The sequence below is a fragment of the Nocardiopsis oceanisediminis genome, from assembly GCF_048595525.1.
Taxonomy (GTDB): domain Bacteria; phylum Actinomycetota; class Actinomycetes; order Streptosporangiales; family Streptosporangiaceae; genus Nocardiopsis_A; species Nocardiopsis_A oceanisediminis.
The window spans coordinates 1,296,158-1,524,829 of the sequence record NZ_JAFMZJ010000001.1; the positions used below are offsets into that span (position 1 = coordinate 1,296,158).

Consider the following 228,672-nt stretch of genomic DNA (forward strand, 5'->3'; position numbering starts at 1 on the left):
GAGCGGGGGTCTGCGGCCGCGCCGCGCCCCCTTGCGGCCTGAACGAACGGTCGGTTAGTAATACGGCATAGACAAGCACCACCGGCCGGGGAGCTGTCAAGAGGCGGCCGGTCCCCGGGACCCCGAAGGCGACCAGAGCACCCGAAGACGACGTGTTGGGAGAACCGGCATGGCCCCCTCCGAGCTGTACGAGCGGCACCGCGCGACCCTGGAATCGGCGGTCGAGGCGATCCGCGGCCGCCACTACTGGTCCCCCTACCCCGAATCGCCCAGCCCCAAGGTGTACGGGGAGGGCGCGGCCGCCGCGGGCGAGGCGGCCTTCCAGGGGTACCTGGGCAAGGACTTCCCGCTGGACCAGGCGGGCTCCGGCGACCGGGTCATCACCGAGCGCTCGCCCTACGGGCTGCCGCTGGGGGTGGGCTATCCGCGCGCCGGGGCCGACGAGCTGATCGCCGCCTCCGCGGCGGCCGCCCGCTCCTGGGCGCGCACCGGCCCCGACGAGCGCGCCGGGGTCTGCCTGGAGATCCTGGACCGGATCAACAAGCGCAGCTTCGAGATGGCGCACGCGGTGCAGCACACCAGCGGCCAGGCGTTCGTGATGGCGTTCCAGGCCGGCGGCCCGCACGCCCAGGAGCGCGGCCTGGAGGCGGTCGCCTACGCGCACGACATGATCACCGGCTACGGCCGGACGGTGCGCTGGGAGAAGCCGCAGCGCCGCGGCGAGCCGCTGGTGATGGAGAAGCGGTTCCGCGCCGTGCCGCGCGGCATCGGCCTGGTCATCGGCTGCAACACCTTCCCCACCTGGAACGCCTACCCGGCGATCTTCGCCGACCTGGCCACCGGCAACACCGTGATCGTCAAGCCGCACCCGGGCGCGGTGCTGCCGCTGGCGATCACCGTGGCCGTCGCCCGCGAGGTGCTGGCCGAGAACGGGCACGACCCGGACGCCGTGCTGCTGGCCGCCGAGCGCGCCGAGGACCGGATCGCCGCCGACCTGGCGCTCCGCCCCGAGGTGCGGATCGTCGACTTCACCGGCTCCACCGAGTTCGGCGACTGGCTGGAGGCCAACGCCCGGCAGGCCGCGGTCTTCACCGAGAAGGCCGGGGTGAACGCGGTCGTCGTCGACTCCACCGACGCCTACCGGGCGATGCTGGGCAACCTGGCGTTCTCGCTCTCGCTGTACAGCGGGCAGATGTGCACCACCCCGCAGAACATCTTCGTGCCGCGGGAGGGCATCGACACCGACGAGGGCCGCAAGAGCGCCGAGGAGTTCGGCGCCGACCTGGCCGGCGCGGTGACGAAGCTGCTCTCCGACCCGGCCAAGGCGACCGGGTTCCTCGGCGCGATCGCCAACCGGGGGGTGCTGGACCGGCTGTCCGGGGCCGGCGCGCTCGGCGAGCCGGTGCTGGAATCGGCCGAGGTGGTCCACCCCGACTACGCGGAGGCGACGGTGCGCACCCCGGCCGTGGTCCGGCTGGAGGCGGACCGGCGCGACGTCTACGGGCGCGAGCACTTCGGACCGGTCTCGTTCCTGATCGGCACCGCCGGCACCGAGGAGTCGCTGCGGCTGCTCCGGGAGACCGTCGCCGAGCGCGGCGCGCTCACCGCCTCGGTCTACTCCACCTCCCCGGAGGTGCTGGAGGCCGCCGAGGACGCGGCCGCCGACGCCGGGGTGAACCTGTCGGAGAACCTCACCGGCCAGGTCTTCGTCAACCAGTCCGCCGCGTTCAGCGACTACCACGGCACCGGCGCCAACCCGGCGGCGACCTCCTCGCTGACCGACCCGGCGTTCGTCGCCGGCCGGTTCTCCTTCGTCCAGTCCCGGCGGCACGCCTGACCGGGCCCGCGCCGGACGCGCCCCGGCCTCCGCCCGCGGCGGCGGGGCCCGGGGCGCCGCCGGGGGAGGGCGGGGCGTTGACCCGCCCTCCCCCGCGGGGTAATTTCTAACTGAACGTTCGGTCGGTAATGCCGACAGGAGAGGACCAGCGATGACGACGGAAGCGCCCGCCGCCCCCGGGGCGCACGACGCCCAGCGGCGCTTCGACGGGATGATCGCCGCCGACGAGCGGATCGAGCCCCGCGACTGGATGCCGGACGGCTACCGCCGCACCCTGATCCGGCAGATCGCCCAGCACGCCCACTCCGAGATCATCGGCATGCAGCCGGAGGGCAACTGGATCACCCGCGCCCCCTCGCTCAAGCGCAAGGCGGTGCTCATCGCCAAGGTCCAGGACGAGGCCGGGCACGGCCTCTACCTCTACAGCGCCGCCGAGACGCTCGGCGTCTCCCGCGAGGAGCTCCTCGACCTGCTGCACGAGGGCCGCCAGCGGTACTCATCGATCTTCAACTACCCCACCCTGACCTGGGCCGACGTCGGCGCCATCGGGTGGCTGGTGGACGGCGCGGCGATCACCAACCAGGTGCCGCTGTGCCGCTGCTCCTACGGCCCCTACGCCCGCGCCATGGTGCGCATCTGCAAGGAGGAGAGCTTCCACCAGCGGCAGGGCTTCGACTCGCTGCACGTGCTGGCCCGCGGCACCGAGGCGCAGCGCCGGATGGCCCAGGACGCGGTGGACCGCTGGTACTGGCCCTCACTGATGATGTTCGGCCCACCCGACGCCGAGTCGGCCCACTCCGAGCAGTCCATGGCCTGGAACATCAAGCGGTTCACCAACGACGAGCTGCGGCAGCGCTTCGTCGACATCATCGTGCCGCAGGCCGAGGCGCTCGGGCTCACCCTGCCCGACCCGGACATCGCCTGGAACGCCGAGCGCGGCCACTACGACTTCGGCACCCCCGACTGGGACGAGTTCAAGCAGGTCCTCAAGGGCGGCGGGCCGTGCAACCGGCAGCGCCTGGAGCACCGGCGCAGGGCGCACGCCGACGGCGCCTGGGTGCGCGAGGCGGCGCAGGCGCACGCCGCCAAGCAGGCCGCGCGCCGCGCGGCCGGAGAAGCGGCCTGAGGGAGGGCACCGACATGACCGACTGGCCCCTGTGGGAGGTCTTCGTCCGGGCGCGGCGCGGGCTGTCGCACGTGCACGTCGGAAGCCTGCACGCAGCCGACGCCGAGCACGCCCTGCGCAACGCGCGCGACCTGTACACCCGCCGGCAGGAGGGGGTGAGCGTGTGGGTGGTCCCCGCCGAGCGGATCACCGCGTCCGCCCCGGAGGACCGGGGGTCCTTCTACGACCCGGCCGAGGACAAGGTGTACCGGCACCCCACCTTCTACCCGGTCCCGGAGGGGGTGGAGCACCTGTGAGCGGCAACGAGAACGGCGTGCCGCAGGCCGAGGTGGACACCGCCACCGCCGCCTACGTGCTCCGCCTCGGCGACGACGCGCTGATCGCCTCCCAGCGCCTGGCCGAGCTGGCCGCGCGCGGCCCCCAGCTGGAGGAGGACGTCGCACTCGCCAACATCGCCCTGGACCTGCTCGGCCAGGCGCGCGTCCTGCTCGACTACGCGGGCCGGCTGGAGGAGCAGCTCACCGGAGTCCTGCGCACCGAGGACGACCTGGCGTTCCTCCGCGACGAGCGGCAGTTCTGCAACGCCCGGCTGGTGGAGCTGCCCAACACCGACTTCGCGCACACCGTCGCCCGCCAGCTGCTCTTCTCCGGCTACGCCCTGGAGCTGTACACCGCGCTGCAGGACTCGGCGGACGAGACCGTCGCCGGGGTCGCGGGCAAGGCGGTCAAGGAGGTCGCCTACCACCGCGACCACGCCGCGCAGTGGACGGTCCGGCTCGGCGACGGCACCGAGGAGAGCAGCGACCGGATGGCCGCCGCGCTGGAGGCCTGCTGGCCCTACACCGGCGAGCTGTTCACCCCGGACGCGGTCACCCGCACCGTCGCCGCGGCCGGCGTCGGCGCCGACCCCGCCGCGCTCCTGCCCGGCTGGGAGGCGTTCGTCGACGGCGTCCTCGCCGAGGCCGGGCTGCACCGCCCGGAGGCCGTCCGGATCACCGGCCCGGCCGGCCTCGGCGGCCGCCAGGGCGTGCACACCGAGCACCTCGGCTACCTGCTCGCCGAGATGCAGCACATCCACCGCTCCCACCCGGGGGCGACATGGTGACCGGCCCCCGCCCGGCCGCACCGGGCCTCCCCGGGGCCGCGGGGGCGCCGTTCGCGGGCGCCGGCGGCGGGCCCCGCCGTACCGCGCAGGAGCGGGGGGAGCCGGCCGGCGCGGGGCGCCGTCCGGCCGCGCCCGACCTGCCCGCGGCGGTCGGGGCCCCGGCCGCGGAGCCGGGCCCGCACCGGGACCGGGAGCGGGGCGGGCCCGGCGCAGGGCCCGGAGGCGGCGGGGAGCTGGCCGAGATCGAGCGGATCGCCGCCTCGGTGCCCGACCCGGAGATGCCCATGCTCACCCTGGAGGACCTGGGCATCCTGCGCGCCGTCCGGTGGGGCGCGGACGGCCGGCCGGTGGTGGAGGTCACCCCGACCTACTCCGGCTGCCCGGCGATGGACGCCATCAGGGAGGACGTCCGCGGCCGGCTCGCCGCGCACGGCCACACCGGCGCCGAGGTGCGCACGGTCCTCTCCCCGCCGTGGTCCACCGACCTGATCACCGAGGAGGGCCGGCGCAAGCTCGCCGAGCACGGGATCGCCCCGCCGACCGGGCGGGCCCCCGCCGCCGGCGCGGTCATGGTGCCGCTCTCGGTGCGCTGCCCCCGCTGCGGCTCCACGCGGACCCGCGAACTCAGCCGGTTCGGCTCCACCGCGTGCAGGGCCCTGCGGGTCTGCGACGCCTGCCGCGAACCGTTCGACCACGTCAAGCCGCTCTAGCCGGAACAGGGAGCCATGACCGCAGCAACCCACGGGCGGGGCGCCGCGCCCGCCCGCCGCAGGGGCGTCTTCCACCCGCTGACCGTCGCCGCGGTGGAGCGGCTGACCGACGACGCCGTCGCCGTCACCTTCGACGTCCCGCCCGAGCTCGCCGAGGAGTTCCGCTTCGAGCAGGGCCAGCACATCACGGTCCGCAGGGTGTTCGGCGGCGAGGAGGTGCGGCGCAACTACTCGATCTGCTCGCCCGCCCCGGACGGGCCGCTGCGCATCGGGGTGAAGCGGCTGGAGGGCGGGGCGTTCTCCGCGTTCGCCAACGACGGGCTGGAGCCCGGCGACACCGTGGACGTGATGCCGCCGCTGGGCCGGTTCAACGTCCCGCTCCGCCCGGAGGAGGCGCGCACCCACGTCGCGATCGCCGCGGGCAGCGGCATCACCCCGGTCCTCTCGCTCATCGCCACCACCCTGCGCGAGGAGCCGGAGAGCACCTTCACCCTGGTCTACGCCAACCGCACCGCCCGGGACGTGATGTTCCTGGAGGAGCTGAGCGACCTGAAGGACGTCCACCCGGCCCGGTTCCAGCTGCTCAACGTGCTCAGCCGGGAGCAGGGCGAGGCCCCGCTGACCAGCGGCCGCGTCGACCCGGAGAAGCTGGGCGCGCTGCTCACCGCCATCGGCCCGGCCGCCGGCGTCGCGCACTGGTACCTGTGCGGCCCGTTCGAGCTGGTGGACGCGGTCCGCACCGACCTCGCCGGGCGCGGCGTCCCCGCCGAGCGGATCCACTTCGAGCTCTTCCACGTCGAGGAGGACGCCCCGCCCCCGCGCCGCCGCGGGGCGGACGGGCCCACCGCCTCCACCCGGCTCGCCTTCACCCTGGACGGCCGCACCACCGCCGTCGACACCGGCCCGGACGAACCGCTGCTCAGCGCCGCGCTCCGGGTCCGCGCCGACGCCCCCTACGCCTGCCGCGGCGGCGTCTGCGGCACCTGCCGCGCCCGGCTCTGCGAAGGCACCGTCGACATGCCCCGCAACTACGCCCTGGAGCCGGCGGAACTGGCGGCCGGCTACATCCTCACCTGCCAGTCCCGCCCGACGTCGGAGGCGGTGACCGTGGACTACGACGCCTGACTCCGGGCCGGGAGGAGCGCCGCCCCGCACCGGCGGGGGCGCCGGCGGAGCGGGGCGCCCGGGAGGACGCCCGGCCGGAGCGGGCGGCCGCCATGGCCGGGAAGAGGCGCGCGGCCGAGCGGACCCGGGCCGCGCACGCCGGGGAGCCGTACGCCGCGGTCCGCCGCGCCCTCGCCGAGGCGCTGCGCGAGGAGGGGTCCGGGGGGACCGTGCCGCAGGCCCCCGGCGAGGCGGCCGAGCGGGTCTCCGCCGAGCGGGGGCCTCTCCGCTGACCGGTTCCGCCGCCGGTACCGGCCCCGGAGGGCCCCGGTGAGGGCGGCGGGTGCCCGGCTCGCCGCGCCCGCCCGGTGCCGGATCCGCCCCGGCCCTTGTCTCACCCGGTCACCAGGGCCGGACCGCCGTCCCGGTGCGGCGCGCCCGTGCCGGTCGGCCCCGCCGTCCGGCTCGGCCCGTGGCCGGCCCCGGGCACCGCGCCCGTGAACGGCCGGCGGGGGGCGCCGACGGCGGGCGGTCCGCTCTTCCCGGCCTCCGGGGGGCGCCGCCCGGGCTCCTGGAACCCTCGACGCGGAGCACCGCTCCGGCCTGCTCCGCTCCGTCCGATCCCTCCGCGCGGTCGGCACCGGGCCCCGCCGGAGCGGGTCCGTCCGCTCGACCGGAGGCACCCGGAGCCGGGAGGTGGACGGCGCGGGCGGGGCGGCGGGACGATGCCGGGCAGGCGCGGTGCACCGGACCGCGGCGCGCCCCCTGCACCTTCGGACGGAACGAGGTCGAACGGATGGAACCCAGATGGGCCGAGCTGGCCGGACACCGGGCCTGGCTGCGCCGCGAGGAGCTGCGGCTGCTGGATTTCGGCGCCGCCGCCGCGCTGCCGGGCGGGGGGTTCGGGGCGCTCGACGCCCGGGGGCGGCCCGGCCCCGGGCCCGCCGAGACCTGGATCACCGGGCGGATGGCGCACGTCTACTCTCTGGCCCATCTGCGCGGGATCCCCGGGGCCGGCGCGCTGGCCGACCACGCCTTGGACGGGCTGCTCGGCGTGCTGCGCGACGCCGAGCACGGCGGCTGGTACGCCCAGGCCGCGCCGGACGGCGGTGTCCCCGGGGACGCGGCGAAGAACGCCTACGTGAACGCCTTCGTCGTGCTGGGCGCCGCCTCGGCGGCCGCCGCCGGCCGCCCCGGCGCCGGGGAGCTGCTCGCGGAGGCGCTGTCGGTGGTCGAGGCCCGCTTCCTCGACCCGGAGACCGGGCTGGGCCGGGAGTCCTTCGACCGCACCTGGACCGCCTGCGAGGACTACCGGGGCGCCAACTCCGGCATGCACCTGGTCGAGGCGTTCCTCGCGGCCGCCGGCGCCACCGGCGAGACCCGGTGGCGGGACCGCGCGCTGCACATCGCCGAGTTCCTCGTGCACACCGCCACGGCCGGCAACGGCTGGCGGCTGCCCGAGCACTTCACCGCCGACTGGCGGGTGCTCCCCGAGTACAACGCCGACGCGCCCGGCGACCGGTTCCGCCCCTACGGCACCACGGTGGGCCACTGGCTGGAGTGGGCCCGCCTGCTGGTGGAGCTGGAGGCGGAGCTGGGCGGCGGCGCCCCGGGCTGGCTGCTCGCCGACGCGCGGCACCTGTTCGACCTGGCGGTCGAGCACGGGTGGGCGGTGGACGGCGCGGACGGCTTCATCTACACCCTGGACTGGCAGGACCGGCCGGTGGTGCGGGAGCGGATGCACTGGGTCGCCGCCGAGGCGGTGCTGGCCGCGGCGGCGCTGGGCCGGCGCACCGGTGAGCCGCGCTACGAGCGGTGGTACCGCACCTGGTGGGATTACATCCGGCTGCACCTGGTCGATACCGAGCACGGCGGCTGGCACCACGAGCTGGACCCGTCCAACGCCCCGTCCTCGACGGTCTGGGAGGGCAAGCCCGACCTGTACCACGCCTACCAGGCGGTGGTCCTGCCCACCCTGCCCCCCGGCCCGGCCGCCGCACACCTGCGCGACCACCCCGAGGCCGCCGGCTGACGCGAGGACCGGGCCGCCTCACCGCCGGCCGGTCCGCGCCCTGCCGCCGGGCACGCTCCGGGCGCTCCCGTCCCCCGGTCGGCCCGGCGGAGGAGGGGCCGCCGTCCTCGCGGGGCGGTCCCGCTCTCGGTGCCGGGCCCCTGCGCGGCAGGTGCCCGCGTCGGTGCGGGGGCGCGGAGCGTGCGTTCCCAGGGCGCCTGCGGCAGGCCCGGAACCGGGCGGGCGGGTGAGGTCCGGGCTCGCGGTGGTCCGGCCGGGCCTGTCCTCCTGGTCGTCCCGGTGGGGAGGGGGCCGTCTTCACGGCGCGGCCCTGTCGCCCGGCGCCGAGCCGCTGCGCCGCAGGCGCCTGCGGGCGTGGGGCGCGGGCGCGGGGAGTGTGCGCCGCGTCCGGGCCGCCTGTGGCGGAGCGCGCCGAACCGGGCGGGCGCGGCCAGGGCTCGCGGTGGTCCGGTCGGTCGCGCCCGTCCTGCGGACCGGCCGGCGCCGTGCTCTGCGGAGGGCGCTCCGGACCGGGGTCAGTGGCGGGGGCCGCGGCGCCAGTAGCCGCAGAAGTAGATCCGGTCCTTGGGCACGCCCCGGTCGGCGACGAGGTGCCGGCGGACCGAGGTGGCCAGGGCGGACTCGCCGGCCACCCAGGCGTAGGGGCGGTGCCCGGCCAGCGGGGTCCGGGCCAGCAGGTCCAGCACGGCGGTGCCGGAGGGGGCGCCGGGGGCGGGGTCCAGGTGGATGCGCTCCACCCCCGGGCGGTCGGGCAGCTCGGGCGCGTTGCCCGGCGCCGATTCCAGCAGGGCGAGGGCGCGGGCGCCGTCCGGCAGCCCCTCGATGATCGAGGCCAGCGCGGGGTGCGCGGTCTCGTCGCCGACGAGCAGCAGCCGGTCGGCGTCGGCGGGCGGCGCGTAGCGGGCGCCGTCGCTGATCAGGCCGATGCGGTCGCCGGGCCGGGCGCGCCCGGCCCACGCCGAGGCCGGCCCGGTGTCGCCGTGCAGCACGAAGTCGATGTCCAGCTCCCGGCGCCCGCGGTCCAGGCCGCGCACCGTGTAGTTGCGGACGGAGGGGCGGGCCCTCTCGTCCATCGCCTGGATCTCCTTCCACCAGTCGGCGGTGCGCGGCAGGCTGAGCACCCCCTCCCTGGTGGGGAAGAGGAGGCGGACCAGCTGGTCGGGGCCGTCGAAGGGGAAGCGCTCCGGGTCGGCGAGGGCCTCCCCGGCGACCGTCACCCGGGTCATGTGCTCGGCGATCCGCCGGTTGGCCGCGACCTCCGCTTCGACGGCGCGGGCGCGCTCCTCGGTCCGGTGGTCCGCCGCGCTCTCCGTGGGCATGTGCGTCGCTCCTCGCCTGTGGTTCCGCTCCGCCGCCGGACTCCGGCGGGGCCGGCCGCGTGTTCGGGCCTGCGTGTCGGGCGGGCACGGCGCGCTCGGCGGAGCGGGGCGGCGTGGACCGCACCGGGACACGGCCTTTAAGGTAAGGCTTACTTAACCGATCGCGCAAAGAGCGGTCCTCGGCCGGTGCCTCTCCCGCCGCAAAGCAGACGGCGGGGCGCACGGCGAGCGGCGGAGCGGACCGGCTGCCCGGCGGCCGGCCCGTTGCGCCCGGCGGGGCCGCCGGACGCACCGGTGCGCGCCGTGGCGGGGCGGCGGGGCCGGGGCCTCCGCATCCGCCGGGTCCGGCGAGCCGCCCCGGGGGCGGGCCGCGCACATCATGGCCCGATCGTCCGGTGGAGCGCCGGCCGGCGCCCTTCCGGTCCGCCGGTCGTCCCGCGTCCGGGCGGCGCCCCCGCCGCCGTACGCCCCGGGCCGGCGGCGTGCCCGGCGGAGGGGGCGGGGCCCTCCTGCCGGGGACCGGGGCCCGGTCAGCCGCCGCCCGCCCCGGTGAAGGCCCCGGAGCGGGCCGAGTCGGCGGCGGCGTGCGCGTAGCGGAGCGCGTCCTCGGCGGAGACCGGTTCGCGGCTGAGGAAGAGCCGGTAGTAGACCGGGGCGATCGCGGCGCGGACCACGTCGGCGCCGTCGGTTCCGGGCGGGACCTCGCCGCGGGACTCGGCGGCGGCGACCGCCTCGGCGCAGCGGGCCAGCCGGCCGGCGAGGAAGGCGCGCAGGGCGTCGGCGGCCGCCTGCGACTGGAACGAGGCGGCGATGCAGGCGCTCGCGATCGCCGCCCCCTCGCCGCCGCCGGTGAAGCCCTCGGCGACCTCGCGGGCGAGCGCGGCCAGGTCGCCGCGGAGCGAGCCGGTCTCCGGCGGCCGCCAGCCGTCGTCGGCGGAGCGCTCCAGGGCCGCGGCGAGCAGGCCGTCCACGCCGCCCCAGCGGCGGTAGACCGTCGCCTTGTGCACCCCGGAGCGGGCCGCGACGCGGTCCACGCTCAGCCCGGCGTAGCCGTGTTCTCCCAGTTCGGAAAGGGTCGCGTCGAGTACGGCCGCGGTGTTGCGGGCGGTGCGGCCGCCGGGGCGGCGGCTCTTCTCGGCGGTGTCGGGAGCGGGTGCGGTCCCGGCGGGTTCGGAAGTCATAGTGCGACTCTAGTTGCATTTGAGGGCGGGGTGTGCGACCCTCCTTAGCGCGACATCAGTCGCACTAGTTCCTTCTCGAAGGGGTGATCACCGTGGGCCTGCCGATCAGGGCGGACCGCCGTCCGAACGCCGCACGCACCGTTCCGCTCACCCTCGAGGAGGCCCCCGCTTGTCCAACGCGCCCAACCCCGCGCACGCCCCGCACGCCGCGGTCCTGACCGGAGTCGGCTACGCCTGGCCGGACGGCACCCCCGTCTTCGACCGGCTCGACGCGGTCTTCGAGACCGGGCGCACCGGCCTGATCGGCCGGAACGGGTCCGGCAAGTCCACGCTGCTCAAACTGGTCTCCGGCGCGCTGCGCCCGGAGGCGGGCGCGGTCTCGGCCCCGGAGCGGACCGGGCTGCTCGACCAGTCCCTGCCGCTGGACACCGGCCGCACCGTCGCCGGGCTCCTCGGCATCGCACCGGCCCTGGCGGGGCTGCGCGCCATCGAGGCGGGCGACGCCTCGGAGGCGAACTTCGCCGCGGTCGGCGACGACTGGGACATCGAGGAGCGGGCCCTCGCCCAGCTGGCCCGGTTCGGCATCGCCCTCGACGGCCCGGACCCGCTGGGCCGCACCGTCGGCACGCTCTCCGGCGGCGAGGCGGTGCTGGCCGGAATCGCGGGGCTCATCCTGCGCCGGCCCGCGCTCACCCTGCTCGACGAACCCACCAACAACCTGGACCGCCGCGCCCGCGAGCTGCTCTGCGAGGCGGTCGGCTCCTGGCCGGGCGCGCTCGTGGTGGTCAGCCACGACCGCGAGCTGCTGGACCGGATGGACCGGATCGCCGAACTGCGCGGCGGCCGGATCCGGATGTGGGGCGGCGGCTACACCCACTACACCGAGCGGCTGGCCGAGGAGCAGGAGGCCGCCCGGCGCGCGGTCCGGGCCGCCGAGGCCGGCGTGCGCAAGGAGAAGCGCCAGCTCGCCGAGGCCCGGATCAAGCTGGACCGGCGGGTCCGGTACGGCAGCAAGATGTACGAGACCAAGCGCGAGCCCAAGGTGGTGATGAAGCAGCGCAAGCGGGACGCCCAGGTCGCGGCCGGCAAGCACCGGATCATGCAGGAGGCCAGGCTGGAGGGGGCCCGCGAGGAGCTCACCGCCGCGGAGGAGGCGGTCCGCGACGACGACGCCATCCGGATCGCCCTCCCCGGAACCGAGGCGCCGGCGGGGCAGGACGTCCTGGTCCTGGCGGCCGGCGAGCGCGGGCTGCACCTGCGCGGACCGGAGCGGATCGCGCTGACCGGCGGCAACGGGACGGGCAAGACCACCCTGCTGCGCGCGGTCGTCGCCGCGGCCCGGGGCGGGGAGCCCCCGGTCCGCCCGGCCGGGACGGAGGTCGTCCGGGTGACCTCCCGGGTCGGCTACCTCCCGCAGCGCCTCGACCTGCTGGACGACCGGCTCAGCGTGCTGGAGAACGTGCGCGCCGCGGCCCCCTCGGCCTCCCCGCAGGCGATCCGCGCCGGCCTGGCCCGGTTCCTCATCCGCGGCGACCGGGCCGACCTGCCCGCGGGCGCGCTCTCCGGCGGCGAGCGCTTCCGGGTCGCCCTGGCCCGGGTGCTCCTCGCCGACACCGCCCCGCGGCTGCTGATCCTGGACGAGCCGACCAACAGCCTCGACCTGGACAGTGCGGCCCGGCTCACCGAGGCGCTCTCCGACTACCGGGGCGCACTCCTCGTCGCCTCGCACGACGAGGCGTTCCTCCGCGACATCGGCACCACCCGCCGCTGGCGCACCCGCCCGGGGCTCCCCCCGGAGGACTCCGCCGGGGCCGGCTGACGGGAAGGGGGCGGCCGGCGCCGGACGGCCCCGTCCGCCCCCGGCCCGCCCTCGGCCGGGGGCACCGCCTCCGCGCCGGAGGCGGCCGCGAGTCCGGTCCCGCTCAGGGGCAGCGGACGATCTGGCCCGCGTAGGAGAGGTTGCCGCCGAAGCCGAAGAGGAGGGCGGGGGAGCCGGCTTCGAGCTCGCCGCGCTCCAGCAGCTTGGAGAAGGCGAGCGGGATGGAGGCCGCCGAGGTGTTTCCGGAGTCGGCGACGTCGCGGGCGACGACCGCGCGGGGCGCGCCCAGGGAGCGGGCGATGGATTCGACGATGCGCAGGTTGGCCTGGTGCAGGATGACCGCGCCGAGGTCCTCGGGGGCGACGCCGGAGCGCTCGCAGACGGCGCGGGCCAGCTCGGGCAGGCGGGTGGTGGTCCACCGGTAGACGGCCTGGCCCTCCTGGACGAACCGGGTCGGGGTGCCGCCGATCCGGACGGCCTCGCCCAGTTCGGGGAAGGAGCCCCAGAGCACCGGGCCGACCTCCGGCTCCTCGGCCGCGGTGAGCAGGGCGGCGCCGGCGCCGTCGCCGACCAGCACCGAGGTGGAGCGCTCCTCCCAGGCGACCACGTCGGTCATCTTGTCCGAGCCGATCACCAGGGCGGTCCGGGCCGCTCCGGCCCGGATCGCGTGGTCGGCGGTGGCCAGGGCGTGCGGGAAGCCGGAGCAGACCACGTTGACGTCGAGCACCGCGGGGGAGGGGGCGCCCAGCCGGGCCGCGACCCGGGCCGCCATGTTCGGGCTGCGGTCCACCGCGGTGGAGGTGGCGACCACGATCATGTCCACGTCGCCCGGCTCCAGCCCGGCGTTGGCCAGCGCCTTGGCGCCGGCGTGCGCGGCCATCTCGTCCACCGTCTCCTCGGGGGCGGCGACGTGCCGGGTGCGGATGCCGACCCGGCTGCGGATCCACTGGTCGCTGGTGTCGGTGAGGCGGGCGACGTCGTCGTTGGTGAGCACCCTGGTGGGTTGGTAATGGCCCAGCGCGCTGATCCGCGACCCGGTCATCCGTCTATCCCCCGCTTTTTTCGGCCTTGTGAGCGACGCCAGTCTCAGTGTTACCGGTCAGTCGCACAAGCGGCGGCGAGAAGAAAACCGCACTTCGGGAGGATCATGTGATCCCAGGGCGCAGGGGTGCGGACCGGTTCAGTCCCGGTCCGGCCGGATCGGTGCGCCGGGGTCGTAGGCGCGGTGCCGCCCCCCGTACCGGCGGCGCGGCCGATCGGAGACGGCGTCCCGGTAGCCGCTGCGGTAGGCCTCCTCCTCGGAGGCGGCCCGGTCGGCGGGGCCGGCGGGCGCCGGGCGGAGCGCGCCCGCCCCCACTCTGGCCAGCAGGAAGACGACGGCCGCCCCGGTGACCGCGTTGACCGCGGCGGCGGCGAGCTGCGCGGAGAGCGGCCCGGACAGGGCGAACGGGACCAGCGCGGCGGCCGCCGCACCGGCCCCGGCGATCCAGCGGAACAGGGCGGTCGGCCGGGGGGCGGCGGTGAGCAGCAGGTGGAGCAGGGCGGTGGCGGCCAGCGCGGCCGCGGCCGCCAGCACCGCGTGCAGCGCGGTACCGAGGTCGCCGAACTCGCCCGCCTCCCCGCGGGCGAGCGCCGGGACGCCCAGCACGCCGCGCACGGCGAGCGTCGCGACCGGGATCGACAGGGCGGCGACCATCGCCGTGGCGATCCCCCCGGACCACAGCCGGGAGGCGTCGACGGCGCGGGCGCCCCGGTAACCGCTCATGCCGTACCCCCCGATACGGAGCCGAATCCGGTCACCCGGCCCATACCCCGGGGCGGCGCCGATAACCGCCGGTGGGCGGGGCGGAGCAGGGGCCGGGGCAGGTCACAGGGGCGCCGAGGGGAGGGAACCGGTCCGCGGCGGGGGAGGGGTCAGGGGCCCTCGCCCCGCCAGCGCCAGGCGCCCTCCACGGCCGCGCGGCCGGGCAGGGCGCCGCGGCCGGTGCACCAGAGCAGCTCCGCCCACGGGTCGCCGGTGCCGGGCGCCTGCGGGAAGAGCCGGGCCAGGGCGCGCGCCACCGGCTCCTCGGGCGGGGTGAACTCCAGCCCCAGCCCGGCGGCGATGTCGTGCGTGTGCACCAGCGCCTCGACCATGCCCATCGCGGCGAACCCGATCGGCCCGGCGTCGCCGTAGGGGTGCCAGGCGCGCACCTCGGGCGGGGTGGTGCGGACGGCCGCGGCCAGCACGCCGCCGGAGGCCTCCAGCCCCTGCGCCAGCTGCTCGGGGGTGACGCCGTCGTCCGCGACGACCTCGAAGGCGACGTAGCCGCCGGTGCGCCGGCCGGTCAGCTGGGTGGCGTAGCCGAACATGTCGTCCCAGACGTGCACCGCGGTCGCGGTGCAGGTCCAGTCGAGGCCGCCGGCGGGGGCGCTCCAGTCGGCGTCCGCCCCGCGGCGCAGCGCGGCCGCGCAGGCGGCCACCGACCGCTCCAGCAGCGCGGCCCACTCCTCCCGGGGGTCGTCGGAGGAGGCGGCGGGGGAGGAAGAAGTGCGATCAGGCATGCGCGGAACTCTAGGCCGCCGGGACCGCCGGCGCCCACGGGTTTTCCCGGCCGGCCCGGTCGCCCGTCCGCAGCGGGCCCCGCCGGGCCGGTGCGGCAGCGCCCCGGCGGCGGTCGGGCCCCAAGGACCGAGGGGCGGCGGAGGAAGAGCGGGAGAGGCCGCCCGCCGCACGCTCCGGGACGCCGCCGTCCGCCGAGCCGGACGGGGCGGCCCTGCCGCCGCGCGGGCCGACCGGGCGGAGGCCGGGGAGAGCGCCGGGGCCGGTTCTCCCGGGCGGCCCCGCCGTCGGGCATGCCGACCGGGCGGAGAGCCCGGCCGAAGAGCACCGGGAGGCCGTCCGCGGACCCGGCGGAGGCGCGGGCCGGGTGCGGGTCAGACGGCCGGGCCCGGTTGGCGGACCGAGGCGGCTATGGCGCGGGCCAGCTCCGGCATGTCCGCGACGTCCAGGGCGGAGACGGTGACCCGCAGCGCCGGGCCGGCGGAGGCGCGGAAGCGGTGGCCCGGGGTGACCGCCCAGCCTCGGGCGAGCAGGCCCGCGGTGGCCGCGGCCTCGTCCGGCACCGACACCCACACGTTCAGCCCGGACCGCCCCCGGGCCGGCAGCCCGTGCTCGGCCAGCGCCGCGATGAGGGCGTCCCGGCGGGCGGCGTAGGAGCGGCCGGCCTCCCGGGCGCCGATCCGAGGGCGCCGCAGCAGCTCCACGAAGGCCTCCTGGAGCACGTGGCTCACCCACCCCGGGCCGGTCTGCATCAGCGCGCGCACCCGGTCCACCGTCACCAGGTCCCCCGCCAGCATCGCCAGCCGCAGGTCCGGCCCGTAGGCCTTGGCGGCCGAGCGGATCACCGCCCACCGGCGGGTGGCCCCGAAGACGCCGTGGAAGGGCAGGTCGACCAGGTCGAACCCGTGGTCGTCCTCGATCGTGAGCACCTGCGGGTGCTCGGCCAGCACCGCGCGGAGCGCGGCCGCCCGCTCCGCGCCGAGCGCCGCCCCGGTCGGGTTCTGCGCCCGGTTGGTCAGCACCACGGCGCGCGCCCCCGAGCGCAGCGCCGCCGCCAGCTCCTCGGGGAGCGGCCCCTCGTCGTCCACCGCCATCGGGACGTTCTTCAGTCCGGTGGCGGCGAGCAGGTCGTACTCGCTGGGCCAGCCGGGGTCCTCCAGGGCGACGGCGTCGCCCGCGCGCAGCGCGGAGCGGAGCACCCGGTCGATCCCGTCGAGCGCGCCGGAGGTCACGGTGAGCGCGTCGGTCGGCACGCCGTCGGAGGCGAGCAGGGAGCGCGCCGCCTGCTCCATGGCGGGCAGCACCGGGGGGTCGCCGTACAGGGTCGGGGTGCGGCCGGCGCGGTTCCGGGCCACCTCGGCGAGGACCGCGGCCAGGTCGGGCAGGAGCCGCGGGTCGGGGTTGCCGGTGGCGGCGTCGCGGGTCCCCGGCGGGACCGCTCCGGGGCCGGTCTCCCTCGGGGCGGCGGCGGGCCGGGGCCGGACCCGGGTCCCCCGGCGTCCGCCGGTCTCCACCAGGCCGCGCTCGCGGAGCAGCCGGTAGGCGGCGGCGACGGTGTTCGGGTTGACGCCGAGGTCGCCCGCGAGGTCCCGGATGGGGGGAAGGACCGTGCCCGCCTCCAGGGCACCGCCGGCGATCTCCCGTTCCACGCTGTCGGCGATCTCGTGCGAACCCCGTCCGGTGATGACCATGCCCGCATTATCCAGCAGTTCGGCACTGCGGGCGCACCCGGCGGGCGGCCGGCGCCCACCGGGCGCCGCGCGGCCCACGCCGCACCCGGGCGCGCATTATAGCACGGGAGGGGATTCCCGGATATTCTCGGGGCATTTCCCGGGAATGAATCCGCGATGTCGGCGCAAACTGTTGCGCGGTGCGATTCATCGTTGCGCTCTGGTGAACCCGCGGTGCCCCGGGCGCGGGTCCGGCGGTGTTGTCCCGGTGTCGATCATGCTGCCCGGCCGGATGATTTTATCCGGCCTGACCTGCCCGTTAACTCCTTCTTGTCGGGAGGCCCCTTGAATTAGGGGGTGGTTCGTGCTTTTCAATATATATACGCGAAGTTTCACCCTCGGCGCAGTGTGCCGCGCTCGCCGCAGGGTGTTCTAGTGTGAGGAGTCGACCTATCAAAGGGCAGGATCAGCAGCGTTTTGGAGACGACCCGCTAGCCGTTCGCGACACCGACCACTACAAAGCCGAATACGTGACCGGGTTCGTCGACAAGTGGGACGAGCTCATCGACTGGAAGCGCCGCTATGAGAGCGAGGGCCGCTTCTTCATCGATCAGCTCAAAGAGCGAGGTGTGCGCGAGGTCCTCGACGTGGCGACCGGTACCGGGTTCCACTCGGTGCGCCTGGTCGAGGAGGGGTTCGAGACCGTCAGCGCGGACGGCAGCCCCGAGATGCTGGCCAAGGCGTTCTCCAACGGGCAGAGCTACGGCGGCCACATCCTCCGGGTGGTCCAGGCGGACTGGCGCTGGCTCAACCGGGACGTGCACGGCACCTACGACGCGATCATCTGCCTGGGGAACTCGTTCACCCACCTGTTCTCCGAGCGGGACCGGCGCAAGGCGCTGGCCGAGTTCTACGCGATGCTCAAGCACGACGGCGTGCTCATCATCGACCAGCGCAACTACGACGCCCTGCTGGACGGCAAGTACGGCAACAAGCACACCTACTACTACTGCGGCGAGGAGGTCTCCGCCGAGCCCGAGCACGTCGACGAGGGCCTGGCGCGGTTCGTCTACCGGTTCCCCGACGCCTCCACCTACCACCTCAACATGTTCCCGCTGCGCAAGAACTACATGCGGCGGCTGCTGCGCGAGGTCGGCTTCCAGCAGGTGGACACCTACGGCGACTTCCAGGAGACCTACCAGGGCGACGAGCCGGACTTCTTCATCCACATCGCGGAGAAGGCCTACCTGCGCGAGGGGGGCGACCCGGCGGAGCGGTACTCGGCGGCGGTGCGCACCGCGCGGGACTACTACAACTCCTCCGACGCCGACACCTTCTACCACTCGGTGTGGGGCGGGACCGACATCCACATCGGGCTGTACGAGTCCGCGGACGGCGACATCGCCGAGGCGAGCCGGCGCACCGTGGAGCGGATGGCGGCCAAGCCGGGGATCGGCCCGGACACCCGGGTCATCGACATCGGCTCCGGCTACGGCGGGTCGGCGCGCTACCTGGCCCGGACCTACGGCTGCCGGGTCACCTGCCTCAACCTCAGCGAGGTGGAGAACGAGCGGAACCGCCGGGCCAACCAGGAGGCGGGGCTGGACCACCTGATCGAGGTGGTGGACGGCTCCTTCGAGGACATCCCCTTCCAGGACAACGCCTTCGACGTGGCCTGGTCCCAGGACGCCCTGCTGCACAGCGGCGACCGCCCCCGGGTGCTGGAGGAGGTGGCCCGGGTGCTGCGCGCCGGCGGGCACTTCGTCTTCACCGACCCGATGGCCGCCGACGGCGCCCCGCAGAAGGAGCTCCGCCCCATCCTGGAGCGGCTGCACCTGGACACCATGGGCACGCCCGGCTTCTACGACCGGGAGACCGCCCGGCTGGGCATGTCCAAGGTCGGCTTCGACGACCTCAGCGAGCAGCTGCCCCGGCACTACGGGCGGGTGCTGGAGGTCACCGAGGCGCGCGGGGCCGAGCTGGCCGGGAAGATCAGCGAGGCCTACCTGACCCGGATGAAGACCGGGCTGCGCAACTGGGTCCGGGGCGGCGAGTCCGGCTCCCTGGCCTGGGGGATCCTGCACTACCGCGCCTGAACCCGGCGGGCCCGCTCCCCCACGGGCCCGCCGCCCGGCCCGGCGCTCGGGGCGCCGGGCCGGCCCCCGCTCCGGGCGGGCCCCGGCCCGGAGCGGGGGCCTTTCCGCACTCCGCCCCGTGCGCCGCGCACCGGAGCCCGCGCCGCCGGTCAGCCCCGCTCTGCGGGGTCCGGAAGCAGCGGGTCCAGCAAGGTCGCCACCAGGGCGGGGACCGGGTCGGCGGCGGGGTCGTCGGCGGCCCGGACCGCCTCGGTCAGGTGGGAGAAGAACGCCTGCTGGAAGCAGGCCCCCAGGAGCAGCGCGGCCGCGGCGCGGGCGTCGGTCCCGGGGCGCAGCCGGCCCCGCTCCCGCTCGGCGGCGATGTAGGCGGCGAGGTTGTCCACCGGGACGTGCGGGCCGACCCCCCACTCGGCGAGCCGGGTCCGGTAGTCGTCCAGCAGCCGGGTCTCGGAGAACAGCGAGGCGCCCAGCGGCACCGCCCGGGCGTAGAAGTCGACCGCGATGCGCGCGACCTCCTCGAGGACCTCCCGGACCGGGGCGGTTCCGGCCCGCCGGCCCAGGCCGCCCATCAGCCGGCCGAACTCCGGCGTCTGCCGGGTGAGCACGTTCAGGAACAGCTCGTGCTTGTCGGAGAAGTGCTTGTACAGGGTGGCCTCGGAGTAGCCGGCCTCCCTGGCGATGAGCCTGGTGGTGGCGCGCGCGGCGCCGTGCTCGCGTATCACGCGCTCGGCGGCGTCGAGGACCGCGTCGCGGGTTCCCGCCATGCGATGTCCGTTCCCGGTATTGACGTGAGTGGGCGCTCACCACCATAGTCGTGGTGAGTAAACGCTCACTACCCGAAAGGCGTCCGGGAATGAGGATCACCGTTCTGGGAGCCGGCGGCGGGGTCGGCCGCGAGGTCGTCGCCCAGGCCCTGGCGGCGGGCCACGAGGTCACGGCGGTGGTGCGGGACCGCGTCCGCGCCCGGCTGGACGGGCACGACCGGCTCGACACGGCCGCGGCCGACGCCCTCGACCCCGCCTCGCTGCTGCCCGCGGTCAAGGGGGCCGACGCGGTGGTCTCCGCGCTGGGCGGCCGGGGCGGGGCCTCCGAGCCCACCACCGTCTGCGAGCGGGGCGCCCGCGCGGCGGTCGAGGCGATGCGCACCGCGGAGGTGCGCCGCATCGTCGCGATCAGCGCGGCCACCGTCACCGCCGAGGGGGACGGGCCGTTCACCCGGTTCGCGGTCAAGCCGCTGCTGACCAGGGTGCTGCGGCACCCCCGCGCCGACTCGCTCCGGATGGAGGAGGTGCTGGCCGGCAGCGGCCTGGACTGGACGGTGCTGCGCCCGCCGATGCTGCTGGACCGCCCGCGCACCGGCCGGTACCGGATGAGCGACGGCGCCAACGTCCGCGGCGGCCTGCGGATCGGCCGCGCCGACGTGGCCGACGCGGCACTGGCCGTGCTCACCGACCCCGCCCGGTTCCGCACCGCGGTGGGCGTCGCCTACTGACCCGCCGGCCCGGGGCCCGCCCCCCTTCCCCGGTGGTCGTGGCGTCGCGGCCCTGCCAGAGCGCTCTGGCAGGGCCGCGACGCCACGACCACCGCGAGGGCGGGGGAGGGGGCGGGCGCCTTGCGCGGCGGGCCGTGCGGGCGCCCGCACGGCCCGCCCCGCGGGGACCGTCGGGTATGCAGGTGGCCGCCCGGAGTGCTCGGCAGCGGACCGCCCCGCAGCGTCAAGACCGATGAGGAAGTGGGACGGCGGCCCGGCGGCGCACGGCCCGCAGCGGCCGCGGCGGCGCTGAGCCCCGGATCCCGGCCTCTCCCGACCCGCGGTCGGACACTCCGGGCGCCCGAACCGGTCCGGCCCTCAGAGCTCCCGGTCCCAGACCTCGGAGACCAGGCCGTCGCCGAAGTCCCGGTGCGGGCGGGACTCCCGCAGGGTGAACCCGGCGCGGGCGTAGATGGAGCGGGCGGCGGTCAGGCAGGACTGCGTCCACAGCGTCATCCGGCGGTAGCCGGCCTCGCGGGCGAAGTCCATGCACTCCTCCACCAGCCGCCGCCCCAGGCCGTGCCCCCGGGCGGCCGGTTCGAGCAGCAGCAGGCGCAGCTTCGCGGTCTCGTCGTCGGCCCGGGTGCAGAACACGCTGCCCACCCGCTCGCCGCCGAGCTCGGCGATCCAGCCGCGCTCCCGCTCCGGGTCGTGCCCGGTCGCGAAGTCGGCGATGAGCCTCGCGACCAGCGCCTCGTAGTCGGCGCCCCAGCCGTACTCCTGCGCGTAGAGCGCGCCGTGCCGGTCCAGCACCCAGCCCAGGTCGCCGGGGGCGAGCGGGCGCAGCACCGGGGCCGGGGCGCCGTCGCCGCCCGGCCGGCCGGAGCCGAGCAGCGTCCGCACCGTGTTCAGCGCCCCGGCCAGCCGGGCGCGCTCCTCCGGGGCGAGCGCGGCGAGCAGGCCGCCGATCTTGGCGTCGGCGCGCTCGTCCATCAGCGCGGCGGCGCGGGCGCCCGCCGAGGTCAGCTCGACGGTGTTCCGCCGGCCGTCGGCGGGGGAGGGGGCGCGGGCGACCAGCCCGGCCGATTCCAGCCGGGCCAGCACCCGGCTCAGCTGGCCGGCGTCGATGTCCATCGCGCGGCGCAGGTCGGAGGTCTCGGAGCGGCCGCGGTGCAGCAGCTCGTGGAAGGTGCGCACCTCGGTCAGGGACCAGGGCGAGCCGAGGTGGCCGGGGTCGAGCGCCCCGACGCGGGCGGTGAGGAAGCGGTTGAAGGCGCGGAGCCGGGCGATGTCGGCGGCGGGGACGGCGGTCCCGGCCGGAACGGACGCGGTGCTCTCCAGGGAATCCATGGCTGCCCCGATCAAAGTCATTGACTCTGTCAACGATTCTCGCGCGGCGGGCCGCCGAAGACAAGGCCTGCGCGGGCCTGTCCGCCGCCCGGTTCCGGCGCGGCCGCCCGCCGGGGCCCGCTCGGACCGCGCGGCCGCCGGCCGCACCGGCGGTCCGCTGGGGCGCACCGGTCGGCGCGGGCCCCGCGCGGGGCCGCTCGGCACCTCGGAGCGGGCGCCCGGAGGACCGACCGGGCCGTTCCGGCGGGAACGGGAAGGGGCGGCGCCGGGTCGGGCGCCGCCCCGCCGCCGGGTCAGGCCTCCGGGGTGCGCCGCAGGCCGGCCGCCCGCCCCTTGGCCGCGATGACCAGGGCCATCTTCCGGGACGCCTCGTCGAGCATCTCGTCGCCGAGCATCACCGCGCCGCGCCGCTGCACGGTGGTGGCGTGCTCGTAGGCGTCGAGGATCCGCTCGGCTCGGTCGTAGTCGGCCTGGTCCGGGGCGTACACCTCGTTGGCGGCCTCCACCTGGGCCGGGTGCAGCACCCACTTGCCGTCGTAGCCGAGCCCCGCCGTGCGCCCGGCCGAGGCGCGGAACCCCTCGACGTCCCGCACCTGCAGGTACGGGCCGTCGATGGCCTGGAGGCCGTTGGCCCGGGCGGCGGTGAGGATGCGCAGCAGCACGTAGTGGTAGGCGTCGGCGCCGTAGCCGGGCGGCTGCCCGCCGACGGTCAGCGTGCGCATGTTCATCGAGGCCATGTAGTCGGCCGGGCCGTAGACCAGCGCCTCCAGCCGGGGCGAGGAGGCGGCGATGGCGTCCACTTCGGCCACCCCCCGGGCGTCCTCGATCTGCGCCTCGATGCCGATCCGCCCCGGCTCCAGCCCGGCGGCCCGCTCGACCTGGGTGAGCAGCAGGTCCAGCCACCGCACGTGCGCCGCCTCGGTCACCTTCGGCAGCACCAGGCAGTCCAGCTCGGCGCCGGCGCCCTCGACCAGGGCGATCACGTCCCGGTAGGTCCAGGCGGTGCCCAGGTCGTTCACCCGGACGGTTCGGGTCCGCCCGCCCCAGCCGCCCTCGTTGAGCGCGGCCACCGCCGCCTCCCGGGCCCGCTCCTTCTCCGACGGCGCCACCGCGTCCTCCAGGTCCAGGAAGAAGGCGTCGGCGGCGAGGTCGCGCGCCTTCTCGATGAACCGGGGGTTGGACGCGGGGACGGCGAGGACCGACCGACGCGACCGGGACGGAGCCGCAGCCATGTTTCCACTCCTGGGGATCGACCGAACGGGAGGCGCGGCGCGCCGCGCACGGACATGCTCGCAAACCCGGAGCGGCCCCGGAGCGTCAGCCCTTTCGAACGGCGCCGCATGCGGCGCTGCACGCGGCTCCGCCCGGGACGGACGGGACGGGCGGGCCCGCGGCGCCGTACGGGGGTGGGCACACGGAGAAAGGAACAATAGGGTGCATTCCAGGCGCGGGGAGTCCGCCGAGCGTCCGCAGCGCGGGGAGAGGGGACCGATGAGCAACCGGTCGCAGAGCGAGGCCGTCGCATATCCGACCAGTTCGCACTGGGGCAGCTACCAGGTCCTGGTCGAAGGGGACCGGGTGGTCGGGGTCCGGCCCGACCCGGACGACCCCGCCCCCTCGCCGCTGATCGGCAACGCCCCCGACGCCCAGCACCACGCCACCCGCGTCGCCCGTCCGTCGGTCCGCCGCCGCTGGCTGGAGCGCGGCCCGGGGCCCAACCCGCGCCGCGGCGCCCCCGACGACGAGTTCGTCGAGGTCGACTGGGACACCGCGCTCGACCTGCTCGCCGGCGAGCTGCGCCGGGTGCACGGCGAGCACGGCGCCGAGGCGGTCTTCGGCGGCTCCTACGGCTGGGGCAGCGCGGGCCGGTTCCACCACTCGCAGAGCCAGCTGCACCGCTTCCTCAACACCATCGGCGGCTACACCCGCAGCCGCAACACCTACAGCCACGCCGTGGTCGAAGTGCTCTTCCCGCACCTGCTGGGCGCGCCCGCCGCGCACGACCTGCTGGAGCGGCCGCCGTCCTGGAAGGCCATCGCCCGGCACACCGACCTCATCGTGACCTTCGGCGGCCTGCGCGCCTCCAACATGTGGATCTCCTCCGGCGGCCGCGCCGAAGGCACCGCCCTGCCCGCGATGGAGAAGGCCGCCGCCGCGGGCGTGCGCACCGTGTCGGTCAGCCCGCTGCGCGACGACACCATCGACGAGATGAACGCCGAGTGGCTGCCGGTCTCGCCCGGCACCGACACCGCCGTGCTGCTGGCCCTCGTGCACGTCCTGTTCGACGAGGGCCTGGCCGACCGGGACTTCCTGGACCGCTGCACGGTCGGCGCCGAGGTGGTGCGCCGCTCGGTCATGGGCATGATCGACGGCGTCGTGAAGAGCCCGGAGTGGGCCGAGGAGGCCAGCGGCCTGCCGGCGTCCCGGATCCGCGCCCTGGCCAGGGAGATGGCCTCCGGCCGCACCCTGGTCAACGTGGGCTGGTCGGTGCAGCGCGCCCGGTACGGCGAGCAGCCGATGTGGGCCGGCCTGGCGCTGGCCGCCTGCCTCGGCCAGATCGGCCTGCCCGGCGGCGGGTTCGCCACCGGCTACGGCTCCACCGGGCGCTACGGCGGCGGCTCCACCCCCGGCGGCCTGCCCCGGTTCCCGCAGGGCGCCAACCCGGTCGACCGGTACATCCCGGTCAACTGCACCGCCGAGATGCTGCTCCACCCCGGCGCCGCCTTCGTCTGCGACGGCGAGGACCTCACCTACCCCGACATCAGACTGGTCGCCTGGTCCGGCGGCAACCCGTTCCACCACCACCAGGACCTGGCCCTGCTGACCAAGGCGTTCGGCCGCCCGGAGACCGTGTGGGTGGTGGAGACGCACTGGACCGCCACCGCCCGCCACGCCGACATCGTGCTGCCCTCCACCACCACCCTGGAGCGCGACGACATGGCGGCCAGCCGGGGCGACCTGCGGCTGCGCGCGATGCCCAGGGCGGTCCCGCCGCACGGCGAGGCGCGCGACGAGTACGAGATCTACCGGGGGCTGGCCGCGCGGCTGGGCCGCGAGGGCGACTTCACCGAGGGGCGCACCGCCGAGGAGTGGCGGCGGCACATGTACGAGGAGTGGCGGAAGCGGCAGAAAGAGGAGTTCGCCGCCGACCTGCCCGACTACGACGCGTTCTGGGAGGCCGGCTCGGTCGACCTGCCCGGCCGGGTCGAGGACGAGGCCCTGCTCGGCGACTTCCGCGCCGACCCGGTGGCCGCGCCGCTGCAGACGCCCAGCGGCCGGATCGAGCTGTTCTCCGCCACCATCGAGGCCTTCGACCTGCCGGACTGCCCCGGCTACCCGGTGTGGCTGCCGGGGGAGGAACGGCCGGGCTCGCCGCGCTCCCGGCGCTGGCCGCTGCTGCTCCTGGCCAACCAGCCCTCCGGGCGGCTCCACAGCCAGCAGGACATGGGCGCCTACAGCCGCGGCCAGAAGATCGCCGGACGGGCCCCGCTCCGGCTGCACCCCGACGACGCGGCCGCCCGCGGCCTCGCCGACGGCGACGTGGTCCGGGTGCACAACGACCGCGGCAGCCTGCTGGCGGGCGTGCGCGTCTCGGACGCCCTGCGCCCCGGCGTCGCCCAGCTCTCCACCGGGGCCTGGTACGACCCGTCCGCGCCCGGCATCACCTGCGCCCACGGCAACCCGAACGCCCTCACCTCGGTCGTCGGCACCTCGGGCCTCGCCCAGGGCTGCACCGGCCAGCACGTCCTGGTGGAGGTCACCCGCCACCAGGGAGACCTCCCCCCGGTCCGGGCGCTGGAGCCGCCGGTGATCATCACCCTGGAGCAGCAGGACGCCGAGGGCTGGGAGTAGCCGGAGACCGGGGCCGGCGGAGCGGGCCGCCCCGCCGCCCCTGAGCGCTGAAGGCGCCGGCCGGGAACCCCGGCCCCGGAGGGGGCGCGGTGGGCGAAGCGGTCCGGAACGCCTTCAAGCCGAGGAGGGATCGCAGCTCAACGAGGGGGCTCCCCGCGCAGGCGGGGACGGCCCCACGGGGCCGGTGCGGGGAGAGCGGCGGGTGTCGTGCTCCACCCGCGGCGGGGATGCTCGCCGCTCCCGCGGCCCCGGGGTGAAGGGCGTCACCTGCGACGCCCGCTTTTTCCTGATTCGTAGATAGGTTAGCCTCTACTAAGTCGACCGCCGGGCCCGGGCACGGGTTCCGGTGGTGTGTGGTGTCCGGCGCCGGTCGGACGGCTGGTGCTCGGGAAGAGCCGGAGGAAGACTGTGTCCTTGGGATGGCGGCTGGGCCGCCCCGCCTGTCGCGGTGGGGCCGGATGAGTTCGGAGCGGACGACGGCCGTCATCGGGGCGCCGGCGGAGAAGGCCGAGGTCGGGCGGGAAGAGGCCGCCGCGGCGCTGGAGGAGCGGACGCGGAGCCATGTCCGGACCCGGGTGATCCGCACGGTCGGGCTGCTCGCGGCGCTCGGCGTCCTGCTGCTCTGCATCGGCCTGAGCGTCTCGGTCGGGGCCAAGCCGATCCCGCTGTCCACCGTGTGGGACGCGCTCTGGAACAACGACGGCTCCTACGACCACAGCGTCATCTTCGAGCTGCGGGTGCCCCGCGCGGTGCTCGGCGTCTTCGTCGGGGCGGCGCTCGGCCTGGCCGGCGCCCTCATGCAGGGGCTGACCCGCAACCCGCTGGCCGAACCGGGCATCCTCGGGGTGAACTCGGGCGCGGCCGCCGCCGTGGTCTTCGCGATCTACCTGTTCGGCGTGACCAGCCCCGACGCCTACGTCTGGTTCGCCTTCCTCGGCGCCGCCGTCGCCTCCATCGCGGTCTACGCGCTCGGTTCGCGCGGCCGCAGCCAGGCGACCCCCGTGCGGCTGGCCCTGGCCGGCACCGCGATCGCCGCCGTGCTCCAGGGCCTGGTCTACACGGTCATCTCCCTCGACGACTTCGTCTTCGACCGGATCCGCTTCTGGCAGGTCGGCTCCCTCGTCGGGCGCGACCTCGAACTGTTCCTGAGGGTCTGGCCGTTCCTGCTGGCCGGTGTGGTGATCGCGCTGGCACTCGCGCCGGCGCTGAACACCATCGCGCTCGGCGACGACCTGGCCTCGGCGCTCGGCGCCCGGCTCAACCGCACCCGGGTGCTGGCGGCCCTGGCGATCGTGCTGCTGTGCGGCTCGGCCACCGCCACCGCCGGGCCGATCTGGTTCGTCGGGCTCACCGTGCCGCACGTCGCGCGCGCCATCGTCGGCCCGGACCAGCGGTGGCTGCTGCCCTACTCCGCGGTGCTCGCCGCGATCCTGCTCACCGCCGCCGACACCCTCGGCCGGGTGGTGCTGCCCAGCGGCGAGCTGGAGGTCGGCATCATCACGGCGCTGGTCGGCGCCCCGGTGTTCATCGCGTTGGTCCGGCGGAAGAGGATGGCCCAGCTGTGACGGCGACCGAGACCCCCACCGAAACCGCGATGCGGAGCCGCTCCGGCCGGGTCCGCCCGGCCCGGACCCTCCGGCTCGGCGACCGGCTGTCGCTGCGGGTGCGCCCGCGCGGCCTGGCCGTGTGCACCGCGCTCACCGCCGCGATCACCGCGGTCTTCGCGGTCCTGCTCATGGTGGGCGAGTACGAGATCCCGCTGGACAAGGTGGTGCTGGCGCTGGCCGGCGGCGGCGAGCGGCTGGACCTGTTCTTCGTCCGCGACGTCCGGCTGCCCCGCGCCTGGACCGCGGTGCTGGTCGGCGCCTCGCTCGGGGTGGCCGGGGCGGTGTTCCAGAGCCTGTCCCGCAACCCGCTGGGAAGCCCGGACATCATCGGCTTCACCGGCGGCGCCGCCACCGGCGCGGTCGCCGTCATCCTGCTGTTCGGCGGCACCATGCTCCAGGTCTCGCTGGGCGCGGTGGCCGGCGGCGTCGGCACCGCCGCCCTGGTCTACCTGCTCGCGATGAAGCGCGGGGTGCAGGGCTACCGGCTGATCCTGGTCGGCATCGGCATCAGCGCCATGCTGCTGTCGGTCCGCGACTACCTGCTGACCCGCGCCGACCTCACCGAGGCGAAGACCGCGCAGATCTGGATGATCGGCAGCCTCAACGCGCGCGGCTGGACCGAGGTCATCGCGGTCCTGGTCTGCATGGCGGTGCTGCTGCCGGTGATCTTCGCGCTGGCCCCCCGGCTCCGGCTGATGGAGATGGGCGACCAGACCGCGGGCGCGCTCGGCGTCCCGGTGCAGGCCACCCAGGCGGCGGCGCTCATCGCGGCGAGCGCGCTGACCGGCGCCGCGATCGCCGTCGCCGGCCCGATCTCGTTCATCGCGCTGGCCGCGCCGCAGCTCGCCCGCCGGCTGCTCCGCTCCACCGGCACGACCTTCTTCGGGGCGGCCCTGATGGGCGCCCTGCTGCTGATCGTCGCCGACCTGGTGGCCCAGCGCGCGCTGGCGCCGGCCCAGCTCCCGGTGGGCGCGGTCACCGCCGTCATCGGCGGCAGCTACCTGGTCTGGCTGCTCTACCGTGAATGGCGGACCGGCCGTGCCTGACGCAGAACCCCGCCGCCCCGTGAACCTTGGAGAGAACGCGATGTCCGAACCGTCCCGGCTGTGGGGAGAGAACCTGACCCTGGCCTACGACCAGAGCGTCATCTCCAGCAACCTGGGGATCAGCATCCCGGACAACTCCTTCACGGTGATCGTCGGCCCGAACGCGTGCGGCAAGTCGACGCTGCTGCGGGCGCTGTCCCGGATGCTCAAGCCCACCAGCGGCGCGGTGCACCTGGACGGCAGGCTCATCTCCTCCTACCCCTCCAAGGAGGTCGCCCGGCGGCTGGGGCTGCTCCCGCAGTCCTCGGTCGCCCCGGACGGCATCACCGTCGCCGACCTGGTGGCGCGCGGCCGCTACCCGCACCAGAAGCTGCTCCGGCAGTGGTCCCGCTCCGACGAGGCGGTGATCGGCGAGGCGATGGACGCCACCGGCGTCTCCGACTTGGCCGAGCGGATGGTCGACGAGCTCTCCGGCGGGCAGCGCCAGCGGGTGTGGCTGGCCATGGTGCTGGCCCAGCAGACCCCGCTGCTGCTGCTCGACGAGCCCACCACCTACCTGGACATCGCGCACCAGATCGACGTCCTCGACCTCTGCGCCGAGCTGCACGCCGACCGCGACTACACGCTGGTCGCGGTCTTGCACGACCTCAACCACGCGTGCCGCTACGCCACCCACCTCATCGTGATGAAGGACGGCGCCGTCGTCGCCGAGGGCGACCCGGCCGAGATCGTCACCGACGAGCTGGTGGAGAAGGTCTTCGGGCTGCCGGTGCGGGTCGTCCCCGACCCCGAGACGCACACCCCGATGATCGTCCCGGTCGACCGCAGGGGCATCGCCGCCCGCCGCGGCGGGAAGAGCGGTGCGGCGGGGGAGGCCGGGGCGGAGCGGCGACGCTCGGCCTGATCGGCCCCCGGCCCCGATGATCTCGACGCTGCGGGGGTGACAGAGCGCTCTGATACCCCCGCAACGCCGAGATCATCACGGGGAGGGCGGTCAGCCGTCGGCCCGGGCGGCGCCCTTGCGGACCCGGTAGCGCACGACCACCGCGTCCCCGGAGCGCCGGACCCACAGCGGCTCCAGCTCGGTGCGGACCGACCCCGGGCCGCCGAACAGCCGGGTGCCGGCGCCGAGCAGGACCGGCAGCACGTGCACCTGGACCTCGTCGACCAGGCCGGCCGCGACGCACTGCCGGGCGACGTCCGCGCCGCCGACGACGACGTCCTTGCCGGCGGCCGCGGCGCGGGCGCGCCGGACCGCCTCCCGGACGTCGCCGCTGAGGAAGACGGTGTGCGGGTCGTCGCCGGGCGGCCGGTGGGTGAGCACCAGCTCGGCACCGGACCAGGCGCCGCCGAACGCCTCCCCGCTGGGCTTCCCGGTGTCCCGGCGCGCCACGTCGTAGCTGCGCCGCCCGCCCAGCATCGCGCCGGTCGACGCCATCACGTCGCCGGCCTCGCCGCCGCCGGCGTCGGTGTACTCGAAGACCCAGTCCATCGCGTCGTCCGGGCCCGCGATGAACCCGTCCAGCGACATCGAGGTGTGCCAGAGCACGATCCCGCCGCCCCCGTCCGCCGTGCCCGCCATCGCCGCCCCTTCCGCCCGGTGGGTTCCCTCCCGCGCGGGCCCGGCCGGGCCCGCGCGGTGCCGTACCGTACAGACCTCCGCGGGGGCGGGAAGTCATCGGCGGCCGCGCCCGCCCCGGCCGGGAGCGGTGGGCTTGACCCTCTCACCGTGTCAGGCCCTCTACTGGGGAGCACCATGTTCGGAATCGGAGACTTCGCCCGGCACGGCCGGGTGTCGGTGCGGATGCTGCGCCACTACGACGCGGTGGGGCTGCTGCGCCCGGCGCGCGTCGACCCGGTCAGCGGGTACCGCTTCTACGAGGCGGCCCAGCTGAGCCGGCTCAACCGGATCATCGCGCTGAAGGAGCTCGGCTTCACCCTGAACCAGGTGGGTTCGATCCTGGACGAGCAGGTGGGCACCGACGAGCTGCGCGGGATGCTCCGGCTGCGCCGGGCCGAGCTGGAGGAGGCCCGGTCGGCGGCGGAGGCGCGGCTGGCCCAGGTCGAGGCGCGGCTCCGGGGGATCGAGAGCGAGGGGCTCATGTCCCGGTACGACGCCGTGCTCAAGGAGCTGCCCGCGGTGCGCCTGGCGGAGCTGTCCGGGACCGCCCCCGGGTTCGCACCGGAGGAGATCGGGCCGGTCATCCGGCCGCTCTACGAGGAGCTGTGCCGGAGGCTGGACGAGGCGGGGGTCGTCCCGGACGGCCCGGGGCTGGCCTACTACCGGGCCGCGCCGGAGGGCGGCGGCGCGGTGGCCGTCCACGCCGGGCTGCCGGTCCCCGCCGGCGCCGAGGCGGGCGGCGGGGTGGAGATCGTGGAGCTGCCCGCGGTGGAGCGCGCCGCCACGCTCGTCCACCGGGGCCCGATGGACGACGTGCTGCCCGCGAGCCAGGCCCTGGCGCACTGGATCGAGGAGAACGGCCGCGAACCGGTCGGCGACTGGCGCGAACTCAACCTGGAGGTCCCGGAGGACCCGGCCGGCTGGGTCACCGAACTCCAGCAGCCGGTGGCCTGAGCGGCCATGGCGAGGGTACTGACCGGCAGCGCCCGGGCCCGCACCGGGAACACCCGGTGCGGCCCCTGCCGCGGCGCGGGCATCGGCCCCCGCCGGACGCGTCGCCGGCGGCCCCGCGCCTCAGACCGCCGGTGAGAAGAGGCGGCGGGCGCGGAGGAACACCCCACGCCCTTCCCCTTCCCCCGATGATCTTGGAGTTGCGGGGCCAACAGAGGGCTCTGACGGCCCCGCAACTCCAAGATCATCGCCCCAGGGCGGGTTCTCCCGGCAGCGGTCTCAGAGGCCGGGCGGCGGGCCGCATTCCCCGACCCGCCGCACCGGAGCCGGCCGGCGTACCCGGCCGGCCGCGTGGACGGCGCGCCGGGGCGTCAGATCCGGCCGGCCGCGGCCAGGGCGTCCGGCAGCGGGGCGGCGTGCACCACGTGCAGCCGGCTCACCGCGCGGGTGAGCACCACGTAGAGGCGGTGCAGGCCGCGGTGCTCGGCGGCGGCGATGGCGGCCGGCTCGGCCACCACCACGGTGTCGAACTCCAGGCCCTTGGCCAGCGAGGCCGGGACGCAGACCAGGCGGTGCGCCTCCAGTGCGTCCTCCTCGCCGTCCCCGCCGCCGAGCAGGCCCGGGGAGAGCCCCGCCGCCCGCGCCGCCTCCAGCAGGGCGGGAATCTCGGCGTCCGCGGCGATCAGCGCCACCGAGCCCTCGCCGTCCAGGGCGGTCCGGCAGGCCTGCACCGCCGCCTCGCCGACCCGGTCCGCCCCGGCGTCCTGCACGCTCAGCGAGCCCGGTGCGCGGCGCACCGCGACCGGGGCGCCCAGGCCGGGGGCGATCCGGGGGAGCAGCCGGGCGGCGAAGTCGATGATCTGCGCGGGGACCCGGTAGCCGCGGTCCAGCACGTGCAGCCGTCCGTCCTCCTTGCCGAGGTGGCGCAGGAGCACCGCCCACTCCTCGGCCGCCGCGGGCGCGGTGCCCTGCGCGATGTCGCCGAGGATCGTCATCGAGCCGCCCTGGGAGCGCCGGCCCAGCGCCCGGCACTGCATCGGGCTGAGGTCCTGCGCCTCGTCCAGGACGATGTGGCCCAGCCCGGAGGGGCGGCGGATCAGGCAGGCGGCCTCGTCGATGAGGGCGAGGTCGGCTTCGGACCAGCGGGCGCTCTTGGGGCCGCGGGGGCGGCCGGGGAGCAGGATCGCCTCCTGCTCTTCGGGGGTGAGCAGGCCCTCGGCGGCGCGGGCCAGCCGGCCGGGGTCGGTGAGCAGGCCGAGGACCAGCCGGACCGGGTCGGCCTTGGGCCAGATCGCGGCCACCGCGGAGCGCACCGCCCGGTTCCGGCGGACCTGGTCGTGGGTGCGGTCGTCGCAGGCCTCCCCGGCGGCCTCCATCAGGGTCAGCACCGCGTGCGCGATGCGGTGCTCCAGCAGCCCGCGGCCGGACTCGTAGGCGACGCCGCGCTCCCGCAGCTCGCCGGTGAGTTCGCGGAGGTCCTCCGGGTAGACCCGCCAGCGGCGCGCGCCGCGCTGCACCACCACCGCCTCCTCCGGTTCGCGGAGCAGCGACCACAGGTCGCGGCGGATCACCTCGGCCATCCGGGCGCCGCCCTTGACCCGGGCGGCCTCGGCGGTGTCGGTGCGCCGCACCGGGACGATGCCCAGCAGCTCGGTGAGGGTCGTCTGCCCCACGTCCACCTCGCCCAGGGCGGGCAGCACGTTGCGGATGTAGGAGAGGAAGGAGCGGTTGGGGCCGACGATGGCCACCCCGGAGCGGGCCAGCCGCTGCCGCTCGGTGTAGAGCAGGTAGGCGATGCGGTGCAGGCCGACGGCGGTCTTGCCGGTGCCGGGGGCGCCCTGGACGCACAGCGTGGCCTCCAGCGGGGCGCGGACCAGGTCGTCCTGCTCGGGCTGGATGGTGGCGACGATGTCGCGCATCGGGCCGGTGCGGGGCCGCTCGATCTCGGCGGCCAGCAGCCCGCCGCCGGGCGCGGCCTCCTCGGCGCCGCCGGGCGCGGCGTCCGGCCCGGGGGCGGTGAGGTCCTCGTCCTCGAAGGCGGTGAGCTCCCCGCCGGCGCCGAACCCGTACCGGCGGCGGGTGCGCACCCGCATCGGGGCGGCCGGGACGGCCTGGTAGAACGCCTGGGAGATCGGTGCCCGCCAGTCCAGCACCATGGCGCGGCCGCCCTGGTCGTGCACGTGCCGGCGGCCGATCCGCACCCGGTCGGCGCCGTCCCGGACGTCGCCGTCCTCGAAGACGGTCCCGGGATCGAAGTCGAGGCGGCCGAAGAAGAGCGGGGCGCCGGGCAGGTCGGCGAGGGCCTCCGCGCGCATCTCCCGGGCCTGGCGGAGCACCTGGGTGGAGACCCAGTCGCCGAACACCTCGGGGGTCTCGGTGGCCAGGACGTCCTCGCGCATCCGGCGGAGCGCCTCGCGGGCGGCGTCCAGCCGGGCGCGCTCGGCGGCCAGCTCGCCGGTGGCGCCCGGGGCGGCGGAATCGGGAACGGGGGCGGACTCGGGCACGGTGCACCTCGCGTCGGGATCGGAGACGGCGGACCAGGGCGGCGGGTGCGCGGGTCCCGCCCCGGCCGGTCCGCCGGTTCGTTCCGATCCTCAGCGCGCCGGTTTTCAAAGCCGCCGCAGAGAAGCCGATACTTTACCCGAGCCGATCGGGACATGCAATGTCCGATACGTCTCCGTTGGATGAGTTTTCGGGCAAGAAAGCGCGGCGCGCCGACGAACCGGGCGTGGTGTCCTGTTCGGGGTAACAATGAAATAAATAGGTGGCGGCGGCGCTCTTCTGATCAATGATCGGGCTTCAGAAGGGGTATCCGTCGGTTATTTCCGCCGTTGCAATCGGAGGCGATGGTGACAACCACGACCATCTTCGTAGGCGAGCTGTTCGGAACGGCTCTGCTGATCCTGTTCGGTGGCGGCGTCGTCGCGGCGAACGTGCTGAACAAGTCCAAGGCCAAGGAGACCGGCTGGGTACTCATCACCTTCGGGTGGGGCTTCGGCGTCATGGCGGGGGCCTACTTCGCGCTGCCGCTCTCCGGCGGCCACATCAACCCGGCCGTCACCCTGGGCCTGGCGGCCTCCACCGGTGAGTGGGCCACCGTGCCGGTCTACATCATCGCCCAGATGCTCGGCGCGATGCTCGGCGCCTTCCTGGTCTGGCTGGTCTACCTCGGCCAGTTCCGGGACTCCCCGGGCCCCTTCCTGGGGATCTTCTCCACCGAGCCCGAGGTCCGCAACCCGGTGCAGAACTTCATCACCGAGTTCATCGCGACCATGGCGCTGCTCTTCCTGGTGGTGGCCACCGGCCAGAACCAGGCGCTGGCGCTCTCCGGGGTGGGCGTGCTGATCGTGGCGTTCACCGTCGTCGGCATCGGCATGAGCCTCGGCGGGCCGACCGGCTACGCCATCAACCCGGCCCGCGACCTGGGGCCGCGGATCGTCCACCAGCTGCTGCCGATCAAGGGCAAGGGCGGCTCGGACTGGGGCTACTCCTGGATCCCGGTGGCCGCCCCGCTCCTCGGCGGCCTGGCCGGCGGCCTGCTCGGCGCGGCCGTGCAGAACATGGCGGCCTGACCGGCGCCCCGCACGGCCGGAGGGCCCGGAGCCGCCTTTCCCGGCGGCGCCGGGCCCTCCGGCGGTCCGGCCCGGCCCCCGGTCCCCTCCCTCCGCAACCCGTACTACGCTGTGTAGTGCATATCGGGGCCGCTCACCGGGGGTCGGTCCTGCGGAAAGCGGTCGAGGAGTGCGGGTGTGATCGGCTGGTTGACGACCACGATCGAGGCGGTGTCCCTGGTGATGGCCGCCTGGTTCCTGATCCAGGCGTTCCGCGGCAGGGCCATGATGGTCCCGCACCTGGTCGGGATGGCGGTGCTCTGGCTGCTCACCATCGGCCAGGCGGCCGTCTCCGCGGTGATGGCGGCCGGCGGCGACGGCCCCGAGGAGGGCGTGACGTTCATCGGCTACCTGGCCACCGTGGTGCTGCTGCCCCCGGCCTGCGCGGTCTGGGGCTTCATGGAGCGGAGCCGGTGGGGCCCCGCGGTGATCGCGCTCGCCTGCTTCATCATCCCGGTCCTGATGGTCCGGCTCGAACAGACCTGGAGCCCCGCCCTTGCCTGACCCCGTGAACGGCGCGACCAGCCGCTCCGGCCCCGGCCGGGTGCTGGTCGCCCTCTACGCCCTGTTCGCGCTGGCCGCCACCGCGCGCGCCGGCGTGCAGATCGCCACCCGCTTCGACGAGGCCCCGCTGGCCTACCTGCTGTCGCTGCTGGCCGGGATCGTCTACATCATCGCCACCGTCGGCATCGCGCGCAGCGACCGCACCTCGCACCGGATCGCGTTCGCCTCCTGCGCGGTGGAGCTGGCCGGGGTCCTCGCGGTGGGCACCTTCAGCCTGATCGACCCGGCGGCCTTCCCCGACGACACCGTCTGGTCCTCCTACGGCGCCGGCTACATGTTCATCCCGCTGGTGCTGCCGGTGCTCGGCCTGCTCTGGCTGCGCCGGGTGCGCCGCGAGGAGAAGGCCGCCGACGCCGCCCCGGCCTGAACCCGGCCGCTTCCCCGAAGGGCGCCGGACCCCGCCGCTTCCCCGAAGGGCGCCGGACCCCGCCGCGTAGGGTGACCGCATGACCGAGCAGAACCTGGACCTGCCCCCCGTCGCCTCCGCCGGCCTGCTCCGCCGCCGCCTGGCCGAGCGGCCGGAGGCCACCGCCGTCGTCGACGTCCGCTGGTACCTGGACGGCCGCTCCGGCCGCGACGCCTACCTCGCCGGGCACCTCCCCGGCGCGGTCTGGGCCGACGTCGACCGGGACCTCGCCGCCCCCGCCACCCCGGAGGGCGGCCGGCACCCGCTGCCCGACCCGGAGCACTTCGCCGCCGCGCTCGGCCGGCTGGGCATCGGCGACGGCACCGCGGTGATCGCCTACGACGACGCCGGGGGATCGACCGCCGCCCGCCTCGTCTGGCTGATGCGCGTCCTCGGCTCGCCCGCCGCGGTGCTCGACGGAGGGCTGCAGGCCTGGACCGGCCCGCTGGAGACCGGCGAGGCCGCCGCCGAGCCGCGGCGGCGCACCCCCCGGCCCTGGCCCGCGGACCGGTTCACCGGCGCCGAGGAGCTGCTGAAGGGGGCGGGCGCCCCCGACGCGCTCGTCCTCGACGCGCGCACGCACGGCCGCTACACCGGGGAGGCGCCCGCCCCGGTGGACGCCCGGCCCGGCCACGTCCCCGGCGCGCGCAGCGCGGAATGGCAGGGCAACCTGGACGCCGACGGCCGGTTCGCCTCGCCGGAGCGGCTGCGCGAGCGGTTCGCCGCGCTCGGCGCCGACCGGGCCGCCGGCATCACCGCCTACTGCGGCTCCGGGGTGACCGCCTGCCACGACCTGCTCGCCCTGGAGCGCGCCGGCTACACCGGGGCGCGGCTCTACCCCGGCTCCTGGAGCGCCTGGGGCGCCGACCCCGCCCTGCCGGTCGAGACCGGCGACCCCGCGGAGCGCGCCGACCCCTGACGGCCGGCCCCGCCCGCGGGGAGGGGGCAGGGGGAGCAGGGGAGGGGAGCGGCGGGCGCGCGCCGGCGCCGCTCCGGGCATGCACCGCGTGGCCTGGGTATTTGGGTCGGCAGGCGGCCACGCGGTGGGATCGGATGAGGCGGGAAGGGGCGTTCACCATGTTCCGCCACGTTCATCCGGGAACGGGCGCGACGCGCCGATCGCACCTCGAAACCGCGCCTATCCGCCGTCTCACCGGAATCTAACCCGTGCGACCCATAATCTTCGCAGGCAGGGAAGACGACCGGAGGTGCCAGGATGAGCGGGACGGATCCCCAGGGGACGGCGCCGGGCGAAGAGCCCCGGACCCCCGGGCAGCGGGACTTCGCGCCTCAGGACGAGGAGCGGCGGGAGGCCGCCGGGGCGGAGGCCGAGGGCGGCGCCCCGGCCGGCCCGGGTCCCGGTACCGGGGAGGGGCGGGAGGAGCCGCCGCCCGCCGCGGACGGCGAGCGGCGGGACGCCGCCCGGCAGGAGCCCGGCGCCGGGCAGGGCGCGCCGCCGGCGGACGGGGGCGCGCCGGAGGGCGCGGCCCCGCGGCCGGAGCCGCCCGCCGCCTCCGCACCGCACCCCGAGGCCGGCGCACCGTCCGCGCCCGGCCCGGTGCGGTCGGCCCCGGTGCCGCCCGCCGAGCCGGGCGCGCCCGGCTCCGCCCCGCCCCCCGGCCACGGCGGCCCGGACTGGCAGCGCGGCCCCTCGGAGGCGCTGCGCTGGCACACCGGGGCCCGGCACACCTGGGGCCCGGGGCGGGGATGGAGCGGGCCGGCGGAGGCCACCCGGGTCTTCGGCGCCGCGCCGCCGCCCGAGTCGGCCGCCTACTCCGCTCCGGGCGGGGCGCCCGGAGCGCCCGGCGGCCCCGGTGCGCCCCCGCCGCCCTGGACCGGGCCCGGCCAGGCGCCGCCGCCCCCCGGCCCGCAGGGCCCCGACGCGAAGGGCGGGCGGAAGCGGCCCGGGCCGGTCGCCGTCGCCGCGGCGACGGCGCTGGTCACCAGCTTGATCGTCGGCCCGGCGGCCGCGCTCGCCACCACCTACCTGGTGCCCGGCGGGAGCGGCTCGATCAGCTCGCTCGCCGACGGCAACCAGGCGAGCTCGACGTCGACCGGCAGCGTCAGCAAGGTCGCGGAGAAGGTGCTGCCCAGCGTGGTCTCGATCGAGACCGGACGCGGCAGCGGCAGCGGCGTGGTGATCGGCTCCGACGGCCAGATCCTGACCAACGCCCACGTGGTGGCCGGTGCGCAGGGCGACACCGTCCAGGTGCGGTTCAACGACGGCTCCAGCGCCGAGGCGCGGATCCTCGGCACCGACGCCGTCTCCGACATCGCGGTGCTGGAGGCCGAGGGCGTCAGCGGGCTGACCCCGGCGACCCTCGGCGACTCCTCCAAGGTCGAGGTGGGCGCGGACGTGGTGGCCATCGGCTCCCCGCTGGGGCTGTCCGGAACGGTCACCTCGGGCGTGGTCAGCGCCGTCGACCGGCCGGTGAACACCGGCGTCGCCGGCGGCGAGGGCCGGGGCGGCGGGCAGGACCCGTTCGCCCCGCAGCAGCGCGAGGAGCCCCAGGCGACCACCTCGACGGTGATCAACGCGATCCAGACCGACGCCCCGATCAACCCGGGCAACTCCGGCGGGCCGCTGATCAACATGAACGGCGAGGTCATCGGGATCAACACCGCCATCGCCGGCACCGGCGGCGGCCAGGGCGGCGAAGAGGCCGGCTCCATCGGCCTGGGCTTCGCCATCCCGATCGACCAGGCCGAGCCGATCGCCGAGCAGCTCATCGAGGGCGGTAGCGCCGACTACGCCGCCATCGACGCCACGGTCTCCCCGACGCGGCAGGGCGACGGCGTCCGCATCGTCCAGCCGGCCAAGGGCGGCGCCGCCGACCAGGCCGGCCTGGAGAAGGACGACGTGATCACCTCCGTGGACGGCAAGGGCGTCGCCACCCCCGACGAGCTGATCGCCGCGATCCGCGCCAAGCAGCCCGGCGACACGATCGACATCGGCTACGAGCGGGACGGAAAGGCGGACCGGACCGAGGTGACCCTCTCGGCGCAGTCCTCGGAGAGCATCGGAGGATGACCTCCGCCGGGCGGGGACGGGTCCTGTCCCGCCCGGCGGCACGGGGAGCGGGGGCGCGGCCGGGGCGGCCGCGCCCCCGCCGTGCGCCCGGGGCCGCCCCGGAGCCCGGGGACCGCCGCCGCGCCCTTCGGCTCCGCGCCGCCGGGCGGCGCACTCCGACGCGGAAAAAGAGGGCGGGGTTCCGGGGCCGGGCCCCGGGGCCGGCGCGGGCGGGGCGGGAACGGAGGCGGACTTCCGCCGTTCTGCCGGTCCTTCTCCGGTCGGTGCGGAGAATCCATTCCGTCCGCTTCCGCGGCACCGCGGAACGGCGCCCCGGAGCCGCGGGCGCCGAGGATCACGGTTGGGAAACGCCCCGGTCACCGGGGCCGGAAGGGGAACGGGGCGGTACCGGGAAACGTTTGGACCGGATAGTGGGGGAATGAACCCCCGATACGGGGGCGGCCGGAAACGGCCGAGGGCGGCGGCCTGCGGATTCCTTCCTCATTCGCAGCCGCCGCCTGCCGTTTCCTGGCAGTTTCCGCAGTGGGGTCATACGCTCGGTAAACAGTCGGCAACACCGATGGAGAAACGGGGCCGGGGCCGCGGGGCGCACAGTATCGTCCCCGACGAGCAGAGGGCCGGGCCGCGTGCGGGCGCCTCCGGCGGAAGGGGCCGGAGGGGCCGGCCGGGGGCGGGCCCGCGACCGACGGCGCGGTTCCGTTCCTCCGCGCACACCCCTCAGGAGGGCCGCCATGGCCGCCAAGTCGACATCACCACCCCGGGAGCGGACGGGCAGCGGGCGCGACCCCGGGAAGGAGCCCCGGCTGCGGGTGCTCATCGGCAGCGACACCTACCCTCCGGACGTCAACGGGGCCGCCTACTTCACCGAGCGCCTGGCCCGCGGGCTGGCCGCGCGCGGCCACGACGTGCACGTGGTCTGCGCCTCCACCGGCGGCCGGCCCGGGGTGCACCGGGCCGGCGGAGTGGTCGAGCACCGGCTCCGCTCGATGCCGTCGCTGGTGCACGAGAGCGTCCGGCTGGCGCTGCCGCCCGGTGCCTCCGGCCACCTGGACCGGCTCCTCGCCCGGCTGCGGCCGGACGCGGTCCACGTGCAGAACCACTTCCTCGTCGGCCGGCTGCTGCTCGGCGCGGCCCGCCGGGGCGGGGTGCCGGCGGTGGCCACCAACCACTTCATGCCGGAGAACCTCTTCAACTACCTCTACGTCCCCGGGCCGCTCCGGTCCGGCATCGGACGGCTGGCCTGGCGCGACTTCCGGCGCGCGCTGGCCGGCGTGCAGCACGTCACCACGCCCACCCGGATCGCCGCCCAGCTCCTGCTCGACCAGGGGTTCGACCGGCCGGTGGAGGCGGTGTCCTGCGGGATCGACCTGGAGCGGTTCCATCCGCCCGGCGGCGGCCCCGGCGAGCGGGCCCGGATCCGCGCCCGGCTCGGCGTGCCCGACCGGCCCACCTTCGCCTTCGTCGGCCGGCTGGACGAGGAGAAGCGCATCGAGGACCTGATCCGCGCCGTCCGCCGGGTCCCGGTGGACGGCGCCCAGCTGGTGCTGGCCGGCACCGGTGCGCAGCGGGCCCGGCTGGAGCGGGTGGCCGAGGAGGAGGGCGCCGCGGACCGGGTGCGCTTCCTCGGCTTCGTGCCGGAGGAGGACCTGCCGCTGGTCTACCGGGCCGCGGACGCCTTCGCCATCTCCGGCATCGCCGAGCTGCAGTCGATCGCCACCCTGGAGGCGATGGCCAGCGGGCTGCCGGTGGTGGCCGCGGACGCGATGGCCCTGCCGCACCTGGTGCACGTCGGCCGGAACGGCTACCTCTACGAACCGGGCAGCGCGGACGACCTGGCCAAGTACCTGGGGGCGATCCTGGCCTCGGCCGAGGAGCGGGCCCGGATGGGCGCGGAGAGCAGGGAGATGGCGGCCCGGCACGACCACGAGCGGTCGCTGGACCGGTTCGAGCGGATCTACCGGGACGTGGCCAGCCGCTCGGCGGTGCTCGGCTCGGCCCCTTGAACCGGGTCCTGCCGCGAGGAACGGGCCAGCACCACCACCCCGGCCGCGCCGACCACCGCGGCGACCAGCGCGATCGTGCCGTTCACCGGGTCGGTGGGCAGCCGCTCGCCGAAGCAGAGCACCCCGATCAGGGTGGCCGCGATGGGGTCGCTGATCAGCACGATCGCGTAGGCGAGCGCGAAGTGGCCGGCCCGGTAGGCGTTCTGGGTGAGCAGCCCGCCGGCCAGGCCGACGGCCACCGCCAGCGCGGTCAGCGGGTGCAGCGCCGCGGCCGGGTCGATCACGGCGGCGCTGCCGATCACCCGGCCGAAGGCCGAGGCGACCGCGTAGGCGATGCCGCCGCCCAGGGCCAGCGCGCAGGCCCGCGTGCAGTTGTTCCGGGCCCGGCCGACCAGGGTGCAGGCGAGCATGGCGCCGGCGCCGACCAGCCCGATGACGACCATGTCGGAGGTGCCGGGGTGCGGGCCCTCGGAGGGCGGGATGGTCGACAGCAGCCCGGCGAGCGCGGCGGTGACCGCCAGCGCCCCGAGCACCTGGGACGTGCTCAGTCTGCGCTTCTTGAAGAACGCGGAGAGCATCACCGCGAAGAGCAGGCCGCTGATCCCGATGGGCTGGATGACCACCAGCGGAGCGTGCCCGAGCGCCCACAGGTGGGCCCCGATGCCGAAGAAGGTGAGGGCGGTCCCGGTCACCCAGAGCGGGCGCCGCGCCATCGCGCGGATCAGCTGGAGCTGGCCGACGCCGGTGAACGGCGCCGAGGTCAGGGCCCGCTCCTGGAAGGCGGCCCCTGCGGCCGCGGCGAGGGCCCCCACGATGGCGGTCGCCACAGCCCACAGCATCAATGGTCCGCCCTTCCCGGTGCCGGTCGGGCACCGAAGCACACATGTTCGCCCTGGTCGGGCGGTTTCGGACAAGGCCCTTGCGCTTCGCCGCTGATCCGGGCACAGGGGGGCCGGCGAGGTGCTGCGGCGCGTGCCAGAGGAGTGGGAACACCGGGTGGCGAAGGCTACCCGAGGTTACTCCAGCTCAGGGATAAAGGGAGCATCAAGGGCTCTCTATCGGGACCTACGCGGAGAGGGGTGCGGAAATTCCCTCGGGGGCCCTCCGGGAGGAGGCGCCGGCGATGCGGCCGTGGCGTGCGCGGACGGGCTCCAGGACCGGAACCGCCGCCCGGCCGGGGCTTCCCGGCGCGGCGCCGGACGGCCGAATCCGGACGAATTTCTCAGTGAGTCTGAAGTGGGCGCAGATCGCCCGTTCACCCCCGAAGGGGCTGCTTCCGTCAGAGTGCACCACTCTCCGGAGCCGCCCGGAGCATTCCGGGAGCGGGAGGCCGGGGACTTTCCGGGCCGCGCCGCGCCGGCCTCCGCCGACACGGCGCGCTGCAGGGGCGGGGAAGAGGCGGTGCCCCCTCGCGGCCCCGGCCCCTCCGCTCTCCGCCCGGAACCGGCGGCCGCCGCGCGGGCTCCCCGCAGGGACACGGCCCCCGGGGAACCGGGAGCACTCCCCGGCCCTGCGGGCCCGGAGCCCCTTCCCTCCCTCCAGGCCGGCGGGCGGGCTCGCCGGAGGGGCGTGCCTCCCGGGAGGGCGGGGCGCCTCCGGGAGCGGCGGCCCGGCCGCCGCGGCTCCTCGCGGGGCGGCGGGTCAGGCCTCCCGCCCGGGAGCACCCCCGGGCGGCGGGGGCGGACCGGTTCCCGGGCCGCCCGGCGGCCCTGCCGGGGGCCCGCCCGGTGGGCCGGGGGCGCCGTCCGGGGCGGGAGGCTCCGCCAGGACGGGCAGGGTGAAGCCGATGACCGCGCCTCCCCCCTCGCGGTTGGCGGCGAACACCGTGCCGCCGTGCGAGCGGACGATCTCCTCCACCATGGACAGCCCCAGGCCGGACCCGGGCAGCGCGCGGGCGGCCGGGGAGCGGAAGAACCGCTCGAAGACGTGGCCCAGCTCCGCCTCGCCGATGCCCGGACCGCGGTCGCGGACCTCCACCCGGCCGCTCCGGACGGAGATCTCGATGGGCGCGGTGCCCCCGGCGTCGAACTTGGCGGCGTTCTCCACCGGGTTGGACAGCGCCCGCTCCAGGGCGGCCGGCCGCCCGTGCACGGTGCTGCCGTCGGCGTCGACCACGACCTCGCGGCCGGTCCGCCGCCGGGTCCGCTCGGCCACCCGCTCGGCGAGCCCGGCCAGCGGCACGTCCCGGGGCCGCTCGTCCTCCCGGGTACCGGTGGCGAGCTGCACCAGCTCGTCCACCAGCCCGGACAGCTCCCGGGTCTCGCCCTGCAGGTCGTCCAGGAGCCGCCGCTGCGCGTCGGGGGAGAGCCGCTCGAAGGAGCGCAGCACGCTCACGTTGGTGCGCAGGCTGGTCAGCGGGGTGCGCAGCTCGTGCGAGGCGTTCTGCACCAGGCGCCGCTTCTCCTCCTCCGAGCCGGCCAGCCGGGCGAGCATGGCGTTGAACGCCCGGCCCAGCCTGCCCACCTCGTCCGGGGAGTCCCCTCCCCCCTCGGGCGCCACCAGGTCCAGCCGCCCGGTCGAGCTGACCTGCTCGGCGGTCACGGTGAGCCGCACCAGCCGGCCGGTGACCCTGCGCGACACCAGCCAGCCCGCCCCGGCGGCGCAGAGCACCACCAGCGCGCCGACGCCGAGGATCTGCACGGCCAGCACGTCCAGCATCCGCTCCATCGGGGAGAGGCGCTGGCCGACCTGGATGGCGCCGCGCCCGTCGCCGATGGAGACCGTCGCGATCCGGTACTTCTCGCCGTTGTTGGAGTCCTCCCTGGTCCGCACGGTTCCGGGGGCCTGCTCGGCGGCGACGGCCCGGTCCGATGGCCGCACCGGCAGCACCTCGATGGCCTTGTCCGCGCCGATCGGCACCGACACCGCGCCCGAAGGGCTCAGCCCCTGGTAGGTGAAGGAGTCGGAGTGCAGGAAGTTCAGCGTGCCCCCGGAGCCCCCCGGGGCGAGCGACGGGCTGCTCAGCTCGGAGGAGAGCCGCGCGGCGGTCGCCTCGAACTCGTCCTGCGCGTCGGAGCGGATCAGCAGCGCCGCGGTGCTGTAGCCGAGGGTGCCCATCAGCAGCCCGACCACCGCCGTCACCAGGGCGAACAGTGCGGCGAACTTGGTCCCCAGGCGCCAGCCGCCCGGCGAGCCGAGTCTGCGCAGCGCGTCGTGCACCGTGCTCACTCCCCCTGGGGGCGCAGCGTGTATCCGACACCCCGGACCGTCTGGATCAGCGGCGGCGCGTCCGGCGCGTCCAGCTTGCGGCGCAGGTAGCTGATGTAGACCGCGAGGTTCTTCGACTCGGGGCCGAAGTCGTAGCCCCAGATCCGGTCGTAGATCGTGGAGTGGTCGAGGACCAGGCCGGCGTTGCGGGCGAGCAGCTCCAGCAGGTCGAACTCGGTCTTGGAGAGCTCCACCTCGCGGCCGCCGCGCCAGACCCGCCGCGCTCCGGGGTCCAGCCGCAGGTCGCCGACGTGCAGCACCGGGTCGGGGCCCTCCTCCGGGCCGGGCGCCGCGCGCCGCAGCAGGGCGCGGATGCGCGCCAGCAGCTCGTCCAGCTCGAAGGGCTTGGGCAGGTAGTCGTCGGCCCCGGCGTCCAGTCCGGCGACCCGGTCGGGCGTCTCCACCCGGGCGGTCAGCATCAGGATCGGGGTGCGGTCGCCCTCGGCGCGCAGCACGCGGGTCACGCCCAGCCCGTCGACGCCCGGCATCATCACGTCCAGGACCAGCAGGTCGACCGGGCCCCCGTGCACGGTCGCGATGGCCTGGACGCCGTCCTCCGCGGTCAGCACGTCGTACCCCTCCAGCTGGAGTGCGCGCTCCAGGGACTCGCGGATGGCACGGTCGTCGTCGGCGATGAGCACGCGGCTGGAGGAGGTCATGGGCGCAATGCTCGCCCATCCGGGTGAGATGACGGTAAGAGGACACGGCGGTCCCGGTGAGGAACGGGGCGGACCGGGTGAGGGGGAGGCCACCGGGTGCCGTGACGGACGGGACTCCGCCGCGGTGCCTGCCGCCGCCGGCCGCGGGGTATGACCCTGCACAGCCGCCCCGCCGGGCGGGGAGCCGCCCGGGGCGCGGGGGAGTCCCGATGGAGAGCGAGGAACGCGAGATGGGTTCCGTTTCCGGACAGAACCGGGTCGTGGTCGGCGTGGACGGCTCGGACTCCAGCAGGTACGCGCTGGAGTGGTCGGCCAACCAGGCGGCCGGTTACGGCCTGGGCGTCCGCATCGTCACCGCGGTCTGGCCGCCCGATTCCGAGGGCCTGTTCGGGGAGGGCGTCCGGTTCCGGGAGGGGGAGGAGACGCCCCGGGAGCACGACGCGCGGGCGCTGCTGGCCTACGCGCGCGACTGGGTGCTCCGGCTCTTTCCGGAGCTCGATGTGGAGACGCGGGAGGTGCACGACCGCCCGTCCCAGGCGCTGCTGGACGCCGCCGGGGAGCCCGGGGTGGCCTGCGTGGTGGTGGGCTCGCGCGGGCTGGGCGGGCTGGCGTCGGCGTTCGTCGGCTCGGTCGGCGTGGAACTGGCCGCGAAGTCCCCGGTGCCCACCGTGGTGCTGCCCAAGTCGCACGAGACCGCGGAGGGGCGGCGCGGCCGGATCGTGGTGGGCGTGGACGGCTCCGAGGCCGGCGGGCGCGCCCTGGACTTCGCCTTCCGGCAGGCGGAGCGGAGCGGCGCGGAGATCGTCGCGGTCTGCGCCTGGCAGCCGATGGCGGCGTTCGCCTCCTCGATCGGCCCGGTGCCGCCGGAGGCCTTCGACGACGAGGTGGTGGAGGCGGCGGCGCGCCGCACCGCCGAGGCCGCCCTGGAGGAGCCGAAGGGCCGCCACCCCGAGGTCGCGGTGGAGCTGCGCACCGTCCGGGCCCACCCGGTGGTGGCCATGCTGGAGGAGAGCACTCCGGCCGACCTGATCGTGGTCGGCTCGCGCGGCCGCGGCGGCTTCAAGGGCCTGCTGCTGGGCTCGGTCAGCCAGTCGGTGCTGCACGGCGCGCACGGCCCGGTCGTGGTGGTGCGCTGACCCCGGCGGCGGCCGGCCGGGGCGCCCGCCCTCCGGGGGAGGCTCCGGGGGCCCGGCGCCGTTCAGCGGGGTGCGCCGGATGTACGGCGCACCGCCGGAGGCCCGGCGGCCGTACCGGTGCCGCAGGGCGGCCCGGGGGTCGGCCCGCCCCTCCGCCGCCCGGTCCGGGGCGGTGCGCGGCGGGCGGATCGGATGAGCGGGGCGGTTCCCGGATCGCGGCTTCCGGCCTGAGCCTTCCGGCTCGCGGTTTCCGGCCTGCGGTTTCCGGCTCGCGGTTTCCGGCCTGCGGTTTCCGGCTCGCGGTTTCCGGCCTGCGCCTTCCGGCCCGCGCGCGGCCGGCGCCTCGGTGATCCGGGCGGGCCGGCGGCCGGAGGGGTGCTCCGCGCCCTGCGGCCGCCTCCGCCCGGCGGGCCCTGACGCGGACCCTTGACGGTCGGGAGGCGGGCACGGTTCACTTGCCGGAACCGACCGGTTGGTATCTGTGCTCGAAGGGTGGAGGCGGCAGTGAAGGCTTTGCGGGTGCACGGTCCGGGCGAGCCGAAGGACGTACTGGTCGCGGAGGAGGTCGGCGTCCCCCGTCCGGGCGAGGGCGAACTGCTGGTCCGGGTGCGCGCGGCCGCGGTCAACTTCCCCGACGCGCTGCTCTGCCGGGGCATGTACCAGGTCCGGCCGGACCCGCCGTTCACCCCCGGGGTGGAGCTCTGCGCCGACGTCGTGGAGGCCGGCCCCGGCGCGCCCGCCTCCGCCCCGGCGCCGGGCACCCGGATCATCGGCGGCACCGCGCTGCCCGCCGGGGCCTTCGCCGAGTACGCGCTGGTCCCCGCGGACGCGGCCTTCCCCGCGCCCGACTCGCTCGGCGACGGCGAGGCCGCCTCGCTGTTCATCGGCTACCAGACCGGCTGGTTCGCGCTGCACCGCCGGGCGAACCTGCAGCCGGGGGAGACCGTCCTGGTGCACGCCGCCGCGGGCGGCGTCGGCAGCGCCGCGGTCCAGCTGGCCAAGGCGGCCGGGGCCCGGGTGATCGGCGTCGCCGGCGGGCCGGAGAAGGCGCGCATCGCCCGCGGGCTCGGCGCGGACGTGGTCGTCGACCGGCACACCGAGGACTTCGTCGCCGTGGTCAAGGAGGAGACCGGCGGGCGCGGCGCCGACGTCGTCTTCGACCCGGTCGGCGGCGACTCCTTCGCGCGCTCCACCAAGTGCGTCGCCTTCGAGGGGCGCATCGTCGTCATCGGCTTCGCCAGCGGGGACATCCCGAAGCAGGCGCTCAACCACGTGCTGATCAAGAACTACTCGCTGCTCGGCCTGCACTGGGGGCTGTACCGGCAGCGCGCGCCCGAGCACATCCCCGCCTGCCACGACCGGCTGACCGGACTGGCGGACAAGGGCCTGATCAAGCCGCTGGTGAGCGAGCGGATCGGGTTCGCCGGCCTCGCCGACGGCGTGCAGCGGCTCGCCGACGGGTCCACCACCGGCCGCCTGGTGTTCGACCCGGGCGCCTAGACCGCCGGCGGGGCGCGCGGGAGCGCCCCGAGCCCCGCCCCCGCCCCGGTGCCGCCGCGGAGAGCGGCCCCCCGGGCCCTCCGACGTCCCGATCCACCCGCGCAGAAAGGCAGGACCCTCCCCATGCCAGGTCCGTTCTCCACCCCCGGCAGCACCGCGGTCGTCACCGGCGGCGCCGGCGGCATCGGCCGGGCGATCGCCGGGCGGCTGCTGGCCGACGGCGCCGCGCACGTGGTCGTCGCCGACCTCGACGCCGGGCGGGCCGAGGCCGCCGCGGCCGAGCTCGGCGACCGGGCCACGGCCGAGGCGTTCGACGTCGCCGACGAGCGGGCCGTGGCCGAGGCCGCCGCCCGGATCGAGGCGGAGGTCGCCCCGATCGACCTGTGGTGCTCCAACGCCGGCGTCGCGGCCGGCGCGGGGCTCGGCGACGACCGGGACTGGGAGCTGTCCTGGCGGGTGCACGTGATGGCGCACGTCTACGCCGCGCGGGCGGTCCTCCCGAGGATGGCGGCGCGCGGCGGCGGGCACCTCATGGTCACCGCGTCCGCCGCCGGCCTGCTCACCAACCTGGACACCGCGCCCTACACGGTGACCAAGCACGGCGCGGTCGCCCTCGCCGAATGGCTGTCGATCCGGCACGCGGAGGAGGGCATCGCGGTGTCCTGCCTGTGCCCGCAGGGCGTCAACACGGCGATGACGGCCGGGGACCCGGAGGCGGCCTCCACCCGGCTGGGCGGCGCCTACCTGGAGCCCGCCGAGGTGGCCGACTCGGTCGCCGCGGCGCTGCGCGACGGCTCCTTCCTCATCCTTCCGCACCCCGAGGCGGCCGTCTTCGAGCAGCGCCGCGCCACCGATCGGGACCGGTGGCTCGCGGGCATGCGCCGGGCCTGGGCCAGGCTCTCCGCCGCCCGCTCCTGACCGGCCCCCGCTCCGCCCGGTCCCGCGCGCCCGCCGGAGGGCGGAGCCCCGCGGAGCGGGCCCGCGGGCGCCAGGGATCACCGGAGCCGAAGCGGGGAAGGACGGTAGCCGGGCCGGGTGCTCCGCTCCGGGCGGAGGCGTCCGGCCCGCACCGCCGGCAGTCCCGACGAACGGAGGCCCCCGTGCCCGCCCGACCCCCCTCCGGCACGCCCCGCCGCCCGCTCCCCTGCGGGCCCGCAGCCGGGGAGGCCCGATGATCGTGCTCGGGCTGTCCTCGGGGACCTCGGCGGACGGGATCGACGTCGCAGCGGCCGACCTGCGGCTGGACGGCGACGAGGTGCTGCTGCGGCCGCTGGGCCACCGCACCGACCCCTATCCGGACGGGCTGCGCGAGGAGGTCCTCGCCGCGCTGCCGCCCGCCCGGGTCACCCTGGAGCGGGTCTGCCGGATCGACGCCGGGATCGGCCGGGCCTTCGCCGCGGCCGCCGTCCGCGCGGTCGCCGAGCTGTGCCCCGGCGGCCGGGCCGACCTGGTGGCCTCGCACGGCCAGACGCTCTACCACTGGGTCGAGGACGGCGAGGTGCGCGGATCGCTCCAGCTCGGCCAGCCCGCCTGGATCGGCGAGGCGACCGGGCTGCCGGTCGTCTCCGACGTGCGCGCCGCCGACATTGCCGCCGGCGGCCAGGGGGCGCCGCTGGCCTCGGTGCTCGACGTGCTGTGGCTGTCCGGGCGGGGCCTGCCGGCCGCCGCGCTGAACATCGGCGGGATCGCCAACGTCACCGTGGTCTCCCCGGGCGCCCCGCCGGAGGCGTTCGACACCGGGCCGGGCAACGCGCTGCTGGACGCCGCCGCGGAACTGGCCCCCGGCGCCGCGCGGATGGACGCCGGCGGCGAGCGGGCGCTGCGCGGCCGGGTCCACCCCGGCCTGCTGGAGCGCCTGCTGGCCGAGCCCTACTACGCCCGCCCGGCGCCCAAGTCCACCGGCAAGGAGCTGTTCAACCGCGTCTACCTGGAGCACGTGCTGGACGGCCTCGGCGTCGCCTGGGACGACGTCTTCGCCACCCTCACCGAGCTGACCGCGGCGACCGTGGCCGACGCCTGCCGGTCCCGCGGCGTCGCCGAGGTCGTCGCCTCCGGCGGCGGGGTGCGCAACCCCGCCCTGATGGCGGCGCTCCGCGCCCGGCTCGACCCCGCGCCGGTCCGCGACTCCGCCGAACTGGGCCTGGACGGCGACGCCAAGGAGGCCTACCTGTTCGCCCTGCTCGCCTTCCTCACCTGGCAGGGCCTCCCCTCCACGGTCCCCGCCTGCACCGGGGCCCGCCACCCGGTCCTCTCCGGCCGCCTGACCCGCCCCGCCCCGCACACCGCCCTCCCCTCCGGCCTGCGGATCCTCCCCGGGCGCGGGTGAGGCATCCTTCCCGGGCCGGTCGGGCGTCCTCTCCCGAGAGGGGCGCGGCCGCTCCCGGCCGGGTTTCCCGCCGGGCCGGGGAAAAGCAGGCGGAGCGGGCACCGGCGGGGGAAGAATGGCGCCCGGGACCGACCGGGTGCGCGGTGCCCCACCGGGGGCGGGAGGCCCGGCGGGCCGGTGACGAGCGGACGGAGGACGGAACCGTGCAGGCTGCTTCCGTGAGGACGGGCGGGCTACTGGCCGGCGGCGCGCTGGTGCTGGCCGCGGCGGGGTGCGGGGCGGGGCCGCCGGACCGGGGGGACGCCGAGGAGGAGGCGCTGGAGAAGCAGGCCGGCCTGGGGGAGAGCGGGGTCGCGCTGACCGTCCGCGAGTCCGGGGAGCTCGGCGACATCGTCGCCGACGGGGACGGCTACACGCTCTACCTGTCCACCCGGGACGGCACCGAGCCGCCCTTCTCCGCCTGCGTCGGGGACTGCGCCGAGCAGTGGCCGCCGGTCCCCGCCGAGGGCGAGATCGAGGGCGTCGACGAGGACCTGGTCGGCCGGGTGGCGCGGGAGGGCGGCGAGGAGCAGCTCACCCTCGGCGGCGCGCCGCTCTACCGGTACGCCGGCGACGTGGAGCCCGGGGACGCCAACGGCGCCGGCCTGGACGGGGCCTGGTTCGCGGTGGCCCCGGACGGCACCCGGATCGATGCGCCCGTCCCGTCCCCGCCCGGCGCCCCGCCCCAGCAGGACGGCGGCTCCGAGTGGGTCGGCCCGGGGTACTGAGCGCGCCCTCCGCCGATCGCGGCGGTGCGGGCCCGGCGGCGCGGCCGCGGCGGTGCGCAGTCCCGCCGCGGCAGGGGATCCGGGCCCGCCGGTGCGCCGCCGGAGCGGCTCCGGCGGTCCACCCGCGCGGGGCCGCCTCCCTGTGACGCATCACTCGGAGCCGCGCCGCGCCGTTCCGCCGCCGCGCCGGGTGAATCCCTTCTGACCTGCGATGACGTGCAGCGGTGCGGGGGAGAGGGGGAGGGTGCCCGGAGGGCGCCGCCCCGGCCCCCGCCGACCGCGCGCCCCGTGTGCCGTGCGGATTCACGAAAATAGACCACTGGTCTACACCTGTTGTCCAGACCAACTGGCCTGTTCGTGGGCGCATCACCGATGATGCGGACCAGACGACGAGAAGGAGCCGCTGTGTCTGTACGTGTACCTGACACGGGTACCGAGCCCACGGGCCACAAAGAGCTGAACGAGTGGGTCCGCGAGGTGGCCGACCTGACCAAGCCGGACGAGGTGGTCTGGTGCGACGGGTCCGACGCCGAGTGGGAGCGCCTCACCGGTCTACTCGTGGACAACGGCACCTTCGTCCGGCTGAACCCGGAGCTCCGGCCGAACAGCTTCTACTGCCGCTCCGACCCCGGTGACGTCGCCCGGGTCGAGGACCGCACCTTCATCTGCTCCGAGCGCGAAGAGGACGCCGGCCCGACCAACAACTGGATCGCGCCCGCCGAGATGCGCGCGACCTTCGCCGACGTGTTCGACGGCTGCATGCGCGGCCGCACCATGTACGTGGTGCCGTTCTGCATGGGTCCGCTGGGCGGCAAGATCTCCCAGCTCGGCGTCGAGATCACCGACTCGCCCTACGTCGTGGTCTCGATGCGGATCATGGCGCGGATGGGCGAGGCCGCCCTGCGCCTGATCGAGGAGCGCGGCGACTTCGTCAAGGCCGTGCACTCCGTCGGCGCCCCGCTGGAGCCGGGCCAGGCCGACGTGCCGTGGCCGTGCAGCTCCACCAAGTACATCTCGCACTTCCCGGAGACCCGGGAGATCTGGTCCTACGGCTCCGGGTACGGCGGCAACGCCCTGCTCGGCAAGAAGTGCTACGCGCTGCGCATCGCCTCGGTGATGGCCCGGGACGAGGGCTGGATGGCCGAGCACATGCTCATCCTCAAGGTCACCCCGCCCGAGGGCGAGGCGAAGTACATCGCCGCCGCCTTCCCGAGCGCCTGCGGCAAGACCAACCTGGCCATGCTCGAACCGACCATCCCCGGGTGGAAGGTGGAGACGGTCGGCGACGACATCGCCTGGATGCGCTTCGACGACGAGGGCCGGCTGCGCGCCATCAACCCCGAGGCCGGCTTCTTCGGCGTCGCCCCGGGCACCGGCGCCTCCACCAACGCCAACGCGGTCACGACGCTGTGGGGCAACAGCATCTTCACCAACGTCGCGCTGACCGACGACGGCGACGTGTGGTGGGAGGGCCTCACCGACGAGCCGCCCGCGCACCTCACCGACTGGAAGGGCCGGGCCTGGACGCCGGAGGCCGGCGAGCCCGCCGCGCACCCCAACGCGCGGTTCACCACCCCGGCCGGGCAGGCCCCGACCATCGCCCCCGAGTGGGAGGACCCCGCCGGGGTGCCGATCTCGGCGATCCTGTTCGGCGGCCGCCGCGCCACCGCGGTCCCGCTGGTCAACGAGGCCTTCGACTGGCGGCACGGCGTCTTCCTCGGCGCCAACGTCTCCTCGGAGAAGACCGCCGCCGCCGAGGGCACCGTGGGCGAGCTGCGCCGCGACCCGTTCGCCATGCTGCCGTTCTGCGGCTACAACATGGGCGACTACTTCAAGCACTGGCTGGAGATCGGCGAGTCCGCCGACGCGGAGAAGCTGCCCCGCATCTTCTACGTCAACTGGTTCCGCAAGGACGCCGGCGGCCGCATCGTGTGGCCCGGCTTCGGTGAGAACAGCCGCGTCATCAAGTGGATCGTGGAGCGCCTGGAGGGGCGGGCCGAGGCCGTCGGCACCCCGATCGGCAACGTCCCGGCCCCGGCGGGGATCGACACCGAGGGCCTGGAGCTGTCCGCCGAGGACCTGGAGTTCCTGCTCACCGTCGACACCGACACCTGGAAGCGGGAGGCCTCGCTCATCCCCGAGTTCTTCAAGACCTTCGGCGACCACCTGCCCGCCGAGCTCTGGGACGAGTACGAGAAGCTCATCACGCGGCTCGGCTGACCCGGTCGGACCGGTCCGCCTCCGCCGAGGGGAGGCCCGCCAGGGGTGGGCCTCCCCTTTCCGCGTCCCCGGCGCCGCGGAGGGGGAGGGCGGGAACGGGGCGGCGGAGGCTCCGGTCAGGCCCGCTCGGCGCCGATCCGGTCCAGGGCTCCGGAGAGGGCGCGGATCGCCGCCTCCGCGCCGCGGAGCCCGTCCGCCCCGAGCTCGGCGACCAGCCGCTCGGCCAGGGCCCGGTGCTCCGGGTGGATCCGCCGCACGGCGTCGAGGCCGGCCCCGGTGGCGGCCAGCAGCTTGGCCCTGCTGTGCGCGGGGTTGGGGCGGTACTCGGCGAACCCCTGGTCCACCAGGGAGTCCGCGGTGCGCTGCACGGCCTGGCGGGTGAGCCCCAGGCTCCGGGCGATCTCGGCGACCGGGGCCGGGGTGTGCAGCACCGACCCCAGCACCTGCCAGCGGGCGGCGGTGAGGCCGCCGGACCGGGCGAGGCCCTCGGAGACCGCGAGGAAGGCCCCGTTCAGCCGGAAGGCGCCCATCGCGGCCGCGGAGAGCAGCCGCTGCGCCTCCTCGGCGGCCCCCTCCGCCGGGGAGGGCGCCGCCGGGGAGGCGTCCTCGGGCCGCGCGCCGCCCCCGGGTTCCGGGGCCGTCACGCCCCCGCCTTCATCAGCACCTCGAACGCGCTCGCGTCGCTGTGCGCGAAGAGCCGGTACCAGGCGTCGAGGACCTCGGGCTCGAAGACGCCGAGCCGGGCGAAGACCTCGCGGGCGAACGCGACCGGCTCGGTCGGCCCGGCGGTGACCAGGTCGCCGTCGGTGACCGCGTCGGCCTCCCGGTAGCGCCCGCCGCCCCGGTAGCCGGTCGCGGCGAGGTACTCGGCGGCCCCGCCGGTGTGCTCGCGGTCGTCCAGCAGCCCCTCCCGGGCCAGCCCGGCGGTGGCGCCGCAGATCCCGGCCACCGGGACGCCCGCGTCGAGGAAGGCGCGGGCGGCGCGGGCGAACGGGGCGTTCCGCTCCGGGGCCTCGTCCCAGGAGGAGGCCCCGGGCAGGATCAGCAGGACCGAGTCGGCCGGGGCGAGGTCGTCCAGGACGGTGTCGGGCAGGATCCGGCTGCCGCCCATGGTGGTGACCGGGTCCCGGGAGAGGCCGACGGTGCGGACCTCGAAGGCGCCCGGCCGCCGGTGCGCCAGGCCGCTGCGGAGGTGCGCCGTGGTGTGCCCGGTCTCCCAGTCGGCGAGTCCGTCGGGCAGGGCGAGGTGTACTGTCCCCTTGTTCATGACAACATCTTGTCATATCGACAACATGTTGACAAGAGGATGGGGGGAGCCCTCCGGCGCCCGCCCCGCCCCTCCCCAGTGCGATGATCTCGACGTGGCGGGGAGTGGGCGGGCTACTCCCCGGCGCCCGGGGCGTCCGGGATCGGGCGCCAGTACTGGCGCTTCTTCTCGTCGCGGACCACCACCCCGACCGAGAGGAGTTCGCGGCGGAGCTCCTCGGCGTCCGACTCGCCGTCCGCCTCCAGCGCCTCGGCGCGCGCCTTGAGCAGGGCGTTGGCCTTGGCCGAGAGCTCGGGCAGGCCGTCCACCCAGCGCTTGAAGCCGCTGCGGTACGGGTCGGACTCCAGCCAGGGCCAGCCGTGGCCGGTGAAGGCCCGGCGGACCTCGCCGGCGTTCAGGTCGCAGGGGACGCGGACCAGCTCCTCGGTGCGCGGGCCGAGCAGCACCAGCCGGCCCTCGTCCAGGAAGCCGCCGTCCTTGGCCTTCGGCTCCAGGAAGACGCCGTGCACCTCGGAGCGGTCCACCTCCTCGGTGGTGCCGGTGCGGCGGAGCACCGCCCGGTCGGCGGAGACCGCCAGGCCGAGCGCGTGGTGGTGGTCCAGGAAGGCCAGGACCAGGCCGCCGACGCCGCCCACCGCGCCCGCGGCGATCGTCGACCCGGGCTCCGGGAGCGCCTCCAGCAGCTCGAACACGCCCTGGAAGGGGGCGAACGGCAGCGAGGCGATCCAGGCCGCGGCCCATCTGACCAGCAGCCCCACCCCGACGCCCAGCACGGGCAGGAGGACGTGGACGATGATCGGGCGGGCGACGACGCTCGCCGCTCCGCCGCCGCCGGGGTCGTGAGTGCTCATGCGGTCCAGGCTAGGGAAGCGCGCCGCGCGGGGCATCGACCGTGCGTGCGAAACCCGGGCGACCTCGGTCGGACCGGGGGCCGGACCGGTCGTACTTTCGGACGACGGCCCCGGTCCCGGAGGCGCCGGGCCGCCCTACTGACGGTAGCCGGAGAGGAACCGGCCGATCCGGCCGATGGCGGCGTCGATGTCGTCCGGGTGCGGCAGGGTCAGGATCCGGAAGTGGTCCGGGGACGGCCAGTTGAACCCGGTGCCCTGGACGACGTGGATCTTCTCCTGCAGCAGCAGGTCGAGCACGAACCTCTCGTCGTCGACGATCCGGTGCACCTTCGGGTCGATCCGCGGGAAGGCGTACAGCGCGCCCCGGGGCTTCACGCAGGAGACGCCGGGGATCTCGTTCAGCCGCTCCCAGGCGGTGTCCCGGCTCTGCAGCAGCCTGCCGCCGGGCAGTACCAGGTCGCGGATGCTCTGCCGGCCGCCGAGCGCGGCCTGCACCGCGTACTGCGCCGGCACGTTCGGGCACAGCCGCATGCCGGCCAGCGTGGTGAGCCCCTCCAGGTAGTCGGAGGCGTGCCGCCTGGGGCCGGTCACCGCGACCCAGCCGGAGCGGAAGCCGGCCACCCGGTAGGCCTTGGACAGCCCGCTGAAGGTCAGGCAGAGCACGTCCGGGGCGATCTCGGCGGGGCTGTGCATGACCGCGCCGTCGTAGAGGATCTTGTCGTAGATCTCGTCGCTGAACACGATCAGGTTGTGCCGCCGGGCCAGGTCGCACACGGCCTCCACCAGCTCGCGCGGGTAGACCGCGCCGGTGGGGTTGTTCGGGTTGATCAGCACCACGGCGCGGGTGCGGTCGGTGATCTTGGCGGCCATGTCGTCCAGGTCGGGCAGCCAGTCCGCGGACTCGTCGCAGACGTAGTGCACCGCCTTGCCGCCGGCCAGGGTGACCGAGGCCGTCCACAGCGGGAAGTCCGGCGCGGGCACCAGGATCTCGTCGCCGTCGTCGACCAGGGCCTGGATCGCCATCTGGATCAGCTCGGAGATGCCGTTGCCCAGGTAGACGTCGTCCACGCCGAGCTCGGGGAAGCCCCGGTCCGCGTAGTGCTGCACCACGGCCCGGCGCGCGGGCAGGATGCCGCGGGAGTCGCTGTAGCCGTGCGCGCCGGACAGGTTCCGGATGATGTCCTGGACCAGCTCCTCGGGGGCCTCGAAGCCGAACAGCGCGGGGTTGCCGGTGTTCAGCCGGAGCACGCTGTGGCCGGCCTCCTCCAGGGCGTTGGCCTGCTCGATGACCGGGCCCCGGATCTCGTACGAGACGTTGCTGAGCTTGCCGGACTGCCTGTACTCCATCGTCGCCCTTCCCTGCGGCCCCCGCCGTACCGGGGGCACTACTTGGTTCTACCAAGTGCGGACTTGGAAAGTCCAACCTGTTGTCTAGACTGTGGTCCATGCCGCGCCGAAGCTACGACCAGTACTGCGCCGTCTCCCGCGCCCTCGATGCCGCCGGCGAGCGCTGGACCCTCCTCATCGCCCGCGAGCTGACCGCCGGGCCGCGCCGCTACACCGACCTCCACGCCGACCTGCCCGGCGTCAGCACCGACGTGCTCGCCTCCCGGCTGCGCGACATGGAGCGGGACGGCCTGGTGGAGCGCCGCCGGCTCACCCCGCGCGGCGCCGCCACCGCCTACGAGCTGACCCCCCGCGGCCGCGGGCTGCTGCCGGTGCTGCGCGCGCTGGCCGACTGGGGGGCGCCCGGACTGGCCGAGCGCCGCCCCACCGACGCGTTCCGCGCGCACTGGCTGGCGCTGCCGCTCGCCGGTGCGCTGGAGCGGGCGGCCGGCGGCGCCTCCGGCACCGTCGAGGTGGTGCTGGAGGGCGGCGCGTTCCACGTCGTCCTGGAGGGCGGGGGCGCCGCCGGCTACGGGGACGGCCCCGCCCCCTCCGCCGACGCCCGGCTGGCCGCCACCGAGGAGGTCTGCGCCCGGATCGCCCGGGGGGAGCTGCCGCTGGGCGAGGCGGTGGCCGCCGGCTCCGCCGAGGTGGCCGGGTCCGGCCGCCTCGCCGCGGCGCTGGCCGGAGGCGCGCAGGCCGGGGCGGCGCCCGGCGCGCCCGGTTCCGCCCCCGCCGGGGAGGGCGCGCGGCGCAGCCGGGTGTGAGCTGCGCCGCATATCTGTCGGTGGGGTGTGCCAGGGTGGCGTCAACGACTCGCCTTCAGGGGGAACGATGGCGTACCTACTGGTCATGGGCACACGGAAAGGGTTGTTCCGGGCCACCTCGGACGACCGGCGGCACTGGGAGGTGAGCGGGCCGCTCCGCCTCGACGAGGACGGCTATGCCGACATGATGGGGATCTACGCCGTCGGCATCGACCCGCACACCCGCCGGGTGCTGGCCGGCGCGGAGAGCCCGCACTTCGGCCCCAGCGTCTGGTACAGCGACGACCTCGGCCGCACCTGGTCCGAGCCGGAGAGGGCGCCGATCGCCTTCCCCGGCGACGTCGAGGAGTCGCTCACCCGCGCCTGGCAGTTCGCGTTCACCGACGAGCCCGGCGAGGTCTACGCCGGCGCCGAACCGCACTCGCTGTTCCGCTCCACCGACGGCGGACTCCGCTTCGAGCTGGTCCGCGCGCTCTGGGACCACCCGCACCGCAAGGACTGGTTCCCCGGCGCGGGCGGCGGCGCGGTGCACACCGTCATCCCCGGCCGGGTGGACGCCGGCGGGACCGACCCCCGGGCGGTGACCGTCGCCATGTCCACCGGCGGCGTCTACCAGACCCGGGACGGCGGCGCCTCCTGGGCGCCCGCCAACGCCGGCATCACCGCCACCTTCCTGCCGGAGGAGACCCCCGAGTACGGCCAGTGCGTGCACAAGGTCGCGGTCGGCCCGGACGGCGCCTTCTACGCGCAGAACCACCACGGGGTGTTCCGCAGCACCGACCCGGCCCAGGGCTGGACCTCCATCGCCGACGGGCTGCCCAGCGACTTCGGCTTCGCCCTGGTGGCGCACCCCGGCCGCCCGGGGACCGCGCTGAACTTCCCGGTGATCAGCGAGTCCTGCCACCTCCTGCCGGAGCACCGGCTGCGCCCGCACCGCACCGACGACGGCGGCCGCAGCTGGCACCCGGTCGACGCGGGCCTGCCCACCGAGCCCTACTACGGCATCGTGCTGCGCGACGGGGCCGCCACCGACGGCGCCGAGGAGCCCGGGTTCTACTTCGGCACCCGCTCCGGCGACGTCTACGCCACCGTCGGCGACTCCGGCTCCTGGACCCAGGTCGCCGCGCACCTGCCGGACGTGCTCTGCGTCCGGGCGGCGGAGGTGTAGCGCCGTGGCGGTGACCGTGATCCTGCCCCAGGTCCTGCAGGCCGACGCGGGCGGAGCCAAGCACATCGCGGTGGAGCGGCCGGACGGCGGGGAGCCGCTCCGCGCCGTCCTGGACGAGCTCGCCCGCCGCCACCCGCGCCTGGACCGCCGGGTCCGCGACGAGCGGGGGGCGCTGCGCCGGTTCGTCAACGTCTTCGTCGGCGACGAGGAGTGCCGGGCGCTCGCCGGGCTGGACACCCCGGTACCGGACGGCACCGAGGTGCGCATCCTGCCGTCGGTGGCCGGGGGCTGACCGGGCCGGCGGCGCCGGCCGCCCGGGACCGGAGCGCCGGAACCGGAGGAGAGCGGGGGAGGACCCGCGGAACCGGAAGGAGAACCGGAGGCGGGGGCGACGGGGCGGCGCCGACCCGCCCGGAGCCCCGCCGACCTGCACCTGAACCGCCCGCGGCGGAGGATCCGTCCGCGCCGCCGGAAGCCCGGCGGAGGGTCCGGCCGGACCCTCCGCCCCGCCGTGCCGGAAAAATCTCCGCGGAAACCGGCGAGTTTTCGATTCCCGCCCGGTCTCAACCTGTGCGAGCGAGGTGGACCCGGGAGCGGGAGGGGGCCGGATGGGCGGCTGGACGGTGCAGGGCGGAACGATCGAGAGCGGGGTCGGCGCCGACCCGCTGGCGGCGCTGACGGCGCGCGACACGGCGGGCGACCTGCTCGGACCGGACCTGCTGCGGCAGGCGGTGGGCCTGGTCCTGAGCGCGGTCCAGCGGGTGGAGCCGGAGATGCTCGCCGAGCCCACCCCCTGCCCGGCCTGGGATCTGGAGATGCTGCTGCTGCACGTGGCCGATTCGCTGGCCGCGGTGGAGGAGGGGGCGGGCGCGGGCAGGGTCGGGCTGACGTCCGGGCCCGGCACCGCCGAGGAGGAGCACGGGGCGGTTTCGGCGGTCCGCATCCGGGCCTGCCGGCTGCTGCCCCCGGGGCGGGTGCGGCACGCGGGGGCGGCCGCGGTCGGCGACCGGTCGATGGGCGTCGCGGCGCTGGCCGCGGTCGGCGCCCTGGAACTGGCCGTGCACGCCTGGGACATCGGCCGGGCCTGCCGCAGCCCGGTCCGGATCCCCGGGGCGCTCGCCGCGCAGCTGCTGGACATCGCCCCGCTGGTGGTCACCGACGCCACCCGGCACCGGCTGTTCGGCCCGCCGGTCCCCACCGCCCCGGACGCCCCGGCCGGCGACCGCCTGGTCGCCCGCCTGGGCCGCACCCCGCCCCCGCTTCAGCACTGACCCCCGGCCGCCGGGGAACGCCTCCCGGACCGGCGGCGCCCGGCGGTTCTTTCGGCGCAGGTTCCCGTCCGGCCGGCTTCCCGAGCACGGCCCCGGCCGGGGCGCCGGCCCGGGCCCGAGAGGCGGGTCGCCCCGGTCCGGGGGCCGCCTCGCCGGCTCCGCCGGGCGGGCGCCGGAGGCCGGCCTCCTCGCCGGCTCCGCCCGGTGGCCCCTCCGGTGCCCGCTCCCGTCCGGCCCGCTCCCTGAGCACGGCCCCGGCCGGGGCGCCGGGGCGGGCCCCGAGCGGAGCCGGCCGGCCCCAGGGCCGTTCCGTGCGCTCCGGCGAGAGGGCGCCCGACCTCGGCCTCCCCGCCGACCCCGCCCGGACCGGGCCGGGCCGATGCCCCGCGCGTCCGGCGGCGCGGGCGGCACCGGGCGGACCGCCGGAGGGTCCGGCCGAGGCGGGGGAGCGGTACCGGTGCCGCTCAGCGCCCTACTCGGCCTCCTGCGCCTTCCGGGTCGGGGCCTCTCCGCCGGCCGCCTCCCGCTCGGCGGCCTTCCGGGCGGCCCGGCGGCTCTCCCGCACCCCGGAGAGCACCGCGAGGCCGATGATGATCGCCAGGCTGACCCAGAGCGCGTACTTGTCCACCAGCAGCACCACGTCCACCGCGTGCTGCCCCAGGCCGTAGCCGAGGCCGGCGACCAGCCCGGTCATCGCCAGTGCGCCCACGACGTCCAGGACCAGGAAGGTCGCCAGCCGCATGCCGGTCCACCCGGCCAGCGCGTAGACCAGGGCGCTGGGCACCCCGGGCAGCACCGCGGCGAGCACCCCGAACCGCAGGATCCACGGGTTCAGCTCCTGGGCCCGGGCGGCGAACCGCTTCGCGCGGTCGCCGGAGGCGAACAGGTCGACGATGCCCCGGCCCCACTGCCGGCCGGTCCACCAGAACAGCCAGTCGAACTTGGCCATGCCCACGGTCCCGGCGAACACCGCCAGCCAGAGCGGGATCTCGCCGATCCGGGCGAACGCGGCGGCGGAGCCGATCGCGGCCTTGCTCCCGGTGAGGAACTCCAGCAGCACCGGGTCGGAGGCGATCAGGTAGGGGCGGACCGGGAGCAGCACCATCATCAGCGCGAAGATCCCGAGGATCGAGCCGAGCAGCGCCTTGTCGGTGGTGGTCGCCTTGCCCTTCCAGGGCAGCACGTCGCGCAGGGTCGGCTGGGCCGGCCCGGACGGCTCGCCGCCCTCCCCGGCCGCGTCCCGCACGCCCTGCTCCTCGGGGAGGTCTTCGCGGGCGCCCCGGCCCGTCCGCGCTGTCGTCATGCCCACGAGTGTGGCGGACCGGCCGGGTACGGGACAGACGCGGGAGTCACCGCACCGGTATGAGCGGCGCGGACGGGCGGGATGACGGATGTCATGCCGGCCCGCGCGGCCCCGCCCCGACCTGCCCCGGAACCCCGTTCGGGAGAGTCCGGCCGCACGGGGCGGCCCTGGCCCGTACCGGCCACCGGAAGACCCGGTACAGCACCGCCCCCTCCGTTTAGCCTGCGGGCATGCGCGGTTCACGGGGAGTTCCTGCACTGCTGGCGGCCCTGCTCCTCGCCGGAGGGTGCGGGTGGCCCGGCGGGGATGCGGCGGACGGGGAGGACGGCCCGCCCTTCCCCGCGTCCGGCCTCAGCCCAGAGGAGCCGCTGCTCTGCGAGGGCGGCGAGCGCGGCGGCGAGGACTGCACGGCCGGCGGTGAACTGCGCTGGTCCGTCCCGCTGGACGACGACGGCGCGGAGTACTTCCTCGACCTTGACCAGCCCCGTGACGATGGCGACCCGCTGTTCACCACCAGGAGCCGGGTTCGGGCCCCCGCCGTGAACTACGCGCCGTGGAAGGAGGCCGACGGGACCCTCTTCTACGCTGAGGACGACCGGGTCCGGGCGGTGGACCTGGAGACCGGGCGGCAGCTCTGGGCGGTGCTGCTGCGCGGGGACCGGGTGGCGGACGCCAGAGGGCTGTTCTGGCAGGAGGGCGCCCTGCACGTCGAGTTCGGGTACGGCCCCCTGCCCTGGGAGTCGGGGGAAAGGGAGATGGTCGAGCTCGCCCCCGATACGGGTGAGGTGGTGGAGCGCGGGCCTCTGAAGCTCAAGACAGGGTGGGGGCGGCACGAGGAGGTCGTCGGCGTGATCGGCTCCACGGTGGTCGCCTACGGGCAGAACGGCGAGGCCGGCGCCTACGTCGACGGTGAGCGGAAGTGGGGCGCGGACCTGGACGGCTTCTCGGAGGGGGGCGAGCGGCACTCCGTCGACCGGGTACTGCTCCAAGACGGCGAGGTCTACCTGGTGTGCAGCGTGTGGAGGAACACCGGCGGTACAGGCGAGGAGAAGTGGGAGGAGGAGCGCACCGAGGTCCACCCGGTCGACCTGGAGACCGGAGAGGCGGGCGAGGCGCTGCCGCCCGATTCGGCCGTGGCGGAGCAGGTACTCGCGGAGGACGATCAGAGCGGCGGCGCGGACGTCTATCCCGCCGACCAGTACGGGCTGGACGAAGGACTTCAGTTCATGGCCGTCCCCGGATACGCATGGAAGAGGCAGGCGCTCGCCTACAACGCCTTCGGCATCAGCAGGATCGGGGCCTTCGGCGGTCCCGGCGACGGGGTGGAGGTCGCCATCGGATGCGCCCCCGACGGGGTCCGCCCGCAGCCGGTGGAGATCGAGGACGCCCTCCGCTGCACCAACCCCCGCTTGTTCGCGCTCAACCGCTGACCGGCGCGCCGCAGTGCGGCCGGTCGCAGGCCAGCACCCGGGGCAGGTACTCCTCCGGCAGGTCTTCCTCCTCCCGGAGCGACTTGGGCGGGGAGTCCGGGTCGACGAGGAGGCGCGGCCGATCAGCCGCGTCGAGGGCCAGTCCGACATCGGTGAACCGGCGCTCCACGGGGGCTACGTCCACCTTCCGAACTTCGGTGCATCCGGCGTCCGCGCAGGCCAGATAGGTGAGTTCGGTTCCGTCCCCGGTGGTGGCGGCGAGCTGCGGGCGCCCGGCCGAGTCGAGGGCGAGCCCGGCGAGCGGGCGGCGCCAGCCCGGGCCGGTGAGGGTGCGTTCCTCCGAAGCGGAGCAGGCGCCGTCCGCGCAGTCCACCAGCCGGACCGACCCGTCTTCGGGGGCCCGGTAGGCCAGGACGGGCCGCCCGTCCGGCCGGATCTCGATCCGGGATCCGGTCACCGGCCGCTTCCTACCGCCGTGCTCGTCGGTCGGGTACCGGGGCTCGGCGACCACGTTGCGGACCGGCTCGGAGCAGTCTCCGCCAGGGCAGGTGAACACGGTGATCGCGCCGGTGCTGCGGTCGTGTACGCTCACCGCGACCGAGCCGTCCGGGTGCGCCGCGACGTCCACCGGTGCGTGGCGGACGGGGCCCGCGTGCAGCGCGAAGATGGGGAGACCGCCGAGCCGGGAGGTCTCGCTGTCGGCGCAGTCCGCGGTGGGGCAGCGGTGCAGGCGCAGCTCCTGCCCGCCCCAGCCGGGTGTAGGCGCCAGCGAGGCGATGTACCGGGTACCGTCCAGCGCGGCGGCGGCCACCGCCCGGTACCTCGGGCGCCCGAAGACCGCGGCATCGTTGATCTCGTCCTGAGAGCCGCCCTCCTCGGTCAGCACCTCGCGGAGCGGGACCGCGCGGTCGGAGCATCCGGGGCCGCTGAGACAGGCCTCCCCGGCCCTGAGGACACCGTCCTCCCAGTACGCCCGGGTCAGGCCGGTCTCGGCGTCGCCGGCGTAGACGGCGCTGTCCGGGCCTTCGCGGTTCTCCTCGCCGTCGCTCTCCTCGGAGAGGACCCGGCACTCCGGGGCGCACCAGACCCGGTCCGGGAAGCGGCCTTCCGCCTGGAGGAGCACACTCTCCCCGGAGGCCGTCCGGACCTCAGCGTCCTGCGCCGGCTCCAGTTCGGCCAGGGGCAGCACGCCGTAGGACGGCGCGGTCGAGGGCACCGCCCACACCAGCGCGGGCAGCGCCGTGGCGGCCGCGGTGAGCAGCGCCAGCAGCGGGACCGGGCGGAGGAGGAGGGGCGGCCGCCCGCCGCCGCGGGGCAGCCCGTCGCGGACGGCGCGGATGTCGAGGGTGCGGATAACGGGGAGGGACCGGGAGTAGCGGACGTGCTCATGCAGCACGGCCACCGCGCACAGGCAGGCCAGCAGCATCCAGGACCCGGCCGCGGCGAGCAGCTGGACCGGCGGGCCGGCGGCGGCCGATAGCAGGCTCGGGATCGGCGCCCGGTCGAGGGCGTATCCGATGCCCGCCTGCACGCCGGCCGAGGCCGCCAGCAAGAGCAGCGGCAGCCCCAGCGCCCGGCCCCAGCGCCTGCGGAGCAGCGGGCGGACCCGGCGGAGCGCGGTGAGGTAGCCGGTCCGCTCCAGCAGGGCGCTGACGCCGGCGTACCCGGCCGGAACGGCGGCCGAGGAGACGGCCGCCACCGCGATGGCCGCCGCCCCCTGCGCCACCGGGGTCAGGTACGCGTACTCCGGCGGGAGCCGCTCCGCGCCGTGGAGCAGCCCCGATCCTGCGGCGGCCGCGCAGGCGAGGACCGCCGCCACGGCCGCCAGCGAGGCCAGCGCCGGCCACGGGCGGAGCGCCCGGCGCAGGGCGGCCCGTGCATCCACCGGGCCGCCGCTGAGCACCCCGGCCGCGACCAGCAGGGACGCTGTCCAGGAGACGGCGGCCGCGTACAGCGTCGGCGGGAGCAGGGCCAGGGAGACGGCGGGCAGCGGGGGCGGGAGGTCGGCGCCGTCCGGGCCGGGGAAGAACACGAGCTGCCCGCCGGCGTAGGCGAACCGGACCGGAAGCGCGGGGAGGAGCAGGCCGAGCAGGGCCAAGGGGAGCAGCGGCGCCGCCGCGGCGGTGAACAGCGGGCCTGCACTCCGGCGGAGGGCGTGCACGGCGCCGGGCAGGGGCGCCCGGAGCAGCCACCAGCCGAGCTCTTCGTGGATCGGCGGCTCGGGCGCGGGTTCCGCGGCCACCGCCGCCTCCGCTTCCTCCGGGCCCTCCGGGGAGAGGGCGGAGCCGTCGGGGCCGCCGCCCTCCCCGGGGTGCTCGCGGGCGCTCATGCCGATTCTCCCGGCCCCAGGGGAGGCGCCGGAGGATGCATGCCGCCCGGCGGCGGGCTCTGTGGCCGCCGCCTCCGGATTCCCCGGGGAGGGGGCGGGGTCCTCGGGGGCGAGGTCCTCCCCTGGGCGTTCGTGGTCGCTCATGCTGCCCCTCCCGGCTCCGGCGGACGCGGTGGGTCCATGCTGCCCGGTGGCGGGCGCCGCCGCCCGCCGCTGTCCTCGACCGGCCAGCGGAGCGGGGAGCCCGGGCCCCTGGGGCCGGTGCCGGGTCCCCCTCCCGCGACCGGCCCCGGGCCGGGTCCGCACGCGCCCCTGCCACCGGCGGCGGTCCGCGCCCACCGGTGCGGGGATCCTGGGGCGAGGCCGGGTGTCCCGCTCCGAGCGGTCGGCACCGGGGCGATCCCGGACTCCGCTCCTCCGCCCGGCCGCCCGTCTCCGAGCGCTTCTCGTCACCGGTGGCGGCCTGCGGGGCGGGGCTCCTCTCCGTGTGCCCGGTTCGCGGTTCGGTGCCGTCCTGCCGGGGCGGTCCGTTCCCGTGCGTTCCCCGTCATCGGCGGTCCGCGGCCCCGGGCCGCCGAGTCCGTCGGCCGGGGCTCTCCGCCTCTTTCTCCCGGCCCCTTCCCCATGTGCGGTTCCGGGCGGGCCGGCTCCTCCGGTTTCTCCCGGGGGCCGGGCCCCGCTCGCCGGGTCTCGTGGTCCCGGGGAGCCGGCCGCCCGGTTTTGGATGGATCGTTCCATAACATGCTAGGGTTCCCGGCATGGGAAGGCCGAGGAAGTTCGACGAGGACGAGGTGGTCGAGGCCGCCGCCCGGGTCTTCTGGGGCGGCGGCTACGACGGCACCTCCACCGACGACCTGTGCCGGGCCACCGGGCTGACGCGGAGCAGCCTGTACAACTCCTTCACCTCCAAGGAGGAGCTGTTCGTGCGGGCGCTCCGGCGCTACGCCGAGGAGCGGGCGGACCGGCAGGCCGCCCTCCTGGAGGACGAGGCCCGGCCCGGCCTGGAGCGCATCCGCGAGCTGCTCGCGATGATCGTCGAGGACGAGATGGAGGGCCGGGAGGAGGGGCGCGCTTCGGGCTGCTTCACGGTCAACACCCAGACCGCGCCGGTCCGGCGGCACCCCGCCGTGGCCGAGGTGCTCGACACCGACCGGCGCAAGCGGCTGGGCGTGCTGGAGGGGGCGATCCGGGCGGGCCAGGCCGACGGGTCCATCACCGCCGGCCGGGCCCCCGCGGAGCTGGCCTGGTACGTGAACTCGCTGGTGGGCGGGGCCCGGGTGGCGGGCCAGGCGGGCGTCGGCCGGGATGTGCTGGAGGGTGTCATGGCCACCGGCGTCCGGGCGCTGGAGCCCTGATGGCGGAGGAGAGCCCCAGGGGGTGCGGGGCGGTCCGGGAGCGTTCGCCGGGCCGGCCCCGGAGCGCCGCCGCCGGGGACGCCGGAGGCCGGGGCCCGGCGCCGTGCCGCCGAGTCGGCCGCCCGGCCCGGCGGAGGGCGGGCGGTCCCGCTCCGCCGGGCCGGGCGGCCGTCCTGCCAGGGCTCTGACGGGAAAGGCCCGGCCTCCCGGCCCTCCCCCGGTTCCCTCTGCGGGGCCGGGGCCGCCGCGGCGGTCTGCGCCCGGCCGCGCCCGTCCGCAGGGAACACGTTCCCCGCCGGCGGTCCGGGCGCGGGCGGCGTCCGGGCCCTGCGGCAGGGGCGCCGGCGGGGGCCGGAGCGGCTCCTCCGCCGCCCGTCCGGGCCGCCGACCCGTCGGCGCCCCTGATCCGACCGTGTGTGCGCTCTGCGCACTGCTGTGCCCGAATTTTGGGCAGATCATTCCAAAATCGAATCCGGCCGATCGAGAGAAAGAGGCACCCGTGCCCAGAACCGTCCACCTGATGGCCCTCGGCATCTTCGCCATGGTCACCAGCGAGTTCCTGGTCGGCGGCCTGATGCCGCAGATCTCCGCCGACCTGGGGGTGAGCATCGCCCGGGTCGGCTACCTCATCACCGCGTTCGGCCTGGCGATGGCGGTCGGCGGCCCGATCGCCGCGACCGCGCTGATGCGGCTCGCCCCGAAGACCGCACTGCTCGTGCTGTTCGCCGTCTTCATCGCGGGCAACGCGCTGGCCGCGGCGGCGCCCGGCTACCCGGTCATGCTCGCGGCGCGCGTCATCACCGGTGCGGCCTCCGGCGCCTTCTTCGGGGTGGCGGTCACCGCGGTCATCCGACTGGTCCCGGAGGGCATGCGGGGCCGGGCCACCGGTGCCGCGATGCAGGGGCTGATGGTCGGCACCCTGCTCGGGCTGCCGCTCTCCACCCTCCTCGGCGGGCTGTGGGGCTGGCGGGCCGCGTTCGCCGCGGTCGGTGTGCTGGCGGCGGCCGTCGCGCTCGCGGTGCTGGCCTTCATGCCGCCCCTGGCCCCGGCGGAGGACGCCGGCGGGCCGCGCGAGGAGGCCGCGGTGTTCCGCCGGCCGCGGCTGCTGGTCGCACTGCTCGGATCGACCTTCATCATCGGCGCGACCTTCTCCGCCTTCTCCTACTTCGCCCCGATCCTCACCGAGGTCACCGGCTTCTCGGAGGGGGCGGTCCCGGTGCTGCTGCTGGTCTACGGGGCGGCCTCGGTGGTCGGCAACGCCGTGGTCGCGCGGTTCGCCCAGTCGCACACCCGGACCGCCATCGCCATCGGCCTGGCGCTGAACGCGCTCTTCCTGGCCGGCTTCGCGCTCTTCGCCGGCGCCAAGGCCCCCGCGGTCGCCGCCATGATCGGCATCGGCCTGGTCGGCGTCACGCTCAACCCGGCGATGGCGATGCGGGTGCACCGCGCGGGGAACGCCCGCGCCCTGGTCAACACGGTCCACTCCTCCTTCATCACCTTGGGCGTGGTGCTCGGCTCCTGGTTCGGCGGCATGGCCATCGACGCCTACGGGCTGCGCGCCGCCCCCTGGATCGGCGTCGCCCTGGCCGCGGCCGGGCTGCTCACCCTGGTCCCGGACCGGCTCCGGGACCGGGGCGGCAGGTCCGGAAAGGGCGCCGCCCCGGGCGGCGCACCGGAGGCCGCCGGACCGGCGGAACCGGTCGGCGCGCAGGGGGCCTGAACCCGGCCGGCTCCGTGCGGGCGGAACGCCGCGTCCGAAAGGCGCGGTTCGGACTGCCGCAATCGGTGCGAAAGGGTTGGAAACGGGAGTGGCTGTGAACTGTGACACCGCTGTGACCAGGTGGTGTGACGCTGGCGGGTACGTGTCGCAGGGCGGACGCCGGGGCAGGCCGTCCGATCCTGGAGGGGCGTCGCCACGAGCGGCACCCTGGGACACGCCTTCTCCTGAAGCCAGAGGGGACACTCTGCAATGACCGATGCCATCCAGGCGGCCCTGGACGCCGCGTCCTCCTTCATCTGGGGGCCGTTCTTCCTCATCCCGCTGCTGCTGATCGTGGGTGTCTACCTCACCGTCCGCCTCCGCGGCCTGCAGTTCCGGGTGCTGTTCCACGCACTGTGGCTGGCGCTGGTCCGGCGCACCGAGAAGGGCGGCGCCAAGGGCGACATCTCGCACTACCAGGCGCTGAGCACCGCGCTGGCCGCCACGGTCGGCGTCGGCAACATCGCCGGTGCGGCGCTGGCCATCGGCGTCGGCGGCCCCGGCGCGCTGTTCTGGATGTGGATCACCGGCCTGCTCGGCATGGCCACCAAGTACTGCGAGGCGCTGCTCGGCGTGAAGTACCGCCGCCCCGACTCCAAGGGCGAGATGAGCGGCGGCCCGATGTTCTACCTGCGCTACGGCCTGGCCGAGAAGTTCGGCCCGGGCAGCGCCGGCGCCAAGCTCGGCGTGGTGCTGGGCTTCCTGTTCGCCCTCTTCGGCGCGGTGGCCTCCTTCGGCATCGGCAACATGACCCAGGCCAACGCGGTGGCGGGCCAGCTCGAGTCGACCTTCAGCGTGCCCACCTGGGCCTCGGGCATCGCGATGGTGGTCCTCGTCGGCGCCGTCATCCTCGGCGGGATCAAGAGCATCGGCCGGTTCGCCGCCGGGGTGGTGCCCATCATGATCATCGCCTACGTGGTCTCCGCGGTCCTGGTCCTCGTGGTGCACGTGACCGAGATCCCGGCCGCCCTGGCGCTGATCGTCACCGACGCCTTCACCGGCACCGCCGCCGTCGGCGGGTTCGCCGGCGCCGCCTTCATCATCGCGATGCAGCAGGGCATGGCGCGCGGCATCTTCTCCAACGAGTCCGGCCTGGGCACCGGCGGTATCGCCGCGGCGGCCGCCAAGACCGTTCAGCCGGTCCGCCAGGCGATGGTCTCGATGACCCAGACCTTCATCGACACCCTCGTCGTGGTCACCATGACCGGCCTGGTCATCATCGTCACCGGTGCGTGGAGCAGCCAGGCCGACACCGGCGACGGCGCGCTGATGACCAACTGGGCGATGACCGAGGCGTTCGGCGGCATCTCCCCGGCCCTGGCCCCGGTCGGCGGCTACGTGGTCGCGATCAGCCTGATGTTCTTCGCCTTCACCACCCTGGTCGGCTGGTCCTACTACGGCGAGCGGTGCCTGGACTTCCTGGTCGGCCGCGCCGCGGTGCTGCCGTTCCGGCTGCTGTTCGTGGCGGTCGTCTACGTCGGCGCGACCTCGGAGCTGAGCCTGGCCTGGACCTTCAGCGACGTGGCCAACGGCCTGATGGCGGTGCCCAACCTGATCGGCCTGCTGCTGCTCGGCGGCGTCATCGTGGCCGAGACCAAGAAGTACTTCTCCGACCCGGACTGGAAGAAGCCCGACCTGGTCGACGCGCGCAACGGCGACTGACCGCCGCGGCCGCAGCGGGGCGCCCCGGACCACCGGGGCGCCCCTTCGCGTTCCCGGCGCGGCCCCGGGCGATCGCGGGGAACGCCCCTCCAGGGCCGCGCCCCGCCGCCGCGGAGGCGGAGGAGAGGGGCGGCGGGGCGCCCTCGCGCCGCCCGCCGCCCCGCCCCTCGCCCGGCGGCGGCCCGGCCCCGGATCAGCGGACCGGGAACGGGGAGCCGCTGCGGGCCGCCTCGGCGACCGCGTCGCACGCCTCCAGCAGGGCCGGCCGGTCGTCCCCGTCCGGCAGGGCCTGGACGGCGGCGCGCATCCGGGCGGCGCGCCCGCCCGCGGCTTCGAAGCGGCCCAGCGCCAGCTCCATGCGGGCGGCCATGTCCTCCGCCTCGAGCCGGCTCCGCTCCCCGGCGGGCCCGAGCGCGGCGAACGCCTCCGCCGCGGCCCCGCACCGGCCGAGCGCCTCCTCGGTCGCGGCGACGTTGACCGCGTACTGCTCGGGGGAGTCGACCTCCTCGTCCGGCACGCCGTCGGTGCGCCGCAGGGAGAGTCGGGCCCGCTGCATGTGCGTCTGCCCCAGCTCGCCCCGGAGGCCGTCGCGCTCCTCGCCCTCCCCGGCCCCGGAGACGGCCGCCTCGTTGGCGCGCAGCGCCTCGGCCATCGCCTCCTCCGCCGCACCGGCGCCCTCCGCCTCCAGCGCCTCCCAGGCGCGGGCGCGCAGCGCGCGGACCGCCATCGCCTCCTCGCCCAGCCCCCGCCACAGCTCCAGGGCGCGCCGGTAGGCGCGGACCGCCTCGGCGGGCAGGCCCGCCGCGCTCAGCGCGCCCGCCGCCTCGTGGGCGAGCTCCGCGTGCCGGTACCCGTCGGGCCACTCCCGGGTGGCGTCCGCGGCCAGCGCGAACTGCTCGGCCGCCGCCCCGGGGTCCCCGGTCCGCCGGTGGCAGTGGGCCAGCCAGACCCGGGCCTGCACCCGCATCTCCTCGCCGTACTCCGGGCTGAGGTTCGGCAGCAGGTCCTCCAGCGTGGTCGCGGCTTCGGCGAACCGGTCCCGGGCCATCAGCGAGCGGCCCAGCTCCAGCTGGGCGGACGCGCCGGTGCCGCCGGCCCGGACGTGCAGCGACATGGACTCCAGGAAGAGGGCGCCGGCCTCCTCCGCGGAGCGGCCCTGCTCCATCAGGGCCCGGCCGAGGAGGTACGGCAGCTCGGCACGGTCCCCCGGACCGAGCAGCGCGGCCCGCTCCGGGTCGCCGTGCACGGACCGCGCCGCGGCCTCCGCGGCCTGCGGCTCGCCCCGCTCCAGCCGGAGCCGGGCGATGAGGAGCACGTCGGCGGCGGCCTGCGCCGTCCGGCCGGACTCCCGGTGGCCCTCGGCGGCGTCGGCGAACCGCAGCAGCGCGGCCTCGGGGTCGAACGGCACGGCCAGCCGGCCGCGCAGCTCGGCGACGTCGGCGATCCGGGCGCGGACCGCGGGGCCGGCGGGGAGCCCGCGCGCGAAGCCGGCCAGCCGGTCCAGGTCGGCGTCGAGCGCGGCGGCGGCCTGCGCCGGGTCCTCCTCCTCGCCGAGCAGCGCCAGCCGGAGCCGGCCCCGGAACAGCGGCACCGCGACCGCCTGCTCGCCGGTGGCCCCGCCGGCCGCGTGCAGCCGCTCCGCCTCGGCGCACAGCTCGTCCATCCGGGCGGACACGCCGTCCCGCTCGCCGGCCGCCGCCCGGACCAGGACGGCGCGGGCCCGCGCCACCACCGCCCGGCCCCGGTCGCGGGCCCGCTCGTACAGCCCGGCGGCCTCCTCCAGCGACGCGGCGGTGCCGGGTTCGGCGGGCAGGCCCAGCGCGCGGCCCTCGCCGATCTCGGCGCGCTCACCGGGGGAGGGCTCGGCGCCCGCGGCCTCGAACGCCCGCTCCGCCAGCCGCCAGGCCTCCGGGGCCGCCGGGTGCCCGGCCTCGGAGAGCCGGCGGGCCTCGGCCAGCCGCGCGGCGGGGCCGGCGCCGGGCACGGCCGGGGCGGGCGGCACCGGAACCCGCGCCTTGCGCAGGGCGGGCCCGCTCAGCCCGAGCGGGAGCTCCTCCAGCAGCGGCCCCGCGTCCATCCGGGCGCGGATCCGCTCGGAGACCGCGGTGGAGCCGTTCCGCCGGTCGTACCGGCCGGCGATGGCGAGCGCCTCGCCCCGGGCGTGCTCCAGCAGGGCGGCGCAGGTCCACTCGCGCCCCTTGGGGCCGGGGACGGGGCGGTCCCCGTGGCCCAGCTCGGCGACCCGGCGCATCAGCAGCGCGGCGCAGGCCGCCCACTCCATCAGCATCACCAGGTCGCCGTGCTGCTCCCAGCGCTGCGCCTGCTCGCCGAGGATCTCCAGCCCGCGCGCCTCGTTCCCGGTCAGCGCGCAGAACTCCATGTGCGCGGCGACGGCCTCGGTGAGCGCCTCCTCGGACCGGACCAGCCGGTAGCCGCGCAGGTGGTGGCCGCGGGCCTGGTCGGCCCGGCCCAGGCGGACCAGCGGCAGCAGCGAGTAGGAGAGCACGTAGTGCGGCTCGTGCAGGCAGCCGGCGCCGCCGTCGAGCACCGGGGCCCAGGCGTCGACGGCCGCCTCGTCCCGGTTCTGCTCCGCCTCCCACTTGCCCAGCTCGCGGACCTCGCAGGCCCTGCAGTCGGCCATCCGGTCCCGGTCGGCGGCGAGCATCGCCGACCGGGCGCGCTCGGCGCGCTCGGCGTCGCCCAGGTAGGCGGCGAACTCGAACTCCTTGCCGTGCGCCGGCCGCTCGGAGTGCCCGGCGAGCCGGTACCGGCGGAGCATGTCGGCCAGCAGCCCCTCGACGGCGTCGAGCGTCACGTCGGGGTGGCGGATGGCGTCGCCGCTCACCCACTTGAACTTCCAGTGCAGGCCGTGGACGTCAGCGGAGTCGAAGTCGTCCGGCCGCTCGTCCCACATCCGCAGCAGCCGGGAGAACGGGACCAGCATCTTGGGGCCCTCGGAGCTGAAGCTGTACGCCGAGACCAGCCGCTCCAGCGCCTTGATCAGCAGGGACCGGTCGCCGGTGGACTCGGCCTCTGCGGTGAGCGCCTCGGCCCGGGCGGTGTACGCCGGGCCGTAGGGCTCTCCGCCGAGCCGGCGGATGTCGGAGCGGATCTCTTCGCGGGAGCGGGCGGTCATCGGGCGCCTCCGGAGGGGTGGTCGGTCGGGGGCGTCTGCGGAGCGGGGGCCACCGCCCAGTCGAGCAGCTCCAGGAAGGTGCGGTTGAGCAGCGCGGAGTCGGCCGGGCGGAGCGGGCGCCGGGACATCAGCAGCGCCTGGCCGTAGAGCGCCTCGACGGCGGTCCCGGCCAGCCGGGCGTCGTCCACCCGGGCCATCCGCCGCACCAGCGGGTTGAGGTGGTTGAGCACCAGCCGGGCGCGCGGCCGGGTCTCGCGCAGCGAGCCGAGGATGCCCGCCCACAGCCCGTCCGAGGCCGCCTCCTCCTCGGCCCGGGCCCGCTCGTGGCGGGCGCCCCGGTCGTCCAGGTACAGGGCGGGGACGGAGGCGGGCCGGTAGGCGCGGAGCGAGACGTCGCAGTCGAGCCGGTCCAGGGCGCTCCGGGCGGCGGCGAGGAACGGCGCCAGCGCCAGCTCCTCCCCGCCGTCCACCGGGTCGAGGTGGGCGGTGACGGTGTCGGTGTCCAGCTCGGCGACGGAGGTGCCGGGCCGGGCGGAGGGCAGCAGCTCCACCAGCTCGGCGTCGTAGGTGTAGCCGCCGTTGACCACGCCGATGCCCTGCGCCGCGGCGATCGCCGCGACCTGGTGGAACTCCTCGGTGGTCCGGGTGTAGTGCACCACCGGGTGGCGGCGGGCGAACTCCTCCAGCGACACCCGGCCGTCGGTGGTCTCGAACGGCAGCCACGGCAGCATCGACCGGAGCATCTCCGGGTCGTGCCGGGCCAGCGACTTCACCCCCAGGTGGTGCACGGACAGGAAGCGCGCGAGCAGCTCGGGGGAGCCGGCCGCCAGCTCGGCCAGCCAGCCGCGGATCCGCTCGCCGAGCGCCTCGCGCACCGCGGCCAGGGTCTCGTCCTCGTAGAGGCCCTCCCGGGACGCGGTGGGGTGCAGCCCGTCGGTGTCCAGCACGCACCGGACGAAGAACGCCCAGTCCGGCAGCAGCCCGTCGGCGCGCTCGGTGAGCAGCATGCCCTTGAGGTGCACCCGGTGCGCGCCCTGCTGCGACGGGCTGACCGACTCGGGCAGCACGTAGGCGACGCCGCGCACCCCGGCGAGCGGCACGTCCAGCTCGATCGCGTCCAGCGGGGCGAAGCCGAAGACCTCCGCGCAGTGCGCGGCGAACGCGGCCCGCCGGTCGTCCGGCCCGGCGTGCGGCCGGTCCCACACCGGCCGCTCGTTGACCGGCTCGCCGCCGACCCGCACGTCGTAGCGGAGCAGCGAGCCGAAGTGCCGGGCCAGCTCGGCGACCCGGCCGGCCTCCAGCCACTCGCCGGCGCCGGGGCGCGCGACGAGGTGCACCGTCGTCCCGGGCTCGGGGCGCGCCTCCCCGGGGAGGGTGCGCACCGTGTAGGAGCCGTCCTCGCGGGCCCGCCACTCCACCGGCGGCGCCTCGGGGTCCCGCGCGGAGCGGCTGACCACCCGGATCTCCTCGGCCACCACGAAGCAGGCGAGCAGCCCGATCCCGAACTGGCCGAGGAAGTCCGCCCGCGCCGTCTCCAGGCCGCCCCGCTTGGAGCTGCGCCCGATGGTGGCCAGCAGGTCGTGCACCTCGGCCTCGGTCAGCCCGATCCCGGTGTCCTCGACCCGCAGCTCGCCGTCCCCGGGCAGCAGCCGGACGGCCGCCGGCGCACCGGGGTCGGCCGCCCGCCGCGCGGTGATGGCGTCCACGCCGTTCTGCAGCAGCTCCCGCAGGTAGACCTTGGGGCTGGAGTAGAGGTGGTGCGAGAGCAGGTCGACCAGTCCGCGCAGGTCGACCTGGAAGGTATGCGACATGTCCTCGATCCTCGGCAAAGGGGGCTCACGGCGGGCGTCCGGGAACCGGGCCCGCGCCGCCGCGCCCCGCCGTCCGGCGGGGCGCCGTGCAGGGACGTCCTACCTGCCCGGTGGGACAGGCGGCGAACCGGGGGACGGACCGCCCGCCGTTCCGGCGCGACACCCCTCCCGGCCGCACGGGCCTTCCGCGCCTGGGACGGCCCGGAAACCGCCCCGGTTCCCCGCCCCGGGAGCGGGGACATGCCCTCCCGGCCTGTTCTCCGGCCCCTCCCCGGGAGAACGCCCCGCCGGCCGGGCAGGGGAGGAGACGCGCGGAGGCGGAGCGGGGACGCTCCGGGCCGGAGAGGAGAAGGGGCGCGCGAGGCGGGCCTCCGGGACGGAGAAGGCGGCGGCCTCCGGTGCCGGGGAGGTCGCGGGTGGGCCGCGGTGGGGGCGGAGGGCGGCCGGGTGCGGGCCCGGCCGTGCGCCTCGTGGTGGCCCCAGCAGGATTCGAACCTGCGACACCGGCTTTAGGAGAGCCGTGCTCTGTCCCCTGAGCTATGAGGCCTTCGGGGACCAAGGGTAGCGGAGGACGGCGGGAGGTGCTGCACCACCGGGGAAGGCGGAGGGGAGGGGCGGCCGGGGCCGGGCTTTGAGTACTCTTTCCCCTATACGGTTGTCATCGCCCGCGCGTGACATGTGCCACATTCGAATGCGTGCGCCGGTGCGGGCGGTGCGCCGGGGCGGCCGCCGCGTGCGGTCGGCTGGCCGGGGCACGGTGGTGACCTGGGAATCCGCGAGGGCATGCGGCCGGGACCGGGAAGAGCGGTCCGCGGTCACGCTCGGCGGATCATGCCGACACGTCCGGTTGTGGACTTTGTAGTACCTTGCCATGCGGCCACGCCAACGTCCGAAGATCCGAAACAGGCAGTCCGGAGGACCAGGTGCCGTTCTTTCGCGTATCGCCGCGGTCGACCGACCGCGGTTCGAGAGGCGGATCCGGTTCCGTGCTCTCCCTCTCCGAGGGGGCGCGGTCCCGCGCGGCGCGCGGTGTCGTCGTGGTGCTGCTGCTGGCGCTGGTGCTGATCCCGGCGGGCGAGGGCGCGCTGGCGCCGGTCACCGCCCCCGCCTTCGCCGACGAGGACCTCGACGCGCTCGCGGAGCAGGCGGAGCAGGCCAAGGACGACCTGGAGAAGGCCACCAAGGACTACACCGACCGGGAGAAGGACCTCGAGGCCGCCCAGGACGAGCTCGTCGACACCCTGCACGACCTGCAGCAGACCGAGCTGGAGCTGAGCGACATGCGCGAGCCGCTCGCGGAGATGTCCAGCACCCTGTACAAGCAGCCCGACGCCGGCGTGCTCGGCCTGATGACCTCCGGCACCATCGAGCAGGACCTGCACGTCGACTCCTACGTCGGCAAGCTCGCCGAGGACAAGGACGCGCTCATCGAGGAGGCCAACGACCTCCGCGACGAGCAGGTCGAGCTGACCAACCAGGCCCAGCAGCTGCAGTCCGAGACCCAGCTGGCCAAGGTCGAGCTCCGGGACGACCTGGACGCGCTCAAGGACCAGTCCGAGGAGAGCACCGACGCGCTCACCAAGGAGCTGAAGGACCGCGGGCTGGACGTGGACGCCTACATGGCCGGCGTGGAGTGCGACGCGGAGAAGGGCAAGGCCGCCAAGGACTACCCCAACGGCCTGCTGCCGCAGGGCGCGCTCTGCGAGCTGCCCCAGGGCGACCACTTCCTGCGCGCCGACGCCGCCGTCGACTTCATGAAGATGGACCAGGCCTACCAGGAGCAGTTCGGCGGGCCGATGTGCATCACCAGCTCCTACCGCGACCTGCCCAACCAGCACCGGGTCTACGCCGAGCAGCCGCCCGGCAACGCCGCGGTCCCCGGCACCAGCAACCACGGCCTGGGCCAGGCCATCGACCTGTGCGGCGGCGTGCAGAACCAGGGCAGCCCGCAGTTCAACTGGCTGGAGGCCAACTCCAAGGAGTACGGGTGGTTCCACCCGGCCTGGGCCTACTCCAACCCGTTCGAGCCCTGGCACTGGGAGTACGAGCGGTAGGCGCCCCCGCCCCGGGCCGCCGCTCGTCAGAGGGCGGCCGGGAGCGCCCGGGCGGGTGGGGGCCGCCCGCCCGGAAGGCGCCCGGCGGGCCCCGCAGCGGCCCGCGCGCAGGCGCGGTCAGTCGACCGCGACCGGCTTCTCCGGGGCGATCTCCGAGGTGCAGCCGGGGCAGCGGTCGGCCTGCCGGCTGATCGGGCTGAAGCAGCGCGGGCAGTCCCGGGTGGCCGCCTCCTCCTGCTTCGTCAGCCGCTCCATCAGCTTGCCGACCGGCAGCACCACGAAGAAGTAGAGGATCGCGGCGGTCAGCAGGAAGCCGATCGCGGCGTCGATGAACGCCCCGTACATGAACCGGCTGCCGTTGATCTCGAAGTAGAGCTCGCCGAACTGCGGAACGCCGCCGAAGATGCCCAGCAGCGGGGTGATGAACCCTTCGGTGAACGCGGTGATCAGGTCGGAGAAGACGGCGCCGATGACCACGGCGACCGCCAGCTGCACCAGGTTCCCCTGGAGCAGGAACTTCTTGAAGCCGTCCAATGGGCCTCCTTCTGTACGTCCGGAGCGCGGCCGGAACACGGCTCCGCCCGGCACCGGGGCGCCGGGCGGAGTGGAATGCGCCGAACAGGATTCACTACGGTACGTCGAGGGTCAACCGCGAATGGTTAAAACGACCGCTCCGGCCTGGGAGTACCCGGCGAGCCGCCGCGCCTCGGCGGCCGTCGCGGCGACCACGACCAGCGCCCCGGGGGAGCCGCCGACCGCCCCGCCGGGCGGCTCCGGGACCGCGATCACCGGGCGGTCCTCCGCGACGACCCGGGCCGGCGGCGGCCCGCCCGGGCCCCCGTCCAGCACGGGGACGGCGGCCAGCAGGTCGACCCGGGAGCCCGGTTCGACCAGGGCGGCCGCCCCGGCGTCGGCGATCCGCACCGGGACGGCGACCAGGCCGGCGCCGTAGTCGGCCGCGGGCGGGTCGGCGAACCGCGCGGTGGTCAGCACCTCGCCGCGGCGCACCGGGCCGGTCAGCGACCGCCCGGCGGGGTCGCTCTCCGCGGGCAGCGCGCCGTCCGGCACGGCGCCCCGGGGGAGTTCGCGCACGGCGGTGTCGGCCGCGCCGACCGGCGCGCGGGGCGAGAGGTCCCGCGCGGCGACCAGGACCGGTTCGACGGGTTCGGGGGCGGGGCGCAGCACCAGCAGCGCCCCGGCGAGGGCGAGTGCGGCACACGCGCAGCCCAGGGCCCCGCGGTGCCGGGCGACGGCGAGGGCCGGTCGGTACGGCATGCCCCGCAGGCTAGGGCGGCCGGGGCCGCGGCGGGGAGGGGCGGTTCCGCCCCTGTGGACGGACGGCCGCGGACGGGGCGCGGGCGCCCGGGGAGAGGGGCGTCCCGGCGGCGTCCGGACACGGCTGCGGCCGGCCCCGGGAAGGGACCGGCCGTGCGAGCAGGGCGGCGGGGAGAAGCGGGCAAGAGCTCTCGGCCCGCCGCGGGGGTCAGGCCTTGGCCGCCACCGGGGCGCTGGAGCCGCTGCCGGTGCTCTTCGAGGCGGCGCCGGAGGACGACGACCCGGAGGAGGCGGAGCCGCTCTTGGCGGAGTCGGAGGAGGAGTCCTTGGCGGCCGGCGCGGCGGAGTCCCCGGAGCCGGAGGGGGCCGACCCGTCGGAGCCGCCCTTCGACGACCCGGCGAGCACGGAGCTGTCCGAGCTCTTGGCGCTGTCGGTCCGGTAGAAGCCCGACCCCTTGAAGACGATGCCCACCGCGGAGTACACCTTGCGCAGGCGCCCGTCGCACGAGGGGCAGACGGTCAGCGCGTCGTCGCTGAAGCTCTGCACGACCTCCAGGGGCTCGCCGCACTCGGTGCAGACGTACTGGTATGTAGGCACGTGGTTCCTCCTTGCTGGCACTCTTGCCCGTCGACTGCCAAATAGTACGCGGTTGAGCAGCGGGGCCGCGACATCGGGGCCGCCGCAGCAGGGCGGCGGACCGCCGGTCGATGCAACGCGGCGGGAGGGCCCGCTGTTCCGCGGCGGCCGCCGGAGGCGGGGCCGGGGAGCCGGCCTCAGAGCATCCGCACCCCGCCACCGGGCGTGACGACCCCCTGTACCGGGCGGTCGTGCGGCTCCGCCGGGACCTCGTCCAGGAACTCCGTGTCGTAGATCACGCCGAGGGTGAGGGTGTTCGGCCCGACCAGGGAGAGCGCCCGGTCGTAGCAGCCCGCCCCCTTGCCCAGCCGCCGGCCGGCCCGGTCCACCGCGAGCGCCGGGCAGACCACCGCGGCCGCCCGCGCCACCGCGTCCGGGCCGTACCGCGGCCCGGTCGGCTCCAGCAGTCCGAACCGGGCCGGGGCCAGGCCGTCCGGCCCCTCGTAGGCGGCCCAGTCCAGCGCCCCGCCGGGGAGGAAGACCGGCAGCAGCACGTAGACGCCCTGCTTCCACAGCGCGGCGACCAGCTTGCGGGTGTCCGGCTCGGTGCCCACCGAGTAGTAGGCGGCGACGGTCCCGCCCATCGACAGCCGCGGCAGCACCGCGACCGCGTCGCGGATCGCCGACCCGGCGCGGTCCCGCTCGGCCGCGGTCGTCTCCTCCCGGGCGGCGAGCAGCCGCCGGCGCAGCTCGGCCTTGGGGCCCGGGGCCCGCGGGGCGGAGGGCCCGGATGCAGCGTTCATGGCGTCGAGTCTCGCAGAGGCCGCCCGGTGAGGGGGCGGGGAAGGGGCGGTGAACGCCGGGTGCCGACCGGCCCCGTTCTCCCTGGACACGGGGAGACGCCCAGGTCAGCCCACGCGCGGCGGCGCAGAGGCGGCGCCGAGGTGCCCTAGAGTTCGCTCATGATGGATAAGCGACACTCCCCGTCCGGGATCACCAAGGCCGTCGTGCCCGCCGCTGGCCTGGGAACGCGCTTCCTGCCGGCGACCAAGGCCACGCCCAAGGAGATGCTCCCGATCGTCGACAAGCCCGCGATCCAGTACGTGGTCGAGGAGGCGGTCGGCGCCGGCCTCGGCGACGTCCTGATGATCACCGGCCGGAACAAGCGCTCCATCGAGGACCACTTCGACCGGGCCTACGAGCTGGAGGAGGCGCTCCGGGCCAAGGGCGACGAGGAGCGCCTGCGCGGGGTGCGCGCCCCCAGCGAGCTCGCCCAGGTGCACTACGTCCGCCAGGGCGAGCCGCGCGGGCTCGGCCACGCGGTGCTGTGCGCCGCCGCGCACGTCGGCGACGAGCCGTTCGCGGTGCTGCTCGGCGACGACCTCATCGGCGAGCGGGAGGCGCTGCTCAACCGGATGCTCGAAGTGCAGGCCGAGCGGGGCGGCAGCGTCGTCGCGCTGATGGAGGTCGAGCCGGAGCAGGTGTCGCTGTATGGCTGCGCCGCGATCGAGCCGACCGCCGACGGCGACGTCGTCCGCGTCACCGACCTGGTGGAGAAGCCCGCGGCGGAGGCGGCGCCCAGCCGGTGGGCGGTGATCGGCCGCTACGTGTGCGCCCCCGAGGTGTTCGACGTGCTGCGCGACACCCCGCCCGGCCGCGGCGGGGAGATCCAGCTGACCGACGCGCTGCGCGAGCTCGCCCGCCGCAAACCCGACGAGGGCGGCCCGGTGCACGGCGTGCTCTTCCGCGGCCAGCGCTACGACACCGGCAACAAGGCCGACTACCTGCGCACCGTCGTCGAGTTCGCCTGCGCCCGCCCGGACCTGGCCGACGACTTCGTGCCCTGGCTCCGCGACTTCGCCCGCGAACTGCCCGACGGCGGCTGAGCGGCGCGCCGGCCGGGCCGGCGGCCGCCGAAGAGCCCGGCCCCGCCCCTCCTCTGCGATGACCTTGGCGTTGCGGGGGTATCAGAGCGCTCTGACGGCCCCGCAACGCCAAGATCACCGCCCCGGTGGTGGAATCTCCCATCGACGATCTTCTGAGAGGCCGCCGGGGATGCGGGTGATCGCCCGGTGCGGCCGCCCCGGGATTCCCCGCCCGGCCGCCCGCCCCGCCCCTGGGGCCGGGCCGCGCACGGCCCGCCACCGCCCCCCTCGCGGGGCTCCCTCCAGGGGGGCGTGGCCGTCTCGGTCCCTGGACCGCCGCTTCCCCGGACCGCGGCCGGACCCGCCGGGCGGCCGTCTCCGCCCTCGTCCGCGCCTCCGAGCGCGGCGCGGACGGGAGGGCGCGGCCTTGTGGGAGAGTCCGGTTGTACCGGCCTGCGGGGGCCGGGATGATGGCCGGGGCGGCCGGTGCCGCCCGGGCCGCGCCGGGTGCGGCCGGCGGCCGCCCGCCCCGGAGGCGGGCCCAGGGGTTCCTCGGAGGTGCATGGTGAAGAGCGTCGAGCAGCACATCGCGGACATCCTCGGGGTGGTCCGCCCGGTCGCCCCCATCGAGCTCGACCTGCAGCGGGCGCACGGCGCGGTGCTCGCCGAGGACGTGTACTCCGCCGTGTCGCTGCCGCGCTTCGACAACTCCGCGATGGACGGCTACGCGGTGCACGCCGCCGACGTCGCCGCGGCCCGGGAGGACGCCCCGGTGCGGCTGCCGGTCGCCGCCGACATCGCCGCCGGCGACTCCTCCGCGCACACCGTCCTGTCCGGGCACTGCGCCCGGATCATGACCGGGGCGCCGATGCCCTCCGGCGCCGACGCGGTGGTGCCGGTGGAGTGGACCGACGGCGGCCAGGCCGAGGTGGCCGTCCACCGGCCGGCCGCGGTCGGCGACGCGGTCCGCCCGGAGGGCGGCGACGTGCTCAAGGGCGACCTGGTGCTGCGCGAGGGCGCCCGGATCGGCGCCGCCGAGATCGGCGTGCTCGCCGCGATCGGCCGCCGCGCCGCGCCGGTCCGCCCCAAGCCCCGGGTGGTCGTCCTGGCCACCGGCGAGGAGCTGGTCGAGCCGGGCGACCCGATCGGCCCCGGCCAGATCTGGGAGTCCAACGGCTACATGCTCACCGCCGCCGCCATCGACGCGGGCTGCGCCGGCTACCGGCACGCCTTCGTCGGCGACGAGCCCGGCGCGGTCATGGCCGCCCTGGAGGACGTCCTGGTCCAGGCCGACATCGTGATCACCACCGGCGGCGTCAGCATGGGCGCCTACGACGTGGTCAAGGAGGAGCTCTCCCGGCTGGACACGGTCCACTTCGAGAAGGTCGCCATGGAGCCCGGCAAGCCGCAGGGGTACGGCACGATCGGCGAGGACGCCACCCCGATCGTCACCCTGCCCGGCAACCCGGTCAGCGCGTTCGTCTCCTTCCAGATCCTGGTCCGCCCCGCGCTGCAGCGGATGCGCGGGCTGCCGCCGGAGCCGCTGCCCACCGTCCGCGCCCGGCTGACCGAGAGCGTGGCCTCGCCCCCCGGCCGGCGCTCCTACCGCCGCGTCGTGCTGGACCGGGTGCAGGGCGGCGCGGTCGCCACCCCGGTCGCCCGGCAGGCCTCCCACCAGCTGGGCGCGCTCGCCGAGATCAACGCCCTGGCCGTGGTCCCCGAGGAGCCGACCGAGCTGCCCGCCGGCGCCGAGGCCGAGGTCGTCCTGCTGCCCCGGCCGTGACGGCGGCTACAGTCGGACCCGACCGTCCCGAAGCAGGAGAGCGCAGCGCAGCCATGTCCACACCCCACCCCTCCGGGTTCAGCCACCTCGACTCCGCGGGCCGCGCCCGCATGGTCGACGTCACCGCCAAGGAGGTCACCGCCCGCACCGCGACCGCCACCGGCCGGGTGCTGGTCTCCGCCGAGGTGATCGAGGCCCTGCGCGGCGGCACCGTGCCCAAGGGCGACGCGCTCGCCGTGGCCCGGATCGCCGGCATCCAGGGCGCCAAGCGCACCCCCGACCTGGTCCCGCTCTGCCACCCGATCGCGGTGCACGGCGCCGACGTGGAGCTCACCGTGCGGGAGGAGGACGTCGCGATCACCGCCACGGTGCGCACCGCGGACCGCACCGGCGTGGAGATGGAGGCGCTGACCTGCGTGATGACCGCGGCCCTGGGCCTGGTCGACATGGTCAAGGCGATCGACCCGGAGGCCGTCGTCACCGACGTCCGGGTCGAGGAGAAGACCGGCGGCAAGACCGGCCACTGGACGCGCTCCGGGGCCGGCCGCGGGGAGGGCGCGTGACCGCCGGGGAACCGGGCGGCGGCGCGCCGAGCGCCGTCGTCATCACCGTCTCCAACCGCGCCTCCGCCGGGGTGTACCCGGACCGCTCCGGCCCGGTCCTCGCCGAGGCGCTGCGCGGGGCCGGGCTGCGCCCCGACGGCCCCTGGGTGGTGCCGGACGGCGAACCGGTGGCCGAGGCGCTCCGCCGCGCGCTGGAGGCCGGCTACGACGCCGCCCTGACCACCGGGGGGACCGGCCTGACGCCCACCGACGCCACCCCGGAGGCCACCCGGCCGCTGCTGGCCTGCGAGATCCCCGGCATCCCCGAGGCGCTGCGCGCCCGCGGGCGGGAGAAGGGCGTCCCCTCCGCGGTCCTCTCCCGGGGGCTGGCCGGCATCGCCGAGCGGGACGGCCACCGGATGCTCGTGGTCAACCTCCCGGGGTCGCGCGGCGGCGTCCGGGACGGCATGGAGGTGCTGGCCCCGGTGCTGGTGCACGCGATCGAGCAGATGCGCGGCGGCGACCACTGACCCGCCGCCGGATGCCCGCGTCCGGCGGTGGTGGAATACTGGGGTGAGCCGCCCGAAAAGGCGTGGAGAGGCGCTCGGGCGGAACCGGAGGAGAGCACGGAAGTGAACCGGATACGCGGTTGGCCGGTCACCCTGGAGGAAGGGGAGGTCGGCCTGCGCCCGCTCCGCGTCCGCGACGCGCGGGCGCTGCGCGAGACCCGCCTGCGCAACGCCGACTGGCTGCGCCCCTGGGAGCCGACCTACCCGGAGATGCCGCTGCGCTCCTCCTCGCTCACCCCGTACGTGGCCATGCTCCAGGCCATCCGGCGGGAGGCCCGGCACGGCCTGTCCATGCCGTGGGCGATCACCGTGGGCGGGGAGTTCGCCGGCCAGCTGACGATCAGCGCCGTCGTCTGGGGCTCGGCCCGCTCCGCGCAGGTCGGCTACTGGATCGACCGGGCCCGCGCGGGCAGGGGCGCCACCCCCACCGCGGTCGCGCTCGCCGTCGACCACGCCTTCTTCGTCGTCGGCCTGCACCGGATCGAGGCGAACATCCGCCCGGAGAACGCCGCCAGCCGCCGTGTCGCGGAGAAGCTCGGCTTCCGCGAGGAGGGCGTGCGCAAGCGCCAGCTGCACATCGACGGGGCCTGGCGCGACCACATCTGCTACGCGCTGACCACCGAGGACGTCCCCGGCGGACTGCTCCGGCGGTGGCGGGCGCACCGCGACGGAAGCGCCGCGGAGGGCCGTTCCTGACCCTGGATCCCCGGTCGGCGCCCCGGTCTTCGCGACATAGCCGCCGCCCGCCCGGGCGCACGGTACCGTCGTACGGTCGGCGCCTCCGGGCGGGGCGGGCCGGGTCCCGCCGAGCCCCGCCGCGCCCCTGGCGGAGAAGGCCGGTGCAAGAAGAGGAAGACTGCAATCTCACGACACTCCGGCCCGAATACCGCGCATTTACGGACACTCGGTCGTACCGTGCGGAACGTAGACGCATCAGGGATGTCGGCAACACGTGCATACGGCGCATGGAGCACGGCGCATGGGACGCGGACCGCTGAGAGGCGCGGCCGCCGGGCCGTGAGGCGGGACCGGGGAACCGGACCGCAGCCGCACTCCGGCCGCCGTCGCCGGAGGGCCGGGTTCGAGGGGCGTCCGGGAATGTCCGATGGCCGGTGGTGCGAGGAGGGGCGATGAACAGCTCAGCCTTGTACTTGGCCATTGTCGTGGTGTGGCTGGTCGTCCTGGTCCCGATGCTGCTCCGGCGGGACGCCGCCGACCCCGACCCCGCCGCCCTGGACCGCAGCGACCCCCGGGCCGCGGACCCCGGCCCCGATGAGGACGGCGAGGAGGACGGCGACGCCCGCGCGGAGGGGTACCCGGGCGGCGCCGATGACGCCGACTACGACGAGTACCTGCCGGGCCCCGGGGCCGATGGGGGCGGCGGCCCCGCGCCGGCCTACCGGGACGGGGCCGGCCGGGAGCCGGCCGCCGGCGGCGACGGCTTTGACCCCTTCGACCCGTTCACCGACCCGGGGGAGGACCCCGACGGCCCCCTGGAGGAGGAGCCCTGCCCGCGGCCGGCCGCGCCCTCGGTCTCCCGGGCCCGGGTCATCGCCCGGCGCCGCCGCCGCACGTCCGGCCTGGGCGGCCTGCTGGCGGCCACCGCGGTCGCCGTCGCGCTCGACCTGGGCCCCTGGTGGGTGCTGGTGCCGCCGGTCCTGCTCTTCGGCGGCCACCTGGTGCTGCTGCGCGAGGCGGCCAAGGCCGACGCGGAGCGCCGCGCCGCCCTGGAGGAGCAGCGCCGCGCCGAGCTGCGCCGCGCCCGCCGGGAGGAGGCCGCCCGCCGGGCCGAGGAGGAGCGCGGCGCCGACGTCGTCGACCTGCCCGCCCCGCGCGGCCAGGAGGTCTACGACCAGTACACCGACGCCCACCAGCGCGCGGTCGGGGACTGAGGACGCGGCGGGGCCGCCCTCCGGTCCGCCCTCCAGGGTGCGGAGGGGAGGCGCTCTCCGGCACCCCGCCCCCTCCCCCGGCCGGTGCCGCAGGGGAGCGGCCGCCCGATGGCGGCCGGGCGCAGAGCCGTTCAGAGCACCTCTGCGGAGCTGCTAGAGTTTAGAACGTCTTCAGGGGCTGTAGCGCAGTCCGGTAGCGCACCTCGTTCGCATCGAGGGGGTCAGGGGTTCGAATCCCCTCAGCTCCACCTGAAGCAGAAGGCCGGTCCCGCTCCGGGGCCGGCCTTCTGCGTTTCCCGGGGTTCTCCGGAAGGGGCCGGGGGGCGCCCGCCGGGCCGCGGCCGTTCCGCCGCGCCTTTCCCGCACGCGCCGCGGTCCGCTCCGCGTTCAGCCCCGACCGCCCCGGGCAGGGCGGGGAATTCGCGTGTCGGCGTGCACCCCGGGTTCCTGCCGGGGACAATGAGCGGCGAGTGCGGGCTCGTACGCTCATGTGCCGTGAGCGGGTCGTCTTTCCCTGTGAGGTGCCCACTTTAACCTGGTGGATACGGTAAGTTCGTGGTGCGTGCCGAATTCACCCCGCCGGTCCGAACAATTCACCTGCCCGGTCCATTCGTAACCGTGTTCGGAAGGGGCGGGTTCGCCTTGGGGAACTCTTGGGTCCGGCCGGGTGATCGGGAGTATGTGCAGGTCACGCCTTTATGTGTGACGAAATTCAGCGGTGCGCACGAGACTGCCTACTGTGTCGTACTTTTCTACTACATGGGCGGAAATAGGCCTTAGATCATCATTAATATTTGCTTCTGGGCCTTGTGCGCACTGTGACCGATAGGTCATCTTATTGAACGGGGATGGACGACCAGACGAGCGAAAGGTGCGTTGTGCTGAAGAAGTTGTTCGTGACCGCGGCCATTGCCGGCGCGGTCGCCATGGGTGCCGCGCTCCCGGCCTCGGCCGATTCCGGTCCCGCCGCCTCGGAGGCCGGGGCCACCGCCCACTCCGCCGGCTGGAGCTGGCAGGCGAGCGGCTGGAGCTGGTGGGCAGGCGGCTGGAGCTGGTGGAGCGGCGGCTGGAGCTGGTGGAGCGCCGACGGGCTGACCGAGACCTCCATCGCCATCGCCGAGGACGTCGTCTCGGCCATCGAGTAACGGAACACCGATAGCGGAGCGCGCGGACCGCGAGGTACGGCCAACCGGCGGAGGCCGTAAAGGCGGACCGGCCGCTCCCCGAGAAGAAGAACCGCCGAGCCGGAAAGCGATCCGGCCCGGCGGCGCGGAGAAAGGGGCCCTGACCGGGGAAAGACCGGTCAGGGCCCCGACCCGTTTCCGGTAATGGATTTCCGGCGCCGGGCCGGGGGTAGAAGACCGGTGGACGGGGGTTCCGCGGCCGGCGGCCGCCGGGGCCTCCGACGCGAAGGGCCCCGGGCCTCCGGGCGCCGCGGACCACCGACCGGTCGAGGGAGGAACGGCGTGCCCGAGCACCCGGAGGCCGCACCCGGGCCGCAGCACCCCCGGCGTCCGCAGTTCCCGCGCGGCGCCGAATACCCCGAAGGGGAGGCCGCCCCCGGCGGCTACCAGGCGCCGGACCCCGGCTACCTGCACGGCCCGCCGCGGCCGCCCGCGCAGCCCCCCGCCCCTGCGGGCGCCCCCGCCGAAGAGGAGGAGCCCCGGGCCGCGGGGGAGCCGTTCCGGCGGTCCACCCGGGCGCGCCGCAAGCCCATCCCGGCGGTGCGCGGCGGCGGGCACGGCCGCCTGATCGCGGTGACGGTGCTGTTCATCATGGTCACCGGAGGGTCGGCGGACTACATCTCGTCCGGCTGGCGGGCCGCGCTGCACCTGCTGTTCTGGGGCGGGGTGGCCGCGGCCGGGCTGATCGCCGCCGGGCGCGAGGAGCGCAACGGCTGGGAGCCGTCGCCGCGCTGGGTGTGGCCGGCGGCCGCGGTCGGAGGGACCCTCCTCGCCGAACTGCTGATCGCGCTGTTCGGCTCGCCGGCGATCATCGCCGGCTCGGTGGCGGTGGCCGGCCTCTTCCTCTTCCTGGTGATGCTGTTCGGCTGAGGGGCGGCCGGAGGATTCCCGGTCAGGTGGCCTCGTCGTCGAACGGGGGCCGCTTGCCGTTCAGCTGGGAGGCGGGGCGCCGGTCCCCGTCCTCGTCCTCCTCGGCCTCCCAGAAGTGCTTCTGCACGAAGCGCTTGGGGTTGAGGTCCTGGACGTCGAAGTCCTTGAAGTCGGGGCCGAGCCCCTCGCGCAGGTCGTCCTTGGCGCTGTCGGCCATTCTGCGCAGCTGGCGGAGGACCCGCCCGACCTGCTGCGCGGCCTTGGGGAGCTGCTCCGGGCCGAAGAGCAGGAGAGCGAGTACACCGAGGAGGACGAACTCCCCACCGCCGATGTTGAACATGCCCTTCCTTCCCTCGGCCCCCGGCCTCACCTGCCGGTACCAGCAAACAGGTTAACCGCTCTCCGGGGAGCCCGGCACAGCGGACCGCCCCCGGTCCGGGAGGGCGGCCGGGGAGCGCAGCGGGCTAATGTTGTCCGGTATGCCCACCCCGCCGCACGGGCGGGAGGCGGGCGGGGAGGAGCACGGTGCCGGAGCCGACGATGCGCGAGCGGGCCCTGCGGATCGTCGAATCGGGATGGTTCCGCAACGGGGTGATCGCCCTCATCCTGCTCAACGCGGCCTCGCTGGGGCTGGAGACCTACGAGGCCCTGTTCACCGCCGCCCCCGAGGTGTTCTCGGTCACCGAGGCCGTCTTCGTCGGGCTGTTCGCCGCGGAGCTGGCGCTCAAAGTCTACGCCCAGGGGCGGTCCTTCTTCCGCGACCCGTGGAACTGGTTCGACGCGATCGTGGTGGGCATCGCCCTGGTGCCCTCCTCCGCGGGATTCTCGGTGCTCCGGCTGCTCCGCATCCTCCGCATCCTCCGCCTGGTCAGCGCCGTCCCGCAGATGCGGCAGATCATCGGGGCGCTGTTCCGCTCGGTGCCGGGGATGAGCACGGTCATCGGGCTGCTGCTGATCACCGTCTACACCGCCGCGGTGCTGGCCGAGAAGCTGTTCCACGACGCTTCCCCGCACTACTTCGGCGACCTGCACACCTCGCTGTACACCATGTTCACGGTGCTGACCACGGAGAACTGGCCGGACATCGCCGAGTCGGTGACCGATCGGCACCCCTGGGCCGCGGTCTTCTTCGTCGGCTACATCGTGGTGACCGCGTTCATCCTGCTCAACCTGGTCATCGGGGTGATCGTCACCGCGTTGGAGGAGGAGGTGGAGTCCCAGCGCTGGCAGGAGGACCAGGAGCTGGAGCAGGAGCAGCACGACGTGGTGATGGCCCGGCTGGAGGCCCTCTCCGAACAGGTGGAGCGGCTGAGCCGGCAGGTGGCCGACCTCGGCGGGGGGCCCGGGGCCGGAGGGAGCGCCCCCGGAAAGTGAAACAGCCCTCCGCCCGGAGAACGGGCGAAGGGCCGAGAATCGGAATCAGCAGCCGTCAGACGGACCGCACATTGGAAGCCTGCGGCCCCTTCGGGCCCTGGGTGATCTCGAACTCGACCGACTGGTTCTCTTCCAGGTTCCGGAAGCCGGTACCCGCGATCGCCGAGTAGTGAACGAACACGTCCGGGCCGCCGCCGTCAACGGCGATGAACCCGAAACCCTTCTCAGAGTTGAACCACTTCACGGTGCCCTGAGCCATTTGCTCTCCCTTTGGGGACTACAACGGGACCGCACCCTGCTGGTCCCGGGTTGCCGAGCGCCCGTCCCGAGAGCCAACGCCCCGAACGACCAGCGCCCGCGTGAAGTTCCGCGAGGCGCCGAAGCATCCGTGAAACCACAACCGCAACCAGTGGTCGAGACTACCAGCCGACATCCGGGATGCCGAGACCTTTCCGTATGAAAATCACGCGAAGGAAAAGTGGAATTTCACCCGCCCGCCGGGCCTTGTTTCCGGCGGTCCGAAGGGGCCGCGGGGGTCATCCCCCGCCGCCGCTGCCGAAGATCCAGGTTTCGAACCACATCCGCTCCCGCCATGCCGGATAAGGCAGCTGCTCGGCGCTGAGCACCGGGTACATGTAGGCGAAGTTGATGATCACCAGCAGCATCACCACGCCGAACACGATCCCGCCGAAGATCCGCCGCCCGGGCAGGTACTCCGGGCCGGACTCGTCGTCGCCCATCGCCAGTCCCAGCGCCAGCACCACCGCCAGGACCAGGAACGGCAGGAACGGCAGCGCGTAGAAGACGAACATGGTCCGGTCCGGGTAGGCGAACCAGGGGAGCCACCCGGCGGCGACCGCCACCAGCACCGCGCCGGCCCGCCAGTCCCGGTAGACCAGCCACCAGCCGGCCATCACCGCCAGCGCGAGCACCGACAGCCACCACAGCGCCGGGGTGCCGATCGCCAGGATCGCCGAGGAGCACTTGGCGGCGCCGCACCCGGTCTGGTCGCCCTCGTAGAAGAACGCCACCGGCGTGCGCATCACGATCCACTCCCACGGCTTGGACGCGTAGTCGTGCGGCGCGTCCAGGGTGTTGTGGAACTGCATCATCTGCGCGTGGTAGAAGACCAGCCCGCGCACCGCGTCGATCGGCCCGGACAGCCAGTCCGGCAGCCGCTCCAGCGCGGGCGACGGGTTCCCCTCCGCGTAGTTCCGGGCGTAGCCGCCGGAGGAGGCGAACCAGCCGGCCCAGGAGGCCAGGTACACCCCGGCGGCGACCACCACGGTCTGCAGGAACGCCGGCACCGCGTCGAACAGCAGCCAGCACCGGAACAGCAGGCTCCGGCGGAGCGCGAAGGCCAGCCCCGCACCGGAGAGCACCAGCAGCAGGGCGGCCACCACCGCCGGGCCGGTGCCCAGCGCCGCCCGGACCAGTACGGCGAGGGCCGCGCCGACCAGCGCGCACAGCACCAGCAGCGCCGCGGTGCGCACCCGCAGCAGCGCCTCCCGGGCGGCGGCCGCCCCGCCCTCGGGGGCGCGGCCGGTGAGGATCGACGACCAGCGGCCTCCCCCGTCGCCGCGCTGCCCGGCGCTGCGCCGCGCCCCGAAGTCCCACGCCACGGTGAGCAGCCCGAACGCGGCGATGAAGAAGAGCGCGTTCCACTTGGTGGCCACCGCCATGCCGAAGCAGAGCCCGGCGGCCAGCCGCCACCAGCGCATCCCCAGCCAGGCCGCGGCGGGGTCGGCCAGCAGCCGCTCGCGCATCCGGTCCCGGTCCACCAGCAGGCAGGCGAACCCGGCCAGCACCCAGAACGTCAGGAAGACGTCCACCATGGCGATCCGGCTCATGGTGAAGTGCAGGCCGTCCAGGGCGAGCAGCAGGCCCGCCGCGCAGCCCAGCAGCCAGGAGCGGGTCAGCCGGACCGCGACCCGGACCAGCACCAGCACCGACAGCGCGCCGAACAGGGCGGCGGCGAACCGCCACCCCTCGGGCGTCATGGAGTCGCCGAACGGGGTCAGCCCCCACAGCCTGTCGCCCAGGGCGATGATCCATTTGCCCATCGGCGGGTGCACGATGAAGTCGGCCCCGCCGGTCCACAGGTCGCGGCCGCCGCGGGCGAGCAGTTCGTCGGCGTTCTCGACGGTCTCGTGCTCGTAGCCGAATTCGAGCAGGGAATAGGCGTCTTTGGCGTAGTAGGTCTCGTCGAAGTAGATCGACGGGGGTTCGCCGAGGCGGACGAATCGGAGCACGGCCGCGAAGACCGCGAGCAGTACGGCGCCCGCCCATCCGGCCCATGCGGGGGTCGGCATCGGCGGGAGGTGCGGGCGCGCGGGCTCGGCGGCGGGGGGAGGGGCGGCGTGCTCCGCTCTGTAGGGCGGTGCGGTGGAGGTCATCGCTGCTCTTATAGTCGATCGGAGACGGGGCGGCCGCGGGTGGGGGAGCCGGCGGCCGGAGAGTAGTGCCAACCGTAGCGTCTATCAACGGGAGCGGTGTGTGACGGAGGGGGCGAGTGAGGGGCGGAGCGGGACGCTGATCCTGGCCGGGATCCCGATCGGCAACGGCGACGACGCCCAGCCGCGGCTGCTGGCCGCGATCGAGGGGGCCCGGCTGATCGCCGCGGAGGACACCCGCAGGCTGCGCCAGTTCGCCGCGCGGATGGGCATCCGCCCGGGCGGCGAGGACGGTGCGCGCATCGTCTCCTACTACGACGCCAATGAGGCGCGGCGCGCCGCCGAGCTCCTCGCGGAGCTGGAGGCGGGGGCCGACGTGCTGCTGGTGACCGACGCCGGGATGCCGGGCGTGTCCGACCCGGGCTACCGGCTGGTGTCGGCCTGCGCCGGAGCCGGGGTGCGGGTCACCGCGATCCCCGGGCCGTCCGCGGTGACCACCGCGCTGGTCCTCTCCGGGCTGCCCACGGACCGGTTCTGCTTCGAGGGCTTCCCGCCGCGCAAGGGGCGGGTCCGGCACTTCGCCGAGCTCGCCGCCGAGCGGCGCACCATGGTCTTCTTCGAGAGCCCGCACCGGCTGGCCGGCACCCTGGAGGCGATGGCCGAGGCGTTCGGCGCCGACCGCCCGGCGGCGGTCTGCCGCGAGCTGACCAAGACCTACGAGGAGGTCCGCCGGGGCCCGCTGGGCGAGCTGGCCGAGTGGGCCCGCGGCACGGTCAAGGGCGAGATCAGCGTGGTGGTCGGCGGGGCGCCCGCGGCGGCCCCCGCCCGGACCCCGGAGGACCTGGCCGCCGCGGTCGCCGAGCGCGAGGCCGCCGGCGTCCCGCGCAAGCAGGCCATCCAGGAGGTCGCCAAGGAGGCCGGCGTGCCCAAGCGCGAGGTCTACGCCCTGGTGCACGCCGCGCCCGCCGGAGGCGGCGAGGACTGAGAGGCCGCCGGGGGGCCGGCCGGTCGCCCGGCGGGGCCGCCCGGCGCTTCTCCGCCCGCCCGCGGTGCAGCCGGCCCGCGCCCGAACACTCCGGGCGACCGTTCGCACACCCGGCGGTCTCTGAGGCTCCGGGGCCTCCCGGGGCCGGGCGGGCTCCCGCCGCCGGCGGTCCGGGGCCCGGAGAGCGGGGGAGCCCCGGCCGGGCGTCCGGCCGGGGCTCCCCGGGTGCAGGGCCCGCCCCGGGCGGGGCGGGCCGGGCGGGTCAGACGACCGCGCCGTCGCTCTGCTCCCGGGCCGTGCGCAGGTCCTTGCGCTGCTTGGCCTTCTTCTCCTTGACCACGTGCGGCGGCGGCGTCCGGTCGAACCGCTGCATCCACTCCGCCAGCGGCACCGCCACGAAGACGGTCGAGAACACCCCGACCACCAGGCCGACCAGCATCGCGATGGAGAAGTCGCGCAGCGTGGAACCGCCGAACAGGGTCAGCGCCGCCAGGATGAACACACCGCCGATGGTGGTGTTCACGGTTCGCGGCACGGTGTTCAGCACCGCCAGGTTGGCGATCTTGCGGAAGGGCGAAGAGGAGTCCTTCGCCCATTCGTCCCTGACCCGGTCGAACACCACCACCGTGTCGTTGACCGCGAAGCCGATGACGCTCAGCAGGGCGGCGAGGAACACGCCGTCGATCGGCTTGCCCAGCCAGACGAACAGGCCGATGACCGAGGTGAGCGTGACCGCCAGGGACAGCATCGCGGAGACACCGAAGGACCAGCGGAACCGCCACGCCAGGTAGATCATCTGCAGCACCAGCGCGGCCACCAGCGCGAGCAGCGCCTTGTTGCGCAGCTCGTCGCCGAGGCTCGGGCCGATGTTCTCGTCGCTGATCCGCTCGGCGCCGCCCGCCGCCTCGCCCAGCGCGTCCTGCACCTGCTGCGCCTCGGCGTCGTCGATCGGGCCGGTGCGCACCGCGATGTCGCCGTCGCCGGACTCCTGCACCACCGCGCTGGGCTGGCCGCCCTCCTCGGCGACCGTCTGCCGGGCGTCGGTGACGCTGATCTGCTCCTGGGTGGTGAAGTCCATGACCCGGCCGCCGGTGAACTCGACGCCGAAGTTGGGCGGGCGCACCACGATGCCGACCACGGTGGCGACGATGACCAGCGCGGCCACGGACAGGCCGACCTTGCCGAACCGCATCAGGTTCGGGCTGTGGTCCAGCAGCCACTGCCGGACCCTGCTGAACCGGGAGATGCCGCTCAGCCCCGGGTGCTTGCGCACCACCGCGCGGCGCACCGCCCACTCGCACAGCACCCGCGCGATGATCAGCGCGGAGACCATCGAGGCGATGGTGCCCAGGCCCAGCGTGACGCCGAAGCCCTGCACCGTGCCCGAGGCCAGGAAGAACAGCAGCGCGGCCGCGATGAGCGTGGTGATGTTGGTGTCCAGCACCGCGCTCCACGCCTTGTGCGTGCCGGACACGAAGGCCTTCTGCAGGTTGGGCGGGATCGCCCGGCGCCGGCGCCGGGACAGCACCCCGGCCTCGGCCTGCTTGGCCTCCGCCTCGGTGGCGTCGGCCATGCCGGCCGACTTGTTGGCGTCGTAGACCTTCTGCTGCTGCCGGTACTCCTCCCTGGCGCGTTCGAAGATCAGCACGTTGGCGTCGATCGCCATGCCGATGGCCAGCACGAAGCCGGCCAGGCCCGGCAGGGTGAGGGTGGCCCCCAGCGCCACCAGCGCCGCGTAGGCGATCAGGGTGTAGCAGGCCAGCGCGATCGAGGCCAGGAAGCCGACCAGGCGGTAGGCGACGGTGATGTAGAGCGCGGTCAGCGCGATGCCGATGGCGCCCGCGATGAAGCTGGCCTTGATGGCGTCGGCGCCCAGGGTCGGGCCGACGGTCTGGCGCTGGATCTCGGTGACCGGCAGCGGCAGCGAGCCGCCCTCGATCAGCACCGCCAGCTCCTTGGCGCTCTCGTCGTCGAACGAGCCGGTGATGGTGGTCCGCCCGCCGGTCTGGCCGCCCGGGCAGCTGTCCGCCGACACCTCCGGCGAGGAGATGATCTGGTCGTCCAGGACGATCGCGATCCGCCGCTGCGGGGTGCCCATGTCGGCCTCGCAGGCCGCCTTGGTGACCTCGGTCCACTTGTCCCGGCCGTCACCGCGGAACTCGACGTTGACCTGCCAGTTCTGCCGGGTCGCCTGGTCCAGCACCGCCTCGGCGCTGGAGATCTGGTCGCCCTTGATCTCGGTCGCGCCGAGCTGCAGCATCTGCCCCTGCTCATCGGGCAGGGTCGTCTTGATCTCGCCGGGGTCCGGCGCCGAGGTGTCCGGAGCCGGCGGGGTGCCGCCCCCCTGGCCCTCGGCGGGCTGCTCGCCGCCCTCCTCGGACTTCCCTTCGCCGCCCTCGTCCTTGCCGTCGGAGGGGGCCCGGGCCTCGTCGGCCGGCGGGTTGGCGCTGTCGCCGCCCATGCCCGGGATGCCGCCCATGCCGGGCATGCCGCCCATTCCGCCCTGGGGCGCCTCGGCGCCCAGCACCCGGTGCACGGTCAGCTGGGCCGTCTGGCCGATGATCTCGGCGGCCTCGGTCGGGTCCTGGACGCCCGGGAGCTCGACGATGATCCGGTCCTCACCGGACCGGGACATGGTCGCCTCGGAGACGCCGAGCGAGTCGATGCGCTGGCGGAGCACCTCGATCACCTTGTCGGTGTTCTCGGCGTTCGCCTCGACGCTGCCGTCCTCGCTGTCCTGGGTCTGCAGGACGATCTGGGTGCCGCCGCTGAGGTCGAGCCCCAGCTTCGGCGGCAGGAACCACCCGGCGGCGAACGCGCCGAGCACGATGACGAGGGAGATGATGCCGCGCAGCCAGCGCGCCCCCGCTCCCTGTTGAGTTGACAATGGACTACCTCTCACGGTGGCGGATCACGGAACGGCGTTCGGGCCGCCGGCGCCCCGGCGCTCAGCCGGGCGGCCGTACGGCGGCGGGGCGGCCCTGCGGGGCGCCGGGCGGCGCGCGCCCCATGGGCAGCTCCGCGGCCTCCGAATCGCCGTGCGGGTCCAGCCGCGCCGGCGGCGCGGCGGACCGCCACGATCCGCCGAGGTCGGGGAGGACCGGCCGGTCCGGCGCGTACCCGTCGGGCAGGTCCCGCGGGCCGCCCTTGGCCGCCGGCAGCGCGGCGGCGCCCTGGTCGGCCTGGACCAGCAGCCCGTGGCCGCGCGGGCCGGTCAGGAAGCCGAACCACGGGGGGCGCTCGTGCGCGGCCGCCCCTTCGGCGGCCTCCGCGGGCGGCGCGGCGGAGTGCGGCGCCCCCGCCCCGGCGGGTGCGCCGGGCGGCGGCGGGGCGCCGAGGACCAGCAGCACCGCCGCCACGGCGGCGGCGAGCACACGGGAAACCGTGGGGACCACCGCCTTCGCCTCCTGGGATCGCCATGCGCCGCGGTCCGCGGCGCGGACCGGGACGCCCGCTCCCGCGGCGGCGGGGCGGTGCGGCGCTCCGTGAGCGGGGCCGCTCGGCCCGGACCTCTCCGCCACCCTACCGAGCCGGGGACCCCTCCGACGAGGGGCGGATCGAGGGCCGCGGGCGGCGGTGCGCCGGGGCGCCCGGGGAGCGGAAAACCGTGCGAAGCCGACCGCCGCCCCCTTTAGTCTTGTGGCATGTCGTCGAAACGCCACATCCTGACCGCGGTGGCCTGGCCCTACACCAACGGGCCGCGCCACATTGGGCACGTATCCGGGTTCGGGGTCCCCTCCGACGTCTTCGCGCGCTTCCAGCGAATGCGCGGCCACGACGTGCTCATGGTCAGCGGCACCGACGAGCACGGCACCCCGATCCAGGTCCTGGCCGACCAGGAGGGCGTGAGCGCCCGCGAGCTGGCCGACCGCTACAACAGGATCATCGTCGAGGACCTCGTCGCCCTCGGCCTCTCCTACGACCTGTTCACCCGCACCACCACCGGCAACCACTACCGGGTGGTGCAGGAGCTGTTCACCGGGCTCTACGAGAACGGCTACATCTTCGCGCACACCACCAAGGGCGCGGTCTCGCCGTCCACCGGCCGCACCCTCCCCGACCGCTACATCGAGGGCACCTGCCCGATCTGCGGGTACAGCGGGGCCCGCGGCGACCAGTGCGACAACTGCGGCAACCAGCTCGACCCGATCGACCTGATCGGCCCGCGCTCCCGGATCAACGGCGAGACCCCCGAGTTCGTCGACACCGAGCACTTCATGCTCGACCTGCCGGCCTTCGCCGGGGTCCTCGGCGACTGGCTCCGGTCCAAGTCCGGCGAGTGGCGGCCCAACGTCCTGAAGTTCTCCCTGAACCTCCTGGACGACCTGCAGCCCCGCGCGATCAGCCGGGACCTGGACTGGGGCGTGCCGATCCCGCTGGAGGGCTGGAGCGACCAGGCCAACAAGCGGCTCTACGTCTGGTTCGACGCGGTCATCGGCTACCTGTCCGCCGCCATCGAGTGGGCCGAGCGCACCGGCGACCCGGAGGCCTGGCGCCGCTACTGGCAGGCCGAGGACGCCGAGGCCTACTACTTCATGGGCAAGGACAACATCGTCTTCCACTCCGAGATCTGGCCGGCGATGCTGCTCGGCTACAACGGGGAGGGCGAGCGCGGCGGCGACACCGGCTCCCTGGGCCGGATGAACCTGCCCACCGAGGTGGTCTCCAGCGAGTTCCTCACCATGGAGGGGCGCAAGTTCTCCTCCTCGCGCCGGGTGGTCATCTACGTCCGCGACTTCCTGGAGCGCTACTCGGCCGACGCGCTGCGCTACTACATCATCGCGGCCGGCCCGGAGACCCAGGACACCGACTTCACCTGGGCCGAGTTCGTCCGCCGCAACAACGACGAGCTCGTCGCGGCCTGGGGCAACCTGGTCAACCGGTCCATTTCGATGGCGGCCAAGAACATCGGCGCCGTCCCCGAGGCCGGAGAGCTCACCGACGAGGACCAGCGGGTGCTGGAGCACTCCCGGGCCGCCTTCGGCGCGGTCGCCGAGCACCTCGACTCCTCCCGGTTCAAGGCCGCGCTGCAGGAGGCGATGCGCACCGTCGCCGAGGCCAACAAGTACATCTCCGACCAGGCCCCGTGGGCGCTGAAGAAGACCGACCCGGCCCGGATGGAGACCGTGCTGCACGTCGCGCTGCAGCTGGTCAGCGACGCCAAGACGCTGCTCACCCCGTTCCTTCCGGAGTCCTCCAACAAGGTCTACGAGATGCTCGGCGGGGCCGGCCAGTGGGCCGCCATGCCGCGCATCGAGGAGGCCCGCGACTCCATCGGCGGCGAGGACGGCGTCTCCGCCTACCCGGTCATCACCGGCGACTACGCCGCCGACGAGGCCGCCTGGCGGTCGGTGCCGATCGTCCCGGGCACCCCGCTGTCCCGCCCGGTGCCGCTCTTCGCCAAGCTCGACCAGAGCGTGGTGGACGAGGAGCTGGCCCGGCTGGAGGGCGAGGCCGGGGGCGAAGCGGGCTGACCCCGGTGCCGCCTCCGGGGCGGCGCGGGAATAGCACGGGCGGCGGGCCGTTGTCATTCAACGGCCCGCCGCACCCGTGGCAGGGCCGAGACGAGCAGTGGGACACGAGGGGATGCACGACATGGGCAAGCGCAGTGGCGAAGCGGTGCGCAACAGGAACGCCGAGACGCCGCCGCCCGCGCCCGAGCCGCTGCGCGTCGCGGTGGCCGACAGCCACACCCACATGGACATGCAGGGGCCGGACCCGGCCGAGGTCATCGCGGCCGCCGAGGCGGTCGGCGTCACCCCGCTGATCCAGGTCGGCGTCGACCTGCCCTCCTCGCGCTGGGCCGCCGAGACCGCCGCCGAGCACCCCTCCGTCTACGCGGCGGTCGCCCTGCACCCCAACGAGGCGCCGCGGATCGTGCACGGCGACGGCGCCCCCGGGGTGGAGGTGGACGACACCGACTGGGCGGGCAGGCTCCGCCCGGCCGGCGGGGCCGCCGCGCTGGACGAGGCGATCGCCGAGATCGACCGGCTCGCCGCGCTGCCGCGGGTCCGCGCGGTCGGCGAGACCGGCCTGGACTACTTCCGCACCGGCTCCGAGGGCGTCCGGGCCCAGCAGGACTCGTTCCGCCGGCACATCGCGGTGGCCAAGCGGCACGGCAAGGCGCTGATGATCCACGACCGCGAGGCCCACGACGACGTGCTGCGCATCCTGGACGAGGAGGGCGCCCCGGAGACCGTCGTCTTCCACTGCTTCTCCGGCGACACCGCGATGGCCAAGATCTGCGCCGAGCACGGCTACTACATGAGCTTCGCCGGCAACGTCACCTTCGCCAGCGCCCAGGGGCTGCGCGACGCGGCGGCCGCCGCCCCCGCCGAGCTCCTCCTGGTGGAGACGGACGCCCCGTTCCTCACCCCCAAGCCCTACCGGGGCCGCCCCAACGGCCCCTACCTGATCCCGCACACCCTGCGCGCCCTCGCCGAGGCCCGCGGCGCCGGCGAGGACGAGCTGGCCGCCCGGATCGCGGAGAACGGCCGCCGCGCCTTCCGCCTGGACGGCTGAGCGGCCGGGGCCCGGGGCGCCGCCCTCACCCGGTGCCGTCCCGGTGCCACCGGAGGCCGGCCCACCCGGCCCGCGCCACGTCGGCCTCCCGGGCCCAGCGGACGGTGCCGGGGCGCACGTCCGCCCCGCACCCGGTCTCCCAGCCCGGAGCCGACGGCACGGAGTACCGCTCCCGCGCATGCGGGCCGTCCGGATCCGCGCCGACGTCCTCCGGGCGGCACCAGACCGCCGAGCACGAGTCGCACATCAGCACCACCGCGCCCGCCCGGGTCACCAGCGGGCGGACCAGCCCCTGGTCCCAGGGGAACGGGCACTCCGCGAGCCACATCCCCGGCTCCCTCCGCCGTCCGGCTACGCCTCCTCGACGCCCCACTCCTTGAGGGCCTCCTCCAGGGAGGGGGCCCGGTGCTCCGGGTCGCGGGTGGCGGTGCCCGGGGTCCGGCCGAACCGCGGCGCCGGGCCGGGGAAGACCGAGCCGCCGCTGCGCCGGACCGTGCCGCGGGCGGCGATGTGCGGGTGGTCGGCGGCCTCGGCCATGGAGAGCACCGGCTGCACGCACGCGTCGGTCTCCCCGAAGACCTCCGCCCACTCGTCCCGGGTCCGGCCGGCCAGCACCTCGGCGAACCGGGCGCGCAGCTCCGGCCAGCGCCCCTTGTCCCACTGCTCCGGCAGGTCGGCGCCGGACAGCCCGAGGCCCTCCAGGAACCGGGCGTAGAACTGCGGTTCGATGCAGGCGACCGAGACGTACCGGCCGTCGGCGCAGGTGTAGACGTCGTACCAGGGGGCGCCGGTGTCCAGGAAGTTGTCGCCGCGCTCGTCGGTCCAGCCGCCGCGCTCCCGCTGCTCGTAGATCATCGACATGAGGAACGCGCTGCCGTCCACCATCGCGGCGTCGACGACCTGGCCGAGGCCGGAGGACTGCCGCTCCACCAGGGCGCTGAGGATGCCGGTCACCACCAGCATGGTGCCGCCGCCGAAGTCGCCGACCAGGTTGAGCGGCGGCACCGGGGCCTCGCCGCGGCGGCCGATGCCGTGCAGGGCGCCGTTGAGCGAGATGTAGTTCATGTCGTGCCCCGCGACCCGGGCGAGCGGCCCGTCCTGCCCCCACCCGGTCATCCGCGCGTACACCAGCCGCGGGTTGATCGCGGCGCACGCGTCGGGGCCGAGCCCGCGCCGCTCCATCACCCCGGGCCGGAACCCCTCCAGCAGCACGTCGGCGGCGGAGACGAGCCGCTTGGCGGTCTCCAGCCCGGCCTCGCTCTTGAGGTCGGCCCCGATGACCGGCCGCCCCCGGTCCAGGTGGCCGGGGACCCCGGCGGCCGCCGCGTCGGCCGCCTGCGGGCGGTCCACCCGGATCACGCTCGCCCCCAGGTCGGCCAGGAGCATCGCGGCCAGCGGCCCCGGCCCGATCCCGGCGAACTCGACGACCCGTACACCCTTGAGCGGCCCCATCGACCAACCTCCAGCACTCGTCTCGAACCCCGTTCGGTTTCCCATTGTGCCGCCGCACCCGCCCTCACCGACACGCTCCGCCCGAAACGGCTCCCGCGGAACGGAGGGCTCCCGCGGAGCGGCCGCGGAGGAGACCGGTACCGGCCGCTCCACTCCGGGAGGCCGGTCGGTGGGGAGAGGCACCCGCCCCGGTCCCCGCCTCCGCCGTCGCCGCCCGTCTGAACGCCCGCCCCGTGGGGCGCCGCGCCCGGACGCCTCTCACCGGAGGCCGCTCGGGGGCGTGCGGCCGGGGCGAGTCCCCGGTGCGGCTTCGGCGGCCGGGGCGGCCTGGCAAAATATCGGGGTGACCGACTCTGGCAGCACCCCTGATCCCGCTTCCGGCCCCGGCCCCGGGGAGGCCGGCGGCGCGCGCCTGCTCACCCCCGCCGACGTGCGGAGGCTCGCCGACCGGCTGGGCGTCCGGCCGACGAAGACGCTCGGCCAGAACTTCGTCATCGACGGCGGGACGGTGCGGCGGATCGTCCGGGTCTCCGGGGTCGGCGCCGGCGACACCGTGCTGGAGGTCGGCCCCGGACTGGGATCGCTGACCCTGGCGCTGCTGCCGCACGTCGCCGGGGTCACCGCGGTCGAGGTCGACCCGGTGCTCGCCGAGGCGCTCCCCGGGACCGTGGCCGAGCACGCCCCGGACCTGGCCGACCGGCTGCGGGTGGTCACCGCCGACGCGATGCGCGTCACCGAGCTCCCGGGCCCGCCGCCCACCGCGCTCGTCGCCAACCTCCCCTACAACGTGGCGGTCCCGGTCGTGCTGCACCTGCTGGAGCTGCTGCCGTCGCTGCGCACCGCCCTGGTCATGGTCCAGGCCGAGGTGGCCGACCGGCTGGCCGCGACGCCCGGCGGCCGGATCTACGGGGTCCCCTCGGCCAAGGCGGCCTGGTACGCCGAGGTGCGCCGGGCCGGTGCGGTCGGGCGGAACGTGTTCTGGCCGGCGCCCAACGTCGACTCCGGCCTGGTCGAGCTGAAGCGCCGGGAGGAGCCGGTCTCCGGCGCCGACCGGAAGCAGGTGTTCGCGGTGATCGACGCCGCGTTCGCGCAGCGCCGCAAGACGCTGCGCACCGCGCTGGCCCGCTGGGCCGGCTCCCCGGCCGCGGCCGAGGCGGCGCTGCGCGCGGCCGGCGTCGACCCGTCCGCCCGGGGCGAGGCGCTGGGCATCGCCGAGTTCGCCCGGATCGCCGAGCACGGGCCGCACGGCGGAGGCGGGTGACATCCGTCATCGGCCCCCGGTGACGGCGGCTTCTACCCGGCCGCCCCCTGCTCGGCGAGGATGAAGCCATGACGACGAAGAGCGCCTCCCCCTCCACCGCCCCCGACCGGACCCTCGGCATGGCCTGCGGGCTGGCCGTCGGCATGGGGATCGCCGCGAGCACGGGCGACCTCCTGCTGGGCGCCGCACTCACCCTCTGCTTCGGCGCGGCGTTCTCCCACCGCGGACTCCCGGGGAGGAAGAAGACCGCCGCCGGGGGATGACCCCGGCGAGGCGGCCGCGGCAGGGGCGCGGGGCGGAGCGGAGGGGCCGCGGCCGGTCGGCCGCGGCCCCTCCGCACGCGTGCGGTCAGCGCGCCTCGGGCACCTCGGCGACCGGGATGTCCACCGGTGCGCTCTCCTCGTCGCTGCGGAGCCGGAGCATGCCCGAGTGGGCCCGGGACTCGTTCTCGGCGATGAAGATCAGCTCGCCGTCGGCGCGGGCACCGCTCTCCAGCGGCCGCCACAGCGGGTCGGCCTCCTCCTCGGAGAGCGGCTTCTGTGCGCGCTCCGGCTCCTCGCCCGGCACGGACAGGGTCTGCAGGTCCGGGTCGATCCGCAGGGTGGCCTCCCCGGTGTTCTGCACGGTGACGACGAACACGCAGTACTTCGCCCCGGTGATCCGGGACCGGCCGGCCACCCGGTCGGTGCAGTAGAACTCGTGCGCGGTGAACACCGCGCGGCCGTCGGAGGCGGCGTTCGGCGCGTCGGCCGACGGACCGCCGTCCCCGCCGGCCTGCGGGGCCTCCTCGTCCCGGGCGGGGGGCTCCTGCCGGGCGCCGTCCTGCTCCTGGCCGCCCTGCGGCAGGAACGGCAGCGGCAGGCGGCCGCCGCTCAGCTGCGTCAGCACCACGACCAGCACGGCCACCAGCACCACCGCCACCGCGGCGGTGAGCGCCACCCACTTCAGCCGGCGCCGGGTCGGCGGCAGCGGCCGGTGCGGCGGCGGGGGGACCGGCGGGACGTAGGGCTGGGCCTGCGGCTCCGGCGCCGGCGGGACCTGCGGGATCGGACCGGTCTGCTGCGGACCCGGGGCCACCGGGCGCGCGAACTGCCCGGTCTGCGAGGCCGGGTGCGGCGACTGCTGCGCCATCCCGCTGCGCATCGGCACCGGCTGGCTCGCGGGCGGCGGCCCGGCCGGCGGCATCGGCCCCTGGCCCCCCTGCGGCCCGGGCGGGCCCTGGGGGCCTTGCGGACCCTGCGGGCCCTGCGGCCCGGGGAACGGCGCCGGGCCGGGCGGGGGAGCGGGCTGGTGCGGCATGCCGCTGCCGGTCACGTTCGGGTTCGGCCCCGGCGGGGGCATCCCCGGAGGCATCGGCGGCATCGGGGGAAGGTTCGGCCGCCACGACTGGTTCAGCGCGTGGCTCACCATGTCGTTGGGGTTGTCCGCCTCGGTCTTCTCGCCCCCGGCCAGCTCCAGCAGCAGGTCCTGCGCCTTGGGCCGGCGCTCCGGCTCCTTGGCCAGGGCGCGCGCCACCAGCCGGTCCAGCGGGCTGTCCAGGTCGCCGATCTGCGGCTCGGCGAAGAGCACCCGCTTGCCCAGCGTCATCGCGTCGCCGTTGCCGAACGGGTGCGCGCCGTTTCCGGCGAACGCCACCAGGCAGCCCCAGGCGAAGATGTCGGCCGCGGTGGTGACCTTCTCCTCCAGCAGCTGCTCCGGCGCCATCCACCCCGGGCTGCCCATCACGATCCCGGTCTGGGTGTGGTTGGTCGAGGTGTTCATCGCGCGGGCGATGCCGAAGTCGATCACCCGCGGCCCGGACAGCGACAGCAGCACGTTGGCCGGCTTCAGGTCGCGGTGGACCAGCCCGGCGCGGTGGATCGCGGCGAGCGCCGCGGCCACGCCGAGCGCGAAGCCATGCAGGGTGCTGGAGTCCAGCGACCCGTGCTCGGAGATGTGCTCGGCCAGCGCGGTCCCCGCGATGTACTCGGTGACCATGTACGGCCGGTTCTCGAACGTGCCGTGGTCCAGCACCTTGGCGGTGCAGAAGGAGGCCACCCTGCGGGCGTTCTCCATCTCGTCGTGGAACCGGGCCCGGGTGGCCTCGTCGAAGGCCAGCTCCGGGCGGATCACCTTGATCGCTACATGGGCACCCTTCTCAGGGGCGCGGCCGAGGTAGACCGTCCCCATTCCTCCGCTGCCCAGGCGACCGGCCAGCACATAGGGACCGATGGTCGCCGGGTCTCCGGCGGCCAGCGGTTCCAGGTTCTTCGGGAGCCCATCCGACGGCAAGCGATCCTCCCCGACGGTGTCCAAACTCCGTCTGGCCCCCAAGGTAGCGGGGAATGCGTCCGGATACCCACCCGCGCAGGCCAGGCGGCCCGCGGCGGAGCGCCGCCCGCGGTGCGCGCGGGGCGGGGGGCGTGATCGGGGAACCACCGCCGCGGCGCCGGGCGCGCATGCGGCACCGGGCGCCTTTCAACGGCGTGGGAGCTCACTGAGGTGGGGTTCCTTTACGATCTAGGACTCGTGACCGCTACTCATACCGCTGTGACCGTACGGGTACCCGCGAAGGTGAACCTCCAGCTAGCGGTGGGGCCGGCGCGCGAAGATGGATACCACGATCTCGTGAACGTCTTCCACGCAGTCTCACTGCTCGACGAGGTTACCGTTCGGGAGGCCCGGCCCAGTGCGGGCGGGGGGGCTACCCGCGTCTCGGTCCACGGCGACATCGGATCCCACCTCGACCGGGTGCCGCTCGGTGAGGACAATCTCGCCGCCAGGGCGGCCCGGCTGGTCGCCCGCGAGGCGGGCCGCCCGGACGTCCCGGTCGACATCCGCATCGGCAAGTCCATCCCGGTCGCCGGCGGGATGGCCGGCGGCAGCGCGGACGCGGCGGCCGCCCTGGTCGCCTGCGACGAGCTGTGGGGGACCGGCCTGGGCCTGCCCCGGCTGCTGGAGCTCGCCGCCGACCTCGGCAGCGACGTGCCGTTCGCGCTGCTCGGCGGCACCGCGGTCGGCACCGGCCGCGGCGAGGTGCTCACCCCGCTGCCCTCCCCCGGCCGGTTCCACTGGGTGTTCGCGCTGTCCGGCGAGGGCCTGTCCACGCCGGCGGTCTTCGCCGAGTACGACCGGCTCCGGCCGGACGCGCCGGAGCCGCAGGGCGATCCGGCGCTCACCGCGGCCCTGGCCGCCGGGGACGCCCGCGCGCTGGCCGCCGCGCTCGGCAACGACCTGCAGGCCGCCGCGCTCTCGCTCCGGCCGGACCTGTCCCGGGTGCTGGACGCCGGACTGGCCGCGGGCGCGCTCGCCGGGCTCGTCTCCGGATCCGGTCCGACCTGCGCCTTCCTCGCCGGCTCCGCGGAGGAGGCGGCCGCGGTCGCCCGCGCCCTGGACGCCTCCGGCACCTGCGAGCGGACCGTGGCCGCGTACGGCGACGTCCCCGGCGCCCGCCCCGTCCGGAGCCGACCGGGGGCGGCCCCGAGGTGATCCGGTCGCCGCGGCCCCCCACGGCGCTCCAGGGCGCTCTGAGGGGGGCGGGGCGACCGGTTCCGCCGGCGGGCGGGGCCCGCCCCGGGCGGGCGGTCAGATGCCGCCCTCCCGGGCCGGCTTCAGGCCGGGGGCGCCGGGGCCCTTGGCGGCCAGCTCGTCGTCGACGTTGTTCAGGTGGCAGTCCTTGAGGGACAGGCAGCCGCAGCCGATGCACGAGGTCAGCCGGTCGCGGAGCCGCTGCAGGGCGTCGATGCGGGTGTCCAGCTCGGTGCGCCACTGCTCGGAGAGCCGGGCCCAGTCCGAGACGGTCGGGGTGCGGTTGTCCGGCAGCGTCTCCAGCGCCTGGTGGATCTGGCCCAGGGAGAGCCCGACCCGCTGCGCGGTGGAGACGAACGCCAGCCTGCGCAGCGTGTTGCGGTGGTAGCGGCGCTGGTTCCCCGCGGTCCGCTCGGAGAAGATCAGCCCCCGGTCCTCGTAGAAGCGGAGCGTGGTGCGGGCGATGCCGCTGCGCTCGGCGAGCTGGCCGATGGTGAGGCGCACCGGTAGGTGAGGCATGTCACATCCTGTCTCCGGGGGTTCTCGGGTCCGGTGAATTGACTTCAAGTTAAGTCTAGGTTCGAGACTGTGGCCATGGCTACCGCAGCGCTCAGCCGCTACGCCGATCTCCCGGCACTGATCGGCCTCATGACCGGCGACGAGAAGCACCGTGCCGCATCCGAATCGACCCTCGACGTCCTCTGGGTCCTCTACGACCGCGTCCTGCGCGTCTCCCCCGGCACCGCCGACGACCCCGACCGGGACCGCTTCCTGCTCTCCAAGGGCCACGGCCCCATGGCCTACTACGCGATCCTCGCCGCCAAGGGCTTCATCGGCGTCCACGAGCTGCGCGACTGGGCCTCGCACGGCTCCCGCCTCGGCCGGCACCCCGACGGGGTCCTGGTGCCCGGTGCGGAGATCGGCAGCGGCTCCCTCGGCCACGGCCTCGGCCTGGCCGTCGGCACCGCGCTCGGGCTGCGCGCCCAGGGGCGCACCTCCCCCCGCGTCGTCGTGCTCACCGGCGACGCCGAACTCGACGAGGGCAGCAACCACGAGGCCATCGCGGCCGCCGCCCGGCTCGGCCTGGGCTCGCTCACCGCCGTGGTCGTCGACAACCGGTCCGCCACGCACGGCTGGCCCGGCGGCATCGCCACCCGCTTCCAGAACGAGGGGTGGACCGCCGACACCGTCTCCGGCCGCGACCACCGCGCCCTGGAGGCCGTCCTGTCCGTGCGCGACCCGGCCGTCCCGCACGCCGTCGTCGCCCGGGTCTGACCCCGCCCCGCACCCGCACCGAGCCCGCTCCGCACACCGGGCCGGAACCCGAAGGAGGAGCCGCCATGTCCATCGCACCCACCGCCCGCCGCACCGCCGGGGAGCGGCCCGCCGTCACCCGGCAGCCCATGCGCGAGGCGTTCCTGGAGACCGTCGCCGACGCACTGGACACCGACCCCCGCCTCATGGTGGTCCTCGCCGACATCTCCTCCGACCGGCTGGACGCCGCCGGGACCCGGCACCCCGCCCGGGTGGTCAACGTCGGCATCCGCGAGCAGCTGCAGATCGGCGTCGCCGGAGGCCTGGCCCTGACCGGCATGCGGCCGGTGGTGCACACCTTCTCCTCGTTCCTCGTCGAGCGCCCGTTCGAGCAGCTCAAGCTCGACCTCGGGCACCAGAACGCCGGCGCCGTGCTGGGCGGCATCGGCGCCTCCTACGACTACGCGGACGCCGGGCGCACCCACATGGCCCCCGGCGACGTGGCGCTGCTGGACACCCTCCCCGGCTGGACCGTGCACGTGCCCGGGCACGCCGACGAGGCCGCCGCGCTCACCCGGGCCGCCCTTCCCGGCGACGACCGGGTCTACCTCCGGCTCGGCATGTACGGCAACGCCGCCGCCCGCCCGGCCGGCCCGCACCTGGTCCCGATCCGCACCGGCTCCGCGCGCTCGGCGGGCGTCGTCGTCGCCGTCGGCCCCATGCTCGACCGGGTCCTCGCCGCCACCGAGGGCCTCGACGTCACCGTCGCCTACACCACCACCCCGCGCCCCTTCGACCGGGCCGGGCTGCACCGCCTCGCGGCCGCCGCGGGCCACCCCGACGTCCTGCTGGTCGAGCCCTACCTGGCCGGCACCTCCGCGCACGAGGCCGCCGCGGCCCTGGAGGACCGCCGGCACCGCCAGCGCTCCATCGGCGTCCCCCGCGGCACCGAGCTCCGCCGCTACGGCACGCCCGCCGACCACGACCGCGCCCACGGCCTGGACGCCGCGGGCATCGCCGCGGCCGCCCGGGACTTCTTCCTGGTCTGACCCGCTCCCCCGAAGCCGCAGGCCGTCCCGGGCGGGGCGGCCCGGGAGGCCGGAGCGCCCCGGGCGGGGCGGAGCCGCGGGGCCCGCGCCCGCGGCGGCCGGGCCGGACGGCCGCTCCGGTCCCCGCCAGGCCCCACAATGGGTAGACGATGAACCTCGTCAATCTTCAGGATGTCTCCCTGGCCTACGGCCCCCTCGTCCTCCTCGACGGCGTCTCGCTCGGCATCGAGGAAGGGGACCGGATCGGTGTGGTCGGCCGCAACGGCGGCGGAAAGTCGACCCTGCTGGCGGTGCTCGCCCAGCAGACCGAGCCGGACTCCGGGCGGGTCGTGCACAACCGCGGCCTGCGGGTCGGCTTCCTCCACCAGCGCGACCGGTTCCCCGACTCCACCGTCGGCCGGTTCGTCCTGGGCGACCTGGCCGAGCACGAATGGGCCGGCAACCCCCGGGCCCGCGACGTGCTCAGCGGCCTGCTCGGCGGCTGGAAGCTCGACGGTCCGATGGCCGACCTCTCCGGCGGGGAGCGGCGCCGGGCCGCGCTCGCCCGGCTGCTCATCGCCGACCACGACCTCATCGTCCTCGACGAGCCCACCAACCACCTCGACATCGAGGGCATCGCCTGGCTCGCCGCCCACCTCAACGGCCGCCGCGAGGCGCTGGTCGTGGTCACCCACGACCGGTGGTTCCTGGACGCCGCCACCACCCGCACCTGGGAGGTGGTCGACGGCCGCGTCGAGCGGTACGAGGGCGGATACGCCGCCTACGTGCTCGCCAAGGCCGAGCGGGACCGGCTCGCCGCCGCCGCGGAGGACCGCCGGCAGAACCTGATGCGCAAGGAGCTGGCCTGGCTCCGCCGCGGCCCGCAGGCGCGCAGCTCCAAGCCGAAGTTCCGGGTCGACGCCGCCAACGCCCTGATCGCCGACGTCCCGCCGCTGCGCAACACGGTGGAGCTGGTCGGCTTCGCCAGCTCCCGGCTTGGCAAGACCGTCATCGACCTGGAGGACGTCGAGGTCAAGGCGGGCGAGCGCACCCTGCTGGAGCACCTCACCTGGCAGCTCGGGCCCGGCGACCGGATCGGCCTGGTCGGCGTGAACGGCGCCGGCAAGACCAGCCTGCTGCGGCTGCTGGCGGGCGAGAGCGGGCCCGCCTCCGGCCGGGTCCGCCGGGGCAAGACCGTCAACCTCGCCCACCTCTCGCAGAACCTCATCGAGCTGGACCCGGCGACCCGCCCGCTGGAGGCGGTCTCCGAGATCCGCCAGTACGTCACCATCGGCAAGCGCGAGTACACCGCCGGGCAGATGCTGGAGCGGTTCGGGTTCCGCGGCGACCGGCAGTGGACCCCCGTCGGCGACCTGTCCGGCGGCGAGCGCCGCCGCCTCCAGCTGCTCCGGCTGCTCATGGACGAGCCCAACGTGCTGCTGCTCGACGAGCCCACCAACGACCTGGACATCGAGACCCTCACCGAGCTGGAGGACCTGCTCGACGGGTGGCCCGGCTCGCTGGTGCTGGTCAGCCACGACCGGTACTTCCTGGAGCGGATCACCGACCGGGTCCTGGCGCTGATGGGCGACGGCACCCTCGCGTTCCTGCCCGGCGGCGTCGACGAGTACCTCGACCGCCGGGTCCGCACCGAGGGCGGCGTGCCCACCGCCGGCGCCCTCCCGGACGCCGGCGGGCCGGCCGCGGAGGAGGCCGCGGCCCCCGCGGTCTCCGCCGCCGAGCGCCGCGCCGCCCAGAAGGAGCTGCAGCGCATCGAGCGGCGCATCGACCGCATCTCCGCCCGCGAGGAGGAGCTGCACGCCCGGATGGCCGAGGCGGCGGAGGACTACACCCGCCTCGCCGAGCTCGACGCCGAGCTCAAGGCCCTCCAGGCGGAGAAGGGCGACCTGGAGGAGCGCTGGCTGGCCGAGGCGGAGAAGGCCGGCGACTGACCCCCGCCGGCGGGGCGTTCCGCCCGGTCGCGCCCGCACGGCAGGGCCGGCCGGCGCGGCCGGTCGCACATCCGGACGCGCCCCGCCGGCCTCCCCGGTCCTCCCGCCCCGCCTTCCCGGTACCTGCGCCGGCCTGCCGCCTCCGCGGCTCACTCGTCGTCGTAGGAGACCGCGGCGGTGCGCTCCGGGCGGACCCGGACCAGCAGGCCCGGCGGCCGGTGGTAGGGGTCGTCCCCGGCGGGGCCGTCCCCGGCGCCCGAGGCGCCGGCCGCGTAGCGGGCCCCGATCCGCTCGGTCCAGTGCCGCACCGCCTCCGGGTCGTCGTCGAGCAGGGCCCTGCCCCGGATCGAGACGAAGGCGAACGGCTGCTCCTCCAGGTCGACGCAGAGCGCCACCCGCGGGTCCCGGCGGAGCACCCGGGCCTTGACCGAGTCCGCCGGGGTCGTGAACACCACGTCGTCGCCGTCGGTGAGGAACCACACCGGACTCACGTGCGGCTCGCCGCTCTTCAGCACCACCGCCGCCTTCGCGGTCCTGGTGCCCTCGGCGAGGAAGGCCCGCCGCTCTTCAGGGGTCATGGATCGGGACATGGCCCCATCGTCGCGGCGGGCCGCGGCGGCGGGAAGGTCCGGCGGGGCCGGGGAGGATCACTCCGCCGCGGGGGAACACCCCGGGCCGGGCCGGTGTTTCAGCCCGCCTCGACCAGCGGCTCGAAGGCCCCGGCGAGGCGCTGGGCGCCCGCGCGGTTGGTGTGGATGTCCGGGCCCGCCGCGGCGTCGCACATCCAGGTGTAGTCGCAGACCGCCTGCACGTTGGCGGGCAGCCCGGTCTCGCTGCCCTCGGGGACCTCGGAGTCCCCGGTGCCGAAGGCCTCCGCCGCGTCGGCGACCTCGAAGCCGGCGTCGGTGTAGGCGGTGCGCAGCACTCCGTTGACCTCGGCCAGCACCTCGGTGGAGTAGTCGGCCAGCTCGCGCGGGCCGCCCTTCCCCTCCAGGTCCACCGGGTCCTCCAGCAGCAGCGCCGCGAGGAACGGGTTGTAGTAGTTCATCCCGACGATCCGCACGTCCGGGCCGGCCGCCGCGCGCAGCCGGGACGCGATCTCCGGGGCCTCCTCCTCCAGCCGGTCCAGCCCGTCGCGCACGCACTGCCGGTCGACGTCGACCTCCTGCCCCGGCCCGGCGGCCGCCTCCAGCCCCACGCAGCCGAGGAAGTTGTTGCCGCCGATGTCCACCGTGACCAGGTCCACCCGGCCCCGGTTGCGCTCCAGGAAGTCCTCGGCCCAGACGAGCTGGCTCTCGCCGCCGTAGCGCTCGCCGCACGCTTCGAGGCCGCCGGAGATGAAGGTCGTGCTGGTCTCCCCGGCGCAGCCCATCCGCTCGTGGCGGAGCGAGGGGTCGCCGTCGTGCAGGGAGCGGAAGAGCACGTCGGTGTAGCCGTCGGAGGTCTCCTCGTGGCCGCCTTCGCCGTCCGGCTGGATCCCGACCGACAGCGAGTCGCCCAGGGAGAGGTAGTAGCGCTCCCCGGTGCCGGGGGAGCCGCCGGAGCCGCCGGCGGCTTCCGGGCCGGCGGTGCAGCCGGCCGCCGCCAGGGCGACGGCGGCGGCGAGTGCGGTGGCGCGTCCGAAGCGCACGGAGGGCCTCCTGTGGTCGGCGGGGCGGTGGGCGCGGGAGGGGGCGTCCGGTGGGGTCAGCCGTCGAGCGGGGAGAGCACCGAGCGCAGCAGCGCCGCCAGCCGCCGCCGGTCCTTGGCCGGGATCGGCTTCAGCAGCGTCTCCTCGTAGCCCAGCAGGTCCTCCAGGGCGGCGTCCACCCGGGTCCTGCCCTCGTCGGTGAGGCGCACCAGCACGCCGCGCTTGTCGGCGGGGTCGGGGCGGCGCCGGACCAGGCCGGCCGCGGCCAGCCGGTCGATGCGGTTGGTCATCGTCCCCGAGGTGACCAGGGTGGCGCGGAGCAGCCGGCCCGGGCTGAGCTCGTAGGGCGCGCCGGAGCGGCGCAGCTCCGCCAGCACGTCGAACTCCCAGGGCTCCAGGTCGTGCTCGGTGAACACGGTCCGCCGGGCGCGGTCCAGGTGGCGGGAGAGCCGGGAGACCCGGCTGAGCACCTGCAGCGGCTCCACGTCGAGGTCCGGGCGCTCGGCGCGCCATGCCTCGACCAGACCGTCAACCTCATCGTGCATGAGGACACCCTATCTCTTGATATCAAGATAGTGTGTTCGGTGCCCGGCCTTTGGTCTTCGGTGTCCGGTGTCGCACGAGCGCGCTGCGCGGCGCCTCCCGGCTACTCCGACCTGCGCTTGCGGGCGACCGACTCCAGCCGCGGCCTGGCGTCCAGGTCGGACAGGCCGTTCCAGGCCAGGTTCACCAGGTGCGCCGCCACCACCTCGCGCTTGGGCCTGCGCACCTCCAGCCACCACTGGCCGGTCAGCGCGACCATGCCCACCAGCGACTGGGCGTACATCGGCGCCAGCTTCGGGTCGTACCCGCGCCGCTTGAACTCCTCGGCCAGGATGTGCTCCACCTGGGTGGCGATGTCGCTGATCAGGCTCGCGAAGCTGCCGGTGCCGGAGGCGGCGTGCGAGTCGCGGGCCAGGATGCGGAAGCCCTGGCTGCTCTCCTCGACGTACTGCAGCAGGGCCAGCGCCGCGTTCTCGATCTTGCCCCGGGCATGGTCGGCGGTCAGCGACGCGCCGACCATGTCCAGCAGCTTCTGCATCTCGCGGTCCACGACGACGGCGTAGATGCCCTCTTTGCCGCCGAAGTGCTCGTAGACCACGGGCTTGGAGACGCCGGCCCGCGCCGCGATCTCCTCGATCGAGGTCCCATCGAAGCCGCGCTCGGCGAACAGCTCGCGACCGATGTCGAGGAGCTGCTCCCGCCGTTCCTTGCCGGTCATCCGCTTGCGGCGGGCCCGGGTCTTCTTCTCTCCCACGGCTTCCATGATGGTCCCCGACTCTAGACGCTCACGCGCTTCGCCGCGAGGCGCTCGGCGTTGGGCCAGCGGACCTTGGTGGCCCAGCCGAGCTTCTCGAAGGCCCAGATGGTCCGGGCGGAGATGTCGACCTGGCCCTTGAGCACGCCGTGCCGGGCGCAGGTGGGGTCGGCGTGGTGCAGGTTGTGCCAGGACTCGCCGAAGGAGGGGATCGCCAGCCACCACACGTTCCGGGACCGGTCCCGGACCTCGAAGTTCTCCTCGCCGATGGTGTGGCAGATGGAGTTCACCGACCAGGTCACGTGGTGCAGCAGCGCGACCCGGACCAGGCCGCCCCAGAAGAACGCGGTGAGCGCGCCCCACCAGGACATCGTCACCAGGCCGCCGATCGCGGCCGGGGCCAGCAGCGAGAACAGCACCAGCGGGATGAACATCCGGTCGACCCGGACCACGTCCTTGTCCTTGAGCAGGTCCGGGGTGAACCGCTTCGGCGAGGTCTTCTCCTCGCTGAGGAACATCCAGGCCATGTGCGCGTAGAACAGGCCCTTGGCGACCGAGCGCCAGTCGTCGCCGAAGCGCCACGGCGAGTGCGGGTCGCCCTCGTGGTCGGCGTACTTGTGGTGCCGGCGGTGGTCGGCCACCCACTTGATCACGCTGCCCTCGATGGCCAGGCTGCCCGCGACCGCCAGGGCGATGCGCAGCGGCCGGTTGGCCTTGAACGAGCCGTGCGTGAAGTGGCGGTGGAAGCCGACGGTGATGCCCAGCCCGCCGATCACGTAGAACACCGCGCTGATGATGATGTCGGTCCAGGTCAGCCCCCAGCCCCAGGCGAAGGGCACCGCGGCCACCAGGGCCAGCAGCGGGACCAGCACGAAGAAGAAGACGGTGATCCGCTGCGCCTTGCTGGCGCCTTCCGGATCGAGCTCGGGCTCGGGGGCGCGCTTCGCGGCAGCGGGCGCGCCTTCGGTCACTGCGGTCATGAGTCCATCCAGCTGTCTCGATGTCACGGCCGTGCGACCAGGAGGGGTGTGCACGCGCGGAAACCGCTCCCGCCACCCGTACCGCCCGGCTTACCTACGAAACCGTAACCTACGAAACCGTAGGTTTGGCAAGTGGGCCCTCCCCCCGGGGCGGCGGCCGCCCGGCCCGGGGAGCGGGCGGGACCTCTGCTGCGCCGGGAGGATCGCGCCCGGCGCGCACCGCCGGAAAAAGTCCCGGCGGCCTCCGCGGCGGCGGGGCCGGGGCGCGCGGCGCGGCGCGGGCGCACGCATGTGCGATCCGCGGGGGCGACCGGCTAGGGTTGGGCCTGCGGGGCCGGTTCGCCGCCCGGGCCGAGGCCTGGGCCGGTGGAGGCGGTTCCCCGCCCTTCCCGGGTGGTGTAATCGGCAGCACGGGGTCCTTTGGAGACTTCAGGTTCGGGTTCGAGTCCTGACCCGGGAGCACCCCTCCGCCGGCCTGCGCGGACACCGGCCGCCGGCGAATCTCACACCGGGCGCGCGGAGCCCCGCCCTTCCGCCCCCGGCCCCCGCCCCGCCCTCCCGTGCGAGCCCCGGCGGCGCCGCGCGAGTCCGCTCCGAAGCGCTGGTGAGCCCTGCGCCCGCGCGTTGTCCACAGGGGTGTGGACCGGTCCGTGAAAGCCGGACGGGCGCATGTATCCTTCCCATGTCGGCCCCTGGGCCGCCCCTGTTCCGCGTGCGGTGGGCGCTCGTTTCGAGCGTCCGCCCCGCCCGGTGGCCCCCGGGCCCGCGGGGGCGCCCCGTCGCGTCGGCGCGGTCACGTCGGCGGCGCGGCCCCGGTCCGTTCCGGGCCTTCGGCGTGGCGAGTTCGACTTTTGCACCCATCCGCCAGCGACATGAGGAGTCTCCGCCAGTGAGCGTGAGCCGCCCGGCTGCCGTCATCGTCCTCGCGGCGGGCGAGGGCACCCGTATGAAGTCCAGGCTTCCCAAGGTCCTCCACGAGCTCTGCGGGCGGCCCATGCTCGGCCACGTGCTCGCCGCCGCCGGCGAGCTCGGCCCGGAGCGGACCGTCGTCGTCGTGGGGCACGGCCGGGAGAAGGTCGCCCGGTACCTGAAGGAGGCGGCCCCGGAGGTCGCCACCGCCGTCCAGGACGAGCAGAACGGCACCGGGCACGCGGTCCGGATGGCGGTGCAGGAGCTCGCCGCGCAGGGCGTCGAGCTCTCCGGCACCGTCGTGCTCGCCTACGGCGACACCCCGCTGCTGCGCGGCCGCACCCTGGCCGACCTCGTCGCCGCGCACGAGTCCGCCGGCAACGCGGTGACCGTGCTCTCCGCGAAGGTGCCCGACCCGGCCGGCTACGGCCGCGTGGTGCGCGACGCGGACGGCGCCTTCACCGAGATCGTCGAGCACGCCGACGCCGACGAGGCGCAGCGCGCCGTGGACGAGATCAACTCCGGCATGTACGCCTTCGACGGCGCGCTGCTGGCCCGGGTGGTCGACCGGCTCTCCACCGACAACGCAAAGGGCGAGGAGTACATCACCGACGCCGTGGCGATCCTGCGCGGCGACGGGCACCGGGTGGACGCCGCCGCCGCCGAGGACTGGGTGGAGATCCAGGGCGTGAACGACCGGGTGCAGCTCGCCGAGGCGCGCCGGCTGCTCAACGACCGGCTGCTCGAGGCGCACATGCGGGCCGGTGTCACCGTGGTCGACCCGGCCTCCACCTGGGTGGACGCCGGGGTCGAGATCGGCCGGGACGCGCTGGTCGAGCCGGGCACCCGGCTGCGCGGCCGCACCCGGATCGGCGAGGGCGCGGTGGTCGGCCCGGGCAGCACCCTGACCGACACCTCGGTCGGGGCCGACGCGGAGGTCCGCGAGACCTACGCCGAGTCGGCCGAGGTCGGCCCGGGGGCGAAGGTGGGCCCCTTCGCCTACCTGCGCCCCGGCGCGGAGCTGCGGGACGGCGCGAAGGTCGGCACCTTCGTCGAGGTGAAGAAGTCCACCATCGGTGCGGGATCGAAGGTCCCCCACCTCACCTACGTGGGCGACGCCGACATCGGCGAGGGCGTCAACATCGGCGCCTCCTCGGTGTTCGTGAACTACGACGGCGTGAACAAGCACCGGACCACCATCGGAGACCACGCCCGCACCGGCAGCGACAACATGTTCGTCGCGCCGGTGCAGGTGGGGGAGGGCGCCTACACCGGCGCCGGCACGGTGGTCCGCAAGGACGTCCCACCCGGCGCGCTCGCGGTCTCGGCCGGCGAGCAGCGCAACATCGAGGGGTGGGTGCAGCGGCGCCGTCCGGGCACGCCCGCGGCGGAGGCCGCGGAGCGGGCGCTCGGAGACGGGCAGGACCGCGAATAACGTCGCCGGCAGGGCGAACGGCATCGCCGGCTAGGCGAGTGAACTGTGTCTGTGGGGGATTCAGAAGTGACCGGCATCAAGGCCGCGGGTCAGAAGAAGCTCATGCTCTTCTCCGGGCGTACCCATCCGGAGCTGGCGGAGCAGGTGGCCGAGCAGCTGGGCATCCAGGTGGTGCCGACGAAGTTCCAGGACTTCGCCAACGGCGAGATGTACGTCCGCTACCTGGAGTCGGCGCGCGGGAGCGACGCCTTCGTGCTGCAGTCGCACTCGGGCGCGATCAACGAGTCCATCATGGAGCAGCTGATCATGGTGGACGCGCTGAAGCGCGCGTCGGCCAAGCGCATCACGGTGATCACACCGTTCCTGGGCTACGCCCGGCAGGACAAGAAGCACCTGGGGCGGGAGCCGATCACCGCGCGGCTGATGACGGACCTGTTCGCCACGGCCGGCGCCGACCGGCTGATGGCGATCGATCTGCACACCGACCAGATCCAGGGCTTCTTCGACGGCCCGGTGGACCACCTGTTCGCGCTTCCGCTGCTGGCGGACTACATCAAGGACAAGGTCGCCGGGGCCGAGGCCACGGTGGTCTCGCCGGACGCCGGGCGGGTGCGCACCGCGGACCGGTGGGCCGACCGGCTGGGCCTGCCGCTGGCGATCATCCACAAGCGGCGCGACCCGGAGGTCGCCAACCAGGTCAAGGTGCACGAGGTCGTCGGCGAGGTGGAGGGCCGCACCTGCATCCTGGTGGACGACATGATCGACACCGCCGGGACGATCGTGAAGGCCGCCGACGCCCTCTTCGAGCAGGGCGCGAGCAGCGTGATCGCGGCGGCCACGCACGGCGTGCTGTCGGGTCCGGCCGCGGAGCGGCTGCAGAACTCGCGGATCTCCGAGGTCGTGATCACCAACTCGCTCCCCATCCCCAAGGAGCGGGATTTCGAGAAGCTGACGCAGCTGTCCATCGCGCCCCTGCTGGCCCGCGCGATCAACGAGGTGTTCAGCGACGGCTCGGTCACCAGCCTCTTCGAGGGCTGACCGGGTGCGGACGGGAGAGGCGCGCGGCGCCTCTCCCGGTCCTCGCTGTGCTGATCCCGTCCGCTGAGGCAGTAGACTGGACGGAGTGTCCCCGTGTCCGCGGGGTTCACGCGTTCGCGGGGTGTTCGCCTTCCGCGGGCGCCGTGCCCGGGCGCGGCGCGCTTCGGCGTCTCCGCCTGCCCGCGGGACAGATCCCGTGAGCTCTCCCGTCCCGCGGGAGTCGTTTCAGAGAAGTCGTGTTCCCCGCCGCCGCGGGGACGAACCTCCGAGGAGTTTTGTCGTGTCCGAGGTACGCATCGCTGCCGAGCCGCGCACGGAATTCGGCAAGGGCGCCGCGCGTCGCGCCCGCCGCGCGGGTAAGGTGCCGGCCGTCCTCTACGGCCACGGCACCGAGCCGCGCCACATCACGCTTCCCGGCCATGACCTGATGCTGGCCCTGAAGACCCCGAACGTGCTGCTGCGCGTGGACGGTGTCGAGGGCGCAGAGAACCTGGTCCTGCCGAAGAGCGTGCAGCGGGACCCGATCAAGGGCTTCCTTGAGCACGTCGACCTGCTCGTCGTGAAGAAGGGCGAGAAGGTCAACGTCGAGATCGCGGTGACCCTCACCGGCGAGGCCGCCCCCGGCGGCATCGTCACCCAGGACCTGGTCTCGGTCGAGGTCGCCGCCGAGGCGACCCACATCCCCGAGGGCGTGGAGCTCTCGGTGGAGGGCCTCGAGGTCGGCACCAGCGTCACCGCCGGCGAGCTCAAGCTGCCCGGCGGCGTCGAGCTGGTCACCGACCCGGAGGCGATCGTGCTGAGCGTTTCGGCGCCGGCCGCCGAGGAGCCCGCCGAGGGCGAGGGTGAAGAGGAGGCCGCCGAGGGCGAGGCCGCGGAGGCCTCCGCCGAGTAGTCGGCCTTTCCTTTCCGGTTCTTTCCGAACGGAAGCGGGTCTTTTTCGATGCGTGGTCTCCTGCGGCGTGTGCTGGGAGGCCGCGCATCGTCGTCTGTGCGGGATGCTGCCGGTCCGGAGCGGGCCGGGGACGGGGAGAAGGACGTGGCGGAGACCGAGCGGTGGCTGGTGGTCGGGTTGGGCAACCCGGGGCCGAAGTACGCCGGCAACCGGCACAACATCGGTTTCATGGTGGTGGAGGCGCTGGCCGAGCGCCGGCGCGACCGGTGGAAGGCGCACAAGGTGCACGCCGAGGTCGCCGAGTCGCGGGTGGCGGGGACCCCCGCGGTGCTGGCCAAGCCGCGCAGCTACATGAACCTCTCCGGGGGGCCGGTGACCGGCCTGAGCCGGTTCTACAAGGTCCCGATGGAGCGCATCGTGGTGGTCCACGATGACATGGACATCGCGTTCGGCGCGGTCAAGCTGAAGCGGGGCGGCGGCTCCGGCGGCCACAACGGCCTGCGGTCGATCACGGCGTCCCTGTCCGGGCCGGACTACCTGCGGGTGCGGGTGGGGGTGGGCCGCCCGCCGGGGCGGATGGACCCCGCGGCCTACGTGCTGAAGGACTTCTCCTCGGCGGAGCGCAAGGACCTCCCGCTGGAGGTGGAGCGGGCCGCGGACGCGGTGGAGGCGCTGATCGGCGAGGGGCTGGAGCGCGCGCAGAACGTCTTCCACACCGCATCCTGAGCCCGGCGCGGCCGCCCGGGGACCCGGTCCGCGGACCGGGTTTTTTCTTGCCCTTTTTCCGTCACGCCTCGCGATCGGGCGACTGCGTTTAGCTATTCTTTACTGGTCGAAGCGTATTCCGCGCCTCCTCCTTTCCGAAACACCGCGGACGCGGTCCGGTTCCGTCCTGCCCTGTCGCGGGCGGGGGAGGGCGGTCGAAGGGAGGGGCATGGCCGCCGTCATCGAGGCGGGTGCGGGCCGGGCGGGCGCAGCGGGCCGGAGCGGCGCCCGCGGCGCCGGCGGCGCGGACTGGACCCGCCGCTATCTGCGCGGGCTGGTCGGCATCGACCTGGGCGCGTGCGGCACGGCCTGCGCCGCAGCGCTCTACCTGCGCTTCCACGGGGAGCCGGGGTCGGCCGCGGCGGCCGGCCACGCGCTGCTCTCCGGGCTGCTGCCGCTGCTCTGGGTTCCGGCGGTGGGGCTGGCGGGCGGATACGCGCGCCGGTTCCTGGGGACCGGCACCGAGGAGTTCCGCCGGGTGGTGACCGCCGGGGCGATGCTGATGGCGGCGGTGGCGCTGGCCGGCTACGCGGTCCTGGTCGAACCGGCCCGCGGGTACCTGCTGGTGGCGCTGCCGGGGACGGTGCTGGCCGCGCTGGCGATGCGGTACGCCTGGCGGAAGCGGCTGCACCGGCGGCGCGCGGCGGGGGCGTGCATGGCGGACGTGGTCGTGGTCGGCCACCGGGATTCGGCCCGGACGCTGATCCGCCGGCTGCGCGGCGAGCCCTACCACGGGATGCGGGCGGTGGGCGTGTGCCTGCCGGAGCACCAGTGCGACCCGCGGGTGGCCGACGTCGACGGACTGCCGGTGCTGGGCGGGTTCGCGGCGGCGGCCGACGCGGCGGAGGCGGTGCGGGCCGACGCGGTGGCGGTGCTGGCCTGCCCGGAGATGGACGGCGCGGAGCTGCGCCGGCTGGCCTGGCGGCTGGAGAAGCGCGGCACGGACCTGACGGTCGCCCCGGCGCTGATGGAGGTGGCCGGGCCGCGCACCACGATCCGGGCGGTGGCGGGGCTGCCGCTGCTGCACGTGGAGCACCCGGAGCTGGCCGGGGCCCGGCGCCTGCTGAAGGGGCTGTTCGACCGGGCCGCGGCGGGATGCGCGCTGGTGCTGCTGGCGCCGCTGTTCGCGGGGCTGGCGGTGCTGGTCCGCGCGGGCGACGGCGGGCCGGCGCTGTTCCGGCAGACCAGGGTCGGCAAGGACGGGGCCGAGTTCACCCTTGTCAAGTTCCGTACCATGGTTGCGGCGGCCGAAGAGCTCAAGGACGCGCTGGCGGCCGCCGGCGAGCACGAGGGTGTGCTGTTCAAGATGCGCGGGGACCCCCGGGTGACGCCGGTCGGAGCGTGGCTGCGCCGGTACTCGCTGGACGAGCTCCCGCAGCTGGTGAACGTGGTCCGCGGCGAGATGTCGCTGGTCGGGCCGCGGCCGCCGCTGCCCGAGGAGGTCGCGCGCTACGGGCACGACGTGCGCAGGCGTCTGGTGGTGAAGCCGGGAATGACCGGGTTGTGGCAGGTGAGCGGGCGGTCCGACCTCTCCTGGGAGGAGTCGGTCCGCCTGGATCTGCGTTACGTGGAAAACTGGTCGCTGACTTTGGACGTGCAGATCCTTTGGAAGACGTGGTCAGCGGTGATCCGCGGGGCGGGAGCGTACTGAGGCCGGTGAGCAGCATCAGAAACGATCATGAGGTGGCGCGGGACCTGGCGACCGAGGCGGGGCAGCGGCTGCTCCGGTTGCGGGCCAGGCACGGGTTCGCCGAGCCGGAGGTGCTGCGCACCCTGGGCGACCGGACCTCCCATGAGTTCCTCTTCTCCGCGCTGGGGCGGCTGCGCCCGAGCGACGCGGTCCTCTCCGAGGAGGGGGCGGACGATCCGGCGCGGGCGAGCGCCCGGCGGGTGTGGATCATCGACCCGCTGGACGGCACCCGGGAGTTCGCCGAGGCGGGCCGGACCGACTGGGCGGTGCACGTGGCGCTGTGGGAGAACGGCGAGCTGGCGGCGGGCGCGGTGGCGCTCCCGGCGCAGGGCAGCACGCTCTCCACGGTGGACCCGCCGTGGCTGCCCGACGAGCGCCCGGCCGACCAGCGGCTCCGGATCACCACCAGCAGGACCCGGCCGCCGGCGTTCGTGGAGCTGATGGCCAACCGGCTCGGCGCGGAGGTCGTGCCGATGGGGTCGGCGGGGGCGAAGATCTGCGCGGTGCTGCTCGGCATCGCCGACATCTACGTGCACGCGGGCGGGCAGTACGAGTGGGACAGCGCGGCGCCGGTGGCGGTCGCGAAGGCCGCCGGCCTGCACGCTTCCCGGATCGACGGCTCCGAGCTGGGGTACAACGAGTCGGATCCGTCACTTCCGGATATCCTTGTATGCCGACCGGAATTGTCGGGTATGTTGTTGGCCAGCATCCGCGAAGTGGCGGATCGGGACGGGGCGGGTCCGCACTCGGTGAACTGATCGCGACCGGGGCGCTCCCGTCCGGCGTGACGCACGGGAGCGAGGCGGAAAGATGGGCACCACTGCGGAGGCGGGGCGGTACCGGCTGTCCCAGCTGGATCACCTCGAGGCCGAGGCGCTCTTCATCATGCGCGAGGTCGCCGCGGAGTTCGAGCGCCCCGTGCTGCTCTTCTCCGGGGGCAAGGACTCCATCGTCCTGCTGCACCTGGCGCAGAAGGCGTTCTGGCCGGGCCGCATCCCGTTCGCGGTGATGCACGTCGACACCGGCCACAACTTCCCCGAGGTGATGGACTTCCGCGACCGCCGGGTCGCCGAGGCCGGCGTCGAGCTGGTGGTCGCCTCGGTGCAGGAGCAGATCGACCAGGGCAAGGTCACCGAGCCCACCGGCCGCTGGGCCAGCCGGAACCGGCTGCAGACCGCGGCGCTGCTGGAGGCGATCGAGGAGCACGGCTTCGACGCCGCCTTCGGCGGCGCCCGCCGGGACGAGGAGAAGGCCCGCGCCAAGGAGCGGGTCTTCTCCTTCCGCGACGAGTTCGGCCAGTGGGACCCCAAGGCGCAGCGCCCGGAGCTGTGGGGCCTGTACAACACCCGGATCGAGCGCGGCGAGCACATCCGGGTCTTCCCCATCTCCAACTGGACCGAGCTGGACGTGTGGGGCTACATCGCGCGGGAGGGCCTGGAGCTGCCCTCCATCTACCGCGCGCACCGGCGGAAGGTCTTCGAGCGGGACGGCATCCTGCTCGCCGACGGCCCGTTCGTGAACCGGGACGCCGACGAAGAGGTCTTCGAGGCCAGCGTCCGCTACCGCACCGTCGGCGACATGTCCTGCACCGGCGCGGTCCGCTCCACGGCCACCGGGATCGAGGAGATCATCGCCGAGATCGCCGCGACCCGGATCACCGAGCGCGGCCAGACCCGGGCCGACGACCGCGCGAGCGAGGCGGCCATGGAGGACCGCAAGCGCGAAGGCTATTTCTGACCCCCGCCCCCTCCCCGGTTCCGACTCCCCTGGAAGCGCGAGCAATGAGCACTGACATCCTGCGGTTCGCCACGGCCGGCTCGGTCGACGACGGCAAGAGCACCCTGATCGGGCGCCTCCTCTACGACTCCAAGTCCATCTTCGAAGACCAGCTCGACGCGGTGGAGCGGACCAGCCGCAGCCGCGGCGAGGAGCAGGCCAACCTGGCGCTGCTCACCGACGGGCTGCGCGCCGAGCGCGAGCAGGGCATCACCATCGACGTGGCCTACCGCTATTTCGCCACGCCCCGGCGGACGTTCATCATCGCCGACACCCCCGGGCACATCCAGTACACCCGGAACATGGTGACCGGCGCCTCCACCGCCGACCTGGCGGTCATCCTGGTGGACGCGCGCAAGGGGCTGCAGGAGCAGAGCCGCCGGCACGCGTTCCTGGCCACCCTGCTCCAGGTGCCGCACCTGGTGGTGGCGGTGAACAAGATGGACCTGGTCGACTACGACCGGGACCGGTTCGAGGAGATCCGCCGCGAGTTCACCGACTTCGCCGCCAAGCTGGACGTCACCGACCTCACCTTCATCCCGATCTCGGCGCTGCACGGCGACAACGTGGTGGAGCGCTCCCCGGAGACGCCCTGGTACGAGGGGCCGTCGCTCCTGCACCACCTGGAGAACGTGCACATCGCCTCGGACCGGAACCTGATCGACGCCCGGTTCCCGGTGCAGTACGTGGTCCGGCCGCACAAGGCCGACGACCCGGAGCTGCACGACTACCGGGGCTACGCGGGCCAGGTGGCCGGCGGCGTGCTGCGGCGGGGCGACGAGGTGGTGCACCTGCCGTCCGGGCTGACCACCCGGATCAAGCGGATCGCGACCGCCGACGGAGACGTGGACGAGGCGTTCTCCCCGATGTCGGTCACCCTGCTGCTCGAGGACGACATCGACGTCTCCCGCGGGGACATGATCTGCCGCCCGAACAACCGCCCGGCCGAGGCGCGGGACGTGCAGGCGATGGTCTGCTGGATGTCGGAGTCCAAGAAGCTCACCCCGCGCTCCAGGCTGCTGGTCAAGCACACCACCCGCACCGCCAAGGTGGTGGTCCGCGACCTGCTCTACCGGCTGGACGTGAACACCCTGCACCGGGACGAGGCCGCGGACGGGCTGGAGCTCAACGAGATCGGCCGGGTCGTGCTCCGCTCGGCCCAGCCGCTCTTCGTCGACCCCTACAAGCGGAACCGGGCCACCGGCGGCTTCATCCTGATCGACGAGCACACCAACGCCACGGTGGGCGCCGGAATGGTGCTCGCCGCCGATTAGGCGGCCGCCTCCGCCGCGGGGGCGGACGGAAAACGCGGAACGCGAGCGGGCGGTGACCGCAGGTAATAGTCTGCTCTCCCGTGAACGATTTCCGCCTTGTCTTCGTCGGGGGTATCGGCCGGTCCGGTTCGACGCTCATCGAGCGGCTCCTCGGTGAGCTGCCCGGGGTCTGCTCGATGGGCGAGGTCGTGCACATGTGGCGGCGCGCCCTGGTGGACGACGAGACGTGCGGCTGCGGTGAGCGGTTCGCCCGCTGCCCGTTCTGGGCCGAGGTCGGCCGGGAGGCGTTCGGCGGCTGGAGGCGGGTGGACCCCGCCGAGGTGCTGGAGCTGAAGGAGACGGTGGACCGCACCCGGTACGCGCCGGGGCTGCTCGCCGCCCGCCCGCCGGCCGAGCTCGCCCGCCGGGCCCGGCGCTACACCGAGCTGTACGACCGGCTCTACCGGGCGGTGGCCCTGGTCAGCGGCTGTCCGGTGGTGGTCGACTCCAGCAAGCACGCCTCGCTCGCGGCCTGCCTGCGGCTCCGCTACGGGGTCCGGCTCCGGCTGCTGCACGTGGTCCGCGACCCGCGCGCGGTCGCGCACGCCTGGCGCAAGCGGGTGCCCCGCCCGGACGCCGCCCCGACCAGCCCGGAGCAGTACATGGCCCGCTGCTCGCCGGTCCGCTCCGCGGTGCGCTGGTCGGCGCAGAACGAGGTGCTGGCGGCCCTGGAGCGGGCCGGGACGCCGACGCTGCGGGTGCGCTATGAGGACTTCGCCGGCGACCCGCGCGCCGAGCTGCGCCGGATCGCCGGGTTCGCCGGCTGCGGTGAGGAGGCGGGCGAGGCGGCGGTGGGCGAGTGCGGCACCGCGCTGCTCTCCCCGGGGCACACCGTCTCCGGCAACCCGATGCGGTTCCGCACCGGGCGGGTGCGGGTCCGGCCGGACGTCTCCTGGCGCTCCGGGCTGGGCCCCGGGCACCGGCTCGCCGTCTCCGCCCTCACCTTTCCGGTGCGGCGCAGATTCGGATATTGATCCCGTCCGGATTCCGGGTTCCGGCCGTCGGCGGCACCGCGTGATTCGCGGGTTCCGCCTTCCTGCGGAGGATTCGGGGCCTTCGTCCGATCGGTGCGGAGGCGCGCCCGGATCCATTGCTATGGGTGGCCGCGTCGGAACTCATGGTAATTGCTTGTGGTGTGCCCGGAGGGCGCGGCCATGGCGAGCCGGGAGGGGGCCGACGATGGTCGATGAGCGGCGGACGGACGTCCGGACGCGGGGCGTGCGGGTCGGAGCGGCCGTGGCGGCCGCGGCCGTGCTGGTGGTGGCCTGCGGGGACGCGGGTTCGGCCCGGCCGACCGGGGCGGCGCCCCCGCCGGCCCCGCAGAGCGGGGCGGACCCGGTGCCGTACCGCCCGCCCGGCGGCGCCCCGCCGCACCCCTCGCCCGGCCACGCGGCCCCGGGGCTGCCCGCCGCGGACCCGGCCGGCGGTGGCGGCCCGCGGCCCGGCGGGGAGTGCGGGGTGGACGGGATCCTCGAACCGTCCTGCGGCGTGTGGTGGGGGGCCAGCCCGTGGAAGGGCGACCCGCGCCCGCTGGAGGAGGCGGCCGGGCGGCCGATGGACATCGTCTACACCTGGAACGGGATCGACCAGCCGGACGTGCCCAAGGACCGGGACCTGGAGCTGGCCGCGGAGGGCAGGCTGATCCACGCCAACATCGAGGCCCGCCGCTTCGAGGAGTCCGGCCACCCCGAGGTCGGCTACCGCCGGATCATCGAGGGCGACTTCGACGGATCCCTCACCGAGCAGGCCCGCCGGATCGCCGGGACGGGCGTCCCGGTCTTCATCACCTTCGACCACGAGGCCGACGCGTCCAAGCGGTACGGCGAGCGCGGCACCCCGGAGGAGTTCGTCCGGGCCTGGCGGCACATCGTCGACCTCTACCGCCGGAACGGCGCGGACAACGCCGTCTTCGTCTGGAACGTGACCGGCTGGAAGGGCAATCTGGACCGCCTCCCGGGGCTGTGGCCCGGCAACGAGCACGTGGACTGGATCAGCTGGGAGGCCTACAACATGACCGGCTGCGAGCTGATGGACGGCTGGGACCACGTGGTCTCCTTCGAGGAGGCGCTCCGCCCGGCCTACGAGTGGATCCAGAACGAGGGGCCGAAGCACGGCATCGACCCGGGCAAGCCGGTGATGATCGGCGAGATGGGCACGGTGCCCATTCCGCAGGGCATGGGCTCCGCCGAGGAGTGGTACGCCGAGATCCCGACGGTGCTGCCCGAGTACGAGCGGGTCAAGGCGGTCAAGCTCTGGGACGGCAGGACCGCGCCCAGCTGCGACTTCCGCATCCTGGAGAACCCCGCTGCCCGGCGCGGCTACGCCCGCGCCGGCCAGGACCCCTACATCCGCATCCCGGACCAGGCCCGCAAGGCGGTCACCGAGGCATTGGAGGACCGCGACCGCTGGACGACGGACCGCTCCGAGAACGCTGAGGACTGAGGGGCCCCGCGCGCTGCGGGGAGCACGCCCCGGCCTCGGCCGCCGACACGGCGGTGAGGGGGCCGTCCCCGCGCGCGGGGAGCACGCGGAGGACCCGCACCATCTGCGGCACCAGGCGGGACCGTCCCCGCGCACGCGGGGAGCACCCTTCTCGAACCGGTTCTCTCCGGCGGGGGCGCGGTCTTCCACCACTTCCCGGATCGGCGCCGGTCGGGGCCGCGCAGCGGTGAGCGGGGCGCGGCGATCGGGTCAGAGGCCCTTGCCCCGGGTGTGCAGGGTGCGCAGGACGAACTCCGGGGGGAGGCCGCAGGCCACCGCCAGGGCCAGGTAGGCGCGGGGCTCTGCCGGGCGGGAGCGGAGCGTGGCCAGGATCCAGCGGAGGGCGGCGCGGCGGCGGCCCGCGGCGGCCTCGGCGAAGGCGACCTGGCCGGCGATCCGGGCGTGGCCGCGGGGGACCAGCCGGAACTCCGGGTACTGCTCCAGGAGCCGGCTCAGCGCGGACGCGATGGTGCGCCAGCGGCCCGCGAAGTGCGACCGGCGGTGCCAGAGCACCCGCACGCCCGTCTCCGGGACGGTGCGCACCGGCGCGCGCCGGGCCAGCCGGAGCAGCAGCTCGTAGTCCTCCGCGTAGCTGCCGGGCAGCTCCTCGTCGACGGTTCCGCAGCCGTCCACCAGGGCGCTGCGCCGGATCACGAAGGTGGACGGGTGCAGCTCGGTGAGGCGGGAGGCGAGCAGGTCGGCGAAGGCGACCGAGGTCCGGTCCAGCACCCGCTCGGCCTCGGTGCGCTCGTAGATGACCCGGATGCCGCAGCACACGATCTCGGTCTCCGGGGCGGCGAGCAGCACCTCCACCTGCCGGCGGAGCTTCCCGGGCAGCCACGTGTCGTCGTCGTCGCAGAAGGCGACCAGTTCGCCGGAGGCGGCGAGGATGCCGGTGTTGCGGGCTCCCGCCAGACCCGGGCTGCGGGTGTTGGCCATGACCCGCACCGGGCGGCGCGGGTCGTCGTCGGCCAGCGCCTGGTCGGGGTCGTCGTTGTCGAAGACCACGATGGTGCGCAGCACCCCGGGGTAGTCCTGCCCGGTGATCGAGCGCAGCGTGCGGCGGAGCAGGTCCGGCCGCTCCCGGGTGGGCACGATCGCGGTGACGTCCGGCCAGCCGGTGCGCTCCGGGGCGGCCGGTGCGGGCGTCCGTTCGCCGGGCGCGGGCGGGGCGATCAGGTCGATGAGCTCGCCGGCGCGGCGGGCGGCGGCCTCGGGGCGGGGACCGGCCTCCGGGCCGATCCGGAACTCCCCGGGCCGGTCGACCGCCCGGTCCAGCGAGGTGGAGAGCTGCTGCGGGCTGGAGCAGGAGCGCACCAGGTCGGAGGTGTCCAGCCGGGTGACGAAGCGGAGCTGGTGGTCGTCGACGTGCTCGCCGAGCTCGGGGTCGCGGGCGACCGCGACGGGCAGGTGGCCGGCGCGGCGGGCGGCGACGATCGAACCGGGCCCGCCGTGGGTGACCACCACCGCCGCCTCGGACATGGCATCGGCCAGTTCGCTGGGGGAGAGGAACTCGGCGGCCTCGGCGTGCGCGGGGCGCGGGGTCCGGCCGTGCTGCACCAGGACCCGGACGCCGGGGTGCTCCCGGGCGTAGGCGTCGGCCCAGGAGACCAGGCGGCGGAACGGGTGGTGGTCGGTGCCGACGGTGACCAGGACCAGCGGCCGAGGGTCGGGGGCGCCGGCCGGCAGGTCCGCGGGGACGGGGGAGGGAGCGGGCGCGGGCGCGTCGTCGATGTCGGTCACAGCAGCGGCCCCACGGTGATGGCGGACGGCATGAAGGCGCGCTGCTCCTCCCACTGGGCCAGGCAGAGGGTGGTGAAGGGGCGGCAGAGCCGGGCGGTCAGGGTGGGGGTCTCGATCCGGTCGTAGACCTCGATGTAGACGGTGGGCACGCGGAGCAGCCGGGCGAGGACGAAGAACGGCAGGGCGACGCCGGCGCCGGTGCTGACCACCGCGGCGGGGCGCCGGGCGGTGAGGACCCGGGCGGCCAGCCCGGTGTTGCGCAGCAGGTTGGCGATGCTGCGCGTGGTGGGGTGGTGGGCCCAGTGCACCTCCTCGCCGCCGAGCAGTGCCGCGGCGTCGGGGGTGTCGAAGGTGACCCAGGCCCGTGCGCGCCCGGACCACCACGGGCGGAGCGACCACAGCTGGGCCAGGTGGCCGCCGCTGGAGGCGACGAGCAGGACCGGTGCGGGTGGCGTCGTTGACACGCCGACATGATCGCATGACTTTGCGTGGTCAGGTATTCGCTTTCCGTGAAATCGGCGGGTCGCTCACGGTTCGGGTGCGCCTTCGGCGGGGGAGCAGGCCGTCCAGCTCCAGCAGCCGGCGGAGCCGCCACAGGGTGCACAGCCACCCGGCGCCGCCGACCGCCAGCGCCGCGGCGAGCGAGCCGGGGCCGGCGCCGAGCAGCGCCGCGCACCCCCCGGGGACCGCGCCGAACCAGAGCAGCGCGGCCGCCGCGGCCGCGGCCCACCGGCGGCTGAACGGGTGCACCCCGAGCGCGCGGTGCAGCTGCACCAGCGGCAGCAGGTTGCGGACCGCGATCGCCGCGGCCCAGGCCAGGGCGGCGCCCACCGGTCCGGCGGCGGGGATCAGCAGCAGGCACAGCGCCACGTTCACCGCCAGCGCCAGCGCGTTGTTCACCAGGTTCCAGAGGGTCCGCCCGGCCATGGTGAGCAGCAGGTCCCCCATGCCGAGCGCGGCCGAGCCCAGCTGCGCCACGGAGATCACCACCAGCACCCCGGTCCCGGCGGGCGTGCCGTAGCCCTCCCCGAACACCGCCATGGCCAGCGGGGCGTAGGCGATCGCGGGCAGGAACAGCGGCCAGGTGAGGCAGATCAGCCAGGCGGTGGAGACCTGGTAGAGCCGCCCGGCCTCCGCCCGGTCCCCGTGGGCGAGCAGCTCGGCCAGGCGGGTCCCGGCGGCGAACTGCACGGCCTGGGCCGCGAACTGCCCGGCCACCATGATCCTGGTGCCCGCGGTGAAGACCGCCGCCGCCGCGGCGCCCTGCACCGCGGCGACCAGGACGATCCCGCTCCGCTGGATGCCGATCTGGGCGACCGCCGCCGCCGAGCGCGGCAGCGAGAACCCCCAGAACTCCCGGGCGCCCACCCGGGCCGCCCCGGCGCCGTCCGCCGGAGGGGCCGCCGGGCCGGCCGGCGGCTCCGCTGCCGGGGCGGTGCGCATCAGGCGGTGCAGCCACAGGCAGGCGAGCACGGCGGCGGGCAGGTAGGGGCCGGCCCAGCCCAGGGCGAGCAGCGCGCCCGACCCGGTGCCCGCGACGGCGCCGATGAGCAGCAGCTGGGCGAGGGGGCGGCCGACCTTGTCCAGCAGGGCGGTGGGGCGCATGGCGTGGTAGGCCCGGGTGGCGGCCAGAGCGGCGTCGGCGACCACCGCGAACGGCAGGAACGCGGCGAGCAGCCGGAGGTGGCCGGCGGCGCCGGGCTCCCCGATCAGCAGCGCGAGCGGTTCGGCGGCGGCGAGCAGCGCGGCGGAGCCGAGCAGGGCGGCCGCGGAGACCGGGCCGAGCGCGGTGCGCAGCAGCCGCGGCGCGTGCTCCGGTGCGCCCAGGGCGCGCAGCCGGGCCAGGAAGTAGACCAGCCCGCTGCCGGTGCCCAGCCCAGCCACCGCGGACGCGATGAGGAACACCGAGGTCGCGGAGAACAGCAGCCCGGCGGAGGCCTGGTCGAAGCCGCGGGCGACCGCGACCGCCACCCCCAGGTTGAGGGCGGCCCCGGCGACCGCCGCGGCCGTGTTCAGCGCGCCCCCGCGGGCCACCCTCCCGATGGACCCGCTGGCCCCGGTACCGGCCCGCCCCTCCGCGGACGCGGCCGACGGGCCCGGCGGGCGGCCGCCGGCGCCCCCGGCCCCTCCGCGGCTCATCGGGCGGCCCGGGAGGACCGGACGCGGGCCGCGCCCTTCCGCGCCCGGCCGCCGGAGGCCCTCCCGCCGCGCTCCGGCGGCCCCGGGCGGGCCCCGCGGCCGCCCCGCCGGCCGGGGATGCGGCGGGACCCCTCCGGCCCGGCGCACCGGTCCCGCCGGCGGGGAAGGGCGAACGGGCCGGCCCCGCACCGGAGCCCGGGTCCGGGTGCGGGGACCGTCCGCGCCCGCGCGCCCGTTCCCAGGGCGGCCCCGCCGGCGGGGGCGGGCCGGGGGGTGCGCTCCCGCCGCTGCCGTGCGGACGCCTCCGCCGGGGTCACCGCCGCTCCGGGCGGTCGCGCCAGGAGGGGGTCCGGCCCCACCAGCCGGCGAGGCGGGCGTCGTCCTCCTCGAAGCGGGCGGCCAGCTCGCGGCGGAGCGCGGGCGGCAGCGGCGCCCGGGGCCGGGCGTTGTGCCGGCCGAACCGGATCCCGCCGTGGTGCGGGAGGCCGAGGAACTCCTCCAGGGCGGGCAGGTGCCGCTCGGGGTCGGCCAGGAAGGGGTCGGCGTCGATCACGTGCAGCCGGTCCCGGCCGAGGTGCTTCTCCAGCCGGAGCAGCTGGTCGATGTAGCGGCCGCGGGCCAGGTAGGCGTGGTGCTGGTGGTGGTGCGAGCGGGCCCGCGGAGAGGAGGCGAGCAGCTCCCCGGCGCCGGCGAGCCGCTCCTCCTCCCGCTCCAGGGCGCGCTCGAACGGCAGGCTCTCGTACCCCCGGGCGGTCTCGTGGGCGTGCGCCGAGTAGGCCCGCTCCACCGGGTCGCGGAGTATCACCACCACCTTCACCCCGGGCAGGTCGGCGGCGATCCGCTCGGCGCACAGCGGGTGGAACAGGTAGTAGGGGCTGGACTCGCAGACGACGGCGCCCGCGCCGCCGCCGGCCGCGCGCACCGCCCGCCGGGTGGGGAAGCGCCCCCGGTACCAGTCGAGGCCGCGCCCGTAGCCGGTGTCGAAGTAGTGCACCCCCTTGCGCAGCGTCGGGCCGAGCACCCCGGGGTGCTGGAGCAGCGCCCGGAACAGCGTGGTGGTGCCGCAGCGCTGCGCGCCGGCCAGCAGGGCGCCCGGCAGCGCGCGGCGGCCGCGGGTGGCCTGGCCGGCCAGGTCGGCGGCGGCGCGCACGGCGCCCTTCACGGGGTCGGGCAGCGGCCGGCGGGCCGCCCAGGGGAGAACGGGCATGGGACCTTTCCTCGGGGTTCGGGGGATGCGCCTCCCGCCCCGCGGCGGTCGCGCCCCCGCCGCCTCGGGGACCGGTGGGGGCGGCGGGGCGCCGCGGGGCGGGGGCGGGGTCAGCCGGGGAGGCCGGCCTCGGCGGCGGCGCGCTCGCCCAGCCCCTCCAGGGCGGGCAGCAGCCAGTCGTCGACGGCGGCCAGGTGCCCGCCGGCCTCGTCCTGGCGGTCCTGCAGGTAGCGGGCGGCCAGGTCGATCAGGTAGAGCGCCATCACGGTGGGCACGGCCTGCGGGCGCATCCCCGCGGCGGTGACCATCGGGTCGCACAGCAGCCGGGCGCCGGTGTCCAGCCAGCGGTGCACCCCGGGGTGCACCCCGCCCTGCACGCACTCGTTGAGCTCGTAGTGCAGGGCGTCGAAGCCCAGCGGGGTGTCGAAGGCGAGCCGCTCCCAGTCCCAGACGAAGGCGCGGCGCGGCGTGCCGGCCACGTTCCACCTGGTCAGGTCGCCGTGCCAGGCTCCGAAGGGGAGCCGGACGGCGGGCAGGGCGCGCAGTGCCGCGCGCAGCCGGGGCGCTTCGGGGCGGTCGCCCAGGGAGTCGATCCGCTGCTCCAGGCGGGCGCGGTAGCCGCTCTCGGCGAGCACCTGCTCCGGCCGCCGCTCCAGGGCCGCGATCTGCAGGACGCAGCGGAGCAGCTGGCGGCGGGTGGGCCGCTCGGTCTGCGCGCCGACCGGCAGCGCCTCCTGCACCAGCAGCGGCCGGCCGTTCCACTCGCCCTGGTGCAGCGGCCGGGGCACGGTGATGTCGGGCAGCCGGGCGTCGGCGAGCCGGTGCAGCGCCCGGGTCTCGTCCCGGACCAGCCGCGAGGTCAGGTCGTTCACCCCGACCTTGGCGTAGCCGACCGCCCTCCCGGCCGGGGTGAGCAGCAGCAGCACCGGTTTCCGGTTGGCCCGGGGCGGGCCGATGTGGATGGCGACCACGACCTCCCGGTCCAGCGCGGCGGCCAGCGCGTGCTCGATGGTCCGCCCGCTGCCCACCCGCAGCCGGTCGCGGAGCAGCAGCGGCGCGATGCCGCTGGCGAAGGCGGTGGTCAGCAGGGCGGTGCGGACCCTCTCCCGGAACGAGTGGCGCTGGGAGAACGCGGCGATGCCGCGCGCCGCCGCGTACCGGTCGGTGGCGGGCACGATCACCCGGGGGTTGTGCGCCGAGGGCACCGGGAGGTAGGCGCGCACCGCGGTGCCGCGCCCGCCGGCGCCCTCCCCGTCCGCGCCGGGGCGGTCCGGATCCCCGCCGGGGGTCTCGGCCCCCCTGCCCATCAGCCCGCCGCAAGGCCAGAGGATCTCCGCCAGGTCGGTCAGGTAGGTGGTTTCCCCGTTCACCGCGCGACACCCCCCGCCGCCGCGGAGGCACCGCGAGCCCGCCGCCAGAGCAGGGCGACGGCGGCCATGGTGACCGCCAGCGGCGCCGTCAGCGCGACATAGAAGAACATGTACCAGAACAGCAGTAGGACCGATAGGAGGGCGGCCGCGCCGACCGGGCCGGCCGCCCGCCGGTACCGCGCGGCCGCCGACGCGAAGAAGGCGAGGAACAGGGCGGTGCCGCCCCAGCCGTTGGCGATCAGGGTGAGCCAGAACTGCCCGTTGTTGCCGATGGTGTGGTTGCCGCAGCCGGGGCAGTCGGGGGACGGGCCGATCGCGATCGACTCGGAGCCGCCCCGCATGTCGCGGGTGGTGCCCCAGCCGAGGACCGGCGACTCCGAGGCGGCCTGCACGGCGGCGGCGCTGGTCGCGGCCCGCCCCTCGTCGCTGTGCGGGTTGGCGGCCCGCTCCAGGACCACGTCCATCAGCGGCGACGCCAGCAGGGCGGCGGCCAGCGCCGCCGCGCCCAGCAGTCCCGCGGCGGCGGTCCCGGTCCGGCCGGCCCGCACCAGCCGGACCAGGAGGAAGACCGCGGAGAGCACCAGCCCCGCCCACAGCGCCCGGTTGAGCGAGTAGACGATCGGCGCGACCGCGGCGGCCAAGGTGAGCAGCGCCGCGCACCGCCGCCGTCCGCCGCCGGCCAGGACCCAGCCCGCGATGAGCCACGGCGCCAGCAGGGAGAGCATGTAGCCCCAGGTGTTGGTGTACTCCCAGGGCGCCTTGGGGCGCGCCGACTCGTATCCGAGCACGTCCATGACCTGCGCTGACGCCGGGCGGAGCAGGGTCTGCAGGTAGGGGTCGGCGGCGAGCGGGCCGGGCAGCAGCGCCTCCACCGGGGAGGGGTAGGAGAACTGCGGCGCCGCCATGCCGAGCAGCCCGCCGGCGGCGGTGGCGACGCACAGCCACCCCAGCGCCCGCGCCACCGCGGTGTCGCTCAGCTCTTCACCGGTCAGGTTGCCCAGGTAGAGCAGGAGCACGGTGACCGCCAGGTAGCAGCCGAGCCGCATCACCGCGCCGGCCGGGCCGCCGGAGCCGGGCACCGTCCCCTCCGGGGCCAGGCCGATGAGCGCCAGGCCCGCCACCGACCAGAGCAGGAACAGCGCCCACAGGCCGAAGCCGCGCGGCAGCAGAACCCCGCGGGTGCGGTGCATCCGGACCAGCCCGGCCGCCATCGGGACGGCGAAGACCCAGAACGCGAACTGGCCCAGGCCCAGCGCCCACCAGAGCGGGTAGCCGGCGAACAGCCAGACGACGGGCCACCCGGTGTGCCCGGTGCGCGCCTCGGCGGCGAGCGGCCCCGCGAGGACGGCCCGCATCACCGGGGCAGCGGCAGGTCGGCGCGGTCGGCGGCGGAGGGCGCCGGAACGCCGGGCTCCGGGGCGGCCGCGGGCCGGGGCGCGGCGGCCGGGGCGTGCGGCCGCGGGGCGGTACCGGGGCGCTCCGGAGCCGCGGGCGCCGCGAGCAGCCCGGGGACCTCGGCCCGGACCAGGGCGAGCGAGCGGAGCGCCTCGGCGAGCTCGGCGGCCCGGGTGCGGCCCAGGGCGACGGCGGGCAGCACCGCATCGGCGGCCGCGGCCATGGCGAGCGCGTCGGCGCGCTCGCCCATCGGGGCGGCGGCGACCACCACCCGGTCCGCGCGCAGCCGGCCGAGCAGTCCGGTCATCGCGCCGCGCTGCAGCAGGTCGGCGGCGTCGGCGTCGCCGTAGCGCAGCACCCGCAGCCCGGGGGCGGCCGCGGTGCGCAGCTCCAGCCGGCCGGGGTCGGCGCCGAGCAGCGCCTCGGCCAGGCCGGGACCCGGGTCCAGGCCGAGCGGGCCGAGGCCGGAGCCGTCCCCCGGGTCGGCCAGGACGAGCAGGGTGTCGGAGCCGGTCCGGGCCAGAGCGGCGGCGAGGTCGACGGCGGCGGCGGTCCCGGTGGCGTCGGCGGAGGCGCCGGCGACGAGCAGTACCCGGGGGCCGCCGCCCGGCCGGGCGGCCAGGGCGTGCGCGGCCTCGTTGGCCCGCTGGACGGCCCGGCCGCCCGGCCGGGCGAGCGGACCGGCCGGCCCGGTGTCGAGCAGGAGCGGGGCGCCGGCCGCGCGCCGAACGTCGCGCCCGGTGCGCAGCCGCCGGTCCCGGTGGTCGGCGCCGAACGCCGCGGCCAGCCCGGCGGCCAGCCCGGCCATCGCGCCGCCGCCCAGCCAGAGCACCGGCCGGGGCGAGGCGGCGGACTCGGGCGGCACGGCCGGGGAGATGACCCGGCCGGGGGTGAGCGAGGCGCGCAGCGCGCTGAGCGGGCCGATCTCCCCGTCGAGGTCGGCGAGCCCGCCCTGCAGCGCCTCTCGGCGGGCGGCCTCCCGGCCGCCGCCCGCGGAGCCGGAGCCCTCCAGGTCGGCGGTGCGCTCCTCGGCCTCGCCGCGCAGCGCGTCCAGCCGGGCGTCGATCTCCTCGCGCGCCCGGTCGGCCCGGTAGGCCAGGTAGGCGTCGGCGAAGGCGGCGGAGCCGTCCCGCGCGGCCTCGGGGGAGGCGCCGCGGTAGGCGATCTCCAGCACGCTGCTGTTCGGCGGGACGGTCACCTCCACCCGCTCGCGGAGCTCGTCCGGGGCCTCGGCGGTGCCGATCAGCTCGCCGGCGGCCGCGGCCACCTCCGTCGAGCGCACCACCTGCGCCTCGGTGTCCAGGTTGACCTCGCCGCCGGTCCGGCCGGACCGCTCCCCGGTGAGCTCGGCCGGGCCGGTCGGCCGGACCTGCACCGCGGTGGCGGCGGCGTACTCGGAGGGGAGGGCGAGCACCGCGGCGGCGGCGACCAGCAGGCCGCCGGCGGCCCCGGCCGCGACGGCGGCCCACCGGCGGCGCAGCACGTCCGCGTAGTCCCTGAGCTCCGGTCCGGCATCGGCGGTCTGCATGCGGGCCCTGGCCCCTTCCCCGCCGAGCACGGCTCGGCGAATACTGGCGGTATCTTTACCGACACCAACAGTAGTCGTTTGGGGGTGCTGGGCGGTTGACCTTCGGGGCGATTCCTGATCGACCGAAACCGGGAGGCCGCTTCAGGGCGCCCCCCGGCGGGCTCCGGGGAGGCCCGGCCGCATGCCGCACCCGCCCGGCGCCGTCACCCTGCGTGTCCGGCGGGGCGGGCCGGACCGCTCGGGCGGACGGAGGCAGCGGCCGACCGGGCCCGGCCGGCGGCGCCGGTGCGGGACCCGCGCCGCGGCACGGCCGATGCGCCCTCGGCGCGGGGCCGTGCCGCGCCTGTCCGCGCGGTTCCCGCCCCGCACCGGGCGGGCGGCGCCCCGGAGGAGGGGAGAGCGCCCGTGCGCCGGTGGCCTGCGGTGCTCGGCCGCCGCACGGGACCGCCGGCGGTACGCCGCCCGCTACGGGGCCTCCCTCCGCGGAGCCTCCCCGCAGCGGCCGCGGCGGCGCGGGCCCCGGACCGCCGCTTCCCCCGGCCCGCGCCCGGACACTCCGGGCGACCGTTCGCATACCCGAGAGTTCTTCAGCGGGAAGGGGCGGCCGCGCGCCGGCGTCCTGAGGGGCCGGCCGCACGGGGAACGGGCCGGTCCCGGTGCCGCCGGGGCCTCCGCGCGGCGCCGGGCCGGTCAGGCCGGGGCGGAGTCCTGCCTCGGCCGCTTGCCCGGCTCCAGAACCGACTGGACCAGGTCGGTGCACCAGGCCAGCAGCTCCAGGTCGCGCAGCTGCCTGCCGCCCAGGCCGCCGGCCTTGGGCACCGGTACCAGCAGGGTCCCGGAGGGCTCCTTATAGACCGACCTGGGGTGCAGCCGGCGCAGCCGCAGCGCCTGCGACTCGCGCAGCTCCACCGGGGAGAACCGGATCTGCCCGCCCTGCAGCACCACGTCGGTCAGGCCGGCGGACTTGGCCAGCACCCGGAACCGGGCGACCTGGAGCAGGTTGTCCACCGGCTCCGGCGGGGCGCCGTACCGGTCCACCAGCTCCTCGCGGGCGGCCGCGATGTCCTCCTCGCCGGCGACCCCGGCGATCCGCTTGTAGGCCTGCAGCCGCAGCCGCTCGCCCGGGATGTAGGCGTGCGGGATGTGCGCGTCGACCGGCAGCTCCACCCGGGTCTCCGGCTCCTCGGCGGTGCCGTCGCCCTTGAGCTCGCGCACCGCCTCGCCGACCATCCGCACGTACAGGTCGAACCCGACCCCGGCGATGCTGCCGGACTGCTCGGCGCCGAGGATGTTGCCGGCGCCCCGGATCTCCAGGTCCTTCATGGCCACGTACATGCCGGCGCCGGTCTCGGTGTGCTGGGCGACCGTGGACAGCCGCTCGTGCGCGGTCTCGGTCAGCGGCTTCTCCGGCGGGTACAGGAAGTAGGCGTAGGCCCGCTCCCGGCCCCGGCCCACCCGGCCGCGCAGCTGGTGCAGCTGGGACAGGCCGTAGGTGTCGGCCCGGTCCACGATCAGCGTGTTGGCGTTGGGCACGTCCAGCCCGGACTCCACGATCGTGGTGGAGACCAGGACGTCGTAGTTCTTCTCCCAGAAGTCCACCATCACGCGCTCGAGCTGCTGCTCGTTCATCTGGCCGTGGGCGTAGGCGACCCGCGCCTCGGGCACCAGCCGGCTCAGCGCCGCGGCGGCCTTCTCGATCGAGGCGACCCGGTTGTGCACGAAGAACACCTGGCCCTCGCGCATCAGCTCGCGCCGGATCGCCGCCGCGATCTGCTTCTCCTCGTAGGGGCCGACGAAGGTGAGCACCGGGTGGCGCTCCTCCGGCGGGGTGAGGATGGTGGTCATCTCGCGGATGCCGGTCAGGCCCATCTCCAGGGTCCGCGGGATCGGGGTGGCCGACATGGCCAGCACGTCCACCTGGGTGCGGAGCCGCTTCAGCGCCTCCTTGTGCTCGACGCCGAACCGCTGCTCCTCGTCGATGATCACCAGCCCCAGGTTCTTGAACCGGGTCTCGCCGGACAGCAGCCGGTGGGTACCGATGACCACGTCGATCTCGCCGCTGCGCAGCCCCTCCCGGGTGGCCTCCACCTCGGCGTCGGTCTGGAACCGCGACATCGGCCGGACCGACACCGGGAACGAGGCGTACCGCTCGCTGAACGTGGACAGGTGCTGCTGGACCAGCAGGGTCGTCGGCACCAGCAGCGCCACCTGCTTGCCGTCCTGGACGGCCTTGAACGCCGCCCGCACCGCCACCTCGGTCTTGCCGTAGCCGACGTCGCCGCAGATCAGCCGGTCCATCGGGACCGACTTCTCCATGTCCCGCTTGACCTCCTCGATCGCCGCGAGCTGGTCCGGCGTCTCGGCGTAGGGGAAGGCGTCCTCCAGCTCGCGCTGCCAGGGCGTGTCCGGGGCGAAGGCGTGGCCGGGCGAGGCCTGGCGGGCCGAGTAGAGCCGGATCAGGTCGCCGGCGATCTCCCGGACGACCTTGCGGGCCCGGTTCTTGGCCTTGGTCCAGTCCGCCCCGCCCATCTTGGACAGGGACGGCGCCTCGCCGCCGACGTACCGGGTGACCTCGTCCAGCTGGTCGGTGGGCACGAACAGCCGGTCGCCCGGCTGGCCGCGCTTGGAGGCGGCGTACTCGATGACCAGGTAGTCCCGGGTGGCGCCCTGGATGGTGCGGCTGACCATCTCGATGTAGCGGCCCACGCCGTGCTGCTCGTGCACCACGTGGTCGCCCGCCTTGAGCTGCAGCGGGTCCACCGCGCCGCGCCGCCGGCTGGGCATCTTGCGCATGTCCCGGGTGGAGGCGCGCTGACCGGCCAGGTCGGTCTCGGTGAGCACCACGGTGCGCACCGAGCGCCACACGAAGCCGCGGTGCACCAGCCCGGTGGTCACCGTGGCCACCGACGGGTCGGGCGGCTCGGGCAGCCCCTCGGTGAGCCGGGTGCCCAGCCCCGCGCCGCGCAGCATGGAGACCAGCCGCTCGGCCGGGCCGTGCCCCTGGGTGAGCATGACCACCCGCCAGCCGTCGTGCAGCCAGCCCTTCACGTCGGCCAGGGCCCGCTCGGTGTCGCCGCGGTAGGCGTCGGCCTCGGCCGCGCCGATGGCGACCGGGGCGCCGGCCCCGTCCTCCTCGCCGGACTCGAACGGCGACAGCGTCCACCACGGCAGACCGCGCTCGACCGCCTGGGAGCGCAGCTCGGAGATGGAGGTGTAGGCCGACCCGCCCAGGTCGATCGGGGCCTCCCCGCCGGAGGCCGCGTTGATCCACGAGGCGTCCAGGAACTCCTTGCTGGTCGCCTCCAGCTCCAGGGCGCGGCTGCGGATCCGCTCGGGGTCGCAGCCGACGATGTGCGCGCCCTGCGGCAGGTAGTCGAAGAACGGCTGCATCCGGTCGGCGAGGACCGGCGCGAACGCCTCCATGCCCTCCACCGAGACGCCGCCGGCGAGCTTGTCCAGCACCTCGGCGAGCTGCGGGTGCTCGGCGGCCAGGGCTGCGGCGCGCTCGCGCACCGCCGGGGTGAGCAGCAGCTCCCGGCAGGGCGGGGCGAACAGCCCGGAGGCGGCGTCGGTGGCCCCGGAGTCGGGCAGCGAGCGCTGGTCCGCCACCTGGAAGTAGCGGACCTCCTCCACCTGGTCGCCCCAGAACTCCAGGCGCAGCGGGTGCTCCTCGGTGGGCGGGAAGACGTCCAGGATGCCGCCGCGCACGGCCAGGTCGCCGCGCTTCTCCACCAGGTCGACCCGGGAGTACCCGGCGTCGACCAGGCCCTGCACCACGTCCTCCAGGGCGACCTCGTCGCCCGGCCGGACCCGCACCGGGGCCAGGTCGCCGAGCCCGCCGACCAGCGGCTGCAGCACGCTGCGCACCGGCGCCACGACCACCTTCAGCGGTGCGGCGAGCGGATCGGACGGGTCGGGGTGGGCCAGCCGGCGGAGCACCGCCAGGCGCCGGCCGACCGTGTCGGATCGGGGCGAGAGCCGCTCGTGCGGCAGCGTCTCCCAGGCGGGGAAGAGCGCGACCGAGTGCTCGGGGAGCAGCGACTCCAGCGCCTCGACGAGGTCGGAGGCCTCCCGCTCGGTCGCCGTCAGGGCGAGCACGGGGCGACCCGCGCCCACCGGGGCGTCCGCGGCGAGCGCGCCCACCAGGAAGGGGCGGAGCGCCGCGGGGGCGACGACGTCGAGGTTCGGGTCGTGGCCGCTGCGAGCGGTCTCGATGGTCTGCTTGAGCGCCGGGTCGTCCACGACGGCGGCGAGAAGTCCAAAGAGGCTCATATCACCATTCAGGGGCGTGAGGCGGATGGTCCGATCGCGCGGCGTGACGTGGTGCCCGGCGCGGCGGCTGCGGAGGCCGCCCCCGGGCACCGGAGGGGCTCGGGCGTGCGCGGCCGCGGGACGCCGTCGGTCGTGTGCGGGCTCCCCCCGCCAAGCCTACTGCCGCCCCGCTTCCCCGGCACCCCGACCGGTGCTGATCCGCACCGGCCTGCGGACGGGGCGACACAGAGGTCAACGGCGGCGCGGCCCGCGCTGTTCCCGCCGCCCGGACCCGGTGCCCGGCAGGTCGCGGGGCCGGGCCGACCACCCGCGCCGGACCCCGTGCCAATACGCTGTGCAGCGACGGACGGACTTCGGGCCAACGCGGAGGTCGGATTGAACACGGGGCGGGAAGAGGGAGCCGGGGCCGGCGGGCGGGTCCCGGTCCATGCGCCCGACGCGGTGAGCCTCGGCCACCTGGAGCTCATCCTGAACGGCGGCTACCCGCTCCCGGGCTTCATGGGCGAGCGCGAGGCGCGCTCCGTCGCCGAGCGCGGGCGGCTGCTCGGCGGCGAGCCGTGGCCGGTCCCGGTCACCCTCCCGGTCCCCGAGGAGCTGGCCGCCGCGGAGCGGCTGGTCCTCTCCGACCCGGAGGGGGCGCCGCTGGCCGAACTGGAGGTCGGCGAGCGGTGGACGGCCGGCCCGGACGCCCCCGACGGCAGGGGCCCCGGCCCGCGGCTGGCCGGCGAGGTCGTGCTCGCCGGACCGCCCGCCTACGGGGCGATGCGCTCGCTCCGGCTGCCCCCCGGGCAGCTGCGCGCCCGCCGGGAGGCCGAGGGCGGCAGCGGCCCGCTGCTCGCGGTGGTCGCCCGCGGCCCGCTGCACCACCGGGCGCTCTCCCGGATCCGCGCGGCCGCCGACTCGCTCGGCGCCGACGGGGCCGCCGAGGTGCTGGTCCTGCTGGACCTCCCGCTGGATCGGGAGGGGGACGCCGCCGCGGTGCTGGCCGCCGAGCCGCTGATGCCGCCGCGGACCTGGTTCGCCGGGGTGCCGCTGCCGCCGGGCGCGGACGGCGACGCGCTCGCCCCCTACATCGCCCGCTCCTACGGCGCCACCCACCTGCTGGCCGACCCGGACGCCCCCGGGGCGGGCGGCGCCGCGCCGGCCGGCGGGCCGCTGCCGGCGGTCGACCCGGGCCCGTGGCGCTACGACACCGCCAAGGGCTCCTGGCGGCCGGCGGCCGAGGTGCCCGCGGAGCGCGCCGCCGACGAGCCGGACCCGGCCGAGGTCGACGGCATGCTCGCCCGCGGCCGGTCGCTGCCGGCCTGGTTCACCCCGGCCCGGGTCGCCGCCGAGCTGGCCCGGCTCCGCCCGGCGCGCACCAGCCGCGGCCTGACCGTCTTCTTCACCGGCCTGTCCGGGTCTGGGAAGTCCACCGTGGCCCGCGGGGTCGCGGAGGGGGTCCGCAGGGCCGGGCGGACCGTGACCCTGCTCGACGGCGACGTGGTGCGCCGGATGCTCTCCAAGGGCCTCACCTTCTCCCGCGAGGACCGGGACATGAACATCCGCCGGATCGGCTACGTCGCCGCGGAGATCACCCGGCACGGCGGGGTGGCGGTGTGCGCGCCGATCGCGCCGTACGCGGCCACCCGGGCCGAGGTGCGCGCCATGGTCGAGGAGGGCGGCGACTTCTTCCTGGTGCACGTGGCCACCCCGCTGGAGGTGTGCGAGGCGCGCGACCGCAAGGGCCTCTACGCCAAGGCCCGCGCCGGAGAGATCCCCGAGTTCACCGGCGTCTCCGACCCCTACGAGGAGCCGGACGACGCCGACCTGGTGCTGGACACCGCCGGCGCGGACCCGGCGGAGTCGGTGGCCGAGGTCCTCTCCGCCCTGCGCGCGGGCGGCTGGCTCCCCGGGGCCGCCTGCTAGGGCGGGAGGGGCCGGCGGGCACCCCGCGCCCCTCCGGGGCGCCCCGACGAACGCGAGGAGGAACGGACGATGAGCGGAGAGCAGCCGGTCGGCGCCCCCGGGCAGCGGGTGCGCGACCTGGTCGAGGTCATGGACGTGCTGCGCCGGAAGTGCCCCTGGGACGCCGAGCAGACGCACGGGTCCCTGGCGAAGTACCTGATCGAAGAGGCCTACGAGACGCTGGAGACGATCGAGCGCGGCGACCTCGGCGCGCTCCGCGAAGAGCTGGGCGACGTGCTGCTGCAGGTCGTCTTCCACGCCCGGATCGCCCAGGAGCGCGGCGCGGACGGGTTCACCGTGGACGACGTCGCCGACGCGGTCATCGCCAAGCTGGTCCGGCGGCACCCGCACGTCTTCGCCGGCGTCGAGGTGGACGGCACCGACGAGGTGCGCGGCAACTGGGAGGCGATCAAGGCCGCCGAGCGCGCGGAGAAGGGGGACGCCGACGCCTCGGTGCTGGAGGGCGTCCCGTTCGCCCAGCCCGCCGTGCTGCTCTCCTACGAGCTGCAGAAGCGCGCGGTGCGCAACGGCGTCCCCGAGGACCTGATCGGCGACGACGGCGGGGAGGGCGGCGCGCTGTTCGCCGCGGTCGACGCGGACCGCCGGGCCGGCGGCGACCCGGAGATGGACCTGCGCGGGGCGGCCCGCCGGTTCGACGCCCGGGTGCGCGCGGCCGAGGCCGAGGCGCGCGCCGACGGCCGCGACCCGCGCTCGCTGGCCCCGCGGGAGTGGCGCGGCTACTGGTCCCGCTCGGCCGAGCGGGACTGACCGGGCCGGCCCTCCCTCCGGCTCCCCCCGCCGCGGCGCTCCGGGCGCAGCGGGATCATCTCGGTCGGCTCGTCCCCGGCGGGCTGCGGCGGCGGGCGGTGCGCGGCGTCGCTGATCCGCAGCCACAGCCCGGCCACCACCCAGCCGGCGATCAGCGAGGAGCCGCCGGCGGAGAGGAACGGCGTGGTCATCCCGGTGAGCGGGATGAGCCGGGTGACCCCGCCGAGCACCACGAAGACCTGGAAGGCGAAGAGGAACGCCATCCCGCAGGCGAGCAGGGAGGCGAACCGCTCCCGGGCGTCCAGGGCGGCCCGGAAGCCCCGCTCCACCAGCAGGAGCAGCAGCAGGAGCACGGCGGCCAGGCCGGTGAGGCCGTAGACCTCGCCGATGGAGACCAGGATCAGGTCGCTGTCGGCGGCGAAGATCCCGGCGGAGCGGGCACCGTCGAACCCGGTCCCGGCCAGGCCGCCCTCGGCCAGCGCGAACAGCCCCTGCACCAGCTGGTGGCTGCCGCCGGACTCGGCGCGGTAGACCTCGGGGTCGAAGGCGTTCAGCCAGATCTCGACCCGGCTCTGCACGTGCCAGAAGATCGCCCAGGCCGCGGCGGCCCCGGCGGAGAACATCAGCAGGCCGATGCCGACCCAGGACTTCCGCCGGGTGGCGGCGTAGAGCATGGCCAGGAAGACGGCGAACAGCAGCAGCGAGGTGCCCAGGTCCTTGGTGGCGACCAGCACCAGGATGGCGAACCCCCAGGCGATCGTCATCGGCCCCAGGTCGCGCATCCGGGGCAGGCTGAACACCTTCACCCCGCGCACCCGCAGCTGCCGCCCGGCGACCGCCAGCGCCTCGCCCTTGAACGACAGGTAGGCGGCGAGGAAGACGATCAGCACGACCTTGGCGAACTCCGAGGGCTGAACGGTGTAGCCGCCCACCGCGACCCAGCGGCGCGCGCCGTACAGCTCCACCCCGACGACCGGCAGCACCGGCAGCAGGAGCAGCGCCAGGCCGGCGGCGGCCTGCAGGTAGGGGTAGCGCTGGAGGCGGCGCGGATCGCGGACCAGCAGCAGCACGGCCGCGCAGGCCGCGGCGCCCAGCGCGGTCCAGGCGAGCTGCCGCCGCGCCTCGCCGTCCCAGGCGCCGTCCAGCCCGCCGATGGCCGCCAGGCCGATCCCGTTGAGCGCCACCGCGACCGGCAGCAGCGCCGGGTCGGCCCGCGGCGCGATCCGGCGCAGCAGCAGGTGCAGGGCGAGCGCGCCGCCGCCCAGCACCCCGGCGAAGAGCGGCAGTGCGGCGGGGACGGCGCCGTCCAGCTGGAGGCCGGCCAGCGCCACCGCGAAGGCCGGCACCGCCAGCGCGGGGATCAGCAGCATCCCTTCCGAGGTGCGGGCGCCTGCTCCGCGCCCCGGTCCGGGTCTGGCCATTCCTCCTCGCAGGGGTCCGCGGCCGGCCCTGCGGGAGAGGGGACCGGATCTCGATCCGGCACTGGAACCGGTTCTGGCGTCGGGGGGCGCTGAGGGTCTTCCCCGTGAGCGGGGCGGGAAACGGCGGCCTGGATCACCCCGCGGGGCGGTGCGGGGCGGCCGGGTACTCCTTCAGGGTGATCGAGGTGGAGGCCCGGTCCATCTTCGAGGCGAACCGGGTGAGCGCGGGGAACCGCGCGATGGCCCGCATCCCCAGCGAGCGGGCGCGCAGGGCGGTCCGGGAGGCGGGCATCATGAAGTCCATTCCGGCCTGCGCGATCTTCTGGTTGCGCTGGACGAAGCCGCGCATCTCCGCCTCGTAGGCGGCGAAGGCGCGCCGGTGGTCGCCGCCGGCCTCGGCCAGCTCCCCGGCGAGCACGTAGGCGCCGACCAGGGCGAGGCTGGACCCCTGGCCGGAGAGCGGGGAGGGGCAGTACCCGGAGTCGCCGAGCAGGACGACCCGCCCCCGGGACCAGCGGTCCATGCGGATCTGGGTGGCGGAGTCGAAGTAGAGGTCCCCGGCGCGGTCCAGCCCGGCGAGGATCGCGGGGACCTCCCAGCCGGCGCCGGCGAACCGCTCGTGCAGCGCGGCCCGCTGCGCATCGGTGTCCCGGGGGTGGATCGGCGCCTCCTCGCCGGTCCGCATGGCCAGGATGGCGTAGGCGCGCTCGCCGGGGTCCTCGCCGCGGAGCGCGGCCAGCCTTCCGGGGGTGTTGTAGAGCAGCACCTCCCGGTCCAGGCCGAGGTGGTTCTCCATGGTGAAGATGGACAGGTAGGCGCCGAGGAAGCGGCTGTGCCGCTCTTCGGGGCCGAAGACCGCGGAGCGGACCGGGGAGTGCAGCCCGTCCGCCCCGACCACCAGGTCGAACTCGCGGGAGGGGGCGGTGTCGAAGTCGGCCCGGACCCGGTCGCCCAGGTCCTCCAGTCCGGTGACGGCGGTGCCGAACAGGTACTCGGTGCCGTCGGCCGAGGCGCCGTGCAGCAGCCGGGTGAGGTCGGTGCGGAGCAGCTCCACGTCGCCGCCGGACCCGGACAGCGCCCCGCCCCCCAGCCGGGCGCCGCGGCCGCCGTCCGGGGCGACGAGGGTGATGAAGCGGGTCTCGGTGGCCGCGGCGCGGACGGCGCCGGCCAGCCCCATCCGCGCGGCGACCTCGGTGGCGGTGCCGCGCACGTCGATCGCCCAGCCGCCGGTGCGCAGCGCGGGCGCGCGCTCGGCCACGGTCGGCGCGAAGCCCCGCTCGCGCAGCCAGTAGGCGAGGGCGGGCCCGGCGATGCCGGCCCCGGCGATGAGGACGGTGCGGGCGGGAGCGGTTCCGGGCATGGCGTCCCTCCGTTCCGGGCCGTGCCGGCGCCGTCGGTCGTGCGCCGGGGAGCGCGGCCCCGGCTCCGACGCTACTCCGCTTACTTGCCGCCCGGCAAGTAACTTACCGTGCGGCAGGTAGTCGGATAGGATGGCGGGATCGACCGGCCGAGCGGAGAGAAGGGGGCGCCGTGCCGAGGCGGAACGCCGACACCCGGGCGGAGATCCGGGGGACCGCGCTGGAGCTCTTCGCGCAGCAGGGGTTCTCCGAGACCAGCCTGCGCCAGATCGCCGAGCGGCTGGAGATCACCAAGGCGGCGCTCTACTACCACTACCCGTCCAAGCAGGACCTGCTCGCCGAGGTGGTCCGGCCGCTCCTGGAGGAGGGCGAGGCGCTGCTGGCCGGGGCCGAGGCCGAGGGGGAGCCCTCCCCGCGCCGGTTCCTGGAGGGGTACTTCGAGCTGATGCGCCGGCACCGGTCGGTGCTGAACGTGCTCCTCTTCGACATGGGGGCGGCCGCCCGGCTCGGCGACGTGGTCCCGGCCCTGCTGACCTGGCGGGAGCGGGCCGCCCGGGTCCTCTTCGGCGACGGGCTCACCGAGGAGCGGCTCGCCCTGGCCGTGTTCGCGGTCGGCGGCCTGCAGGACGTCGCCTTCCTGCCGGGGGAGTCCCCCGGCACCGCCCTCCGCGACTCCACCGTCGACGCCGCCCTGCGCGTCCTCGAGGGCTGACCCGCCCGCCCCGCGCGGCCCCGGCGCGGGCGGCCTGAAGTGGCCCGATATGGACTAGACCAATTTTCCGGGCATGCGGGGAGACCAGGCGCGGACCGGATCGCTAGGCTCGGAACCGGCCCGCGCCGCAGAGCGCGCGGCCGAGCCACGGCGGGGGTTCCCGCACCCGCGCGCCCGCCTTCCGGCGAGGGGCGCCGCGGCGCGGGCGACAGTCGCGAAAAGCGAGACGAAGGAGAACGACGTTGTCGTCGATCGAGGCAGTACAGGCGCGGGAGATCCTTGACTCCCGGGGCAACCCGACGGTCGAGGTCGAGGTCCTGCTCGACGATGGGACGACCGCGCGCGCGGCGGTGCCGAGCGGCGCCTCCACCGGGCAGTTCGAGGCGGTGGAGCTGCGCGACGGCGGCGACCGCTACGGCGGCAAGGGGGTGGAGAAGGCCGTCACCGCGGTCAACGACGAGGTCGCCGACGAGCTGCTCGGCTTCGCCCCGGAGGAGCAGCGACTGATCGACCGCGCCCTCATCGACCTGGACGGCACCCCGAACAAGTCCCGGATCGGCGCCAACGCCATCCTGGGCTGCTCGCTGGCGGTCGCCCAGGCCGCGGCGGAGAGCTCCGAGCTGCCGCTCTTCCGGTACCTGGGCGGGCCCAACGCCCACCTGCTCCCGGTGCCGATGATGAACATCCTCAACGGCGGCGCGCACGCCGACACCAACGTCGACATCCAGGAGTTCATGATCGCGCCGATCGGCGCGCCGAGCTTCCGGGAGGCCGTGCGCTGGGGCACCGAGGTCTACCACGCGCTCAAGGCGGTGCTCAAGGCGCACGGCCTGGCCACCGGTGTGGGGGACGAGGGCGGCTTCGCCCCGGACCTGGAGAGCAACCGCGCCGCCCTGGACCTCATCGTCGAGGCGATCCAGAAGGCCGGCTACACCCCGGGCACCGACATCGCGCTCGCCCTGGACGTCGCGGCCAGCGAGTTCCACTCCGAGGGCTCCTACACCTTCGAGGGGCGGGCCCGCACCTCCGAGCAGATGGCCGACTACTACGCCGAGCTGGTCGAGGCCTACCCGCTGGTCTCCATCGAGGACCCGCTGGACGAGGAGGACTGGGAGGGCTGGAAGGCCCTCACCGGCCGCCTCGGCGACAGGGTCCAGCTGGTCGGCGACGACCTGTTCGTCACCAACCCGGAGCGGCTGCAGCGCGGCATCGCCGAGGGCTCCGGCAACTCGCTGCTGGTCAAGGTCAACCAGATCGGCAGCCTCACCGAGACCCTGGACGCGATCTCGCTGGCCCAGCGGAGCGGCTACACCACGATGATCTCGCACCGCTCCGGCGAGACCGAGGACACCGTCATCGCGGACCTGTCGGTCGCGGTCAACGCCGGCCAGATCAAGACCGGCGCCCCGGCGCGCAGCGAGCGGGTGGCCAAGTACAACCAGCTGCTCCGGATCGAGGAGGAGCTGGACGACGCGGCGGTCTACGCCGGCGTGTCGGCCTTCCCCCGGTTCAAGGCCCAGGGGTAGGCTTCCGGCCCTATGCCCGAGAAGCCGGAGAAGCCGAAGCGCCCGGGGGGACCGCGCTCCGCCCGGTCCGCAGGCGGCGGGGGGCGCGGTTCCGCCCCCCGCTCCTCCGGCGCACGCGCCCGCCCGGCGGGGGGCTCCGCGACCGGCGGGACCCCGGCCGGCGGGCGCCCCTCCGGCGCCGCCAAGGGCGCTGCGGCGGGCAGGACCGGTGCGGCGGGCAAGACCGGTTCGGCCGCCAAGGGCGGCGCGGCGGCCGGGAAGAAGCGGTCCGGTAAGGACCCGTCCGCCAAGGGCCCGCCCGCCAAGCGCGCGGCCCCCGGGAAGCGGGCCCCCGGCGCGCCGGGCACCGCGGCCCGGGTCCGCCGCGGCCTGCGCCCGGCGCTGACCAGCCGGGCGGCCATCCTGGCCCTGGTGGTCTGCGCCATCGCGCTGAGCCTGGCCTACCCGCTGCGCGAGTACGTCGCCCAGCGCGCCGAGATCGCCCAGCTCCGCGACGAGCTGGCCCAGCGCCGGGACGACGTGGACCGGCTCAGCGAGCGGCGCGACGAGCTCAGCGATCCGGCCTACATCGAGCGCGAGGCCCGCACCCGGCTGCACTACCAGTACCCGGGTGAGCAGGCCTACGTGGTGGTCTCCGGGGACGGGGAAGAGGACGGCGGCGCCGAGGGCGGCGAGCCGCCCGACCCCTGGTACACCCTGCTGTGGAAGTCGGTCCTGGCCGCCGACGCGCCGAGCGGCGGCGCGGGGGCCTCCGCGCAGGACTGACCCGCGGAGCGGCCGCCGCCGGTCGCGGGCGCTTCCGGTCCGGCCTGGGGCTAACCTGAGACCGCCATGAATTCCGCAGATCACGCCGTCCCCGATCGGGGCGCGGCCGAGGAGGGTCCAGTGCCGGCAGACGCCGTTCCCGCAGAGGACGCGGCCGCCGTCGAACTCCAGCTGGGGCGGGTTCCGCGCGGGTTGAGGGCGGTCGCGCACCGCTGCCCGTGCGGGCTGCCCGATGTGGTGAAGACGGCACCGCGGCTGGAGGACGGGACCCCCTTCCCGACCCTGTACTACCTCACCTGCCCGAAGGCGGCCTCCGCGATCGGGACCCTGGAGGCCGGGGGGCGGATGCGCGAGATGCAGGCCCGCCTCGCCGAGGACGAGGAGCTGCGCGAGTCCTACCGCAAGGCGCACGGGTCCTACCTGGCCGAGCGGGACGCGCAGGCCGCCGCGGACGGGCAGCCGCCGCTGCCCGCCGGGATGCAGAGCGCCGGCGGCATGCCGGAGCGGGTCAAGTGCCTGCACGCCCTGGTCGCCCACGAGCTCGCCGACCCGGGGTCCAACCCCTTCGGCCGGGAGGCCCTGGACGAGCTGCCGGAGTGGTGGGAGAAGGGGCCGTGCGTGTGCGCCGGCCCGCAGAGCACCGAGGGAGACCGCCAGTGACCACCGTCGCCGCCATCGACTGCGGGACCAACTCCATCCGACTGCTGATCTCGGCGCTGCTCGACGGGGAGGACGACGAGGCCGGCCTGGTCGACCTGGAGCGGCGCATGGAGATCGTGCGCCTGGGGCAGGGCGTCGACCGCACCGGCGCGTTCGCCCCCGAGGCGCTGGAGCGGACCTTCGCCGCGCTGCGCGGCTACGCCGAGCTGATGCGGGAGAACGGGGTCCCGCTCGACCCGGAGCACGTCCGGATGGTCGCCACCAGCGCCACCCGGGACGCCGCCAACCGGCAGGAGTTCATCGACGGGGTGCGCGCGATCATCGGGGTGGAGCCCGAGGTGATCACCGGCGGCGAGGAGGCCGAGCTCTCCTTCGTCGGCGCCACCGCGGAGCTGGAGGCCGAGGAGAGCGGCCACCGCCGCCCCTACCTGGTCGTCGACATCGGCGGCGGGTCCACCGAGTTCGTGCTGGGCCGGGAGGACGGCGCGGAGGAGGGCGCGGTGCGCGCGGCCCGGTCGGTGGACATCGGCTGCGTGCGGATGACCGAGCGGCACTTCGCCGCCGACCCGCCCACCGCGGAGCAGGTCGCCGCGGCGGTCCGGGACATCGACGCGGCGCTGGACGAGGCGGCGGCCGAGGTGCCGCTGGCCGAGGCGGGCACCGTGGTCTGCGTCGCCGGCACCGCCACCACCGTCGCCGGGATCGCCCTGGACCTGCCCGCCTACGACTCCGGGCGGATCCACCTGACCAGGGTCTCCGCGGAGGAGACCGGGAAGATCTCCCGGGAGCTGCTGGCCATGGCGCACGCCGAGCGGGACCGGATCGGGGTCATGCACCCGGGCCGGGTGGACGTGATCGGCGCGGGCGCGCTGATCCTGGACCGGGTCCTGGCCCGGACCGGGGCGGACGCGTTCTACGCGGGTGAGCACGACATCCTGGACGGCATCGTCTGGGGCCTGGTCGTGGACCTGCCCGAGGCCGAGCGGCCCGAGTGAGACGTGTCACCCGGGTCGGCCGTGTTAAACCGTTAACACCGGTCCTGACCTGGTATAAGGCGCTGTCCTGCTGTTTTGCGATGGTCTAAACCTCTCCGGGGCCCGCCTTCCGTCTAGCGGATTGCTTGTGAAAGAATGCACAAGCGAGGGCGGGGTTGGCGAGCCCCGTCGGAGCAAGCGCATAGCCATCTTTTCGTCGGACGCGACAGAAGAGAGACATGCACGTCAACGGTGACTTACCGATCTCAGCTGCCCTGGCGAGGGGCGGAGAACGGGACTTTTAGGGCGGATATGCGATGACCGAGAGCAGGAACTACCGGTTGGTGCACGGCGGCGGTGACGAGGCGGAGATCCCGCACGTGCTGGTCGTCGGCGGCGGGTACCTCGGGATGTACACCGCGAGGCGGCTGGAGAAGAAGCTCGGGGCGGGCGAGGCCCGGATCACGGTGATCGACCCGAACTCCTACATGACCTACCAGCCCTTCCTCCCCGAGGCCGCCGCGGGCAGCATCTCCCCGCGCAACGTCGTGGTCCCGCTGCGCAAGGTCCTCAGCAGGGCCAAGGTCCTCACCGGGCACGTCGTGCGGATCGACCACGCCAACCGCACCGTCGGCTTCGAGCCGGAGGTCGGAGAGCCCCGCGACATCGCCTACGACCACATCGTGCTGGCCGCCGGCGCGGTCTCCCGGACCTTCCCCATCCCCGGCCTGGCCAAGTGGGGCATCGGCATCAAGACCGTCGAAGAGGCGGCCTACCTCCGCAACCACGTGCTGGAGCAGCTCAACATCGCCGACTCCACCGACGACCCGAAGGTGCGCGCCAAGGCGCTCAACTTCGTCTTCGTCGGCGGCGGGTTCGCCGGAGCCGAGGCCATCGCCGAGCTGGAGGACATGGCCCGCGACGCCACCCGGATCTACCCCTCGATCAGCGTCGACGACCTGCACTTCCACCTCATCGAGGTGGCCGACAAGATCCTGCCCGAGGTGGGCCCCGAGGTCGGCGAGAAGGCGCTCAACCAGATGCGCCGCCGCGGCATCGACGTGCGGCTGAAGACCTCCCTGGAGTCCGCCGAGGACCAGGTCATCAAGCTCAGCGACGGCACCGAGTTCGAGGCCGGCACGCTGGTCTGGACGGCCGGCGTCAAGCCCAACCCGGTGGTCTCCGCGAGCGACCTGCCGCTCGGCCCCCGCGGGCACATCGACACCAGCGAGTACCTGACGGTCAACGGCGTGGAGAACGCCTTCGCCGGCGGCGACAACGCCCAGGTGCCCGACGGCAAGGGCGGCTTCTACCCGCCGAACGCGCAGAACGCGGTCCGCCAGGCCCCGGTGCTGGCCGACAACGTCATCGCCGCGCTGCGCGGCGAGAAGCAGAAGGCCTACCGGCACGACAACCTCGGCGCGGTGGCCGGGCTCGGCCTGCACAAGGGCGCCGCCCAGCTGTTCGGCAAGATCAAGCTGAACGGCCGGCTGGCCTGGTACGCGCACCGCTCCTACCACCTGTTCGCGGTGCCGACCTTCAACCGCAAGTTCCGCGTCCTCGCCGACTGGACGCTCGGCCTCTTCCTCCGCCGGGACTACGCGGCCCTCCCCGAGATGGTCGAGCCGCGCCAGGCCTTCGAGGAGGCGGCCCAGCCCAAGCCGGTGGAGAACGGCCGGCTGCTCCGCCGGGTGAGCTGACCGGGCCCCGGGCTCCCGGGAGACCCGGAACGGCTGCGGGCCGGGGCATCGCGCGATGCCCCGGCCCGCAGCCGTCCGCACGTCCGGAACCGGGGCGCGGGCCCCGGCGGAGGGGGAGGGGAGTACCGGGAGGACCGGGGAAAGCGCCTCCGCCACCGGCGATCCCGCCGTTCGGCCCTCATGGGTATGATGGTCGCGCCCTCGTAGCCCAATGGTAGAGGCAGGCCCCCTAAAAGGGTCACAAGTGTCGGTTCGAGTCCGACCGGGGGCACTCGGCCCGGTCCCGCCGGGCGCCTCCGCCCCGGCTGCCGCCTCCCCGACGGGGCGCCGCGCCGCCGGCCCGCTCAGCGGCTGCCGGGTGTCCGGCCGGCCACCCGGTGGGGTGGCCTCGCGCTTCTCGGCCCGCCCGCGTGCGGCCGGTCCGCGCCGAAGGCGCACACCGCCCGTCCTCGCCGGTCCCGGTGTCGCGGCGGGGGCACCGGGGCACTCCGATGCCCCCGCAACGCCGAAATCGACGAGGAGCGGTGCGGTACGCCGCCCGCTACGGGGCCTCCCTCCGCGAAGCCTCCCCGCGGCGGCGCCGGGCCCCGGACCGCCGCCTTCCCCCGGCCCGCACCCGGACGCGCCGGGTGACCGCTCGCAGACCCGGCGGCCTCTCAGCCGCGCCGCTCGTGCTCCATCAGCAGCTGCAGGTGGGCGAAGAGCCGCTGGTCGGGCTCGGAGAGGTCGATGCCGCTGACCGACTCGGCGCGGCGCACCCGGTAGCGCAGCGTGTTGGGGTGGATGTGCAGCCGCTCGGCGGCGGCGCGGACGTCGCCGAACGCCTCCAGGTAGGCGAGGAGCGAGTGCACCAGCTCCGCGCCGCCGTCGGCGTCGTGCCGGATGAGCCGCTCCACCCGGGGGTCGCGCAGCCCCGGGGTGCGGCGCAGGTGCGCCAGGGTCTCGCTGACCAGCACCCGGGAGCGCACGTGGCCGATGGTGGCGACGTCCAGGGCCAGGTCGCGGCCCATCGCGTCGAGCACCCGGTCGGCCTCCCGGCGCGAGTCGGCGACCTCCTCCGGCGACTCCACCAGGGAGCCGACCGCGCCCTGCACCGCGGCGCCGATCAGCGTGCGGGCCGCCTCCACGGTCTTGCGGGCCAGCGCCAGCACCGAGGCCTCGCCGGAGTCGGGCTGCTCCCCGCCGCTCCGCCGGCCGCGCCCCGACCGCGGCGCCGGCATGTCCGGAAGCAGCACGTAGACCCGGGTGCCGACCGCGGTGACCAGCGAGCTCTTCCGGTAGGCGGCGGTGTGCACCGAGATCAGGTCGATCATCCGGCGCCGCTGCAGCTCCAGCCCGGACCGGTTGCGCTCCTCGGACCAGCCGCGCTGCCCGGGGGCCAGGGTGAACGCGGCGACCAGGGCGGGCCGCTCCGCGGAGACCTCGACGGTGTCGGCCAGCGCGGCGGCCTCGATCCGCCCCTCCAGCAGGGCGGCCAGCAGGTCCTCGCGGAGCCGCAGCCCCGCGGTCACCTCGGTGCGGTGCCGGAGCAGGTGCAGCGCGGTCATCCGGGCCGCGCCGAGCAGCGCCTCCTCGGCGCCCTCGGCGAAGGGGGCGCCGCCCTCCTGCACCCAGATCGCGCCGAGCGGCTGGTCGCCGGCGCGGATCCCGACCGCCAGCCGGCGCCGGATGCCCAGGTCGGGGTGTTCGTCGATGTGCACCACCTCGTCGCCGGAGCGCAGCCGGGTGAACACCCCCCACTCGCGGAGCAGCGCCAGGTACTGCGGCGGTCCCTGCCGGCCCAGCACGGACAGCCGGCGCAGCTCGTCGACCTCGTCGCCGCTGGAGTAGGCCAGCACCCGGCTGGAGGCGTCCTCGATGGAGACCAGCCCGCCGGTGAGCGCGGCGATCGTCTGGGCCAGGGAGAACAGGTCGCCGGGGGACTCGCCGAGGTCGGCGTCGACCCGGAGCCGGGCGTCGTCGACCACGCTGCGGCAGAGCGACTGGAGCTGGTCCCAGCGGACGTCCGGGCGGACCCCGAGCAGCGCCACCCCGGCCTCGCCGGCGGCGGCCCGGAGCAGCGCGGTCTCCTCGGCGGCGGAGCGGGTCCCGGAGGTCCCGGTCTTCACCGCGACGGCGGTGGCGCCCTGCCGGGCGGCGGTGCGCACCAGGTGCCGGGCGGCGGCGCCGCGGGCCCCGATGAGCAGCACCAGGTCGCCGGTGTAGGCCTCCATCTCGTCTTCGGGGTCGATGATCGACACGTTGTCCACCTGGACATCGAGCCCGGCGGGTGCGGCGAGTACTTCGACCAGCGGTTCGCCCACCGCGAGGAGCAGTTGGCGGAGGGGAATGCCTGGTATTTCGTCTGTTATGCCGGTTTCATCGGCTGCCGCCGGGTTCGGCGGGGCGGGGGAGTCGAACGTTTTCATGGTGCGTCCCCTTTGTTTGATCGGACAAGTATGGCGGATGAAGAGTGGCCTTCTCAACAAGGATCGGAGGTGTCGTTTTCGTTAGCGTTTGACCGGTTCAACGACGTTGCCCCACGAAGGAGGTGCCCATGGACGCCGTGACGAACGTGCCCGTGCCGGCGAACGAGCCCGTCCTGACCTACGCCCCCGGCAGCGCCGAGCGCGCCGAGCTGGAGGCCAAGCTCGCCGAACTCGGCAAGGAGCCGGTCGAGCTGCCCATGACCATCGACGGCGAGCGCCGGATGGGCGGCGGGACGCGGATCGACGTCGTCCAGCCGCACCGCCACGCCTCGGTCCTGGGCACCCTGGGCAACGCCACCCACGAGGACGCCCGCGCCGCCGTCGCCGCGGCCAAGCGCGCCGCCCCGGCCTGGCGGGCCATGCCGTTCGACGAGCGGGCCGCGATCCTGCTCCGCGCCGCCGACCTGCTGGCCGGCCCGTGGCGGCAGACGCTCAACGCCGCCACCATGCTCGGCCAGTCCAAGACCGCGATCCAGGCCGAGATCGACGCCGCCTGCGAGCTGATCGACTTCTGGCGGTTCAACGTCGCCTACGCCCGCCAGCTGATGGAGCAGCAGCCCTACAGCCCCGCCGGGCAGTGGAACCGCCTGGAGCAGCGGCCGCTGGAGGGCTTCGTCTACGCGATCACCCCGTTCAACTTCACCGCGATCGCCGGCAACCTGCCCACCGCCCCGGCGCTGATGGGCAACACCGTGGTGTGGAAGCCCTCGCCCACCCAGCAGTTCGCCGCCGACCTGACCATGCGCCTGCTCGAGGCCGCCGGCATGCCCCCCGGCGTGATCAACATGGTCACCGGCGACGGCCTGGCCGTCTCCGACGTCGCGATGGCCGACCCGGACCTGGCCGGGGTGCACTTCACCGGCTCCACCCGCACCTTCCAGCACCTCTGGCGGACCGTCGGCGAGAACATCGCGAACTACCGGTCCTACCCGCGGATCGTCGGCGAGACCGGCGGCAAGGACTTCATCGTCGCGCACTCCTCCGCCGACCCCGACGTGGTGCGCACCGCGATCGTCCGCGGCGCCTTCGAGTTCCAGGGACAGAAGTGCTCCGCGGCCTCCCGCGCCTTCATCGCCCGCTCGGTCTGGGACCGGATCCGCGACGACCTCATCGCCGAGGTCGAGGGCCTGAAGATGGGCGACCCGACCGACTTCGGCAACTTCCTCGGCGCGGTCATCGACCGCCGCTCCTTCGACCGGCTCGCCGCCGTCCTGGAGCAGGCGAAGAGCGACCCGACGCTGACCGTGCTGGCCGGCGGCACCGCCGACGACTCCGAGGGCTACTTCGTCCGGCCCACCGTCATCGAGGGCACCGACCCGTCCAACGACGTGTTCCGCACCGAGTACTTCGGCCCGGTCATCGCGGTGCACGTGTACGAGGACGGCGACTACGAGCGCATCCTCGAGATCGTCGACGAGGGCTCCGCCTACGCGCTGACCGGCGCCGTCATCGCCGACGACCGCGCCGCGGTGCAGCAGGCCCACGAGGCGCTCCGGTTCGCCGCCGGCAACTTCTACGTCAACGACAAGCCGACCGGCTCGGTCGTGGGGCAGCAGCCCTTCGGCGGCGGCCGCGCCTCCGGCACCAACGACAAGGCCGGCTCCGCCCAGAACCTGGCGCGCTGGTCCAGCCCGCGGTCGATCAAGGAGACCTTCGTTCCGCCGGTCGTCTCCTCCCACCCCCACCAGGGCTGATCGGCCCGGACAACCCCCGGGGCCCGGTCCGGACCGGACCGGGCCCCTCCACCCGTCGCCCGCCGCTGCACGGCCGCCCGCCGAGGGGCGGACCTGAGCGCCGGAAGAATGCGAGGTCATCCATGCTTCGTACGCCACTGCTGGCCGCGGCGCGCTCCTCGGCCTGCCGGAAACTGGTCGAGCGCACCCCCGTGACCAGGGCGATGGTCGACCGCTTCGTCGCCGGATCCACCCTGGAGCAGGCGCTGCCGAGCGTCGCCGACCTGGCCCGGGACCGCTACGTCACCCTCGACCACCTCGGCGAGGACACCACCGACGAGGCCCAGGCGCAGAACACCGTCAAGGCCTACACCCGCCTGCTGGAGGAGCTGGGCCGGGCCGGCCTGGGCGAGCGCGCCGAGGTCTCGGTCAAGCTCTCCGCCGTCGGCCAGTTCCTGCCCGCCGACGGCGAGAAGATCGCCCTGGAGAACGCCCGGGCCATCTGCGAGGCCGCGGCGGCGATCGGCACCACCGTCACCCTGGACATGGAGGACCACACCACGGTCGACTCCACCCTGTCCATCCTGCGCGAGCTGCGCACCGACTTCCCCTGGGTCGGCGCGGTGCTCCAGTCCTACCTGCACCGGACCGAGGCCGACTGCCGCGACCTCGCCGGCGAGGGCTCCCGGGTTCGGCTCTGCAAGGGCGCCTACGACGAGCCCGCCTCGGTCGCCTTCCGGGACAAGGGCGAGGTGGACCGGTCCTACGTGCGCTGCATGAAGATCCTGATGAACGGCGACGGCTACCCGATGATCGCCTCGCACGACCCGCGCATGGTGGCCATCGCCCAGCAGCTCGCCGCCACCGCGGGCCGCTCCGAGGACGACTACGAGCACCAGATGCTCTACGGGATCCGCGACGACGAGCAGCGGCGCCTCGCCGCCGAGGGCCGCCGGATGCGCGTCTACGTGCCCTACGGCACCGAGTGGTACGGCTACTACATGCGCCGGCTGGCCGAGCGCCCGGCGAACATGCTGTTCTTCGCCCGCTCCCTGGTGACGCGGAACTGACCGCCCGCCGAGAGCCCTGACGGCCCCCGGTCCGCGCGCGCGGACCGGGGGCCTCTCACCGTTCCCGGCCGGGGGCCGGCCGGCGGCGCCGGTCAGTACGGGCGGTCGCCGACGATCGCCACCCGCTCGGCCACCCGCGGGTGCGGGAAGTAGTCGTTCACCGCGTAGTGCTGGGTGGCCCGGTTGTCCCAGAACGCGATCGAGTCCGGCTCCCAGGCGAAGCGGACCTGGTACTCCGGGACGTGCGCCTGCTGGAAGAGGAAGCGCAGCAGCTCGTCGCTCTCCTCCTTGGGCAGGCCCAGGATGCGGGTGGTGAAGGAGACGTTGACGAACAGCGTCCGGCGCCCGGTCTCGGGGTGGGTGCGCACCACCGGGTGGCGCACCGGCGGGAACCGGTCCTGCCAGGCCAGCAGCCGCTCCTCGTCGAGGAACCGGGCGAAGCCGGGGATCACGTCGTGCTCGGCGACCGCGCCGTCGATCCGCTCCCTGACCTCCTCGGGCAGGTTGTCGTAGGCGGCGGCCATGTCCGCCCACATGGTGTCGCCGCCCTGCGGGGGCACCTGGACCAGGCGCAGGATCGCGCCCATCGCCGGCTCGGGGCGCCAGGTGACGTCGGTGTGCCAGACGTTCTCGTAGCTCGGCGGCGCGCCCCCCTTGGCGAACCGGGCGATGTGCGCGCCGTCGCCCTGCTCGATGAAGGGGTTGGTCTCCAGCTCTCCCCAGAGCCGGGCGATCTCCTGCTGGCGCTCGGAGGTGATCGGCTGGTCCCGGAAGAAGACGACCTTGAACTCCAGCAGCGCCCGGTGGATCTCGGCGCGCAGCTCCGGGCCGACCTCCTCGCGCAGGTCCACCCCGTGGATCTCGGCGCCGATGACCGGGCCGAGCGGGCGGACCTCGAACCGCCGGTAGGGGGCGGACTCCGCGCCCTCGGGGAGGCGGCGCAGCGTCCGCGGCCCCTCGACGACGGCCTCGTCGACGGCGCGGGCCTCGCGCAGCCGCGCGGCCGCCTCCGGGGCGGTCCCGCTCTCGTTCGCGGTGGCGGTCATGGTCTCCCACCTTTCACATCGGTGATACTCGGATTCGGGGTGTGCCGGCGCATGCGCGGAACGCGACGGCCGGGGCGGCGCCGGGGCGGCGCCCGCGGACCGGGGCCGGTCAGGGGATACGGCGGGTCGGAGGGGAGGAGGCCGGCCGGGCCGGCGGATCGCCGGGGCGGCGGAAGGCCGAGCGGAGGCGTCCGCGCGGAGAGGCCGGCGCGGACGGGGCCGGTGCGGCCCGCTCAGCGACAGGAGAAGAGGGGAGGGGACCCCAGGCGGCCGCGCCGCCGGATGATGCCGGCGGCGCCGCGGCGCACCCCGTGGCCGAGTTCACTCCGGCGCAGCGCCGGGAGGAGGCGGGGTTCTGGGCTCATGGCGCCGAGCATGGGATGCGCGGCGGGCCGCTGTCAACCCCTTCCCGGTCGGCGCGCCGCCCCGGTCCCGCCGCCGCACCCCCGGCCACCTGCGGGTAGGGGAGTCGAGTCCGAGCCGTGACAAACCGCGGGGAACCCGCCGGGCCGCCCGTCCGTTACGTTGAAGGCAGTAGACCCACAGCCCTGGAAAGGCTTGCGCGAACAATGCGGATGAGGAGCTCCAATCCCGTCCTGAAGCGGGCGATGAAGTCCGGTCAGGGCGTCGGGTACGGGCAGCCCCAGTACGGTCAGCAGCCGTACGGCCAGCCCGGCTACCAGCAGACCTACGACCCGTACGGCCAGCAGCCCTACGGCCAGCAGGCCTACGGCCAGCCCGGCCACCCCCAGCCGGGGTACCAGCAGCCGCCGATGGCGCCCGCCGGCGGCCGCCCCGTCACCGTCGACGACGTCGTGATGCGCACCGGGTTCACCCTGGGCACCGTCGTCGTCTTCGCCGTCCTCACCTACTTCCTCAGCTGGTCCAACCCGGGCCTGGGGGTCGGCCTGACCTTCGCCGGCGCGCTCGGCGGACTGGTGCTCGGCCTGGTGATCGGCTTCAAGGGGTCCACCAACCCCGCCCTGATCCTGACCTACGCCGCGCTCGAGGGCCTGCTCGTCGGCGGGTTCAGCGCGATCCTGGAGATGCAGCTGGCCGCTTCCGGTGTCAGCGGCGGGGAGAAGGGCTCCCTGGTCCTCCCCGCGGTGATGGGCACCCTGTTCGTCGCCGGCACCATGCTGGCGCTGTACAAGTTCAAGGTCATCCGGGTCACCAACACCTTCATCAAGGTGGTCTCGGCGGCCGCGATCGGCTTCCTCGCGCTGATCCTGGTCAACTTCGTCGCGAGCTTCTTCATCGACGGCGGCCTGGGGCTGCGCGCCGCCAGCCCGCTCGGCCTGATCGTCAGCCTGGTCGCGATCCTGATCGCCGCCGCGGTGCTGGCCATCGACTTCAAGCAGGTCGACGACGCCATCGCGGCCGGCCTGCCGGAGAAGTTCTCCTGGCAGCTGGCCTTCGGCCTGACCGTGACGCTGGTCTGGCTCTACATCGAGATCCTGCGCCTGATCTGGATCCTCAAGTCGATCTTCGCCGAGTAGCCGTCCCGGCCCGCGAACGAACGAGGGGCGCCGCACCCGGTCACCGGGTGCGGCGCCCCTCGCCGTCGGACGGGGCGCGGGCGCTCTGTCAGCGCTGGCGCGGAACGGGCGTGCGGTTGCGGAGCCGGCGGACGTACTCCTGGACGATGGCCTGGGCGTAGCCGTGGCTCAGGTTGTGCTCGTCGGCCAGCCAGGTGGTCCGCTCGGAGCAGCGGGACAGGCTTGGCCCCCTGTCGAGGGTGTCGAACCACTCGTGGAGTTCGCGACCGGTGACGGACGGGATGCGGTCGAGCAGCTGCGCGTGGATCTCCGGCGAGTGGGTCAGCGACATGTGTGCACCTCCGGGTGTGAGCGGCACTTACCTGCGACCCTGCAACAGGAACCCGGCGCGGACAAGACCTGGTGACCGGGTTTTACCTTCGGATGCTGTTCCCGTCCCCGAACAGGGGGAACGTCGGGGCGGGTGCGCAGGACGAGGCGGGGCGCCCCCGGAGGGACGCCCCGCCCGGCCCGCGGGAACCGCTCGGCCCCGGTTCCGCGGACCCCGCTAGGAGAGCCGCTCGAAGACGGCCGCCATGCCCTGGCCGCCGCCCACGCACATGGTCTCCAGCCCGAAGGTCTTGTCGTGGAACTGCAGCCCGTTGAGCAGGGTGCCGGTGATCCGGGCGCCGGTCATGCCGAACGGGTGGCCGACCGCGATCGCGCCGCCGTTCACGTTGAGCTGGGAGTCGATGTCGATGCCCAGGTCGTCGGCGGACGGCAGCACCTGGGCGGCGAACGCCTCGTTGATCTCCACCAGGTCGATGTCGGAGATGGTCATGTTGGCGCGCTCGAGCGCCTGCCGGGACGCCTCCACCGGGCCCAGGCCCATGATCTCCGGGGAGAGCGCGCTGACCCCGGTGGACACGATCCGGGCCAGCGGGGTGATGCCCAGCCGGCGGGCCTTGGCGTCGCTCATGATGACCACCGCGGCGGCGCCGTCGTTCAGCGGGCAGCAGTTGCCCGCGGTGACCGTGCCGTCGGGGCGGAACACCGGCTTGAGCTGGGACACCTTCTCGTAGCTGGTGCCCGGGCGGGGGCCGTCGTCCTTGCTCACCACGGTGCCGTCGGGCAGCGTGACCGGGGTGATCTCCCGCTCCCAGAACCCGTTCTCGATCGCCTTCTCGGCGAGGTTCTGCGAGCGCACGCCGAACTCGTCCTGGCGCTGCCGGGAGAGCCCGCGCATCTGCACCACGTTCTCCGCGGTCTGCCCCATGGCGATGTAGACGTCGGGGACCTCGCCGTCCTCGCGCGGGTCGGTCCAGGAGGCGGCGCCGCCCTCGGCCCGCTTGGCGGTGCGCTCCTCGGCCGCGGCGAACAGCGGGTTCTTGGTGTCCGGCAGGGAGTCGCTGTTGCCCTTGGTGAACCGGCTGACCATCTCCACGCCGGCGGAGACGAACACGTCGCCCTCCCCGGCCTTGATGGCGTGGTAGGCCATCCGGGTGGTCTGCAGGCTGGAGGAGCAGTACCGGGTGACGGTGGCGCCGGGGACGGTGTCCAGCCCGAGCTGCACCGCGATCACCCGGGCCAGGTTGTTGCCCTGCTCCCCGCCGGGCAGGCCGCAGCCGAGCAGCAGGTCGTCGATGTCCTCCGGGTCGAGCTGGGGGACCTTGGCCAGCGCGGCGGTGATGATCTGCGCGGTGATGTCGTCGGCCCGGAGGTCCTTCAGCGACCCTTTGAAAGCGCGCCCGATGGGCGAGCGCGCGGTCGCGACGATGACGGCTTCAGGCATGCTCGCGGCCCTTCTCGAAGGTGCGCGGGGCGGTCCCCCGCGCAGGAGATCACGTTATTACCGGCACGTTAACCTGTGCCGTCCCCGGTACCGCCGCCCGGGGTCGGCGTACCCGCCCCGGCCTCCGCCGCACGCTGCGCCGCCGGCGCTTCGGGGCGGCGCCGCAGCAGCATCGCCCAGCGGCCGAGCGGCCCGCGCTCCCGCCCGGCCACCTCGGTCCCGGAGACCTCGGTGCCCGGCCGGTCGACGGCCGCCGCCGCGGCCCGGTGCACCGGCAGGACCTCCTCCGGTGCCTCCTCCGCCTCCTCCAGCTCGGGCAGGAGCCCCAGCAGGACGCAGGCCGAGGGGAGCACCACCGAGGCGGCGGCCGCGTAGCCGCGCGCCGAGGGGTGGAACCGGTCCGGGCCGAACAGCTCCTCCGGGCGCGCCCAGAACTCGTCTGAGAGCAGGTCGGTCAGGGAGACGGTGCGCCCGCCGGCCTCCACCACCGCGACCGTCTGCGCGGCCGCCAGCCGCCGGGAGGCGCGCCGCGCCACCGTCCGCAGCGGCCACCCGATCGGGCGGACGCTGCCCAGGTCGGGGCAGGTGGCCACGACGACCTCGGCGCCGCCCGCGCGCAGCCGGCGCACCGCGTCGCGCAGGTGGTCGGCGGAGTCGGCGGGGCGGGTCAGCCGGATCACGTCGTTGGCGCCGATGAACACCACCGCCAGGTCGACCGGGGCGCCGCGCAGCCGGTCCAGCTGCGCGCCCAGGTCGGCGGAGGCGGCGCCGACCACCGACATGTTGCGCAGCCGCACCGGCCGGTCGGCGACGGCCGCGATGCCCTCGGCGAGCAGCACGCCCGGGGTGAGCGGCCCCTCGGTCAGCGCGAACCCCGCCGCGGTGGAGTCGCCGAACAGCGCGAAGGAGATCGGCGGGCCCTCGCCCTCGCCGTAGATCCGGCGCACCCGCGGCCGCTTCCACTCGGTGAACCCGACCGCCCGGTGCGCCAGCCTGGCCTGCAGGTACAGCAGCGCCACCGTGCCGGCCCCGAGCAGTGTCAGACCGCCGCCCCCGAACGCCGTGGCGGCCGCGATCCTCCGCGCCCTCACCGCCCGCAGCATCTCCCGCCTCCCGCCCGCTCCCCGGTCTCCACGCCGATGGGGCGCGGTGCCGCGCCCCACGTAGGAGGGTGCCCCCTGCGCGCCCGCGGTACGCCCCGCGCGGAACCGCCCCCGGGCGGTAATGTCGGCCCGGACAGGGGAGAACGCCCGCAACCAGGGCGGATCCTCGGACAATGGCGTCGGAAGGAAGAACCCTCATGCGGGTGCACGAGTCTTTGATCGACCTCGTCGGAGACACCCCGCTGCTGCGGCTGAACAAGGTGACCGAAGGCCTGGCGCCGACCGTGCTGGCCAAGGTCGAGTACTTCAACCCCGGCGGGTCGGTGAAGGACCGGATCGCCCTGCGCATGGTCGAGCAGGCGGAGAAGGACGGCCTCATCGGACCCGGCGGGACCATCGTCGAGCCCACCTCCGGCAACACCGGCGTGGGCCTGGCCATCGTCGCCGCCCAGCGCGGCTACCGGTGCGTGTTCGTCTGCCCGGACAAGGTCGGCGCGGACAAGCTCTCGGTGCTGCGCGCCTACGGCGCCGAAGTGGTGGTCTGCCCGACCACCGTGGCGCCCGACCACCCGGAGTCCTACTACTCGGTCTCCGACCGCCTCGCGCAGAGCATCCCCGGTGCCTGGAAGCCGAACCAGTACACCAACCAGAACAACCCGGAGTCGCACTACCGCTCCACCGGACCGGAGATCTGGGAGCAGACCGAGGGGCGGATCACCCACTTCGTCGCCGGCATCGGCACCGGCGGCACCATCACCGGGACCGGCCGCTACCTCAAGGAGGTCTCCGGCGGCCGGGTCAAGGTGATCGGCGCGGACCCGGAGGGCTCGGTCTACTCCGGCGGCAGCGGCCGCCCCTACCTGGTGGAGGGGGTCGGCGAGGACATCTGGCCGGAGACCTACGACCCGGAGATCTGCGACGAGGTGGTCGCGGTCGGCGACAAGGACTCCTTCCTGATGACCCGCCGGCTGGCCAAGGAGGAGACGCTGCTGGTCGGCGGCTCCTGCGGGCTGGCGGTGCAGGCGGCGCTGCGGGTGGCCGCCACCGCCTCCCCCGAGGACGTCATCGTGGTGCTGCTGCCCGACGGCGGCCGCGGCTACCTGGGGAAGATCTTCAACGACGACTGGATGGCCGACTACGGCTTCCTCAGCGCCGAGACCGAGGAGCCCACCGCCGCCGACGTGCTCGGCGGCAAGGCCGGCGACCTGCCCGAGTTCGTGCACGTCCACCCGCACGAGACGGTGGGCACCGCGGTGGAGATCATGCGCGAGTACGGGGTCAGCCAGCTCCCGGTGATGAAGGAGGAGCCGCCGGTGATGGCGGCGGAGGTGGTCGGCTCCATCGCCGAGCGCGACGTGCTGGACGCGCTGTTCACCGCCAAGGTCCGCCTGGAGGACACGATCGCCGACCACATGAGCCCGCCGCTGCCGGTGGTCGGCGGCGGCGAGCCGGTCAGCGAGTGCGTCCGGCTGCTGCAGGGCGCCGGTGCGGTGGTGGTGCTCCGCGACGGCAAGCCCGCGGGCGTCCTCACCCGCCAGGACGTCCTGGCCCACCTGGCCGGCTAGCGGATCCGGCCGCCCGGCGGCGCCCGGGCCGCTCCGGGCGCCGCCGGCCCCTCTTCTGCCGATCTGCCCGGTCCCGCGGCCGCGTCCTGGCAGACGAGCCGGCCCGGCGGCCCGGACGGGCGCCGCGCCGACCGGGGCACGTGCCGCCGCGAGGGTGCGCGGGCGGGAGCTCCTCGGCAGACCTCCCCGGCGCCGGGCCCGGAGTGCGCGTCCCGGTCCCGGCCGGCCCTCACGGCCGGGACCGGAAAAGAACCCCCGGGGGCGCTGCGGCGGTGCCGCCCGGGGCCGGTTACAGTGCACCTCGTCATTACCCGTCGGTAGATATGGGGCTCCGGGTGTCACGGCTGTTCTCCTGGATGATGCGGGCGGCGTGGTCCTGGGCGCGCCGCAGCGCCGAGGTCCGCCACGGGTCGCGGGCGGCCCGCCGCTTCGCCGGCTACGGCCCCGGCACCTCGATCGCCTTCCCCACCGCGACGGTCTTCGGCGAGCCGTGGATCGAACTGGGCGCGCACACCCTGATCGGCGCGGACATCACCCTGGCCGCGGGCATGCTGCCCGGCCTGGACCTGGGGCCGCGGCCGCTGGTCCGGATCGGCGACGGGTGCACCATCGGGCGCGGGTCGCACATCGTCGCGCACTGCTCGATCGAGATCGGCGACCACGTCTTCACCGGCCCCTACGTCTACATCACCGACCAGAACCACGTGTACAGCGACACCGAGGTGCCGGTGGGCCGGCAGTGGCCGGTGGACGACCCGGTGCGGGTCGGCTCCGGCACCTGGATCGGCGCCAACGCGGTGGTGCTCCCCGGGGCGCGGCTGGGCCGCAACTGCGTGGTGGCCGCCGGAACCGTGGTCCGCCCCGGCGACTACCCCGACCACAGCGTGATCGCCGGCGTGCCCGGCCGGATCGTCCGCCGGCACGACGCCGAGGCGGGCTGGATCCCCCCGCTGCGGCCGCCGGGCGACCGCCCCGACGGCCCGCACCCCTCCCGCCCGGGCGGCGCCTGCCCCGGCGGCCCGGCCGCGCCGCAGGGCTGACCCTCCGCGGGGGCTCCCGGCCCCGCCGGAGCGGCGGTGAACCGCGTGCTCATCACAGGAAAGGGCGGGGCACCGGAGGGGGCCGACGATCTAGTGTGGGGCCATGACGTTCGACGGGTTTGAGACGCTGGCGATCCACGCCGGCCAGGAGGCCGACGCCGAGACGGGCGCGGTCGTCGTCCCCATCTACCAGACCAGTACCTACGCCCAGGACGGCGTGGGCGGGCTGCGGGGCGGCTACGAGTACTCGCGCACCGCCAACCCCACCCGGACCGCGCTGGAGGAGTGCCTGGCCGCGCTCGAATCCGGCGCGCGCGGGCTGGCGTTCGCCTCCGGCATGGCGGCCGAGGACACCCTGCTGCGCACCATCGCCGGCCCCGGGGACCACGTGATCATCCCCGGCGACGCCTACGGCGGTACCTTCCGGCTCTTCTCCAAGGTGCTGGAGCGCTGGGGCCTGGAGTGGGACGCGGTGGACCAGACCGACCCGGCCGCGGTGCGCCGCGCGATGCGGCCGTCCACGGTCGCGGTGTGGACCGAGTCGCCGACCAACCCGCTGCTCAACATCACCGACATCGAGACGATGGCGGAGATCGCGCACGACGGCGGGGCGCTGCTGGTGGTGGACAACACCTTCGCCTCGCCCTACCTGCAGCGGCCGCTGCTGCTCGGCGCGGACGCGGTGGTCCACTCCACCACCAAGTACGTGGGCGGCCACTCCGACGTGGTCGGCGGCGCCCTGGTGGTGGCCGACCCGGAGCTGGGCGAGCGGATCGCCTTCCACCAGAACACCATGGGCGCGGTCGCCGGGCCGTTCGACGCCTGGCTGACCCTGCGCGGCGCCAAGACGCTCGGTGTCCGGATGGACCGGCACTGCTCCAACGCGGAGAAGGTCGTCGAGGCGCTCGCCGGCCACCCGGCGGTGCGCGAGGTGCTCTACCCGGGGCTGCCGGATCATCCGGGGCACAAGGTCGCCGAGCGGCAGATGCGGGCGTTCGGCGGCATGGTGTCGTTCCGGCTGCGCGACGGCGAGGAGGCCGCGCTGCGGGTCTGCGACCGGGCCCGGCTGTTCACCCTGGGCGAGTCGCTGGGCGGCGTGGAGTCGCTGATCGAGCACCCGGCCCGGATGACGCACGCCTCCACCGCCGGTTCGCCGCTGGAGGTCCCGGCCGACCTGGTCCGGCTCTCGGTGGGCATCGAGTCCGCCGACGACCTGGTGGCCGACCTGCTGGCCGCGCTGGGCTGACCCGGACCGCCGGAATCGGGCGGGGCCGCTCGGGAGGGTTCCCGGGCGGCCCCGCCCGATTCCGGCGGGGGCGCCGCCCGGGACGGGCCCGGGCGGCGGGGCGGAGGGCGCGGGGGCGCGGAGACCCCGCGCGGGGTCAGATCAGCGTCCGCTCCCGGCCCGGGGCGGAGCCGTTCCCGTCGCCGCCGCCCTCTCCGCCGGCCTCCCGGCGGGGGCGGGGGACCGTGGCCTGGTCGGGGAAGCGGACCCCGGAGAGGGCGCGGCCGGCGCCGGAGAACGAGCGGTGCGCGGTCCCGGAGCGGAGCGCCCGGTAGTGGCCGCGGTCGTTGCGCTTGATGCCGATCGAGGCCGCGATCAGCAGTCCGAGCAGGGCGCTGAAGAGCATGATGAGAACCACGGTGAGGATCCCGATGAACAGGGGCATCTTCTTCTCCTCTCGTCTCGCGCGGGAGGTCCGGGGGGACCCGCGCGGCCCGGGGCGGCCCCGGGGAGGAAGTGAACCCGTCTGCTGAGTCGGGAGGGGATCTTCCCGTCCTGTTCTCCTGTTCAGCTTATTGGATTCATTCCTACAACTTTACTTTGCGCTCTCGGTGGCGATCCCGTCAAGACCAGTCAGTCGAATCATTGGTACGAATTTGCCGTGCGGAGGGGTTCAGTGTGCGGGCCCGGGTGGCTCCGGTCAAGGAGATTGAGTAGACTCATTGGTACGAATGGCGGTGGGAGCGGACCGGGGAGCGGACTATGGAGCCACGGCACCTGGAGATCGCCCACGACCTCATGGAGGACATCGACGAAGGGCGCTATCCTCCCGGGGCCGCACTCCCCACCGAGGACAAGCTCATGGGGCGGTACGGCACCTCGCGCAACACGGTCCGCAGGGCGCTCCAGGAACTCACCAGCCGCGGCCGGATCGACGTCAAGCAGGGCAGCGGAAGCACCGTCCGCAGCTACGACCCCGTCACCCACCTGGCCGCCGGCTCCGCGAGCGATGACACCGAGCACCGCGCCCCCCAGGCCGAACCGGGGGCCGAGCGCGACGCCGAACCGCACCAGCGGCTCCGGGTGATGGTGGAGGCCGCCGGCGACGCCGTCGCCGAACTGCTCGGCCTCGGCGAGGGCGACGACCGGTCCGTGGTGATCCGCCGCTGCGACCGCTACCTCGGCGGGCGGCTCTGGCAGCGGCAGATGGCCTACTACCCGCGCTCCCTCACCGCGGACACCCCCAAGGGCTCCGAACTGGTCAGCCCCGAGGACATCCCGGGCGGCGCGCGGACCCTGCTGGAGGAGATGGGCCACCCGCAGACCGGCTCCTGGGACGTGATCGGCGCCAAGATGCCCTCGCTCAAGGAGTCGACCCTGTTCTCGATCGGCCCGGGGGTCCCGCTGATGGTCCACGACCGCCTGGCCTACTCCGGCGACCGGCCGATCCGGCTGATCCGGACCCTGATGCCCGCCGACCGGCACCAGCTCCTCTACCACGAGGGCGAGCTGCCGCCCGAGGCGCTGCGCACCGGCATGGGGGTCAACGTGCACGACCGCTGAGCGGTGGCGGCCGCCCGCGGCGCTACACCCGGAGCCGCCGGTCCCCGCCGGCCCCGCCGCCGGAACGGGGCGGCGCGCCGCCCCCGTCGTCGTCGCGGAGGGAGCGGTGCCCCCGCCCCCGGCCGCGCCGCCGGTCCCCGAAGGAGACCGCCAGGAGAAACCCGGCGGCGAGACCGGTCAGCACCAGCCCGCCGATGACCAGAAGGATCGCCATCGCGTCCTCCCTCCTTTTTTCTCGGCCCTCCGACCGGGATGCCGGACGGGACACGGACTTTGGACCCACCCGGATGCGCGGTTGAGTCATTATGCTTTGTAGGACCTGTTGGTACCAGTCCTATACCCCATGGGGAAGCGAGCATGCGCGAAGAGAGCCGATACCGTCAGATCGCCCGCACCCTGCGCCGAGAGATCGAAGGCGGCGAGCTCCCCCCGGGCGCGCGTGTCTCCTCGGAGAAGGAGCTGGAGGAGCGCTTCGAGGCCTCCCGCAACACGGTCCGGCTGGCCCTGGGCATGCTGCGCAACCAGGGCCTGGTCGCCAGCCACCCGGGCAAGGGCCACTTCGTGCAGCGGGTCCTGCCGATCACCTACTACGCCAACCGGCCCTCGGGGCGCTCCGGGTCGGGCATCGAGTTCTCCGCCTTCACCGCCGGCTCCAAGGTCTCCGAGCTGCTCATCGAGAGCGCCACCCCGGAGATCGCCAGCAGGCTGCGCACCCCCGAGGGCGAGCGGGTGGTGGTCCGCCGCACCTCCGGCTACGTGGAGGACCGCTGCACCATGCGGCGCACCTCCTACTACCCGATGGACATCGCCCAGGGCAGCCCGATCATGCACCCGGCGCCGCTTCCGGACGGCGCCGCCGCGGTCCTGGCCGGACTCGGCCACACCCAGGTCGGCAACGTCGACGAGCTGCAGACCCGCATGCCCGCCCCGGAGGAGGCCGAGGACCTCCGCCTCCCGCAGGGCGTCCCGGTGCTGGAGCTGTACCGGACCGGCTACTCCGAGTCGCGGCCGATCGTGCTCGAATGGGTGGTGTTCGCCGGGAACGGGACCCGGTTCCAGTACGAGATCGGCGACCTCGGCGCCTACCGCAGGGACTGAGCGCGGCGTCGGGGCGCCCGCCCGCGGAGCGGGGGACGGAGACCATGACCGCCTCGAAGAAGCACGACGTCGCCGACCGGCTGCGCGCCGCCCTGGACCGCGGCGACCACGCCCCGGGCGACCGGCTGCCGCGCAGCGCCGAACTGGCCGCGCGCTTCGGCGTCTCCGCGGCGACCGCCCGCGCGGCGCTGCGCATCCTCCAGGACGAGGGCCGGGTGAGCGTCCGCCCCGGGCGCGGCGCCTTCGTCCGCGGCTACCGGCCCACCCTGCACCTGGCCACCGACGTGCAGGGCGCCCGCGACTCCGAGCGGTTCGAGACCGGCTACGCGGCCCGGCTCCGGGAGCTCGGCCACCTCTCGGTCACCGAGGAGATCAAGGTCGGCATCGAGGAGATGGGCCCCAAGATCGCCCGGCGCCTCGGCGAGCCCGGACCGGACGCCGGCACCGCGCCGGGCACCGGGGCGCTTGCCGTGGTCCGCTCCTGCGACCGGTTCGTCGACGGGGTGCTCTGGGAGTCCCAGACCAGCCACCTGCCCTACGCGGTCGCCGGCGACACCGAGCTGATGTCCCCCGAGCGGATCGCCCGCGGCGTCGACCAGGTCCTGGCCGAGCTCGGCCGCCCCCGGGACTGGGCCTGGGACGCGGTGGGGGCCCGGATGCCCGCCCCCGCCGAGGCCGAGCGCTTCGGCCTCGGCCCCGGCGTGGCCCTGCTGGTCCAGGAGCGCACCGTCTATTCCGGCCGGACCGCGGTCCGCTTCACCGAGACCGTCATGCCGGCCGACCGCCATCGGCTCGTCTACGCCGACCCCACCGCCCCCGGCGACCTGCTGCTGCTCGCCGCCGACGTCAGCGTCTTCGAGACCTGACCGGGGCGGCCCGGGAGAGGGCGGGGCCGGCGCCGGAGAGCACCGGCGGGACCCGCGGTGCCGGCCCCCGCTGAATACCGGTTTTTCTCCCTCCTCCTGTTCCCGGCGGGATTCCCGGCGGTTGTGAGGAGTAGGGGCCTGTGCCGAGTGGGAAGGGGCTTCTCTCGTCCGGTCCTTCCGTCCGGTTGGGCCGGTTCCGTTCCGGTCCTTGCCGCGGGTCCCCGCCTGTGTCCCGTTGAGTACCGGTTTTTCTCCTTCCTCCCGTTCCCGGCGGGATTCCCGGCGGACCTGAAGAGCATGGGCCCCTCTGCTGAGCGGGAAGGATCTCCGCCCGTCCGGATCGGCCCCGGTCCTTTCGCTCACCGGTCCCTGCCCGCGTCCCGCCGAGGCCGGTGAGCGGAAGGACGGGACGGGCCCCTGTCCGCGCGCAGGAGCGGACTTCGGCGCGCCGGCCGGAAAAGGGGCGGGGCGCCAGAGGCCCTGCGGCCGCCCCCACCCGTCTCGGCACCGGGGAGCAGGGCGTCCGTGCACCCGCCCCCCGCATCGGGATCGGCGCTCGCACCGGCTACCGGGCTCAGCGCCGCCCCGAGGTGTAGGCGCGCAGTACCGCGCGGCCCGGACCGGCCGGACCGGCCGGAACGACCCGGCCGCCCCGCGAGCGGACCTCGGCGGCGAAGGAGCCGGGGGCGGTGCCGCCCGGGACGACCAGGGTCAGCGCAGCCCCGCGGTCCCGGATTCGGTCCAGTTCGGCGGCGGTCGCCGCGGCGGTCTCCGCCACCGGGGGCCAGGAGAACGCCGCCGTCCCGTCCCGGCGCAGGTGCGCGGTGGGCTCCCCGTCGGTCACCGCCACCACGATCGGCGCCGTCCCCGGGCGCCGGTCCAGGTGCGCCCCGGCGAGCCGGAGCGCGTGCTGCGCGTTGCTGCCCTGCACCCGGCGGCGGAGCGGCTCGACCAGCTCGCCGGGGCGCAGCTCGCGCGCGTACTCGTCGAACCCGATGACGGTCACCGCGTCTTCCGGGTACCGGCTCTCCGCCAGCGCGCACAGCGCCAGCGCCGCCTCCCGGGCCGGGCCGAGCAGCCCGCCGCGGACCATCGAATGGGAGAGGTCCACCAGCAGGCACACCGCCGCGGACGCCCGGAAGTCGGTCTCCGCCGCACGCAGGTCCTGCGGGGCCAGCGGGATCCTGCCGGGCGCGGCGCCGCCGGGCGCCGGGGCCCCGGGGAGGCGCCCCCGCTCCGCCGCGGTGCGCAGTACCGCCGCCCGGACCGTCGCCGCCGCGTCGAGCGGTGCGGCGCAGCCCGGCTCCCACGGCAGCACCCCGCCGGCCGGGTCGCCCGGGTCGCCGGAGGAGGCGCCGGGGTGCCCGCCCCGGCGGGTGCGGCGGCGGGGCCCGGGGGCCAGGTCGCGCAGGGCGGCATCGCCCAGCCGGCGGACCGCCGCCGGGGTCAGCCGCGGCCGGGTCGCGGTCCCGGCGAGGTGGCCGCGGTCGCGCAGGGACCGCTCCAGTCCGACCAGCCGGTCCAGGTCCGCGGCGGCCTGCGCGCCGAGCCGGCGGGCCAGCGCGGCGCGGTCCACGCCGGCGGCGGCCCCCGGCCGGGCACCGGGGGCCCCGGCCCGCTCCAGCGCCTCCTCCAGGGCGGCGAGGTCGGCGATCTCGTCCAGGGCCGCCACCGCCTCGGCCAGCCCCAGGTCAGACGGCCCGTCGAGCGGCGGCGGGCCCTCCGCGGCGGCCCGGGCCAGGTCCGGGCGGTGCGCCAGGAGGGCGTCGGCCAGCCGGTCCAGCGCCGGGCCGAGGCCGTCGCGGGCCGCGGCGCGGTCCAGCAGGCCGGACAGCTCGGTCCGCCGCTCGGCGGGCAGGCCCGAGGCCAGCCGCCGGGCGGCCGCGGCCCGCCTGGCCAGCAGGTCCACGATGGCGTCCAGGTCGGGCAGGTCGGCCGGGAAGAAGTCGCCGAACTCGGCGAGGAACGCCGCGACGTCGCCCTCCTCGCCCCGGGCCCCGGCCTCCAGCAGCGCGGCCAGGGCGTGCGCCATCCGGGCGATCCGGGCCGGATCGTGCGCCGCCCCGCCCGGAGCCCCGCCCGGAGTCCCGCCCGGAGTCCCGCCCGGAGTCCCGCCCAGGCGGGCCGCGACCAGCTCGCCGCGCACCTCGTCGAGCAGCTCCCGCACGATCCGCTGGGCCTCGGGCGAACGCCACCGGTACGGCTCGCCGGCCAGCTCGCGTAGGGCGGCGGCGCTGTCCCGGGGGAGCGAGGCCAGCCGGATCTCGTGCAGCCGCGCCTCGTCGGAGGGGTCGGCGGCCAGCGCATCCCGCTCGGCGGCCAGCGCCCGGTCCAGGGCGGCGCGCGCCCGGTGGAGAACCCCGTCCGGCCGTCCCCGGGCGGCGGCCTCCGCGCGCAGCCCGCGCACCCGCTCGACCAGGCCGTCCAGCCCGGTCAGCCCCTGCACGCCCCGCCGGAGCAGGGTGCGCAGGCCGTCGGCGGCCGACGCCCCGCCGAGCACCTCCCGCCCGAGTTCGCGCAGGGCCGCGTTGACGTCGAAGGGCGGAGCCAGCGGGTCGGACCCGGGCCGGCCGCGGCTGTAGCGGAAGCGCTCCATCGCTCGAAGCTCCCGAGGGGTGAGGGGCGGGGTGTCCTGCGTATCGCCTCCGAGTCTGCCCGAGAAGGGCCGGCCGCGGGGCGGGCGGCCGCCCGCCCCGCACTCCAGGCGCCCTACCAGGCGACCTTCGCCGAGTTGGTGTCGGTGCCGTCGTAGTTCCCCGGGTGGTCGTAGGCGGGGAAGTTCGTGGTGGTGCCGATGTAGTTGTAGCCCCTGTACAGGTACAGGGTGGCTCCCGCGCGGTTCCAGACCGAGCGGACGTTCTCGCCCAGGCCCTGCTGCCTCAGGTCGGGGGATCCGTATTTGAAGATCCCGATGGTCCCCTGCCCGTGGGGCTGGGAGAAGAGGCAGGCGTACCCGTGCGGGCAGCGGTCCCACCCGGTGGCGGCCTGCGCCGGAGCGGCCACGGCGGTCCCGGCGAACAGCATGGCCCCCGCCGCCGCGGCAGCGATCAGGCCCTTCCTGAGAACGGACATCATGGATTACCCCCGTCGATCGGTTGTACGGCGTTCGCCGGTATCCCCGCGAAACGGCCCCGGAACCTGGGCCGGAATCCCGGCGATGAGACCTCGGTCACCCCGGTGGCCGGGCCCGACCCGCCGAGCAGCGGCGACTCCGGCCGCGGTCCTCGCGTCCCGCCCGGATCATGGCCGCTTCAGGACAGGCTTCAGAGAACGAATGTTCTCCGCGAGCGGATCGGGAGCGCGAGTGGGCCCGATCCGGCGCTCCCGGCGCTCCCGGCGCTCCCGGCGGCACGGGCCCGCCGGGCGCGGACGGACGCCCGCTCACCCCCTCCGCGCGGCTCCCGCCCCGACCGGGCGGCTGCGGAGGAGAAAGGGACGCGGGGGCGTTCCGGCCGGGTGCGGCGTCTCGCGGGGTCGGGGCTCAGGCGGGCGGCGACGGCAGAGGTGGGAGGCGGCGGGGCGTCCCGGCCGGGCGCGGCACCCCACGGGGTCAGGGCCCAAGCAGGCAGCGACGGCGGCGAGGCCGGGGCGGGGCGCTCCACTCGGGCGCGGCATCTCACGGGGCGGGTGTTCAGACCGGCGGCGACGGCAGGAGGGGGCCGGGGCCGCAGACCAGGCGCGGCGCCTCGCGGAGCGGGCGTTCGGACCAGTGGCGACGGCCGGGGAAGGGCCGGGGCAGGCCTCACTCGGGCGCGGCGCCTCACGGGGCGGGTGTTCAGACCGGCGGCGACGGCCAAGGCAGGGGCGGGGCCAGGCGTCTCGGCCGGGGGCGGTGCCCCACGGGGTGGGGGTTCAAGCGGGCGGCGAGGGCGGGGGCGGGCCGGGGGCGGCGGTCGCGTGCGGAAGAGCGGTCGCGCGGAAGAGCGGGTGTGCGGAAGGGGTGGCGGGGGCCGCGCCCGCGCAGCCCCCGCCGCTCAGGAGGGCCGACCGGAAACCTCCGAAACCCCTGACCTGGGCGAACACGCACGGTGAGGGTGAGGAGGGGTGCCCTGCACACCTCCGCGTCGCCTCCTCGACGCCGGGGCGCGCATCCCGGCCCCGATCGGCTCGCCCAGGACCCGAAACGCCCCGGCCAGAGCGCTGACCGGGGATCCGAGCCGCCCGGAAGGCGGGGAAAAGGGGCCCCGAACCCGGGAAGCGGCGACCAAAGAGAGGCAGAGCGGCGCATCGGCGCCCTCACCTCCTCCAGAAGGCCCCATTTCGTCACCCTGAGTGATTGATGAGGGGGTGGGGCGGGCTCTGGGGCTTACTACTCGCGCGTAGATGTCATCCGAGTCGACGCGGAGGTGCGCAGGCCGACCCGGCCCCGCCCCCCGCCCCCCGCCGAGAGCCCGACATGAAGGCCACACCCCCTCGTGTCACCGGCCAGGCGGGCCAGGCCTCTTCTCCCGCCCTCACCGCCGGCCTGAACCCCCGCCCCGCGAGACGCGGCGCCCGGCCGAGATGCCCGGCCTCGCCTCTACCTCCGCCGTCGCCGCCTGCTTGAACCCTCGCTCCGCGATGTGCCGCGCTTGCTCGGGGCGACCGACCAGAAGGCTGCCGGGATCGCGGGCGATCGCCCGCGATCCGCCACGCCGGCCGACCATCACCGCGCTGAGTCGACCGCATGCCCGGTGGTCCCTGAGGGGAGCAGGGCCCGGTACCGCCGAGAGCGGCGCCGGGGTGCTCCCTTCGGTGGCCGGGACCGGGCGGACACGGGGCCCGGTGGGGACGCCCCCTTTCCCTACGCCCTGGTCAGGTGCGGTAGGCGGAACGCTCCCGGGCCGGGTCCGCGGTCTCCTTGGAGAGCCGGCGGGTCAGGTAGAGCCCTTCCAGGGCCAGGTCGGCGGCTGCCGCGGCCAAGCCCTCGGCGCGGTCCGCGCCCTCGGCGGGGGCCTCCTCGCCGGCCAGCGGCTCCCGGCCGGCGTCGGCCAGGGCGGCCAGCGACGCCGGGTCGGGCAGCGGGCCGAGGGAGCCGAGAAGTTCGGCGGAGGGCACCGCCGCACCGGAGACGGCCTCGCCCCCGGCGGCGAACATCGCGGTCAGCGGCTCCAGGGCGGTCTCCGGCAGCCGGCCCCGGAACACCTCGGCCGTGGCGCGGCGCAGCAGGTGCCCCAGCACCTCGGTCTCCTGCCCCTCCTCGCCGGGCGCGAACTCGACCTTCCCGCGCAGCACCGGGACGGCCGCCTGCAGGTCGCACACCCTGGCAGTCGGGCACTTCTCCCCGGTCAGGGCGGCGCGCCGCTCCGCCGAGGCGGCCGCGGTGCGCACCGCGGCGATGGCGAACCGGGCGGACACCCCGGAGCGGGCCTCCACCGCGGGCGAGGCCCGCACCATCCGAGTGAACCGGGCGACGACCTCCACCACGTGCGCGGGCACCAGCGCCCCGCCGGGGTCCGCGGCCTCCTGCCGGACCAGCGCGACCTCGTCCTCCAGCGCCTCCGGGTAGTGGGTGCGCACCTCGGCGCCGAACCGGTCCTTGAGCGGGGTGATGATCCGCCCCCGGTCGGTGTAGTCCTCGGGGTTGGCGCTGGCCAGCACGGTGACGTCGACCGGGAGCCGGAGGACGTGCCCGCGCACTTGGAGTTCCCGCTCCTCCAGCACCCCGAGCAGCGCGACCTGCACCCGGGCGGCGAGGTCCGGCAGCTCGTTCAGGGCCAGCACGCCCCGGTTGGCCCGGGGGACCAGCCCGTAGTGCACCACCTCGGGGTCGTCCAGGGAGCGCCCCTCGGCCAGCCGCGCCGGGTCGATGTCGCCGATCAGGTCGGCCACCCCGGTGTCGGGCGTCGCGGTCTTCTCCCGGTACCGCTGACTGCGGTGGAGCCAGCCGACCGGCGGCGTCTCCCCGGCCGCGTCGAGCCGGCGGCAGCGCGGGCAGTGCGGGGCATAGGGGTGGTCGCTGATCGGGCAGCCCTCGACGACGGGCGTCCACTCGTCCAGCAGCGCGCCGACGGCCCGGATCAGCCGGCTCTTCCCCTGGCCGCGCTCGCCGAGCAGCACCACGTCCTGCCGGGCCAGCAGCGCCCGCTCGACCTGCGGTAGCACGGTCGCGTCGAACCCGACCATCCCGGGGAACCGGTCCCGCCCGGAGCGCAGCCGCTCCAGCAGGTTCTCCCGCAGCTCGTCCTTGACCGACCGCCACCGGTGCCCGGCGGCGCGCAGCTCCCCTAGAGTCCGGGGCAGCCCGTCCGGCGGCGGGGATCCGACATGTGCGCTGGGGGGAGGGGAGGTATGCACGGCGCTGAGTCTAGGTCCTCGCCCCCGGCCCCGACAGAAGATCATCCGTCCTGTGGAAACCGCCCGCCGGTCGGCCCTTCCGATACTCTCCCTGTATGCCTCCGGGCTGGAATTCCACCTCTGAGGAGGATGGTCACATAAAGATAACGCCCCACGTCTTCCCAGGTCATTTTGGGTGAGCCCCGCGCAGGCGGGGATGGACCGTGGCGGATGGCCTGGTCGATGACCGCGATGTCGTGAGCCCCGCGCAGGCGGGGATGGACCGAGGGCGATGCCCCAGTGCCGCTCGGCGACCTCGTGAGCCCCGCGCAGGCGGGGATGGACCGCACCAGGCGGTGAGGTCGAATTTCGCGGACAGGTGAGCCCCGCGCAGGCGGGGATGGACCGCGCTCCCGGGCCGCGTCGAGCCCGCCGCTGGCGTGAGCCCCGCGCAGGCGGGGATCTCCATACCGCTGTCCTCGGATCGGTCCTCGGCGGTGGGTGTGAGCCCCGTGTGAGCGGGGACGTTCGGAGGGTCCTTCGGGCGGGCGTCCGTCGTCCCGGTTGTGGGAAATAGCCGGGGCCGGACGGGGGTTGCACCTCCCCAGGGCTGGGATCATGGAAGCAGGGGCCGGGAGCCCCGCGAATCCCTGTGCGGTTGCCGATGACGTCCGGGAGCGAGGACGACGGATGAGTGAGGTGCGGGCAGTGGCGAGGTTCGGCGATGCACTGGCGTCGGGCGCCGACCTCGTGAGTGCCGCCGAACGGGCGGCGACCGAGGCGGTCCGGTCCCTCGACGGCCCCGCCGACCTGGTCTTCTTCTCGGTGTGCGGGCCGGACGCCGAAGAGGTGGTGCTGGCCGGCGAGCGCGTCATGGGGATGGTCCCCGGAGCGGTGAGCATCGGGTGCACCTCCGCCGGTGTGATCGGCGGCGGCCGGGGCGTCGAAGGGCAGGGCGCCGTCAGCGTGTGGGCGGCCCGGCTGCCCGAGGTCACCATGACCCCCTTCCGGCTGGACGTGGTCCCCGAGGGCGACCACCTCGCCGTGATCGGCATGCACGAGCCCGACCCGGAGGACAGGGCCGCGCTGCTGCTGGCCGACCCCTACCGGTTCCCCGCGCAGTCCTTCGTGGAGCGCTCCACCGACGCGCTGGGCGGGCTGCCCATCGTCGGCGGGCTGGCCGACGGCATGGGCGGTGAGCGGTCCGTGCGCCTCTTCTTCGAGGGCGAGGTGATCGACGCCGGGGCGATCGGCCTGCTGCTCGGCGGCAGCGGGGTCGTCGGCACCATGGTCAGCCAGGGGTGCCGGCCGGTCGGGCCGGCGATGGCGATCACCGGCGCCGAGGGCAACCTGATCACCGAGCTGGCCGGGGTGCCCGCCTACGAGCGGCTGGAGTCGCTGGTCAACGTGCTCCCGGAGGAGGAGCAGGAGCTGGCCGCGGCGGGCGGGCTGCACATCGGCATCGCCATGGACGAGTACGCCGACCGGCACGAGCGCGGCGACTTCCTGGTCCGCTCGGTCGTCGGAGCCGACCCCGAGGACGGCAGCATCACCATCGGCGACATGGTGGAGGTCGGGCAGACGGTGCGGTTCCAGGTCCGGGACCGGGACACCGCCGACACCGACCTGCTGGAGCGGCTGGGCGTCTTCGGCGAGGACTCCGGCGGCCGGATCTCCGGGGCGCTGCTCTTCTCCTGCAACGGGCGCGGCGCGTCCATGTTCGACAGCGCCGACCACGACGTCCGGGCGGTCCGCCGGACCCTGGGCATCGACGCGGTGACCGGCTTCTTCGCCGCCGGGGAGGTCGGTCCGGTGGCCGGCCGCAACCACGTGCACAGCTACACCGCCTGCCTGCTGGCGTTCGGCGACTGACACCCCGCCCCGCAGCCCCGCCCGCGAACCCCCGCCCCTGACGCCCCGGCCCGTTCCGGACGTGCCTCGGAACGGGCAAAGGGCTTCTTTTACCCCGATGCCGCAGAAACGCGGCGTGCCTGTCTTGTCACTGATTGTCATTGCCTGCTTACTGGACGGGTCGGTTTCTCGGGCGATGAGGGGTGACGATGGGGCGAAGACTGCTGCGCACCGGTGCGGTGGCCGCCGCCGGTGTGCTCACAGTGGGGCTGCTCGCGGCGGAGGCGTCCGCCTGGGCGCCCGAGCGCGCCCCCGCGCGCGGATGGTTCGTCGAGGACCCGGCCGAGGCCGAGACGTCCGGAACCGCCTGGGAGCGGGGCGGGCTGCGGGCCGCCGAGGGCCGGCCCGAGCCGACCGCGGCGCTGGGCGGGCGGGTCCCCGGGGCGCCGGTCGCCCAGGCGGTGTTCCCGCCGCACGACCTGCCCCGGCCGGTCGACCGGGTGGCGGTGGCCGCCGACGCCGAGGGGCCCGCCGAGGGCCTGCTGATCGAGGTGCGCGGGGAGCGGGCCGACGGGGTGTGGACCGAGTGGCGGGAGCGGACGGACGGCCCGGCGGTCGAGACCGGGCGGGTCCGGCTGCCCGCCCCGGTCGGCCGGGTCCAGGTGCGGGTCGGCATCGGCGGCGAGGCCGCCCGGGCCGGCACCGTGCTCTCCGGGGTCCGGCTCCGGCCGCTCGGCGGGCCCGCCGAGCGCCCCGGGACCGCGGTCCGCGAGCGCCCCTACTCGGCCCGGCTGTTCGCCACCCGGATCGGCCTGGTCGGCGGGCGCACCGCCAACGGGCACACCGTGCGCACCGCCGACCACTTCGTCGCGCTGCCGTCCCGCCGGGCGCTGGCGCCGCGCGGCGCCGGCGACTACACGGTGCGGGTGTGCACCGAGGGCGCGGAGCGCCGCTGCGCCTACGCACCCGTCTGGGACGTCGGCCCGTGGAACATCACCGACGACCACTGGAACGCGCGGCGGGAGAGCTGGCTCGACCTGCCGCACGGCCTGCCCCAGGCGCAGGCGGCCTTCCTCGGCGGGCACAACGGCGGCCGGGACGGCTTCGGCCGCACCGTGCTCAACCCGGCCGGCATCGACCTGGCAGACGGGACCTTCCGGGAGGCGCTGCGCCTGCCGACCAACGCCTGGGTGCGGGTGGACTACCTGTGGACCGCGGAGCAGACCGCGCGCGCCCGGATCGCCACGGTCAGCATGTCCGACCCGGTGGTGGTCCGCTCCGGCCCCGGCTTCGGGCACCCCGCGGTCGGCCTGGCCGCGCACGCCGCCCAGGTCGGAGTGGAGTGCGCGGCCGACGGCGACCGCGCGTCCGGCCCCGGCGGCGCGGGCACCGCCTGGTACCGGATCGGCGAGGGGCACTACATCCCGGCGGCCTACGCCGAGGGCGGCGAGGGCGCCGCCGGCTGCGCCGAGCCGGGCCCGGCCCCGGTGCCCTGACCCGGGAACGCGGACGGCCCCGGCGCGCAGGCGCCGGGGCCGAGGGGCCGGATGCCCCCGCAACGCGGAAGGGGCGGCTTCTCGCCGCCCCTTCCGCGATTTCGCTGCGGTAGGGGCTATGCCCCGCCGTAGGGGACGGCGTCGATGATCTCGACCGAGAGGCTCTTGCCGTTCGGGAGGTTGTAACTCACCGTGTCGCCGATCTTCTTCCCGTTGATCGCGCTGCCCAGCGGGGACTTCGGGGAGTAGACGTCGATCGGGGCGCCGCTCTCCTCGCGGGAGGCGAGCAGGAAGGTGACCTCTTCGTCGTCGCCCTCGAACTTGATCGTGACGGTCATGCCGGGGCCGACCTCGCCCTCCTTCCGGGGGGCGTTGCCCACGCGCGCGCTGCGGAGGATGTTCTGCAGCTGCGCGATGCGCGCCTCGATCTTGCCCTGCTCTTCCTTCGCCGCGTGGTAACCGCCGTTCTCCTTGAGGTCGCCCTCCTCGCGGGCGGCTTCGATCTTGTCGGCGATCTCGATGCGACCAGGCCCCGAAAGGTGCTCCAGCTCGGACTTGAGCCGGTCATACGCCTCCTGGGTCAGCCAGGTGACGTTGTCATCGCGGGTCTCGGTCACGGGAACTCCCTTGGTGCGTCTGACGACTGCGGACCTTCTGTCCGGCCGCAGCTGAACTTACGAGGTTATCACCGCGTGTTCCGCCTGGAAGGGGCCTGGAACGCCGTGCGGGCCGGGGTATCCGGGGGGCGGCTCCGGGCGTTCGGGGACGCTTCGGGCGGGTGCGGCGGGAGGTCGGGGGCGGACGGGGATCGGACGGTGTGCGGCGGAGGCTCAGGCCCGCGGCCGGTGGCCGGGGCCGCGCGTCACTTCTTCGCCGTACCTTGTTCCCTGCAGGAGGCCACTTCTACCATCGCGGCCTCGCGGACCGTCTCGATCTCGGTGGTGACGGTCTTGGTGCCCGCACCGACCTCCACGTCCCGCTGCCCGATCTCCACGTGCTGCCGGTCATAGGCGCGGACCAGGCAGGACACCGGCTCGCCGCTGCTCACCTGGAAGGTGATGGAGGCGGTGGAGGAGTCGACGATGCTCCAGGCCACGGTCTGCTTGGCGACGCCGCCGCCGTCCCCGTAGCTCACCAGCGCGGCCCCCCAGCCGATGGTGAAGAGGCCCGCGGCGATCAGCCCGATCAGGAAGATGAAGGGCTTTCCCCCGTACCGGCGCATGGCCGAACGGGGGCCGCGCTCGTCGCCGCCGGGGGCGGCGGTGCCGGCCGCGCCGTCGGACGTGAGGTCAGAGGGGCTCTCGGGCATGCGGGAATCTCCGAACGTGGGGACTACGTTGTCTAAGATAGCCCCGCCCGACGGGGCCCCCGTTCCACCCCCGCCCCAGCGCACCCGTGTCGGGAGCGCCGCGGGCGCCCGCGCGGCCGCCAGGCCGGGCGCGGGCCGAACCGACAGAGCTTTTCGACTACCCGAGGGGTTACTCCGTTGTCCGAGCGTCTGCGGCTCATGGCCGTTCATGCCCACCCCGATGACGAGTCGAGCAAGGGGGCGGCCACCATGGTGCGCTACGTCTCCGAAGGCGCCGAAGTGCTGGTCGTCACGCTCACCGGAGGTGAGCGCGGCTCGATCCTCAACCCGGCCATGGACCGGCCGGAGATCAGTGAGAACATCGCCGAGGTCCGCCGCAAGGAGATGGCGGAGGCCCGGCAGATCCTCGGCGTGCACCAGGAGTTCAGCGGTTTCATCGACTCCGGGCTGCCCGAGGGCGACCCGCTCCCGCCGCTCCCCGAGGGGTGCTTCGCGGTGCAGCCGCTGGAGGTCGCCAGCGAACCGCTGGTCCGCTCCATCCGCTCGTTCCGCCCGCACGTGGTCATCACCTACGACGACAACGGCGGCTACCCGCACCCCGACCACATCATGACCAACCGGGTCTCGGTGGAGGCGTTCGACGCCGCCGGCGACCCGGAGCGCTACCCCGGCACCGGGGACCCGTGGCAGCCCCTCAAGCTCTACTACCACGTGTCCTTCCCCCGGGCCCGGTTCGAGGCGCTCTCCGCCGAACTGGAGGAGCGCGGCCTGGACAACCCCTACAAGGAGTGGATGGACCGGATCGAGGACCGGGAGTGGCCCGAGTGGGACATCACCACCCGCATCGAGTGCGGTGAGCACTTCGAGACCCGGGACCGGGCGCTCAAGGCGCACGCCACCCAGGTGGACCCGGACGGCTTCTGGTTCGCGGTCCCGCTGGACGCGCAGCGCGCGGCCTGGCCGACGGAGGACTACCACCTGGCCCGCTCGCTGGTCGACACCGAGCTGCCGGAGACGGACCTGTTCGCGGGCGTCCGGACGTCGGTGAGAACATGAACGGCATGAACACCGTCCTCCTGCTCGCGCAGACCGAGATCGACCAGGACACGATCACCCCGGGGCTGCTGGGGTTCCTGGCCATCGCCTTCATCGGGGGCATCCTGTACTTCCTGATGAAGAGCATGCGGACCAAGCTGGACAACGTCCGCTCCGGTGCGCTGGCCGAGTCGTCCGCCGACGGCGGCGCCCCGGTCGAGAAGCGGGCCGAGCGCACCGACTGACCGGCTCCGGCCCGGACCGCCCCGCACACGGCCCGGCCGGAGCGGCCGAACGGGGCGGCGCGCCCTGAGGACGCGCCGCCCCGTTCGGCGTGCGCGGAGCCCGGCGCTCCGCCCGGTGCGGCGCCGCGCCGCGGCGGGCCCTCCCGGGCCGCACCACCGGGGCCGCCCCTCCTCAGGGGGGGCGCCGCCGGCGCGGCGGGCCCGGGGACGCCGAAACGGCGCCCCGCGGGCGCGGGGCACCGGTGCCGGTCCGGCGGAGGGGTCAGCCCTCCTCGCTCTCGAAGGCGCGCAGCAGGTCGGCGGCGACGCTCACGGCGATGGTCGCGGGCTCCTTGCCGGTGATCTCGGCCATCCCGATCGGGGTCTTGATCCGGCCGATGGCGGCCTCGTCGTGCCCGCCCTCGGTGCTGAGGCGCTTGCGGAACCGCGCCCACTTGGCCGCCGACCCGATCAGCCCGATGGAGCCGAGGTGGTCGGTGCGCAGGGCGGCGTCGCACAGGGCGGCGTCCTCGGCGTGGTCATGGGTCATGATCAGGACGTGGGTGCCGTGCGGCAGCTCCGCCAGCACCTCCTCGGGCAGCAGCGGCGTGTGGTGCACGTGCACCTGGGCCGCCGCGTCCGCCAGGACGCCGAGCCGCTCCTCGGAGAGGATCTCGGAGCGGCTGTCGACCAGGTGGAGGTCGAGGTCCTGGCGGGCCAGGATGCGCGCCAGCTCCAGCCCGACGTGGCCGACGCCGAAGACCGCCACCGCCCGCACCGTCGGCAGCGGCTCGAGCAGCACCGAGACCGTGCCGCCGCAGCACTGCACGCCGTGCTCGTTGGTCACCTTGTCGTTCAGCGCGAAGTCGATCAGCTCCGGCTCCCGCCCGGACGCGGCGATCATCTCCCGGGCCCGGTCGATCGCGACGGCCTCGATGTTGCCGCCGCCGATCGAGCCCCATGCCTCGGTCCGCCCCACCACGAGCTTCGCACCGGCGTTGCGCGGGGCGTGGCCGCGCACGGTCGCGACGGTCACCAGCACGCCGGACTCCCGGCGCGCCCGCAACCGCGCGACCGCGGCGACCCACGTCATGTCAGGCACTGTTCAGCACTTCTGCGACGGCCCGGACCCCGCCGCCGACGGCGGACCCGCCGGCGGTGCCGGCGCTCCCGGAGGCGCCGCTCCGGCGGGCCTCCTCGATCGCCCAGTACACCGCCTCCGGCGTCGCGGGCGAGGCCAGCTCGACGCCGACCCCGCCCGGCCCGAACGCGGCGGCGGCCTGCCGCAGCGCCTCCCGCACCGAGAACGCCAGCATCAGCGGGGGCTCGCCCACCGCCTTGGAGCCGTAGACCGCCCCCTCCTCGGTGGCGTTCTCCATGAGCGTGACGTTGAACTCCTCGGGCATCTCCGAGAAGCTCGGCAGCTTGTAGGTGCTCGCGGCCTGGGTCAGCAGCCGGCCGCGGTTCGGCCCGTCGCCGGTGTCCCAGCGGAGGTCCTCCAGCGTCAGCCAGCCCGCGCCCTGCACGAAGCCGCCCTCGACCTGGCCGATGTCGATCATCGGGGAGAGGCTGTCGCCGACGTCGTGCACGATGTCGACCCGCCGGATGCGGTACGCGCCGGTGAAGCCGTCCACCTCCACCTCGGTCGCGGCGGCGCCGTGGGCGAAGTACTTGAACGGCGAACCCCGGAACGTCTTCGCGTCCCAGTGCAGGCCCTCGGTCCGGTAGTAGCCGGCCGCGGAGAGCTGGACCCGCTGGAAGTACGCGGTGCGCACCAGGTCGTCCCAGGCCAGCTCCTCGTCGCTGCCCAGGGCGCGCGCGACGCCCTCGGTGATGCGCACGTCCGAGGCGTTCGCGCCCAGCCGGCTGGAGGCCACCCGGAGCAGCCGCTCGCGCAGCTGCTCGCAGGCGTTCTTGATCGCCCCGCCGTTGAGGTCCGCCCCGGAGCTGGCCGCGGTGGCGGAGGTGTTGGGCACCTTGTCGGTCCGCGTCGGGGCGAGGCGGACCCTGTGCAGCGGGATGCCCAGCGTGGTCGCGGCCACCTGCAGCATCTTGGTGTGCAGGCCCTGGCCCATCTCGGTGCCGCCGTGGTTGATCAGGACCGAGCCGTCCTTGTAGATCAGCACCAGCGCGCCGCCCTGGTTGAAGGCGGTGAGGTTGAACGAGATGCCGAACTTGACGCCGGTGATCGCGAGGGCCCGCTTGGTGTCCGGGTGCGCGGCGTTGAAGGCGGCGATCTCGCGCTCGCGGTCGGCGAAGCCGGCGTCGCTCTTCACCTGCCGCCAGACGGCGGAGATCCGGTCGGCCTGCGTGACCGGCTGCCCGTACGGGGTCTCCTGGCCCTGGCCCGGCCGGTAGAGGTTGCGCTCCCGCAGCTCCACCGGGTCCAGGCCGAGCTGCGGCGCGCAGCGGCCCAGGATGTCCTCGATCACCAGCATGCCCTGCGGCCCCCCGAAGCCGCGGAAGGCGGTGTTGGAGACCGTGTTGGTCTTGGCGATGCGGCCGGCGACGCGCGCGTTGGGAATCCAGTAGGTGTTGTCGATGTGGCACAGCGCGCGGGCCAGCACCGGCTCGGACAGGTCCAGGCTCCAGCCGCCGTCCGCCGTCAGGGTGGCCTCGAGCGCCTGGATGCGGCCGTCGGCGTCGAAGCCGATCTTCCACGCGGCGTGGAACCCGTGGCGCTTGCCGGACATCGTCAGGTCCTGGGTCCGGTTGAACCGGAACCGGACCGGCCGGCCGGTCAGCTTGGCGCCGAGCGCGGCCATGGCGGCGAACCCGTGCGGCTGCATCTCCTTGCCGCCGAAGCCGCCGCCCATCCGCAGGCACTGCACGGTCACCTCGTGCGAGGGAACGCCGAGCACGTGCGCGACGATCTCCTGCGTCTCCGAGGGGTGCTGGGTGCTGCTCTGGACGAACACCTGCCCGTTCTCGTCGATCTGCGCCAGCGCCGCGTGCGTCTCCAGGTAGAAGTGCTCCTGGCCGGAGAACCGGAACTCGCCGCTGAACACGTGCGCGGAGTCGGCGAAGCCGGCGTCGGTGTCGCCGGTCGCCATCACGGGCCGGGCGCCGTGGAAGCTCTCGGCCGCGATCGCCTCCTCCACCGTGATCAGGGAGGGCAGCTCGTCGATCTCCACCTCGACGGCGGCCGCGCCGAGCCGGGCCGCCTCCAGGGTCTCGCCGAGCACCCAGGCGACCGCGTGGCCGTGGAACATGACCTCGTCGGGGAAGAGCGGCTCGTCGTGCTTCATCCCGGCGTCGTTGACACCGGGCACGTCGGCGCCGGTCAGCACGCGGACCACACCGGGTACGGCGAGCGCCGGACCGGTCCGCAGCGCGGTGACCCGGCCGCGGGCCTGCATGGCCTGGACCGGGTACGCGTGCAGCACGTCCTTGGTGCGGTGCACCAGGTCGTCGGTGTAGAGCGCGGTACCGGTGACGTGCTGGAAGGCGCTCTCGTGCGGCATCGAGACGCCGACGGCGGGCTTTTCGGGGCGTTCGGACAGATGACTCATGACGACACCGCCTCGGTGGTCTGGGCGTGCAGCTTCAGCAGGCTCTGGCCGAGCATCGCGGAGCGGTAGAGGGAGCTGGCGCGGTGGTCGTCCATCGGCGTGCCCTCGCCCCGCAGCACCCGCGCCGCGGCCTCGGCCGTCTCCGCCGACCACGGCCGGCCCTCCAGGGCCGCCTCCGTGGCGAGGGCGCGGATCGGGGTGGCGGCCACGCCGCCCAGGCCGATGCGGGCCTTGCGGACGGTCCCGTCCTCGATGTCGAGCGCGAAGGCGACGGCCACGCTGGAGATGTCGTCGAAGCGCCGCTTGGCGATCTTGTGGAAGGCCGAGGTCCGGGAGAGCGGCAGCGGGATGCGCACCGACCGGATCAGCTCACCGGGGCGGCGCACGCTCTGCCGGTAGCCGGTGAAGTAGTCCGCCAGCGGGACCTCGCGCTCGCCGTCGGGGCCGGCCAGGACCAGCGACGCCTCCAGCGCGAGCAGCACCGGCGGGCTGTCGCCGATGGGGGAGCCGGTGCCCAGGTTGCCGCCGAGGGTCGCACCGTTGCGGATGAGCCGCGATGCGAACTGCGGGAACAGCTCCGCGAGCAGCGGCACGCCGCCGTCGAGGCGGCGCTCGATCTCGGTGAGCGTCAGCGCCGCGCCGATCTCGATGAGGTCGGGCTCGACCCGCAGCTCCCGCAGTTCGGGGAGGCGGTCCACGGCGACCACGCAGTCCGCCCGGCGGGAGCGGATGTTGACCTCCACGCCCCAGTCGGTGGAGCCGGCGACCACCACCGCGTCGGGCCGCTCGCGCAGCACCTCCAGCGTCTCGGCCAGGGTGTCCTTCCGCAGGAACGCGCTGTCGCCCCGGGTGTACTCGGTGGCGGCCGGCGCGGGCGGGGCCTGCTCGCGGCGCTGCGCGAGCGGGTCGGTCTCGGCGGGCGCGCCGACGGCGAACGCGGCGTCGCGGATCGGGCGGTAGCCGGTGCAGCGGCACAGGTTCCCGCTCAGCGCGTGCAGGTCGAAGCCGTTCGGGCCGTGCTCGGCGTCGCCGCCGGCCGGGTCCGCGTGCTCGCAGCGGCCGGGCCGGTAGTACTCGGCGGCCATGCTGCAGACGAAGCCCGGCGTGCAGTAGCCGCACTGGGAGCCGCCGCGGACCGCCATCTCCTCCTGCACCGGGTGCAGGGCGGGCGGCGTGCCCGGCTCGCCGGCGGTGGCGAGGCCCTCGGAGGTGACGACCTCCTGGCCGTCGAGCGCCGCGACCGGGACCAGGCAGGCGTTGACCGCGACCCAGTCGGTGGGCTTGTCCACCCCGGGGCGGGCCACCAGCACCGAGCAGGCGCCGCACTCGCCCTCGGCGCAGCCCTCCTTGGTGCCGGTGAGCCCGCGGTCGCGCAGGAAGTCCAGCACCGTGGTGTGGGGCGCGGCGGGTGAGATGGGTGCTTCTTCCCCGTTGACCGTGATCCGCGCGGCTACCATGACAGGCCTTCGTTTCGGTGCGCGGTCGGTCGGTTCATCTTGTTCGCCATGTCAGGCAGCTTTCTGTGTTCGGACACGCCACGTGAGAGGGGTTCCTGCGCGCGGAGGCGCCACGTGCGGGGATCGGCCGCGCGACGGCACGCGACGGCGGCGTGCCGAGGGGCGGTGGCGGGAGACCCGGGATGTGCCCGCAGAGGGGCACGTCAGAACGGCGCGTTCAGCAGCCGTGCGCGATCCGGCCCGGAACCCAGGCGGTGCACTGGGCGAGGCGACCGAGATCAGAGCTGGTGTTCATCCGCTGGTCGCCTCCTTTCGGTAGCCGTGGACCGACGTTGACCGCAACCTAGTGGCTTACGTCACCGAGGTCAAGGGAGCGGCCCCGGTTCTCCCGGGAGCCGGCCGGTCCCGGCTCCGGGGCGGCGCCGCCGTGCCCGGCGGCGCCCCGGCACGCCGACCGGGCGGGGGCGCGGCCGCCGCGCCTCCCCGCCCGCCGGTGCCGGCGGAGCCGCCCCGGACCGGGGCGGCTCCCGCTCCCGTCAGTAGTCGACGCGGTCGGACTTCGCGATCCAGGCGTCGAACGGCGCGGTGCGGTTGGGCAGGTCCAGGTGGACGACCTGCAGCGGCCACGCCTCCTGCGGCTTCTTCTCGAACAGGTCGTAGAACTTGCGGTCGTCGAAGCCGGCCACCGCGGCGTCGTTGCGGTCGGCGGAGAACACGACCCGCTCGACGCGCGCCCACAGGGCGGTGGACAGGCACATCGGGCACGGCTCGCACGAGGTGATCAGGGTGCAGCCCTCGAGGGAGAAGGTGCCCAGTTCCGCGCAGGCGGCGCGGATCGCGCTGACCTCGGCGTGCGCGGACGGGTCGTTCGCCGCGGTGACCTGGTTGTGCGCGGTCACGACGATCGCCCCGTCCTTGACGATCAGGGCGCCGAAGGGGCCGCCTCCGCTGTTCGCGCTGTCGGTGGCGACGGCGATGGCCTGCTGCATCCAAGCCTGCTCGTCCTGGACGATGGTCGCGGGGTTCACGGTCACGGTCGCTCCTTGTCGAATGCGATGGGGGGGCGGGCGCCGCCGCGGAGGCGGTGCCCGAGCGGATCGGGGCCGGTCGGACGCGGCGGACGCGTTCCGGGGAGACCGGGGTGCGGATGGTGGGTTTCGGGCCGCCGCCATTGCGGACGGCGCCGTCGTACGGGCCTACCCGAGCAAGTACACAGCCGTCCGGAGGGAATCAGCCAGGCGTCGCGGACATGAAATATGGATGGCACGGGATCGCGGCTTCGTAGGTTCCTATGAGGACTGACCTGGCCTTGGCGCGGTCATGGAGCGGAGCCGGACCGGCCCCGCGGACGGGCCGCGCGCGGGCCTTCCACAGGCCGCCGAACGCCGTGGCGCCGCCCCCGCCCGGTACGGCACAGTGGGGGGATGTCCAACCGCTTGGCCGACGCCACCAGCCCCTACCTTCTGCAGCACGCGGACAACCCGGTCGACTGGCGCCCGTGGGGCGGGGAGGCCTTCGCCGAGGCGCGCCGGCGCGGCGTGCCCGTGCTGCTCTCCGTCGGCTACGCGGCCTGCCACTGGTGCCACGTGATGGCGCACGAGTCCTTCGAGGACGCGGAGACCGCCGCGCTGATGAACGCCGGGTTCGTCAACGTCAAGGTCGACCGCGAGGAGCGCCCCGACGTCGACGCGGTCTACATGGAGGCCACCCAGGCGATGACCGGGCAGGGCGGCTGGCCGATGACGGTCTTCCTCACCCCGGACGGCGCCCCCTTCTACTGCGGCACCTACTTCCCCCGGCCGCAGTTCCACCGGCTGCTGGACGCGGTCTCCCGGGCCTGGGAGCAGGACCGCGAAGGCGTCCTGGGGCAGGGCGAGCGGGTCGCCGAGGCGCTCGGCGGGCCCCGGGAGATCGGCGGCGCCCGGCTGCCCGGCGCCGAGGACGCCGACGCCGCGGTGGAGGGCCTGGCCCGGTCCTACGACGCCGAGCACGGCGGCTTCGGCGGGGCGCCCAAGTTCCCGCCGTCCATGCTGCTCTCCTTCCTGCTGGCGCAGCACCGCCGCACCGGCGCCCCGGCCGCCCTGGAGATGGCCCGCGGAACCGCCGAGGGGATGGCCCGCGGCGGCATCTACGACCAGATCGGCGGCGGCTTCGCCCGCTACTCGGTGGACGGGCACTGGACCGTGCCGCACTTCGAGAAGATGCTGTACGACAACGCGCTGCTGCTCCGCGCCTACACCCGGCTGCACCGGGAGACCGGCGACCCGGCGGCCCGCCGCACCGCGCTGGGCACCGCCGACTGGATGGTCGCCGGGCTGCTCACCCCCGAGGGCGGGTTCGCCTCCGCGCTGGACGCCGACAGCGAGGGCGAGGAGGGGCGCTACTACGTGTGGACGCCGGAGGGGCTCGCCGAGGTGCTCGGCGCCGAGGACGGGGCGTGGGCGGCGCGGCTGTTCGGCGTCACCCGGAAGGGCACCTTCGAGCACGGCACCTCCGTGCTGCGGCTCCCCGAGGACCCGGACGACCCGGAGCGCTTCGAGCGGGTCCGCGACCGCCTGCTCCGGGCCCGCGCCGGCCGGGTGCCGCCGGCCCGCGACGACAAGGTGGTCGCCGCCTGGAACGGGCTGGCCGTCGCGGCGCTGGCCGAGGCCGGCGCCCTGCTGGACCGGCCCGACCTGGTCGACCGGGCGCGCACCGCCGCCCGGCTCCTCACCGACCTGCACATCGACGGCGGCCGGATCGCCCGGACCTCGCGGGACGGCGCGCTCGGCCCCGCCGCCGGGGTGCTGGAGGACTACGCGGACGCGGCCGAGGGGCTGCTCGCGCTGTACGCGGTCACCGGGGAGCAGGAGTGGGTGCCGGTCGCCGGCCGGCTGCTGGACACGGTGCTGGAACGGTTCACCGGGGAGAACGGCGAGTTCTACGACACCGCCGACGACGCCGAGCGGCTGTTCAGCCGCCCGCAGGACCCCACCGACAACGCCGTCCCCTCCGGCCGCTCCGCGGCGGCCGGCGCGCTGCTCCGCTACGCCGGCCTCACCGGCGGGCAGCGCTACCGGCGCGCCGCCGAGCAGGCGCTGGAGCCGGTGGCGCCGCTGGCCCGCAAGGCGCCCCGGTTCGCCGGCTGGGGGCTGGCGGTCACCGAGACGCTGCTCAGCGGCCCGCTGGAGATCGCGGTGGTCGGCCCGCCGGAGGACCCGGCGACCCGCGCCCTGCACCTGGAGGCGCTGCGCTCCGCGCCGCTGGGGACCGCGATCGCCCTGGGCCCCGGCGACGGGGACGGGTCGGTGGTGCCGCTGCTGGCCGACCGCCCGCCGGTCGGCGGCCGGCCCGCCGCCTACGTCTGCCAGGGGTTCGTCTGCGACCTGCCGGTGACCGATCCGGACCGGCTCCGCGAGCGCCTGGGCGGCGGGGCGCGCTGACCGCAGTCGGCCGCCCGCGGGGAGGGCGGCCGCGGGGCCGCGGGGAAAGAAGAGGGGCAAGGGGGCCCGAGGAGGCGAGGGGGAGGAAGGGAAGGGAGCCCGATGCCGTCGTACGCCGCGCCGCGGCGGGCCGCGCTGTCGCTGCTCGGCCTGCTCGCCCTGGTCTCGGCCGCGGCGTGCGCGAACGGCGTCGAGGTCCGCCCCGGCCCGGCCCGCCCGGCGGCCTCCGCGACCGACGGCTTCCCGCTCCGCGCCGACGACGCGCTCTACGCGGTCAACGACGTCAACCTCGTGCTGCCCGACGGGTGGCGGGCGATCGGCTCCGACGGGTGCCTCGCCCCGCCCGGGTCCGCCGGCGACCCGCAGGACTCCTGCCCGCCCACGGCGCTGCGCATCCGCACCGGCGCCGCCGAGGACGGCCACATCGACGCCGACGGCGGCTCCCTGGACGAGAAGGACGGCTGGAAGCGCCCCTGGACGGTCTGCCCGGGGTCGGTCGGCCAGGTCGGCTCGGTCACCCCCGAGCCGGTCGGCGAGCGCGAGCGGGGCGGCTTCGAGCTGGTCAGCGGCGAGCGGGTGGAGTCCGCCGCCTGGACCCTGGCCTGCGCGGACGGCCGTCCCTTCGAGACCCGCATCTGGTACGTCCCCGGCGCCGACATCGAACTGGACGTGCCCATCGTCGACCCCTCGGTGGGCGGCGAGGAGTACGAGCGCATCGTCCGCTCCGCCGACCTCTCCCGCTACCTCGGCTGACCCCGGGCCGGCGGGGAAGGGCGCCCGCCCCCCCCCGAAGGGGCGCGCCGCGGGTCCGCCGCCCCCGCTCCCCGGGCGGAGCGGGGGCGCAGAGGCCTCCGGAGCCGGCTCCGTCCGGGCCCGGCTGCGGCGACCGGTTCCCCGGCGCCTTCCGCGGGGACGGGGAGCGCCGGGGAACCGCCGGCGGCGGTCCCGCCGGGCGCCGCCGGAGCCTCTCCTCCCCGGGGGTCCCGAGGCCTGCGCCTTCGACGGGTCCCAGGCCCTCCGCGCGCCGGCGCGCGGAGGGCGGAGGGGAGGGGGCGGTGAACGGGGAGCCCCGGCGCGGGGCCCGGGGCGCGAGGGTCAGGTGAGGCGGGTTCCGCCGATCACCCGGTCGACCAGATCCGGCCGCGGCCAGGGGGCGCGGACCTCCAGGTAGACCGTGGCGCCGCCCTGGTGCGGGCGGACCGCGGCGGCGCTGAACGACGAGCCGTCCGGGCAGCGGTCCCACTGCCACACCTCGCCGCCCCAGTACGCGTCGGAGTAGTCGCGCCGCCGCGGGGCCCCCGGGCACGGCCCGGAGTCGATGACCGCCTCCAGCCGGGGCGTGGAGTCGGACCGGTCCAGCAGGCCGGCGAAGACGCCGGGGGAGGGGGCCGAGTGGCTCTTCCACCGAGCGGTCTCGGTGGCCGCCAGCAGCCCCGGCTCGTGCCCGCCGACCAGGCCCAGCTCGCGCGGGGACCAGCCGTTGGCCTGCAGCTGGGAGGCCCAGACCAGGGGCACCGGGACGCTCACCGAACCGGTGGCGTCCTGCACCTCGGTGAAGGCCAGCTCCGGCCGGCCCGCCGAGGCCTGCGCGCCCCCCGCCAGCACCGCGGCGGCCAGCACCCCGGCGGCCGAGCGCAGCAGCGGACCGCGGTACCGCAGCGTCCACGGCACCCGGGTGCGCAGGTGCGGGTCCATCCGGATGGCGCGCACCCGGTCGGTGAACTCCTTGGCGCCCGGCGGCCGCGCGGTCCGGTCCTCGGACAGCGCCGACATGATCAGGTCGTTCAGCGCGCGCGGCAGGCCGGGACGGAGCCGGCGCGGCGGGACCTTCACCGGGGCGGCCGGCGGCCGGCGGCCGGTGACCAGCTCGTAGGCGACCGCGCCGAGCGCGTACACGTCGGCCCGCACGTCGATGTCGCCGCCGGAGGAGCCCTGCTCCGGCGACATGTAGCCGGGGGTGCCCGCGGCCGCGGTGAACCCCGAGGCGTGGTCGATGCTCTTGGCGAACCCCAGGTCGGCGACGAGCACCTTCTGCCCGACCGGGGAGGACTGCAGCAGCACGTTGGACGGCTTGATGTCGCGGTGGATGATGCCGTGCCGGTGCAGCGCGGTGACCCCCTGGCCGATCTCGGTCAGCAGCCGCAGCGCCTGGTCCAGCGGGAGCGGCCCGCGGGCCACCAGGTCGGCGACGCTGCCCTGGTCGGCGTAGGTCATCACCATGAAGGGGCGGTCGTCGGGGAGGACGTCCAGATCGTGCACCCGCACCAGCCACGCGGAGTCGGCGTGCCGCAGGATCCTGGCCTCCTCCAGGAAGCGCTGCTGCACGTCCAGCTGGTGCGCCCAGTTCTCGGCGAGCACCTTCACCGCGACCGGGGTGTCCAGCAGGTCGTCGTGGGCGAGCCAGACGGTTGCGAACGATCCGGAGCCGAGTCGGCGGACGACCCTGTACCGCCCGAAGCTGTCCGGTTGTGCCACAGCTACTCCCTTACCGGTGCGCCTGCAGGCAAACGTGATCCGGGGGGCCGGCTTCGGCGGGAGCCGGAGCGGGCACCTAAGCGTCAGACTCGGATGTGAACCTCGCAATGGGGGGTGCGCGTGTAAGAGCAGGAGAGCCCGGCGGGTACTCCAGACCGCCTCTCTCGACAGCAAGGAGCTATCAGCCGTGCCGAACACCGACAAGGGGCCCGCGCCCAAGCGCAGCGCCGCGAAGGTCGACGACGCCCTGGAAGAACTCGCCCGCCGCGCCCGGGACGGCGATGAGGCCGCCCTGGACGAGCTGCTCCGGCGCATCCAGCCGGAGGTGCTGCGCAGGTGCGCCCGGTTCCTGCCCTACCGGCAGGACGCCGAGGAGGCGTGCCAGGACGCGCTGCTCCGGGTGGCCCGCAACATCCATGGCTTCAAGGGCCAGTCCCTCTTCACCACCTGGCTGTACACGGTGGTGTCCAACTCCGCCCGGCAGACCTACCGGTCGATGAAGCGCCGCTCCAACGAGATGCCCACCGAGGCCGAGCGCATCCCGCACCAGCGCGACCCGCGGACCACCAGTGTCATCGCGGGCTCCAGGATCGACCTGCTGGAGGCGCTGGACCGGCTGGAGCGCGAGCGCCCCAACCTGGTCGCCCCGCTGGTCCTGCGCGACCTGTGCCAGATGGACTACAACGAGATCGCCGAAGAGCTCGACATCGCCCTGGGCACCGTGAAATCCCGCATCCACGAGGGACGCAAGCACGTCCGGAAGGCGCTCGCCGTATCGTGAGCCCCCGATCGGATCTAACCTTGGAGTGACGACCCCTTCCCGTGCCGGCCCGAGCCGCGACGGGCGCGCCGGCCGCGGGGAGGGCGTGCGGCGCACGGGGACGGGACCGGACACCGGCCGCGCCCGGCCCGCCGGACCGCGTCGCGGCCCGGCGGCGGGCGGGCGGCCCTCCGGCCCGCCGGGACGCGCCGCACGGCCGGTCCTCTTCCCTCCACCGCGGCGAAAGGTTGCGTCCCATGGGGCTCCGTGATCCCCTCTACTGGCTGTACGAGCGTCGACTGGAGCGCAAGCTCGGCGACGCGGAGACCCCCCGGCACGTCGGGGTGATCCTGGACGGCAACCGCAGGTGGGCCAGAATCAGCGGGCTGGGGGACATCAACCGCGGTCACGAGGCCGGCGCGGACAAGATCTTCGAACTGCTCGGCTGGTGCAGCGAGCGCGGTGTGCAGGTGGTCACCCTCTGGCTGCTCTCCACCGACAACCTCGTCCGCCCCCCTGAGCAGCTGGAACCGCTGCTGCGGATCATCGAGAACACCGTGATCCGCCTGCGCGACGAGGGCTGGAACGTCAACCCGGTGGGCGCACTGGACCTGCTGCCCGATTCCACCGCGCGGGTGATGAAAGAGGCGGGCGCGGCCACATCCGGCGAACCGGGCCTGATTGTGAACGTGGCGGTCGGGTATGGAGGGAGGCGTGAGATCGCTGATGCGGTGCGCTCCCTCCTCGCCGAGGAGGCCGCCAAGGGCACCACGATCGAGGAACTCGCCGAGCGCCTCGACCTGGAGCACATCGGAGAGCATCTCTACACCCGCGGCCAGCCCGACCCGGACCTCCTCATCCGGACCTCGGGAGAGCAGCGCCTCTCCGGCTTCCTGCTCTGGCAGAGCGCGCATTCGGAGTTCTACTTCTGCGAGGTCTTCTGGCCTGCCTTCCGCCGAGTGGACTTCCTCCGCGCGCTCCGCGCCTTCGGCGCGCGCAACCGGCGCTTCGGCTCCTGAGCACGGCCCCTCCCGCCCGTCGCCCGCCACCGCCCTCGGCGGAGGCCCCTCGGGCCCGGTCCCACTGGTCCCCACCGCCCGGCAGGCCGCCGCGGAACGGAGGAGAAGCCGCTTAACCGGGCGTTCACATGGCGTGCCAACGGAGGGTCTTGCTCTTTGCAAGGAGCCGGGTACCGTCGGAACCAGCGGGCGGTGCACATCCGCCCGCTTCGGGAGGCCCCTGCTGTCCGAGGTGCTGTTCCACCGCGGAACCCAAGCCGAGGAGGGCCGGACCCGGCCCTGCGCAGGGGTCGGCCCCGGTCCCAGGTATCCCGTGACACTAGGGCGCCCTCGCGGTGCCCAAGGGGAGAACGAGTGGCTAGTTCCTCGACCCACCGCCGCGGCCTCCACACCTCCGTCGCCCCGCACGCAGCTGCGGGTGCGGACGGGGAGCGGCGAACCTATGTGCTCGACACCAGCGTCCTGCTGGCCGACCCGGTCGCCATCACCCGGTTCGCAGAGCACGAAGTGGTACTGCCGATCGTGGTGATCACCGAGCTGGAGAGCAAGCGTCACCACCCCGAACTGGGCTACTTCGCCCGGGAAGCCCTCCGCCGCCTGGACGACCTCCGCGTCGCCCACGGCAGCCTGGACACCGACGTCCCGGTCAACGAGGACGGCGGCACGCTGAGGGTGGAGCTCAACCACAGCGACCCGGCGGTCCTGCCGGTCGGCTTCCGGCTCGGTGACAACGACACCCGCATCCTCACCGTCGCCCGCAACCTCCAGGAGGAGGCCGCGGCCGGCGCGGAGGAGGGCGCCCCCGCCCGCGACGTCGTCCTGGTCAGCAAGGACCTGCCGATGCGGATCAAGGCCTCCTCGATCGGCCTGGAGGCCGACGAGTACCGGGCCGAGCTCGCCATCGAGCACGGCTGGACCGGGATGGCCGAGCTGGAGGTCCCCGCGCACGAGGTCGCCGGCCTCTTCGAGTCCGGCACGGGCGACGTCGAGGCCGCCCGCGGCCTGCCCTGCCACACCGGGCTGGTGCTGGTCTCCGAGCGCGGCAAGGCGCTGGGCCGGGTGCTCCCGGACAAGTCGGTGAAGGTGGTCAAGGGGGACCGGGACGTGTTCGGCCTGCACGGCCGGAGCGCCGAGCAGCGCATCGCGCTCGACCTGCTCACCGACCCCGAGGTGGGCATCGTCTCGCTCGGCGGCCGGGCCGGCACCGGCAAGTCGGCGCTGGCGCTCTGCGCCGGGCTGGAGGCCGTGCTGGAGCGCCGCCAGCACCGCAAGGTGATGGTGTTCCGCCCGGTCTACCCGGTCGGCGGGCAGGAACTGGGCTACCTCCCCGGGACCGAGAACGACAAGATGAGCCCGTGGTCGCAGGCGGTGCACGACACCCTGTCCGCGGTCACCAGCCAGGACGTCATCGACGAGGTGGTGGACCGCGGCATGCTGGAGGTGCTGCCGCTCACCCACATCCGCGGGCGCTCGCTGCACGACGCGTTCGTCATCGTGGACGAGGCGCAGTCCCTGGAGCGCGGGGTGCTGCTCACCGTGCTCTCCCGCCTCGGCGAGAACTCCAGGGTGGTGCTCACCCACGACATCGCCCAGCGCGACAACCTGCGCGTGGGCCGGTACGACGGCGTGGTCGCGGTGATCGAGAAGCTCAAGGGCCACCCGCTCTTCGCGCACATCACGCTGAGCCGCTCGGAGCGCTCTCCGATCGCGGCCCTGGTCACCGAGATGCTGGAGGGCTGACGTCCGGCCCCGGGCCGCCCGCCGGGGCGGCCCGGGAGGAGCAGGAGCCCCGGGGCGCCGCACCCCGGGGCTCGCCTCGTCGCCCTCCCCCCTTCCGCGGCGCCGCCCCCTTCTTCTCCCGCGCTTCGGCGCGTGTTCCGGCGCCATTCGGAACCGGCAGGTAGAACCCCCCTGACCCCGCCTGTCCCCGATGATGAGGAGCCGACCCCCGATGGAGCACGAATCCCCCGCGTCCCCCGAACCCCCGCACGCCTCCGCCCCCGGGCCGGACGGGCTCTCCGCGCGCCCGCCCGGCCCGTCCCGGCGCTCCCTGATCGGCCTGGGCGCCGCGGGGGCCGGCGCGGTCCTGCTCGGCGGGTCGGCGCCCGCCTACGCCCAGGGCCGGAACCGGCCGCGGCTCACCCACGGCATCCAGCTGGGCGACCCGCGCGCCGACGGCGCCGTGGTGTGGGCCCGCGCCGACCGGCCGGCCCGGATGGTCGTGGAGGTCGCCGAGCGCCCGGACTTCTCCGACGCCCGCCGGGTGCGCGGCCCGATGCTCACCCCGTCCACCGACGGCACCGGGAAGGTCCGGGTCACCGGGCTCGACCCGGGCAAGGAGGCGCACGTCCGGGTGTACGCCGAGGCCGGCCGGTACACCAGCGAGCCGGTGCAGGGCTCCTTCCGCACCCCGGGCGGCGCGGACCGGCCGGTCCGGTTCCTCTGGTCGGGCGACGTCGCCGGCCAGGGCTGGGGCATCAACCCCGACTTCGGCGGGATGGCCGCCTACGCCGCGATGGCCGACCGGGACCCGGACTTCTTCCTGCACAGCGGGGACGTGGTCTACGCCGACGGGCCGCTGGAGGAGCGGGTCGAGCTGCCCGACGGCCGGGTCTGGCGGAACCTGGTCACCGAGGAGAAGTCCAAGGTCGCCGAGACCCTCAAGGAGTTCCGCGGCCAGTACGCCTACAACCTGATGGACGCCGGAGTGCGGGCGTTCGCCTCCCGGGTCCCGCACATCGTCCAGTGGGACGACCACGAGGTGACCAACAACTGGTACCCCGGGGAGATCCTCGACGACGACCGGTACACCGAGAAGTCCGTCGACGTGCTGGCCCGCCGGGCCCACCGGGCGTTCCACGAGTGGCAGCCGGTCGTCCCCCGGGAGGCCGTCGACGGGCGGATGTACCGCCGCCTGTCCTACGGCCCGCACCTGGACGTGTTCGTCATCGACATGCGCCTGTACCGGGACGCCAACTCGGCCGGGGACGCCGCCTATGAGCGCATCCTCGGCGAGAAGCAGGCGAAGTGGCTGGTGCGGTCGGTCGCGGCGTCCACGGCGACGTGGAAGGTGATCGCCTCCGACATGCCGCTGGGCGTGGTGGTGCCGGACGGGGACCGGATCGAGGCGGTCGCCAACGGGCGCCCCGGCGGGCCGCTCGCCCGCGAGGCGGAGATCGACCGGGTCCTCTCCGGGCTGCACCGCCGCGGCGTGCGCGACGTCGTCTGGCTGACCGCGGACGTGCACTACACCGCCGCCCACCACTACTCCCCGGAGCGGGCCGCCTCCTCGGAGTTCACCCCGTTCTGGGAGTTCGTCACCGGGCCGCTGCACGCCGGCGCCTTCGGCCCCAACGCCCTGGACCCGACCTTCGGCCCGGAGGAGGTCTTCGTGAACGCGCCGCCGCGCGCGAACACCTCGCCGATGGAGGGCCACCAGCACTTCGGCGAGGTCGAGATCGACCCGCGGACCAAGGAGTTCCGGGTGCACCTGCGGGACGGGAGCGGCGATTCGCTCTGGTCGAAGGCGCTGCACCCGGAGGGGCGCGGCTGAGCCGGGGCGGGCCGGCCCCGGCGCCGGCCCGCTCGGCAAAGACCGGGTCAGGGCGAGGTGTGATGCAGGTCACCCCCGAAGAGGTGATGGAGCCGCAAAGGATGCGGCAAGGTAGGTCCGGAACCGTCATTAAGGAGCCCCCGGGCGCGCCCCGATAGCCGGACCGAATCGACACCCCACCCCCCGTCGAGGTCCGTGTCCGCCCGAGTGGCGCGCGCTCCCAACGGAAGGCCAGCCTTGCTGTTCAACCGCATCTCACCGCGTCTCGCGGCCGGCATCGGCGCCGCGGGCCTCACCGCCACCGCGCTCTTCGCCGCCACCGCCTACTTCGGCGGGGGCGACCCGGGCAAGGCCACCGGCGCCGCCATGCAGGTGCCGCAGGCCGCCTCCGACGAGGAGTTCTTCGCCGACGTGCAGGACGTCTCCGACGACCAGCGCGCCTCGCAGCGCCAGGAGACCCAGGAGCGCGTCGAGGCCGCCGGAGGCGGTTCCTCCGCCTCCGGCACCACCAAGCCCGAGGAGAAGGAGCCCGAGCCCGAAGAGGAAGAGGAGGACTCCTCCTCCGACTCGGGTTCCCCCGCCCCGGACTCCAGCGCCGACGCCGACGCGCTCAACTGGCCCGCACTGGCCCAGTGCGAGTCCGGCGGCGACCCGACCGCGGTCAACTCCGCCGGCGGCTACTACGGCCTCTACCAGTTCTCCATGGCGACCTGGGAGTCGGTGGGCGGCAGCGGCTCCCCGGCGGAGGCCCCGGCCGACGAGCAGACCTCCCGGGCCAAGGCCCTCTACGACGCGGTCGGCGGCAACTGGCAGAGCCAGTGGCCGGAGTGTGGCGTTCACCTCTTCGACTGAGAATCTGCAGGTCAAGACGGGTGTCCTGAGGCGCCCGGAACCCCGCCCCTGCGCGGATCCGCTCTCTTCGGAGCGCGGTCTCCGGGCAGGGGCGCTTGTTGTTTCCGAGGGGTGGACTTGCCCGGAATTGATGTTATTGTGCCGTGATGAAACGGAAGGTCATGATGCCTTCCGTGCCGAGTAAGAGCCTCCGAGTGCTCGCACGGCCCGCACGGCCCGCGCCCCCCGGGCGCCCCCAAAGAACCAGTTCCGTGCGGACCCCATAGGCGAGGACGGCAGCGGACCCCCGCGATAGAAGAGCCCGTCCTGATCAGAACAGCGCCTGTGAGCCCGGGGCAGAGTCCATCGCGTGCCCTTTCCACGGCACGCGACTGGCGAAAGGGCGATTCTTGCTGACCAACCGGATTTCGCTGCGCGCTGCCGCGGCCGTCGGGTGCGCCACTGTCGTCGCCGGCACCGTCTTCGGTGTCTCGGCCCTGGCCGACAGCGGCGTGGAGCCCGACAACGCGACGAACGCGGCCATGCCGGCTGACCCCCCTAAGGCCGGCGAGGACAACTTCTTCGCCGACGTGCAGGACGTCTCCGACGACCAGCGCGCCTCGCAGCGCCAGGAGACCCAGGAGCGCGTCGAGGCCGCCGACGGCGGTTCCTCCGCCTCCGGCACCACCAAGCCCGAGGAGAAGAAGGAGGAGAAGAAGGAGGAGGAGAAGTCCTCCGACGACTCGTCCTCCTCCGGCTCCGGCGGCGACTCCTCCTCGTCCGCCCCCAGCGGCGACCCCAAGTCCATCGCCAAGGCGATGCTGGGCGACTACGGCTGGGGCGAGGACCAGTTCAGCGGCTGCCTCGAGCCGCTCTGGGAGAAGGAGAGCAACTGGAACCCCCAGGCTCAGAACCCCAGCTCCGGCGCCTACGGCATCCCGCAGTCCCTGCCGGGCTCCAAGATGGCCTCGGCCGGTTCTGACTGGCAGACCAACCCCGCCACCCAGATCGAGTGGGGCCTGGGCTACATCAAGGACCGCTACGGCTCCCCGTGCGAGGCTTGGGCCCACTCCCAGGCCAACAACTGGTACTAGAGACCGCCTCGGCCCTGCCGGCGGCGCCTCGGACGGCCCCGCGACCGGAACCGGTCGCGGGGCCGTCGCCGTCTCCGGGGGCCGGGCTCACTCGTGGGTGAACGACTCCACGGTCCGGTCGAACACCGGCTCGTAGTTCCGGGTCTCGCCCCGCGGGACGTTCAGGGTCAGGGTGAAGCCCTCGTCGCCGATGATCACCCCGTAGACGGTCATCCGCCGCTCCGGGGTCGGCCAGGTGTCGTTGTTCAGCGTCCGGGTCACCTCGGCGGCCTGGTAGCCGCTTCCCCAGTGGTCGGGGTACTCCGTGATCGGCACCTCCCGGGCCTCACCGGTCCGTACCTCGGTGGAGCCCTCCTCTTCGAGCGGGGCGGTGTCGCTCTGCCGGGCCAGGAAGTCCGCTCCGGTCATGTCGTCGGTGTTGTACCAGGCGTCGATCCGGATCATGTGGTCCCGGGACTCCGACTCGAACCGCACGTTCCCGTCGCCGAGCAGGCCGAAGTCCTCATAGACCCGCCACTCCTCCGGGTGCTCCACCCGGAACATGTCGGCCTGGTAGACGGTGTAGGCGTCCTCATCGACGGCGGCGCCGCCGGAGACGACCGTCACCACCCCGAGCACCAGGAGCAGCAGGAGCGCCCCGCCCCCGCAGGCCAGCCCGACGACCAGGCCGCGGGGGCGGCGGCCCGCCGGGCCGTGCGGAGCGGTCCGGGAACCGGGGGCGGACCCCGCCGCTCCGGGGCCGGCGGCGGGCGGCGCACCGGCCGCGCCGCGCGGCCCGGCCGAAGCGTTCCGGGCGTTCGGTGCGGCCGGCGGAGCGGGCACCGGGCCGGTGCCGCTTCTCTGCACCCCGCCGGGCGCGGCCCGGGGCGCAGGCGGCGCCGGAACCGCCCCTGTGGCGGCGGACCGCGGCCCCGCCGGCCCGGACCGGGGCGGCGCCGGGGGCGATGCGGACGGGGCGGACGGCACCTTCCCCGTCACCGGGGGCGGTACCGGCCCGGTGCCCCGGCCGGCGGCCGCCGGGGGCGGTGCGCCCTTCCCCTGGGACGGGGCGGGCGGGGTCTTCCCTCCGGCCGTGGGCGGGCCGGTGGGCGACGGGGTCTTCCCCTGTTCCGGGCCGGGCGCCGCCTTCCCGCCCGCCGCGGGCGCCGGCCCGGGCCGGGACGCCGGGAGCCCCGCCCGGAGAGCGGGTGCCGGGGCGGCCGAGTCGAGCAGCCGCAGCGCCTCGGCGGCCCCGGGCCGCCCGCTCGGGTCCCGCCGGAGCAGCGCGGCGAGCAGCGGCCGCAGCGGCCCGGCCTGCGGAGTCGGCGGGACCGGGGCGGTGAGCACCGCGGCGATGGTGGCCGTCACCGTCGCCCGGCGGAACGGCGAGCGCCCGGTGAGCGCGGTCTGCAGGGTCGCGCCGGCGCTCCACAGGTCGCCGGCGGGGGTCGTGCCGCCGGACTCCAGCCGCTCCGGCGGCATGTACTCCGGCGAGCCGATCAGCGTCCCGGTGCGGGTGATCGCGGTCCCGCCCTCGACGGTGGCGATGCCGAAGTCGGTGATGACCACCCGGTCGCCGCCGAGCACCATCACGTTTCCGGGCTTGATGTCCCGGTGCACCACGCCCGCCAGGTGCGCCGCGTGCAGCCCGTCCAGCAGCCCGCGGGCGACGTGCGCGGCCCGTGCGGGCGGCAGCGGCCCCTCCGCGCGCAGCAGCTCCTCCAGCGACCGGCCGCGGAGCAGCTCCATCACCACCCACGGGCCGTCCCCGTGGTCGAAGACGTCGTGCACGGTGACCACCGAGGGGTGGTCGATCCGCGCCGCCGCCCGCGCCTCGCGCAGCACCCGCTGCCGGGTCTCGGCGCGCTCCGCCTCGGGGAGCGAGGCCGGCGGCAGCACCTCTTTGACCGCGACCTCCCGCTCCAGGGCGGTGTCCCAGGCCCGCCACACCGCGCCCATGCCGCCCCGGCCGAGTTCTCCGCTCAGCCGGTAGCGGCCGGCGATGGTCCGGGAGCCGTCGTCGATGGGCATTCAGGGCCTCTCAAAGGGAGATGGGGGGCGGGCGAGAGAGGGGAGGCGGAGCGCGCGCGGCCGCCGGAGGAGGCGCCTCCTCCGGCGGCCGCGCGCGGTCGCACCGGGTCTACCGGGTCACTTGATCACCCAGCTGTTCAGGGCGTCCTGGAGGATCTGCCCGTACTGCTCGCCGTCCTCCTCGGGGACGTTCATGGACAGGGCGTAGCCCTTGTCGCCCACCACCACGTTGTACTCGGTGAGGTGGCGGTCCTCGTTCTCCCAGTCGTCGGCGGTGTAGCGGTTGACCACGACGGCGACGTCGTACTCCGAGCCCCATCCCGAGGGGAGTTCCGAGGCGGGCACCTGGCGGAGGTCGTCGGTCCGGTAGTTCTCGTAGTCGTCCGAGGAGCTGAACCGCTCGTCGTCGGTCTCCAGCTGGTCCAGGCTGCCCAGTCCGCCGGTGTTGTCCCAGGTGGCGACCATCAGCCGGCGCTCGGTCGAGGGGTCGTAGAAGGACACCGCCCCGGTGCCGTCGGACTCCAGGTCGTCGTCGTGGACGGTCCACCCCTCGGGGTGGCCGATGGTGTACCAGTCGGCGTCGTAGGACTCGAAGGAGGCCGGGGTGGTGGAGCCCTCCTCGGGGCTCGGGGAGGCCGAGGCGCTGGGATCGGCGACCGGCGGGTCGACGGGCTCGCCCGGCTGCTTGCTCAGCGCGATGAGGCCGACCGTGGCCGCACCGATCACCAGCACCAGCACCAGCCCGCACCCGATCAGGCCGAACACCAGCGGGGTGGCCTTGCCGCCCTTCTTCCGCTCCGCCGGCGGAGCGGAGTAGGCGTGCTGGCCCGGACCCGGACCGGGGACGGGACCGGGTCCGGGGTAGCCCGGGCCGGGACCCGGCGGGGGCGGCGGCCCGGCGGGGCCGGAGGGCGCCGCGGACGGCCACCCGCCGCTGGGGCCGTTCGGCCCGGGACCGCCCGGTGCTCCGGGGCCGCCCGGACCGGGGAACCCGCCGCCGGGAGGCGGACCGGGGACGCCTCCGGCGGGAGTCCCCGCGGCAGGGGTGCCGGCCGCCGGGGTCCCCGCGGAGGGCATCCCGCCGGCCGGGGTCGGCGCGGAGGGCATGCCGCCCGCCGGGGTCGGCGCGGCGTAGGGGAGGCCGGCCGGGCCGGCGGACGGGGTCCCGGCGGCCGGGGTGCCCGCACCGCCCGGGGGCCGCTGCTCGCGCAGCATCCGCAGCGCGTCGCCCGCGCCCAGCCGCCGCCCCGGATCGCGCTCCAGCAGCCCGGTGAGCAGCGGCTCCAGCGGACCGGCCTGCGGCACCGGCGGGATCGGCGCGGACAGCACCGCGGCGATCGCGCCGGTGATGCTCTCCCGGTGGAACGGGGACGACCCGCTCAGCGCCGCGTACAGCGTCACGCCGGCGCTCCACAGGTCGCCGGCGGGGGTGGCCGCGCCGCCCTCGAACCGCTCCGGCGGCATGTACTCCGGCGAGCCGACCAGGGCGCCGGTGCGGGTGATGGAGGCGCCGCCCTCGACGGTGGCGATGCCGAAGTCGGTGATGACGACCCGGTCGTCGTCGCAGACCATCACGTTTCCGGGCTTGATGTCCCGGTGGACGACGCCCGCCTCGTGCGCGGCCCGCAGCCCCTCCAGCAGGGCCTTGGCGACCTCGGCGGTGCGCGGGGCGGACAGCGTCCCGCCGTCCGCGATCACCTGGTCCAGCGAGCGGCCGGGGATGAGTTCCATGACCACCCACGGGTTGTCCTCGTGGTCGAAGACGTCGTGGACGGTGACGATCGAGGGGTGCGGCACGCGGGCCGCGCTCCGCGCCTCGCGCAGCACCCGCGCGCGGGCCTCGGAGCGCTCGACGTCGGACAGGTGGCTGGGGAGGAGGATCTCCTTGACGGCGACATGGCGCTGGAGCTGGGTATCCCAGGCGTGCCAGACGATGCCCATGCCGCCCCGCCCCAGCTCACTGTCCAACCGGTAGCGCCCGGCGACCAGCCGGGCGCCGCTGTCCGTGGACATAGGGAGGGCCTCTCAGAGGGAGGGGTAAGCGTGCTCGTGTGCAGCAGGCTACTAACTTGCGGCCGGACATGCGTCTCGTAGGTGTATGCGATGCATGTCCGGATCCTGCCGTGCGGTGCGCAGAGAACGCCCCGTGCCGCTCCGACGGGGGCCGGGCCGGGAGTGGAGGGGGAGGAGGGGGAAGCGGCGGGGGCGGCGCCGGTCGGCGCCGCCCCCGCACGATGACCGCCCGCTACCGCGAGTTGGTCATCTTCAGCACGTCGAGGGCCTCGTCCAGCTGGGCCTCGGTGAGCTTGCCCGCCTCGATGTAGCCGCGCTCCAGGACCACCTGGCGGATGGTCTTCCGCTCGGCCAGCGCCTGCTTGGCGACCTTGGCGGCCTCCTCGTAGCCGATGTAGCGGTTGAGCGGCGTCACGATGGAGGGGGAGGACTCCGCGTACTCGCGGCAGCGCTCCTCGTTGGCCTCGATGCCGGCGACGCAGCGGTCCGCGAACACCCGGGAGACGTTGGCCAGCAGCCGGATCGACTCCAGCACGTTCCGGCCGATCATCGGCAGCTGCACGTTGAGCTCGAAGTTGCCCGACGCGCCGCCGAACGCCACCGCGGCGTCGTTCCCGACGACCTGCGAGGAGACCTGGAGCATCGCCTCGCACAGCACCGGGTTGACCTTGCCCGGCATGATCGACGAGCCCGGCTGGAGGTCCGGCAGGTAGATCTCGGTGAGGCCGGTGCGCGGCCCCGAGCCCATCCAGCGGATGTCGTTGGCGAGCTTGGCGAAGCTCACCGCGATGGTCCGCAGCTGCCCGGAGAGCTCGACCAGACCGTCCCGGGCGCCCTGCGCCTCGAAGTGGTCCCGGGCCTCGGTGACCGGGAGGCCGGTGGCCGAGGCGATCTCGGCGATCACCCGGGGGGCGAAGCCCTCCGGGGTGTTGATGCCGGTGCCCACCGCGGTGCCGCCCAGCGGCAGCTCGGCGACCCGGGAGAGGACCGCCTTGAGCCGCTCCACGCCGTAGCCGACCTGCGCGGAGTAGCCGGCGAACTCCTGGCCCAGGGTGACCGGGGTGGCGTCCATCAGGTGCGTGCGGCCGCTCTTCACCACGCCGGCGAACTCGACCGACTTGCGGTTCAGCTCGCCCTGGAGATGGGTGAGCGCTGGGATCAGGTCGTTGACCACCGCCGCGGTCGCCGCGATGTGCAGCGAGGAGGGGTACACGTCGTTGGACGACTGCGAGGCGTTGACGTGGTCGTTGGGGTGCACGTCCAGGCCCGAGGCGGCCTTGGCCAGCGTGGCGACGACCTCGTTGGTGTTCATGTTGCTGGACGTGCCCGAACCGGTCTGGAACACGTCGATCGGGAACTCGCCGTTCCACTTGCCCTCGGCGACCTCCAGGGCCGCCTCGCGGATCGCCTTGCCCAGGGCGTCGGAGATGACCCCCAGCTCCGCGTTGACCTTCGCGGCGGCGGCCTTGATGTGGCCGAGCGCCGAGATGTTGGCGGCCTCCAGCCCCTGGCCGGAGATGGGGAAGTTCTCCACCGCCCGCTGGGTCTGCGCACGCCACTTGGCCTCGGCGGGCACCTTGACCTCGCCCATCGAGTCGTGCTCGATGCGGTAATCACTCATCTTTGAAAGACACCTCCAGGGAAACCTGCCCCCAAGATTGCCAGAAGTGCGCCGGGCGGGGGCGGGCGACCCCGCAGGGAACACCGGTGACCTCGGTGAACGTGGCGGGTGTCACCCTCGTGCGGACTCCGCGGCCGGCCCGGGGGAACCGGCCGGTCCGGCGCCGGGGCGCGGCGGGTCGAAGGAGCGGGCCAGGAACACCGCGCCGAGCAGCAGCGCCGTCGGCGCGGCGAAGGCGGCGCGCAGGTCCAGGGCCTCGGCGATGCCGCCGATGAGCACCGCGCCCAGCACGAAGCCGACGTAGTTGGAGACGTTCACCCGGGCCACCGCAGTGCCGCCGCCGTCCGGGTCGAGCCGGCCCGCGGCGGAGAACCCGATCGGCATGACCACCGAGGCGCCCAGCCCGGTCAGCGCGAACCCGGCGACCGCGGCCCAGGGGGAGGGCGCGGCGGCCGCGCAGGCCAGCCCGGCGAACGCGGCCCCGGCCCCGGCGCGCACCACCGCGGCCGGCCCGAACCGGCGGACCGCGTGGTCGCCCAGGGCTCGGCCGAGCAGCGTGGTCGCCTGGTAGGCCCCGTATCCGAGCGGGGCCAGGGCGGCCGAGCCGAGCGCGGTCTCGATGTAGACCGCGCTCCACGAGGAGACCGCGGAGTCGGCGATGTAGACGACGGCCAGCGCGGAGCCGACCAGCAGGATCGGCCGCCACGGGATGCGCGGCGGGGGCGCGGCCCCGGCGGCCCCCGCGTCCTGCCCGTCCCCTCCTCCCCGCTCGGCGGGGGCGTCCCGGTGCAGGAGCGGCCCGGCGGCGAGGGAGGCCGCGAGGCCGACCGCGGCCGCCGCACCGAACGCGGCGGCCAGTCCGACGCCCCGCCCGGGGTCGGAGGTGAAGGCGGCCCAGAGCGAACCGAGCACCGCGCCCGCGCTCCACACCGCGTGGAACCCGGTGAGCAGGCTGGTGCCGTACCGCCGCTCCACCGCGACGGCCTGGGTGTTCATCGCCGCGTCCACTGCGCCGAGGAGCAGCCCCACCGCGGCGACCGCGGCGTACAGCCCGGGGAGGGTGGGCACCGCCCCGGCCGCGGCGACCGCCAGCACCAGCGCGGGCTGGGCGACCCGCACCACCCGCCGGCTGCCGAACCGCACCGACGCGCTTCCGGCGAGCACACTGCCGACCCCGGCGACCACCGGGACCAGCGCGAGCACGGCGGTCAGCTCGCCCTCGCCCAGCTCGAACCGGGCCTGCAGCGCGGGAACCCGGGTGACCAGGGTGGCGAAGGCCAGACCGGTGGTGAAGAAGACCCCGGACACGGCGACCCGCGCGAGCCGGGCGACCCGATCGGTTCCTCCGGTGGCGGGGGGAGAGGAGCGCATGGACCCTCCGGGAACATGAAACCGTCTCAGGTATTCCCGGTAACGTACCCCGCCGCCCGATCGGGCACCAGGCCCTTTCCCCCGAGGGTCGAAAGGAGATCGAACTCCCGGCCATCGGAACGCGGCGCAGGGAAGAATGGGGGGCGGTACGGTCGCCGCACCTGAATGAAAACGTCCACCTTTCCGGGTAAAGCCGCACGTCGAGAAGCCTCCGCCCCGCACGTGCGGGGATGGCCCGCCGGGACAGCATCGAGGGCATCGGAGGGGGACCTCCGCCCCGCGCGCGGGGACGCCACCGCGAAGCAGAGAGCCCCCGGCTTTCGGGCCGGGGGCTCTGCTGGGTCAGGGGATCGCGGTCCTCTCAGGGAACAGGACCCAGGGGATCAGGCCCGGTGGGTGCCGGCGGTGCGGCGCTTGCGGGTGTAGACCACCGTGGCGAAGCCGGTGACCAGGGCGGCCATGGCGGCGAGGAAGAGGCCGGTGATCGCGGAGCCGGTCAGCGGGAGGACGTCCGCGCCGCTCGCGGCGTGGGCGCCGTGGCCGGAGGCGTGCGAGTCGCCGGCGCCGGCCGCTCCGGCGGTGCCGTCCGAGCCGCCCGAAGCGCCGGCCGCCGCGCCGCCGTCCTCCTCCGCGGAGCCGCCGCCGTCGTGGCCGACGGTGTCGGCGTAGCCGTCGCCCTGTGCGGAGGCGTGCCCATCGCCCTCGTCACCGCCGTGTCCGGCGGCGTGCCCGTCGTGGGCTCCGGTGTCCTCCGGGGTGAAGGCCGGGGCGGCCGGCTGCGAAGCGCCCCCGCCGCCGAACGACACGTCGGAGCAGGAGTAGAACGCCTCGGGGCTGTCGGTGCGCTGCCAGATCGCGTAGATCATGTGCTGGCCGCTCTTGCCCGCGGGCAGCTTGCCGGTCAGCTGGTAGCTCCCGTTCACCACCTTGGGGTCCTTGACCACCAGGAACGGCTCGGCCTCCAGGGCGCCCCAGCTCAGCCGCTGGTCCTGGTTCCAGCCGTCCTTGGTGACGTACAGCTCGAAGTAGCCCCGGTGCGGGACGCTGGCGGTGTAGGTGAAGGTGTACTCCCCGCTGGAGGGCAGCTGGGTGGTGTGCCAGGCGCCGGGGTCGTCCAGCGCGGAGTATTTGGACCGCCCGGCGCTGCACAGCTGGCCGTCCGGGATGATCTCCCGGTGCCGGCCGTCGGCGTTGGCGATGTTCACCTCGTTCCAGTCGTAGAGCGGCTGGGTGCCGTTCTTCGCGACCAGGTTCTTGCAGACCTCGGAATCGGGGCTCTCCGGGCCTTCCTGGTAGCAGGCGGCGACCCGGCTGATCGGTGCGCCCATCGAGCCGTGGGCACTGGCGGTCCCGGTGGCCATCAGGCCGAGGGCCAGGGGAATGCCGGTGAGTATCGCCGCCGCGCGGGCGGTGCGTCCAATCCTCATGGGGGGTCTCCTCGGTTCGGACATGAGCGGGGGTACCGCGCGATTGATCAGACCGCGCGGCCGTCCGGGCTGGAGAGGACGACCTTTCGGGTTCGGTTCCAGCCCTCCCGAAAGGTTCGGCACCGGACTATACACACGCAAAATGAGAAAAGGTCAATACCCTGAAAAGACAGCTTCTGGTCTGGGGGGTTGCGCTCCGGGCAATGCAATGGTAAACATTCCTTACAGTGCAGGAAAGGTCATTGTGCGCCGAAATTCGGGGCCCCGGTCCGCCGTCCGCGATGTGTGCTCTGAGGCGAATCGGCGTGCCCGTTTCGCGGTCGTCCCCCGCGAATCGGCGCGACTTCGCCCGGGAGGAAAAACCGCTGGGCCCCGGGGGCGGATTTATCTACCGTTGGCCCTATGACTTCGTCGCACCTCCCACCGCCCACCCCCCGCTCCGAAGCCCGTCCCGCGGCCCTCGGGAGGCGGCCGGACCCGCCGGCGGTCTCGCTGCGCGGCGTGGTCAAGCGGTACGGCTCGCTCCGCGCCGTCGACGGGCTCGACCTCGACGTGCCCACCGGGGTCGTCCTCGGCCTGCTCGGACCGAACGGCGCGGGAAAGCCCAGAACGGCTTTCTGACCGATCTTTTCCCGGATCGTTATCTGTGCCTGCTCGGGGCCTCACCTGCTGCGACGGTGAGGGGGTCCGGGGCGGGGTTCGCCGGCGGGCCCGACCGGCCCGGATGCGCCCGGGTGCGACCTGTGGCCCCGGTGGCGTTGGGCGTACGCCTCGGCGGGGCTCGATGCCCCGGGCGCGGCGTGACCCGCCGCGAAAAGCACGCCCCTCCCCGGCGCTCCCCCGCCTGCCTCCGCTCCGCGACTCCCGGCGGGCCGGGCGATCAGGGGAGCGGGTACGGGTCCGGTCGCCGGGGAGCAGCGGCGCGGGAGCCGGGCGGCCTTAAGCTTGCCCGGCGCGTCGGGGCCCTCCGGGGCTCCACCGCGTCTTTGCCCGCCGGGCCGCCCGGCTTGGGGCCCCGCGCCGATGCGGAGTGGTGGACGGACCCGGGCGCGCGCAGCGGGCAGGCGCCTGGCCCCGCGCGGCGGGCGTCCCGGGCGGGCCAGCAAGGCCGGGGCGCACACGGCCGGGCGCCTCCCCGTCCGAGTGGGAGAGGTGTTCCCGGCGCGGGCGGGCTCCGCGCGTCGGCCGGGGGCGCGGCGGGGTGCGCGGGCAGCCGGGGGGAGGGAGGCCGGGGAGGGGCGCGGGGCGGGTGCCGCGCGAGCACCCGACGGAGGAGGGCGCGCAGCGCGGATGCCCGCACAAGCGCCCCCGACCTCGGCCGACCAACCGCCCGGGGGACGCGAAAGCCCGCCCGCGCCCATGGCGCGGGCGGGCTGCCTTGATCGCGTAGGGAAAGTTCTCACGCGCTCATGTCCGGGGGTGGCCCGGCGGTGGGGAGCGCGCCGATCTTGCGGGCCTCGCGCAGGCGCGCCCTGGCGGTGCTGGGGGTGACAGCTAGCCTGCGGGCGATGCTGCGGGGGTCCATCCCCTGGCGGTACAGCTCGACGTAGGGGGCCGAGCGGGCCCGGTAGTGCTCCGGTTCCTCGATCATCCGGACGCGCTCCCGGGCCACCCCAAGGCTCACGTTCAGCTCGTCGGCGATCTCCAGCGGTGTAAGCCCCTTCCCGCGCAGTGCGGCATAGGTGCTGTCGGGGTGGCCGGGGCCGCGCGGGCGCTTGCGGTTGGCGCCGTTCCTGACCAGGTCCTCTACTGAGGAGAGGGCGTAGTACCAGTGTCCGTTGCGGGCCCGGAAGGCGAGGACGCGCCCTTCCTCCCGCCACCACCTGAGGGTGATGCGGCTGATCCCTAGGGCCTCGGCGGCTTCCTTGGGAGGGATGAGCAGAGAGGATTCGGGGGGTGTGGGCATCCTTCTCCTAGTCGTGTGTGGTTCGCTGGTGGGCGGGCGGTCCGCCCCCGCCGTCATCGGGGGCGGACCGCCTCCGCCTTCTCTAGGGCTTGCGGCACTTGTGGCCGGGTGTCATCGGGAACCCGCATCCGGGGCAGATGTTGGTGGGCGGGTAGCCGAACACCACGGCGGCCATGCGGCGGATCGTGTTCTTCATGGAGGGTTTCCTTTCTCTGGCGGCCCGCTCCCGGGGGTGGGCGCGGGTCCTGGGGTGTGCGCATCGGGTCCTCCTTCTTCTGCTGTCGTCAGGCGGCGGGGCCGGTGGTCCTGGTGGGCAGGCGCGGGGCGGGTAGGGCCGCCAGCTCGGCCGCGAGTTCGGCGGGGGTGCCCGCGCAGATGATGCGGGGGTGGCCGGTGTGCTCCCGACCCGGTTTGAGCACGGCGGTGCAGGTGGCCACCCCGGCGGGGCAGGTTTCTGCGGTGACGGTGTAGTGGATGTGGTGGCGGCGGATGCAGGCCACGTCCAACAAGGGGACCTTCACTCGCTTCTCCTCGGTTGCTGTCGCTGGTGGGGGGCGGTGGTCCGGGCGTTCGGGGTGGCTCGGCCGGCAAAGGTCGGCTGCACTTCCCCGGCGGCCCGGTGCCGGTTCAGTCGGTGTCCGCCGGGGGCCGGGTGGCGTGGCGCCATGGGGTCGGGAGCTGGCCTCCGGAGTTCAGGTGGGCGTCCAAGGCGGTGAAGGCGGCGTCGGCGGCCTGCTGCTGGCGGATCCGTTCGGCGACGTTGCGGCCCCGCTCTTTCAGCGCGTCCGACAGCGCGTCGTAGAGGCCATCGGCGTAGTCGGTCTGGGGGTCGGGGCGGTGCACGCTCACCGGCGGGCCCCCTCGTGCAGGATGAAGTACACGCCCCGCACCCGGCGGCCGGAGAGGATGCCCCATTCCTGGGCCAGGATCGCCATCAGCGCGAGTCCGCGCCCGTGCTCGTCGGCATCGGCGGCATACAGGGGGCGGGGAGCGGTGGCGGCGCCTCCGGCGTCGTGGACCTCGATGCGCACCCCGGCGGGGTAGGGGCGGATGACGACGGTGAAGGACCCGCCGGGCTGGCCGGTGGCGGTGTGGGTGATGGCGTTGGTGACCGCCTCGCTGATCAGTAGCTCGGCGGTCTCGACCACGGCGGGGTCGGCGCGGACGCGGTGGGCGAGTGTGGCGGCGGCCCAGCGGCGGGCTTCGGCGACTTTCGAGGGTTTCCCGGGCAGGCTGCACCGGAATACGGCGGAATGTGGCGTTATCGGCCCGTGTGGTGCTGTTCGGGCGCTAGTGTTCTGCGTGGTCCTCACCTGGCCTCCTCCTGGTGGGGGCACGGCCCCGGTCGGACTGCACTTCCGATCCGGGGTCGCTTTGTGGTCACCCCTTTGCGCCGGGGTGGCGTGCGTAGAACAGAACCACATCATCCGCAGGCTTTCTGCGGCGATCGCTGGCTAGATAAAATCTCTGATCCCCTGCTAACCTTGGCGATGGAGTAGCGATCAGAGGTGATGCCGCAGTGAACTCTCCTTCTCCTCCCCCTCCTGGGTTGCGAAAATTCGGCAGAGAAGTTCGCCGTCTGCGCAAACGCGCTGGGCTAACACAAGGGCAACTCGCGGAGCGGATACCACTTGCCCAGTCCATGGTCAGCGATATCGAGGCTGGCAAGAAAGCCACACAACCCGGACATATAGCACGAATAGACTCGCTTCTTGGCGCCAAAGGTTCGCTGAATGATTACTGGCAGACCCTGGACGGGGGCGCCGGATTCGACGAATACTTCCAAGACGTCGTTCCACTCCAGCAGCGAGCGGAGCAGATCCGTGAATACAATCCCCTGCTGGTTCCCGGACTATTGCAGGTCGAAGAGTACACTTGGGCAACTCTGCGGGCCGGGAGCTCCATCCCAACAGACGCCCAGATCGAGGCGCAGGTACGTGCGCGCATAGAGCGCCAGAGCCTCTTAGAGAGAGCAGATTCACCCTTCTTCATCGTGGTTCTAGATGAAGCCGCCCTCCGGCGCCCTATCGGTGGCGCAGAAACCATGCTGAAGCAACTAGACCACCTACTCAACGCTTCCTCTCGAACGAGAGTGGCGGTGCAGGTTGTTCCCATGGCCACCGAAGCACACCCGGCACTCGATGGCGGTTTTCAAATTCTAGACATCCCCGAGCAACATCCAATCCTCTACCTGGAAACCCGTGTCACCGGCAACTGCATAGAAGCATCGGAACCAGTAGAGACGTATATACGTTTGTTCGAAGCACTCCGGGGGGTAGCCCTCCCTGAAGCGGCCTCCCGGGAACTCATCACAAAAATTAGAGGAGAATTGTAGTGGACATGGACTGGAAGAAAAGCAGCTACAGCAACCAGTCCGGCGGCAACTGCGTCGAAGTTGCCAAGAATCATGACTTCGTTAAAGTCCGAGACACTCAGAACAAGAGTCTCGGTCATCTGGATTTTCCATCGCATGAGTGGTCCGCGTTTATCTCGGACGCGGCCTCTGGTCGTCTGTGACGCTCCGCAAGCGGTGGGCCGGCGGCCCCCCTCGGTAGAATTCCCTCCTCTACCCCGAGAGGGCGGCCGGCGCACCGTGCCCGCACCCTGCTCCACCCCGCTCCATGCCGAGCGGGGTTTTTTGTGTCCAACATCGAACACTCGGGATGATCGATCCCCTGCGCGGTACAGTTGCTCCTTCCGGAGTCACGAGTTTCCGGCAGCCCACTCGCCAGCATTCCAACTGGCTGACCTGCGGCTTCTCGGTGCGCGGTTGGGATTCTTGACGGAATCGCTGCCGCCGGGGAAGCATGACTACCAGCCGAAGCGGTCCTTCCAGGTTCAGCGTCCAAGTAACTTTGGGGTGCCATGCGATTCCCTGTCGATTGCTCAAAAATGAAGTTCAGAGTTGCCATCCCTCCGCGCCCTGATATGGACTTTGAAGTGGGAAGGCAGAAAATTCGCGGCGGCGCTTTGATGGTCGTGGCGACACTTTCAGCAATGAATGGAGAAGAGGGGGAATATATACGAGTCCGCTATCCGGGCGACGGCGTGAAGTTCTCCCAAGACGATCCGGTGATACCTGTTGACCTCTTCGCCTTGCACTGGTCCATAAATGGCCGTTCCGGGATGGCATTCGGCGCTGAATTCCTACGACTGGAAGACGCTCCTACTCTCCAGGTCAAGGAAATAAAAAGTGGCCTCTGATGGGTGACTCGCCTCGCCCTGGCCTGGTGCCGCCCCGATAGCCGCCACTGACTGATGTGGCGGGGTTCTGCCGTCGTGAGGGACGAACGCCGGCGGGTTCACGCCGCTTCTACCCGGACTTTTCCGCCCTCGGTCACCACGGCGGCCCTGGGAGGGCTGCGCGCGGAGCGCGTCCGTTCATGCCTGAAGGTGTGCGGGCCCGCCTTCCCGCGCCCGCTGCCGGAGGAGACACGTCGCGCGGAGCGCGTCTTATGCGCCCTGGCGGAGCCGGGCGAAGGGGCGGGGGTCGGGGGCTGGTCAGAGGGCGCCCGGACTCCGCCCGCCCAGGGAGCGGTACCGGGGCGAACGGCTGCGACGGGAGGAACAGGAACGGTGCATGCAGCAGAGGACCGCGACACCCAGACGGCGGAGGAACGCGCGGCCGCAGAGCTGGACGCGGCCGCCCAAAAGGCCGCTGACGGGCTGGCGCCGCTCTCACCCGAACGGCGCGAGCGCCTGGCGCTGCTGCTGGCCGTCCGCCCTCCGGGCAAGGAATGAACACGGGGGTGCCCGCACACCCGGGCGCGCGGGCACCCCGCCGCTCACCGGGGGTCGGCGATGGTCACCCCCTCGCTCGGGGGCACCCGGCGCCCGCGCCCGACCGGGTGCAGCGTGATGGTGAACAGGGCGCGCAGGATCTCGCGCTGGCGGCCCAAACCCGCCTGCTGCCACACGGTGCGGGCGTCGGCGCCGATGAACTCGGCCAGCGGCGATTCCCTGGCCACCTCGGCCAACTGCGCCGTGGCCTTGCTGATCTGGGTGTTCAGCGCCTCGGTGATGGTCGCCAGCTGCGCGGCGTCAATGGCGCCCGCCGCGAACTGCAACGCCGCGTCGCTCTTGCGCTGGGTGCACACGGCGGCCTGCTCGCGCAAGGCGGCCACGTCGATACCGGGGCCGGAGGTGACCAGGTCGGCCACGTCGTCCCGGGACAACCGCTTGATGGCCACCTGGGTGATGTAGGCGTCGATCGCCTCGGCCGCCCGCTGGCAGTGGCCCCGGTCCTTGCACCGGTAGACCCGGTTTCCCTCCACGTAGCGGCACGTCATCGTCGTGCCGTCGTCGCAGATGCCGCACCGGTAGATCAGCGACCCCAACCACTTGGGCTGGTTGCCGGGGGCGGTCTTGCGGGCGGGGTCGGCGAACAGGGCGCGCAGCGCCTCGCGCTCGTCGTCGGTGAGGATCGCGGGCCACACGTCGCGCGCCACGATCTCGCCCCGGTGCACGCTGTGCCCGGAGGTGCGCGGGTTGGTCAAGATCTGCTGCATCGTGCGGGCCGTCCACCGGTCGTTGCCGGTGACGGTGGGCATCGGGATGCTGCGCAGCACCTGGGCCTGGTCCACCCCGGCCAGAAGCTCGCGCTTCCACCGCCGGATCTCCTCGGCCTCTGCGGGGCGGTGCCGGCTCATGTCCAAGATCTCGACGTCGCGGCTCTTACCGGTCTTCTTGTCGCGCACGCGGCGGTAGACGCCGGTGGGCACCCCCCACCCGAACGGGCGGCGGCTGCCGCCCCGGTACTCGCCCTCCAAGGCGCGGCGCTCGTGGGAGTCGGCCACGCGCTCTCCTCGGTGCTCGCTCTCATAAGAGGCGTCGACGGCCGCCGCGCGGAACGCCTTGCGGCCCTCCGCGCTGTCGAAGTGGTAGCGGAACCCCGACGCGGTGACCACGATAAGGCCCCGGCTGCGGGCAAGGCGCAAGAACTCCTCGGCCTGCGCGGGCTGGCGGTGCAACCGGTCGGCGTGCTTGACCAGGACGAACCGGATGTGCCCGCCGCGCACCAGGGACAAAAGCTTCTCGTAGTCGCCGCGCACGACGGTTTCGTCATAGGCGCTGCGGTCGTCGTCGGTGAGCTCGTGGGCGATGGTGATGCCCTCGGCCTGGCCGCGCTTGCGGTTGCGCCGGTGCTGGTCGCCGGTGCCCACCCCGGGCCCGGCCCCGTCGTTGTCGCTGATCCTGGCGTATGAGGCTCCGATGAACTGCGGCGCTGTCTCCATACCTCCAAGATATGCCCCAACACGTTTGCGGGGAAATCCACCACCATGCGCATGCTCACCGCGCAGAGCCGGGCCGACGCCGGCGAGATCACCGTCCTGGGGCACCCGGTCCCGCGCGCCTCCAAGCAGGCCCGCGCCGACATGGGCGTCGTCCCCCAGCACGACAACCTCGACGAGGAGCTCACCGCGGGGGAGAACCTGGAGGTCTTCACCCACCTGTACCGGGTCCCGCGCGGCGAGCGGGAGGACGCGGTCCGCCGCGCGCTGGCCATCGCGCACCTGGAGGACCGCCGGCACACCCGCACCGACCGGCTCTCCGGCGGTATGCGCCGCCGCCTGCTCATCGCCCGCGGCCTGGTGCACCGCCCCCGCCTGGTGCTGCTCGACGAGCCCACCGTCGGGCTGGACCCCCAGGTCCGCCAGGAGCTGTGGGGGCTGATCACCCGGCTCCGCGCGGAAGGCGTCACCGTGCTGATGTCCACGCACTACATCGAGGAGGCCGAGCGCCTCTCCGACCTGGTGGCGCTGATGGCCAAGGGGCGGGTGGTCGCGCACGGCGAACCCGCCGCGCTCATCGCCGAGCACGCCGGCCGGACGGTCGAGGAGTTCCCGGTCGGGCCGGCCGGGCACGGCGAGGCGGAGGAGCGGGCCCGCGCCCGCGGCCTGCCCACCCGGCGCACCGGCGCCGCGCTGGCCGTGCTGCGCGCCGAGGAGATCTGCGGCGACCTGCGCGAACTGCTCGGCCGGGGCGAGGTCCGCGCCGCCAACCTGGAAGACGTCTTCGTCCACCTCACCGGGGAGCGTGTGGAATGACCGAGCCGATCGCGACGACCGCCGCCCCGGTGACCGCGGCACCGCCCGGCCGCTTCGAGCTGGCCCCGGTCCGCGGGGTGCTGGCCCGGGAGTGGGCGCTGTACCGGCGCAGCTGGAAGCCGACCACCTTCGCCGCGCTGGTCGAACCGATCATCTTCCTGCTGGCCTTCGGCTTCGGCCTGGGCTCCCTGGTCGGCGCCGTCTCCGGGTACCGCTACATCGACTTCGTGGCCACCGGCATCGTCGCGATGTCGGTGCTGTTCACCTCGATGTTCCCCGGGCTGATCGACACCTACGTCCGCCGGGTCTTCCAGCACACCTACGACGGGATGCTCGCCGCCCCGGTGGACGTCCGCGAGCTGGTCACCGCCGAGGGGGCCTGGATCGGCCTCAAGGCCGGCGTCTACGGCTGCGCCCCGCTGCTGGTCGCGCTCGCCTTCGGGCTGCCGCCGGCGCCCGGCATGCTGATGGTGCCGCCGGTCGCCCTGGTCACCGGGTTCGGGTTCGCGCTGACCGGGATCTGGCTGTCGGCCGCGGTCCCCTCGATCAAGACGATGGACTACATCATCTCCGGGGTCATCACCCCGCTGTTCCTGGTGGCGGGGACCTTCTTCCCGCTGGACACGCTGCCCTCCTGGGCGCAGGCGCTGGCCAAGGCCAACCCGCTGCACCACTGCGTGGAGCTGGTCCGCGGCGCCGCCTTCGGCATCGACCCCGCCTCCGCCGCGCTGCACTGGGGCGCGCTGCTCCTCTTCGTCGCCGTCGCCTGGTGCCTGGCGGTGTTCCAGATGCGCCGCCGGCTGATCGACTGACCGGCCCGCGGGCCGGTCCGCACTCCCGCCCGCCCGGCCCCGGTCCGGGGGCGCGGACCGGGGAACGGCGGAGGGCGGCGCCCCGCTCGGGGCGCCGCCCTCCGTACCTCCCGCCGGCGGCCTCGCCGCGGCCGGGGTCAGCCGCCGCTGGGCGCCCAGCGGAGCAGCGAGCTCGCCTTCCCGTCGCTGAACGTGGTGGTGAGCCCGACGGCCCCCCACTGGTCGGCGTCCGGGGCGTCCTCGGTGGACTCCATCAGGGCCCGCATGTCCATGTAGTAGCCGAGCGAGGCCTGCTCGGTCCCCTGCATGACCTGCTGGTAGACCGGGTCGTCGCCCAGCTTGCCCTGGGACGAGCTGCCGGAGGAGAGCACCACCGTGCCGCCCTCCTCCTTCACCCCGGGGCCGGAGGAGTAGGAGTCCGCGGCGGCGGCCTCGGCCATCTCGTCGAAGAGCGCCTTGTCCGCCCCGGCGGCGCGGTACTGGAAGGCCCCGGACTCGAAGTCGGAGAACGGGTCGTCGCCGCCGGCCGCGTTGGTGCCGAAGGCGGTCTGGGTGCCCAGGATCTTGCCGAAGTCCCCGGGGATCCGCAGGGAGCCGGTCTCGGCTGCGCCCGCCTCGATCTCCTCGGTGATCTCCGGGATCGCCCCGGACAGGTCGCCCCAGGCCTGCTCGCTCAGCTGGTCCAGGCCGCTGCCGCCGAAGCCGAGCACGGTGTCGTCGGGCAGCTCGCCCAGCTCGGTCAGACCGGTCTGGGACGGCTCGTACTCGTCCAGCGAGAAGCCGGCCGCGGAGAAGTCCAGCAGGTCGCCGCGGACCTCCAGGTAGTCGCTCTCCACGCTCACCGCGGCGACCGCCCGGCCGGTGATGTCCAGCTCCTGCAGGTCGGGGACCTCGGGGCCGGTGGAGTAGTCGCTGTACCCGTAGTCCGAGGCGCCGCCGGTCGCGGAGGACAGCGCGTCGCCGGCGAGCTTCGAGGCGGCGCCGATGTCGAACCAGCCCGCGGCGATGCTGTCCCCGGCGGCCGCGTCCATGTCGGCGGAGAACTCGGGGGCGTCGGTGAGCGAGCCGTCCGACTCGATCCGGCCCTCCATGTCGCTCAGGATCGACGAGGAGTCGGAGAAGACCGCGAAGCCGTCCCGGATGACGTACTCGACGTCCTCCTCGGCGCTGATCTTGTCCAGCGCCTCGGTGGCGGCCGACTCATCGGTGACCGCGATCGCGACCGCGCCCGCCACGCCCTGCTCGCCCTCGCCGGAGGGGAACGCCGCGGCGCCGAACCGGCGGCCCAGCCACGGGGCGACGTCCTTCTCGTAGTCGAGGTAGTCGAAGGACTCCTCGAAGAAGTCGGCGGCCGGGTCCTCCTCGTCGTTGATGTCCTCGCGGACCGAGTCGGGGAGCTTGCCGACGAACCCGGCGTAGCCGGCCATCTCGGAGGCGGACGGCTTCAGGTCGACCTGGGCGTAGGCGATCGAGTCGGCCGGGAACACCCGGTCCGGCTGGGGGCCGCCGAACAGGTCGTTGATCACGGTGTTGGAGGCCCAGACGCCGGTCGCCATCAGCGCGACGCCGAGAACCGCCGCGGTGGGGACCATCCAGATGCGGTTCCGCCGCGGCGCGGGGCCCATCGGGGGCTGCGCGTACCCCGGGCCCGCCGGGTGGGGCACAGGAGCACCGGGCTGCTGCGGCCCGGGCGGCCGCCAGTACGGCTGGCCGGGGGGATCAGGATGGGACATCGGACCTCCGGATAAGCGCGATTACCTGTAAGAAGGTACCAATCCGGACGGTGCCGACAGCCCGGGCGCCGCCGGGTCGGAACCGCACTGTGACAGGTCCCGCGGCTCCCGGCGGGGCGGCGCGCGCCCGCCCCGCCCCGCCGGGGGCGGCTCAGCGCTCGGCCGCGTCGAAGTCCACGCCGCTGTAGGTGGCCAGCTTGCTCAGCCGGTGCTCGCTGCGGATCTGCCGCACGGTGCCGCTGCGACCCCGCATGACCAGGGAGTCGGTGATCGCGCCGCCCGCCTCGTAGCGGACCCCGCCGACCAGCTCGCCGTCGGTGATGCCGGTCGCGGCGAAGAACACGTCGTCCGAGGAGACCAGGTCGTCGGTGTGCAGGACCCGGTCCAGGTCGTGCCCGGCGTCCAGCGCCTTGCGCCGCTCGTCGGCGTCCTGTGGCCACAACCGGCCCTGGATGGTGCCGCCGAGGCACTTCATCGCGCACGCGGTGATGATGCCCTCGGGGGTGCCGCCGATGCCGAGCAGCAGGTCGACGCCGGTGCCGGGGCGGGCCGCCATGATCGCGCCGGCCACGTCGCCGTCGGTGATGAACTTGATCCGGGCGCCGGCCTCGCGGACCTCGCGCACCAGCCCCTCGTGCCGCGGCCGGTCCAGGATGACCACGGTGACGTCCTGCGGGCTGCCGCCCTTGGCCCGCGCCACGGCCCGGATGTTCTCCGCCACCGGGGCGGTGATGTCCACCGCGTCCGCGGCCTGCGGGCCGGCGGCGAGCTTCTCCATGTAGAACACCGCGGACGGGTCGAACATGGAGTGCCGCGGCGCCACCGAGATGACCGAGATCGCGTTGGGCATGCCCATCGCGGTGAGCCGGGTGCCGTCGATCGGGTCGACCGCGACGTCGCACTCGGCGCCGCTGCCGTCGCCCACCGACTCCCCGTTGTAGAGCATCGGGGCGTTGTCCTTCTCGCCCTCGCCGATGACCACGGTGCCCTGCATCGACACGGTGCTGATCAGGTGGCGCATGCCGTGCACGGCGACGCCGTCGGCGCCGTTCTTGTCGCCCCGGCCGACCCACCGCGCGGCGGCCAGCGCGGCCGCCTCCGTGACCCGCACCAGCTCCAGCGCGAGGTTGCGGTCGGGGACGTCGGCGGCGCTCGGAGGCGGCGTGGGCACGGTCATCGGGTCTGCCTTTCGACACTGCGGGGAAAAGGTGGTGGAGGAGCCCCTGCCGGGCGGCGGTGCTCGGGACAACTCTAGTTCGCCCCCGGTCGCGGGCGCGGGCCGGGCGCCCCGCTCGGAGCGGCGCGGCCGGAGATGTGGCGCGGTCGGCGCGCGGTGACGAGCCGAACCGGGCTCGGAAGGGCGTAGCCTCGTGCTTCAGGCGGCGACGGACAGGACGGGGTCGAGGACGTGACAGTCGACAAGGCCGAGAAGAACGGGCGGCCGGCCGGGCGGGGCGCACCGCGCGGCGCCGCCACCCGGGCCGCCCTGCTGGAGGCGGCGGCGCACGTCTTCACCACGGTGGGCTTCTCCAAGGCGGGGGTCAGCCAGGTGGTCGCGGAGGCCGGCGCCAGCGTCGGCAGCCTCTACCACCACTTCACCGGCAAGGCCGACCTCTTCCTCGCCCTCTACGAGGAGTTCCAGCAGCGCCAGCAGAACCGCACCCGCCGGGCGGTCACCGAGGCGCGCGCGCAGGGGGAGACCGACCCGGCCCGCCTGATGTACGCCGCGGCCCGCGCCTACCTGGAGGGCTGCATCGTGGAGCGGGACACCGCGGCCCTGTTCTTCAGCGGCGACGGCCCGCCCGGGTTCGACTCCCGGCTCCGCTCCCGGCTGCGCGAGTGGACCGACCGCAACGCCGCCCTGTTCCGCAAGGCCGACGAGCCGGTGGACGAGCCGCTGATGACCGTTGTGAGCGGTTCCATGCTGGTCGCCGTCTCCGAGGTGGTGCGGCTCGACGACGACGCGGCCCGGCGCTTCGCCGACGAGGTCACCGGCCTCCTCTCCGAGCTGCGGCCGCGGAACCGCCGGACCGGCGGAGGGGAAGAGCCCCCGAGCGGCGGCTGACCCCGCCCGCGCCGCGCCCACCCCGGTGCGGACCACCGCGCGACCTGCGGCAAGCTGGACACATCATGAGTACGTACAACCGGGCCAACTCGACGATGGGGAGCATGGCGATCGCCATGGGCATCATCGTCGGCATCCTGCTGATCATGGCGCTCGTGGTGAACTGGCGCAGCGAAGAGCACATCCCCAGCGTCGACTACCGCCCCGACGCCGAGATGCTGGCCGAGACCGCGGACTTCACCGCCTACGCCCCGGAGGGCCTGCCGGAGGGCTGGGTCCCCACCAGCACCGACCTCACCACCGAGGAGCCGGTGACCTGGAAGCTCGGCTTCGCCACCCCCGACGACCGGCACGCCGAGCTGCTGATCGGCGAGGAGGAGCCGGAGGCCATGGTCGAGGCGGCGACCGGCGGCGGCGAGCGCGACGGCTCCTCCCGGGTCGGCGGCGAGGAGTGGGAGCGCTACCTGGACGGCACGGGGACCCGGCACGCGCTGGTCAAGCGGGAGGAAGGCGCGACCGTCGTCCTCTCCGGCGGTTCCGGCTACGGAGAGCTGGAAGTGCTCGCCGGGTCGCTGCGGGAGGTCTGACCGGCGCGGCCCCCGCGGCCGCGCCCCGCCCCTCCGCCCCGGGCCCGATCCGGGCTCCGGACGGCCGAATCCGCCGGTTTTCGGAGCCTTCTCCTTTCCTTAATGCTGCCGACGGGTGAAAACCGGAACCACTGCTGCGCCGCCGCCGTTGAAGGTCGGACAGGCCACACTCGGCGCCGCCGGACCCCGCGGGGATTCCGGCCCGAATAAAAGGCCGCCGCTTCACCCGATGCTTATCTCGGGCGGGCAGGGGCGCCGAGGACAGCGACGCCGGGCGCGCCGCGCCCCCTTGCGGGAGTGAAGAGAAGATGATCAGCGACATACTCGACTGGCTGAAGGGCCTGTTCGGCGACTCCGCCGGCGAGGCCGTGCAGGGAGCCACCGACACCCTCGGCGGGGCCGGGGACCAGGCCGAGCAGGCGATGGGCGGTGCCGCCGACGCGGCGCAGTCCTTCCAGGAGGACACCCTGGGAGGCGCGGCCGAGACCGCGCAGTCCTTCCAGGAGGACGCCCTCGGCGGTGCCGCGGATGCCGCGCAGTCCGCCCAGGAGCAGGCGGTCGGCGGCGCCGAAGAGGCGCTCCAGGGCGCCGCTGGAGAGGCCGTCGGCGGTGCCGCCGAGGCGGCCCAGTCCGTCCAGGAGCAGGCCGACACGGTCAGCGGCATCGCCGAGGACCCGGCCGGTGCCGCCGCGGACGCGGCCAGGGACAGGCTCACCGGCGAGGGCTGACCCTCGCGGGCGCCCCGGCCGCACTGAGCCGGCGGCCGGGGCACCGACCGGAAAGCACCAGGGGCCGCCGCCCGGGAGGAAACCGGGCGGCGGCCCCTGGTGCTTGTTCGGGTCCTCGCGTCAGGCGGACTCGGCGCGCAGGTCCTTGCGGAGCTCCTTGGGGAGGGAGAAGGTCAGCCGCTCCTCGGCGGTCCGCACGCCCTCCACGTCGTCGAAGCCGTACTCGGCGAGCCGGTCCAGCAGGTCCCGCACCAGGATGTCGGGGACGGAGGCGCCGCTGGTCACGCCGACCGTGGTGACGCCCTCCAGCCAGGCCTCGTCCATCAGGGAGGCGTTGTCGATCAGGTGCGAGGCGTTCGCACCGGCCTCCAGGGCGACCTCGACCAGCCGCACCGAGTTGGAGGAGTTGTCCGAGCCGACCACGATGACCAGCTCGCACTCGGGCGCCATCGCCTTGACCGCGTCCTGGCGGTTGGAGGTGGCGTAGCAGATGTCGTCGCTGGGCGGGTCGAGCAGGTTCGGGAACCGGTTGCGCAGCGCGTCGACGGTCTGGTTGGTCTCGTCCACGGAGAGCGTGGTCTGGGACAGCCAGGAGACGTTGTCCGGGTTGCGGACCTTCACCTGGTCGACCTGGTCCGGGCTCTCCACGATCTGGATGTGCTCGGGCGCCTCGCCGCTGGTGCCCTCGACCTCCTCGTGGCCGGTGTGGCCGATGAGGATGATGTCCCGGTCCTCGGCGGCGAACCGCTTGGCCTCCTTGTGCACCTTGGTGACCAGCGGGCAGGTGGCGTCGATCGTCTTGAGCCGGCGCTCCGAGGCCTCTTCGTGGACCTTGGGGGAGACGCCGTGCGCGGAGAAGACCACGATCGCGCCCTCGGGCACCTCGTCGGTCTCCTCGACGAAGATGGCGCCGCGCTTCTCCAGGGTGCTCACCACGTGCGTGTTGTGCACGATCTGCTTGCGCACGTAGATCGGAGCACCGTACTGCTCCAGGGCCTTTTCGACCGTGACGACAGCGCGGTCCACCCCGGCGCAGTAACCCCGGGGCTGGGCGAGCAGGACACGGCGGCGATTCGTCGCAGTCATGGGCCCCATCCTATGGGCGGTGAGCAACACCCTCGCCCAGGTGTCGCCGATCCCACAGCGGAGTCCGCGGAAGGTCCGTATGGTGGACCTCCGATAACGGTCAGCGATCGGTTCCGTCCCGAGATGGCGAATTCGGCTCCGATCTTCCCCGCCCAGGTCCATCCTGGCGGCCCTATCCTGGTTGACTTGCGTCCTCGGAACCGTCTATGAGCCCCGTTGGTACTAGCGATAGCGGCAGGAGCCCCAGTCCAATGTCGAACCCCTCGATCGCCACCAAACTCCTGACCATCGTCAAGGGCATCTTCGGGCGCGGCAAGGGGGAGGCGACCCCCGCCGGCGCCCCGGCCGCCGAGGCGGCCGAGCCCGCGGCGGTCCCGGCCTCCGGGGCCTCCGCCGAGCGCACCGCCGAGCGCACTGCGGAGCGCACTGCGGAGCCCGCCGGCGAGCAGGGCGGCGCCGAGCAGGGCGCGGCCCGGAAGGACGAGGCCCCCGCCGCCGCGGAGCCGGCGGCGGAGAAGGCCGAGCAGGCGGAGAAGGAAGCCGAGGCGAAGGCCGCGGAGGCGGACGCCGGGGAGGAGAGCGCCCCCGCCGAGCCTGCCGCTGAGAAGGACGCTGAGAAGGACGGGGCCCAGGACGGCGCCGCGCAGGAGACCGAGTCGCGGGAAGCCGACCCCCGGCCCAAGGCCGAGGCCGCCGCCTCCGACTCCGCCGAGCCGGCCCAGGTGCCGAACGAGGAGTCCGGGGAAGAGCTGGTCCGCCCGGAGGAGAAGCAGTCCGTCGCCGCGGAGCTCGCCGAGAACGAGAACGCCACCCAGGTCGCCAGCGATGAGATCCTGGCGAAGGTCCGGAAGAAGGCCGCCCCGGCCGCCGACGAGCTCCCGGTCCCCGGCTACGACGGCCTCACCCTCCCCTCCATCCGCGCCCGGCTGCGCAAGCTCACCATCGAGCAGGTCCGCGAACTCCGCTCCTACGAGGTCGCCCACCAGGAGCGCGCCGAGTTCATCCGGATGTACGACAACCGGATCGCCAAGCTGCAGAGCGCCGAGGCCGAGAAGGGCGAGTAGCCCCGACCGGCGAGAACGGCCGACGGCCCCGGAGAGCGGATGCTCGCCGGGGCCGTCGCATGCTGTCAGCGTGTGTCGGCCCGCGCCAGGAGCCGGATGAGCGCGCTCCATTCGGAGGCGGGGAAGGTGAGGTGCCCGTCCTGCCGGTTCCGCGTGTCCCGGACGTCGGCGCCGCCCTCGTGCTCCCGCACCTCGACGCAGGACTCCGCTCCGGAGGAGTGAGAGGACTTGAACCAACCCCGGTGACTCACAGAAGCTCCTCCAAGGCCTTCCTCGACTGCGCAGGGGGAAGGGCGCAGCCCAGAGAACGTTTCACCAGCCCGTGCAGCCGGTCATACCTGTCCGTGTCCTGGTAGATGATGTTACCGCGCACATGATCCGAACTGGCTGCCTTCCTGCCGTCCCGAAGGTGGAACATCAGGAGCATGGAGGTCACCCCCAGAAGGATGGCCCCTTCCGGTATCACGTGAATCGTCACCTGCTCGCGCTCGCCCAGGCAGAGCAGATGCGCCGCTTGTTCCTTTCGAACCTCCTCGGAAACGCAGGTGAGTGCGGTCATCGGGAACACGGCGACGATATTCGGATCATTTCTGGAACGCAGTACGTCATAGCGAGACGAACGCAGCGATATCAGGCGCTCGATCTCTTCCGGGGTGCCCGGATGGAGCCCTTCCTTCATCACCAGGCGGAGGTAGCCCGCCGACTGGAGGAGGCCGGGGACCGCGTGCGGGCTGATCAGTTCGATCGTCTCCGCCGCCTCCTCCAGCCTCCCCAGGTCGTGCATCCACGACGGCAACCCGTCCGACATGGCCATCTCCCAGGCGGTGAGCAGGCGTCCACGGGCTTTCAGGGCTTTATCGAGAAGCTCGACGTCCCCGCGCGAAGGGGTCACCTGGTTGTTCTCCCAGCGGGAGAGGGAGGCCGGTGAGCGCTGGCACAGGGAGGCGAGTTTTCGCAGGGTGTGGCCCGCCTGTTTGCGCTCGTTCGCGAGGTATGACCCGAAATCGCGTTCCACCATGTTTCTAAAAATAGAATTACGTTTCTCTGAGGGCCATCTCGTTGGGGATACAACTCACTCACTGTGGAACGGGCGCTGCCGTAACCACGCTGGTCTCATGAGCGATCTCAAATGGGAGGGCGTCGAGTACACCCACCCCGACCACTACCTGACCACCGGCGAAGCCGCCTTCCTCCTCCGCGTCGGGACGACGACGCTGCGCCGGTGGGAGCGGCGCGGAAGGATCGGCTGCGTCAAGGACGTCCACGGCAGGCGCTATTTTCGCGCCGGAGACGTCTATGAGCTGCGGGACCGCCCGGGAGGGCGGCCGCCGCCTCTGACACCGGCCGCCCCGGGTGTCTAAGCTGGCCCGGACCCTGACGGTGGCGGACCCGCCGGACCGCCCCGGCGGAGAGCGAGGAGGAACGGCATGCGCAAGGCCCTGGTTCTCGGGGGCGGAGGGATCACCGGGATCGCCTGGCAGCTGGGCGTCCTCTCCTGGCTCTACGACGCCGGCCTCGACCTCACCGACGCCGACCTGGTCGTCGGCACCTCGGCGGGCTCGGTGGTCGGCGCGCAGATCACCTCCGGCGCGCCGCTGCACGAGCTCTACCGGCGGCAGCTGGCCCCGCCCTCCGCCGAGGTCGGGGCGCGCGTCTCCCGGATCCGGATGGCCCGGTTCGCCCTGGCGTTCCTCGGCGAGCGCGACCCGCGCCGCGCCCGCGCCCGGGTCGGGCGGATCGCGCACCGGAAATCCACCTCCTCCCAGACCGAGCGCCGGGCCGTCATCGCCTCCCGCCTCCCCTCGCACGAGTGGCCCGACGCCGACCTGCGCATCGTCGCGGTCGACGCGCACACCGGCGACCGCGCCGTGCTGGACCGCGAGGCGGGCGTCCCCCTGGTCGACGCGGTGGCGGCCAGCTGCGCGGTGCCCGGGGTGTGGCCGCCGGTGCTGACCGGCGGCGGACTCTACATCGACGGCGGCGTCCACTCCCCGGCCAACGCCGACCTGGCCGAGGGGTACGACCGCGTCGTGGTCCTCGCCCCGATCCCCGCGGGCTGGGGCCCGGTCCCCGGCCCCGCCGCCCAGCTGGCCGAGCTGCCGGAGAAGACCCGCACCGCCCTGGTCACCCCGGACGCCGCCTCGCTGGACGCGTTCGGGGGCCGGCTGCTCGACCCCGCCCGCCGCGCCCCGGCCGCCCGCGCCGGACGGAACCAGGCCCCGTCGGTGCTCACCGCGGTCGCCGCCGCCTGGGACGGCTGACCTCCGACCCCACAAAGCGCCGAGGTCAACGGGAGGGAGCGGTCGGCGGGGCAGGGGGCGGCAGGCAGGGCGTTTCCCCGGTGCCGCTCGCCCTTCTTCCCTCAGCGATCCGGCATTCCGGTCAGGCGCGGCGCCTCGCGGAACGAAGGTTCAAGCGGGCAGCGAGGGCCGGAGGGCGTGCTGGCCAGTCGGTTGGGTACGGCGCCCCACGGGGCGGGGGTTCAAGCAGGCAGCGACGGCAGCGGCAGGGGCGGGGCCGGGCGCCCCAGCCGGGCGCGGCGTCCCACGGAGCGAAGGTTCAGGCGGGCGGCGAAGGCAGGAGGGGGACCGGCCGGTCGGTCGGGCGCGGCGCCTCACGGGGCGGGGGTTCAGGCGGGCGGCGAAGGCGGGAGTGGTCGGGGCGGGCCGGTGTGGCGGGTTCGCCGTTCCCGCGTCGCTCCGGGCACCGAGGTCGGTCGCCTTCGAAACCGCTGCCCCTCTCTGACCTGAGTGAATACGTAGGGTGATGGCGGGGTGGGGTGCCCTGCGCACCGCGAGAGCACCCCGGTGATTCCTGGGCGCGCATCCCGGGCCGGATCGGGCCCCTGAGGGCCTGATTCGCCCTGATCGGGCCGGTAATGGAGGGTTCGAGCGGCCCGGAAGGCCGGGATGTAGGGGCCGGAACCCGGGAAGGGCAGGGGCGGGGGCGGGATGTCGCTTTTGTTCTCCTGGGAGGCTCTGCTTGGCCACTCTGGGTAACCAACGAGGGGGTAATGGGGGCTTCGGGGCTTACTACTCGCTGGTAGATGTAATCGGGGTGCCCCCGCGGTGCGCAGGGCGCCCCCACCCCTGCCTGTTCCCTGCCGCAAACCCGGCATACGGGATATGACCACCCCCGGCGGGGGCGCGCGCCGGGCCGGGCCGGTGAACGCGGCGCCCCGCCCCTCTCCCGCCTTCGCCGCCCGTTTGGCCCCTGGCCCCATGAGGTGCCGTGCCCGGGTGAGGCCTGTACCCCGGCCCTACCCTTGCCGTCGCCGCCTGCTTGAACCTTCACTCCGCGAGGTGCCGCACTCGACCGACTGGCCGGTGCTCACTGCCGCCTTCGCCGCCCGTTTGAACTCTCGCCACGCGAGGCGCCGCGCCCGGATGAAGCGCCCGGCCCCGCCCCTTCCTTGGCCGTTGCTGCCCGCTTGGACCTTCGCTCCGCGGGGTGCCGCGCTCGGGTGATCGCCTTCGCCCCGCCCCTTCCTCTGCCGTCGCCGCCTGCTTGAACCTGCACCTCGTGGGGCGCCGCACTCGGTCTAGGCACCTCCCGTCCCTCGGCCCTTCCCGGGTTCCTCGTTGCAACGATCCCTTGACGACAAGCCGGTTGAGACGGCCACAACGTCAAGATCAACGCAGGAGGGGGAGTCCTTCGGTGGTCGGGGCGCGGCCGGAGCCTCCGCGGAAGCGTCATCGCTCTCCTCTAGGCTCGGACGCATGGGTATGGAGAGTTCGGCCGAGGCGCCGCAGCCGGTGCGGGTGGTCATGCAGGCCGTCGGCGGCTGGATCGGGCGCCTGGGCCGGATCTGGGTCGAGGGGCAGATCGCCGAACTCAACCGGCGCGGCGGCACCGCCTTCATCACCCTGCGCGACCCGGTCGCCAACGTGTCCGCCCGGGTCGTCTGCCCGATCCGCGTGCTGGAGGCCAACGGCCCGGCGCCGCAGGCCGGGGCCCGCGTCGTCATCCACGCCAAACCCGACTTCTACGTCGCGCGCGGCACCTTCTCCCTGCTCGCCCTCGAGATCCGGCACGTCGGCCTGGGGGAGCTGCTGGCCCGGCTGGAGCAGCTGCGCAAGACCCTGGCCGCGGAGGGGCTCTTCTCCGAGGCGCGCAAGCGCCGGCTGCCGTTCCTGCCCGGCACGGTCGGCCTCATCTGCGGCCGCGACTCCGCCGCCGAGCGCGACGTGCTGGAGAACGGCCGCCGCCGCTGGCCCGCCGTCCGGTTCGAGGTCCGCGAGGTCGCGGTCCAGGGCGACCGGGCCGTCGGCGAGGTCATCGAGGCGCTCAAGGAGCTCGACGGCCACCCCGGCGTGGATGTCATCGTCATCGCCCGCGGCGGCGGCAGCCTGGAGGACCTGCTGCCCTTCTCCGACGAGGCGCTGGTCCGCGCGGTCGCCGCCGCCGGTACCCCGGTGGTCAGCGCCATCGGCCACGAGCAGGACGCCCCACTGCTCGACTACGTGGCCGACCTCCGCGCCTCCACCCCCACCGACGCGGCGAAGAAGACCGTCCCCGACGTCGGCGAGCAGCTCGAACTCATCCGGCAGTTGCGCGATCGCGCCCGCCGGGTCATCCGGGGCGGCCTCGACCGGGAGAAGTCGTGGCTGGACGGCATGCGCTCGCGCCCGGTCCTGGCCAGCCCGATCCGCGAGATCGACCGCCTCACCGAGCAGGTGACCGGCCTGCGCGATCGGGCGCGGCGCAGCGTGACCGTCTCGCTGGACCGGGCCGGGGACGACCTGGTCCACACCAGGGCCCGGCTGCACGCGCTCTCCCCGGCGACCACCCTGGCCCGCGGCTACGCGATCGTCCAGGGCCCGGACGGGGCGGTGCTCCGCTCCGCGACCGAGGTCTCCCCGGGCGACGAACTCCGCCTCCGGTTCGCCGAGGACAGCCTCTCGGCCACCGCGGGCGAACCGACCACCGAACCCGCCTCCGCCCGCGAGGACACCGCGGACGGGAACGATTGAGGAGACCATGGCGAAGAAGGCGACCGCACCGGACCCCGACGCCCCGGAGCAGAACCCGGAGCAGAGCGGCCCGGCAGAACCGGAACTCAGCTACGAGGAGGCCCGCGAGGAACTCGACACCGTCGTGCGCCGCCTGGAGTCCGGCGGCCTGACGCTCAAGGAGTCCCTCGCCCTCTGGGAGAAGGGCGAGCAGCTCGCCAAGACCTGCGAACAGTGGCTCGAAGGCGCCCGCGCCAAGCTCGCCGTCGCCATGGAAGAGAGCAACGGTCACCAGGGGGAGAGGGACGCCGACGCCCCGTTCTGACCTGACGCAAGTGAATGAAAACGGGCACGCTGGGGAGCAGAGGCGCAGGTCAACCAGTATCGGCCCCGCACGCGTGGGGATGGTCCCTCGGCGCCCCCCTCCGGATGAGACAGGCCGCTATCGGCCCCGCGCGCGGGGATGGTCTCCTCGAGGCGCAGATGGGCGGGGCGCGGCGCCGATCGGCCCCGCACTGCGGGGATGCCCCAGCCCACCCCTCTACCTCACGCCTCCCGCTTCTCCCAGGTGTAGACGGCGGAGATGGGGACGCTGCGGAACTTCTCCCACTTCGGCTTCGTGGCGATCCAGGCGTCGTCGATGACGCCCTCGTCCATGTGGGTGAGCGTCCAGCCGGCCCCCAGGCCCGCCTTGATGTGGTCGCTGACCAGGTGGACGTTGGTCGTGATGGCGAGGGACTCGCCCGTCGCCTCGGTGAAGTGGGTGGGCATCCCGCTGGAGATGATGAACTGCGGGTGGAAGGCGGCGATGACGAAGGAGCCGCCGGGGCGAGTGAGCCGGGCCGCCTCCGCGTAGAGCGGGGGGAGGGCGGGCAGGTGCTCGTCGATCAGGGAGGCGATGGCCAGGTCGTAGGCGCCGGACTCCAGGCCGGTGTCGGTGGCGTCGGCCCGCACCAGGCGGTCGTGGGCGCCCCTCTTCTCGGCGAGGGCGAGCATCTCCGGGGTGAGGTCCACGCCGTCGACGGAGCCGACCCCTCGGGAGCGGAGCCAGGTGCCGGTGCGGCCGGTGCCGCAGCCCAGGTCCGCGGCGCGCCGGACCGCGGACCAGTCCGGACGGGGGAGCCGGTCGAGCAGGCCGAGGTCCATGATGTCCTCGACGGTCTGCTCGTAGGTGTCGGCCCAGCGGCCGTAGCCGGTGGCGACGTCGACGGTGGGGTAGTTGCGGGTGTCGAAGTCCGAGAAGCGGATCATGCCGACGATGATGGCAACCGGGCGCTCCGCGCGGAAAGCGGTTTTCCGCGCCCTGTGGATTCCCGCGGGTTCCGGCCCCGGCGGGGTCAGCGGCGCGGGCGGCGCCCGTTGAGCTGGTCGCTGAAGTCGCGGAAGTTCGCCGGCAGGCCGCGGAAGACCGCGATGAGCAGCACCAGGGCGGTGCCCAGGAACAGCCACGGGGCCACGTCGGCCAGCCGGGTGCCCATGCCGATCGCCAGGCCGCGGACGAAGCCCTCGCTGCCCAGGGTCAGCAGGCTCTCCGCGAGCACCGCGGCGCTGAAGTAGGCCAGCGGCGGGCTGACGG

Annotated in this window: 192 protein-coding genes, 4 tRNA genes and 2 pseudogenes (1 of these 198 running past the window's edge); 112 read left to right on the forward strand and 86 right to left on the reverse strand. The window is 74.9% G+C overall.

Features of this window, described 5'->3' with window-relative positions:
• The first annotated feature begins 169 nt into the window (after window positions 1–169).
• From paaN to J0910_RS05920, 8 genes are all read left to right on the forward strand, one after another.
• Window positions 170–1,837: a phenylacetic acid degradation protein PaaN gene (paaN, locus tag J0910_RS05885; RefSeq protein ID WP_420157501.1), complete on the forward strand. Its 1,668-nt coding sequence runs from the start codon at window positions 170–172 to the stop codon at window positions 1,835–1,837.
• A 151-nt stretch (window positions 1,838–1,988) separates the two neighbouring features.
• Window positions 1,989–2,963, forward strand: a complete 975-nt coding sequence (gene paaA / locus J0910_RS05890; protein ID WP_420157502.1) for a 1,2-phenylacetyl-CoA epoxidase subunit PaaA — start codon at window positions 1,989–1,991, stop codon at window positions 2,961–2,963.
• A 14-nt stretch (window positions 2,964–2,977) separates the two neighbouring features.
• Window positions 2,978–3,259: a 1,2-phenylacetyl-CoA epoxidase subunit PaaB gene (paaB, locus tag J0910_RS05895; protein ID WP_420157503.1), complete on the forward strand. Its 282-nt coding sequence runs from the start codon at window positions 2,978–2,980 to the stop codon at window positions 3,257–3,259.
• Complete coding sequence (paaC, locus tag J0910_RS05900) at window positions 3,256–4,068, forward strand: 1,2-phenylacetyl-CoA epoxidase subunit PaaC (RefSeq protein WP_420157504.1); 813 nt, start codon at window positions 3,256–3,258, stop codon at window positions 4,066–4,068. The genes paaB and paaC overlap by 4 nt, the downstream gene beginning before the upstream one ends.
• 233 nt (window positions 4,069–4,301) lie before the next feature.
• A complete protein-coding gene (paaD, locus tag J0910_RS05905; protein WP_420161899.1) occupies window positions 4,302–4,778 on the forward strand; it encodes a 1,2-phenylacetyl-CoA epoxidase subunit PaaD in 477 nt (158 codons plus the stop codon).
• A 15-nt stretch (window positions 4,779–4,793) separates the two neighbouring features.
• A complete protein-coding gene (paaE, locus tag J0910_RS05910; RefSeq protein ID WP_420157505.1) occupies window positions 4,794–5,903 on the forward strand; it encodes a 1,2-phenylacetyl-CoA epoxidase subunit PaaE in 1,110 nt (369 codons plus the stop codon).
• A gap of 92 nt (window positions 5,904–5,995) precedes the next feature.
• On the forward strand, window positions 5,996–6,175 hold the full coding sequence (locus J0910_RS05915) for a hypothetical protein (RefSeq protein WP_420157506.1): 180 nt from the start codon (window positions 5,996–5,998) through the stop codon (window positions 6,173–6,175).
• A gap of 503 nt (window positions 6,176–6,678) precedes the next feature.
• Window positions 6,679–7,914: an AGE family epimerase/isomerase gene (locus tag J0910_RS05920; RefSeq protein WP_420157507.1), complete on the forward strand. Its 1,236-nt coding sequence runs from the start codon at window positions 6,679–6,681 to the stop codon at window positions 7,912–7,914.
• A 515-nt stretch (window positions 7,915–8,429) separates the two neighbouring features.
• Here the strand turns inward: J0910_RS05920 and J0910_RS05925 are convergent.
• Entirely contained in the window at window positions 8,430–9,233 is an 804-nt protein-coding gene (locus J0910_RS05925) for a siderophore-interacting protein (RefSeq protein ID WP_420157508.1), read from the reverse strand.
• A 530-nt stretch (window positions 9,234–9,763) separates the two neighbouring features.
• Complete coding sequence (locus tag J0910_RS05930; RefSeq protein WP_420157509.1) at window positions 9,764–10,414, reverse strand: TetR/AcrR family transcriptional regulator; 651 nt, start codon at window positions 10,412–10,414, stop codon at window positions 9,764–9,766.
• Window positions 10,415–10,583: 169 nt separating this feature from the next.
• Between J0910_RS05930 and J0910_RS05935 the strand changes: the two genes are divergently transcribed.
• Window positions 10,584–12,233 carry an ATP-binding cassette domain-containing protein gene (locus J0910_RS05935; RefSeq protein ID WP_420157510.1) on the forward strand — a complete coding sequence of 550 codons (1,650 nt, stop codon included), beginning with the start codon at window positions 10,584–10,586 and terminating at the stop codon, window positions 12,231–12,233.
• Between the two features lie 103 nt (window positions 12,234–12,336).
• Here the strand turns inward: J0910_RS05935 and J0910_RS05940 are convergent, their stop codons facing one another.
• From J0910_RS05940 to J0910_RS05955, 4 genes are all read right to left on the reverse strand, one after another.
• The gene (locus J0910_RS05940; RefSeq protein WP_420157511.1) at window positions 12,337–13,275 is read right to left on the reverse strand and encodes a beta-ketoacyl-ACP synthase III; all 939 of its coding nucleotides are present in this window, start codon (window positions 13,273–13,275) and stop codon (window positions 12,337–12,339) included.
• A 138-nt stretch (window positions 13,276–13,413) separates the two neighbouring features.
• The gene (locus J0910_RS05945) at window positions 13,414–13,998 is read right to left on the reverse strand and encodes a DUF6069 family protein (protein WP_420157512.1); all 585 of its coding nucleotides are present in this window, start codon (window positions 13,996–13,998) and stop codon (window positions 13,414–13,416) included.
• A 149-nt stretch (window positions 13,999–14,147) separates the two neighbouring features.
• Complete coding sequence (locus tag J0910_RS05950) at window positions 14,148–14,777, reverse strand: maleylpyruvate isomerase N-terminal domain-containing protein (RefSeq protein WP_420157513.1); 630 nt, start codon at window positions 14,775–14,777, stop codon at window positions 14,148–14,150.
• Window positions 14,778–15,149: 372 nt separating this feature from the next.
• Window positions 15,150–16,466 carry an aminotransferase class I/II-fold pyridoxal phosphate-dependent enzyme gene (locus tag J0910_RS05955; protein ID WP_420157514.1) on the reverse strand — a complete coding sequence of 439 codons (1,317 nt, stop codon included), beginning with the start codon at window positions 16,464–16,466 and terminating at the stop codon, window positions 15,150–15,152.
• 416 nt (window positions 16,467–16,882) lie between these two features.
• On the opposite strand from J0910_RS05955, the gene J0910_RS05960 reads away from it, so the two are divergent.
• On the forward strand, window positions 16,883–18,541 hold the full coding sequence (locus J0910_RS05960) for a glycine/sarcosine N-methyltransferase (protein ID WP_420157515.1): 1,659 nt from the start codon (window positions 16,883–16,885) through the stop codon (window positions 18,539–18,541).
• A 149-nt stretch (window positions 18,542–18,690) separates the two neighbouring features.
• On the opposite strand, the gene J0910_RS05965 is transcribed toward J0910_RS05960, so the two are convergent.
• Entirely contained in the window at window positions 18,691–19,305 is a 615-nt protein-coding gene (locus J0910_RS05965) for a TetR/AcrR family transcriptional regulator (protein WP_420157516.1), read from the reverse strand.
• Window positions 19,306–19,394: 89 nt separating this feature from the next.
• Between J0910_RS05965 and J0910_RS05970 the strand changes: the two genes are divergently transcribed.
• Window positions 19,395–20,033, forward strand: a complete 639-nt coding sequence (locus J0910_RS05970; RefSeq protein ID WP_420157517.1) for an NAD(P)-dependent oxidoreductase — start codon at window positions 19,395–19,397, stop codon at window positions 20,031–20,033.
• Between the two features lie 357 nt (window positions 20,034–20,390).
• Here J0910_RS05970 and J0910_RS05975 read toward each other — a convergent pair whose 3' ends face one another.
• Window positions 20,391–21,362 (reverse strand): bifunctional helix-turn-helix transcriptional regulator/GNAT family N-acetyltransferase, encoded by a 972-nt coding sequence (locus J0910_RS05975; RefSeq protein ID WP_420157518.1) that lies wholly within the window; start codon window positions 21,360–21,362, stop codon window positions 20,391–20,393.
• Between the two features lie 293 nt (window positions 21,363–21,655).
• The gene (locus tag J0910_RS05980; RefSeq protein ID WP_420157519.1) at window positions 21,656–22,594 is read right to left on the reverse strand and encodes an HpcH/HpaI aldolase/citrate lyase family protein; all 939 of its coding nucleotides are present in this window, start codon (window positions 22,592–22,594) and stop codon (window positions 21,656–21,658) included.
• 259 nt (window positions 22,595–22,853) lie between these two features.
• Between J0910_RS05980 and J0910_RS05985 the strand changes: the two genes are divergently transcribed.
• The 4 genes from J0910_RS05985 to J0910_RS06000 all read left to right on the forward strand — a co-directional run bounded on the left by J0910_RS05985 (window position 22,854) and on the right by J0910_RS06000 (window position 28,771).
• Complete coding sequence (locus J0910_RS05985; RefSeq protein WP_420157520.1) at window positions 22,854–25,214, forward strand: molybdopterin-dependent oxidoreductase; 2,361 nt, start codon at window positions 22,854–22,856, stop codon at window positions 25,212–25,214.
• Window positions 25,215–25,672: 458 nt separating this feature from the next.
• Window positions 25,673–26,779 (forward strand): FecCD family ABC transporter permease, encoded by a 1,107-nt coding sequence (locus J0910_RS05990; RefSeq protein WP_420157521.1) that lies wholly within the window; start codon window positions 25,673–25,675, stop codon window positions 26,777–26,779.
• A complete protein-coding gene (locus J0910_RS05995) occupies window positions 26,776–27,867 on the forward strand; it encodes a FecCD family ABC transporter permease (RefSeq protein WP_420157522.1) in 1,092 nt (363 codons plus the stop codon). Before J0910_RS05990 ends, J0910_RS05995 begins: the two co-directional genes overlap by 4 nt.
• Window positions 27,868–27,907: 40 nt before the next feature.
• On the forward strand, window positions 27,908–28,771 hold the full coding sequence (locus J0910_RS06000) for an ABC transporter ATP-binding protein (RefSeq protein ID WP_420157523.1): 864 nt from the start codon (window positions 27,908–27,910) through the stop codon (window positions 28,769–28,771).
• A 90-nt stretch (window positions 28,772–28,861) separates the two neighbouring features.
• Here the strand turns inward: J0910_RS06000 and J0910_RS06005 are convergent, their stop codons facing one another.
• Complete coding sequence (locus J0910_RS06005) at window positions 28,862–29,449, reverse strand: dihydrofolate reductase family protein (RefSeq protein WP_420157524.1); 588 nt, start codon at window positions 29,447–29,449, stop codon at window positions 28,862–28,864.
• 174 nt (window positions 29,450–29,623) lie between these two features.
• Between J0910_RS06005 and J0910_RS06010 the strand changes: the two genes are divergently transcribed.
• Complete coding sequence (locus tag J0910_RS06010) at window positions 29,624–30,442, forward strand: MerR family transcriptional regulator (protein WP_420157525.1); 819 nt, start codon at window positions 29,624–29,626, stop codon at window positions 30,440–30,442.
• Window positions 30,443–30,810: 368 nt separating this feature from the next.
• Here the strand turns inward: J0910_RS06010 and J0910_RS06015 are convergent, their stop codons facing one another.
• Window positions 30,811–32,943 (reverse strand): HelD family protein, encoded by a 2,133-nt coding sequence (locus J0910_RS06015; protein WP_420157526.1) that lies wholly within the window; start codon window positions 32,941–32,943, stop codon window positions 30,811–30,813.
• Window positions 32,944–33,285: 342 nt separating this feature from the next.
• Between J0910_RS06015 and J0910_RS06020 the strand changes: the two genes are divergently transcribed.
• The 6 genes from J0910_RS06020 to J0910_RS06045 all read left to right on the forward strand — a co-directional run bounded on the left by J0910_RS06020 (window position 33,286) and on the right by J0910_RS06045 (window position 40,054).
• Window positions 33,286–34,011 (forward strand): MIP/aquaporin family protein, encoded by a 726-nt coding sequence (locus J0910_RS06020; protein ID WP_420157527.1) that lies wholly within the window; start codon window positions 33,286–33,288, stop codon window positions 34,009–34,011.
• 177 nt (window positions 34,012–34,188) lie between these two features.
• Window positions 34,189–34,554, forward strand: coding sequence for a hypothetical protein (locus J0910_RS06025; protein ID WP_420157528.1), 366 nt, complete (start codon window positions 34,189–34,191; stop codon window positions 34,552–34,554).
• Entirely contained in the window at window positions 34,547–34,981 is a 435-nt protein-coding gene (locus J0910_RS06030; protein WP_420157529.1) for a hypothetical protein, read from the forward strand. Before J0910_RS06025 ends, J0910_RS06030 begins: the two co-directional genes overlap by 8 nt.
• A 79-nt stretch (window positions 34,982–35,060) precedes the next feature.
• Complete coding sequence (locus J0910_RS06035; protein WP_420157530.1) at window positions 35,061–35,939, forward strand: sulfurtransferase; 879 nt, start codon at window positions 35,061–35,063, stop codon at window positions 35,937–35,939.
• A gap of 297 nt (window positions 35,940–36,236) precedes the next feature.
• Window positions 36,237–38,051, forward strand: coding sequence for a trypsin-like peptidase domain-containing protein (locus J0910_RS06040; RefSeq protein WP_420157531.1), 1,815 nt, complete (start codon window positions 36,237–36,239; stop codon window positions 38,049–38,051).
• A 731-nt stretch (window positions 38,052–38,782) separates the two neighbouring features.
• Complete coding sequence (locus J0910_RS06045; RefSeq protein WP_420157532.1) at window positions 38,783–40,054, forward strand: glycosyltransferase; 1,272 nt, start codon at window positions 38,783–38,785, stop codon at window positions 40,052–40,054.
• Here J0910_RS06045 and J0910_RS06050 read toward each other — a convergent pair.
• From J0910_RS06050 to J0910_RS06060, 3 genes are all read right to left on the reverse strand, one after another.
• Window positions 40,006–40,893: a DMT family transporter gene (locus J0910_RS06050; protein WP_420157533.1), complete on the reverse strand. Its 888-nt coding sequence runs from the start codon at window positions 40,891–40,893 to the stop codon at window positions 40,006–40,008. The genes J0910_RS06045 and J0910_RS06050 overlap by 49 nt on opposite strands.
• Window positions 40,894–41,695: 802 nt before the next feature.
• The gene (locus tag J0910_RS06055; protein ID WP_420161900.1) at window positions 41,696–43,213 is read right to left on the reverse strand and encodes a sensor histidine kinase; all 1,518 of its coding nucleotides are present in this window, start codon (window positions 43,211–43,213) and stop codon (window positions 41,696–41,698) included.
• A gap of 5 nt (window positions 43,214–43,218) precedes the next feature.
• Window positions 43,219–43,920, reverse strand: coding sequence for a response regulator transcription factor (locus tag J0910_RS06060; RefSeq protein ID WP_420157534.1), 702 nt, complete (start codon window positions 43,918–43,920; stop codon window positions 43,219–43,221).
• Window positions 43,921–44,150: 230 nt separating this feature from the next.
• On the opposite strand from J0910_RS06060, the gene J0910_RS06065 reads away from it, so the two are divergent.
• From J0910_RS06065 to J0910_RS06090, 6 genes are all read left to right on the forward strand, one after another.
• A complete protein-coding gene (locus J0910_RS06065) occupies window positions 44,151–45,056 on the forward strand; it encodes a universal stress protein (RefSeq protein WP_420157535.1) in 906 nt (301 codons plus the stop codon).
• Between the two features lie 504 nt (window positions 45,057–45,560).
• Window positions 45,561–46,556: an NADPH:quinone oxidoreductase family protein gene (locus J0910_RS06070; RefSeq protein ID WP_420157536.1), complete on the forward strand. Its 996-nt coding sequence runs from the start codon at window positions 45,561–45,563 to the stop codon at window positions 46,554–46,556.
• Window positions 46,557–46,679: 123 nt separating this feature from the next.
• Window positions 46,680–47,474 carry an SDR family oxidoreductase gene (locus J0910_RS06075; protein WP_420157537.1) on the forward strand — a complete coding sequence of 265 codons (795 nt, stop codon included), beginning with the start codon at window positions 46,680–46,682 and terminating at the stop codon, window positions 47,472–47,474.
• Window positions 47,475–47,727: 253 nt separating this feature from the next.
• On the forward strand, window positions 47,728–48,882 hold the full coding sequence (locus J0910_RS06080; protein WP_420157538.1) for an anhydro-N-acetylmuramic acid kinase: 1,155 nt from the start codon (window positions 47,728–47,730) through the stop codon (window positions 48,880–48,882).
• Window positions 48,883–49,100: 218 nt separating this feature from the next.
• On the forward strand, window positions 49,101–49,649 hold the full coding sequence (locus tag J0910_RS06085) for a hypothetical protein (RefSeq protein ID WP_420157539.1): 549 nt from the start codon (window positions 49,101–49,103) through the stop codon (window positions 49,647–49,649).
• A 405-nt stretch (window positions 49,650–50,054) separates the two neighbouring features.
• Window positions 50,055–51,869, forward strand: a complete 1,815-nt coding sequence (locus tag J0910_RS06090) for a phosphoenolpyruvate carboxykinase (GTP) (protein WP_420157540.1) — start codon at window positions 50,055–50,057, stop codon at window positions 51,867–51,869.
• A gap of 116 nt (window positions 51,870–51,985) precedes the next feature.
• On the opposite strand, the gene J0910_RS06095 is transcribed toward J0910_RS06090, so the two are convergent.
• From J0910_RS06095 to J0910_RS06110, 4 genes are all read right to left on the reverse strand, one after another.
• Window positions 51,986–52,399, reverse strand: a complete 414-nt coding sequence (locus J0910_RS06095; protein ID WP_420161901.1) for a MarR family winged helix-turn-helix transcriptional regulator — start codon at window positions 52,397–52,399, stop codon at window positions 51,986–51,988.
• 110 nt (window positions 52,400–52,509) lie between these two features.
• Window positions 52,510–53,136: a DJ-1/PfpI family protein gene (locus tag J0910_RS06100; RefSeq protein WP_420157541.1), complete on the reverse strand. Its 627-nt coding sequence runs from the start codon at window positions 53,134–53,136 to the stop codon at window positions 52,510–52,512.
• A gap of 113 nt (window positions 53,137–53,249) precedes the next feature.
• Complete coding sequence (locus tag J0910_RS06105) at window positions 53,250–53,987, reverse strand: YqeB family protein (protein ID WP_420157542.1); 738 nt, start codon at window positions 53,985–53,987, stop codon at window positions 53,250–53,252.
• A 135-nt stretch (window positions 53,988–54,122) separates the two neighbouring features.
• Window positions 54,123–55,334, reverse strand: coding sequence for a pyridoxal phosphate-dependent aminotransferase (locus J0910_RS06110; RefSeq protein WP_420157543.1), 1,212 nt, complete (start codon window positions 55,332–55,334; stop codon window positions 54,123–54,125).
• Window positions 55,335–55,432: 98 nt separating this feature from the next.
• Here J0910_RS06110 and J0910_RS06115 point away from each other — a divergent pair, with 98 nt between their 5' ends.
• The 4 genes from J0910_RS06115 (at window position 55,433) to J0910_RS06130 (ending at window position 58,579) form a co-directional block, all read left to right on the forward strand.
• Window positions 55,433–56,140, forward strand: a complete 708-nt coding sequence (locus J0910_RS06115) for a winged helix-turn-helix transcriptional regulator (protein WP_420157544.1) — start codon at window positions 55,433–55,435, stop codon at window positions 56,138–56,140.
• Window positions 56,141–56,207: 67 nt separating this feature from the next.
• Window positions 56,208–57,308 (forward strand): WD40/YVTN/BNR-like repeat-containing protein, encoded by a 1,101-nt coding sequence (locus J0910_RS06120; protein ID WP_420157545.1) that lies wholly within the window; start codon window positions 56,208–56,210, stop codon window positions 57,306–57,308.
• A 4-nt stretch (window positions 57,309–57,312) separates the two neighbouring features.
• Window positions 57,313–57,600, forward strand: a complete 288-nt coding sequence (locus tag J0910_RS06125) for a MoaD/ThiS family protein (RefSeq protein ID WP_420157546.1) — start codon at window positions 57,313–57,315, stop codon at window positions 57,598–57,600.
• 316 nt (window positions 57,601–57,916) lie between these two features.
• Window positions 57,917–58,579 (forward strand): TIGR03086 family metal-binding protein, encoded by a 663-nt coding sequence (locus tag J0910_RS06130; RefSeq protein ID WP_420157547.1) that lies wholly within the window; start codon window positions 57,917–57,919, stop codon window positions 58,577–58,579.
• Window positions 58,580–59,051: 472 nt separating this feature from the next.
• Here J0910_RS06130 and J0910_RS06135 read toward each other — a convergent pair whose 3' ends face one another.
• Window positions 59,052–59,882, reverse strand: a complete 831-nt coding sequence (locus J0910_RS06135; RefSeq protein ID WP_420157548.1) for a DedA family protein — start codon at window positions 59,880–59,882, stop codon at window positions 59,052–59,054.
• Between the two features lie 230 nt (window positions 59,883–60,112).
• Between J0910_RS06135 and J0910_RS06140 the strand changes: the two genes are divergently transcribed.
• Window positions 60,113–61,312, forward strand: coding sequence for a PQQ-binding-like beta-propeller repeat protein (locus J0910_RS06140; protein ID WP_420157549.1), 1,200 nt, complete (start codon window positions 60,113–60,115; stop codon window positions 61,310–61,312).
• On the opposite strand, the gene J0910_RS06145 is transcribed toward J0910_RS06140, so the two are convergent.
• A complete protein-coding gene (locus J0910_RS06145) occupies window positions 61,302–63,641 on the reverse strand; it encodes a hypothetical protein (protein ID WP_420157550.1) in 2,340 nt (779 codons plus the stop codon). The two genes, J0910_RS06140 and J0910_RS06145, sit on opposite strands and share 11 nt — an antisense overlap.
• Window positions 63,642–64,399: 758 nt before the next feature.
• Here J0910_RS06145 and J0910_RS06150 point away from each other — a divergent pair.
• The 3 genes from J0910_RS06150 to J0910_RS06160 all read left to right on the forward strand — a co-directional run bounded on the left by J0910_RS06150 (window position 64,400) and on the right by J0910_RS06160 (window position 68,417).
• Window positions 64,400–64,996 carry a TetR/AcrR family transcriptional regulator gene (locus J0910_RS06150; RefSeq protein ID WP_420157551.1) on the forward strand — a complete coding sequence of 199 codons (597 nt, stop codon included), beginning with the start codon at window positions 64,400–64,402 and terminating at the stop codon, window positions 64,994–64,996.
• Between the two features lie 499 nt (window positions 64,997–65,495).
• Complete coding sequence (locus tag J0910_RS06155) at window positions 65,496–66,716, forward strand: MFS transporter (protein ID WP_420157552.1); 1,221 nt, start codon at window positions 65,496–65,498, stop codon at window positions 66,714–66,716.
• A 249-nt stretch (window positions 66,717–66,965) separates the two neighbouring features.
• Window positions 66,966–68,417: an alanine/glycine:cation symporter family protein gene (locus J0910_RS06160; RefSeq protein ID WP_420157553.1), complete on the forward strand. Its 1,452-nt coding sequence runs from the start codon at window positions 66,966–66,968 to the stop codon at window positions 68,415–68,417.
• A gap of 193 nt (window positions 68,418–68,610) precedes the next feature.
• On the opposite strand, the gene J0910_RS06165 is transcribed toward J0910_RS06160, so the two are convergent.
• The 3 genes from J0910_RS06165 to J0910_RS06175 all read right to left on the reverse strand — a co-directional run bounded on the left by J0910_RS06165 (window position 68,611) and on the right by J0910_RS06175 (window position 73,911).
• Complete coding sequence (locus J0910_RS06165) at window positions 68,611–71,553, reverse strand: hypothetical protein (RefSeq protein ID WP_420157554.1); 2,943 nt, start codon at window positions 71,551–71,553, stop codon at window positions 68,611–68,613.
• Window positions 71,550–73,364, reverse strand: coding sequence for an HSP90 family protein (locus J0910_RS06170; protein ID WP_420157555.1), 1,815 nt, complete (start codon window positions 73,362–73,364; stop codon window positions 71,550–71,552). Before J0910_RS06170 ends, J0910_RS06165 begins: the two co-directional genes overlap by 4 nt.
• 471 nt (window positions 73,365–73,835) lie before the next feature.
• Window positions 73,836–73,911: transfer RNA gene (locus tag J0910_RS06175), tRNA-Arg, on the reverse strand.
• Window positions 73,912–74,350: 439 nt separating this feature from the next.
• Between J0910_RS06175 and J0910_RS06180 the strand changes: the two genes are divergently transcribed.
• Entirely contained in the window at window positions 74,351–75,418 is a 1,068-nt protein-coding gene (locus J0910_RS06180; RefSeq protein ID WP_420157556.1) for a D-alanyl-D-alanine carboxypeptidase family protein, read from the forward strand.
• Between the two features lie 117 nt (window positions 75,419–75,535).
• On the opposite strand, the gene J0910_RS06185 is transcribed toward J0910_RS06180, so the two are convergent.
• The 4 genes from J0910_RS06185 to J0910_RS06200 form a co-directional block, all read right to left on the reverse strand.
• A complete protein-coding gene (locus tag J0910_RS06185) occupies window positions 75,536–75,952 on the reverse strand; it encodes an MscL family protein (RefSeq protein WP_420157557.1) in 417 nt (138 codons plus the stop codon).
• A gap of 111 nt (window positions 75,953–76,063) precedes the next feature.
• On the reverse strand, window positions 76,064–76,693 hold the full coding sequence (locus J0910_RS06190; RefSeq protein ID WP_420157558.1) for an SAF domain-containing protein: 630 nt from the start codon (window positions 76,691–76,693) through the stop codon (window positions 76,064–76,066).
• A gap of 208 nt (window positions 76,694–76,901) precedes the next feature.
• Complete coding sequence (locus J0910_RS06195; protein ID WP_420157559.1) at window positions 76,902–77,291, reverse strand: FmdB family zinc ribbon protein; 390 nt, start codon at window positions 77,289–77,291, stop codon at window positions 76,902–76,904.
• Between the two features lie 176 nt (window positions 77,292–77,467).
• Window positions 77,468–78,073: a 5-formyltetrahydrofolate cyclo-ligase gene (locus J0910_RS06200; RefSeq protein ID WP_420157560.1), complete on the reverse strand. Its 606-nt coding sequence runs from the start codon at window positions 78,071–78,073 to the stop codon at window positions 77,468–77,470.
• A 159-nt stretch (window positions 78,074–78,232) separates the two neighbouring features.
• Here J0910_RS06200 and galU point away from each other — a divergent pair, with 159 nt between their 5' ends.
• From galU to J0910_RS06245, 9 genes are all read left to right on the forward strand, one after another.
• Window positions 78,233–79,156 carry a UTP--glucose-1-phosphate uridylyltransferase GalU gene (gene galU / locus J0910_RS06205; RefSeq protein ID WP_420157561.1) on the forward strand — a complete coding sequence of 308 codons (924 nt, stop codon included), beginning with the start codon at window positions 78,233–78,235 and terminating at the stop codon, window positions 79,154–79,156.
• Window positions 79,157–79,700: 544 nt separating this feature from the next.
• Window positions 79,701–80,918, forward strand: coding sequence for a molybdotransferase-like divisome protein Glp (gene glp, locus J0910_RS06210; protein ID WP_420161902.1), 1,218 nt, complete (start codon window positions 79,701–79,703; stop codon window positions 80,916–80,918).
• Between the two features lie 53 nt (window positions 80,919–80,971).
• Window positions 80,972–81,481, forward strand: a complete 510-nt coding sequence (moaC, locus tag J0910_RS06215) for a cyclic pyranopterin monophosphate synthase MoaC (RefSeq protein WP_420157562.1) — start codon at window positions 80,972–80,974, stop codon at window positions 81,479–81,481.
• Entirely contained in the window at window positions 81,478–81,990 is a 513-nt protein-coding gene (locus tag J0910_RS06220) for a MogA/MoaB family molybdenum cofactor biosynthesis protein (protein WP_420157563.1), read from the forward strand. Before moaC ends, J0910_RS06220 begins: the two co-directional genes overlap by 4 nt.
• 102 nt (window positions 81,991–82,092) lie before the next feature.
• Window positions 82,093–82,725 (forward strand): GNAT family N-acetyltransferase, encoded by a 633-nt coding sequence (locus tag J0910_RS06225; protein ID WP_420157564.1) that lies wholly within the window; start codon window positions 82,093–82,095, stop codon window positions 82,723–82,725.
• Window positions 82,726–83,159: 434 nt separating this feature from the next.
• Window positions 83,160–83,921: a divisome protein SepX/GlpR gene (gene sepX, locus J0910_RS06230; protein ID WP_420157565.1), complete on the forward strand. Its 762-nt coding sequence runs from the start codon at window positions 83,160–83,162 to the stop codon at window positions 83,919–83,921.
• 174 nt (window positions 83,922–84,095) lie between these two features.
• Window positions 84,096–84,169, forward strand: a tRNA-Ala gene (locus tag J0910_RS06235).
• A gap of 630 nt (window positions 84,170–84,799) precedes the next feature.
• The gene (locus J0910_RS06240; RefSeq protein ID WP_420157566.1) at window positions 84,800–85,066 is read left to right on the forward strand and encodes a hypothetical protein; all 267 of its coding nucleotides are present in this window, start codon (window positions 84,800–84,802) and stop codon (window positions 85,064–85,066) included.
• 321 nt (window positions 85,067–85,387) lie between these two features.
• Window positions 85,388–85,975, forward strand: coding sequence for a hypothetical protein (locus J0910_RS06245; protein WP_420157567.1), 588 nt, complete (start codon window positions 85,388–85,390; stop codon window positions 85,973–85,975).
• 22 nt (window positions 85,976–85,997) lie between these two features.
• Here J0910_RS06245 and J0910_RS06250 read toward each other — a convergent pair whose 3' ends face one another.
• Complete coding sequence (locus tag J0910_RS06250) at window positions 85,998–86,315, reverse strand: sec-independent translocase (protein ID WP_420157568.1); 318 nt, start codon at window positions 86,313–86,315, stop codon at window positions 85,998–86,000.
• Window positions 86,316–86,500: 185 nt separating this feature from the next.
• Here J0910_RS06250 and J0910_RS06255 point away from each other — a divergent pair, with 185 nt between their 5' ends.
• Entirely contained in the window at window positions 86,501–87,349 is an 849-nt protein-coding gene (locus tag J0910_RS06255; protein ID WP_420157569.1) for an ion transporter, read from the forward strand.
• A 55-nt stretch (window positions 87,350–87,404) separates the two neighbouring features.
• Here J0910_RS06255 and J0910_RS06260 read toward each other — a convergent pair whose 3' ends face one another.
• Window positions 87,405–87,608: a cold-shock protein gene (locus tag J0910_RS06260; RefSeq protein WP_420157570.1), complete on the reverse strand. Its 204-nt coding sequence runs from the start codon at window positions 87,606–87,608 to the stop codon at window positions 87,405–87,407.
• A gap of 277 nt (window positions 87,609–87,885) precedes the next feature.
• Window positions 87,886–89,745, reverse strand: coding sequence for a dolichyl-phosphate-mannose--protein mannosyltransferase (locus J0910_RS06265; RefSeq protein ID WP_420157571.1), 1,860 nt, complete (start codon window positions 89,743–89,745; stop codon window positions 87,886–87,888).
• 100 nt (window positions 89,746–89,845) lie between these two features.
• Between J0910_RS06265 and rsmI the strand changes: the two genes are divergently transcribed.
• The gene (gene rsmI / locus J0910_RS06270; RefSeq protein WP_420157572.1) at window positions 89,846–90,727 is read left to right on the forward strand and encodes a 16S rRNA (cytidine(1402)-2'-O)-methyltransferase; all 882 of its coding nucleotides are present in this window, start codon (window positions 89,846–89,848) and stop codon (window positions 90,725–90,727) included.
• 262 nt (window positions 90,728–90,989) lie between these two features.
• On the opposite strand, the gene secD is transcribed toward rsmI, so the two are convergent.
• Both secD and J0910_RS06280 read right to left on the reverse strand, forming a co-directional pair.
• Entirely contained in the window at window positions 90,990–93,614 is a 2,625-nt protein-coding gene (gene secD, locus J0910_RS06275) for a protein translocase subunit SecD (RefSeq protein WP_420157573.1), read from the reverse strand.
• Between the two features lie 61 nt (window positions 93,615–93,675).
• Window positions 93,676–94,122, reverse strand: a complete 447-nt coding sequence (locus J0910_RS06280) for a hypothetical protein (protein WP_420157574.1) — start codon at window positions 94,120–94,122, stop codon at window positions 93,676–93,678.
• 249 nt (window positions 94,123–94,371) lie between these two features.
• Here J0910_RS06280 and metG point away from each other — a divergent pair, with 249 nt between their 5' ends.
• Both metG and J0910_RS06290 read left to right on the forward strand, forming a co-directional pair.
• Window positions 94,372–96,201: a methionine--tRNA ligase gene (gene metG, locus J0910_RS06285; RefSeq protein WP_420157575.1), complete on the forward strand. Its 1,830-nt coding sequence runs from the start codon at window positions 94,372–94,374 to the stop codon at window positions 96,199–96,201.
• Window positions 96,202–96,322: 121 nt separating this feature from the next.
• Window positions 96,323–97,249, forward strand: coding sequence for a TatD family hydrolase (locus tag J0910_RS06290; RefSeq protein WP_420157576.1), 927 nt, complete (start codon window positions 96,323–96,325; stop codon window positions 97,247–97,249).
• 25 nt (window positions 97,250–97,274) lie between these two features.
• Here J0910_RS06290 and J0910_RS06295 read toward each other — a convergent pair whose 3' ends face one another.
• A complete protein-coding gene (locus J0910_RS06295) occupies window positions 97,275–97,577 on the reverse strand; it encodes a hypothetical protein (RefSeq protein ID WP_420157577.1) in 303 nt (100 codons plus the stop codon).
• A 23-nt stretch (window positions 97,578–97,600) separates the two neighbouring features.
• Window positions 97,601–98,701, reverse strand: a complete 1,101-nt coding sequence (locus tag J0910_RS06300; RefSeq protein ID WP_420157578.1) for a CaiB/BaiF CoA transferase family protein — start codon at window positions 98,699–98,701, stop codon at window positions 97,601–97,603.
• 343 nt (window positions 98,702–99,044) lie between these two features.
• On the opposite strand from J0910_RS06300, the gene rsmA reads away from it, so the two are divergent.
• Together rsmA and J0910_RS06310 are read left to right on the forward strand one after the other, a co-directional pair.
• Window positions 99,045–99,962 carry a 16S rRNA (adenine(1518)-N(6)/adenine(1519)-N(6))-dimethyltransferase RsmA gene (gene rsmA / locus J0910_RS06305; RefSeq protein ID WP_420157579.1) on the forward strand — a complete coding sequence of 306 codons (918 nt, stop codon included), beginning with the start codon at window positions 99,045–99,047 and terminating at the stop codon, window positions 99,960–99,962.
• Between the two features lie 68 nt (window positions 99,963–100,030).
• A complete protein-coding gene (locus J0910_RS06310; RefSeq protein WP_420157580.1) occupies window positions 100,031–100,225 on the forward strand; it encodes a hypothetical protein in 195 nt (64 codons plus the stop codon).
• An 85-nt stretch (window positions 100,226–100,310) separates the two neighbouring features.
• Here J0910_RS06310 and J0910_RS06315 read toward each other — a convergent pair whose 3' ends face one another.
• Window positions 100,311–102,233: a serine/threonine-protein kinase gene (locus J0910_RS06315; RefSeq protein WP_420157581.1), complete on the reverse strand. Its 1,923-nt coding sequence runs from the start codon at window positions 102,231–102,233 to the stop codon at window positions 100,311–100,313.
• A gap of 258 nt (window positions 102,234–102,491) precedes the next feature.
• Between J0910_RS06315 and J0910_RS06320 the strand changes: the two genes are divergently transcribed.
• Complete coding sequence (locus J0910_RS06320) at window positions 102,492–103,430, forward strand: 4-(cytidine 5'-diphospho)-2-C-methyl-D-erythritol kinase (RefSeq protein ID WP_420157582.1); 939 nt, start codon at window positions 102,492–102,494, stop codon at window positions 103,428–103,430.
• A 96-nt stretch (window positions 103,431–103,526) separates the two neighbouring features.
• Here J0910_RS06320 and soxR read toward each other — a convergent pair whose 3' ends face one another.
• Window positions 103,527–103,988, reverse strand: coding sequence for a redox-sensitive transcriptional activator SoxR (gene soxR / locus J0910_RS06325; RefSeq protein WP_420157583.1), 462 nt, complete (start codon window positions 103,986–103,988; stop codon window positions 103,527–103,529).
• A 75-nt stretch (window positions 103,989–104,063) separates the two neighbouring features.
• Here soxR and J0910_RS06330 point away from each other — a divergent pair, with 75 nt between their 5' ends.
• The 3 genes from J0910_RS06330 (at window position 104,064) to J0910_RS06340 (ending at window position 107,703) form a co-directional block, all read left to right on the forward strand.
• Window positions 104,064–104,744 carry a thiamine pyrophosphate-dependent enzyme gene (locus J0910_RS06330; protein ID WP_420157584.1) on the forward strand — a complete coding sequence of 227 codons (681 nt, stop codon included), beginning with the start codon at window positions 104,064–104,066 and terminating at the stop codon, window positions 104,742–104,744.
• Between the two features lie 128 nt (window positions 104,745–104,872).
• Window positions 104,873–105,772, forward strand: coding sequence for a transketolase family protein (locus tag J0910_RS06335; RefSeq protein ID WP_420161903.1), 900 nt, complete (start codon window positions 104,873–104,875; stop codon window positions 105,770–105,772).
• Between the two features lie 149 nt (window positions 105,773–105,921).
• Window positions 105,922–107,703 carry an ABC-F family ATP-binding cassette domain-containing protein gene (locus tag J0910_RS06340; protein ID WP_420157585.1) on the forward strand — a complete coding sequence of 594 codons (1,782 nt, stop codon included), beginning with the start codon at window positions 105,922–105,924 and terminating at the stop codon, window positions 107,701–107,703.
• A gap of 149 nt (window positions 107,704–107,852) precedes the next feature.
• On the opposite strand, the gene J0910_RS06345 is transcribed toward J0910_RS06340, so the two are convergent.
• The 5 genes from J0910_RS06345 to J0910_RS06365 form a co-directional block, all read right to left on the reverse strand.
• Window positions 107,853–108,293, reverse strand: coding sequence for a PPOX class F420-dependent oxidoreductase (locus J0910_RS06345; RefSeq protein ID WP_420157586.1), 441 nt, complete (start codon window positions 108,291–108,293; stop codon window positions 107,853–107,855).
• Window positions 108,294–108,391: 98 nt separating this feature from the next.
• The gene (locus tag J0910_RS06350) at window positions 108,392–109,333 is read right to left on the reverse strand and encodes an SGNH/GDSL hydrolase family protein (protein ID WP_420157587.1); all 942 of its coding nucleotides are present in this window, start codon (window positions 109,331–109,333) and stop codon (window positions 108,392–108,394) included.
• Window positions 109,334–109,389: 56 nt separating this feature from the next.
• Window positions 109,390–109,878 carry a MarR family winged helix-turn-helix transcriptional regulator gene (locus J0910_RS06355; RefSeq protein WP_017592251.1) on the reverse strand — a complete coding sequence of 163 codons (489 nt, stop codon included), beginning with the start codon at window positions 109,876–109,878 and terminating at the stop codon, window positions 109,390–109,392.
• A gap of 101 nt (window positions 109,879–109,979) precedes the next feature.
• A complete protein-coding gene (locus J0910_RS06360; RefSeq protein WP_420157588.1) occupies window positions 109,980–110,639 on the reverse strand; it encodes a TetR/AcrR family transcriptional regulator in 660 nt (219 codons plus the stop codon).
• A gap of 14 nt (window positions 110,640–110,653) precedes the next feature.
• Window positions 110,654–111,610, reverse strand: a complete 957-nt coding sequence (locus J0910_RS06365) for an acyl-CoA desaturase (protein ID WP_420157589.1) — start codon at window positions 111,608–111,610, stop codon at window positions 110,654–110,656.
• Window positions 111,611–111,997: 387 nt separating this feature from the next.
• Here J0910_RS06365 and J0910_RS06370 point away from each other — a divergent pair.
• From J0910_RS06370 to J0910_RS06420, 11 genes are all read left to right on the forward strand, one after another.
• Window positions 111,998–112,070: transfer RNA gene (locus J0910_RS06370), tRNA-Gln, on the forward strand.
• A 429-nt stretch (window positions 112,071–112,499) separates the two neighbouring features.
• Window positions 112,500–113,954, forward strand: a complete 1,455-nt coding sequence (gene glmU / locus J0910_RS06375) for a bifunctional UDP-N-acetylglucosamine diphosphorylase/glucosamine-1-phosphate N-acetyltransferase GlmU (protein WP_420157590.1) — start codon at window positions 112,500–112,502, stop codon at window positions 113,952–113,954.
• 66 nt (window positions 113,955–114,020) lie between these two features.
• Window positions 114,021–114,992, forward strand: coding sequence for a ribose-phosphate diphosphokinase (locus tag J0910_RS06380; RefSeq protein ID WP_420157591.1), 972 nt, complete (start codon window positions 114,021–114,023; stop codon window positions 114,990–114,992).
• Between the two features lie 280 nt (window positions 114,993–115,272).
• Window positions 115,273–115,884, forward strand: a complete 612-nt coding sequence (locus J0910_RS06385) for a 50S ribosomal protein L25/general stress protein Ctc (protein ID WP_420157592.1) — start codon at window positions 115,273–115,275, stop codon at window positions 115,882–115,884.
• Between the two features lie 144 nt (window positions 115,885–116,028).
• A complete protein-coding gene (pth, locus tag J0910_RS06390; RefSeq protein WP_420157593.1) occupies window positions 116,029–116,610 on the forward strand; it encodes an aminoacyl-tRNA hydrolase in 582 nt (193 codons plus the stop codon).
• 208 nt (window positions 116,611–116,818) lie between these two features.
• Window positions 116,819–118,300: a sugar transferase gene (locus J0910_RS06395; RefSeq protein WP_420157594.1), complete on the forward strand. Its 1,482-nt coding sequence runs from the start codon at window positions 116,819–116,821 to the stop codon at window positions 118,298–118,300.
• A gap of 5 nt (window positions 118,301–118,305) precedes the next feature.
• A complete protein-coding gene (locus tag J0910_RS06400) occupies window positions 118,306–119,097 on the forward strand; it encodes a 3'(2'),5'-bisphosphate nucleotidase CysQ (protein WP_420157595.1) in 792 nt (263 codons plus the stop codon).
• Window positions 119,098–119,149: 52 nt separating this feature from the next.
• Entirely contained in the window at window positions 119,150–120,076 is a 927-nt protein-coding gene (gene cysD / locus J0910_RS06405; protein ID WP_420157596.1) for a sulfate adenylyltransferase subunit CysD, read from the forward strand.
• A 44-nt stretch (window positions 120,077–120,120) separates the two neighbouring features.
• Window positions 120,121–121,389, forward strand: coding sequence for a sulfate adenylyltransferase subunit CysN (gene cysN / locus J0910_RS06410; protein WP_420157597.1), 1,269 nt, complete (start codon window positions 120,121–120,123; stop codon window positions 121,387–121,389).
• Between the two features lie 80 nt (window positions 121,390–121,469).
• The gene (locus J0910_RS06415) at window positions 121,470–122,402 is read left to right on the forward strand and encodes a sulfotransferase (RefSeq protein WP_420157598.1); all 933 of its coding nucleotides are present in this window, start codon (window positions 121,470–121,472) and stop codon (window positions 122,400–122,402) included.
• A gap of 205 nt (window positions 122,403–122,607) precedes the next feature.
• Window positions 122,608–123,870: a glycoside hydrolase family 26 protein gene (locus J0910_RS06420; RefSeq protein WP_420157599.1), complete on the forward strand. Its 1,263-nt coding sequence runs from the start codon at window positions 122,608–122,610 to the stop codon at window positions 123,868–123,870.
• A 249-nt stretch (window positions 123,871–124,119) separates the two neighbouring features.
• On the opposite strand, the gene J0910_RS06425 is transcribed toward J0910_RS06420, so the two are convergent.
• From J0910_RS06425 to mfd, 8 genes are all read right to left on the reverse strand, one after another.
• Window positions 124,120–125,652, reverse strand: a complete 1,533-nt coding sequence (locus J0910_RS06425) for a glycosyltransferase (protein ID WP_420157600.1) — start codon at window positions 125,650–125,652, stop codon at window positions 124,120–124,122.
• On the reverse strand, window positions 125,649–126,116 hold the full coding sequence (locus J0910_RS06430; RefSeq protein ID WP_420157601.1) for a UDP-N-acetylglucosamine--LPS N-acetylglucosamine transferase: 468 nt from the start codon (window positions 126,114–126,116) through the stop codon (window positions 125,649–125,651). The genes J0910_RS06425 and J0910_RS06430 overlap by 4 nt, the downstream gene beginning before the upstream one ends.
• A gap of 28 nt (window positions 126,117–126,144) precedes the next feature.
• Window positions 126,145–127,686, reverse strand: coding sequence for a lipopolysaccharide biosynthesis protein (locus tag J0910_RS06435; RefSeq protein WP_420157602.1), 1,542 nt, complete (start codon window positions 127,684–127,686; stop codon window positions 126,145–126,147).
• A 418-nt stretch (window positions 127,687–128,104) separates the two neighbouring features.
• A complete protein-coding gene (locus tag J0910_RS06440) occupies window positions 128,105–128,998 on the reverse strand; it encodes a sulfotransferase domain-containing protein (RefSeq protein ID WP_420157603.1) in 894 nt (297 codons plus the stop codon).
• Between the two features lie 110 nt (window positions 128,999–129,108).
• Entirely contained in the window at window positions 129,109–130,368 is a 1,260-nt protein-coding gene (locus J0910_RS06445; protein ID WP_420157604.1) for a phosphotransferase, read from the reverse strand.
• A complete protein-coding gene (locus J0910_RS06450) occupies window positions 130,365–131,723 on the reverse strand; it encodes a ligase (RefSeq protein ID WP_420161904.1) in 1,359 nt (452 codons plus the stop codon). Before J0910_RS06450 ends, J0910_RS06445 begins: the two co-directional genes overlap by 4 nt.
• Window positions 131,723–133,291: a chain length determinant family protein gene (locus J0910_RS06455; protein WP_420157605.1), complete on the reverse strand. Its 1,569-nt coding sequence runs from the start codon at window positions 133,289–133,291 to the stop codon at window positions 131,723–131,725. Before J0910_RS06455 ends, J0910_RS06450 begins: the two co-directional genes overlap by 1 nt.
• A 690-nt stretch (window positions 133,292–133,981) precedes the next feature.
• Complete coding sequence (gene mfd, locus J0910_RS06460; protein ID WP_420157606.1) at window positions 133,982–137,563, reverse strand: transcription-repair coupling factor; 3,582 nt, start codon at window positions 137,561–137,563, stop codon at window positions 133,982–133,984.
• A gap of 375 nt (window positions 137,564–137,938) precedes the next feature.
• Here mfd and cysC point away from each other — a divergent pair, with 375 nt between their 5' ends.
• Both cysC and mazG read left to right on the forward strand, forming a co-directional pair.
• Entirely contained in the window at window positions 137,939–139,471 is a 1,533-nt protein-coding gene (cysC, locus tag J0910_RS06465) for an adenylyl-sulfate kinase (RefSeq protein ID WP_420157607.1), read from the forward strand.
• A 69-nt stretch (window positions 139,472–139,540) separates the two neighbouring features.
• Complete coding sequence (gene mazG / locus J0910_RS06470) at window positions 139,541–140,278, forward strand: nucleoside triphosphate pyrophosphohydrolase (protein WP_420157608.1); 738 nt, start codon at window positions 139,541–139,543, stop codon at window positions 140,276–140,278.
• Here the strand turns inward: mazG and J0910_RS06475 are convergent.
• Window positions 140,248–141,699, reverse strand: a complete 1,452-nt coding sequence (locus J0910_RS06475) for an FtsW/RodA/SpoVE family cell cycle protein (protein ID WP_420157609.1) — start codon at window positions 141,697–141,699, stop codon at window positions 140,248–140,250. The two genes, mazG and J0910_RS06475, sit on opposite strands and share 31 nt — an antisense overlap.
• 133 nt (window positions 141,700–141,832) lie before the next feature.
• A complete protein-coding gene (locus tag J0910_RS06480; RefSeq protein ID WP_420157610.1) occupies window positions 141,833–143,059 on the reverse strand; it encodes an FAD-dependent monooxygenase in 1,227 nt (408 codons plus the stop codon).
• A gap of 170 nt (window positions 143,060–143,229) precedes the next feature.
• Here J0910_RS06480 and J0910_RS06485 point away from each other — a divergent pair, with 170 nt between their 5' ends.
• The 7 genes from J0910_RS06485 to J0910_RS06515 all read left to right on the forward strand — a co-directional run bounded on the left by J0910_RS06485 (window position 143,230) and on the right by J0910_RS06515 (window position 149,665).
• Entirely contained in the window at window positions 143,230–143,769 is a 540-nt protein-coding gene (locus J0910_RS06485; RefSeq protein ID WP_420157611.1) for a TetR/AcrR family transcriptional regulator, read from the forward strand.
• Between the two features lie 242 nt (window positions 143,770–144,011).
• A complete protein-coding gene (gene eno, locus J0910_RS06490; RefSeq protein WP_420157612.1) occupies window positions 144,012–145,295 on the forward strand; it encodes a phosphopyruvate hydratase in 1,284 nt (427 codons plus the stop codon).
• A gap of 12 nt (window positions 145,296–145,307) precedes the next feature.
• Window positions 145,308–146,060: an FtsB family cell division protein gene (locus tag J0910_RS06495; RefSeq protein WP_420157613.1), complete on the forward strand. Its 753-nt coding sequence runs from the start codon at window positions 145,308–145,310 to the stop codon at window positions 146,058–146,060.
• 66 nt (window positions 146,061–146,126) lie between these two features.
• On the forward strand, window positions 146,127–146,720 hold the full coding sequence (locus J0910_RS06500) for a DUF501 domain-containing protein (RefSeq protein WP_420157614.1): 594 nt from the start codon (window positions 146,127–146,129) through the stop codon (window positions 146,718–146,720).
• Complete coding sequence (locus J0910_RS06505; protein WP_420157615.1) at window positions 146,717–147,715, forward strand: Ppx/GppA phosphatase family protein; 999 nt, start codon at window positions 146,717–146,719, stop codon at window positions 147,713–147,715. Before J0910_RS06500 ends, J0910_RS06505 begins: the two co-directional genes overlap by 4 nt.
• A 296-nt stretch (window positions 147,716–148,011) precedes the next feature.
• Window positions 148,012–149,394 (forward strand): NAD(P)/FAD-dependent oxidoreductase, encoded by a 1,383-nt coding sequence (locus J0910_RS06510; protein ID WP_420157616.1) that lies wholly within the window; start codon window positions 148,012–148,014, stop codon window positions 149,392–149,394.
• Window positions 149,395–149,591: 197 nt separating this feature from the next.
• Window positions 149,592–149,665, forward strand: a tRNA-Leu gene (locus tag J0910_RS06515).
• Between the two features lie 385 nt (window positions 149,666–150,050).
• On the opposite strand, the gene J0910_RS06520 is transcribed toward J0910_RS06515, so the two are convergent.
• Window positions 150,051–151,724 carry a helix-turn-helix domain-containing protein gene (locus tag J0910_RS06520; protein WP_420161905.1) on the reverse strand — a complete coding sequence of 558 codons (1,674 nt, stop codon included), beginning with the start codon at window positions 151,722–151,724 and terminating at the stop codon, window positions 150,051–150,053.
• 206 nt (window positions 151,725–151,930) lie between these two features.
• Between J0910_RS06520 and pruA the strand changes: the two genes are divergently transcribed.
• Together pruA and J0910_RS06530 are read left to right on the forward strand one after the other, a co-directional pair.
• Window positions 151,931–153,556 (forward strand): L-glutamate gamma-semialdehyde dehydrogenase, encoded by a 1,626-nt coding sequence (gene pruA, locus J0910_RS06525; RefSeq protein WP_420157617.1) that lies wholly within the window; start codon window positions 151,931–151,933, stop codon window positions 153,554–153,556.
• Window positions 153,557–153,678: 122 nt separating this feature from the next.
• Window positions 153,679–154,605 carry a proline dehydrogenase family protein gene (locus tag J0910_RS06530; RefSeq protein WP_420157618.1) on the forward strand — a complete coding sequence of 309 codons (927 nt, stop codon included), beginning with the start codon at window positions 153,679–153,681 and terminating at the stop codon, window positions 154,603–154,605.
• Between the two features lie 92 nt (window positions 154,606–154,697).
• On the opposite strand, the gene J0910_RS06535 is transcribed toward J0910_RS06530, so the two are convergent.
• Window positions 154,698–155,651: a TauD/TfdA dioxygenase family protein gene (locus J0910_RS06535; RefSeq protein WP_420157619.1), complete on the reverse strand. Its 954-nt coding sequence runs from the start codon at window positions 155,649–155,651 to the stop codon at window positions 154,698–154,700.
• 569 nt (window positions 155,652–156,220) lie between these two features.
• Between J0910_RS06535 and J0910_RS06540 the strand changes: the two genes are divergently transcribed.
• Window positions 156,221–157,150, forward strand: coding sequence for a Bax inhibitor-1/YccA family membrane protein (locus J0910_RS06540; RefSeq protein ID WP_420157620.1), 930 nt, complete (start codon window positions 156,221–156,223; stop codon window positions 157,148–157,150).
• An 88-nt stretch (window positions 157,151–157,238) separates the two neighbouring features.
• Here J0910_RS06540 and J0910_RS06545 read toward each other — a convergent pair whose 3' ends face one another.
• The 3 genes from J0910_RS06545 to J0910_RS06555 all read right to left on the reverse strand — a co-directional run bounded on the left by J0910_RS06545 (window position 157,239) and on the right by J0910_RS06555 (window position 160,024).
• On the reverse strand, window positions 157,239–157,481 hold the full coding sequence (locus J0910_RS06545) for a DUF4287 domain-containing protein (RefSeq protein WP_420157621.1): 243 nt from the start codon (window positions 157,479–157,481) through the stop codon (window positions 157,239–157,241).
• Window positions 157,482–157,697: 216 nt separating this feature from the next.
• Window positions 157,698–158,921, reverse strand: a complete 1,224-nt coding sequence (locus J0910_RS06550; protein ID WP_420157622.1) for an acetyl-CoA C-acetyltransferase — start codon at window positions 158,919–158,921, stop codon at window positions 157,698–157,700.
• 68 nt (window positions 158,922–158,989) lie between these two features.
• On the reverse strand, window positions 158,990–160,024 hold the full coding sequence (locus J0910_RS06555; RefSeq protein WP_420157623.1) for an SGNH/GDSL hydrolase family protein: 1,035 nt from the start codon (window positions 160,022–160,024) through the stop codon (window positions 158,990–158,992).
• Window positions 160,025–160,221: 197 nt separating this feature from the next.
• On the opposite strand from J0910_RS06555, the gene J0910_RS06560 reads away from it, so the two are divergent.
• The 3 genes from J0910_RS06560 to J0910_RS06570 all read left to right on the forward strand — a co-directional run bounded on the left by J0910_RS06560 (window position 160,222) and on the right by J0910_RS06570 (window position 163,875).
• Window positions 160,222–161,589, forward strand: a complete 1,368-nt coding sequence (locus J0910_RS06560) for a cystathionine beta-synthase (protein ID WP_420157624.1) — start codon at window positions 160,222–160,224, stop codon at window positions 161,587–161,589.
• 323 nt (window positions 161,590–161,912) lie between these two features.
• Window positions 161,913–162,629, forward strand: coding sequence for an acyltransferase (locus J0910_RS06565; RefSeq protein ID WP_420157625.1), 717 nt, complete (start codon window positions 161,913–161,915; stop codon window positions 162,627–162,629).
• Between the two features lie 103 nt (window positions 162,630–162,732).
• Window positions 162,733–163,875, forward strand: coding sequence for a cystathionine gamma-synthase (locus J0910_RS06570; protein ID WP_420157626.1), 1,143 nt, complete (start codon window positions 162,733–162,735; stop codon window positions 163,873–163,875).
• A 136-nt stretch (window positions 163,876–164,011) separates the two neighbouring features.
• Here the strand turns inward: J0910_RS06570 and J0910_RS06575 are convergent, their stop codons facing one another.
• Window positions 164,012–164,299 (reverse strand): hypothetical protein, encoded by a 288-nt coding sequence (locus J0910_RS06575; RefSeq protein ID WP_420157627.1) that lies wholly within the window; start codon window positions 164,297–164,299, stop codon window positions 164,012–164,014.
• 317 nt (window positions 164,300–164,616) lie between these two features.
• Here J0910_RS06575 and J0910_RS06580 point away from each other — a divergent pair, with 317 nt between their 5' ends.
• Window positions 164,617–165,417 carry a GntR family transcriptional regulator gene (locus tag J0910_RS06580; protein WP_420157628.1) on the forward strand — a complete coding sequence of 267 codons (801 nt, stop codon included), beginning with the start codon at window positions 164,617–164,619 and terminating at the stop codon, window positions 165,415–165,417.
• A gap of 22 nt (window positions 165,418–165,439) precedes the next feature.
• On the opposite strand, the gene J0910_RS06585 is transcribed toward J0910_RS06580, so the two are convergent.
• Complete coding sequence (locus tag J0910_RS06585) at window positions 165,440–165,631, reverse strand: hypothetical protein (RefSeq protein WP_420157629.1); 192 nt, start codon at window positions 165,629–165,631, stop codon at window positions 165,440–165,442.
• 143 nt (window positions 165,632–165,774) lie between these two features.
• Here J0910_RS06585 and J0910_RS06590 point away from each other — a divergent pair, with 143 nt between their 5' ends.
• Both J0910_RS06590 and J0910_RS06595 read left to right on the forward strand, forming a co-directional pair.
• Window positions 165,775–166,515, forward strand: coding sequence for a GntR family transcriptional regulator (locus J0910_RS06590; protein ID WP_420157630.1), 741 nt, complete (start codon window positions 165,775–165,777; stop codon window positions 166,513–166,515).
• A gap of 44 nt (window positions 166,516–166,559) precedes the next feature.
• Window positions 166,560–167,381, forward strand: a complete 822-nt coding sequence (locus J0910_RS06595; RefSeq protein ID WP_420157631.1) for a GntR family transcriptional regulator — start codon at window positions 166,560–166,562, stop codon at window positions 167,379–167,381.
• Between the two features lie 574 nt (window positions 167,382–167,955).
• Here J0910_RS06595 and J0910_RS06600 read toward each other — a convergent pair.
• The 3 genes from J0910_RS06600 to J0910_RS06610 all read right to left on the reverse strand — a co-directional run bounded on the left by J0910_RS06600 (window position 167,956) and on the right by J0910_RS06610 (window position 173,657).
• On the reverse strand, window positions 167,956–169,977 hold the full coding sequence (locus J0910_RS06600; protein ID WP_420157632.1) for a VWA domain-containing protein: 2,022 nt from the start codon (window positions 169,975–169,977) through the stop codon (window positions 167,956–167,958).
• A 113-nt stretch (window positions 169,978–170,090) separates the two neighbouring features.
• Complete coding sequence (locus J0910_RS06605; RefSeq protein WP_420157633.1) at window positions 170,091–170,453, reverse strand: peptidase inhibitor family I36 protein; 363 nt, start codon at window positions 170,451–170,453, stop codon at window positions 170,091–170,093.
• 1,722 nt (window positions 170,454–172,175) lie between these two features.
• A complete protein-coding gene (locus J0910_RS06610) occupies window positions 172,176–173,657 on the reverse strand; it encodes a sigma 54-interacting transcriptional regulator (RefSeq protein WP_420157634.1) in 1,482 nt (493 codons plus the stop codon).
• 687 nt (window positions 173,658–174,344) lie between these two features.
• On the opposite strand from J0910_RS06610, the gene J0910_RS06615 reads away from it, so the two are divergent.
• Both J0910_RS06615 and J0910_RS06620 read left to right on the forward strand, forming a co-directional pair.
• Window positions 174,345–175,508 (forward strand): FIST signal transduction protein, encoded by a 1,164-nt coding sequence (locus tag J0910_RS06615; RefSeq protein ID WP_420161906.1) that lies wholly within the window; start codon window positions 174,345–174,347, stop codon window positions 175,506–175,508.
• A gap of 188 nt (window positions 175,509–175,696) precedes the next feature.
• Complete coding sequence (locus tag J0910_RS06620; RefSeq protein ID WP_420157635.1) at window positions 175,697–176,983, forward strand: hypothetical protein; 1,287 nt, start codon at window positions 175,697–175,699, stop codon at window positions 176,981–176,983.
• 116 nt (window positions 176,984–177,099) lie between these two features.
• On the opposite strand, the gene greA is transcribed toward J0910_RS06620, so the two are convergent.
• Both greA and J0910_RS06630 read right to left on the reverse strand, forming a co-directional pair.
• Window positions 177,100–177,600 (reverse strand): transcription elongation factor GreA, encoded by a 501-nt coding sequence (gene greA / locus J0910_RS06625; RefSeq protein WP_017592302.1) that lies wholly within the window; start codon window positions 177,598–177,600, stop codon window positions 177,100–177,102.
• Window positions 177,601–177,845: 245 nt separating this feature from the next.
• Window positions 177,846–178,292, reverse strand: coding sequence for a DUF4307 domain-containing protein (locus J0910_RS06630; protein WP_420157636.1), 447 nt, complete (start codon window positions 178,290–178,292; stop codon window positions 177,846–177,848).
• A 177-nt stretch (window positions 178,293–178,469) separates the two neighbouring features.
• On the opposite strand from J0910_RS06630, the gene mca reads away from it, so the two are divergent.
• Window positions 178,470–179,348, forward strand: a complete 879-nt coding sequence (gene mca, locus J0910_RS06635; protein WP_420157637.1) for a mycothiol conjugate amidase Mca — start codon at window positions 178,470–178,472, stop codon at window positions 179,346–179,348.
• 5 nt (window positions 179,349–179,353) lie between these two features.
• Window positions 179,354–179,572, forward strand: a complete 219-nt coding sequence (locus J0910_RS06640) for a hypothetical protein (RefSeq protein ID WP_420157638.1) — start codon at window positions 179,354–179,356, stop codon at window positions 179,570–179,572.
• 262 nt (window positions 179,573–179,834) lie between these two features.
• On the opposite strand, the gene xdhC is transcribed toward J0910_RS06640, so the two are convergent.
• From xdhC to J0910_RS06660, 4 genes are all read right to left on the reverse strand, one after another.
• Window positions 179,835–180,644, reverse strand: coding sequence for a xanthine dehydrogenase accessory protein XdhC (xdhC, locus tag J0910_RS06645; protein WP_420157639.1), 810 nt, complete (start codon window positions 180,642–180,644; stop codon window positions 179,835–179,837).
• 1 nt (window position 180,645) lies between these two features.
• Window positions 180,646–183,063 carry a xanthine dehydrogenase molybdopterin binding subunit gene (gene xdhB, locus J0910_RS06650; protein ID WP_420157640.1) on the reverse strand — a complete coding sequence of 806 codons (2,418 nt, stop codon included), beginning with the start codon at window positions 183,061–183,063 and terminating at the stop codon, window positions 180,646–180,648.
• The gene (locus tag J0910_RS06655; RefSeq protein ID WP_420157641.1) at window positions 183,060–184,520 is read right to left on the reverse strand and encodes a xanthine dehydrogenase small subunit; all 1,461 of its coding nucleotides are present in this window, start codon (window positions 184,518–184,520) and stop codon (window positions 183,060–183,062) included. Before J0910_RS06655 ends, xdhB begins: the two co-directional genes overlap by 4 nt.
• Window positions 184,521–185,056: 536 nt before the next feature.
• Window positions 185,057–185,554: a nucleoside deaminase gene (locus J0910_RS06660; protein WP_420157642.1), complete on the reverse strand. Its 498-nt coding sequence runs from the start codon at window positions 185,552–185,554 to the stop codon at window positions 185,057–185,059.
• Between the two features lie 390 nt (window positions 185,555–185,944).
• On the opposite strand from J0910_RS06660, the gene J0910_RS06665 reads away from it, so the two are divergent.
• Both J0910_RS06665 and J0910_RS06670 read left to right on the forward strand, forming a co-directional pair.
• A complete protein-coding gene (locus J0910_RS06665) occupies window positions 185,945–187,942 on the forward strand; it encodes a thioredoxin domain-containing protein (protein ID WP_420157643.1) in 1,998 nt (665 codons plus the stop codon).
• A gap of 102 nt (window positions 187,943–188,044) precedes the next feature.
• Entirely contained in the window at window positions 188,045–188,695 is a 651-nt protein-coding gene (locus J0910_RS06670; RefSeq protein WP_420157644.1) for a hypothetical protein, read from the forward strand.
• A 342-nt stretch (window positions 188,696–189,037) separates the two neighbouring features.
• Here the strand turns inward: J0910_RS06670 and J0910_RS06675 are convergent, their stop codons facing one another.
• Entirely contained in the window at window positions 189,038–190,417 is a 1,380-nt protein-coding gene (locus J0910_RS06675; RefSeq protein ID WP_420157645.1) for a serine/threonine-protein kinase, read from the reverse strand.
• Window positions 190,418–190,604: 187 nt separating this feature from the next.
• Here J0910_RS06675 and J0910_RS06680 point away from each other — a divergent pair, with 187 nt between their 5' ends.
• The 5 genes from J0910_RS06680 to J0910_RS06700 all read left to right on the forward strand — a co-directional run bounded on the left by J0910_RS06680 (window position 190,605) and on the right by J0910_RS06700 (window position 196,601).
• Window positions 190,605–191,198 (forward strand): RNA polymerase sigma factor, encoded by a 594-nt coding sequence (locus J0910_RS06680; protein ID WP_017592317.1) that lies wholly within the window; start codon window positions 190,605–190,607, stop codon window positions 191,196–191,198.
• 236 nt (window positions 191,199–191,434) lie between these two features.
• Window positions 191,435–192,196 carry an isoprenyl transferase gene (locus J0910_RS06685; protein ID WP_420157646.1) on the forward strand — a complete coding sequence of 254 codons (762 nt, stop codon included), beginning with the start codon at window positions 191,435–191,437 and terminating at the stop codon, window positions 192,194–192,196.
• Between the two features lie 444 nt (window positions 192,197–192,640).
• Window positions 192,641–193,936 (forward strand): PhoH family protein, encoded by a 1,296-nt coding sequence (locus J0910_RS06690; RefSeq protein WP_420161907.1) that lies wholly within the window; start codon window positions 192,641–192,643, stop codon window positions 193,934–193,936.
• Between the two features lie 211 nt (window positions 193,937–194,147).
• Window positions 194,148–195,749, forward strand: coding sequence for an alkaline phosphatase D family protein (locus J0910_RS06695; protein WP_420157647.1), 1,602 nt, complete (start codon window positions 194,148–194,150; stop codon window positions 195,747–195,749).
• Between the two features lie 237 nt (window positions 195,750–195,986).
• Window positions 195,987–196,601 carry a transglycosylase family protein gene (locus J0910_RS06700; protein ID WP_420157648.1) on the forward strand — a complete coding sequence of 205 codons (615 nt, stop codon included), beginning with the start codon at window positions 195,987–195,989 and terminating at the stop codon, window positions 196,599–196,601.
• Window positions 196,602–196,911: 310 nt separating this feature from the next.
• Here the strand turns inward: J0910_RS06700 and J0910_RS06705 are convergent, their stop codons facing one another.
• Window positions 196,912–197,124 (reverse strand): hypothetical protein, encoded by a 213-nt coding sequence (locus J0910_RS06705; RefSeq protein WP_420157649.1) that lies wholly within the window; start codon window positions 197,122–197,124, stop codon window positions 196,912–196,914.
• On the opposite strand from J0910_RS06705, the gene J0910_RS06710 reads away from it, so the two are divergent.
• The gene (locus J0910_RS06710; protein ID WP_420157650.1) at window positions 197,123–197,674 is read left to right on the forward strand and encodes an aggregation-promoting factor C-terminal-like domain-containing protein; all 552 of its coding nucleotides are present in this window, start codon (window positions 197,123–197,125) and stop codon (window positions 197,672–197,674) included. The genes J0910_RS06705 and J0910_RS06710 overlap by 2 nt on opposite strands.
• Before the next feature lie 87 nt (window positions 197,675–197,761).
• On the opposite strand, the gene J0910_RS06715 is transcribed toward J0910_RS06710, so the two are convergent.
• From J0910_RS06715 to J0910_RS06735, 5 genes are all read right to left on the reverse strand, one after another.
• On the reverse strand, window positions 197,762–199,684 hold the full coding sequence (locus J0910_RS06715; RefSeq protein WP_420157651.1) for a serine/threonine-protein kinase: 1,923 nt from the start codon (window positions 199,682–199,684) through the stop codon (window positions 197,762–197,764).
• Between the two features lie 117 nt (window positions 199,685–199,801).
• A complete protein-coding gene (locus J0910_RS06720) occupies window positions 199,802–201,697 on the reverse strand; it encodes a serine/threonine-protein kinase (protein WP_420157652.1) in 1,896 nt (631 codons plus the stop codon).
• A gap of 232 nt (window positions 201,698–201,929) precedes the next feature.
• Complete coding sequence (locus J0910_RS06725; protein ID WP_420157653.1) at window positions 201,930–203,318, reverse strand: class II fumarate hydratase; 1,389 nt, start codon at window positions 203,316–203,318, stop codon at window positions 201,930–201,932.
• A gap of 111 nt (window positions 203,319–203,429) precedes the next feature.
• On the reverse strand, window positions 203,430–204,689 hold the full coding sequence (locus J0910_RS06730) for an MFS transporter (protein ID WP_420157654.1): 1,260 nt from the start codon (window positions 204,687–204,689) through the stop codon (window positions 203,430–203,432).
• 383 nt (window positions 204,690–205,072) lie between these two features.
• Window positions 205,073–206,116, reverse strand: a complete 1,044-nt coding sequence (locus tag J0910_RS06735; RefSeq protein ID WP_420157655.1) for a lytic polysaccharide monooxygenase — start codon at window positions 206,114–206,116, stop codon at window positions 205,073–205,075.
• A 402-nt stretch (window positions 206,117–206,518) separates the two neighbouring features.
• Between J0910_RS06735 and J0910_RS06740 the strand changes: the two are divergent.
• Window positions 206,519–206,728: pseudogene (locus J0910_RS06740) on the forward strand (ABC transporter ATP-binding protein); the annotation flags it as partial.
• Window positions 206,729–207,515: 787 nt separating this feature from the next.
• Here J0910_RS06740 and J0910_RS06745 read toward each other — a convergent pair.
• The 4 genes from J0910_RS06745 to J0910_RS06760 form a co-directional block, all read right to left on the reverse strand.
• The gene (locus J0910_RS06745) at window positions 207,516–208,022 is read right to left on the reverse strand and encodes a helix-turn-helix domain-containing protein (protein WP_420157656.1); all 507 of its coding nucleotides are present in this window, start codon (window positions 208,020–208,022) and stop codon (window positions 207,516–207,518) included.
• A 284-nt stretch (window positions 208,023–208,306) separates the two neighbouring features.
• Window positions 208,307–208,543, reverse strand: a complete 237-nt coding sequence (locus J0910_RS06750; RefSeq protein WP_420157657.1) for a hypothetical protein — start codon at window positions 208,541–208,543, stop codon at window positions 208,307–208,309.
• Window positions 208,544–208,649: 106 nt separating this feature from the next.
• The gene (locus J0910_RS06755) at window positions 208,650–208,871 is read right to left on the reverse strand and encodes a hypothetical protein (RefSeq protein WP_420157658.1); all 222 of its coding nucleotides are present in this window, start codon (window positions 208,869–208,871) and stop codon (window positions 208,650–208,652) included.
• The gene (locus J0910_RS06760; protein ID WP_420157659.1) at window positions 208,868–209,449 is read right to left on the reverse strand and encodes an ATP-binding protein; all 582 of its coding nucleotides are present in this window, start codon (window positions 209,447–209,449) and stop codon (window positions 208,868–208,870) included. The genes J0910_RS06755 and J0910_RS06760 overlap by 4 nt, the downstream gene beginning before the upstream one ends.
• A 92-nt stretch (window positions 209,450–209,541) precedes the next feature.
• Here J0910_RS06760 and J0910_RS06765 point away from each other — a divergent pair, with 92 nt between their 5' ends.
• The 4 genes from J0910_RS06765 (at window position 209,542) to J0910_RS06780 (ending at window position 211,763) form a co-directional block, all read left to right on the forward strand.
• On the forward strand, window positions 209,542–210,357 hold the full coding sequence (locus J0910_RS06765) for a helix-turn-helix domain-containing protein (protein WP_420157660.1): 816 nt from the start codon (window positions 209,542–209,544) through the stop codon (window positions 210,355–210,357).
• Window positions 210,358–210,362: 5 nt separating this feature from the next.
• Complete coding sequence (locus J0910_RS06770; RefSeq protein WP_420161908.1) at window positions 210,363–210,539, forward strand: DUF397 domain-containing protein; 177 nt, start codon at window positions 210,363–210,365, stop codon at window positions 210,537–210,539.
• 348 nt (window positions 210,540–210,887) lie between these two features.
• The gene (locus J0910_RS06775) at window positions 210,888–211,226 is read left to right on the forward strand and encodes a hypothetical protein (protein ID WP_420157661.1); all 339 of its coding nucleotides are present in this window, start codon (window positions 210,888–210,890) and stop codon (window positions 211,224–211,226) included.
• 372 nt (window positions 211,227–211,598) lie between these two features.
• On the forward strand, window positions 211,599–211,763 hold the full coding sequence (locus J0910_RS06780; protein ID WP_420157662.1) for a hypothetical protein: 165 nt from the start codon (window positions 211,599–211,601) through the stop codon (window positions 211,761–211,763).
• 44 nt (window positions 211,764–211,807) lie between these two features.
• On the opposite strand, the gene J0910_RS06785 is transcribed toward J0910_RS06780, so the two are convergent.
• The gene (locus J0910_RS06785; protein ID WP_420157663.1) at window positions 211,808–213,256 is read right to left on the reverse strand and encodes a recombinase family protein; all 1,449 of its coding nucleotides are present in this window, start codon (window positions 213,254–213,256) and stop codon (window positions 211,808–211,810) included.
• A gap of 27 nt (window positions 213,257–213,283) precedes the next feature.
• On the opposite strand from J0910_RS06785, the pseudogene J0910_RS06790 reads away from it, so the two are divergent.
• Window positions 213,284–214,069 (forward strand): annotated as a pseudogene (locus J0910_RS06790) (ABC transporter ATP-binding protein); the annotation flags it as partial.
• Complete coding sequence (locus tag J0910_RS06795) at window positions 214,066–214,881, forward strand: ABC transporter permease (RefSeq protein ID WP_420157664.1); 816 nt, start codon at window positions 214,066–214,068, stop codon at window positions 214,879–214,881. The pseudogene J0910_RS06790 and the gene J0910_RS06795, both read left to right, overlap by 4 nt.
• 137 nt (window positions 214,882–215,018) lie before the next feature.
• On the opposite strand, the gene J0910_RS06800 is transcribed toward J0910_RS06795, so the two are convergent.
• Both J0910_RS06800 and glpX read right to left on the reverse strand, forming a co-directional pair.
• A complete protein-coding gene (locus J0910_RS06800) occupies window positions 215,019–216,473 on the reverse strand; it encodes a hypothetical protein (RefSeq protein WP_420157665.1) in 1,455 nt (484 codons plus the stop codon).
• 292 nt (window positions 216,474–216,765) lie between these two features.
• Window positions 216,766–217,791 (reverse strand): class II fructose-bisphosphatase, encoded by a 1,026-nt coding sequence (gene glpX, locus J0910_RS06805; protein ID WP_420157666.1) that lies wholly within the window; start codon window positions 217,789–217,791, stop codon window positions 216,766–216,768.
• Between the two features lie 231 nt (window positions 217,792–218,022).
• Between glpX and J0910_RS06810 the strand changes: the two genes are divergently transcribed.
• From J0910_RS06810 to J0910_RS06820, 3 genes are all read left to right on the forward strand, one after another.
• Complete coding sequence (locus tag J0910_RS06810) at window positions 218,023–218,679, forward strand: TetR/AcrR family transcriptional regulator (RefSeq protein WP_420157667.1); 657 nt, start codon at window positions 218,023–218,025, stop codon at window positions 218,677–218,679.
• 65 nt (window positions 218,680–218,744) lie between these two features.
• Window positions 218,745–219,266 (forward strand): DUF4245 domain-containing protein, encoded by a 522-nt coding sequence (locus J0910_RS06815; protein WP_420157668.1) that lies wholly within the window; start codon window positions 218,745–218,747, stop codon window positions 219,264–219,266.
• 308 nt (window positions 219,267–219,574) lie between these two features.
• Window positions 219,575–219,994, forward strand: coding sequence for a hypothetical protein (locus tag J0910_RS06820; RefSeq protein ID WP_420157669.1), 420 nt, complete (start codon window positions 219,575–219,577; stop codon window positions 219,992–219,994).
• A 120-nt stretch (window positions 219,995–220,114) separates the two neighbouring features.
• Here J0910_RS06820 and J0910_RS06825 read toward each other — a convergent pair whose 3' ends face one another.
• Window positions 220,115–221,080, reverse strand: coding sequence for a 4-hydroxy-3-methylbut-2-enyl diphosphate reductase (locus J0910_RS06825; RefSeq protein ID WP_420157670.1), 966 nt, complete (start codon window positions 221,078–221,080; stop codon window positions 220,115–220,117).
• A 251-nt stretch (window positions 221,081–221,331) separates the two neighbouring features.
• Here J0910_RS06825 and J0910_RS06830 point away from each other — a divergent pair, with 251 nt between their 5' ends.
• Window positions 221,332–222,144: a DUF8129 domain-containing protein gene (locus J0910_RS06830; protein ID WP_420157671.1), complete on the forward strand. Its 813-nt coding sequence runs from the start codon at window positions 221,332–221,334 to the stop codon at window positions 222,142–222,144.
• A 65-nt stretch (window positions 222,145–222,209) separates the two neighbouring features.
• Here J0910_RS06830 and J0910_RS06835 read toward each other — a convergent pair whose 3' ends face one another.
• Together J0910_RS06835 and J0910_RS06840 are read right to left on the reverse strand one after the other, a co-directional pair.
• On the reverse strand, window positions 222,210–222,395 hold the full coding sequence (locus J0910_RS06835) for a DUF397 domain-containing protein (protein WP_420157672.1): 186 nt from the start codon (window positions 222,393–222,395) through the stop codon (window positions 222,210–222,212).
• The gene (locus J0910_RS06840) at window positions 222,392–223,162 is read right to left on the reverse strand and encodes a helix-turn-helix domain-containing protein (protein ID WP_420157673.1); all 771 of its coding nucleotides are present in this window, start codon (window positions 223,160–223,162) and stop codon (window positions 222,392–222,394) included. The genes J0910_RS06835 and J0910_RS06840 overlap by 4 nt, the downstream gene beginning before the upstream one ends.
• A 97-nt stretch (window positions 223,163–223,259) precedes the next feature.
• On the opposite strand from J0910_RS06840, the gene J0910_RS06845 reads away from it, so the two are divergent.
• From J0910_RS06845 to J0910_RS06860, 4 genes are all read left to right on the forward strand, one after another.
• A complete protein-coding gene (locus tag J0910_RS06845; RefSeq protein WP_420157674.1) occupies window positions 223,260–223,505 on the forward strand; it encodes a helix-turn-helix domain-containing protein in 246 nt (81 codons plus the stop codon).
• 66 nt (window positions 223,506–223,571) lie between these two features.
• On the forward strand, window positions 223,572–224,405 hold the full coding sequence (locus tag J0910_RS06850; protein ID WP_420157675.1) for a patatin-like phospholipase family protein: 834 nt from the start codon (window positions 223,572–223,574) through the stop codon (window positions 224,403–224,405).
• A gap of 1,458 nt (window positions 224,406–225,863) precedes the next feature.
• Window positions 225,864–227,117, forward strand: coding sequence for an exodeoxyribonuclease VII large subunit (xseA, locus tag J0910_RS06855; protein ID WP_420157676.1), 1,254 nt, complete (start codon window positions 225,864–225,866; stop codon window positions 227,115–227,117).
• Between the two features lie 7 nt (window positions 227,118–227,124).
• Window positions 227,125–227,421 (forward strand): exodeoxyribonuclease VII small subunit, encoded by a 297-nt coding sequence (locus J0910_RS06860; RefSeq protein ID WP_420157677.1) that lies wholly within the window; start codon window positions 227,125–227,127, stop codon window positions 227,419–227,421.
• Between the two features lie 221 nt (window positions 227,422–227,642).
• Here the strand turns inward: J0910_RS06860 and J0910_RS06865 are convergent, their stop codons facing one another.
• Window positions 227,643–228,347, reverse strand: a complete 705-nt coding sequence (locus J0910_RS06865; protein WP_420157678.1) for a class I SAM-dependent DNA methyltransferase — start codon at window positions 228,345–228,347, stop codon at window positions 227,643–227,645.
• An 86-nt stretch (window positions 228,348–228,433) separates the two neighbouring features.
• Window positions 228,434–228,672, reverse strand: the 3' portion of a protein-coding gene (locus tag J0910_RS06870) for a DUF6542 domain-containing protein (protein ID WP_420157679.1). Its footprint extends 361 nt past the window's final position; only the last 239 of its 600 coding nucleotides appear in the window; its start codon lies off the right edge, out of view — the gene reads right to left on this strand; its stop codon occupies window positions 228,434–228,436.

Bases quoted from the DNA above. Each gene is read 5' to 3' on its own strand.
- paaN (WP_420157501.1), top strand. From the start codon at position 170: ATGGCCCCCTCCGAGCTGTACGAGCGGCACCGCGCGACCCTGGAATCG.
- paaA (WP_420157502.1), top strand. From the start codon at position 1,989: ATGACGACGGAAGCGCCCGCCGCCCCCGGGGCGCACGACGCCCAGCGG.
- paaB (WP_420157503.1), top strand. From the start codon at position 2,978: ATGACCGACTGGCCCCTGTGGGAGGTCTTCGTCCGGGCGCGGCGCGGG.
- paaE (WP_420157505.1), top strand. From the start codon at position 4,794: ATGACCGCAGCAACCCACGGGCGGGGCGCCGCGCCCGCCCGCCGCAGG.
- J0910_RS05915 (WP_420157506.1), top strand. From the start codon at position 5,996: ATGGCCGGGAAGAGGCGCGCGGCCGAGCGGACCCGGGCCGCGCACGCC.
- J0910_RS05920 (WP_420157507.1), top strand. From the start codon at position 6,679: ATGGAACCCAGATGGGCCGAGCTGGCCGGACACCGGGCCTGGCTGCGC.
- J0910_RS05925 (WP_420157508.1), bottom strand. From the start codon at position 9,233: ATGCCCACGGAGAGCGCGGCGGACCACCGGACCGAGGAGCGCGCCCGC.
- J0910_RS05930 (WP_420157509.1), bottom strand. From the start codon at position 10,414: ATGACTTCCGAACCCGCCGGGACCGCACCCGCTCCCGACACCGCCGAG.
- J0910_RS05940 (WP_420157511.1), bottom strand. From the start codon at position 13,275: ATGACCGGGTCGCGGATCAGCGCGCTGGGCCATTACCAACCCACCAGG.
- J0910_RS05945 (WP_420157512.1), bottom strand. From the start codon at position 13,998: ATGAGCGGTTACCGGGGCGCCCGCGCCGTCGACGCCTCCCGGCTGTGG.
- J0910_RS05950 (WP_420157513.1), bottom strand. From the start codon at position 14,777: ATGCCTGATCGCACTTCTTCCTCCCCCGCCGCCTCCTCCGACGACCCC.
- J0910_RS05955 (WP_420157514.1), bottom strand. From the start codon at position 16,466: ATGGTCATCACCGGACGGGGTTCGCACGAGATCGCCGACAGCGTGGAA.
- J0910_RS05965 (WP_420157516.1), bottom strand. From the start codon at position 19,305: ATGGCGGGAACCCGCGACGCGGTCCTCGACGCCGCCGAGCGCGTGATA.
- J0910_RS05970 (WP_420157517.1), top strand. From the start codon at position 19,395: ATGAGGATCACCGTTCTGGGAGCCGGCGGCGGGGTCGGCCGCGAGGTC.
- J0910_RS05975 (WP_420157518.1), bottom strand. From the start codon at position 21,362: ATGGATTCCCTGGAGAGCACCGCGTCCGTTCCGGCCGGGACCGCCGTC.
- J0910_RS05980 (WP_420157519.1), bottom strand. From the start codon at position 22,594: ATGGCTGCGGCTCCGTCCCGGTCGCGTCGGTCGGTCCTCGCCGTCCCC.
- J0910_RS05985 (WP_420157520.1), top strand. From the start codon at position 22,854: ATGAGCAACCGGTCGCAGAGCGAGGCCGTCGCATATCCGACCAGTTCG.
- J0910_RS05990 (WP_420157521.1), top strand. From the start codon at position 25,673: ATGAGTTCGGAGCGGACGACGGCCGTCATCGGGGCGCCGGCGGAGAAG.
- J0910_RS06000 (WP_420157523.1), top strand. From the start codon at position 27,908: ATGTCCGAACCGTCCCGGCTGTGGGGAGAGAACCTGACCCTGGCCTAC.
- J0910_RS06005 (WP_420157524.1), bottom strand. From the start codon at position 29,449: ATGGCGGGCACGGCGGACGGGGGCGGCGGGATCGTGCTCTGGCACACC.
- J0910_RS06010 (WP_420157525.1), top strand. From the start codon at position 29,624: ATGTTCGGAATCGGAGACTTCGCCCGGCACGGCCGGGTGTCGGTGCGG.
- J0910_RS06020 (WP_420157527.1), top strand. From the start codon at position 33,286: ATGGTGACAACCACGACCATCTTCGTAGGCGAGCTGTTCGGAACGGCT.
- J0910_RS06035 (WP_420157530.1), top strand. From the start codon at position 35,061: ATGACCGAGCAGAACCTGGACCTGCCCCCCGTCGCCTCCGCCGGCCTG.
- J0910_RS06040 (WP_420157531.1), top strand. From the start codon at position 36,237: ATGAGCGGGACGGATCCCCAGGGGACGGCGCCGGGCGAAGAGCCCCGG.
- J0910_RS06045 (WP_420157532.1), top strand. From the start codon at position 38,783: ATGGCCGCCAAGTCGACATCACCACCCCGGGAGCGGACGGGCAGCGGG.
- J0910_RS06050 (WP_420157533.1), bottom strand. From the start codon at position 40,893: ATGCTGTGGGCTGTGGCGACCGCCATCGTGGGGGCCCTCGCCGCGGCC.
- J0910_RS06060 (WP_420157534.1), bottom strand. From the start codon at position 43,920: ATGACCTCCTCCAGCCGCGTGCTCATCGCCGACGACGACCGTGCCATC.
- J0910_RS06065 (WP_420157535.1), top strand. From the start codon at position 44,151: ATGGGTTCCGTTTCCGGACAGAACCGGGTCGTGGTCGGCGTGGACGGC.
- J0910_RS06075 (WP_420157537.1), top strand. From the start codon at position 46,680: ATGCCAGGTCCGTTCTCCACCCCCGGCAGCACCGCGGTCGTCACCGGC.
- J0910_RS06080 (WP_420157538.1), top strand. From the start codon at position 47,728: ATGATCGTGCTCGGGCTGTCCTCGGGGACCTCGGCGGACGGGATCGAC.
- J0910_RS06095 (WP_420161901.1), bottom strand. From the start codon at position 52,399: ATGGGCGCCTTCCGGCTGAACGGGGCCTTCCTCGCGGTCTCCGAGGGC.
- J0910_RS06100 (WP_420157541.1), bottom strand. From the start codon at position 53,136: ATGAACAAGGGGACAGTACACCTCGCCCTGCCCGACGGACTCGCCGAC.
- J0910_RS06105 (WP_420157542.1), bottom strand. From the start codon at position 53,987: ATGAGCACTCACGACCCCGGCGGCGGCGGAGCGGCGAGCGTCGTCGCC.
- J0910_RS06110 (WP_420157543.1), bottom strand. From the start codon at position 55,334: ATGGAGTACAGGCAGTCCGGCAAGCTCAGCAACGTCTCGTACGAGATC.
- J0910_RS06115 (WP_420157544.1), top strand. From the start codon at position 55,433: ATGCCGCGCCGAAGCTACGACCAGTACTGCGCCGTCTCCCGCGCCCTC.
- J0910_RS06120 (WP_420157545.1), top strand. From the start codon at position 56,208: ATGGCGTACCTACTGGTCATGGGCACACGGAAAGGGTTGTTCCGGGCC.
- J0910_RS06130 (WP_420157547.1), top strand. From the start codon at position 57,917: ATGGGCGGCTGGACGGTGCAGGGCGGAACGATCGAGAGCGGGGTCGGC.
- J0910_RS06135 (WP_420157548.1), bottom strand. From the start codon at position 59,882: ATGACGACAGCGCGGACGGGCCGGGGCGCCCGCGAAGACCTCCCCGAG.
- J0910_RS06140 (WP_420157549.1), top strand. From the start codon at position 60,113: ATGCGCGGTTCACGGGGAGTTCCTGCACTGCTGGCGGCCCTGCTCCTC.
- J0910_RS06145 (WP_420157550.1), bottom strand. From the start codon at position 63,641: ATGAGCGCCCGCGAGCACCCCGGGGAGGGCGGCGGCCCCGACGGCTCC.
- J0910_RS06150 (WP_420157551.1), top strand. From the start codon at position 64,400: ATGGGAAGGCCGAGGAAGTTCGACGAGGACGAGGTGGTCGAGGCCGCC.
- J0910_RS06160 (WP_420157553.1), top strand. From the start codon at position 66,966: ATGACCGATGCCATCCAGGCGGCCCTGGACGCCGCGTCCTCCTTCATC.
- J0910_RS06165 (WP_420157554.1), bottom strand. From the start codon at position 71,553: ATGACCGCCCGCTCCCGCGAAGAGATCCGCTCCGACATCCGCCGGCTC.
- J0910_RS06170 (WP_420157555.1), bottom strand. From the start codon at position 73,364: ATGTCGCATACCTTCCAGGTCGACCTGCGCGGACTGGTCGACCTGCTC.
- J0910_RS06190 (WP_420157558.1), bottom strand. From the start codon at position 76,693: ATGCCGTACCGACCGGCCCTCGCCGTCGCCCGGCACCGCGGGGCCCTG.
- J0910_RS06200 (WP_420157560.1), bottom strand. From the start codon at position 78,073: ATGAACGCTGCATCCGGGCCCTCCGCCCCGCGGGCCCCGGGCCCCAAG.
- galU (WP_420157561.1), top strand. From the start codon at position 78,233: ATGATGGATAAGCGACACTCCCCGTCCGGGATCACCAAGGCCGTCGTG.
- moaC (WP_420157562.1), top strand. From the start codon at position 80,972: ATGTCCACACCCCACCCCTCCGGGTTCAGCCACCTCGACTCCGCGGGC.
- sepX (WP_420157565.1), top strand. From the start codon at position 83,160: ATGAACAGCTCAGCCTTGTACTTGGCCATTGTCGTGGTGTGGCTGGTC.
- J0910_RS06250 (WP_420157568.1), bottom strand. From the start codon at position 86,315: ATGTTCAACATCGGCGGTGGGGAGTTCGTCCTCCTCGGTGTACTCGCT.
- J0910_RS06260 (WP_420157570.1), bottom strand. From the start codon at position 87,608: ATGGCTCAGGGCACCGTGAAGTGGTTCAACTCTGAGAAGGGTTTCGGG.
- J0910_RS06265 (WP_420157571.1), bottom strand. From the start codon at position 89,745: ATGACCTCCACCGCACCGCCCTACAGAGCGGAGCACGCCGCCCCTCCC.
- metG (WP_420157575.1), top strand. From the start codon at position 94,372: ATGTCGTCGAAACGCCACATCCTGACCGCGGTGGCCTGGCCCTACACC.
- J0910_RS06290 (WP_420157576.1), top strand. From the start codon at position 96,323: ATGGGCAAGCGCAGTGGCGAAGCGGTGCGCAACAGGAACGCCGAGACG.
- J0910_RS06295 (WP_420157577.1), bottom strand. From the start codon at position 97,577: ATGTGGCTCGCGGAGTGCCCGTTCCCCTGGGACCAGGGGCTGGTCCGC.
- J0910_RS06300 (WP_420157578.1), bottom strand. From the start codon at position 98,701: ATGGGGCCGCTCAAGGGTGTACGGGTCGTCGAGTTCGCCGGGATCGGG.
- J0910_RS06310 (WP_420157580.1), top strand. From the start codon at position 100,031: ATGACGACGAAGAGCGCCTCCCCCTCCACCGCCCCCGACCGGACCCTC.
- soxR (WP_420157583.1), bottom strand. From the start codon at position 103,988: ATGCCTCACCTACCGGTGCGCCTCACCATCGGCCAGCTCGCCGAGCGC.
- J0910_RS06330 (WP_420157584.1), top strand. From the start codon at position 104,064: ATGGCTACCGCAGCGCTCAGCCGCTACGCCGATCTCCCGGCACTGATC.
- J0910_RS06335 (WP_420161903.1), top strand. From the start codon at position 104,873: ATGCGCGAGGCGTTCCTGGAGACCGTCGCCGACGCACTGGACACCGAC.
- J0910_RS06340 (WP_420157585.1), top strand. From the start codon at position 105,922: ATGAACCTCGTCAATCTTCAGGATGTCTCCCTGGCCTACGGCCCCCTC.
- J0910_RS06345 (WP_420157586.1), bottom strand. From the start codon at position 108,293: ATGTCCCGATCCATGACCCCTGAAGAGCGGCGGGCCTTCCTCGCCGAG.
- J0910_RS06355 (WP_017592251.1), bottom strand. From the start codon at position 109,878: ATGCACGATGAGGTTGACGGTCTGGTCGAGGCATGGCGCGCCGAGCGC.
- J0910_RS06360 (WP_420157588.1), bottom strand. From the start codon at position 110,639: ATGGAAGCCGTGGGAGAGAAGAAGACCCGGGCCCGCCGCAAGCGGATG.
- J0910_RS06365 (WP_420157589.1), bottom strand. From the start codon at position 111,610: ATGACCGCAGTGACCGAAGGCGCGCCCGCTGCCGCGAAGCGCGCCCCC.
- J0910_RS06395 (WP_420157594.1), top strand. From the start codon at position 116,819: ATGGCCGCCGTCATCGAGGCGGGTGCGGGCCGGGCGGGCGCAGCGGGC.
- cysD (WP_420157596.1), top strand. From the start codon at position 119,150: ATGGGCACCACTGCGGAGGCGGGGCGGTACCGGCTGTCCCAGCTGGAT.
- cysN (WP_420157597.1), top strand. From the start codon at position 120,121: ATGAGCACTGACATCCTGCGGTTCGCCACGGCCGGCTCGGTCGACGAC.
- J0910_RS06420 (WP_420157599.1), top strand. From the start codon at position 122,608: ATGGTCGATGAGCGGCGGACGGACGTCCGGACGCGGGGCGTGCGGGTC.
- J0910_RS06440 (WP_420157603.1), bottom strand. From the start codon at position 128,998: ATGCCCGTTCTCCCCTGGGCGGCCCGCCGGCCGCTGCCCGACCCCGTG.
- J0910_RS06450 (WP_420161904.1), bottom strand. From the start codon at position 131,723: ATGCGGGCCGTCCTCGCGGGGCCGCTCGCCGCCGAGGCGCGCACCGGG.
- J0910_RS06455 (WP_420157605.1), bottom strand. From the start codon at position 133,291: ATGCAGACCGCCGATGCCGGACCGGAGCTCAGGGACTACGCGGACGTG.
- mfd (WP_420157606.1), bottom strand. From the start codon at position 137,563: ATGAGCCTCTTTGGACTTCTCGCCGCCGTCGTGGACGACCCGGCGCTC.
- mazG (WP_420157608.1), top strand. From the start codon at position 139,541: ATGAGCGGAGAGCAGCCGGTCGGCGCCCCCGGGCAGCGGGTGCGCGAC.
- J0910_RS06475 (WP_420157609.1), bottom strand. From the start codon at position 141,699: ATGGCCAGACCCGGACCGGGGCGCGGAGCAGGCGCCCGCACCTCGGAA.
- J0910_RS06480 (WP_420157610.1), bottom strand. From the start codon at position 143,059: ATGCCCGGAACCGCTCCCGCCCGCACCGTCCTCATCGCCGGGGCCGGC.
- J0910_RS06495 (WP_420157613.1), top strand. From the start codon at position 145,308: ATGCCCGAGAAGCCGGAGAAGCCGAAGCGCCCGGGGGGACCGCGCTCC.
- J0910_RS06500 (WP_420157614.1), top strand. From the start codon at position 146,127: ATGAATTCCGCAGATCACGCCGTCCCCGATCGGGGCGCGGCCGAGGAG.
- J0910_RS06510 (WP_420157616.1), top strand. From the start codon at position 148,012: ATGACCGAGAGCAGGAACTACCGGTTGGTGCACGGCGGCGGTGACGAG.
- pruA (WP_420157617.1), top strand. From the start codon at position 151,931: ATGGACGCCGTGACGAACGTGCCCGTGCCGGCGAACGAGCCCGTCCTG.
- J0910_RS06530 (WP_420157618.1), top strand. From the start codon at position 153,679: ATGCTTCGTACGCCACTGCTGGCCGCGGCGCGCTCCTCGGCCTGCCGG.
- J0910_RS06535 (WP_420157619.1), bottom strand. From the start codon at position 155,651: ATGACCGCCACCGCGAACGAGAGCGGGACCGCCCCGGAGGCGGCCGCG.
- J0910_RS06540 (WP_420157620.1), top strand. From the start codon at position 156,221: ATGCGGATGAGGAGCTCCAATCCCGTCCTGAAGCGGGCGATGAAGTCC.
- J0910_RS06545 (WP_420157621.1), bottom strand. From the start codon at position 157,481: ATGTCGCTGACCCACTCGCCGGAGATCCACGCGCAGCTGCTCGACCGC.
- J0910_RS06550 (WP_420157622.1), bottom strand. From the start codon at position 158,921: ATGCCTGAAGCCGTCATCGTCGCGACCGCGCGCTCGCCCATCGGGCGC.
- J0910_RS06555 (WP_420157623.1), bottom strand. From the start codon at position 160,024: ATGCTGCGGGCGGTGAGGGCGCGGAGGATCGCGGCCGCCACGGCGTTC.
- J0910_RS06560 (WP_420157624.1), top strand. From the start codon at position 160,222: ATGCGGGTGCACGAGTCTTTGATCGACCTCGTCGGAGACACCCCGCTG.
- J0910_RS06565 (WP_420157625.1), top strand. From the start codon at position 161,913: ATGGGGCTCCGGGTGTCACGGCTGTTCTCCTGGATGATGCGGGCGGCG.
- J0910_RS06570 (WP_420157626.1), top strand. From the start codon at position 162,733: ATGACGTTCGACGGGTTTGAGACGCTGGCGATCCACGCCGGCCAGGAG.
- J0910_RS06575 (WP_420157627.1), bottom strand. From the start codon at position 164,299: ATGCCCCTGTTCATCGGGATCCTCACCGTGGTTCTCATCATGCTCTTC.
- J0910_RS06580 (WP_420157628.1), top strand. From the start codon at position 164,617: ATGGAGCCACGGCACCTGGAGATCGCCCACGACCTCATGGAGGACATC.
- J0910_RS06585 (WP_420157629.1), bottom strand. From the start codon at position 165,631: ATGGCGATCCTTCTGGTCATCGGCGGGCTGGTGCTGACCGGTCTCGCC.
- J0910_RS06590 (WP_420157630.1), top strand. From the start codon at position 165,775: ATGCGCGAAGAGAGCCGATACCGTCAGATCGCCCGCACCCTGCGCCGA.
- J0910_RS06595 (WP_420157631.1), top strand. From the start codon at position 166,560: ATGACCGCCTCGAAGAAGCACGACGTCGCCGACCGGCTGCGCGCCGCC.
- J0910_RS06600 (WP_420157632.1), bottom strand. From the start codon at position 169,977: ATGGAGCGCTTCCGCTACAGCCGCGGCCGGCCCGGGTCCGACCCGCTG.
- J0910_RS06605 (WP_420157633.1), bottom strand. From the start codon at position 170,453: ATGTCCGTTCTCAGGAAGGGCCTGATCGCTGCCGCGGCGGCGGGGGCC.
- J0910_RS06620 (WP_420157635.1), top strand. From the start codon at position 175,697: ATGGGGCGAAGACTGCTGCGCACCGGTGCGGTGGCCGCCGCCGGTGTG.
- J0910_RS06630 (WP_420157636.1), bottom strand. From the start codon at position 178,292: ATGCCCGAGAGCCCCTCTGACCTCACGTCCGACGGCGCGGCCGGCACC.
- J0910_RS06640 (WP_420157638.1), top strand. From the start codon at position 179,354: ATGAACACCGTCCTCCTGCTCGCGCAGACCGAGATCGACCAGGACACG.
- xdhC (WP_420157639.1), bottom strand. From the start codon at position 180,644: ATGACGTGGGTCGCCGCGGTCGCGCGGTTGCGGGCGCGCCGGGAGTCC.
- xdhB (WP_420157640.1), bottom strand. From the start codon at position 183,063: ATGAGTCATCTGTCCGAACGCCCCGAAAAGCCCGCCGTCGGCGTCTCG.
- J0910_RS06655 (WP_420157641.1), bottom strand. From the start codon at position 184,520: ATGGTAGCCGCGCGGATCACGGTCAACGGGGAAGAAGCACCCATCTCA.
- J0910_RS06665 (WP_420157643.1), top strand. From the start codon at position 185,945: ATGTCCAACCGCTTGGCCGACGCCACCAGCCCCTACCTTCTGCAGCAC.
- J0910_RS06670 (WP_420157644.1), top strand. From the start codon at position 188,045: ATGCCGTCGTACGCCGCGCCGCGGCGGGCCGCGCTGTCGCTGCTCGGC.
- J0910_RS06685 (WP_420157646.1), top strand. From the start codon at position 191,435: ATGGGGCTCCGTGATCCCCTCTACTGGCTGTACGAGCGTCGACTGGAG.
- J0910_RS06695 (WP_420157647.1), top strand. From the start codon at position 194,148: ATGGAGCACGAATCCCCCGCGTCCCCCGAACCCCCGCACGCCTCCGCC.
- J0910_RS06710 (WP_420157650.1), top strand. From the start codon at position 197,123: ATGCCGGCTGACCCCCCTAAGGCCGGCGAGGACAACTTCTTCGCCGAC.
- J0910_RS06705 (WP_420157649.1), bottom strand. From the start codon at position 197,124: ATGGCCGCGTTCGTCGCGTTGTCGGGCTCCACGCCGCTGTCGGCCAGG.
- J0910_RS06715 (WP_420157651.1), bottom strand. From the start codon at position 199,684: ATGCCCATCGACGACGGCTCCCGGACCATCGCCGGCCGCTACCGGCTG.
- J0910_RS06720 (WP_420157652.1), bottom strand. From the start codon at position 201,697: ATGTCCACGGACAGCGGCGCCCGGCTGGTCGCCGGGCGCTACCGGTTG.
- J0910_RS06725 (WP_420157653.1), bottom strand. From the start codon at position 203,318: ATGAGTGATTACCGCATCGAGCACGACTCGATGGGCGAGGTCAAGGTG.
- J0910_RS06730 (WP_420157654.1), bottom strand. From the start codon at position 204,689: ATGCGCTCCTCTCCCCCCGCCACCGGAGGAACCGATCGGGTCGCCCGG.
- J0910_RS06735 (WP_420157655.1), bottom strand. From the start codon at position 206,116: ATGAGGATTGGACGCACCGCCCGCGCGGCGGCGATACTCACCGGCATT.
- J0910_RS06745 (WP_420157656.1), bottom strand. From the start codon at position 208,022: ATGCCCACACCCCCCGAATCCTCTCTGCTCATCCCTCCCAAGGAAGCC.
- J0910_RS06760 (WP_420157659.1), bottom strand. From the start codon at position 209,449: ATGATGTGGTTCTGTTCTACGCACGCCACCCCGGCGCAAAGGGGTGAC.
- J0910_RS06770 (WP_420161908.1), top strand. From the start codon at position 210,363: ATGGACTGGAAGAAAAGCAGCTACAGCAACCAGTCCGGCGGCAACTGC.
- J0910_RS06775 (WP_420157661.1), top strand. From the start codon at position 210,888: ATGCGATTCCCTGTCGATTGCTCAAAAATGAAGTTCAGAGTTGCCATC.
- J0910_RS06785 (WP_420157663.1), bottom strand. From the start codon at position 213,256: ATGGAGACAGCGCCGCAGTTCATCGGAGCCTCATACGCCAGGATCAGC.
- J0910_RS06795 (WP_420157664.1), top strand. From the start codon at position 214,066: ATGACCGAGCCGATCGCGACGACCGCCGCCCCGGTGACCGCGGCACCG.
- J0910_RS06800 (WP_420157665.1), bottom strand. From the start codon at position 216,473: ATGGTCCCCACCGCGGCGGTTCTCGGCGTCGCGCTGATGGCGACCGGC.
- glpX (WP_420157666.1), bottom strand. From the start codon at position 217,791: ATGACCGTGCCCACGCCGCCTCCGAGCGCCGCCGACGTCCCCGACCGC.
- J0910_RS06815 (WP_420157668.1), top strand. From the start codon at position 218,745: ATGAGTACGTACAACCGGGCCAACTCGACGATGGGGAGCATGGCGATC.
- J0910_RS06820 (WP_420157669.1), top strand. From the start codon at position 219,575: ATGATCAGCGACATACTCGACTGGCTGAAGGGCCTGTTCGGCGACTCC.
- J0910_RS06825 (WP_420157670.1), bottom strand. From the start codon at position 221,080: ATGACTGCGACGAATCGCCGCCGTGTCCTGCTCGCCCAGCCCCGGGGT.
- J0910_RS06830 (WP_420157671.1), top strand. From the start codon at position 221,332: ATGTCGAACCCCTCGATCGCCACCAAACTCCTGACCATCGTCAAGGGC.
- J0910_RS06840 (WP_420157673.1), bottom strand. From the start codon at position 223,162: ATGGTGGAACGCGATTTCGGGTCATACCTCGCGAACGAGCGCAAACAG.
- J0910_RS06845 (WP_420157674.1), top strand. From the start codon at position 223,260: ATGAGCGATCTCAAATGGGAGGGCGTCGAGTACACCCACCCCGACCAC.
- J0910_RS06850 (WP_420157675.1), top strand. From the start codon at position 223,572: ATGCGCAAGGCCCTGGTTCTCGGGGGCGGAGGGATCACCGGGATCGCC.
- xseA (WP_420157676.1), top strand. From the start codon at position 225,864: ATGGGTATGGAGAGTTCGGCCGAGGCGCCGCAGCCGGTGCGGGTGGTC.
- J0910_RS06860 (WP_420157677.1), top strand. From the start codon at position 227,125: ATGGCGAAGAAGGCGACCGCACCGGACCCCGACGCCCCGGAGCAGAAC.
- J0910_RS06865 (WP_420157678.1), bottom strand. From the start codon at position 228,347: ATGATCCGCTTCTCGGACTTCGACACCCGCAACTACCCCACCGTCGAC.